The organism is Enterocloster lavalensis, from assembly GCF_046603895.1.
Lineage (GTDB): Bacteria > Bacillota > Clostridia > Lachnospirales > Lachnospiraceae > Enterocloster > Enterocloster lavalensis.
Map to the genome: position 1 here is coordinate 3,683,293 of NZ_CP176637.1, position 230,686 is coordinate 3,913,978.

Genomic DNA, 230,686 nt, shown 5'->3' on the forward strand with positions numbered 1-230,686 from the left:
TTGCGCTGGAAAATGCGGTTGACAATGAGCTATAGCAGGCCCCTCACATTGGATATCAACCGAAACAGCTTCTAAGAGACGCAATGGAGGTGTAGGAACCAATGAAATTCCGAAATAAACGCACCAATGAAGTCAAAACCGTCCACTCCCTGGAAGTCCGGGGGGAAAAGGTGTATGTAAAGTTTACAGAAAATGGAAAAGAGTACGCTTACAACAAAGACAATATCGAAATCCTGACCCCACCTGCCGCGGCAGAAAACAATCCCCCGTTCATCGTCTACAAATTATACAAACAATGCTATAAATGCTTGAAACCCACCTCTGTCCTTACATACATTGTCTTCAACGACGGCACGGACCAGGACGTTGTTTTTCCGTGGAACAAAGAGCGGCTATTGGAAAATCAGGACATAGAGGCCCATCTTCAGGACTCCAGTATTGAGTATTACGGCCTGAAGGTGGTAGGGGATGACGAACGTCTGGATCACATTCTGATGAAGAAATTTCCTGATAAAATCAAATCCAGATACAGCAAGACCCAGGGCAGATCCTATCCCATGAACTTATGCGATCACTGCGGGGCGATTCAGGGATGGAACTACATTTACCGGCAGGTGAATGAAATGATCAAGGAAATGCAGAGAATAGAAATTTTGCAATGCCCGCAGAAACCCATATAATCCCCCTCTGATAAAAAGGAGCACAAAAATTGACACCCCAATCCCAAGGAACATTCATACTATTTTCCGATTTTGAACAGCTAAAAAACGAGGTCGAAAAGCTCCGGACAGAACTCTCCATGCTGATGCTGGAACGGGACTCCCTTGTGTATGTGGAGGCCAAAAATCTCGAAATGCGGTATATGCTGGAGCTTGGAGCGATCGAGTACAGGGCGTATGAGGCCCAGTGCACGGTACTGCGCCTCAAGCGGAAGATCGAGCTGATACAGGCCAGGAAGAACCGGCAGGAAAAGATTGTGTTGCCGGAAATAGACCGGATTCTGGATCAGGAGTTCATCGAGTACCAGAAAGCGTTAAATGCGAAAATTGACGAGATGAACGCTGCCATAGAGCGGAGCAGGCTGCCGGTTTTATCCCAGGAAGAAACCAGGGAATTGAAGAAATTGTACCGCAGGATCGTAAAAATTCTTCATCCCGATTTAAACCCGGATTTGACGGAGGCCCAGAAGGAGTTATTTTATCATGCGGTCACTGCTTATGAGAACGGCGACCTGCAGACGCTGCAGGTGATCAGTGAGATGCTGTCAGACCCCGGGGAGCTGGATTGCAGTGAGACGACCATGGTCCGGCTGGCCCATGAAAAGGAGCGCTTGAGAAAGCTTCTGAACGCGCTTCAGGAGGAGATTGCGCAGATCAAGTCACAGTTTCCATTTACGGTCAAAGAGCTGCTTCAAAGCCCGGAGAAAATTGCGGCGCGCAGGGAGGAACTGAATGAGCTGATCAGGGAGTATCAGGCGATGATATCCATGTATCAGGCAAAAATAAAAGAGATGCTGAGGTGATTGAGTGGGAGAGCTGATAAATGCGGGCGGTGGCGGTCTGATCGGCCTTTTGCACGGCAAAGGCGGGAATCTGGCTGTCCCCAGGCCCTTTGAGCGGGAAATATTTTTGTTCGACACCCATGTGGCAGGGACCAGCCATGTGGAGGGGATTGAGGAGCTGGAACCGCATTTGAATGTGGATGATAAGCTTGATTTTTTCAGGGAACCCGACAATCCTTATGATAAACAGGCCATCATGATTAAAAATATGGACGGCGTTAAAATCGGTTACGTGCCAAAGGCCGACAATGTCATATTTGCGAGCCTGATGGACGCGGGAAAGCTGCTCTTTGGCAGGATTGCGGCGAAGGAGATGAGGGGCAGCTGGCTGAAACTTGATATTAAGGTATATCTGCATGAATGACGGGGAAATGCGCCGGTTTCCGGGAAACTTCAAAGTTCCCACTAAAAAATCTACCTCTTCCCCCTCAACTGTGATATAATCCATAAGTGCGCCCGCGTGGCGCGTGAACATCGAGACAAAATAGTTGCACCGCGTTTAAAGGCGCGCAGAATGGAGATTATGGTAAAAGAATTATGGGAGCAGGTCCAAAATGGACAGGAAGAGAGACAAAATCTCAGTAAAATCAGACAGGTGATCAAGGACAATGGAGAGCGGAGGAAGCTTTCGGCCCTGGTGGAGGGAAAAGAGGACGTCCTGATCGGGCTGTTGCAGTCAGAGGACGCAAAGACCAGGAAAAATGCAGCGCTGCTCATGGGGGATTTGAGGAATCCGCCGTTTTTGGCGCAGCTGTGGAAGGCCTATCAGGAGGAGGATCAGCGGTTTGTCAAAAGCTCCTACCTGTCGGCAATGGAAAATTTTGACTACAGGGAATATCTGGATGCCCTGAAGGCGCGTCTGGCTGAGCTGAAGGATGAAACGGTAACGGAAGAAAATCAGAAACATGTGATGGAAGAGCTGCGTAAGCTGTCCTTCCTGATTCTTCATATAGAAGGGGTCTCCGCTCATCGGTTTACCGGGTGGAACGAGGCGTACGATGTCTTTTTGATCACCAACCGGAATTTCCGGGAGCTGACCCGCGATGAGCTGACGGCGCTGGAACCAAGCGCTAAAACGAAGCTGCTGGGGGCCGGTGTGATGGCGAGGGTTGCGAATCTCAACTGGATCCGGGAAATCCGCACCTATCAGGAGCTGCTTTTTGTGGTCCGTGGAATGGAAAGCAGTGAAATGGAGCCGGAGCAGATCGCAAAGACCATTGCGGATTCCCCGCTGCTGGCATTTCTGGCGAAAAGCCACGAGGGCAAAGCACCCTACTATTTCCGTCTGGAGTTAAAGAGCAAAATGGATCTGGGCCAGAAGAGCGTCTTCCTGAAGAAGGTATCCGCCAGGATCGAGGCATTATCTGACCGGAAACTGGTCAATACAACAGAAAATTATGAATTTGAGCTGCGGCTGATTGAGAATAAGCTTGGAAAATGCAATATCATGATCAAGCTGTTTACGCTGAAGGACATGCGGTTTACCTACCGGCGGGACGTGATTCCCACCAGCATCCGGCCAGTGAACGCTGCTTTGACCGCAGCGCTTGCCAGGGAATATATGAAAGAGGACGCGCAGGTTCTCGATCCGTTTTGCGGAGTGGGCACCATGCTCATTGAGCGCCACAAGGCGGTCCGGGCGAATACCTCCTATGGGATCGATATTCTGGAAGAGGCGGTTCTGAAGGCGCGGGAAAATGCCGAGGCGGCAAAGCAGGTGATTCACTTTGTGAACCGGGATTTCTTTGAGTTCACCCACGACTACCGGTTCGACGAAGTGATTTCGGACATGCCCTTTAAGATGGGGCGGTTGACGGACGACGATGTCCGCGGCATTTATGAGCGGTTTTTCCAGAAACTCCCAGAGCTGCTGAACGACGGCGCTGTGTTGATTTTGTATACGCATAATCATGAGGATGTGGCAAAGCTGACGTTTAGGACAAGCTTCAGTATTCTGAAGGATTACGAAGTGTCGCAGAAAGAAGGGACGCATGTTATGATCCTCCGCTATGCGGAGAAATAACTGCCGGTTTTAAAGCGGGAAAGGAAGTTTATGGATCACACAGTCAGAAGCAACATTAAAATCGGGGCAGTGGTAAATGTTGTCCAGAAGCAGGACCAGGGAACCGGGAAATTGACGCAGGGCGTGGTGGCCCGAATGTTGACAAATTCTCCCAATCATCCGCGCGGCATCAAGGTAAGGCTGGAGAGCGGAATTGTCGGGCGCGTTCAGGAGATTATCGGGTAAAAATGGCGGGAAATGGTTTCCGCATAAAATGAAACCTCACAGGAGACTAAATGCAATTTAAAGACTTAAATATTATGCCTGAAATTCTCAGGGCATTAAAAAATGAAAACTATAAAATCCCCACCCCCATTCAAGAGGAGGCGATTCCCGTTGTGCTCAGCGGACGGGATCTGCTGGGCTGCGCCCAGACGGGCACGGGCAAGACGGCTGCATTTGCGATTCCCACGCTGCAAATGCTCAGCGGGGAGGAGACGCCCCGCTGGGAAAAACGGACCATAAAGGCGTTGGTGGTGACGCCCACCAGGGAGCTGGCCATTCAGATTTATGACAGCTTTAATACCTACGGCCAGTTCACCAGCCTGAAAACATGCGTGGTGTACGGGGGCGTTTCCCAGAAACCGCAGGAGGAGAATTTAAAGCGGGGCGTGGATATCCTGGTGGCGACGCCGGGAAGGCTTTTGGATCTGATGGACCAGAAGATTGTGAATATCGAGAAGATCAGGATTCTGGTGCTGGACGAGGCGGACCGCATGCTGGATATGGGATTTATCCACGACGTCAAGAAAATTATCGCCCGGACGCCGGAGAAGAAGCAGACGCTGTTTTTCTCGGCCACGATGCCCCCGGACATCGCCAAGCTGGCGGCGAAAATCCTGAAAAACCCGGAGAAAATCGAGATCACCCCGGCGGCCACCACGGTGGAGGCCATCGAGCAGTATCTGTATTTTGTGGACAAGGGGAATAAAAAGGATCTGCTGCTTCATATTTTGAAGACAAAAAATCCCGACTCGACGCTGGTATTTACGCGCACGAAGCACGGGGCAGACCGGGTGGTCCGGCAGCTGTCGAAGAGCAATGTGGTCGCCCAGGCGATCCACGGAGACAAATCCCAGGGCGCCAGGCAGAGGGCGCTGAACGATTTTAAGGATAAAAAGCTGCGGGTATTGGTCGCGACGGATATAGCGGCCAGAGGCATCGATATCGACGAGCTGGCCTGCGTGGTCAACTATGATCTGCCGGATGTGCCGGAGACCTATGTGCACCGCATTGGGCGCACAGGCCGGGCCGGGCTGGAGGGAATCGCCATCTCCTTCTGCGATTTCGACGAAAAAGCACAGCTCGCGGACATTGAAAAGCTGATCGGCAAGAAGTTGATCGAGGTGACGGACCACCCGTACCCACTGCAGAATAATTTTCCATCTGTCAAGGCGACGCAGCCGAAACGGGGCGGTGGAAAGAATGCGGATCAGGCAGGCGCAGCGCAGGGAATAGCGGCAAAAAAGAAAGAGAAAAAGGCGGCGCAGGGAACGGTGGCGTCCGAAGCGAGGCCATCCGGGAAAATCTCGCCTGAGGAATATTTGTCGAAGAAATCACAATCAACCGGAGCGCGGACGTCGAAGAGACCACAGTCGTCCGAAGCGCCGTTATCGAAGAAAACCTCATCCCAGGGGTCCCGCCGTCGAACGGAAACTTCGATATCGTCAGTGCCGTCGCCCCATAAAACGCCGGCTCCGGCAGCACGTTCACAAGCGAAGCGGCCGGCCCAGGGAGGCCCCTCATCGGACCGGCCTTCGGCCCAGGGAGCTCAAATGCCGAAGCCGGCCACCACATCAAACCGGCCCGCGGCCCAGGCAGCCCCAACGACGAGACCAGCCCCCTCATCAGACCGGCCCCGGCCTCAGGCAGCCCCAACGTCGAAGCCAGCTCCGACGCCCCAGCCCACCCCATCACCACAGAAACGCCGGAGAAACCCATTCAGCGGCCTGCTGCGGAAACCCGGCGGCGGTTTCCGGTAAAAATTACGCCGTCTCCATTGACAACCCTCATCCCTCGTGCTAAACTATACCAACAATCAAACAACAACCCGTCATGAGGGAGTAGTTAGCATTCAAATATGTGGCAAGTCAACATACTGACCGATGAGCGGTCTGGCTTGTCTTAAATAACGAGACTCATGTATAGCTGATTCCGGCTATACATGGTCTCTTTTTTAGACCCAGTGTAGCAGTTACCGGCTGTACCTGGGTCTTTTTGATTGCAGAAAACGGTAGGAGGAGAGAAACATGGCAAACGCATTTATGGAATGTCCTGAGGAAACGCTGGCCCGCCTGAACACGGACCGGGACAACGGGCTCACGGCCCGGCAGGTTGAGGAGAGCCGGAAGGCAAACGGTGAGAATTCTTTCTCAAAAAGCGAGCAGAAGTCGCTGTTTCGCCGCATCTGGGAGGCGGCCACCGAGCCCATGCTGATCATGCTGGTGGTCGCCGCGGTGATCACACTGGGAGTCAACGTGGCGCGGTATGTGACCGGCGGGGAGGCGGATTTCCTGGAATGCATCGGAATCTTTGTGGCGATTTCCCTGTCCGTTGTGATCACGGTGGTGATGGAGGGGAGGAGCGCGAAGGCTTTTGAGACCCTGAGCCGGATCGGCGAGGATATTCCGGTCAAGGTGATCCGGGACGGCAGGGTCTGTCTGATCCCAAGGAGGGATGTAGTGCTTGGCGATATTCTCTGTGTTGAGACGGGGGATAAGCTTCCCGCGGACGGACGTCTCCTGGAGAGCCACGAGCTCATGGCGGACGAGTCGGCTCTGACCGGCGAGAGCATGCCGGTCCACAAGGAGGCGGGAATTGTGTTTGACAACCCGGAAACGCCAGTGGGGGAGCGCAGGAACCTGCTCTACTCGGGCTGCTTTATTACCGGGGGAAACGGGAAAATCGCGGTGACCGGCGTGGGAGACCACACGGAGTTCGGAAAGATTGCCAGGGAGCTGGCCTCCGCGGACAGCAGCAGCACGCCGCTCCAGGAGAAAATGGCGGCGCTGGGGAAACGGATCACGGTTCTCGGCTCCGCAGCGGCGGCGGTGGTATTTCTGATCCAGCTGATCATTTTCCTGTCGAACGGCACGGCTTCCCTGGACACGGTGTCCGAGGCGTTTATCACCAGCATCGTGCTGATCGTGGCGGCGGTGCCGGAGGGGCTGCCCACCATCGTGGCGGTGTCCCTGGCCATCAATATTATTAAGATGTCAAAGCAAAATGCACTGGTGCGCAAGATGATCGCCTGCGAGACGGTGGGCTGTATCAACGTGGTCTGTTCGGACAAGACGGGAACGCTGACACAGAACCGCATGACGGTTACGGATATTTTCAGCCACATGCGGCTGCTGAAGCCGGACCGCCTGAAGAACCACCATCTGCTGGACAATTTTTGCCTGAACAGCACTGCGGATGTGACGTTTGCGGACGGTCAGGTGAAGTTTATCGGCAACCCCACCGAGTGCGCGCTGCTCTTTGCCGCCCGTGAGGCGGGCCGGGATTATGAGGCGGCGCGCCGCCAGGCGGAAATTCTTCACGTCTACCCGTTCAGCTCGGAGACCAAGTACATGACCACCGTGGTGAAGCGGGAGGGGGAAATTGAGGTTCTGGCAAAAGGAAGCCCGGAACGGATCATGGAGCTGTGCAGCCTGACCGCACAGAAGCGGGAGGAAGCCAGGCGGCAGATCGTGAAATTTCAGGAAAAGGCCTGCCGCGTGATCGGATTTGCCCACAGAAGGACGGAACATGCCGCGGATTACGAGGGCAGCCGTGCTGCGCTGGAAACGGACATGGTGTTCGACGGCTTCACGGCCATCACGGACCCGATCCGGACGGACGTGTACCAGGCGGTGGAACGCTGCCGTCACGCGGGAATTGAGCTGAAAATGCTGACCGGGGACAACCTCATTACCGCCCGGGCCATTGCAGACGAGCTGGGAATCCTGGATGCGGAACACATCGCGGTGGAAGCACGGGAGATCGAGCGCCTGTCGGACGAGGAGCTTCAAAAACGGATTCCGTCCATCCGCGTGATCGCCCGGAGCACACCGTCGGTGAAAATGCGGGTGGTGAACGCCTTAAAATCGCTGGGAAATGTGGTGGCGGTCACCGGGGACGGAATCAACGATGCTCCGGCGCTCAAACACGCGGATGTGGGCATCGCCATGGGCATCACCGGCACCGAGGTATCCAAGGAGGCCAGCGATATTGTGCTGCTGGACGACAGTTTTTCCACCATCGTAAAGGCCATCCAGTGGGGGCGGGGAATTTACGAGAATTTCCAGCGCTTTATCCAGTTCCAGCTCACGGTGAACCTGTCCTCGGTGATCGTGGTTCTGGCCTCCATTCTGGCCGGGTTTGCCGCGCCTTTTACCGCGCTGCAGCTGCTGTGGATTAACATTATCATGGACGGGCCGCCGGCCCTGACGCTGGGGCTGGAACCCATCCGCGGGGATCTGATGAATCAGAGGCCCACGCCCAGGAACGCCAGCATTGTGTCCGGATCCATGCTTTCCCGGATTGCGATCAACGGCGTTTACATGTCCATCGTATTTATGGCGCAGCACAGCCTGAATTTCCTTGGAGGCAGCGAAACGGAGCTGCCCACGGTCCTGTTCACTCTGTTTGTGGTGTTCCAGCTGTTTAACGCGCTGAACAGCAGGGAACTGACGGACGTGAGCATTTTCAAAAACATCGCAAATAACCGCCTGATGTTGGGCGTGTTTGGGGCGACCTTCGGGCTGCAGTTTGTGATCACCCAGTTTGGCGGTATGTTTTTTAACACGGTGCCGCTGTCGGCGGCCATGTGGGGAAAGATACTGGCTACCGGGTCCACGGTGGTCCTGCTGTCGGAGGGCGTTAAGATGGTGAAACGGGGAGCCGCCGCGGCGCAGAAAAGCCAGGGCGCGGAGGCTGTCTGCTGACGGAACGTAATTTGCCGCATTGTTTGGCGGAGACGGATCACACACAGGTGGGTCCGCCTTCGCCTTTTCAGTGCGCCCGGCGGGCGCACGTTCTAACGAGTGCAATGTGCCGCTGGCGTAGACTATGGGCGATCATTTGAGTGCAATGTGCCGTTGTCGCGGCCTGCGGACGACAGTTTCCCGAGGGAGAAAATGGAGGTGTCCTGTTCATTTTCATCCGGCAATTTGACGGCTGTGGTCCGGCTGTTATCGTAGGTTCTGAAATAATATTCCGGCTGGGACAGGTTCATAAACGCGGTATACTGCGTGTAATCCACGGTGCCCCGTTCGGTCAGGACTATGCCTTTGGGGATACTGACGCCTTCCAGAATATGGAATCCTGCGTTGACCGTTTCCGGAGTTTTGTCTGTGGGGGAGGCGTGCGTTTTCTGGAACGCGGTCCGCACAAATCGGGACGGAGGCGTGTAGTCCCCGGGGAGCCCCCAGGCCCCTGCGCCCTGGCCAAAGGGAGTCAGATTTACCGGCCCCCAATCCTGACTGCCTGTCTGAGTGGGGGAGAGGTTCAGATAACTCCGCAGGTTGGTCAAATGCCACGGAAAGTCCGGGCTGTTGGTCAGCACGCCAATGGGATTATCCAGGATATGAAGGCCATCGGCTGTTTTTTCAATGACCATGGAATTTCCGCTGGCGTCCGCGATCATCCAGTGCAGGGGCGCCACCGTCCCGGTGATGGAGTCGGCCACGCCCGTGATCCGGACCGTGCGCAGCAAGGCGGCGGCCTGGTCCAGGGAGGCGCAGAGCCCCAGGAGAAACCCGGTAATTTCGGTGGCTGCGATGGGAAACCGGGTGTCCGCGCTGTCGTCCGTTTTGTCGGAGTCGTAATCCGCGTACCCTGGAAAATAGAGGGCTGCCGCGGCGAATCCAGCTTCGTTGACGCCGTCGGCAAAGAGCACGGAGGAGAGATTCTGCCCGATGCCCATATAGCGGTAACGGTTGCGGATTTGGTGGGTCCGAAGGAGGTTAGTCCACTGAAATCCTTTGGGCACAACGTACAGTTCCGGGTCTAAGGGGTAGGAGAAATCCATGGTGCGGCCAAAGAAGGCGGCTCCCTGGGTATTTTGCAGCGTTATGGCAGTGCACATATTGTTTGTTCCTCCATTTGGATTCGATCTGATATAGATATGTATATTAGGCGCTGGGAGGAAACATGCGGAAGCAGCCGGATGCCCCGTGACCCTGCGGCACCCGGTTTCCACTTCTCCCGCCGCGGCCATGTATCCTGTCCCTTGCGCCGTTGCCATTTATCCTGCCCCTTCCGCCGCGATCATTTATCCTGTCCCTCGCGTCGCGCCCATATATCCCACATCTCCCGCCGCAGTCATGTATCCCGCCCTTCAAACCTGGAAACAATAAGCGTTAACAGAAATTGGAAAGGACCGGCTCTTATGAATGTACGTTTCAACCGTCTCAAAATGGTCAAAATTGCCGGGGGCTGCTTCCTGGCGATGACAATCGCGGAGGGCCTGGGCCTGCGGTACGGCGCTTCGGCCGGGGTGATCGCCCTGCTCAGCATCCACGATACCAAGCGGGAAACCATCCGCGCCATGGCAAAACGCCTGGGGGCGTTTGGAATCGCCCTGGCGCTGGCCCCCGTCTGCTTTGGGCTGGCGGGCTACACGCCTCTGGTCATCGGATTGTTTCTGCTGCTCTTCGCACCGGTGTGCGCGCTGCTGCAAATCCAGGAAGGACTGTCGGTGAGCACGGTGTTGATGACTCATTTCCTGACGGAAGGGGCCGTGTCGCCGGAAACGGTCGTCAACGAGGCGCTCCTGCTGGCCGTGGGAGCCGGAGTGGGTGTGGGTATGAATCTGTATATTCCCGGAAAGCGGGAGTGGATACGGGATCAGCAGCATCGGATTGAGGAACAGTTCCGGGCGCTTTTGCTGGAAATGGCCGCATATCTTCAGGGGGAAAGCCGCGGGGAGGGAATTGCGGAACGCGTGGGCAAGCTGGGATACATGCTGGATGAGGGCGAGGCCGCGGCCTACCGGGACATGGAGAACAACCTGTTGAGCGAGACGGAATATTATCTGCGCTATATGGTGCTGCGTAAAACCCAGCTGGCGGTGCTGGCCCGGATTTCGGACCATCTGCGGAGGCGGGAGGCATTTCCGGGGCAGGCAAAGTGGCTGTCCGGGCTTATGCGCTCGGTCAGCCGCTCCTTTCACGAGTATAATAACGTGCTGGGGCTGCTGGAAGAGCTGGCGGGGGTGAAAGGAGAGCTGGAACGGGAAGCTCTGCCGGCCACCCGGGAGGAATTTGAGGCGAGGGCGATCCTGTTCCAGGTGCTGCTGGAGCTGGAAGAGTTTTTGCTGATAAAACGGGAATTTGTGGCGGAAATGACGGCGGAAGAGATTGGGGAATTTTGGAATAATGATGTGGGGTGAGGACAAGATAATTGGAAGTTGGTCTGATTTTGGGACTTGCGTGGTATCAGACATAGTATAAAAAACAGCGCATTTGCCCCAGAAGGATGCAAATGCGCCGGTTTTTGGATGTAATATCCGGGGATGCAATAACCCGCAGGCAAAAACCTGCGGGTTATCATTTCGTGGAGACAACAGGGCTCGAACCGTAAGTAAAACATCGTAGAATCAAGGAAAATCAGTTGCCGTGTGATATTTCGTGTGATATTTTATCAAAGTGTTTGATGATCTTTCGATTCTGTTTTGCGGCCTCCAGATTGATTACATTTCGGTACACTGTTTTCATCACATTATCGCTGCCCCATCCGCCGCGCTGCAGTATGTATTGATCTGGAATCCCTATGGCATGCATAATACTGGCGGAATAGTGTCTGAGATCATGAAAGCGGAAGTGCGGAACACCGGAGAAGCGCACGGCCCGGCAGAAGCGGCTGGTGATCTGCTCTGGGGTGGCCTTGATAATTCGTCCTTCAATTCCTGCCATCTTTTCAATTACAAAGTGAGGGTATTCGATTTGACGGTAGCTGCTGTATGTTTTTGGTTGCTTGACCGACCATATACGATCCGGGCCCATGACCATGCTTTTATTCACATCGACAATATCTCCGTGTATATCGTCTGATGTAAGGGCGCAGATTTCGCCCCGGCGCATGGGGCCAAAAGCTGCCAGCAGAATAGCGATTTCAAGCTCTTTACCTGCCACATGGTCCAGCAACATTTTTACGTCTTTGTCTGAAGGGGTGTAGAGATCTGGTTTTTTCCGGGCCGGCAAAGTCGTTTTTAATCGAAAATCCGGGGCAAACATTTCAAGCGTGGCAGATACCAGGCCGTGGGCATTGCGGACAGTTTTCGGACTGTGATCCTTGGAAATTTCGCTGATCCAGATCTGAAGAGCAGTATTACTTAAATCTTTCAGACGGATTTCGCCGACCTTACGCAGGTAGCAGCGCTGGGTTTGCTCATAGAAAGCCACTGTGCTGGGGGACAGGACACCACGTTTGGCGTCAATATAGCGCGTGACGGCCCCGTAAAGGGTAAGGTTCTCCGGGGCCTGTGCGGCCTTGCCGGCAGCCCACTCTGAGGCCATGAACTGAGCCTCGCGTCTGGTGGGAGCGGTGAAGGACTTGTAATGCTTTTTACCATCTACGTCTACGTGATCGAATACCTGGATTCGCCAGGAGCCGGATGGGAGTTTTTTGGGAGTTGCCATGGTATCATTCCTCCTTGAAATTGGGTATAAGAAATACGCCCTTGCCAGGACGTAGCAGGAATGATATAATTCTATTGGTCAGATAGATGTATCATTCCGGCGCGTCCGGCAAGAAAATCTATTGTGAAAAGCTCTGGGAGTTGGTAGCTCCTGGGGCTTTTTGCATTATCTGTTAAAAAGAAGAATCTGTCCTACTTGTAAATAAGGCTCGAATTGAATATGGTAATTCTCCACCCATACTCCGGTTCCATATATCTGGCGATAATATTCGAGTGCTTCCGCCAAGGTATCCTCAGAAACGTCGAGATATTCTGCTATTTCATATTGGTTTTCGCAGTGATGCTCGAATGCCTCAACGATTCCTTTTAAACCAATTTGCTTATTATAGGCCCATAAGCGTGCCTCTCGCTCCTGCTTTCTTGCTTCTATAGAGTTTTGATCTATGATATCACCCACTGTGGTATAGTAATGTCCTAACTCTTCAGCGAGCACATCAGCTTTTTTCTTTAAGGTAGGAATATCCTGTCGAATGGCGATCCGATGTCCTTTACAATGACCGTCACCGGATTTTAATAAGGCTTCTTTTACAATTATTCCTTTATTGTCAGCTTCTATAAGTAATTCTTCGTAGCTCAATAGATCGACTCCTATTTATTCCAGAAATCATCATCGTTCATAAGGTCATCATCATGTCGGCGCATTTCATCAGTTACCTCTATGTCAGTACGCTCATGAGCGGCATTTGGCTCAAGGTAAGACTTGTTTTCTTTTGGAAGTTGAACAACTTTATTTGATGCTTCACAGCGCTCATGTTCCTTGTCTAATATAGTATCAACAAGCTCACGACCATGGTCATCAATGGCGCGATATTTGTAAAGATGGTTTTGTTCCTCTTTGGAGATAAACACCTTTATATTACCTACTTTGGGCGGTTCTTTAAAGTCCTCGAGGGCGTCTTTAAAGGCTTCTTTTGCAGTGATTTTTGGAAGATCATCTGGCATGGGAGGCTCTTGTTTTGCAAGAGCTGATCTTAATACGCTACCAGGTAATCCTATAGCTTCTGCCAGTTTTGAAGCCCATATATAATCTTGCTCATAGGGAATGAATTTTTCAATATTTTGCAACCAATGTAGCGGGATGCCGGCCTTTTCGACAATATCTTCCAGGGACATATTCAGTTCTTTTAATCTATTCTTGACAATATTGTTTAGAGACTCATCGATAATCATGGGGACGTCTTGTCCCGATAACCAAGCGGGATTGACATTTAGTGCATCGGCAATCGCTTGAAGAACAGGAAGTTTTGGTTTAGAAATAAGTCCATTTTCATATCTTTGTATTGTTGATTTAGCTACACCGATTTCGTTTGCAATATCATCTAAAGTATAATTCTTTAACGTCCGCGCCTGTTTTATTCTGTTGCCAATTTCATATACATCCATTATTGACACCTCCTATTGACACTATATCACATTAAATTGCATAGCGCAATAGAAACGATGAAAGATACTAAAAAAAGTTGCATAACGCTATTGACAATCAAGTTGCGCAGTGCTACAATCACACCATGAAAGAGAGGTGATGAAATTGTTGAATACAAGTAAAATTAAAGGTAAACTTGCTGAAAGAGGGTTAACACAAAAGGATGTAGCTAAGGCACTTAAAATTGCTCAGCCTACAGTTAATCAAAAAATCAACAATGTTCGGCCAATGGATTTAAATGAGGCTGAAAAACTAGCAGATTTGTTACATATTGAACCCGAAGAATTTCAAGTTTATTTTTTTACACCAAAGTTGCACAGCGCAACAAAAGAGGACAGCGGGGGAAAGAAGTAAAAAAGGAGGGCGCAGAATTTGAGCGAGATTAAAGTGATAGGCAGGCAGAATTTCATGGGAGTGGGGATTCCGGTGGTACTTGGAGGGTTTAGGGAAGGAAAGAAGTGTATTTCAGATAAAACTATTGCCGAAGTCCACAGAATGGAGATCAAGCATGTCCGTGAATTAATCAACCGTAATGCCAATCGGTTTGAAAATGGAAAAGACATTATTGACTTAAAAGTAGTCGTTCTGAACGACGACAATTTACTGACGGGTCAGCTTGGATATTCCAGAATGCAGATATCTAAAGCCGAACACATCTATATTTTATCAGAACGTGGTTATGCCAAGTTGATCAAGATCATGGACACGGATCTGGCGTGGGAGATACACGATAAGCTGATTGATGAATACTTTGAACTTCGGGAGTATTATAAAAAACCGTTGTCTCCGATGGAACAATTACGCTTACATCAGCAGGCTATTTTGGAAGTAGATGAAAAGATTGCAGCTGTCGATAAGGATCTTCAGAGTTTTAAGCAGGATATGCCGATCCTGGGAGTTGAGGAGTCTAAGATTGTAGCAGTAGTGAAACGGAAGGGTATCCAATGCTTGGGCGGAAAAGAGTCTTTTGCTTACAAGGACAGTTCCATTCGTAGCAAAGTGTATTCGGATATTTATGGACAGCTGAAACGAGAACTGGGATTAGCTCCGGGATGTACGTATAAAGCCATTAAGCGAAGTCAGTGTGATCTTGCAGTGGGAATTGTTGAGGCTTACGAACTCCCTATGGTACTAAGAAATGAGATAGAGACACGTAATGGTTACGATGATTTGCTGTACTAAAGGAGTGAAGATACAATGACTCGATTGACCTGCAGAACTTGTCGTCACGGTCGCTGGTGTTTGGAACGTGACAGGCAGTACCCATGCAGAAACTATAGCGGGAAGGAGAGAGCACACAATGAAAAAAAGCGCGTATCAGCAACGCGAGGACGAGGTGAAAATCCTCATCAATGAAGTGAAAGTTCGAAATAACTTGACCGATGAGGGGCTTGCAAAGAAAATCGGAATGCCGCTAGGGACTCTTCGAAACCGAAAAGTTCATCCGGGGAGATATCGGCTGGATGATATCTGGTTACTGGAGCAGTTGGCGGGCCGAAGGTTAGTAGTAGGAGGTGAGCCTATTGAGAAAGCGACATAAAACCCGCCATCCCGACGCCCGTTACTGGCAGCGCAACGCCATCACGTATTATCTGCTGTGGCTGATCACTCTGGCCTGGACGGCCTGGGAGGCAACGGCGGGACGGGAAGGGTTCTGGTGGGATCTGGTAAGCTGGCTGGTACCGGCGCTGATCCTGGGGGCTGCGATATTCATGGGGACGGTGCTGTTTAGCATGTACATGCGAGGCAAGTGGCAGATCTGAAGGGAGGTGAGGCCTATGGGCACAGAAATTAAAATGGACCCCAGTGGTTGCAGCCGCTGAAGGTCCGAACAATTAAGAAAAATCTTACAAGGTGATTATATCACCGGATTGGAGGATTATGCAATATCAATCGAAGGAATTATCAGCCGCTGCTGAAGGTGAATGGGTGATGGTTGACGCGGATTTAGGTGTTGTCGCGAGTGCATTAACCGGATTTCCACGATGGGTAAAAGAGCTGTTTGCTAAGGATACATCTGATGATATTGAAAGCCTTACTTTCTTTTATCATCCTGGATTGGACTTAATCATTTTGAATAAGGACCATTTCAATGCTGACTTTTACGAATTGCTTGTGACGCATTATCTGGCTTTTGATGAGGAAAACCGGAAAAGGGTAAAAGAAGAGGTGCCCGTGGATGTTATCGGGACAGCACTTGACTTATTGGATTTTGTAATTAAGGAAAGGGATAGAATCAATGGCAGATTTAAAGTACCACATCGTGAAAACGCTGATTGTGTTTCCGGGTGATGGAACGTATCACAAGGAACTGAACTTGATCGAGTGGGGAGACCGGAAAGCAAAGTACGATCTCAGAGGTTGGAATGATGACCGGACGGAGATGACCAAAGGCATTGTTTTATCGAAGGAAGAAGTGCAGATCTTAAAAGAAAAATTAGGAGGTATTGATTTATGATTACGGTTGAATTCAGGGATTTTGACGACATGGTGGCCTTTGCGAAGCGGTTGGCAGCCGATATCACAGGCAGGTATGAGACATCAGAGGATCAGAAGAAGGTGAGCCCTCACGGCGACGTCCAGAAGGAAGAAGAACAGCCCGATCCGGTGCAGGAGGAACAGAACACCGCAGCGGAGGAAAACCGGGATGAGGAGCCGACGTATTCCCTGGAACAGGTAAGGGCTAAGCTGGCCGAGCTTCAGAAGGCTGGGAAGCGGGCAGAAGTGAAGGCACTTTTGAATGGCTTTGGTGTGGCCAAGTTGTCCGAGGTTGCGCCGGAGCAGTATGAGGAACTGATGATGAAAGCGGGTGAAATCTAATGCCGGACACGCATGCCCTGTTGGGGCCCAGCGGTGCAAAGCGGTGGATGAGTTGTACCCCATCGGCGCGATTGGAAGAATCATTTCAGGAGGAGTCTACAGATTATGCAGCGGAAGGGACAATGGCCCACAAATTGGCGGAACAGATCCTCCGATACAATAATGGAGAAATCTCCAAGAAAGCGTTGACGGGCAGGATTAACAAGCTTAAAGCGGATCCGCTGTATAACCAGGAAATGCAGGATTACATAGAAGATTATGCCAATCGTGTGTGGGAGGTAATCAATGAGACGAAGGCCTCCTGCCCGGACGCGCTGATCCTCTTCGAGCAGCAGCTGGATTTTTCGGAGTACGTCCCGGAAGGCTATGGCACCGGAGACGTGGTGATCGTAGCCGACGACATGGTGAATGTGATCGACTTAAAGTACGGCAAAGGCGTTGGAGTCTCAGCGGAGGACAATCCCCAGTTGCGTCTCTATGGCCTGGGTGCCTATCTGGAACACTCTATGCTGTATGACATCCGTCGGGTGCGGATGACAATCATCCAGCCGCGGTTGGAAAACATCTCTACTGAAGAGATGGCAGCCGAGGAACTGCTGGACTGGGCGGAGACAGAGGTAAAGCCGAAGGCTGCGCTGGCCTATGCCGGTGAAGGAGAGTTTCAGGTGGGAGATCACTGCCGGTTCTGCCGGGCGCGAAAGACCTGCCGGGCAAAGGCGAATTACAACCTGGAGCTGGCAAAGTACGAGTTCGCAGATCCACCGCTGTTGTCCGAAGAAGAGATCGGAGAGGTGCTGCGGAAAGCGGATGAGCTGGCACACTGGGTTAAGGATATTACGGAGTATGCCCTGGCCGAAGCACTGAAAGGCCAGAAGTTTGACGGCTGGAAGCTGGTAGAAGGAACCAGCCGGCGCAAGTATGCGGATCAGGACAAGGCAGAAGCAGCATTGACAGCCGCGGGTTACGCTTTGGAGGTGATCCGAAAGCCGACGGAGCTGATCGGGCTTACCGATATGACAAAACTGTTGGGTAAAAAGAAATTTGAGGAGCTGCTGGCAGGCCTCGTGATTAAACCGGAGGGTAAGCCGACCCTGGTCCCGGAATCGGACAAGCGGCCGGAGTTAAATACAGCAGACGCAGCAAAAGCAGATTTTGAAACGGAAATCGATGAATAGAAAAGGAGAATCAGGATTATGAGCAAGAATACACAGCCGACAAAGGTGATTACTGGAAAGGTTCGCTTCAGCTATGTGAACATTTTTAAGAGCAGGGCATTTCAGGAGGGGCAGGACGCAAAGTTTTCCATCTGCCTGCTGATCCCGAAGAAGGATAAGAAAACCGTGAACGACATCCGCAAGGCCATTGACGCCGCCGTACAGGTAGGCGTCGCCGAGAAATGGGGTGGGAAAAAGCCGGCCAATCTCAAACTGCCGTTGCGTGATGGTGCAGAACGGGCCGATGAAGCGGAAGAGTACATCGGTATGTATTTCATGAATGCCAATAGCAACCAGAAACCCGGCATTATTGATATGTACAAGAACGAGATCCTGGACCCGACGGAGGTCTATTCCGGGTGCTGGGGCCGCGCTTCCATTAACTTTTTCCCGTTCAACAGCAATGGCAATAAGGGCGTAGCCGTGGGTCTGAATAATATTCAGAAGCTGGGCGACGACGAGCCGCTGGGCGGTGCAAGGGCCTCCGCTGAGGACGATTTTGACGATGACTATGAGGACGAGGACGACATGTTAGGGTGATGCATATGCGCACAATGGGCGTGGATATTGAAACCTACAGCAGCGCCAATATTAAAGAGTCGGGGGTATACGCCTACGCGGCGGCCCCTGACTTTGAAATTCTGCTGATTGGGTATCAGATGGATGGCGGGCCGGTGCAGGTAATTGACCTGACGGATCCGCTGTATGATCCAGAGGATTTTTATGAGTTTTGGGACGCCCTTGTAGATCCGGGAGTGGTTAAGACAGCTTACAATGCCAACTTTGAAAGAACCTGCTTTGCGGCCTGGACTGGAAAGCCTATGGCACCGGAACAGTGGCGCTGTACAGCCGTCCATGCGGCCACCCTGGGGCTTCCGGGTAATCTGGCGGGCGCAGGCGCGGCCCTGGGGCTGCCGCAAGATAAGCAGAAGGACGCTGCAGGTAAACGGCTGATCGATTACTTTTGCAAGCCCTGCAGGCCAACCAAGGCCAACGGAGGGCGCACGCGGAACCTGCCGGAGCACGCGCCGGAGAAGTGGGAACAGTTTGTGGAATATAACCGCCAGGATGTGGTGGCGGAAGCTGCCATAAAGGCCCGGCTGGCCGTATACAAGATCCCGGCCGCAGAGCAGCAGCTGTGGAACCTGGATCAGCGGATGAACGATAACGGTGTCCTGCTGGATATGGATCTGGCGGATAAGATTATCCGTTATGACGAGATTTACAGAGGCCGCCTGATGGAAGAAGCCCGGAAACTGACAGGGCTTGAAAATCCGAACAGCCTGAATCAGCTGAAAGACTGGTTCTCATGTAACTACCGGCTGGAGATCAAAAGTATTACGAAGGATACGATTCCCCAGATCCTGGACCAGCTGGAAGGAATTGAATTTATGTATGATATCCAGCCGGCGGTCAGGATGCTGCGGATCCGGCAGGAACTGGGAAAGACATCCGTTAAGAAGTACCAGGCTATGAGCCAGGCGGTTTGCCCTGACGGACGGCTGCGAGGTGTCCTACAGTTTTATGGCGCCAACCGAACCGGGAGATGGGCGGGAAGAATCGTGCAGGTGCATAACCTTCCCCAAAATAAGATCCCGGATTTGGATTTGGCGCGGCAGTTGGTCAAAGACGAGGACTTCGAGACACTGGAGCTGCTGTTTGAGGGTGTGCCCTTCGTGTTTTCGCAGCTGATACGCACAACGTTTGTTCCATCACCGGGATGTCGGTTTGTGGTGTCGGATTTTTCAGCGATTGAGGCCCGGGTAACGGCCTGGCTGGCGGATGAGCAGTGGCGTCTTGACGTGTTTAACGGGCATGGAAAGATCTATGAGGCGTCGGCCGCTCAGATGTTCCATGTGCCCATCGAGAGCGTCAAAAAGGGCAGTAAGCTGAGACAGCAGGGGAAGGTCGCAGAGCTGGCACTGGGTTATGGCGGCGGTTTTGGAGCCATGAAGAAGATGGACAAGGCCGGGACGATCCCGGATGACGAGATCCCTATGATTATCTCCAACTGGCGTAAGGCCAGCCCGCGTATCTGTAAGTTCTGGTATAACGTTGAGGGCGCGGCCAAGACGGCCATGGAGGAGCGGCGGACGGTGAAGCTGAAGCACGGGATCACATTCTCATACATAAACCATATCCTCTTTATTGGGCTTCCATCGGGCCGCAAGCTGGCATATTACAACGCCCGGATTGAGGACGGCAAGAAGGGGAAGCCTGCGATCACCTACGAGGGCGTGGACCAGGAAACCAAGGCCTGGGGACGCAACGAAACCTGGGGCGGGAAGCTGGTGGAGAATATTGTCCAGGCGGTGGCCCGGGACTGCCTGGCAGAAACGATAAAGCGTGTGAGCAGTGCAGGGTACCAGATTGTGATGCATGTACACGATGAAATAATCGTGGATGTGCCAAAGGCAGACACCAGCGCTTTGAAAACAATAACGGACATCATGGCGCAGCCGATCAGCTGGGCGCCGGGGCTGCCCCTGCGGGGGGACGGTTATGAAACCGACTATTACCGAAAGGATTGACGGGAGGAGGATCATGAATAAAGTCGCAGCGATTGAGGACTACAAACTGAATATTCATTATGATGGCCCTCTGTCTGTCTCCACAGGAAAGAGCCGGTTTGAAAAACATTGGAAGAACCGGGAAATGCAGTGGTCCGCCCTGCTTAAACGCCTTCAGGCGCCCACCAGGACTCAGGAGACGCTGGCCGAATATAAGGCCATGAGTAAAACCCAGCAGGATCAGATCAAGGATGTTGGGGGCTTTGTGGGCGGCAGCCTGAAGGATGGCCGGCGAAAATCCGAGAATGTCATGATGCGGCAGCTGGTGACACTGGACGCCGATTTTGCACCGGCCGGTTTGGATGAGGATCTGGAACTGCTGGCGGCAAATGCCTATGCTGTATATTCCACTCACAAACATACACCGGGGAATCCGCGGCTGCGCATTCTCATCCCCCTTGACCGCCCGGTGTCGCCAGATGAATATGAAGCGATTGCCCGCAAATTGGCTGAAGGGATTGGTATTGATTATTTTGACGATACCACCTATCAGGCCGGAAGGCTGATGTACTGGCCCAGTGTGGCACTTGATGGGGAGTACCTGTTTCATTATGAAGATCTTCCCTGGACCAGGGCCGACGAGGTACTGGCGCAGTATCCAGATTGGACGGATACCAGCTATTGGCCGGAGAGCAGCCGGGCAAAAGAGGATCGGGTAAAGCGAGCAAAGAAACAGGGAGATCCAACGGAAAAGATCGGATTGGTCGGGGCGTTCTGCCGCACCTATACCGTGGAAGAGGCGATTGAAAAATTTTTGCCTGAGACCTACGTGAAATGCGATATGCCAGGACGGTACACCTATGCTGAGGGATCTACAGCCGCGGGGCTGGTAATCTATGACGACGGGAAGTTCGCCTATAGCAATCACGCCACCGATCCGGCCGGCGGGAAGCTGTGTAACGCCTTTGACCTGGTTCGGATCCACAAGTTTGGGGAGCTAGATGAGGATGTGGCGCCGGAGACTGTCAGCACGAAATTGCCATCCTACAAGGCCATGACAGATATTGTGCGGACCGATGGAGGCGTAAAACGGGAACTGGCTATACAAAAAAGGCGGGAAGCAATCGAAGATTTTGATGATGAGGAAGTTGCTGAGTCCTGGGTGAGTAAGCTGCAGTATGACAGAAAAGGGGAGCTGGAGACCAGTTTGAATAATGTTCTCTGCATTCTGAAGAATGACCCACAGCTAAAAGGAATCGTGTTTAACCAAATGGCGGATAATCTGGAGATAAAAGGGGAAGCACCCTGGAAAACTCCATCCAGGTTTTGGAGAGACGCTGACGACGCACAGCTGGAGGCTTTTCTCGCAGCCCATTATACAGAATTTCCGAAAGCAAAGATTCAGACTGCTATAACCAAGGCCGCAGATGACAGGGCTTATCATCCGGTTAGAGAATATCTTGATTCACTGCCGCAGTGGGATGGCACACCGCGGGTGGATACGCTGCTGGTGGATTATCTGGGGGCTGAGGATTCAGACTATGTCAGATCAGTCACCAGAAAAACACTGTGCGCTGCTGTGCATAGGGTGAGGTTCCCAGGTTGCAAGTTTGATACCGTACTGGTGCTCTGCGGGCCGCAGGGAATCGGAAAGAGTACCTTAATTGCCAAGCTGGGCGGGTCCTGGTTTTCCGACTCGTTGAACCTGGCAGACACCAGGGACAAGACTGCGGCGGAGAAGCTGCAAGGTTACTGGATCATTGAGATAGGAGAGATGGCCGGTATAGGGAGCGCGGGAGTGAAAACTCTTAGAGGCTTCATAACAACGCAGGATGACCGCTACAGAGCCTCATACGGACACCGTGTGAGCTCCCATCCACGGCAATGTATTTTTATAGGTACTACGAATTCAGAAGAAGGTTACCTAAACGATGTGGAGGGTGGCCGCCGATTCTGGCCGGTGAATGTGCCGTGTATTGGAACGAAAAAGGTATGGGATATCAAGCAGGGGGAAGTGGATCAGATCTGGGCGGAGGTGCTGCACTATGTAGCGCAGGGTGAGAAGTTGATCCTGTCGGGTAGTGTGGCGGATGAGGCAGCCAAAAGGCAGAGAGAGGCTATGATTGCTGATCCGCGAGGGGAAAAGGTGCGGATGTATCTTGACACAATGCTTCCAGAAAATTGGTACGATCGGGATCTGGATAGCAGGCGTGACTTCCTATATGGTACCGAGTGCCCGAGACCGGAAGCAACACTACGACGTGACTTTGTAAGCTGTCAGGAGATATGGTGTGAATGTTTTGGAAACAGTTTAAAGAACATGGAATCCAAAGATACCTATGCCATTAAAAAGATTTTATCGAAGATGCCGGACTGGGAAAACACCGGGGAACGAAGACAACTTGGTGCTGAATATGGCCGTCAAAGAGGTTATATGCGCACATTTTAGATGGGACAACCATACGGGACAACCCTGGACAACCCCTGGACAAGCTCTAAAAACGGGACAACCTCAAAAAATTTTAGTAGGACAACAAAAAAAGCTGTCCCAGGGTTGTCCCCAGGGGCTGTCCCTGGTGAAAACCTTATTACTAATAGAAAATTCAAGGAAATTGGGACAACTGGACAACCTCTCTCTATAGAGCTTAAAAAATAAGGAATAAGGCGCAAATACGCGTAAAAACGCGTTATACACCTCTATACGCGCGTGCGCGAGGCGGTTGACCCGAAAGGAGTTGATAGGCGATGCTTGAAAAGGACATTGAGAGCTGGTTAAACAAACAGATCGAACAGATGGGTGGCCTGGCATTTAAATTCGTGTCTCCAGGAAACCCAGGCGTGCCGGATCGTATCTATATCCTGCCGAATGGTGAGGTATGGTTCGCGGAACTGAAGCAGCAGCTGGGGAGAGTCGCCGGGATCCAGAAGTGGCAGCGGCAACGCCTTCTGGAGATGGGCTGCAACTATCGCCTGGTGAGAGGAATGGATGACGCCAAGGCCTATGTGGGGGAAATGAAACATGCATTACGAACCGCATGAATACCAGAGATATGCAACAGAGAAGATCATAGATTTACCGGCCTGCGGGCTCTTTCTCGAAATGGGATTAGGCAAAACAGTGAGCACGTTGACGGCTATTAATGAGCTGATCTATGACCGGTTTGAGGTGGGAATGGTGCTGGTGATCGCACCAAAGCGGGTAGCAGATGATACCTGGACCAGCGAGGCCGAAAAGTGGGATCACCTGCAGCACCTGACATTTTCAAAGATTCTGGGAACAGCAGCGCAGCGGGAAGCGGCTCTTCAGGCCAGAGCTGACATCTATCTGATTAACAGGGAAAATGTTGTGTGGCTGGCCGATAAGCTGCGGAGGCAATGGCCGTTTGACATGGTGGTGGTCGACGAATTGTCATCCTTTAAGTCCAATCAGGCGAAACGGTTTAAGGCGCTGCGGGCGATCCGGCCGCTGGTCAAGCGCTTTGTGGGATTGACCGGCACGCCGGCGCCTAATGGGCTGATGGATCTCTGGCCGGAAGTGTACCTGCTGGACTGCGGAGAACGGCTGGGAAAGACCATAACCGGTTATCGGGATCGATATTTCTACCCAGGCAAACGGAACGGCTATACAGTGTTCACCTGGGAGCCGAAGGAAGGCGCTGAAGAGGCAATCCACCAGAAGATCTCTGACATCTGTATATCCATGAAAGCGGAGGATTATCTGCGGCTGCCGGAACAGGTCGTGAACGATATTCGAATCCGGTTGGCACCGGAGGAAATACAGAAGTACCGGGAGTTGGAAAAGGAAAAGCTGATGGAATTGGACGGCCAGGAAATAACGGCGCTGTCAGCGGCGGCCGTCTGGGGGAAGCTTCTGCAGCTGGCCAATGGAGCTGTTTATGACGATGACGGCGGCGCGACAATGCTTCATGACAAGAAGCTGGACGCCTTGGAGGAGATCGTGGAGGCCGCCTGCGGTCATCCGGTCCTGGTGTTCTATAATTTCCGCCATGATTATGACCGTCTGATGGCACGATTTGAGAGGCTGAGCCCGCGAACGATTCAGACATCCGGGGATATCCGGGACTGGAATGCAGGGCGTATCCGGTTACTGTTGGCGCAGCCGGCCAGCATGGGGCACGGACTTAACATTCAGGCTGGTGGGCACATCATTGTGTGGTTCGGGCTTAACCCAAGTCTGGAACTGTATCAGCAGGCTAACGCCAGGCTGCACAGGCAGGGGCAGAAACAGGCGGTGATCATTCATAGGCTGATTACGAAAGGTACGGTGGATGAGGATGTCATCAAGAAGCTGGAGACGAAGGATCAGCGCCAGGATAGCTTGATGGAGGCAGTCAAAGCGCGGATAAGGAGGTATAAGCAGTGATCATAACATACAAGATCCCGTCGGGGGTTATGAGGATCGACGCAAATGAGTTTTTTGAAGCGGCAAAAAAGTCGCAAATACGAAGGATGTTGAAGCAGCTGCGGCAGGATGAGAGGGCCGTGAAAGATTGCAAACCGTTGATTTGGGATTATCTGGAGGCGCAGGTACAGGAGGCGCACTACAAGGCGGCCCCCAAATCAAATATTTTGGAAGAGAGGTAAAAGCAAAAGTAATCTATCTTCTGGATGACAGATTCATCGGGATTCAGCCAGGATACGTTGTTATGGGGATTGAACTGGAAAATTAGCATTTAGCTGCCAACTGTGAAGTGTTGGAGAAAGCAGGATTATGAAATATCAGAAAAAGCCAGTAGTAATAGAGGCATTTCAGTATGATGGAGATTTAAAAGGAACTGACGGAAAATATTATGTGCCTGGATGGGCGGTAGAAGCATATGAGAAAGGTATCATGCATTACGGAGCATTGAAACTGGACGATCCGCCGTGTGAGTTGTTTATTGACACACTGGAAGGGACGCATCATGTGAGCGTTGGCGATTATGTGATTAAGGGGATCAAGGGCGAACTATATCCCTGCAAGCCGGATATTTTCGAGGATAGTTATGAGCCAGTAAACCGACATTTTCCGGCCAGGAGAAAGGAATCTATGGACAAAAGTAAAGATAAATTTCTGACTTTTTGCAACGAATGTGGATGGGAAGAAAAAACCATTGGCCTCCCATATCATTTTTGCCCTAAATGCGGTCACGTAAATATAGGGTTCATCAACTTGAAAAATGTGAGGGATGATAAAACAAAGAGGGTGCACAAATGAACCGTAAGAGGCGCACATGCTACCACGAGAACGGCTGTGGCCGGTGTAATGGGGAGAAAAACACACGAGGCAAGATATACCGCAGGTGCTTCTTATGCGCCGCGTATGAGCCGATAAAAAAGCCGGGGGACCACCCCGGCAAATAAAAACGAAGGGAAAGAACGTATGTTCAGAACCAATGGAAAGCGGCGGTCACCCGCCAAGATGATTCCGCCGCTTAAAGTATAGCCTGGGTCTATTATATCTGACTCTGGCGGCCATTTCAAGAGGAGGATCATAATATGAGTACACAGACAGTGAGAACGGAAATTATCAACAATGTATTGGTGACAATGTCGCACTATATCGAGCAGCAGGCTGTCCTGATGGCCCTGGAGCAGGCAATACAGCGTGAACTGGTGCGGGTCAACCTGGAGGAGATTACAACTCTGCCAGCGGAGCGTCTGAACCACGTGGACGAGCGCAACAAGTATCTGATTCAGCTGTTCATGGTAAAAAAGCGGGATTTGTCGAAAGAAACGCTCACCAGTTATCTGAACGCGGTTAAGCGGCTGATGGTTGAGATTAACGGGAAGTCGTTGGATCAGATGGATGAGACGGACATTGACTGGTACCTGACGCAGTATGAGCGCCGCAATATTGCTTCTGGCGGCAAAAAGAACGAAGCGTCCACAGTCAACAACGAGCGCAGATTCCTGTCGGCCTTCTACACCTGGATGCGCAAGGCCAAGCTGATTGCGGATAATCCTGTGGAGAGCATACCGGCCAAGAAGGTGCCGCGAAAGCCGATTGACTACTATTCGGCGGAGGAGATGGCACGGATCCGGGACGCCTGCAGGAACCCGCGGGAACGGGCAATCGTTGAGGTGTTCCGCAGCACAGGAGCACGAGTGGGTGAGATCGCGGAGATTACCTTGGATCAGTTAGACCTTGAAACTGGAGACATTATGATTCAGGGTGAGAAGGGCGGCCGCTTCCGGACGATCTATCTTGATGATGACGCACGGTATTATTACAGGATGTATCTGGCTACGCGCAAGGATGACAGCCCATATCTGCTGCCACAAAGCCGCAGACCCTATGGGAAGATGAGCACGGAGGCGTATCGCAGCGTCATGAAAACCATTGGGCGCCGTGCAGGGCTGAAGTGCCGCGTTTATCCCCATAAAATGCGCAAGACATTGGGGATGAATCTTAAAAATCGTGGTGTTGATCTTGGGATTATTCAGGAGGTGTTGGGACACGCAAATCCCACTGTAACAAGTCAATATTATGCCCAGTCCACACCCAAGACGCTGCGGAGCGTCAGGGAGCGACTGGCAGTATAGAGGAGGTTTTAGTATTGGATCAGGAAAAGACGGAGAATGAGCAGAAAAAAGAGTTTTTAATGAGTTATCAGTTGGCCAAGAGAGACGTGACCAGACTGGAGGAGCAGCTTGCAGAGCTGCGGATCGGCAAGATGTCACCCGGCTGTGAGATTGGGGACGGCCTGCCACATGCCCACAATGCCACAGACTTGTCCAGTTATGCCGCCAAGGTGGACGGGCTGGAGCGAGAGATTGTGGCGGCGCGGTACCGGCGGATATGTGCATTCGAGAGGGTGCGGAATTGTATCGAGGCTCTGGAGGATGAGCGGGAGAAGCTGCTGCTTACATATCGGTATCTGCGGGGAATGCGTTGGACGGCAATTTGTGAGAAGATGGACTATAGCTGGCAACATCTTCACAAGATTCATGCACGAGCTTTGAAAAATTTTAAAACATGCGATTGAATGCGACTATGTGGTTCTGCTATACTATAGGCAGTGAATTGGGTCCACCGGATATGGCGGACCCTTTTTGCTACCCATTTTGCATTCTCCGCCGGGTAAAACTTAGACCGGCGGGGCCTCCTCTATCGGAAGAAGATAGCCAAGATTGGAAGGTGAGGTGAGCCTGATGGCACTAACTAAGAAGCAAAAACTTTTTGTCGATGAATATCTGATCGACCTGAATGCCACCCAGGCAGCCATACGGGCAGGGTACAGTCCCGATACTGCGAAGGCAATCGGAAGCGAGAACTTGACGAAACCTGACATTCGCGCACAGATTGACAAGGCTATGGCGGAGCGCTCCAAGCGTACCGGAGTCAATGCGGATCGGGTTGTAATGGAGTTGGCCAAGATTGCATTCATTAATGCCGCGGACGTTATCAATGCCGAGGATGCCACTCTGAAGGACGATGCAGCCCCAGAGGACACAGCAGCGATCCAATCGGTTAAGGTCAAGACAATCCCCACAAAAGACGGCGAGGGCGTGGAGCGCGAGATCAAGATGGCGGATAAGATCAAAGCTCTGGAGTTGCTGGGCAAGCACCTGGGGATGTTCAAGGACCGTGTGGAATTGTCCGGGAGCCTGGAGTCGGAAAAGACCAAGATGGACGACATTATCCAGCAGCTGCGTGGTGGTGGAGGATGAGCACGGAGCGCCTGCTGCTGTCAAATAAGTATAAGGCGTTCCTGCGCTGTGACGCCCCGGTGGAGTTCCTGGAGGGGACCACGGCAGCCGGTAAGACAACGGTGGGCCTGTTCAAGTTCATGTGTAAGGTCTGGGAAAGTCCCAAGAAGCTGCACATTCTGGCTGCCGATGACACCGGCGCCGCCGAAAAGAACATTATCAACAAGGATCTGGGAATCCTTGATGACTTCGGGATCCTGGTGGAGTATAAGGGCAACGGCTCCGGCGAGTATAAGATGCCGCACCTGCTATTCCATACATCCAGCGGGGATAAGATCATATTTGTGGTAGGCTATGGCAACCGGCGGAAGTGGAAGGACGCCCTGGGGGGCCAGTACGGCTGCCTGTACATCGACGAGATCAACACGGCAGACATTGACTTTGTGCGTGAGGCGGCTATGCGTAGCGATTACCTCATGGCAACCTTGAACCCGGATGATCCAGGCCTGGACGTGTACAAGGAGTACATAAACTGTTCCAGGCCGCTGCCCGAGTGGGCGGACGAGACGCCGAAAGAGATCATAGAGGAATTACGAGAGGAACCAAAGCCTGGCTGGGTGCATTGGTTCTTTTCTTTTGTTCATAACTTGGGCCTGCCAAAAGAGAAGCTGGAAAAGATCATCCAGAATACGCCGCCGGGCACGAAGATCTGGAAGAATAAGATCCAGGGTCTGCGCGGAAAAGCAACCGGCCTGATCTTCCCGAATTTCGACCGCAAAAAGCATGTGGTCACGGCGTCCTGGGTGCGGCAGCAGATTGCCTCCGGTAAGATCAAGATTAAGAAGTTCAGTGCTGGCCTGGATACATCATATTCCAGCAAGTCCCCGGATACCATTGCCATGATCTTCCAAGCGGTCACCGTGGACCGGCGCCTTTTGGTTCTGGACGAGAAGGTCTACAGTAACGCGGATCTGTCTCAGCCGCTTGCTCCGTCAGATACCGCGGTGAAATTTGTGGAGTTTCTGGAGCGGAACCGGAAAGACTGGGGATTTGCTAAGGATGTGTTCATAGACAGCGCCGATCAGGCGACTATCACGGAGCTGCGAAAGTACAAGCGGCTGCACAGCTGTATGTATAATTTCATCGATGCATACAAGAGGGTGGAGATTCTGGACCGTATCAAGCTTATGCTGGGCTGGATCCAGCAGGGAGGATACCTGGTAGTGGACACCTGTATGGAGCACCTGGGAGAGCTGGATCAGTACAGCTGGGATGAGGACAAGGATAAACCAGAGGACCGTAACGACCATACGATTAACGCCAGCCAGTACGGGTGGATCCCTTACCGGCAGATGATCGGATTTGAGGAGGCAGACGAGAAATGAGGTGGACACAGAAATTGAGTGACAATATCAAGCGAGGGATCCGCAGTTGGCTCAACATCCAGCCGGCGGGCCCATACAACATACAGATTCAGGAGATTATGGACTTCGAGCTGTCTGCTATCCGGAGCCGGATCTGGTACCGTGGGGATGGCAACGAGCTGGAGCAGTTCTACCAGCAGAGCCCGGAGGCAGCTGACCGGTTCAAGTTCTGGGCCAGCCGCTGCACACCAGGGATGGAGATGCGCAAGATTCACACCGGCCTGCCGGGCCTGATTGTGCGGATCCTGTCCTCGATCATCCTGTCCTCCATGAATGACTTTGAGTTCTCCGATCAGAAACAGGAAAGCCTCTGGCAGGAAATCGAAAAGGAAAACAAGTTCCGCAAGGGTCTGGAGGAAGCGCTGAAGGAAGCGTTGTACATCGGTGATGGAGCCTACAAGGTTACAATTGACACCGCGCTGAGCGAGTATCCGATCCTGGAGTGGTACCCTGGGGATCAGATCGAGATTATACGGCAGCGTGGCCGTGTGAAAGAAGTGATATTCAAGACGCCGATCACAGACCATCGGCAGGAGTATACACTGTATGAGTATTACGGATATGGCTATATCCGAAACGAGTTGTACAGGGGGAATACACTGGTGGACCATAAAGCTGTTGAGGCCACCAAGGGGCTGACGGACTGGAAGTTCGACAACAAAACCATGCTGGCCGTGCCAATCAAGATCTATGAGAGCGCCAAATGGCAGGGCCGCGGCGGATCTATCTTCGACGGGAAGCTGGACAGCTTTGATGCCTTTGATGAAACTTGGAGTCAGTGGATGGACGCCCTGCGGGCCGGCCGGGCAAAGGAGTACATACCAGAGTGTTTCCTGCCGCGGAATCCGACCACCGGCGAGGTGTTGGCGCCGAACCATTTCGACAACCGATACATCAAGACGGATCAGGACATGGGGGAGGGCACCCAGAACAAGATTGATGTGGAGCAGCCAGCAATCCCGCATGACAGCTACCTGGCCAGCTACATAACGGCGCTGGATCTGTGCCTCCAAGGGATCATCAGTCCCAGCACGTTGGGAATCGACGTCAAGAAGCTGGACAATGCGGAAGCGCAGCGGGAAAAGGAGAAAACTACGCTCTATACCCGTGACGCCATCGTGGAGGCGTTGCAGGAGGAGCTTCCGGCGGTGATCGGCGCGTGTATCAATGCCTATCATCTGCTGCACGGTGAAGCTGTGGAGGAGGTGAAGGTGGATATCCCCTTCGGTGAATACGCGAACCCCAGCTTTGAAAGCCAGGTGGAGACCCTTACCAAGGCCAGGCCTGGGGCTCCGGTCATGAGCGTAGAGGCCCAGGTGGAAGAGCTCTATGGGGACAGCAAGGACGAGGCGTGGAAGAAAGAAGAGATTGCCCGCTTGAAGGCAGAGCAGGGGATTGCAGTGGTAGAAGAACCGGGCGTCAACCTGGCCGCCGGCGGCTTCCAGGTCAACATGGAGGGAGGAATACCGGGTGAAGGTCAAAGTAATGAACCGCCTGTACCAGATGAGTCAAAAGGAGTACCAGGGACTGCTCCAGGTGGCCAGGGAGCAGGTGCCATTGGGAATATACGCCCTGGAAAAGAATGATTACGCAGAACTGCGGTGCGATAAGTGCGCCAGTGTGACCCAACTGAAAAGCCTGATACGGCAATATAAGACGCAGGGATTCAAGGTACACGCCAATGGGAGGTGATCACGCTGTCAGAATATGATATCACCGCCGCCTTCCAGGCCATCGAGGACGAGCTGATCCGGTCCATGATGCGCAATATGGACCGACACCGCGCTGAGGAGACCAAGGAAGGCATCGAATGGTCCATGTGGCAGGCCGAACAACTTAAAGCCCTGGAGAAGTACAAACGGGAGAACAGAAAGAAGTATCAAAAGCAGTTTAAGAAAATCAATGGTGAAATTGGCGTTCTGATCCGGGAGGCACGGCAGCGCGGGAACATGCAGCAGGAGATCCAGATCTTTAAAGCAATCCAAAGAGGGTATCGGTTCCCATATATGCCCAAAGGTCTTTTCGATTTGCTGGAAGAAATGGATGGTAAGACATTCCGCCAAAAGGCCTCAGTATTGCTAAAACGCTTTAAAGGTAAGGAGGCAGCCCAAGGGACAGCCGAGTTCTTCAGGCTTAATGACCGGAAGCTGGAGGCCTTGATCAAGGCCACAACTAACGACATGCAGCGGGCGGAGACTGCAATCCTGCGCATGGCAGATGATGAGTACCGAAAAGCCATTTTCAACGCTCAGGTATATGCGCACAGCGGAGCCGGAACCTATGAGAAAGCCGTGGACATGGCAACCAAGGATATGCTTTCACGGGGACTGAATTGCGTACAATATGCCAATGGCGCCCGCCATACCCTGGCAGATTATGCGGACATGGCGATTAGGACGGCCAACAAGCGGGCTTATCTGCAAGGCGAAGGCGAGAAGAGGCAGGAATGGGGGATAGCGACCGTGATTGTCAACAAGCGCGGGAATCCCTGCCCTAAGTGCCTGCCGTTCTGCGGCAAAGTCCTGATTGATGATGTGTGGTCTGGCGGCAAGAAGGGAGATGGACCCTATCCGCTGATGAGCAGGGCTGTAGCGGCCGGCCTGTACCATCCGAGGTGCAAGGACAGCCACACCACCTACTTCCCAGGCATTTCCACGGCGGACGATACCTGGACCGCGGATGAGCTGGAAGCCATTGGGCAGTCAAACGCAGCAGAATCGAGAAGGCAGTATGCAACGCGACAGGCGGAGAGATACGAGAGGCTTGCCGCGTATTCATTATCGCCTGAGAATACGAAACAGTATAGGCAAAAGGCTGAGGAGTGGGAAAAGAAGGCGGGGAAAAGATATACCGTTTCGGACGAGATAAAAGCACATCGGGAAGATACACCAGCCAAGATGGTGGATCTGGTAGAAAAATATGCGGGAGATGAATTTGTGGAGCTTAATGAAACGGCACAGCACGCTTTTGCGTATGATCCTGATTTAGATGCGGTGGTGATAAATCCAAAACACCCGCAGTATGCGCTCCAGGATTACAGGGAAGTTATGATTCATGAGATGGCGCATAGGATTGACCAAAATGAATTTGGGAGCCCGATGAATTTGGAATTCTCGAAAGCTATTATGGAAACCGAAGAACGGATGATGAAAAAATCCGATCAATATCGGAAAATGTTTGAACCCGGCGGAGAATTGGAGTACAATAGCCTTATAAGTGATATTCTTGGCTGTATAACAGACAATACCATTGTTGGCGGATCATCCCACGAATCGCAGTACATTGGCGTACCTGGATTTTCAGAACTGGAGATTTTTGCCGATATATTTTCTGCCTTATATCAAGGGGATGACAGCACTGTGAGGTTCATTAAGGATGAGCTTCCGGACATATATCAGGCATTTCTTAAGATTATAGGAGAATAGGGCATGCTGAAAAAAGAATTTGTCGAGATGATGAGAAATGATGAGGAATTACAGGCATTGCGCCGTAAAGTTTATGCGATTACCGGACAGCTTAAAGATATATCGTTTCGTATCGGAGCAAATTATACTTATGATGAGTGGAAAGATCAGTTAAGAAAATTTGTAGAGGAACACGAGGCGGCTGAGAAATGACAAAAAGCAGGGAGGGATAAGCGTGGATGATTTTCGGTTGATTTACAGGATACTTCGTATTCTTCAAAAATCAATGGACTGCGAGGAAATTGACAGAGACATTCTGTCACCAGAAAGGCTTGAATTGTCTGTGCCAAAATGGAATCGGATTATGTCTATGCTAATAAATGAGGGGTACATAACAGGTGGACAGACATGGAATGCAATGGACTGCGGATATCCCAGAGTGACATTAACAAGACCAGAGATTACATTGAAGGGTCTTGAATATCTGGAAGAAAACACGCTGATGAAAAAAGCGGCAAGCCTTGCCAAAGGTATTAAAGATACGATACCGGGATTATAACCACCAGTCAATAATGGCCGGTGGTATTTTTATGCCGTTGCGATATCGCAACAGGAAGGAGCGCGGATATGAGAAATGAATATTATGAATTTATCATACCAACTGTAGCATCAATTTTAACAGTATTGGTCCTCCATGTATTACTGCCTCTGTGAGGATAGTTACAACGATGGGGCAAAGAACGGAACGTTTAAAGAAATCCACTGACATGTGAAAGCAGAACTCCTCGTATGCGAGGCCCATTTCTGTAAGAGAGAAAAGATCGGGGCGGCTGGCATATGGGATGGAGATCAGCCCCTGCTCTTTAAGCGTCTGGAGGATGAGCAGAGCTTCTCCCTCGCTGCATATTTTGCGGGCTTTGGCAAGATCAGGGCCGGAGTACAGATCCTGGGCGCCAGGTTTCGATGATACAGCAGCTTTTAAAAGTTTTCTTGAACGTTTTGAAATAAACATAGCGCACCCCCGTAATTTGATATTTTTATTATAACATGTTGGAATGGTTCCGGCATGTTATTTTTATGCCCAAACACGAGCACGGCTTAAAACTCTGCGCGGCCGGTGACACCGATGAAAATGGATCATGTAAAACAGGGTGACACCCTTAAAATGGATGGAGGTAAAAGAAGATGAAATTTAACAGAAACAGTAATTTCCCAATGAATTTGCAGCTGTTTGCGGATCCTGCACCAAATGGTGGCGCGGGGGGAGGAGGAGCACCCGCAGGGCAGCAGGCCCAGAGCCAGCAGACTCAGAGCCAGCAGGCAGCAGCTCCCCAGATTGACTATGCCAAGATCCAGCAGATGTTGGAGGGGACGTTGTCAGCCAAAGAGGACGTGGCTTTGAAAGCCTACTTTAAGCAGCAGGGACTCAGCCAGGAGGAGGCAGAGCAGGCAATGGCGACGTTTAAGGCCGAGAAGGCCAAGAATCAGCCTGATATCGGGGCCTTACAGCAGCAGGCGGCCCAAGCTCAGGCAGCAGCCCAGCAGGCCCAGCTGCAGGCGGCCGCAACATTGGCAGCCGTGACCCTTGGAATTGACGCCAAGACCATTCCCTACGTCCTCAAAATCGCTGATCTGAGCCAGGTAATGGGGCAGGATGGCAAGATCAGCGACGAGGCTGTAAACAACGCCCTGAAAAAGGTCCTGGAGGATGTGCCGGCGCTTAAACCGCAGCCGGCCGGAACGACCGGGTTTATTCAGGTGGGGGCTGCGGGTGGAAATCAGCAGCAAGCAACAACAGATGACGCCCTGAAAAAAGCGTTCGGACTCTAATCAGAAAGAGAGGAATTAACACATGGCAGTATATGATTATGCAGAAACATTTACACAGCTCTTACAGCAGAAGTATGCAAAGGAGTTGTGCTCTGACGCTCTGGCACAGAGCAACCAGCAGGTGAAATTTATCAACGCGCAGACGATCAAGCTCCCGCGGATGGCAGTGACCGGGTATAAAGATCATACCCGCACCCCTGGATTTAATTCTGGTACCCTGAGCAATGACTGGGAGGCTAAGAAGCTGGAGCACGACAGGGACGTGGAGTTCTGGATTGATCCCATGGATATCGACGAGACCAACCTGACCTTGTCCGTGGCGAACATCCAGAACACTTTTGAGACGGAGCAGGCAATCCCGGAAAAAGATTCTTATCGGTTTTCGAAGCTGCATACAGAGCTGGCGGCCTATTCTGGACGGATTAATACGACAGTGATTACGGTAGCCAACTTCTTGGAGGCATTTGATGAAGAGATGGCGCACATGGATGAGTCTGGAGTACCTGAAGAGGGCCGCATTCTCTATGTAACCCCTACGATGAATAAGATCGTGAAGGAGGCGGAGGGCCTGCAACGCGTCATGACTGTCACTTCTCCTTCCGCCATTAACCGCAAGGTGCACAGCCTGGATGACGTGACGATCAAGATGGTGCCGGCTGCTCGTATGAAAACAAAGTACGATTTCACCGAAGGCTGCGTGGCGGCAGCTGACGCGAAGCAGATCAACTGGATCCTGATTCACACGTCTTGCGTGGTGTGCCGCGACAAGTACAGCTACATTAAGCTGTTCACACCGGGCACCGACAGCCGGACGGCAGACGGCTACCTGTACCAGAACCGGAACTATGGTGATCTGTTCCTGCTGGAGAAGAAGGTGGAAGGCTGCGCCATGAACGTAGAGGCAGCGGGCGCATAAGGAGGGACAGAAGATGAAAGCAGTGAAAGGAAACAAGGAGTATACCATCAATGAGGCCAGTCAGAAGGGGTATCAGGACATGGGCTTTGATATTCTGGACGAAGATGGGAAAATAGTTGCCTATGGCCGCGGGAAAACTGTGCCTTATGGCGATTATGTGTCGCTGATGGAGGAGAATAAGAAATTGCATTCAAGGATTGCAGAGCTGGAGGCGGAAATATCGGCGTCAGGACCGGAAAAGAAAGCGGGACGGAAAAAGGCTGGTGAGTAATATGCCCTATGAGCCCTATGCAACGCCGGAGTATTACCGGAATGCCTATTTGGGTAGCATAATCCCAGAGAGTGAACAGGCGGCGGCCCTGCGGCAGGCCAGCCGTCATATTGATTCCCTGACCTACAACAGGATTGTGGGCCGGGGATTTTCTGATTTGGCGGCTTTCCAGCAGGATGTGATCCGGGAGGTGGTCTGCCAACAGGCAGATTTTGAGCATGAGAACGCCGACGAGATTAACACAATCCTGTCCGGCTACAGCCTGAATGGGGCGTCGGTACAGTTTGGCAGCAGCTGGAATGTCTACACGGACAAGGGCGTGGCTATGAAACGCGATACATACGCGCTGCTGTCTCAGACGGGCCTGTGCTGCCGGTTAGCGAGGTGAACCTATGAAATATCCATGTCTGGTACCGAAACGGCTGTGCAAGGTGCCGATCCACGTCCATCTGGAGTCTGAAGGCCTGACGAACCTTGGAGAGCCGGAGCTGGTCCTGGAGCTGGATCTGATGTGCAATTTCCAGGACCGGGCCAAGACAATCCTGACGGCTGAGAAGAAGCTGGTACAGATCACCGGTACGGCCATGTTCTCTGGTGATATTGCACCGGATCTGCCCACGCTGAGCGGCGGGTGGGTGACAGTGTTTGGGGCGGAGCGCCGGATCGAGCAGGGCAGCAAGAACCGGAACCCGGATGGAACTGTCAATTTCTGCACGCTGGAGGTGATCTGATGAAGGTTAAGTCCACTGTGAAGCTGAATATGCCACGGATCAGGCAGTTGTCCCAGGCGGCGGTGACTGCACTGGAGCTGACTGCGGAAGCGCTGCATACAGAAGTAGTGCAGGCGCAGGTGATGCCGTTCGAAACAGGCAACCTTCAGAACGAGAGTACATTTGTAGATTACAGCGAATCAAGCAGGGGAAAGGTGACGCTGGTATCCAGCACACCATACGCCCGCAGACTGTATTATCATCCGGAATATGACTATCAGACAGATGAAAACCCATTTGCCGGCGGAGAGTGGTATGAACCATGGCTTCCTGGCGGAATCAGCGAGAACTTTGCGCGCGATGCCTTTAAGCGACTGTACAAGAAATATGGAGGTGTGTGATGTTACTCTTAAAGGATATCCGCCAGTATATTGCTAACCTGGGCCTGGCCGCGGACAGGAACGTGTATATTGGCAAGCTGGACAGCAAGAAACCTAAGTCCATTGGTGTGTATGGCCGGGGAGCCACCGGGGAGCCGCATATGGCCTTGGGGGGCCTGGACTGCACAACATATGGAGTAAGACCGGTTTCCCTGTTGGTCCATTGGACCCGTAGCCAGCCCGAGAGCGAGGCGGCAGCCTATGAATTATTTGAGAAACTGAGAGGTGTGACCAGTCTCACAATTGGAGAAACCCACATCAATTACCTGCGCCTGATGGTTCCTGAACCCCAGGGCGTCGGGACGGATGATGATGGGGTGTATGAGTACGTGATCTGGTTGGATTTTTTGTATGAAAGGAAGAGGTGACGATAATGCCTGATATGCCGAAAGTATACCCGGTATACGACAACAAATTTAAAGTTGGTATTGACGGATCTACAACCGCGGATACGATCATTGCCAATCTGACGAACTTTGCACCGTCCATCGAGGGGGGAGTGGAGGAATGGAACCCCATGGAGGCCGGAGGCTGGGGCGACGCAATGATGACCAGCAAGAAGCTGGGCTTTTCGTTCCAGGGTAAGCGGACCTATGGAGATCCCGGGAACGACTTTATTGCGGGTCTGGCCTGGAAGAGTGGCAATGATGTGGTGGCGCCGTTTGCGTGGGAGATGCCCTCTGGCGCGAAGGTGGAGTTTACGGCCATCATCAACGTGACCACGCCGGCCGGTGGAGACAGCACGGCGGTGGATGCCCTGGAGTTTGAAGTGAAATGCAAAGGGAAGCCGACGTTTACGCCAGCCCCAAATCCGGCCCCGGTCGGCTGAGTTGTTGCGATATCGCAACAGGAAAAAGGAGTAGAAGATGAAAAAATATGATATTACGGACAAGCTGACGTTTGATGGAAACCCGGTGCTGGTTATTAAGGGCAAGGAACTGGAGATCAATGCCGACGCCCCTACTATGCTGAAGGTGATGAACTTTTTCGGCAGCGATGGCGTGGAGATTGCGCAGATTAACCAGGCATATGAACTGATCTTCCCGGACAAGTCACGGAAGGAAATTGAGAAGATGAAGTTGAGCGTTAAGGACTGGATGACCGTGGTCCAGGAGGCAGTCGGCCTGGTAGTTGGGGAGAGTGACGGCCGGGGAGAGCAGTGACCCGTACTATGACCTTTTTGGGGACTGGGACTTGATTGTGGCCAGTTTCCTGTCACAGTACGGGTTAAGAATCCGGACCGCTGAGTTTGAGTCTGTTTCCTGGGATGAGTTCCGGTCACTGCTGGCCGGGATATCCCCGGACACGGTGCTGGGCCGGGTGGTGGCCATCCGGTCCGAGACCGATAAAAACGTAATTAAGCATTTCAGCAGGGATCAGAAACGAATCTACAATGAATGGCGCAGCAGGAAGGCCGCCGCCATGACCCCGCAGACCTATGAACAACAGATGGCCTATCTGGAGAAGATGATGGCCGCTCTTGCAACGTAAAGGCAGGTGATTCTATATGGCAGCTGACAGCGTCGGCCAGATTGGCCTGGATCTGACCGTCAATCAAAATCAATTTCAGAAGCAGATGTCAGGCATTCAGGGCCTGGCAAAGAAAGCGGGGGCGGCTCTGGCTGCGGCCTTTGCTGTAAAAAAAATTTGGGATTTTGGAGCGGCCTGTATCGAGCTGGGGTCTGATCTGGCGGAGGTCCAGAACGTTGTTGACGTGACGTTCCCGCAGCTGTCCAGACAGGTGGACAGGTTTGCGAAGGACGCGGCGGCCTCGTTCGGCCTGTCTGAGACCATGGCCAAGAAATTCACCGGTACATTTGGCGCAATGGCCAAGGCATTCGGCTTCCCGGAGCAGGCGGCCTATGAGATGTCCACCGCATTGACGGGATTATCGGGTGATGTGGCGTCTTTCTACAATATCAGCCAGGACGAGGCATACACCAAGCTGAAATCCGTATTCACGGGCGAGACGGAATCGCTGAAGGATCTGGGCGTGGTCATGACGCAGGCGGCTCTTGACCAATATGCACTGGCGAATGGCTATGGGAAAACCACCCGGGCCATGAGCGAAGCGGAAAAGGTAGCTCTGCGGTATAAATTTGTTACCGATCAGCTATCCTTGGCTTCCGGGGATTTTATTCGCACCAGTGACGGATGGGCTAACCAGGTGCGCGTCCTCAAATTGCAATTCGATTCACTGAAAGCCACCATCGGCCAGGGCCTGATTAATGTCCTGACGCCGGTCATCAAAGTGATCAATACCATCATTGGCAAGCTGATGAGCCTGGCCAATGCGTTCAAGTCCTTCACGGAAATGATTACTGGAAAGAAAGGATCCAGTGGCGGGGCCACAGCCGCGGTGGCCGGCATGGAGGCCGTGGCCGGGTCCGCAGATCAGGCGGGGGCAGCCATGGGCGGCGCAGGCGGGGCAGCTAAAAAGGCAGCCAAGGATATGAAGAGCGTTACCACCGGCATAGATGAGCTAAATATCATCGATTCAGATACAGATTCAGGATCTGGCGGGGGAGGCGCTGGGGGTGCCGGCAGCGGATATACTGCGGATCAGTTTGACATGGGGACGTTGCCGGAAGAGGCAGCAGAGACCAATACAGTTTTTGACAGTATTTTGGCCAAGGTCAGAGGGTTTGCTGAGCTCTTTAAGCAGGGGTTCTTTGAGGGCTTGGGGGACACGTCCGTATTTGATGATATCCAGGCGTCAATCCAAGGCGTTGGCGAGAGCTTGAAAGGCATATTTACCTCCCCGGATGTCCTGGCGGCGGCTTATAGTTATGTGAATGACCTGATCTACAGTTTTGCCCGTGTGACCGGGGCGGCGGTTTCTATTGGCGCCTCCATAGCGTCAAATTTGATGGGAGGACTGAATAAGTACCTGCAGCAGAACAGCGAACGGATTCGAGGATATATTGTTTCGATGTTTAAGTTGGGCTCCCGAACAGCAGAAATTACGGGAGAGTTTGCCGGCGCACTGGCAACCGTGTTTGAAGCGCTTCGGAGTGATAGTGCCAAGCAGATTACCGCGGATCTGATTGGAATATTTTCCGAGGCATTTATGGGGATCACTGAGCTGGCGTATACGTTTGGCGTTGATCTGCTGGACGTAATTACAGGGCCATTTATCGGCAATGCGGATCTGATCCGAACAACGTTGGAAGATACATTTGGGGCAGTGGAGCCGATTTTGTCAACTATTAAGGATCTGGTCAGTGAAACCTTCTCAAAGATCGGCACCACATATAATGCGCATGTGGCCCCTATGCTGACAGCATTCAAGGACGGCTACACAGAAATTGCCACTAAATTCTTAGAGCTGTACAATACCTATTTCCTGCCGGTACTGACAAACCTATCAAACCAGTTCATGCAATTTAAGGAACAATACCTGAGTCCGCTTATTGACAAGTTCCTAGAATTTACGGGAAAAGTTACGGACGCGATCACGACATTGTGGACAGAACTACTTCAGCCATTTGTACTTTGGTTCATGGAAATTGCGGCCCCTACGATTGCTGAATTTGTGCAGGGCGCAGTTAATGCGTTTTTCATTTTCTGGTCTGGTGTAAGTGGTGTTCTACAGAATATTCTTAATGCATTAGGTGGTTTGATCGATTTTATTGTTGGCGTGTTCACTGGTGATTGGGAACGTGCTTGGGACGGAATCAAGACTTTTTTTAGTGGAATTTGGGAAGCAATTAGGGGTATTGTATCTACAATAACGAATACAATCAAGTCCATTATTTCGGGATTCCTTTCTACAATCCGCACAGCTTGGGAACATATCTGGAACGGAATTAAGTCCTTTTCGTCAGATTTATGGGGGGCAATCAAGTCCAAGGCCACCGATATTTTCGAAAGTATCCGCGATACACTGGCTGATATCTGGGACAGTGTAAAAAAGACCATCGAAGATAAGTGGAACGCCATTAAAGACTGGTTCGGTGAAATCTGGCAGAAAATCAAGGACGTTTTTAAGCTGGACGAAATGCTGGAAGTCGGCAGAAACATCATGAACAAACTATGGGATGGCCTGAAATCAGTTTGGGACGATCTTATGGGCTGGCTGCGCGGCGTTGCGGACGCGATAGGAAGCGTATGGGATGGAATTGTAAATGCTGCGACGAGCCTGTGGAGAGGGGCAAAAGAAGATGCGGAAGATGAAGTGGATGAGAGCGACGATGATGACGGTGACGTAAGGGGTCACGCCTCCGGCGGCTTCCCACGCTCCGGCCAGATGTTTGTGGCCCGCGAGGACGGCATACCGGAGATGGTGGGCAGCTGGGGCGGCCGCGCCGCGGTTGCCAATAACATGCAGATCACCGAGGGCATAGCGCGGGCAGTGCAGAGCGGTATGCGGTCCTGCCTGGCTCCGCTGGTGACTGGCATAGGCAGCATGGTAAGCGCTGCGGCTCCGAACCTGGCCATGGTTGGAAGCAATACTCCGGCGTATGATCCGACAGAAGATCGGCTGCAGGGGATGGTCAACCGGGCGCTATCCATATCCGGAAACACCGGTATGAGCGAGGCATACCTGGAGACCATGGTGGAGCTGCTGCGCAAGATTGTGGAGCTGATCGAGAACCTGGATCTGACCGTCAGCATCGATCTGCGCGAGGTTAAAAAGAAGCTGTCAGATCTGGATAAGCGGACCGGTTACGCGCTGAGAACGACATAAGGAGGTGAGGCCAGTGCCTGGCTGTATCTATATCAATGGCAGGGAGTACCCGGCGTACGACCGGGGCCCCGGCCTTACCATAGCAACCAATGTGAGCTCCGGCAAAAACGCCAAGGGAGAATTTACGGGCCAACGGGTGGGCCGTGATCAGGATAAGATCGATGGCCTCCAGTGGTCATTTTTGGACGCGGCAACCTGGAGCGCGATCCTGAAAGAATTTGAGGAGTTCGTGGTGACGGTGAAGTTTCCAGACATGAAAAATAATGCCTGGAAAACAGAGAGGATGTACCCGGGAAACCGGACGGCAAAGATCTGGGAGACTGGACCTGATGGGCTGCCGACCATGTACAAGGAATGCAAGGTCAATCTGATTGATTGCGGGGAGATGGAATAATGCAGGCTGCAAGCAATGAATATAAGGAGTTAATGCGCCGGAAATGGCGTAACCCGCTGTCTTATGTGCGGGTGACAATCGGTCTGATCAACCAGCAGGCTCAGTCTACAGCATATATACCAGAACCAGAGAATTATACATACTATTCCCATCTGACCCGGCCCATGGATAATTACCAGGTAACAGAGCTGTATTGTACTTGTGATCAGGACTACACCACAGTTGACGGCAGCATGTATTTCTTGCCGCGGGACCAGGAGGCGGTGGTGCTCAACCAGGGGATTGTGACGGAGCAGCTGCTGGGCCCCATTGAGATCCGTTTCCCGGTGCAATATGACATCAAAGGCTTGACCATTGAGTTTGGGAAGGCATATCCGGTAAATTTCAGGATTGAATCGGATCACAATACAGTAGAGATCACCGGGAACGCTGACGGGCATTTCGTGACGGAGGAGATATTTGACGGTGCAACGTTCCTACGGTTTGTGCCGTTATCCATGGTCAACGGTCAAAGCCGGTTCAGGATCCACATGATTACCATGGGGATCGGCATCTATTTCGATAATCGGAAGATCAAGAGCGCCACTAAGAAGGAACATATCAGCCCGATTATGGAGGAGCTACCGACCATTGACTTCAGTCTTACCGTCAACAACAAAGACCGTGCATTTGACATCGAAAATGAAGAATCCACGGTGAATTTTCTGGAGATTGGCCAGGCCATTGAAGTGCTGTATGGCCAGGCCATGGATGATGGCAGCGTCGAGTGGCTGCCGGGTGCCACACTGTACTTGAAAGAGTGGAGCGCCGACGATGAGGAGATGGATTTTTCCGCGACGGACCGTTTCGACGGAATGGATAACATCTATTACCGGGGCCAGTACCGGGCGGAGGGAATCAGCCTGTATGATCTGGCTGTGGATGTCTTGACGGACGCAGATGTGGATTACCGGGAATATTGGATTGATCCTTACCTGCGAGATGTGAAGGTATCGAACCCCATGCCTGCGGTGTCCCATAAGGAAGCATTGCAGCTTATCGCCAATGCCGGCCGCTGTATCCTGTATCAGGATCGGGCTGGGAACATCTTTTTGAAATCGAGCTTTATTCCCGACATGACGCCGGCATCTGATAACGAGACTTATTTCAGCCACGCCGGCAATGTACTGGACAAGACCACGAAAAGGGCCTATGCAATGGCAGCAACAGATTACACTGATGTGCAGCCAACACAGTATTTTCTCCCGCGGGATCAGGCTGGGAGTGAGTACCTTAATACCGGCTATATTTCCGAGGCGGTGGCAGATGAGAGCGGCAGCTTTACAGTCAATCCCACATTATCCATCACCCTGGAAGCGGCCTTTAAGTGTTTCGGCCTTACCCTGGAATTTGGCCGAAACCATCCCGAAGCTATGGTGTTCCATGCTTATTATAACGGCCAGCTGATGGAGGACTATGAGGTATCAGGCCTGTCCGAGGTGACGGTGGTGAGCCACGAATTTCCGGAATTTGACCAGCTGGTGTTGGAGTTCGTGAAAGGTGTTCCACACAATCGTGTTGTGCTCAACAATATCACCTTTGGGGATAGCACGGACTATGTGCTGGAGTACGGCGTGGAGCTGACTAAGACGCCCAAGGGTACGCAGCTGGCCAAGGTTCGAGAGCTGCAGGTGATCCGGACGCTGTATGGCCTGAGTGCTGAGGTGGAAAAAGAGCTGGCCAAGGAGACGATCAGTGTCACGGCGGCAGATAATCGGTATACATTCTATTTCAGCAATCCATCTTATGGGCTTACAGCAGCCATCACAGCGGTTCAGGATGGACAGGGTGTAACAATTATTGAGTGTAGTGCATACAGCGCCACAGTTGAGCTTACAGGCATTATAGGAGAAGTTGAGGTGGCGATATCGGGCAAGGAATACGTGGTGACGCAGGCTAAGGTGAGTCGGCAGCTTAACCCGACGGGCCAGCTGGAGACATGGGAAAATCCACTGGTGTCCGATGTAGTCCATGCGGTGAATCTGGCGGACTGGATCGGGGATTACATGCGGGCAGACCGGGAGTATGATCTGCAATACCGCGGGGAGCCGCGGCTGGACGTCAATGATATAGCATTTCTGGAAAATAAGTATGTGCCGGACCTTCTGCTGCGGGTATATGAGCACACGCTGAAATTCAACGGAGCTTTTTCCGGGACCATTAAGGCAAGGAGGGATATGGGCAATGTGGCAGCAGCCAAAAACAGACTGGCAGGCCGGTGACTATTTTAACGTACAGGATTACAACCGGATCAAGGGGAATCTGAATGAGATCCGGGCCCAGGCCCTGACGTTGTGGCCGGATTTTGAATTTGAGGATATGGGCGCAGATAAAACCTACCAGGACTACAGCTTCTATGCCGACGAGATCAACCGGTTTGAAGCCAATGTGGACCATATCTGTGCCGGTACGTTTCCGTTTGCGGTTGGGGATCGGCAGACATTTCATGATAATCAACCCTTTGTGGGCTGGCAGGAATTGAATCGTATTGAATCGGCTTGCCTGAAAATCTATCGGAATATTCTGGGCAGGTCCAAGGGAATACGGCGCCTGTCCTTTACGCTCAACGGAGGTGCATTTGAATGAGCTTGAAAACAGATTACAAGGACGATATATATGAAGGGTCCCGCCGGTACCGGATAACACCGAACGAGGATGGGACCAGTACAATCACGGACGCAACAACATACACCCAAAAAGGAGATAAGTTTGGCCAGAACGACATCAATGCAATAAATGTAGAGATCAATAAAATGCAGCGAACCATCGTGGTCACCCTGCCGGCGGCCGGCTGGTCCGCTGCGGCCCCGTATACCCAGCGGGTGGCGGTGCCCGGGATCCTGGCGACCGACAACCCGGAGCTACACCCGTACACACCGAAGGATCTGGCTGCGGAAGAGTTGAAGCTGCGGCAGAAATTCACGGGGATGATTACGGATGGGGATACTGAGGACGGATATGCGACGTTCTACTGCGGGGCCAAGAAGCCAACGGCAGATTTCCCCGTGTTGTTGAAAGGGGTGAGCGCGAGTGAGTAAGATGATTATCAACGGCGGCGCCGGCGGGACCGGATCGGACGAGTGCACGGCCCGGCTGGCTGATATTCCAAAAGGCCTTAAGGCCGTGGCAGCCGATAGCAATGACGAGGCCGGAGTGGGTACTATGGCGCTTACAGGAAACGCCCAGGCAGGTCATGTGCTGGCCGGGGAGACGTTCTACACTAATAACTATAAGACCAAACTGACTGGCACCATGACGGTCAACAGCCTGCTGTCTTTTAGCGTTGCCGCCTATTCAGGACGCCGCGTATTAGCGAAATGGCAGAACCCGAATCAGGCGGCAGGGAAACCATTCAGCGGCGTGATCATCCGGTATTCCACCAGCGGATATCCTGGGACAACCGGCGGGACACAGATTTACAAGGGGGCCGGGAATAACACGGCGGCCGGAGCCTGGTCGCAGGCGTACCTTGACATGCCGTCCCTTAACACAACCTATTATTTTAGCTGTTACCCCTATGTAACAATAGGGGAGGGGGAAATTAATGGTGTGGTAAGAAATGTAACCTGTAAGACATCGGGTGAGCTCAACAAAACGTTTACAGCCTCCGGCAGTTATACAATCCCTGCGGGATATACAAAAATGGATCTGTTTGCGGTAGGTGGAGGCGGAGGAGGATGCTCTTCTTATTCTCAAAGTAGCGGAGGAGGTGGAGGCTATACCTCTACAACACTGGGATATTCTGTGGTTGGCGGCACAACATTAACGATCATTGTTGGATCAGGAGGTGCAGGAGCTGCATACAATCGCACAGATTCATTCGGAACAGATGGGGGATCGTCCTCTATATCAGGAATAGTGTCAGCAGCTGGCGGCCGAGGGGGTGGATCGAAGACCGGTGGTTCTGCAGATATGCGGAGTGGAGCATATTGTAACGGGGGTTCTGGCGGCGGTGAAACCAATCAAAACTCCGGTTCCGGCGCAGATATGCCAGCCTATAAAGGTGGAAATGGTGGATCAGACGGAGGCAACGGGCAAGTATCTTACAACTGGCAATCATATCAGGGATGTCGCGGCCAGGGGCGTACAACAAGAGCCTATGGTAGTAAGACAGGAACATTATATTCAGGCGGAGGCGGAGCAGGAGATTCGTCCAGCGGAGGATACGGAAATAACTCACAAGGTATGGGAGGGGCCGGGGGAGGAGGAAATGGTGGGTTGATCAATACATATACGGATAAACAGAAGTCTGCAACAGCAGGTAGCACTAACACTGGTGGAGGTGGGGGTGGGAGTACAAAAGGTGGTCAACCAGGTGGCTCTGGGATTGTGTTAATGAAATTATATTAAGGAGGTTTTGACAATGGCAGAAATAAGCTATGCATACATACAGGTAGACGGCAATGGAGCCGTACAGAACATTGCAATGTTCGAGAATTATGAGGACGCGAATCGGATCACCCGGGCGGTATATGGCGACCAGGCATTTGCGGCAGAATACCGCTATGCGGTCCGTCCGGGTGGAATAGACCGGTTCCATGATGGCAGATTTTGGACTGTGGCCGAGGACGGGACAGAGACGGAAGCCGAGTACATCCCGACGGAGCAGGATAAGATCAACGCGCTGCAGGCGGAAAACGCGCAGCTGAAAGCAGAGAGCAACGAACTCACGTTAGCAATGGCGGAAATGATTGGAGGAGAAGTGTATGCTGAGTAAGATCCAGAGGAACATCATCATCCGGGCGCTGCGGATCCGCAAACAGAACGGGGAGGATCCGGCAGAAGCAGTGAAGGACTACGTCAAACTGACCGAAAAGGAGCAGGCGGAAGTGCTGGCAGAATTAAAGGGAGGATGTGTTGATGGGTAAAATGATAATAGTGGGGGGGGGGGGCATATCTCTTGAAGATGTTACCGCAACCCAGAGCGATTTAATCAAAGGAAAAACAGCATACTTACAGGGCCAGGATGATCCGCTCCCTGGAACATTAGAGCTGACCGGGAACGCCCAGGCGGCACATGTACTGGCTGGGGAAACATTTTATGCAACGGACCCCAAAGACAAACAAACGGGGACAATGACGGTCAATAGTCTACTGTCTTTTAGCTGCGCGCCGTATTCCGGGCGGCGCGTATTGGTAAAATGGCAGAATCCCAAGACGGCGAGCGGAAAACCTTATAGCGGGGTGTATATCCGCTATAGCACGAGCGGAAATCCTGGTAAGACCGGCGGAACCCAGATCTATAAGGGGGCCGGGAATAATACAGTATCGGAAGGGCAGTCACAAGCTTACCTGGACCTTCCAGCATTAAGTACGAAGTATTATCTGAGTATCTACCCGTATGTGACATGCAGTGCCGGGGAAATGACCGGCGCGGTGATCAATGCGACCGTGACTACCTCAGCAGTGCTCAATAAGACCTTCACCGCATCAGGATCTTATACGATTCCGGCAGGATATACCAAGGCCGATTTGTTCGCAGTTGGCGGCGGCGGTGGGGCCGTAAATACATATAATCATGGGGGCAGTTATGGGGGATCTGGCGGGTACACCAAAACAGTAAAATCTATCGCCGTGTCCTCAGGGCAAGTGCTTAATATGACCATAGGTGCCGGCGGAGTCAATAACGCAAATGGCGGAGCTACAAGTGTTACAATGAGTGGTGCTGTTTTGTGCTCGGCCGACGGCGGATCATATGGTAAAAATTCATACGATACCGGCAATGCTGGTGGTTCCGGGGGCGGGCAATTTGGCCCATATACTGACAAGGCGGATCATCTGGAGGGATATCCAGGAGGAAGTGACGGAGGCGACGGGTACCCGCTGAATACTAATTATACCGCAAAAGGGCAGGGAACGACGACCAGAGCATGGGGAATCTCAACTGGGACATTGTATGCTGGAGGAGGAGGTGGAGGCAGTGAATTGCGTTACTATGCCGGAGGAGCCGGGGGAGCCGGAGGAGGCGGAACTGGCGGAAGTGGAATATCCGGAGCTACCTATCAAAGAAATGGCACAACCAATACTGGAGGTGGGGCCGGTGGGGCCGGATACTACAGTACAGCGGAAGGGATTGGGGGATCCGGAATTGTACTGTTGAAATTATATTAAAGAAAAGGCGAGGTAAAAAGAAATGAAATTTTTAGACAAATGCAACGCGGCGTACGGTGCCATTGTGACGGTCCTGGTGGCAATCCTGGGACCCTATTGGTATATTTTTGCAGGCTACCTGCTCTCCAATGCCTTGGACTGGCTCACGGGCTGGTATAAGGCCAGAAAGTTGGGGAAGGAATCGAGCAAGACGGGGTTGAAAGGCATACTGAAAAAGATGGGCTACTGGATCATCATTCTGATAGCTTTTTTGATGCCGAAAATGTTTATCAGCCTGGGACATGATATCCTGGGAATCAATCTGGATTTTCTATTGCTGTTTGGGTGGTTTACGCTGGCGTGTCTGCTGGTGAACGAGATCCGCAGTGTTTTGGAGAATCTGGTGGAGTGTGGTTACAATGTGCCGGAGTTCCTCATCAAGGGCCTGGCCGTAACACAGAAACTTATAAATGCAGAAACTGAAAAGACGAATTAGGAAAGGAAGGTAAAATTATGCCCGAAATCAACACCAACAACATGACACCCGAGGAGCTCAACGACCACATCAACGGCCATCCCGGCGGAAAGGGCCCGGCTACATACTGCGGACACACTGTTCCCTACGGACCGGAAACCGGCCAGGAGGACTCCCGCACCCACGATCCGAACCCCAATGATGGCAGTGCGGACAAGCCGGCCATGCCGCCGGTGAAGCCCCGGCCGCACCACAACAGCGACCAGGATCCGGATCATGGACCTGGCATGAAATAGGCGATTGCGATATCGCAACGGTTGTAACGTCACAACTTTTTGGCCCTGGGGGATCCCGGGGCCTTATTAGATTGGAGGAATACATATCATGAGAGACATTACGTTATGCCATCCCCGCCTGCAGCAGCTGGCCGCCAAATGGATCCAGGCCTGCGCAGCACAGGGAATTATCGTGGGAATCGCGGAGACCTTACGAACCGTAGAAGAGCAGGAAGCACTCTATGCTCAGGGCCGCACCAAGCCCGGTCAGATCGTGACCAATGCCAGGGGAACATCCTACCGTTCCCAGCACCAGTGGGGGATTGCTTTCGACTTCTTTTTGCTTATGGACGTGGACGGCGACGGCAAGACCAGCGACGACAGCTACAACGACAGCACCGGCCTCTTCGGACGGGCCGCGGCCATTGCCAAGTCCCTGGGGCTGGCCTGGGGCGGAGATTGGTCTAGTATTGTGGACAAGCCCCATCTGTACCTGCCGGACTGGGGCAGTACGCCCACACAGCTGATCCAGACCTACGGCACCCCGGAGGCGTTCATGCGGACCTGGGCGCCGACCGCGGGCTGGGTCCGCACCGGGATCGGCTATTGGTACCGGCGGCCGGACGGCAGCTATCCCGCGAACCAGTGGTGCGTGATCAATCATCATTGGTACCTGTTCAACCGCGACGGCTATATGATGACCGGTTGGCATCGCTGGGACGGCAATGTGTGCGACCCGGACGACGGCACCGGCGACTGGTACTTCCTGGACAACACGTTGGGCGGGCCCCTGGAGGGCGCCTGCTGGCACACCCGGGACAACGGGGCCCAGGAGATTTGGGAGGTTGATCTGACCGATCAGATTTAGGGCATAATAATAGCGGCGGGATTATTCACCGTCGCTATTGGAATTACAGTCTTTAGCATATTTGATAATATCGGAAATATCACAATCAAGCATATTGCAAAGTTCATTCAACGTATTTAAGGTTATACTTCTATTATGCTTTATATTATCGAGCATGCCTCTACTCATTTTATAGTGTTCTATTAAGTCATACTGGCTAATATTCTTCTTTTTTAATGTCTCCCAAAACGGATCAAAAACAATCATGGCAATACCTCACTTTATTAAAGTGTACAAGGGCGAATTAAAAAAGAGTATTGCCAAAAATATGGGAATATATATAATAGATATTAGATAATGGAAATCTGAGGAGGAGCATGGTGAGGGAAGAAGAGCTGTTTAAATTGCCAGAGGGTTATACTGATGAAATGTTGAAAAGAGATTTTGATGAGGTTGTGCTGGAAATTGAGGCCGAGGGCGGTCCTCAGCCGGATCCGGAAGGGTTTGAGCGGTTGTGGAGAAAACTGATAAAAGAACATGAAAATGGCGGGCACCAGTGATGGCAGCCCGCCTGATTTTGTGTGATATTTCGTGTGATATAAGGTTCATTTTGGGGGTATTTTCATATCAATATCGTGATAATGCTACTGACTCTTTATAACGTAAAAACCGCGTAAATACGTTGTTTCTCGTAAATACGCGGTTTTTTATTTCGTGGAGACAACAGGGCTCGAACCTGCGACCTTCTACACGTCAAGCAGACGCTCTCCCAGCTGAGCTATATCTCCATGCGAACATTATAGCATAACAGTTAATCGATAGGCAACACAAATTTATCTTAAATACAGAATCGAGGCGACAAGATTCGAACTTGCGGCCTCTGCGTCCCGAACGCAGCGCTCTACCAAACTGAGCCACGCCTCGATATTGTTCTGTGGCGAACGGTAATTATCATATCACTTTAACTGGAAAAATGCAAGTGAAAAATGAAAAAGAAGGCAGTGGTCAACTGCCCTCCTCCACGATCTGCTCCAGGACGCGGATCAGGTCCTGAAGTGTGTAGAGCTGTACGTTCCGCTCCAGAATGTCGTTTTTCAAGTCAATGGACAACGACTCGAATTTGTCCCGGATTTTCGGGGATACATAAGATGCCATACAATCACCTCCGGGAATAGTATGCCAGTTTGCGGACAATACTATTCCCGGAGGTGACGGAGATGGAAGAGAAGAAACAGGGAGAACAGAAATCCACAGAAGCGCTGGAGCGCCAGGCCAAAAATGTGGAAACATTCAACCCATATTGGAACAACGGTGAATTTCTGGGGCCGAATACCACACGGCATGAAGCGGATGTGGACGTTTACGGGGAGGGGGAGCAGTGATGCTTCTCCTCTCTTGGGTATAAGTCCGGAAGTTATCCACAATAATGTGGAAAAGCCTGTGGATAATTTGTTAGTGTCTGACATTATGTGCATAACTTATGTTCAAGGCAGAATAGAACGCCGATTTAAGCGGTGGAAATGCGCTGACAGATAGAGTATAATGATAGGAGGAATTTGTTTGCGGGTAATGACCGGAAAAGGAGAGTGTATAGACGATGAAAACGATAATCAAAAATGGCATGGTGGTGTCTCCGGCGGAGACCTATGAGGCGGACATCCTCATTGACGGGGAGCAGATCCGCTGTATCGGGCGGGATCTGGCGGACGAAGAAGCCCGGGTGATCGACGCGGCGGGAAAGTATGTGATCCCCGGCGCGGTGGACGTACATACCCACATGGATTTGCAGGCGGGCAGCTCCCGGGCGGTGGATGATTTTTACGACGGCACCGTGGCGGCGGCCTGCGGAGGCACTACGTCCATTGTGGACCACATGGCCTTCGGCCCGGCGGGCTGCGGCCTGCACCACCAGCTGGCCGAATACCACCGCCTGGCGGACGGTAAAGCGGTGATCGACTACGGCTTTCACGGCGTGGCCCAGCATGTGAACCGCAGCATACTGGATGAGCTGGAGGCCATGGCAGAGGACGGGGTTCCCAGCATCAAGGTGTACCTGACCTATGATTTCCGGCTGAACGACGCCGAGGCATTTCAGATTTTAAAGCGCATGAAGGAGCTGGGCGGGGTTACGGCCTTCCACTGCGAGAACCATGACATTGTGGAATACTGCCGCAGGACCTGTGTGGAGACGGGGCGCACCGGTCCCATTTACCACGCCAAGAGCCGTCCCAACCTGGCGGAGTCCGAGGCGGTGGCCCGGGTGCTGAGTCTGGCCCGGCTGGCCGGGGATGCGCCGGTGTACATCGTGCATTTATCCTGCAAGGAGAGCCTGGAGGCGGTGCGGGACGCCAGACGAAAGGGCCAGAAGAACATTTTTGTGGAGACCTGTCCCCAGTATCTGACATTGACGGAGGAGAAGTATCTGGAAGCGGACGGCCTCAAATATGTGATGTCCCCGCCGTTGCGCACTGCCCGGGACTGCGAAGCCCTCTGGGAGGGATTGGCCTGCGGCGATATCCAGGTGGTTGGCACGGATCACTGTCCCTTCAACTACCACAAGGAGAAGCAGCTGGGGAAGGACGATTTCACCAAGTGCCCCAACGGCGCGCCCGGCGTGGAGGAACGGGTGCCGCTGCTGTTCTCCGAGGGCGTGCTGAAGAACCGCATTTCCGTGAACCGCTTTGTGGAGACGGTCTGCGCCAATCCGGCCCGGATTTACGGCCTGTACCCGCAGAAGGGGATTTTGCAGCCGGGTGCGGACGGGGATCTGGTGATTCTCGATCCCGCTGCGGAGTGGACGATCACCCACGACAAAATGCACAGCGCGGTGGATTACACGGCCTACGAGGGTATGGCGGTCAAAGGCAAGATCGATCTGGTCATGCAGCGGGGACGGGTTGTGGCCGAGAACGGGGCGTTTACCGGCGAGAGAGGCGCAGGGCGCTTTATTCACCGGAAATGTTATGGGGCGGAGTGAATGCGCTTCGTTAGATACCGGCGGTAAAGAGGGACGGAATTCAAAAGTAGTCGAAAAATGGTATGTGTAAATTGCGCAGCGTATTGCGAGTTATGTAAACTTGTGGGACGCTGCGCTTTTTGTTTGGATGCAATGGGCCGCGGGCATAGCCTGCGGGCGACTGTTTGGATGCAATGGGCCGCGCGCATAGCTTGCGGGCGATTACTTTCGCAGGTAGAAATTGTGCCGGGCGCCGCGATCATTTTCCACCCATCTGCCCATGGAGTCTGATAAAAACGCCGCCTTCCCGTTGAAACATGATTCTGCTGGCTAAAATAAGTATTATAGTGTAGAATGTTTAATAGACGGGCAAAAGATAAGTGATAGGAGTTTGAATTATGAAGAATCCCAGATTTAAAGGTTATATATATTGGGGCGTGACGCTGTTGGCTGTGATCGCCTGCTCAGTGGCATTCGTATTTTTTCTGCTGAAGTTCCAGATGGTGGCAGCGGCGGCGGGAAAGCTGGTGGACGTACTTATGCCCATCATCTACGGCGCGGTGCTGGCTTACCTCATGCTGCCGGTTTACAACAAAACCAGACGCTATGTGACGGAGAATCTGAGCGTTAAAGTCAAAAATGAGAAGATGGTCCAGAGCGCGGCCAGGGGACTGGGGACGCTGGTGAGCCTGCTTCTGCTGATCGCCATTGTGGTGGGATTGTGCTGGATGCTGCTGCCCCAGATTTACACCAGCATCCTGGGTTTGCAGGAGAGCTTCAGCGAAAACATCAACAACCTGTCCATTTGGCTGCAGAAACAGCTCGCGGACAACGAGGCTCTGGAGCAGATGGTGGTTCCGGTTTACGAACAGGTTACGGACAAACTGGAAACCTGGCTGTACGACACCCTGGTGCCCAATATGTCCATGGTGATCAACATTCTCTCCACCGGGCTGCTGGGCGTGGTCACGGTGCTGAAGAACAGCCTGATCGGCCTCATTGTGATGGTGTATTTCCTGAATATCAAGGATACGCTGTCCGCCCAGTCTAAAAAGATCGTATACAGCCTGTTCCCCCTGAAGCAGGCCAACCGCATCATCGAGGAGGTCCGCTTCACCCACAGCGTGTTCGGCGGATTTATCACCGGGAAGCTGCTGGACTCCTTAATCATCGGTGTGATCTGCTTTTTCTGCATGCGCCTGCTGCGGATGCCCTACGTGCTGTTAGTCAGCGTGATCATCGGCGTGACCAATGTGATCCCGTTTTTTGGTCCCTTCATCGGAGCCATCCCCAGCGCCTTTTTGATTCTGCTGGTGAGCCCTATGAAATGCCTGTATTTTCTGCTGTTCGTGCTGGTGCTGCAGCAGTTTGACGGAAATATTCTGGGCCCCAAAATCCTGGGCGAGTCCACAGGACTTCCCAGTTTCTGGGTGCTGTTTTCCATCCTGCTCTTCGGCGGCCTGCTGGGATTTGTGGGTATGGTGATCGCGGTTCCCACCTTTGCGGTGTTCTATCATCTGACCTCGGAGTACGTGAACCGCTGCCTGGAGAAAAAGGCGTTGTCCCAGAGCACGGACGATTACCGGGATCTGGATTATATCGACGAGGCGGGCAACGAGTACATTGAGCGCAAGGAATAACGGACAGGGAAGGTGAGACGTTGAACATACAGATTTTCGGCAGAGGGAAATGCTTTGACACAAAAAAGGCCCAGCGCTATTTTAAGGAGCGAGGCGTGAAATTCCAGTACATTGATCTGAAGGAAAAAGAGATGAGCCGCGGGGAGTTCCGAAGCGTATGCCAGGCCGTTGGCGGCTACGGCGCCTTGTTGGACGAACATGCGAAGGATAAGGACACTCTGGCGCTGCTTCGGTATCTGGCTGAGGAGGACCGGGAGGAAAAGCTCTTTGAGAACCAGCAACTGATCCGCACTCCTGTGGTTCGGAATGGGAAATGCGCCACCGCCGGGTACTGTCCGGAGATTTGGAAGGGATGGAGCTAAAAAATAACATAAAATTTTGAGCGCCCGGCTGGTTGTCAGCCGGGCGTTTTCCATGAACAGGCCGGACGGGGGAAGGGAGCATAAATCCAAGGATATCGCTTGTAAGAAGGGTTGTTTCTTAGTATAATGAAACCATTGAATACCAATTTTTGTAACTGATGATGGCAGATAAAGGAGAAGGGGCACGTGGGAGAAGAGAATCGGTTATTGGAGGAACTTGCGCTCTATGAAGAGCAATGCGGCTGCCTGGAAGAGCAGGTTGTGGAACTGTCAGGCCGGATCAAAAACGCGGAATTTTTGGACGAAAATGCGGCCCGGTCGTTCGCAGAAAAATTGTTGGGCCTGGTTGAGCAGCAAATCCGCTGCGAGGAGCGGTTTTGCCGCGAAATACCGGGGGAATGGCCAACCTCACCGGCACAGGTCCGTGAAATGCTGAATGAGGCGCTGCGCATGAAAATGGTTCAGCAGGTGAACCGCTTTTATGCGCTATGCGGAGATGAGCGTGTTGGCGGGAAATTAAAAGCGGAGCAGGAGAAGCTGCGCGGACTGCTCTCGCCGGACAGCCCGGCGGGGGAGCTGGAAAATGCGCTGGAGCCGTATGTCCAGTATGTGCGGACATTCGATATCATTAACCGGAGAGCGGAGGGGAGCACGCGCATCGGATTTCTGATGCGGTTTTTTGATGAGGAGCTGGTGGATGCGCTGGCGGAACACCGGATACAGGAGCGGGAGGACACGGCTGTGGAGCCGCAGGCGGGAGAAATGGCTGCGGGAACGGGAAGCGCTGTGAAAGCGATGAGCGCTGGTCTTGTGAAGCCTGCTGAGATGGATGGGAGCTGTGAGGCGGAGACAGCCGCCACGGATGTGGATGCAGGGGATTTAGAGGCGGCGGACGAGACAGAAGTGGACGCGGTGGTTTGGGCGGAAACGGTGGGGGTGCCGGAAGAGGAAACGTTGAAGCTGGTTGAGCCGGGCGAGGAAACGTTGGAGCTGGACAGGCCAGGCGAGGGAACGTTGGAACTGGGAGAGCCGGGCGAGGACGTTTTGGAGCTGGACGAGCCGGACGGGGGAACGTTGGAGCTGGGCGAGCCAGGCGAGGAAGTTTTGGAGCTGGTCGGGCCGGACGAGGAAGCGTTGGAGCTGGACGAATTAGGCGAGGAAGATTTGGAACTGGGCGAACCGGACGAGGAAGATTTGGAGCTGGGCGAACCGGACGAGGGAGATTTGGAGTTGGGTGAGCCGGACGAGGACGTTTTGGAGCTGGGCGAACCGGACGAGGAAAATTTGGAGTTGGGCGAGCCGGGCGAGGAAGTTTTGGAGCTGGGCGAACCGGACGAGGGAGATTTGGAGTTGGGTGAGCCGGACGAGGAAGTTTTGGAGCTGGGCGAACCGGGCGAAGAAACGTTGGAGCTGGACGAGGCACTCGAGGAAATTTTGAAACTGGAAGAACCGGACGAGATAGTTTTTGAGCAGGAAGAGGCAGGCGAAAACGTTTTGGAACTGGACGAGCCAGGCGAAGAAACACTGGAACTGGACGAGCCAGACGAAGAAATGTTGGAACTGAACGAGCCGGATGAAGAAACACCGCATCTGGAAGTACCTGACGAGGAGACTCTGTACCTGGAAGTACCGGAAGAAGAATCGCTGGAGCAGCCTGCCCCGGAGCCTGCCTCCGAATCCGAAGAATCCGCCCTGCCGGCCGACGACGCGGCGGCAGCGGAGCTCACCCCCCTTCCCAAAGACCTGCTTCAGAAAATGAAGGAAGCCGGCGTTTCCTTTGCAGCAGGTTCTCAGCCGTCAAGCTGGAAATACGAGGAGCCGAAGAACCGGAAGAACTCCAAGCAGAGACTGATTTTAGAAAAAATGTTCAGACTGGCCAAAATGCTTCGGGATTATGGATATCTGGATCAGGAACTGATCGGTATGATTGCGTCGGATATTCCCAAAAGCGAATTGAAACATGCCATTGTGGAGACTTTGAACCGTGGCTGGATCGCAAAATGCGTGCATGAGGGGTATCCGGTTATCTATCTGGAGTCTGCCCTGGCGCCGCGTATCGCACTGGACATGCAAAGCGGAGATGTGCAGGTAAAGGTAGAGACATACGGGGAAGCGGCCAAAGATGAGTGCGGCGCATGGAACCATTATCTCTACGCAGTATTACTCAAATATTTTATGAAAATGCCGGGGATACAGTCAATCCAGGTGCAAATTGGCCCCTACTATACAGTGATACAGGGCGAATACGACGGAAAAACCATTGCCGCAGAGATCGCTGCGTTCCCGGAATCTGTAGAGCAGAGCGAGCTGGAACAATATACAAGAAGCGTGGACGCTTGCGCGGCCGCAGAAGGAGCCGCCGTCATACATGCCGCAGCAACCCGGGAAGCGGCGCTGGGCCTTGGCAGGTGGTGGAAGCAGCGCTTTGGCTCCAATCAGCCAGAACATTACCTGTTTGACGCGGAAACAGGTAAATTTGTCGAGCTTCAGGGTGAAAATGCAAATGGAGCGCTGCTTACGGAGGCTTTAAGAAGCCTTGGCGCAGAAGTAGAACTTATGGCCCCGGAGGCGGATCAGGAAACGCAACAATCAGAGGAAAACCAGCCGGAAGCGCCAGGGCCGGAAGAAATTCAGCCGGAGCCCCCCAAGTGTGAGGAAACCCAGCTGGCTGCGCAAAATCCGCAGCCCCAGCATTCCGTTTCCCCCGTCCCGCAAGATCCTCATCCCGGCGAGACGCCCCAGGCGTACGCTTGCCCCGCGGACCAGGCTTCCGCCATGCCCCAACCTTCTTCCGCGGATGATAAAAACCCGGACAAGAAAACCGCTGTCATAGACTGGGAGAGTACATACCGGAATATCCAGGAGATGCTGGCCCAGGACAAGTATTACTGCGCATTTCCCTATCTGACCGCCAAGGGCCTGAGCGACAGGCGGTTTTACCAGGCGCTGGCTTATGCCTTCAACGAGCCCGTTTCCCGGTGTGAATACACGTCCACGGGCATTTTCGACATATTCCAGTCCGAGGATATGAGCGGCGACGAGCTGATGCGGTACCTGTACCTCGCGGCGGCCCTGCGGAATTTCTTCTATAATCATGTGGAACACGACTATATGATGGAACCGCTGCACGGCAGCCTCCAGGGATTTATGATCGAGAACATGCCGCTCAATGAGCTGATATATGAATTTAAATCCTTCAAACGCGAATTTTCCAAGGGGATCGATTACTATGCGGATTACCGCTGCCGGGAGCGTTTGGAGGTCGAATCGCAGATTGAGCGGGTGACGAAGCAGGCCGAGAGCTTTTACGAATTGATTCTCGCCCCCTTAAAGGAGAGCGTGCCCCAGAAGCGCTTTTTAATCACTCAGGACCTGATTTTCAAACGGGGTTCCATGATTGCCGGATGGCTGGAAAGCGTGAAAAACGACGAACGGGAGCTGCGGGACTACCTTCTGGAGGAAGTGCAGGCCAGATTCATCAAAGACGGCTGCACGGTCTGCGAGCAGAACCTGGATCCGGAGAAAATCAACCGCTATCTGGATGAATGCTGGGACGAGTCCGTCAAGAGTATTCTGGCGGGCAAAAAGACCTCCGACCTGATGGGAAATCTGCGCACAAAGCTGTACAACCGCATTTACAAGAACCTGGTGCCGGTGTGCTGCTGGCTGGAGCTGGTGGACCGCTCCGACATCGCGGAGAACGACCCGGTGCTGGCGGAATACCGCAGGAAAAAAGATACCTGGCTGGGGCTGATTGAAGCTGCGCTGGAGCGCAACCGCGAGCTGGAAAAGACCGCGGTTTTGAGCCAGGTTGCAGGACTCCACTGCCTCAACCAGGCGCTGTGCGAATTCAAGCGCAAACTGAACGGCGAATATCAGGAGGCGGAACAGAAGTATTTTTATGTGAACCTGCTGAGGAACGACCAGGTGCTGTTGACTGGCGGCTATACGCCGGATCTGCGGGACCGCTGTGAGGAATTGGGTGGATTTTCCCTGGAAGAACGCTTGATTCTGCACTCAAAACAGCCCGAGCGCGAATGGGAGGAGCGGCTCTACGAAATCTTCGAGGGTGAGAACGAGCAGCTCTACGATTACGGCTCCGGTGAAATGATCCTGGCCTATTTGAATGACCTGGGTCTGAGCGACGGGCTCAAAACCGATTATGACGTGAGCACCTATGTGAAACGGGAGCGGGTGGATTTCCGGTATAATAACTTTGTGGAGGAGTTGGAACTGGCTCAGAGCTACGGCAAGATTTACGACACCAAGCGCAACCAGAAGCAGCATATCCTTTCCGTCTCCGAGGCCTGGTATCACGCCACGCTGGAGAGCAACAACTACGGTTTCTACTTCAAGGTGCTGGCCCGCTACCGGGAAAAGATCGACGAGGACGCCAGAGAGCAGGGAATTGTGCACCGCAGACAGTTTGAAAAGCTTCTGGCGGAGCATAAGGAGTACGCCGGTTGCCCGGTGGCCGGACGGATTGAGGAAATGCTGAAGGTGCAGAACTACACGGTGGCCGAGGACCTGATCCGCAGGCTGCGGGTGGGGGAGACGGAGTTGGCGGAAAATGAATTTGCCGCGTCCGAGGATTACCTGACCCATTTCTGCGATACCTTCGACGAAAACCACCGCCTGGCCGGGACGTCGGGGCGGACGTTGAAAAATGAAATCGCCTCCGGTAAGTTTAAGAAGGACATGAAAGGCGGACAGCTCCTCATCGACAACTGGCTGGTTTCCGGACAGGAGATGGGCACGGAGAAAATGAAGCGGCTCATGGGCCGTCTGGGCTTCAACGTGGAGAAGGTTCAGAAGATTTCCGACGATAAGCTGGAAAAATACACCATTCTCATGAAGCGTCCCCAAAACGGCAGAAGAAACAACTTCAAGCACCCCATTGCGGTGTTTGGAAGTCTGGCCGCGCAGCAGCCCATCCAGGCATGCTGCCTGTACGGATATTTTGACACGGACCGTCTGATCGAGACCTGCAAGAGCATCGGAACCTCCAAAAATACCATTGTATTTCTGGATTACAAGCTCTCTATGGCGGAGCGCCGCCGTCTGGCGCGGAAGATGAAGAACGAGCTTCCCGAGAAGGTATTTGCCATCGTGGACCGGGTGGTGCTGGTGTACCTTGCGGCAAATTATAACGAGACCGCGGTCAACAAAATGCTGATGGCAGTGACCATGCCCTATACATTTTACCAGCCCTACGTGTGGAAATCCTCCAACGACATGCCGGCGGAGCTGTTTATGGGGAGAAAACGGGAGCTGGACGAGATCGAGTCCCCCAACGGAGCCAATATTGTGTACGGCGGCCGTCAGCTGGGAAAATCCGCCCTGCTCAAAATGGCTGCCAAGGAGATCGACCGCAACGAGAACGGCGACCGGGCGGTGTTTATTGAAATTAAGAAAATGAACGTGGAGCAGACGGCGGCCCACGTGTCGCGGGAGCTGATCGACTGCGGCGTGCTGGAGGACGGTCAGGAGACCGGCGACTGGGACGAGCTGGCGCGCAGCCTGAAACGGCGGCTCAACGTGGAGGGGGAGAAACGGATTCCCTACCTGCTGCTTCTGTTGGACGAGGCGGACGTATTCATCGAGCGCTGCGCCGCGGTGAATTACGCCCCGTTGGACGCTTTAAAGAGCGTGCAGCAGATGGGTGTGGGGCGGTTCAAATTCGTGATCGCGGGCCTGCGCAACATCGTGCGGTTCAACCGGGAGGCTGCGCTGGGCAACAACAGCGTGATCCCCCATTTCAGCGCCATCACCGTGCGGCCGTTTAACGTGGAGGATGCGAAGGAACTGCTGGAGGTCCCGCTGAGCTATCTGGGCCTGCGGTTCCCGGACGCGTCCATGGAAACGCTGATCCTGGCCACGACCAACTATTTTCCGGGCCTGATCCAGCTGTACTGCGCCCGTTTGCTGGAATCCCTCAAGGAAAAGGCTTACGGAGGCTACGATGAGAGCAACACGCCGCCCTATCTGGTCAAGGACAAGCACATCGAGAAGGTGCTGGCGGACCAGGAATTTTCCGACCAGATACGGGAGAAGTTTTTCATCACCCTGAAGGAGGGCGAGGACAACTATTATTACATTATCTGCATCCTGATCGCGTACCTGTACCACACGGAGGGCGCGGGCGAGGGGTACACGGCAAAACAGGTGCAGGACCTGGGCCGGGCCTTTGAAATCGACAAGATTTCCCAGCTCCCCGAGGAGCGGCTGTATGCGTTTATGATGGAGCTGTGCGAGCTGAATGTGCTGTGCGAGCAGGAAGAAGGCGGTTTTGGCTTCAGCCGTTACAATTTCTTCCAAATGTTGGGAAATACCCTGGCGGACGTGGAGAATGAGATCATTGGCTGCATGGACGGAGCGGGAGGTGTGTAATGGAAGAGATTTGGTGGAGACAGGTGACCAATGCGCGCAAATTCCGGGAGGAGATACAGGACGAAATCTTCGATCTCCACAGTATTGTCATACAGATACCGGAAAAACTGCAGTGGTACGAGGAGCTGCAGGAAATGGTCCGGGAGGAGCTGCACAACCGGGAGTCGGAGCGGCTTCTGGAGCGGATCGACGATTCCGGTGAGTCCATGGAGCCCGGCGAGCTGGTTTTAAGGCGGTACTGCAAGGAGGAGCGCCAGGCGGATTACCGGCCCAGCAAAACCCACGGCCAGTTTCTGGCCGGGTGTCCGGATATCGTGCTCAACACCCGGTATATCTGGGTGTCCAATCTGAGCTATGAACGGTACCGGAGCTGGCTAAAATTTCTCGCGGAATACGAGCGCTCTGTAAAGAGCAAGAGCAAGGGCGTTTTTATTCTGGAAGTGAACGAGGCCGTGGGAGCGCTGCGGAAAGAGCGCAGAATCCACAATATTGTGTGGAAGGACATGGTAGGGCGTTACGACATCACCATGTTTGCCCTGCTGTTGCTGTCGGAGTGGAAAAAACCGGATATATACAAGCAGTATGTGGCGGAGCTGGCCTCCGCGCTGTCCGCGGACAACGCCAGGCTCTGCGGCGCGCTCTCCGCGGCCAGGCTTGAGCTGGCGGAAAATCCTCAGCAATGCTTAGAGAAACAGTGCGAAAAGCTGGATTTCCCGCCGCCCCCGGCGGAGACTTCGGCAAAAGCGGTCTGGGAGGTGCAGCTGAAAGTGCTGTTTCCCATCACCGAGCAGTTCCGCCAGCAGTTTACCGGGCGATACGGAAGCCAGATCGAGCGGCTTCTGCCCCTCCAGGCGGTCTACGGTGAGGTGTTCGACGAGCCGGGCACGGTGGAGCTGGGCACGTTAAAGTATCTGTGCGACCTGGGGAAACTGGCTGTGGCCGGCGAGGATTTGAGAAGGCTGGTGTTGTTTCACAAAACGAGGAATACACTGGCCCATCTGCAGACAGTGGATTACACGGAGGTGGAGGAACTGTTGCGTTTTGCGGCGGGCGGGGATAAAAATTGAGGAACTGACCTTGAGAATGGTGCTATTCCACTTATGTCATGCATAAGATGTAAAAAACATCCTCAGGGGGATTCGTTTGAAGGAGTACATTGAAGAACGGGCCGTAGCCATCGCCAATTACATTATAGACCACAATGCAACGGTGAGGCAGACAGCGAAAAAGTTCGGGATCTCCAAGTCCACGGTACATAAGGACGTTACCGACCGATTGGAGCACATCAACCCGACCCTGGCATCTCAGGCCAGGGTGGTTCTGGATGTGAATAAATCCGAACGCCATATTCGTGGCGGACTGGCCACGCGTGAAAAGTATCAGCACAGACTTCAGATGTGCAGCAAAGACGACGATTAAGGCGCGCCCGTTCAAAAGGGATTCAAAATTGAAACGAATGAGGAGAAAGCCGTTCCGGTTTGGGGCGGCTTTTTTGTTGGATGCGGTGTGCTGTCGGCGAATCCTGCGACGCGCCGTCTGCTCAGCCGCCGGTGCATCCCGCGCCGCGCCATCTGCTCAAACGTCGGTGCATCCTGCGTCCCGCTATCTGCTCAAACGTCGGTGTATCCTGCGCCGCGCCGTCTGCTTAAACGTCGGTGTATCCCGCGCCGCGCCATCTGCTCAAACGTCGGTGCATCCCGCGCCCCGCCGCCTGCTCAGCCGCCGGACAACCGCGTTTTTGCATTCTCCTGCCGATGGGATTCCAAATATTCCCACAAATACCCGCAAAACCGCTCCGTATTAGCCGCAGACAATTCCGACGGCGATTTATGCGTGAGCATATAAAGCGTGCGCTTAGGCGGCGCAGGATCCAGCTCCAGGATTTTAATCGGAAATTGTTCCGCCAGGCCCCGGGCCGTGGTGGAAGGCATGATCGTCCAGTAATCCCCGATCTCCAGAAATCCGGTCAATATGGAAATGCTGGAGGCCGTGACCAGGGGGCGGCAGGAAGCGCCGATATACTGGTCGTGCCACAGGCGGAATTCAGGGCCCCAGCCAACGTTGCTGTTAAAATGGGAGCCGGTGAACAGCTCCCGCTCCGGCGCCAGCCCGGCGGGGTCGACGGGGGAATTCCACGGGCAGGACTCAGGCGCCACCAGCACCATGTCGTCCTCCATCACCGGCCGTACATTTACGTGGGGATCGCTGGTGTGGTAGAGGGCGAAGCCAAGGTCCGCCTGTTTTTTGGCCACCAGGGCGTAGATCATATCCGCTGGATAGCATTTGATATCCAGAGAAAAGCCATGGAGTGAGACCAGGTCCTGGTACAGGGGCGTCAGGTTGTAGTCCAGAAAGCTGTCCACCGTAGCCACGGACAAGTGGGGGGAGTCGTCCGCCCGGCTCAACTGATCCGCCTCGTTCCAGAGGGACAGCATCTGGGCGGCGATGCGGGAAAATTCCGTGCCCTTGGGCGTTGGCACGGCGGCCTTCACCCCTTTTTTGCGCTCAAACAGCTCGAAGCCCAGCTCCTCCTCCATGGCACGCAGCCGGGAGCCGGCTGTGGATGGCGACAGGTATAAAAGCCCGGCGGCCTTCAGGAGATTTTTCTCCTCAAAAATGGTCATAAAAAGCTGCAGATCGTCACGGTTCATGAGATTTCCCCTCCTGGTCGGAATATCAGGGGACGGCGGCCGCCCCCTATACATCCAGCATGGAAATGCGGCCGGCATTTGCCAGGATGAAATCCCGGCGGGGCTCCACATCATTTCCCATGAGAAGGGAAAAGGTGCGGTCGGTATCTGCCAGGACGTCCGAGTCCGTCCCGCCGCCGGTGGTCACCTTCAGCAGCACGCGGCGTTCCGGGTCCATGGTGGTCTCCCAGAGCTGCTGCGCGTCCATTTCCCCCAGTCTCTTGTAGCGCTGGATCTTGTAAGTGCCGTCCCGTCCGTTTTCGTCCAGAATGCGGGACAGCTGTGCGTCACTGTAAGCATACCAGAGTTTGCGCCCTTTTTCTACCCGGTACAGAGGCGGCTGGGCCAAAAAAATATGCCCGCTGCGGATCAGCTCCGGCATGAAGCGGAACAGGAAGGTCAAAAGCAGGGTGGTGATGTGAGCGCCGTCCACGTCGGCGTCGGTCATGAGAATGATTTTGTGATAGCGCAGCCGTTCCAAAGAAAAGCTCTCCAGAATCCCGGTGCCAAATGCGGAGATCATGGCTTTGATCTCCGCGTTGGAGGAAATCTTGTCCATGGCGGCCTTCTCCACGTTGAGGATTTTGCCCCGCAGGGGCAGCACGGCCTGATTTTCCCGGCAGCGGGCAGCCTTGGCGGAGCCGCCTGCGGAGTCTCCCTCCACGATGAACAGCTCGCAGTTCTCAGGATTGCGGCCGGAACAGTCCGCCAGCTTTCCGGGCAGGGTGAGGCCGGAGAGAGCGGTTTTCCGGCGGGCCAGGTCCCTGGCGCTTTTGGCTGCGTCCTTTGCCTTGCGGGCCAGCATGGCCTTGCTGCAAATGGCCTTGGCCGCATCCGGGTGTTGTTCCAGAAACAGGATCATGCGGTGGTATACCAGGCTGTCCACCGCGGGCCTGGCCTGGCTGCTGCCCAGCTTCTGTTTGGTCTGGCCCTCAAACTGTGGGTCCTGCATGCGGACGCTGATGACGGCGGTCAGGCCCTCGGTCAGCTCCTCGCGGCAGAGGGGAGGCGCGGACTCCTTCAGCAGATTGAGACTCCGCGCACAGTGGTTCAACGCACGCACCAGGGCGCTGTGAAAACCGGTTACGTGGGAGCCGCCCTCCGGGGTGGAAATGTTGTTGACAAAGCTGTACAGGCGCTGGTCGTAACCCGCGGTGTGCTGAATGGCAAACTCCACCTGAATATCCCCGGAATCCGCGCTGCCGCAGATGATTTCGCTGTAAAGCGGGGAGGCGTCCTGGTTTAGCCAGTTTACAAAATCTTCCAGACCTTTTTCGCAGAGAAAATGGTCCTGGCGGGGAAGCGTTGGCTGAGGCAGATTCGGGGATTCCTGGGACTTGGAGGCATAGGCGGTTGTAGCAGCGGGAGTGGTGGTGTTGGAACCGTTTTTGCAGTCTACCCGCAGGTCTGTCAGTGTCAGGGACAATCCTTTGGTGAGAAATGCGGTCTCCCGCATCCGTTTTTTCAGCACCTCATACTGAAATACGGGGTCCCGGAAGATTTCCGGGTCCGGGAGGAAGGTGACAGTGGTTCCGGAGACGGGGACCGTATCTGGAGCGCCTTGCCGCTTCAGGGAAAACGGGGCCTCATTCCGCGCTGAAGGAATCGGATCATCCTGCCGCGCCAAAGGTCCGGTTGCGCAGCCCCACGCCGCCTCTTCCTTTGTCACCGCCCCATCCGGCACGCCCCGTGAATAGCTTTGCTTCCAGGTTCCGCCATCCCGCCGCACTTCCACGTGAAGCCACAGGGACAGTGCGTTGACCACGGAAGCGCCAACGCCGTGGAGGCCGCCGGAAACCTTGTAATTGCTGCTGTCGAACTTCCCGCCCGCGTGAAGCACGGTGAAAACCACCTGGAGAGCGGACAGGCCTGTTTTTTTCTGGATGCCCACCGGGATTCCCCGTCCATCGTCGGCAATGGTAACCGAGCCGTCCCAGTTCAGGGTAACAGACACGGCGCTGCAATGTCCGGCCAGGGCCTCATCCACCGCGTTGTCTACGATTTCGTAGACCAGATGGTGGAGTCCGGCAGAGGACGTGTTGCCAATGTACATTGCGGGCCGTTTGCGCACTGCCTCCAGGCCTTCCAGAATTTGGATTTGTTCTGCGCGGTATTCATTTTTCACCACAGTGCCCACGGCCTCGGGCTGGGATGGGGAGGGTCCTTCTGGTCTCATAGCGATGCAATACTCCTTTTCCTTGCTATACATTGTCGGCAGCCGCAGGCTGTCGATAAGGGTTACGTTTCCTTGCTATACATTGTCGGCAGCCGCAGGCTGTCGATAAGAGTTACGTTTCCTTGCTATACATTGTCGGCAGCCGCAGACTGTCGATAAGGGTTACGTTTCCTAATTATATCAAATTGGCCGGAAAAGCCTTGACGGATTTTCCGGCATAATATAGCGAAAAAACGGTCAAACGTCCCCTCTTCTGTAGTTACATAAAATGGGAAAATGCGCTGTTCGTGCTGTAAAGCTCCGGTTCGTGCAGGGCTTCTTGCGGGGCGGCTGTGAAATTGATATGATATTCACATACTATTGAATAAAGAAGGGAAATGAGTATGGTTAAGAAAATGACTTGGGCTGTGCGGACTCCGCAGATCTGTCTTGGATTTGTACTTCTGGTGATCGGCTATGTTATGTTTGCGATGACGAATTTTTCAGTGTTCGATGCCATCAAAGGGCCGGTTGAGCTGACAGCGGAGATGAGTTTACAGGAGATGGAAGGGCAGTATGTGTCCTACGAGGTAAAATATCCCCTGGGCACCTACATGGAGGAAACGGTCACTAAAAAGGTGAACGGCGTGAGCACCGGTACCTCCAGATCCCGCCTGGGGTACATCGTGTACGATGAGAACCGGGAGGATTTCCTGGCGGTGGAGTGCGCGGTGAAGCAGGAAGACGAGATGGAAGATCTGGCGGACCAGTTCTGGGCGGCCCTGGACGGTCAGGGTGATGTGGCTGAGACCGGGATCGTGATCAAGGGAAGCCTGGAGCTGCTTATGGGCGAGGATCTCAGATATTACAAAAAAAACCTGGGTTCCGTGCTTGACGAGGTACCGGAGTCAGCCTATGTGATTACAGGTGGAAAGATTAAAGGAGATAAGATTGGAGAGATTTATGGATTCAGCGCGCTGGGTGTTGTCATAGCTGTGCTCGGAATCGCATTGCTTGCAAAATCTTCCTCCAAGGAGATCAGCCGGAGCGTAGCCGCCTACCTGGCAGCCAACCCTCAGTTCAAAGCGGAGGAGTTGGAGCAGGATTTTGCAGGAGCGGTGAAGCTGGGGAGTATATGGGTCGGCAAGCGCTGGACCTTTGGTATGCTCTCGGATAAAATCGCAGTTCACAACAATGATTCCATTATTTGGGTCTACCCCTATTCTGAGCGGAGCGGTAAAAATACAATCAGCAAGATGGGCGTGGTATTCCTGGATGGATCGTTTGCGTCCGCGATTCTGTCCGGTGGGCGCACGAAAAAAGCCATGGCGGAGTACGACCGCCTGGGCCATATCGTGACCGGAAACGACATGTCCTACCGAAATACGCTGGCTGGCGGGCTGAGCGAATTCCTTGCGCTTAAGTATTACCCGGCCAAGGGCATGAGCGCTGCCGCAACCCAGGAGCCGGCGCCGGAAACGGACCCGGAGCAGGAGGCGTAGCAGCGGACCTGTAAAAAACAGATCAAGGGTGTAGCTGCGTATCCGTAAATCGCCGGATCAAGAGTGCAACTGCGGATCCATAAAACGCCGAATCAAGGATGTAGCTCCGAAACCGAAAATGTTGGATCAATAGCGCAACTGCAGATCTGTAAAATGCCGCATTCAGCTGCGTCCCCTCAATCTGCAACATGCGCAGCAACACAGAAACATATCTGAATCCACAAAATACATAACAGCAGGCCGCAGCCTCTGATGAAATTCACAGAGTCCGCGGCCTGTTTGCGTCCATTTGCATGTCAAGTCCCATTCTTTTAGAATACAGCCTTCAATTTTATGTTAACCGCATACCCGCCAGTCTTACCCTACTTATCCCGCGCTGTCTCCAACCAGCACTGCGCCATCTCATACTGTTCTCTGTTAAACGTGATTTTGCCCTTGCACAGGGTGAAAAATCCCTCCTCCTTCAACTGCCGTATCGTCCGGTTCAAGGTTTTCACGTTGATGCCGATCTCCTCCTGAAGGAGCTGCCGGGTCCGGCTGATGGTGACCTGCTTTGGAGGAGCAGGGCTGTCGATGCCGTACTGGCGGCCATATTTTACCATGTAGTCCAGCAACAGATACCCGGGCGGGTAAAAGAGCTTTGCGCCGTTGTTGTAGGACGAGCGATAGAGCTTAAATGCCGTGTGCCGGCTGGTGAGCCTTAAAATGTTGATGTCCTCGGACAGCCAGCGCTCCGCGTCCTTGCGGCTGATGTAGGCCACCACGTTTTCCGTCACCGCCTCGATGGTGACGGAGGTCCGGGGCATCCCGGCCAGAATGGTTACCTCCCCGATGAAATCGATGGCCTTGTTACTCTCGATCATATAGACATTGCCATTTTCAAATTCATTGATCACCCGGTTTTCGCCCTGGGCTACGATGCCGAAGTACCCAAGCTCCATATTTTTCTGATGGATAATGGACCCGGCGGCATGTGTGCGCACCGTGCAGCGGCTGCGGATGTCCTCGGGCATATATCGTGTATATTCCAAAAGCTTTGGAACCTTTCGTTCCAGTTCGGTCAGCGTCATTTCTCTCCCTCGATTCTTATGTACTGCGCAGTGTTGGACCGCGTTCCGGGCCAGCGCGCCTGTCGCTCCGCCTCGTGATTCTTCCCAGCGCGCCCGTCGCTCCGCTCCATGATTCTTCCCAGCGCGCCCGTCGCTCCGCCCCGTGATTCTTCCCAACGCGCCCGTCGTTCTGCCCCGAGGCTCTTCCCAACACGCCCGTCGCTCCGCACCCCGCGGCTCTTCCCCACGCGCCCCTCCAACTGCTCTAAGTATACCATCCAACAAATTCCAAAATCAACGTAAAATTTCGTGAAAAGTGCTCATTTGTCCTTTTTTACAACAGCTAATTTGGCTAAAATACTGATTACAAGGTGATTGTGACAGCCGGACGGGGTGAAAAATAACAGCCGGCTGGGAAGGAGGGGCTCTTATGAGCGGAAAGAAGGAAACGTATGTGTACGGTTCGCTGCGGGAACGGTTTGCGCTGGAATGGAAGATATTTGCGCTGGCCTTTGTGTTCATCCTGATCGCGGACAACATCGGGCAGATCAAGATCCCGGTGGGCAAGGGAATGTTTATTCTGTTCCCCATATTTTACGCCATTATTCTGGGCGTGCTGAGCGGACCGCAGGTATTAAAAATCGTGGATAACCGCCACGTGAAGGCGGCTTCCAAGCTGGTGGTGGTGGGTATCTGTCCCTTTATCGCCAAGCTGGGAATCACGGCGGGAGCAAACATCGACACCATTCTCAACTCCGGGCCTGCGCTTCTGCTGCACGGCTTCGGCAACCTGCTGGGGCCGCTGCTGGCAATGCCCATCGCCATTCTGCTGGGCATGAAACGGGAGGCCGTGGGCGCCTGCCATTCCATCAACCGGGAATACCATATGGCGCTGATCAATAACATTTACGGACCGGAGTCCGCAGAGGCCAGAGGCAGCCTTTCCATCTACATTGTGGGCGGCATGGTGGGCACCATCTACTTCGGTCTCATGGCCTCCGTTGTGGGCATGACCGGGTGGTTCCATCCCCAGGCCCTGGGCCTGGCCTCCGGCGTGGGAGCCGGGATCATGATGGCCAGCGCAAGCGCCAGTCTGTGCGCCATCTATCCGGGCAGCGCCGAGCTCATTTCCACCATGGCCAGCGCGGGCGAGACCATGGCTGGGATCACGGGCATTTACATTACCATGTTTATCGCGATTCCCCTGGCGGATAAGCTCTACCGGGTTCTGGAACCGAAACTTGGAAGATTTGCGTTAAAGGAAAAGAAGGAGGAGAAAGCGGCATGAGATACATAGAATGGCTGGTACTGTTTATTCTGGGGGCCTGCGGAACGGGCCTTGCGAACCTGATCGGATACGGTGTGAGCTTCACGGACTCCATTCCGGGCCTGCTGGTGCTGATCGTGATTTCCATGATCGCCGTGTTTCTCACCAAGGTACTGCCCTTAAAGCTGCCCATCGTGGCGTACTGCTCCATCATCGGCCTGATCTCAGCCTGCCCCCTCTCCCCGGTCCGGGAGTTCGTGATCCAGGCGGCCGGAAACATTAACTTCACCGCCCCCTTCACCATGGTGGGCGCATTTGCCGGGCTGGCGATCAGCGACCAGTTGAAAACATTTCTCAGCCAGGGCTGGAAGATCCTGATTGTAGGTATTTTCGTGATGACCGGGACATTTTTGGGCTCCTGTCTGTGGGATCAGATGATTCTGACGCTCACCGGGGCGATTTGATAGAGGAGGAATGAGGGAATGCAGAAATGTGATCTGTTGATTAAGGGCGCGGATGTGTTGATAAACAGCGGTGAGCTGAGAGAAAATGTGGATATCGCCATAGCGGACGGCCGGATTCTGGCAGTGGACGCGGACCTGGCAAAACAGTATGAGGCGGGTGAGACGATCGACGGCCGGTATAAGCTGTTTATGCCGGGGCTGGTGGACAGCCACATGCACACCGGGCAGCAGCTGTTAAAGGGCCTGGTTCTGGACGCCAAGCCCATTATCTGGACCAGGGTCATGCTTCCCTTTGAGAGCACGCTGACGCCGGAGAAAATGCGGCTTTCCGCCCAGGCGGCGGCTCTGGAAATGATCAAATCGGGCACCGCCGGGTTCATCGACGCGGGCAGCTACTTTATGGAGGATGCTGCTGCGGTCTACGAAAAGAGCGGTCTTAGGGGCGCGCTCAGCTACTCCACCATGGACGAGGAGGGCCTGCCGGAATCCATCGCCATGGACGCCAATGAGGCGGTGAGTCGCACGGACTCCCTGTTCGACGCCTTCCACGGAAAGGGCAATCTGAAGGTGTACTACTCCCTGCGGGCGTTAAATTCCTGTTCCAACCGCCTGGTGGAGCTGGAGGCGGAGCACGCCCGGGAACGGAACACCATGCTTCAGGCCCACATGAACGAGTATATGGGCGAGGTCAACGGCATCCTGGAGCGGGAGGGCATGCGGCCCTACGAGTACCTGGAGAAAATGCAGGTTCTGGGCGGCAATTTCCTGGGCGCCCACAGCCTGATCCTCACCGACCGGGAGAAGGAGCTGGTCAGGGACCGCGGCGTCAAAGTCTGCCATTGCCCCTTCAGCAACTGCGGCAAGGCGGTGCCCGACACGCCCCAGCTTTTGGAAATGGGCATTCCGGTGGGCCTTGGCACGGACGGAGCGGCCCACGGCGGACTGAGCCTGTGGAATGAGATGAAGATTTTCCGCTCCGTGATGAACATTATCCACGGCGTTCCAAACCGTAACCCCAAGGTGATGCCTGCGGAGACCATTCTGCGAATGGTGCTGGAGGGCGGCGCTGCGGCCCTGGGCGAGGAGGGGCAGCTGGGGCGCGTGGAGGCCGGGTACAAGGCGGATCTGATCGGCATCGACATGAACCAGCCCCACCTGTGCCCCACTGGGGATCAGATCCACACGCTGCTGGAATGCGTGAACGCGGGAGACGTCTCCGACATGGTGGTGGGCGGCCGGGTTCTGATGAAAAACCGGACCGTGCTGACCCTGGACGAGGAGCGGATTCTCTATGAGTCCCGCAAATATATGGAAGAAATAAAACACTAAATTTGGAGGAAATTGTAAAATGGGCTTCTGGATGATCGTAATTTTGGCAAACCTGATTGTCGGCGTGCTGGTGGGGCTGACGGGCGTGGCGGGCTTTCTGCTGCCCATCGTGTACACCGGCCCCCTGGGCATGGGCGTGCCGGAGGGGCTGGCGCTGAGCTTTGCGGCCTTTATCGTTTCCGGGGCCCTGGGCGCAATGAACTACAAGCGGGCGGGAAATCTGGATATACCCTTTGGAATCCGCCTGAGCACCGGCAGCCTGGTGGGGGCGGTGCTGGGGGTGAAGCTGAACCTGGTGATCCCAGAGGGACAGGTGAAAATCCTTCTGTACATGGTGGTGCTCCTGTCCGGCGTGTCCATTCTCCTGCGCAAGGACAAGGCGCAGACTGAGGGCGGAGGGAAGGCGGGGTATCAGATCACCGAACATCTCCCCGCCACCCTGGCCCTGGGCTTTGTGACCGGAATGATCTGCTCCCTCTCCGGCGCAGGCGGTCCGGTGCTGGTGATGCCACTGCTGGTGGTGCTGGGGGTAAATGTGCGCACGGCGGTGGGGATTGCGTTGTTCAACTCGGTTTTCATCGGCATTCCGGCCTGCATCGGCTATATGACCCAGTGCTCCGCGCTGGATTTGCTGCCTGTGCTGGCTGCTGCGCTTCTGGCCCACGGCGTCGGGGTGGTGTTCGGCAGTAAAAATGCGGTGCGGATTAACCAGATCATCCTGAAAAAGGGGATTGCGGTGTTTTCCATATTGATTGCGGTGTGGAAGCTGGCTTTTTAATGGGGATTATGACATCGCATGAACAGTAACCTAAAGACGGGTATCGCAATTAATTATGATAAAAGAATATTGCTATTTTAATTTGCATATGTTATACTGTCATCAGAAAACGATGGTACGCTCATTGAGCGCACGAAAGCCCCCAGACTGCTACTCTGGGGGCTTTCTATTCCGTTTTGGGAGGGTGGCTTATTCCCTAGGCTGGCTACCTTAATCCTCTCTGTTCAGCCATTTGCATATGTAGTACGCAACCACACTTGCCAGTACAGAAAGTATGAACGATGGTATTTCGCCCATTGGCGCACACCCCCTTTCTCTACCTGTCTAGGGGTGGTAGCGCCTTGATTATATCATATCTCTTGTTACTTTTCTACATAATTCAAATTTCAGACGACTTCAATTCGTGTGTATCCTCATCCACATAGGTATGACGGATATCTTCACACATTTCCAGATATGGTTCCCATATGTGACGTGTAACAACCTTCTTATGCTCCCCTTTGCGGAACCATCCACTTTCCGGATCAGACGTACTTGCTTTAATTGTCTTTTCTTCTTTGCCACCAGATGGCCCGGATGGCGTGTGATTGTCATCGTCCTTTTCGTTCAGCGGGCGTTTATCATCTGTAGCAGATGTAAATCTGCTTGTTTGTCATAGTTAAAATAAAATCATAGCCAACCGTATTGGATAGATCTGGGCCCTTTCTCCATAAATGCCTCTATTTCGAGTGTTAGATATCCATTTGTAGAAATACACTTCCCTTCATCTGACATTTAACTAACTGACATTGGCCTCTGAACAGTAACGAATCCGGTGAGAATCCATACCGAAACAGATCACGAGGTCTTTCACGAGTTTCGCGTTTATGATATAATAGGAGCACTTGACGCTGTATGCCCGGGAAACCGGCGCACGTCGAAGGCATAGAGATACAGATGGGAGAGGCGGCCCCGGCGGCGGCAGTCTCCCATCTTTTTGTTGGATGCAAAGGGCCGTTGGCGCAAGCCCCCCGGGCGCTACCCCGCCCCCACGCCCCCAAGGGAGGAAGTCATGGAGAAAGCAACAAATAATCAACTTCGGCTCAGATACACCCTGGCCTTCCTGGCCTTATTTGCCCTGGAAGCGTTTATCGCGCTGCGGGTGCGGGACCGGTTTGTGCGGCCGTACCTGGGGGACGTGATGGTTGTCTGGGTGGTGTATTGTTTTGTGCGGGCCGTCCGTCCGCGGGGGTGGAAGCGGCTGCCGCTTTACGTGTTCTGGTTTGCGGTTCTGGTGGAATGGCTGCAATTCCTGAACCTTTCGGACCTGCCGGTTTTCGCCGCAAACCCCGTCGCCCGGGTGGTGCTTGGATCGGTGTTCGACTGGGCGGATATACTATGTTATGGGACCGGCTGCCTGGTTCTGGCGCTTGCGGAGCGCTGTGCGCGCGGTCGGAGAAAGTAGGAGGATCATATGGAATACAACGAATACGACAAAGAAGCGTTTTTCAACCAGTACAAGCAGATGTCCCGTTCCACGGACGGCCTGAAAGGCGCGGGCGAGTGGCACGAGCTGCAAAAGCTTCTGCCGGATTTTTCGGGCAAGGACGTGTTGGACCTGGGCTGTGGTTTCGGCTGGCACTGCAAGTACGCGGTGGACCGGGGAGCCAGGCGGGCCCTGGGGATCGATTTATCCGCCAATATGCTGGAGGAGGCAAAAAAACGCAATTTTTCCGACCGCATCGAATACCGGCAGTGCGGCATTCTGGAATATGAATACCCCCGGGAAGCCTTCGACGTGGTGATCAGCTCCCTGGCCCTGCACTATATCGACGATTTCGCGGCGGTCTGCCGGGGCGTGAACCGCTGCCTGCGGCCCGGGGGAACCTTCGTGTTCTCCGCAGAGCATCCCATTTTCACCGCTTATGGGAGCCAGGACTGGATCTACGGGGAGAACGGGAAGATTCTGCACTGGCCGGTGGACCGGTATTTTGAGGAAGGTCCCAGGGACGCGGTATTTCTGGGTGAACACGTGGTCAAGCAGCACAAGACCCTGACCACCTACTTAAACGGGCTCCTGACCCACGGATTCCGGATTCAGGCCGTGGTGGAGCCAAGGCCTGACCCGGAGATGATGGAAATCCCCGGAATGGCGGACGAACTGCGCCGGCCCATGATGCTGTTGGTCAGCGCGGTCAGGGCCGATTAAAACCAGCAAGCTTAAAACAGACGAAGGGAGTCGAGGTATGAAGCAAAGAGAGATCGGAACATCGGGAATATTTGCCAGTGAAATGTCCATGGGCGCATGGGCGATCGGAGGGGGAACCTGGTGGGGGGATAACGACGACGCTGAGTCCATCCGCACCATCCACGCGGCCCTGGACCAGGGGATCAACTGGATCGATACGGCCCGGGTCTACGGCTTCGGGCACAGCGAGGAGGTGGTGGGAAAGGCCGTTAAGGACCGCCGCCACGAGGTGATTTTGTCCACCAAATGCGGCCTGCAGTGGTATGACGACGGCGGCGAGTACCATTTCACCGGGGACGGACACCGGGTGCACCGGGATCTGCGCCCCCAGGCCATCCGCCGGGATCTGGAGCTGAGCTTAAAGGCGCTGGGTACGGACTATATCGACGTCTATTACACCCATTGGCAGTGCAAAACCTACGGTCTGGTACCCATCGCAGAGACCATGGGCGAGCTCATGCGCATGAAGGAGGAGGGCAAAATCCGGGCCATCGGCGCGTCCAACGTGCAGGTGCGCCACCTGGAGGAGTACCGGCAGAGCGGCCAGCTGGATGTGATCCAGGAGAAATACAGCATGCTGGACCGACGGGTGGAGGAGGAACTGCTGCCCTACTGCGAGGCCAATTCCGTCACCCTTCAGACCTATTCCCCCATCGAGCAGGGGCTGCTCACCGGCACGGTGCCGGACAGCTACGTTCCGAAGCCCGGGGAGGCCAGGGAGAACAAGCTCTGGTGGAGGCCACAGACCATCGCCATCGCCAATGAGATGATGGCGGGCTGGCGGGATTTGACGGATCAATACAACTGTTCCATCGCCAACCTGGTGATCGCCTGGTCCATAAAACGCAGCCCGCGGTTCAACATTCTGTGCGGGGCCAGGAAGCTTCATCAGATTGCGGAAAATGTGAAGTCCGCAGGCGTGGAGCTGACAAACGAGGATTTTGCGCGTATGGAGGCGGACGCGGATCAGGCCATTTTGCGGGCAAAGGCGCTGGGCTGAGCCGGAAAAAACGTCTTTATAGTATCTTTATAGAATCTTTATACGGCCCCGGGAAATTTTGTCTATCTTCTTTATATATTCTGCGGTTAAAATTAAATCAGGATATAGATGAGAGGAGGGCGTACTATGTTATTTCGCAAGGGTAAAAAGATCGTGATTGCCGGTTCCAGTCAATGGGGGGCAAGGTTGGCCGGCCAGCTCTCCGGCAAAGGCTACGACGTTGTGGTGGTGGACAGCCGGAGGGACGCGTTTCGCAAGCTGCCGGAAGATTTTAACGGAAACCAGGTGGAGGGGGACGTGACGGACCCCAAGGTGCTGGAGCGGTGCGGAGCCGGAAAGGCCGTGGCGTTCATTGCAGCCACCCAGAATGACAATGTAAACCTGATGGTGGGCCAGATCGCCCGCTGTCTCATGGAGGTCGAGCACGTGTACGTGATGCTGGAGGACCAGCAGCGCCAGAAAATCATCGGCGGTTCGGGTATCAAGACCATCTGCCCGCTGGAGGCCTCGGCTGAAGAGTGCGCGCGGCTGGTGGGCGAGGCCTGCCGGAAGGAGGCCGTATGAAGATTGCGGTTGCCGGAGGCAGGGAGACGGCGGATTATCTGACCGGCCTTTTGAGAGAGGCGGGGCACAAGGTGGCGGTGATCCAGGAGGACCGCGCCTTCTGCGAGCACCTGTCCGCAAAATACGACATGTCCGTGACCTGCGGGGACCCCTGCCGGGAGGATGTGCTGGCAGACGCCGGAATCCGGGGCTGCGGCCTGTTTCTGGCGCTGCTGCCGGAGGACGCCGACAATCTGGAGGTGTGCCAGATGGCCAAGCGCCTGTTTGCGGCGGAGAAAACCGCGTGCCTGGTCCGAAATCCGGCCAATGTGGAGATTTTTGAAAGCCTGGGCGTGGACCGCGCCGTCAGCCCGGCCCGGCTTTTAGCCGCATACGCCGCAGAGGGCTGACTGGCCCGGACGGTATTTGCTGGAGGGAAACAGTTTATATGTCTCATGAATACGGAAAAGAAGTGGCGCAGTTTGTGGGAGCGTGGATGAAAGTCGCCATTATTTGGGTATTGTCCACGATGCTGGCAATTCTGATGAGCAGAGCGGGCCTGCGGGCGGAAAATCTGCTGTTGGTCTATCTGGTGGGCGTTCTGATCAGCATCGTGCTGACCGGCAGCCTGACCTGGGGAATTCTCTCGGCGTTTGTGTTCGCGCTGACCTTCAACTACCTGTTTACGGAGCCGAAGCTGACATTTCACATGTACGATGCCAACTACGCGATCTCCGTGTTGATTTTCGTGGTGGTGGCGGTTATCGTCTCCACCCTGATGGTAAAATTACAGCGTCAGATGCAGATCGCCAACAAGAAACGGGAGATCACAAGCAAGATCAATACCATCGGAAACGGCTTTCTCAACGTTTCCGGCTTTGACGAGATCAAGCGCTACAGCGAGGAGAGCCTGGCGGGCCTGACGGGCAAGCGGGTGACTGTGATGCTCAAAGAGAGCGAGCGGGAGGAATTTCCCAACGCGCTGGCGGAGTGGTGCTACAACCAGTCCCTCCCCTGCGGCCATGGGGAGTGCCAGTTCCCGGGCGACAGCGGCCTTTATATCCCCATCAAGAACCGGGAAAAGACCTACGGCGTGATTGTGTTCGACTGCACGGACTGGTCCCTCCGGGAGGAGGAGAAGGTCTACGTGGACACGGTGATCTCCCAGATCACCCTGGTGATCGAGCGGGAGCAGCTGAGCCGGGAGAAGGAGAACAACCGCATCCAGATGGAGCGGGAGCGCTTAAAGAGCACACTGCTGCGCAGCATCTCCCATGACCTGCGCACGCCCCTGACCGGCATCGGCAGCAACGCCGGTTTCCTGTGCGACAACATCGGGATCATCGACCAGGACACGGTCCGGGGGATGTTAAAGGACATCTGCAAGGACACGGAGTGGCTGAGCACCATGGTGGAAAACCTGCTGAATCTGACCAGAATCCAGGAGGGCAGGCTGGATATCAATAAGACCAAGGAGGTGGTGGACGATATCATCGGCTCCGCGGTAAAACTGGTGTCCAAGCGCGTGGGGACCCACCGCCTTAAGACGAAAACGCCGGAGGAGATTCTGCTCTTTTCCGTGGACGGGCGCCTGTTCATCCAGGTGCTGGTGAATCTGCTGGACAACGCCTTCCGCCATTCCGGCGAGGGAACCACCGTGACCATTTCCGCGGAGCGGGTGGGAAACAACATCCGGTTCCAGGTCTCCGACGACGGGGTGGGAATCCCGGAGGGCAAGATGGCGCAGATATTTGACAATTTCTTTACCACCGCGTATCAGGACGGCGACCGCCAGCGGGGGGGGGGGCTGGGGCTCACCATCTGCAAGGCCATTGTGGAGGCCCAGGGCGGAAGAATCTCGGCCTTTAACAACAGCGCCGGTGGGGCGACTTTTTCTGTAGAAATGCCGATGGAGGACATGAAAGGTGAATGAACTGACAATACTGGTGATCGAGGGCGACAAAACCATTCAGAACTTTCTGAAGATATCCCTGCAGACCAAGGGGTATAAATACATCCTGGCAGACAACGGCTTGTCGGGTATCTCCTATTTTTACGCGGACAATCCCGACCTGATTCTGCTGGATTTAGGGCTGCCGGACATCGACGGCATGGAGGTTCTGCGTCAGGTCCGCCAGAAGTCCGAGGTGCCCATCATCATCGTGTCCGCCAGAGGGCAGGAGCGGGAGAAGGTGTCGGCTTTGGACGAGGGAGCGGACGATTTTGTGATGAAGCCCTTCAACGCGGAGGAGCTGCTGGCCCGGATCCGGGTGGCCCTGCGCCACAAGGGGACGGTGAAGAAGCAGATGTCCGAGTTCGAGCTGGACTCCCTGAAAATTGATTTTGAGAAGCGCAAGATCTTTGTCCATGGGCAGGAGATCCATCTGACGCCCATCGAGTACAAGATGATGACGCTGCTGGTGAACAACAGCGGCAAGGTGCTGACGCACCATTACATCCAGAACCAGGTGTGGGGCTATGACACAACGGACGATTACCAGTCTCTGCGGGTGTTTATGGCAAATATCCGGCGCAAGATCGAGGACGATACCGCCAATCCGCGCTTCATTCTCACGGAGGTGGGAGTGGGGTACCGGTTCGCGGACGAATAGCGGGAAATTTAAGAAAACAGGAAGAGGAATTGTCTCGGCAGGCGGGACGATTCCTCTTTTCGCATTTATGGGATCTTTATGAACAGCGGAAAGTGAACAATGGAATCTTTATCAGGGGCCGTGCTAACATAGCTTATCATAAAACGAGGAGGAAAAAGCTATGGCAATCATGTACGGCCTTGTAGGAGCGGCCGCGGTAGGGATACTCCTATACCTGATTATAATTCTGTTGAGAGGTGATAAACAATGACGAATGTGGCTGTTCAGATGATCGGATATTGTATCATACTGGTTCTGTTGGCAATCCCGCTGGGAAATTACATTGCAAAGGTGATGAACGGGGAGCGGGTATTTCTCTCCGGAATCCTGCGCCCGGCGGAGCGGGGGATTTACAGACTCCTGAAAATCGATGAAAACGAGGATATGGACTGGAAGAAATACTCGGTCTGCACGGCGGTGTTCAGCGTATTCAGCCTGTTTGTGCTGTGGTTTATCCTGTGCTTCCAGAAATTTCTCCCCATGAATCCCCAGGGGACCGGCAATATGAGCTGGCATTTGGGATTCAACACGGCGGCCAGCTTCGCCACCAACACCAACTGGCAGGCCTACTCTGGCGAGTCCGCTTTGAGCTACTTCAGCCAGATGGTAGGGTTGAATTTCCAGAACTTTGTCTCCGCCGCCGTGGGCATTGTGGTGCTGTTCGCCCTGATCCGGGGGTTTGTGCGGGTGAAGAAAACCGGCCTGGGAAACTTTTATGCGGATATGACGAGGACCGTGCTGTATGTGCTGATTCCCCTCTCCGTGATCGTTTCCCTGGTGATCGCCTCCCAGGGCACGCCCCAGACCTTCAGCCGGTACGAGGAGACAGAGCTGTTAGAGCCTGTTACGGTGGAACATGAGGACGGGACGGAAACGGTGGTTACCAAGCAGGTGATCCCGCTGGGACCGGCGGCCAGCCAGATTGCGATCAAGCAGCTGGGAACCAACGGCGGCGGTTTCTTCGGAAACAACTCCGCGCATCCCTTTGAGAATCCCACGCCCCTGTCCAATCTCTTTGAAATGGTCTCCATTCTGCTGATCCCCGCGGCCCTGTGCTTCACCTTTGGCCGGAATGTGCGGGATAAACGGCAGGGGATCGCCATTTTCCTGGCCATGTTTATCCTGCTGGCGGTATCCCTTGCCGTCGTGGGAGCGGCCGAGCAGAGCGGCACCCCGCAGATCAGCCAGAGCGGCGCGGTCTACACGGGAACCGACGGGCAGTCGGGCGGCAACATGGAGGGCAAGGAACCCCGGTTTGGCATCGCTTCGTCCACGACCTGGGCCGTATTCACCACGGCGGCCTCCAACGGCTCCGTCAACAGTATGCACGACAGCTACACGCCCATCGGCGGCATGATCCCGATGCTGCTCATGCAGCTGGGCGAGGTGGTGTTCGGAGGTACCGGCTGCGGACTCTACGGGATGATCGGGTTCGCCGTTTTAACGGTGTTTATCGCCGGACTGATGGTGGGCCGGACGCCGGAGTATCTGTGCAAGAAGATCGAACCCTTTGAGATGAAAATGGCGGTTCTGGTCTGCCTGGCCACTCCGGTGGCGATCCTGGTGGGCAGCGGGATCGCGGCTCTGCTTCCCGCAACCCACGACAGCTTAAACAATCCGGGGGCCCACGGACTTTCCGAAGTTCTCTACGCGTTTTCCTCCGCGGGCGGCAACAACGGCTCCGCCTTTGCGGGATTTAACGCTAACACGCCGTTTTTGAATGTGAGCATCGGGCTGGTTATGCTGTTCGTGCGTTTTGTGCCCATGTTTGCAACCCTGGCCATCGCGGGCAGCCTGGTAAAGAAACAGAAGGTGGCGGTCAGCTCCGGCACTCTGCCTACCCACAACGCCATGTTCATTTTCCTGTTGATCTTCGTGGTGCTGCTGGTCGGGGCGCTGAGCTTCTTCCCGGCCCTGTCTCTGGGACCTGTGGCGGAATATTTTGAGATGATTGCATAGATCGCATAACGGAAGGAATGATTCGATATGAAGGACCAAAAAAATAAAAGTATATTTGCTGACCGAAACATGATGAACCGGGCCCTGAGGGATTCGGTGCTGAAGCTCAGCCCCAAAGTCCAGGTAAAAAATCCGGTGATGTTCATGGTGTTTGTGTCCGCCATCCTGACCCTTGTGCTCTTTGTGCTGGCTCTGGCGGGAATCCGGGACGCCCATCCGGGATACATACTGGCGATCTCCGTCATCCTGTGGTTTACCTGCCTGTTCGGCAACTTCGCGGAAGCCATTGCCGAGGGCAGAGGCAAGGCTCAGGCAGACGCCCTGCGGGCGGGCCGCAGGGACGTGACGGCTGCAAAAATCCCCTCCATGGACCGCAAGTCCGAGGTTCAGATGGTGAAATCCACGGAGTTGCGCAGAGGCGACCTGGTGATCGTACAGGCGGGGGAGCAGATTCCCGCCGACGGCGACGTGGTGGAGGGCGCGGCCTCGGTGGATGAGAGCGCCATTACCGGCGAGTCCGCCCCGGTCATACGGGAGAGCGGCGGCGACCGCAGCGCCGTGACCGGCGGCACCACGGTGATCTCCGACTGGCTGGTGATCAAGGTCACCAGCAACCCCGGCGAGGGTTTTATGGATAAGATGATCGCCATGGTGGAGGGCGCTTCCAGAAAGAAAACCCCCAATGAGCTGGCGCTGCAGATTTTTCTGGTGGCCCTGTCCATTATCTTTGTTCTGGTGACCGCGGCTCTGTACTCCTATTCCCTGTTTTCTTCCGTGGAAAAGGGAACCGTGAACCCCACCTCCATCACCAACCTGGTGGCCCTGCTGATCTGCCTGGCGCCCACCACCATCGGCGCGCTGCTTTCCGCCATCGGCATCGCGGGCATGAGCCGTTTGAACCAGGCCAACGTGCTGGCCATGAGCGGAAGGGCCATTGAGGCTGCCGGGGACGTGGACACTCTGCTGCTCGACAAGACCGGCACCATCACCCTGGGAAACCGGCAGGCGGACGCCTTCATCCCGGTGGACGGGGCGGATGAACGGGAACTGGCGGACGCCGCCCAGCTCTCATCCCTGGCGGATGAGACGCCGGAGGGCCGCAGCATCGTGGTATTAGCCAAGGAGCGCTTTGGAATCCGGGGCCGCAGCATGGAGGAGCTGAACGCAGAGTTTGTGCCCTTTACGGCCAAAACCAGGATGAGCGGCGTCAATATCCACGGCTCGGAGATCCGAAAGGGCGCCGCGGACGCGGTGAAGGCTTATGTCACCGGCCAGGGCGGGCGTTTCAGCAAGGAGTGCGAGGACACGGTCGCCCGCATCGCCAATCAGGGCGGAACCCCCCTTGTGGTGGCCAGGGACGGCCGGGTGCTGGGCGTTGTGGCGCTGAAGGATATTGTGAAGCAGGGCGTCAAGGAGAAATTTGCCGACTTAAGGAAAATGGGAATCCGCACCATCATGATCACCGGCGACAACCCGCTGACCGCGGCGTCCATTGCGGCGGAAGCGGGGGTGGATGATTTTCTGGCCGAGGCCACGCCTGAGGCAAAGCTGGAGATGATCCGGGAGTACCAGGCGGGCGGCCATCTGGTGGCCATGACCGGCGACGGCACCAACGACGCTCCGGCCCTGGCCCAGGCGGACGTGGCGGTGGCGATGAACACCGGAACCCAGGCGGCAAAGGAAGCCGGCAATATGGTGGATCTGGATTCCTCGCCCACCAAGCTGATTGAGATCGTAAAAATCGGCAAACAACTGCTGATGACCAGGGGGTCCCTGACCACCTTCAGCATCGCCAACGACGTGGCAAAATACTTCGCCATCATTCCGGCTTTGTTTATGAAGCTTTACCCGGGGCTGTCCGCCCTCAACATCATGGGGCTTCACAGCGCTCAGAGCGCGGTGCTTTCGGCCATTATCTACAACGCGCTGATTATTGTGGCGCTGATCCCGCTGGCCCTTAAGGGCGTGAAATACCGCGAGGTGTCCGCCGCAAAAATGCTCAGCGGAAATCTACTGGTTTACGGTCTGGGCGGCATCATCATCCCCTTTGCGGCCATAAAGGCCATCGATATGCTGCTCACGGCCACCGGCATGATTGTTTAGGAAGGGAAGGAAGAAGATTATGAAAACAGTAAAATCAGTTATACCGAAGATGCTGGGATTTTTCCTGGTCATGCTGGTGATCACCAGTCTCATCTATCCGGCGGTCATCACGGCGGCTGCCCGGGCTATGTTTCCGGACCAGGCGACCGGGTCCATCATTGTGGGAAACGACGGGAAAAGGTACGGAAGCGAGCTGCTGGCCCAGGAGTTTACCGGTGAGAACTATATGTGGGGCAGAATCATGAACGTGGATACCGCCACATTCACCGGGGAGGACGGAGAGCCGCTCCTGTATTCCTGGGCGTCCAACAAATCGCCGGCCGGGGAGGAGCTTGAAGCGCTGGTTGCGGAACGGGTTGAGCGGCTTCGGGCCGCCAACCCGGAACAGGGGGATGAACCGATCCCCGTGGATCTGGTCACCTGCTCCGGCAGCGGGCTGGACCCGGACATTTCGCCGGCGGCCGCCGAGTACCAGGTTCAGCGGATCGCAGACGCCAGAGGGATGCGGCCGGAGGACGTGCAGGCGGTGATCGACCGTTACACGAACGGCAGAACCTTCGGTTTATTTGGCGAGCCGAGAGTTAATGTGCTGAAGGTGAATCTGGCGCTGGACGGAAAATTGTAAATATTTGGGAAATATTTTCGAGCTGCCGCGGTATGCGGCGGCTCTGCAGTGCGTTTTCCGGTTGGGGAAATGTGAGGGCGGGCCGTATCTGCCCCTCCCCAAGACCTGGCGGCAGACGTAGTTAAAAAACAGCAGTTTCATAAATAAGACAGGGGTTGTGAATATATGGATGGGAGACCGGATCCGGAACAGATTTTAAAAAAGAATTTTCCCAAGGGGTCAGGAAACGGCCACGGGCGGCTGAAAATTTTCTTCGGCTATGCGGCCGGGGTGGGGAAAACCTATGCGATGCTGGAGGCGGCGCGGGACGAGGCGGCGGCCGGCCGGGACGTGCTGGCCGGGTATATCGAGCCCCACGACCGTCCGGAGACCATGGCCCTGCTCTCCGGGCTGGAAGTGCTGCCGCCCCGGTGGATCAAATACAGGGGAATCGAGCTGCGGGAATTTGATCTGGACGGCGTTCTGATGCGCCGCCCGGGTCTGGTTATGGTGGATGAGCTGGCCCACACCAACGTGGAGGGCTGCCGCCACAGAAAGCGCTGGCAGGACGTGATTGAGCTATTGGAAGCGGGGATCGACGTTTACACCACGGTAAACGTGCAGCATCTGGAGAGCCTTCACGACATCGTGGCCTCGATCACCCATGTCCGGGTGAGCGAGCGCATTCCGGACCGCGTATTCGACCAGGCGGACCAGGTGGAGCTGGTGGACATTTCCCCGGAGGAGCTGCAAAAGCGGTTGGAGGAGGGGAAGATTTACCGGAAGGAGCAGGCCGGGAGGGCGGCGGCGAACTTCTTTACAGTGGAAAATCTCTCCGCGCTGCGGGAGATCGCGCTTCGCCGGACCGCGGACCGGGTGAACCGGGAGGTGGTCCGGGAGCGGGAGGCGGCGGGCAAGGATTATTACACCGGGGAGCACGTGCTGGTCTGCCTGTCCCCGTCCCCCACCAACGCCAGGGTGATCCGCACCGCCGCCCGCATGGCCGGGGCGTTCCGCGGCGACTTCACGGCGATTCTGGTGGAAACCTCCCAGATCAAACAGGAGAACGCGAAAGTATCCAAAAAAATGGAGGCCAATATCGCTTTGGCCAAACAGTTCGGGGCCAATGTGATCACCCTCTACGGCGAGGACATCGTGGAGCAGATCGCCGGGTATGCCAGGCGCAACGGCATTTCCAAGATCGTGATCGGGCGCACGGTGCAAAAGCCTCATCTGTTCTATGTGAAGCCCACTCTGATCGACCGGCTGATCAAGCGGCTTCCCAATATGGACATCTATGTGATTCCGGACAGCAACGCGGGACCGCAGTCACGAAAGCGGGAATTTTTGGAAATATTTCGGGTGAAAAGCAAGAGCGATTTCCTGAAAACAGCGGTGATTCTGGGCGCAGCCACCCTGCTGTCCGCGCTGCTGTACCGGCTTCGGGCCGGGGAGATCAATGTGGTGATGGTTTATATCATGGGCGTGGTGTGGGTGGCCTATGCGACAGGGGGCAGGCGCTGGGGCGTGACAGCCTCTCTGGCCTCCGTGGTGCTGTTCAACTTCTTTTTTACAGAGCCGCGCTTTACCTTCCAGGCGGATGCGGCCTCCTATCCCTTCACCTTTGGCGCTATGCTGTTCTGTGCGCTGGTGACCAGCACCCTGGCCGGACGGCTGAAGCAGCAGGCCGGGATTGCGGAGCGGGATTCCCGGTACATGCAGGTGCTGCTGAACGTGAGCCGCAGCCTGAGGAAGGGCAGGAGCGCGGAGGAGGTGCTGGAAATCTGCGGAAAGCAGGTGAAAAGCCTGCTTGGCCGGAATATCGTGGTTTATAGCACAGCGGACGGCAAGCTCTCCGGCCGCAGGATCTTTGCGCTGGAGGGCCAGGAGGAATCCGCGGCCCAGACCTTTTCCGGCAGCGACGAGGAAGCGGTGGCGGTCTGGGCCTTCAAAAACCGGCACAAGGCGGGGCGCACCACGGACACCCTGCCCGGAGCCAAAGCCCGGTACACCCCGGTTTACAGGGGAAAATCCACCTACGCGGTGATCGGCGTGGAGCTTAAAGGGGACGACACCATCCCGCCCAATGACAAAAACGTGCTCAACACCATCGCGGCGGAGGCGGCGGCCCGGCTGACGGAGCTGGCGGGAGAGTGAAGGCAGCGGCGGGACGCCGGGATATTGGGCGGAGGTCAAGGAGGCACGCTTCGTTCCTTCTCTATTTATAGAAGATTTACGGCAGCGGGGCCGTATGGAATGGAAAATTTATGAGCATCCATGGTATCCTTTTATTGAAAGCAATAGGACGCTGGCGCAGCCGGCGGGCGATTGCTATAGAGAGGAAGTGATCTCATGGTAGTGAAATTAAAGATGAACCTGAAAGCTCCGCTGGAAGCGTTCTGCGACCGTTTTCCGCTGTTTTCCATGGTAGTGATGCAGGCCGTGATGGCGGTTGTCATGATGGCGGCGGTGGGAGCCATCGCGCTGGCGGGCGGCACCGTGATCTGGTTGTTTTACAGGGCCGCCGGTCTCATGTAGGGAAAGCCAAAATTGAAAGATCCTGTAAAACGTGAAAATGTACTTGAAAAATCCTCGTAAACTGTATAAACTGTTAGGTATATATGTTCAGGAAAACTGAATACCGGCAGGATTGGACGAGGATACAGACATGAAGATATTGTATAGTAAAACGCTGGATGGAATCTGCATCCAGCGTTGTTTTGGTTTAGACGGAACGGTACAGATTCCGGACAGCCTGGCTGGGGAGCCGGTCACCCGGCTGGCGGCCTATCTGTTTTCCGGTTCCATGGCGCGGGCGCTGCGGGACCGGGGCGGTTTTGAGGAGCCGCTGTTTCTCTGGGACAGCGGGGAAACACCGGATTTCCCCAGGGATTCCAGAACGGTTTCACGGGAAGAGGCGGACACGGAGCTATGTGATGGGCTTCCCGCTGTCTGCGGCGGAGCGCTGCGGGAACTGTGTCTCCCAAACGGGTTGAAGGCGGTGGGGGCCTACGCCTTTTATGGCTGCGAGGACCTAAAAAAGCTGGAATGCGCTTCCGCCACAACGGACTGGGGGGCGGGCGCGTTTACGGGCTGCACCGGGCTGGAGTGGTTGAGCGTGTCTCTTCTGCCAGGGCGGAAGTCCTGCCTTAAGGAGATTCTCTCGGAGCTGCGCCAGGCCCTCAGGGTGGACTTGTGCGATCCGGCGGGGGAGTTGACGGCAAGGCTCGTATTTCCGGAGTTTTACGAGGAATCGGTGGAGAACACGCCGGCCCGCATCATCATGCGGGAGGTTCACGGCTGCGGCCATATGTACCGCTACTGCTTTGACGGAGGGGATTTTGATTTCCGGGAATACGACCGCTTGTTTCCCTACGTCCAGGCCCAAGAGCCGGAGGAATTCGTCTCAGGGCTGGCCCTTTGCCGTCTCTGTTTTCCGGCGGGACTGGGGCCGGAGGCGCAGGAAGAGTACCGGGCGTATATCCGGGAACATCCGGCAGCGGCGGCCCGGGCGGCCATGGCGGAGCGGGATACGACCATGACCGCCCGGCTGGCGGAGGAGGCCCGGGAGCGCGAACAGCTCCTGGCGATGATCGGCGAGGCGGAGCGGGCCGGGAACGCCGCCGCCCTGGCGCTGTTTATGGACCGCCTGCACCGGCGCTTTAAGAACGAGCGCGCGGTGAGAAGAAGGTTTGAGCTCTGATAAAGGATTCATTAAAATACATTCAGGAGGAAAATACAATGTCAAAGAAAACAAATGGACAGGAACTGCAGGAAAAGCTGACCTGGAAGTTCCCGCATATCGCAAAGGACGCCCCGCAGCAGATGGAGAAGGCGTCCAAGTTCTGCGAGGGCTACAAGGAATTTTTAAACGGCGGCAAGACGGAGCGGGAGTGCGTGCGCCTGGTGGTCCGCATGTTGAAAAAGGCGGGCTACAAGCCCTTTGACCCCAAGGCTTCCTACGAGCCGGGGGACAAGGTATATTACGTCAACCGTGAGAAGTCCGTTATCGCCACCACCTTCGGCAAAAAGCCGCTGACCGACGGGCTGCGCATCAACGGCGCGCACATCGACTCCCCGCGTCTGGACTTAAAACCCAACCCGGTTTACGAGAAGGAGGACATTGCCTACTTCAAGACCCACTACTACGGTGGAATCCGCAAGTACCAGTGGGGGACCATCCCGCTTGCCATGCACGGCGTGATCGTGAAGAAGGACGGGGAGAAGGTGGAGATCAGCATCGGCGAGAAGGAAGGGGATCCGGTTTTCTGCGTGACCGATCTGCTGCCCCATCTGGCCGCCAAGCAGAATGACCGGAAGCTGGCGGAGGGAATCAAGGGCGAGGAGCTGAACATCGTCGTCGGTTCCGTGCCGTTCCAGGACGAGGATGTGAAGGAGCCGGTCAAGCTTCTGGCGCTTCAGATTTTAAACGAAATGTATGGGATCACGGAGCACGACTTCTACCGGGCGGAGATCGAGATGGTTCCGGCCCACAAGGCCGCGGACGTGGGCTTTGACCGCAGCATGGTGGGCGCTTACGGACAGGACGACCGGGTTTGCGCGTACACGGCCCTGCTGGCGGAGATTGAGACTAAGAAGCCGGCCCGCACCACGGTGACGATCCTGGCCGACAAGGAGGAGATCGGCTCCAATGGCAACACGGGGCTGGATTCGGATTATGTGCTCCACTACATAGAAGATCTGGCGGATCAGGCCGGAGTGAAGGCACGGGATGTGCTGAGAAATTCGCTCTGCCTGTCCTCTGACGTGAACGCGGCCTACGACCCCACTTTCTCCGACGTCTACGAGGCCCGCAACTCCAGCTACATCAACAAGGGCTGCGTGCTGACCAAATACACGGGGGCAAGAGGAAAGTCCGGCTCCAACGACGCCAGCGCCGAGACCATGGCCAAGGTGATCGGAATCATGGACTCCGAGGGCGTTTACTGGCAGGCGGGCGAGCTGGGCGCGGTGGACGCGGGCGGCGGCGGAACCATCGCCAAATTTGTGGCCGGAATGGATGTGGACACCGTGGATCTGGGCGTGCCGATCCTGTCCATGCACGCGCCCTTTGAGCTGGCGTCCAAGCTGGATGTTTACAACACCTACAAGGCGTTCAAGGCATTTTATAAATAAATATGGAGCGGTTCAGATAGCGTATCTTCCAGTTTGGCAAGCCGGTGGAAAAGGCTGTTTGCGGCTTGGTTTTCCGCGGCTTTCCCAAGCAATTTTCCCCGCCGTCTGAACTGTTCCACAAATAACCTTAAAATTTCATGAAATTCGTGGAAAAGCTTTTTTTTCAACGGCAGGTATGATATAACTAAGTACAGCGCACCGCCGGGGGCGGGCGAAATGAAGGGATAGAAAAGGAACGTGTAAGATGAAAAAGTTTGCTTTATTATGTATCTGCGGGGCAGTGGCCGCCGCTGTTTTGACCGGCTGCTCAGGCAGTGACAAGCTGGCTCAGTATAAGGGAGTAGAAGTTTATGTCGCTTCCAGGGAGGTATCCGAGGGCGAGGTTTACGCCAAGGTTAAGGAGATCATGGACGCCAATCCCAACTACGTTGAGGTGGACCGCCCGGCCAAGGAAGGCGATATTGTCAATATTGATTATGTAGGCACCCAGGACGGCGTGGAGTTTGCAGGGGGAACCGGCGACGGAGTGGATCTGACCCTTGGCTCCAACCGGTTTATCGAGGGCTTTGAGTCCGGTCTGATCGGAACCAAGAAGGGCGACCACAAGGTTCTCAACCTGACCTTCCCGGAGAACTACGGCGAGGCCGCTCTGGCCGGGCAGGCTGTGGAGTTCTCCGTTGATGTGAACGCGGTGAAGGAGAAGCAGGACGCGGTTCTGGACGACGCGTTTGTGCAGCGCGTATCCCCCTTCCAGACTGTGGACGAGTTCATGGCGGATACCAAGGCCGATCTGGAGACTGAAAAGAACCGGCAGATCGATACCCAGAAGCAGCAGGATGTTCTGAGCCTGGTGGTGAACGATTCCGATATGAAGCTGAGCCGCAGCGAGGTTTCCAAGCGCTACAATCAGGAGCTGGACAATTATACCCAGCAGGCCAAGGCCTTCGGCACCACGCTGTCCGGCATGGCCCAGAGCTACGGCACCGACGAGGCTGGCTTTAAGCAGATGATCATGGCTTCCGTAAAGCAGCAGATGAAGACCCAGAAGGTGATCGACACCATCGCGGCTCAGGAGAATCTGGTGCCGGACGACGCGGACCGTCAGGCGTTTGCGGAGATGAACGGCACGGATATCAACACGCTGGTGGATTCCTACGGCGAGGAGACTGTGGCGGAGCTGGTCAAGAACTACAAAGTGATGAAGTTCCTTGCCGACAACGCGGTGGAAAAGACCGCAGGGGCAGAAGAGGGAGCGGCAGGCGAGACCGCGGCAGCGGAGAGCACAGCGGCGGCGGAGACCACCGCGGCAGCCGAGACCACCGCGGCAGCGGAGACCACCGCAGCAGCCGAGACCACCGCAGCAGCCGGAACCGTAGCAGCCGAGACCACCGCGGCAAATGCAACAGCAGCAGAAGAGACGACTCAGGCGCAGACAGAATCGAACGCACAGTAGTGCGAAGTAAAAAAAAGCGTATCTAAAGAAAAAGGAGGATTCTCTCGTGCAGATTTTAAAAGACAGAATACGGAAAGACGGCAAGATCAAGGCCGGAAACGTGCTGAAAGTAGACAGCTTTTTGAACCACCAGATGGACATTCGCCTGTTTGGTGAGATCGGCAAGGAATTCAAACGCCGCTTCGCGGACTCTGAGGTGACCAAGATCCTGACCATCGAGGCGTCCGGCATCGGCATCGCCTGTATTGTCGCCCAGTATTTTGACGTGCCGGTGGTATTTGCCAAGAAAACACAGACCAAGAACATTGCCGGTGAGGTGTACACCACCAAGGTGGAATCCTTTACCCACGGCAGAGTGTACGATATCATCGTATCCAAGGAATTCCTGGGACCCGACGACAAGGTGCTGCTGATCGATGATTTCCTGGCCAACGGCAAGGCCCTGGAGGGGCTGGTGGCCCTGGTCAAGGACTCCGGAGCCAAGCTCGTGGGAGCCGGAATCGTGGTTGAAAAAGGCTTTCAGGTGGGCGGCGATCTGCTGCGCTCCGAGGGAATCCGCCTGGAGTCCCTGGCCATTGTGGAGAGCATGGACGAGGATACCCAGACCATCGTATTCCGCGACGACGAATGATTTGCAGACTGACAACCGGCGCTACTGTACACAGTGACTGAAAATTTGAGGACTGATCGAGTAAGCATGAAGAATCGCAAGGCATTATTTTTTGACGTAGACGGGACGCTGCTGCCCGAGGGCACGCGGCAGATCCCGGAGAGCGCCCGGAACGCGCTTAAGGAAGCGCGTTCCAACGGGCATCTGATCTTTATCAATTCCGGGCGCACCTACTGCAACCTGGATGAAGTAAAACGGCAGATCGAGGCCGACGGATATCTGTGCGGCTGCGGGACCCACATTATTGCCGGGGACCAGGTGATCTACCGTTATTTTATTCCCCACGAGGAGGGGGTCCGCCTGAAACGGGATATCGTGGAGTTCGGCCTGGACGGTGTTCTGGAGGGGGCGGAGAGCTGCTATATGCGCAGCCAGACCTCGCGTTTTCCGGAGATCGAGGGTCTGCGGGCCGACCTGCGGGCAAACGGCGCCCTCTCGCCCCACAACTGGGATGCGGATTACTATGAGTACGACAAGTGCTATCTGGCTTCCGACTGCCTGAGCGATTGCGAAGGCCTGTTTGCGCGGATGAAGCAGATGGATATCATTGACCGCGGGGGCGGTTTCTACGAGTGCGTGCCGTCAGGCCACTCCAAGGCCACGGCCATCGAGCGCGTGCTGGAGTATTACGGGCTTCCCCTGGAATCGGCCTATGTTTTTGGCGACAGCAGCAATGATCTGGCCATGTTCGAGTACGCCAGCAACTGCGTGGTGATGGAGAAGCACAGCCCGGAGCTGGATCCCTTCGCCACGTTTGTGACCAGAAGCGTTGAGGAAGACGGGATCGCCTATGCCATGGAGCAGCTGGGGATCGTCCGCAGCCGGGTGTCTCTGTGATGAAAAAAAGGACTTGGATTATGATCGCCCTGATGTATGCCGCGGTTTTTCTGGCATGCTTCGGGGTTTTACATATTATGGATCAAATTATGGAGCCCGGAGGCCCTGGGATTGTGGAGAGCAGCGGGACGCCGGGGAACGGCAGCCCATCCGAAGCCGTTCCGGCAGAGAGCCGTCCCGTCGCCACCCCGTCTGAGCCTGCGCTGCCTCAGGCGGAGGAGGACTGGAAGCCGGTGGATCACGGGTACGAGGGCTGGAAGCAGCAGATCGCCGGGGCCTGGACGCCCCCGGAGGAAACGCCGGAGCCCTACCGCCCGCCCCGCCTTGTGTTAGCCACGGACCTGCATTACCAGAGCGCGGACGCGGACGACGGGGGAAAGGCATTTCAGGAATTTGTGGAACACAGCGACGGGAAGGTGGTTCGCTACCTGCCGGAGCTTTTGGAGGCGTTTTTAGACGAGGTGATCGCAGAGCGGCCATCGGCCCTGGTGCTCAGCGGAGATATCACCATGAACGGAGAGAAGATCAACCATCAGGAGCTGGCGCAGCGTCTGAAGCGGGTGCAGGACGCCGGGATACAGGTACTGATTATCCCGGGGAATCACGATATCAACAATCACGACGCGTCGGTATTTTTCGGGGATGCCAGAACTCCGGCGGAGACGGTGGATGCCCGTGAATTCTATGAGATTTACCGCGAATACGGATACGATCAGGCGTTCAGCCGGGATGAGAATTCCCTGAGCTATGCGTATGCCCTGGATGAGCGGAACTGGATGCTGATGCTGGATTCCGCCCAGTACGACCCGGTGAACCGGGTGGAGGGGCGGCTTAAGGAGAGCACACTCGCCTGGATGGACGGGATTCTGGCCCAGGCTCAGGAGCAGGGGGTGTTTGTGCTCCCCGTCGCCCACCACAATCTGCTGTACCAGAGCCGCATGTACACGACCCAATGCGCGATGGAGAACAACACAGAGGTGATCGATCTGTTTCAGAAATACCGCCTGCCCCTGTTTTTCAGCGGTCATCTGCACGTCCAGCGCATACGCAAGCACAAGGCGGAGCCGGGGGTGCCGGACGAGGATTACGGCATTCTGGAGATCGTCACGGACGCGCTCAGCATTCCGCCCTGCCAGTACGGCTTTCTGGAATGGAAGGAGGACGGCAGCCTGGAGTACGCCACCCGGGCGGTGGACGTCTCCGCCTGGGCCCGTGCCCACGGCGTGGAAAATGAGGACCTGCTGCATTTCCCGGACTGGTCCTACCAATATATTCAGAAGCTGATCAGCGACCAGATCGGAGGCGTGATCCGGAATCTGGGAGACGATATCATGAAATCCATGTCCGGGGTTTACGCCAGGGTCTACATGGATTACTACGCGGGCCGGAAGATCGATCAGAAGGCGGTGCGCTCCAGCCTGGGGTATCAGTGGTGGGAGCGGAATCTGCCGGACAGCTATCTGCTGCGGGAGATCGAGGCCATGATGGCGGACTCCGACCGGGACAACAACTATTATCTGTGGGAAGGGGAACCGTGAGGCCAAAGGCCGGGCGCTCAGGCCTTGAGGATTTCCCGGATTTTACAGCGAACCAGGTCAAAAGCCACGTCGTTCATCCCGCTGTTGGTGATGATATCCGCAAAGGCGCGCGTGGGTTCCACGTAGAGGCCGTGCATGGGTTTGACGGTGGTCAGGTACTGGTCCACGATATTTTCCACATCACGTCCACGCTCCTTGGTATCCCGCAGGATGCGCCGCAGAATCCGCTCGTCCGCATCCGCGTCCACAAACACCTTGATGTCCAGGAGATCCCGGATCCGTGAGTCGAAGAGTACCAGGATGCCTTCCAAAAGAATGACCCGTCCGGGTTCGATGCGCATGGTTTCTTTGGCGCGATTGTGACGGCTGTAGTCGTAGGTGGGGCATTCGATGGTTTTTCCGGCTTTCAAAAGCTCCAGGTGGCGCAGCAGGAGTTCGGTCTCAAAGGCATCCGGATGGTCGTAGTTGAGCAGTTTGCGCTCCTCGAAGGGCAGCTCGTCGTGGGCGCGGTAATAGTTGTCGTGGTAGATCACGGTGACCTGATCTTTGAACTCATCTTTAAGCCGGTTAGTGAAGGTGGATTTGCCGGAGCCGGTCCCCCCGGCGATGCCGATGATAACAGGCATTCTATGCTTCATTGATAAATTCCCCCGTTTCTGTGAATTGTTTGACGGTATGTCCGTTAATCAGTATACAACAGACGGGGGATTTTTGGTATAGAAGCGGGGGAGAAAAAATTTAAAAAAATTAGCACTCAACCCTTGACAGTGCTAATAATAAGTGTTATATTACAGATAGAACAAAGAAGGAAAGAAACTCACAGATGGTTTCCCTTCCGAGTTTCCAGGAAACGAGTTGGCTGAGCATAGTATGAACGATAAAGGAGCGATGAATTATGTTAATGCCGAGTATTTTTGGAGAGAACTTGTTTGATGATTTTATGGATTTCCCCTTTGGAGGAAAGAAGATCAACACCATGATGAAGACCGATATCCGGGATACGGACAGCAGTTATGAGCTGGACATCGATATGCCTGGTTTTAAGAAAGAGGACATTAAGGCCCAGCTGAAGGACGGATATCTGACCATCAGCGCTTCCACCAGCGCCAACAACGACGAGCAGGACAAGGACGGACGCTATATCCGCCGGGAACGCTATGCGGGCTCCTGCAGCAGAAGCTTCTATGTGGGCGAAGGCGTGAAGGAGGAGGACATCCGGGCGAAGTTTGAGAACGGTATCCTCAAGCTTTCCATCCCCAAGGTGGAGAACAAACCTCAGGTTGAGGAACAGAAGTACATTGCCATTGAAGGCTGACAAAGATTGATGCACTCTCCGCGGGAGGGCCGGCGCGACCAGGCGCCGGCCCTCTTTGCCTTTCCGGGGGGTTTATGGTAGAATAGACCTATCAAGGATCAGGGGAGGCCGGAGTTATGGGAATGAACTTAAAGCAGCGGATAAAGCGTGCGGCGGCGTGGGCGTTAGCGTTCACCATCGCAGTGCCTTTTGTGAGTTTTGGGGCGGCTGCGGCTGCGCAGGAGAGCGCCCGGGAGACTGGCTGGTACGCGCCCAAGGAACACGCCGGAGTCGATTTCTCCCAGATGGAGTACCGGCGGTATGAGCTGGCGGATATGGAGGCGGCCGCGGAAAAACTGGTGCAGGCTGCCGGGACCGAGGACGGGGACCAGCAGGTATTGGAGGCCTACGGGGAGCTGCTGGAGGAGGTGGACCGCATGGGCACCATGTACAGCCTGGCGGATATCGCCTACAGCCGGAATATGGACGATCAGGACGCCGCGGACGAGACGGAGTATATGCGGACCCTATATCCGCAGGGCACCGACCGGGCGGCCGCGGCGATGAAGGAGGCGCTGGACACCTCCTACGGCCCCTTGTTGGAGGAGCAGATGGGTAAGAGAAACGCCCGCTCCCTGCGGTATTATGAGGAAATGGATCCGGTGCTGCAGAAACTGGGGGAGCGGGAGCAGCAGCTGGTGCTGGAGTACGATCAGGCCTCGTCGGCGGAGTACCAGGTGAAGGCCGACGGGGAGGACTGGACGTACGAGCGCCTGGCGCAGGATTTGGAGCCCTACAGCGGCCGGTATTATGAAATTCAAAATGCGCTGGACCGGGAACGGAATAAAACCGTGGGGGAGATCTACCGCCAGCTGGTTCAGGTGCGCCGGGAGATCGCCGAGGAGTGCGGTTATGACAATTATGCGGATTATGCTTATCAGTCCGTGTACGGCCGGGATTTTACAAAGGAGGACGTGGAGCGGATCCGCGCGGATGTGAAGGAGATCATTGTGCCGTTAATCGTGGACTGCTGGTATTCCGGCGTGGATTACGAGGCGCTCTATGAGCTGGAGCCGTCGGACGCGGACGAGATTCTCGACCTGATGGAACCCTATGTGGGGCAGATGAGCGGAGAGCTGGGAGAGGCGTTTTCATATATGCGCAGGCACGGCCTGTATGACATGGAGCGGGCGAAGGAGGGAGAGAACCGCAGCGGAGGCTTTACCACCGACCTGCCGTATTATGGGGATGGCTTTATCTTCCTGACGCTGGAGGGGGATTACGACGATTACCTTGGCGTTTTCCACGAGTTCGGTCATTTTGCGTCCATTTTCGGGGATCCGGCGCCCAGCATGTTCCGGTATGGATATGTGGACGTCAGCGAAATCGACTCCCAGGGGCTGCAGATGCTGCTGATGCATTACGCGGACGAGATGTTCGGGGACGTGGGGCGCGCCGTCGAGAAGGAAGCGGTGTCGGACCTGCTGGACTCCATTATCACCGGGGCCATGATGGATGAATTCGAGACGGCGGTGTACGCGGATCCGGATATGCCGCTGGACGAGATGAACCGCCTGTTCGCGTCCATCGCGGAGGATTACGGCGGCCTGTACTTTGATTATGACGGGGAAAATTGTTACGGCTGGGACATGGTTCCGCATATTTACCACAGCCCTCTCTACTATATCAGTTACGGAACCTCGGCGTTTCCGGCGCTCCGGCTGTGGATCGAGTCCGACACGGACTGGGAGGGAACCCTGGACCGCTATATGACGCTGTCGGCTACGGGAAGCAGCGAGCCTTACCGGAAAGCGCTGCGGGAATGCGAAATTGGAGATATTTTCCAAGCAGACGCGCTGCCTGATCTGGACCGGGAGATTCGGGAACGGCTGGATCTGCCCGGGGCGGAGACGAAGCGCGAGGCAGAGAAGGGAGAAACCGGAATTGGCGCGGCTCTGGACGGAAATGAGTTGAAACCGGTGGTCATGCTGTTTTTAGGCGTGGCGGGCGCGATTGCGGTGCTGCAGCTGATGGTGCTTTGCACGGGATTTGTGATTATTTGGTTGTTGGTGAAAGATCGAAAACAGTAGACAAAAAAGAAGTGCCGGTCCGGGAGGGCGGCACTTCTTTTTTGTCCGCCAGTCATGGGCGAATTCTGACGGATGGAATCGGCTGCCGGTTTTGCCTGCGGGCCGGCGACGGGCGCGTTAGGCGGCCCGCGCCGTTTCTGCCGGAACGCAGGGGGAAACCGGATTGCGGCAATAAATCTACGGCTCGGTCCCGGCCAGAGACTCCGCGTAGTAGGCCAGCATCAGATCGACCATGCGGCCGTAGCTCTTGACGCCGTCGGTCTGGTTTTGCATCTTTAAGTAGGTGTCGTTCATGCGGGTGGAGGCCTCGGCAACCTTTCCGTCGAAATGGTTCCAGTAAGCATTATTGTAGGCCAGGTCTACCACGGCTTCCGGGGGAAGCTTTTGGTGGAGCCTTATGTAGGCATCCATGTCCGCCTTTGCCAGCGCGTTGCCGGCGTAGACCCAGCCGGTGAGGTAGCCGCTGTAGCGGAACTCCGGATCGTCGGAGCCGATGCAGGCCATGTAGCCGATGAAGTTGGCCTCGTCCTCCCGCATGAAACCCTTGAGGTGGCTCAGCTCGTGGCAGATGGTGTGTGGGATGTTGTAGCGGGGCATCTCCCGGTTATAGTTGGCCTCCACGGTAAAGGGTGAGTAGATGCCGCAGAGCTGCTGCACGGAGAGAATGCGGGACACCAGCAGGGCCTTGGGACGGGGATAAAATCCGTCCAGGTCCGGGAACAGCTCTCCCAGATGTTCCATGGCCTGCCGGCCGGAAGCGCCGTAGCGGTTTAAGCCGCTCAGGGTGGGCGCGGGGGTGGCGTTTGTCTGCCCTTCATAGGGGGACAAGGCGTCCAGGTCGTCCTTGGCGGCGCACACCTGATCCACCAGGTAGCTGCACAGGGTGTAGAGTTCTTCGGTGGAGGACTTGCGGATCGTGAGGCCGCTGCCCGCGGAAAAGGGCTTGCGGTAATAGTTGATCCCGCAGTTCACTGTGAACACGAAGGCCAGGGCCGAGGCGATGAGAAACGCGCCGGACAGGAGCTTTGCAGGGCGGCGGAAATTGCGGATCAGGCAGAATAGACAGAACAGAATCAGGGCATAGAGGCCGATTTCCACCACGGAAAATGGGAACAGGCCCGTCAGGCGCCCCAGGGTGCCCACGATCAGGGGATAAACGGTGACCGCGTACCACTGGGCGAAGCCGGTGAACTTCCGGGCGGCCAGCTGGAGCAGAGCGGCTGCGAGCAGCAGAGTTCCCCCCGCCGTCCAGGGGGACAGGCGGAGAAATCTGCGCCGGTTTGAAGTATTTGGGGAGTGTGGTAAATGCATGGTATACGCCTTCTTTTGCAGTTTGAGTTATCAACATTCTATGAAAATTCATTGTAAAACATGAGGACAACCTGAAAATTGTCAGTAAAAATGCTGAAATCCCTCCCTATATTATAGAAAATTATGTTAGAACAGTCAAGAAAATCAACTGTAAAAAAACGGAAAATAATAATCCGGGTGCCGCCTTCCGGCTAGGGGACCAGAGACAGCAGGCGGTTTAAGCAGGCGCAGAGCAGCAGGCCGGCCAGGGTGGGCAGCCAGACGGCTGCAGCCGTCCAGAGGAGGGAGCCGGTCTCCCGGCGGATGGTACGGCAGGTGGTGAGGCAGGGCCAGTGGAACACGCAGAGGGTCATGAGGCAGAGGGCGGTGCGCCAGGTCCAGCCCTGAAGGGCCAGGAACTGGCTGAGGGAAGCGGCGGAAGTCACGGAGCCTGCCTGGAGGTAGATCATCAGGATCAGGGGAAACACGGCCTCATTGGCTGGAAGTCCGATCAGAAAAGCGGCCAGGATTGCGCCGTCCAGCCCCATGAGGTCGCCGGCGGGGGCCAGGAGCCGGATCAGGGCGTCCAACAGGCTGGGAATCCGGCCGGCCGGAGCCGTGAACGTAAACCACCCCCCGGACGGTCCCGGACAATAGAGGCGGGCTGAGATCCAGATGAGCATCCCGGCTGGAAGGGCCACGGCGGCCATGCGGCCCAGCACAAGCAGCACGCGGCTGAACAGGGCCCCCAGGATTACCCGGCCGAAACGGGGCCGCCGGTATTCCGGCAGCTCCAGGATGAAAGCCGGGGACCGGTTTCCCGAAAGGGCGCGGGAGAGAAGGCGGGAGAGCCCCAGATTCACGCCAAGGGCGGCCAGAAAGGCGCCTGTGAGGATTAGCGCCCGGGTTAGCCCGCCTGTCAGCCCGGAAGCCGGAAACCCGGCAAAAAACAGAAGCGCCAGGGCGGCAAGCAGGGGAAACTTTCCGCTGCAGGGGATGAGGGAACAGGTGAGGATGGCGGTCAGGCGGTGTCCGTAGGAGACGATCGCACGGGAGCTAAGCACCCCGGCGGCGGAGCAGCCAAGTCCCACCGCCATGGACATGCACTGCCTGCCGCAGGCCCGGCAGCGTTCCAGACAGCGGTCCATGGCAAAGGCGGCCCTGGGCAGCAGGCCGGTTTCCCCGGCCAGCGCCAGCAGCGGGAAAAAGACCGCCATGGGGGGCAGCATATATGGCAGAGTCCAGGCCAGGGGAAGGCCGATTCCGCGCACCAGGCAGGAGATGAGCCACTCCGGCGCGTCCAACCAGGAGAGAAACGCGGCAAATGGAACGCCAAGGCGTGTCATACCCTGCTGGAGAAGGGCGGCCAGAGGGGCTGAGACGGCCATGGTGGTCCAGAACAGGGCGAGCATCAGGAACAGGAAAAACAGCTTTCCGTACAGGGGATCCGTGACCACCCGGTCAAAGGGGAGAACGGCAGCCGGGGACTTGCGGCGGCGTCCGCAGCAGGCGTCCGCCAGGCGCTTGGGCGAGAAGTCCAGGCATTCGTAGCGGAAGCGGCTGCGCGGGGCTGTGGTGCAGGCGTGGTGGATTGCTGTTTTCACATCGTCCAGGTCCTCACGGCAGCGGGCGCAGCAGGGAACCACGGGGATTTGGAGCACATCGGACAGGAGGTCTAAGTCGATGGAGACGCAGCGTTTGCGGGCCTCGTCCCAGAGGTTTAAGCAGAGCACCACCGGCAGGCCCGTCTGCCGCACCCGTTCCAGGCGGAGAATGCGGTCCAGATAAGACAGCCCCCGCTCCAGGGCGGAAGCCCTGCACACCACCAACACAGCGTCCGCCAGGCCGGAGCGCAGAAAATCCCGGGTCAGGGTCTCCCATCCGCTCCCCGCGGACAGACTGTCCGAGCCGGGAATATCTGCCATCAGATAGGTGCAGCCGCTGTACATAAAGGAACCCACCGCCGGCTCCACGGTGGTGCCGGACCAGTTCCCGGTGGGCGTGCTCCGGCCGGTCAGTCCGTTGAAAATGGTGGTCTTGCCCGTGTTGGGGCAGCCGGTCAATGCGATCAGTGTGCGTCCGTCTTTCATGCTAACCTCCATCCTGCCCGCCGCCGTGGGAGGTGGACAGTGAAACCGCCGAAAACAGCAGAGACGCTGCTCCGGCGGAAGAACCTTATAATCTAAATATGCGGCCCGGAAGGGGAAAGTGCCTGGGCATACGGGAACGGCGGTATTTCTCAGGGAGGAGTGGGATGACACCGGGGAAGGGCCGTGGTATTGTGCGGACATTTGACGAGGGATTTAGGAGTCTGGTGGTTACTGTTCACAGGCAATATCCCGCGAGGCGTTTTTTGTGAGTGGAGCGCAGCGGAAGTCACAGAAAACCCAAGGATAGCAGTGCGAAACGGCGTTTTTTGCCGTTTCTGTGCATCGCGAAGCGTGTTACTGGGAACGGAGTGTACAGTAACGTCTGGTGCGAATACATACCGAAACATTTGGCGAAGTCTTTCACGAGCCTGGAGTTTATGGTAAAATGGGGAGCGACAGACACAATGGAAGGCGGAATGGGATTATGAAAAAAACAATCGGCATACTGGCCCACGTGGATGGGGGCAAGACCACATTTTCCGAGCAGCTTCTGTACCACGCAGGGGCCATCCGCACCCCAGGGCGAGTGGACAGCCGGGACACGGTGATGGACGCAAACCCCATCGAGCGGGAGCGGGGAATCACCATATTCGCGGATCAGGGCTATTTTGAGTACAACCAAAACACCTACTACCTGCTGGATACGCCGGGACACGTGGACTTCAGCGCGGAGACGGAGCGGGCGGTGATGGCCCTGGACTACGCGGTTCTGCTTCTGGACGGTACCGGCGGAGTCCCGGCCCACACGGTCACACTGTTTAAACTGCTGGAGCGCTACCGGGTGCCGGTTTTCTTTTTCATCAATAAAATGGACCTGGAGGGCGCGGATGCCGTCCGCGCCATGGAAGCTGTCCGCAGCCGCCTCACGGAGGACGCCGTGCTGATCGGCGGCCCTGAGGAGCTTGGCATGGAGGGAGCGCTGGCCGAGTTTGTGGCCGAGCGGGACGAGGAGGTCCTGGAGGCCTATCTGGAGGGAAAACTGACCGGGGAAATGGGCCTGGAAATGCTGCAGAACCTGATCCGGCAGCGCCGGGCGTTTATCGCCATGGCCGGTTCTGCGCTGAGGGACAGCGGAATCGGGGAGTTCTGGCAGGTGTTCGACCGCCTGACCGCAACGGACTACCGGCCCCGGGAAACATTTTCCGGCCTGGTCTACAAGGTGCGCCGGGATGCCGGAGGGCGCAGGATCACCTTTATCAAGGTGGAACAGGGGACGCTTCGGACACGGGATGAATTCCAGTTTATGGGAAATGATGGGGAGCCGGTGCGGGAGAAGGTAAACCAGATATTCTGCTGCTTTGGGGCCAGATACGGGGCCATGGAGCAGGCTGAGGCAGGAGACCTTGCGGCGGTGACCGGGCTTTCGGTTCCGGTCTGCGGACAGCGGATCAGCCTGGAGGGCGGGGCGTCTGCGGCGGAGCAGGTAGATTTCCAGATGGTACCCGCCCTGGAAGCCCGGGCGCTGGCCGGGAAGGGAACGGACAATCACCGGCTGCTGGAGATTTTGAGGATTCTGGAGGATGAGAACCCGCAGATGGCGGTGAACTGCCGCAGGATGCCGGGCGGCGAGGAACAGATCTGCGTACGCATCATGGGCGTGATCCAGCTGGAGGTGTTAAAACGCCTGATTCAGGACCGGTTTGACGTGGAGGTGGAATTTGCGCCGCCCCAGGTGCTCTATCAGGAGACGGTCGCAGCGCCGGTGGCGGGTTACGGGCATTATGAGCCGCTGCGCCATTACGCGGAGGTCAATCTGCTGCTGGAGCCCGGGCCGCGGGGGAGCGGGATTACTTTTGAGAGCCGCTGCCATGTGGACGTGCTTTCCGTAAATTATCAGAATCTGGTGCGCACCCACGTGTTTGAGCGGACGCATCGGGGGATTCTCACCGGCTCGCCTCTCACCGACGTCCGGGTGGTTCTGACCAATGGGCGGTCCCATTTAAAACACACGGAGGGCGGGGATTTCCGGGAGGCCACCTACCGGGCCATCCGCCAGGGGCTGGAGAAGGCGGAAAATCTGCTGCTGGAGCCCTGGTACCGGTTTGAGATCAGCGCCCCGGCGGAATACCTGGGCCGGATTCTCTCGGATATCCGAAAGCGGTTCGGGCAGGCCCAGCCGCCGGAGCAGTGCGGGGACGTGGTAATTGTCCGGGGCCGCGGTCCGGTGGCTTCCTTTATGGATTACAGGGTGGAGCTGGCCTCGGCCACCCGGGGCAGCGCGTCCATTTCCGCCGTCAGCGCGGGCTATGATATATGCCACAATCCTGAGGAAGTGATCCGGCAGACCGGATACGACAAGGGCGCGGACACGGAGCACACCTCGGCCTCGGTGTTCTGCTCCCACGGCGCGGGATTTACCGTAAACTGGGACGAGGCGGAGTCTTATATGCACTGCCTGAAAGGGTAAACTGCGGTTGAAATCGGGCCGGGGTTTTAGTATAATCGAATCAGGAAAAGGAAACAGCTTACGCTCTTTGTGCCGGAACGGAGGAGAGATGGAAGCCGAAGAGCAATTCAAGCAACTGGATCTGAGCAATGCGTTCCTGTTTTCACTGGCCTTCAGCGACCCTGAGGCCTGCGCCCTGGTGCTGCAGGTGATTCTGCAGAAGCCGGTGTACAAGGTGATGGTGCAGCCGGAAAAGAGCATCCTTTACAGCAAAGAGTTCCGCAGCGTCAGGCTGGACGTGTACGCCCGGGACAGCATGGAGGCGGAGTACGATCTGGAGATGCAGAATGAGGACCAGGGGAATCTGCCGCTGCGCAGCCGGTTCTACCAGGCGGAGATGGACGCGGCGGCCTTGAAGCCGGGGGAGGATTTCAAGCGTCTGAGGCCCAGTTACGTGATTTTTATCTGCGCCTTTGATCCCTTTGGCGAGGGGTACTACCGCTACACCTTTGAAAACCGCTGCCTGGAGACCGGCAAGCCTCTGGGGGACGGGACGCGCAAGATCTTTTTGAACACCAGGGGGACCCGCCCGGAGGGCGTGCCGAAGGAGCTGATCCATTTTTTGCAGTACCTGGAGAACTCCACCGACGAGTTCGTGCAGAGCACGCAGGACGAGACCGTGGCAAAGCTTCATAAGAGAGTTACATGGCTGAAGGAAGACCGGAGATGGGAGGCGAAATATATGACATTTGAAGAGATGCTGCAGCGGAAGATGGACGACGGGCTGCGGCAGGGGATTCAAAAGGGGATTGCCAAGGGCATCACCGAGGGCATCGCCCTGACCAAGCGCGTGCTGCGTCTGAACGCCCAGGGCATGAGCGCCGCTGAGATTTCCGCCCAGTGCGGCATCTCCCAGGCGGAGGTTGCCGATATCCTGAACATGAACGAATAAAACATCATACAATTCCGGCCGGCGGCCTTCTGATCCGCCGGCCACTCTGTCAGGCTTTGGCCTGATCTGATTTTCAAGAACAATTCTGACAAATATCCAACACACAATCAGGCACCAATGAGCTGTCTGCGTCCTTTTCCTGTCCGAGCTACGCCGGAAAGTAATATATTGACCGGGGCTGTGATATCGATTATACTTATTTTAATGCGGTTTTTTGACACATAATAACAGAGAACAAAGGAGATAACATTCATGGGGTTTCAGGACGATTACGTGATGCGCACCATCAGCGACCTGGTAAAGGCCATCGCACGCCTGTTTCTGGGAAAAGATAATGTGGACTACGACCTTCCCACAAACAAGGCGGACGACACGGAGATGGACAGCCGGTTCCGCCGTCTGACCGCTCTGGCGGAGGAAGGCAATATCAACGAGGCGGAGAACCTGCTCTTTGAGGAGGTGGACCCGGCTGACAAGAAGTATCTGGAAATGGCGCTGGCCTTCTATATGTATCTGAACGAGTTTGACGACGATTTCCTGTACACCAATAACTATTCCAGGGAAGAGATCGTGGACGGCATCAACGCCATCAGCGCGGAGTTCGGAATCACCGGCTTCGAACATTTCGTGGATACGACCATGGTGTGACGCGTATGGATGAGAGAAATTTCACGGAAACGCACACAGACTGCGCCGCTTATCTGGGCGAATACTACCGGGAGCTGTTTTTCGGCAACGTAAACAAGCGTTACCGGGCCATGACTGCGGCGGACATGAAGCGGCGGGTGAGCCGTTTAAACCAGGCCTGCCTGGACGCGGTGGAGAAGGCCAACGAGCTGAACGATATCCACGCCATGCTGGCCAAGTCCTGCTCCTACCTTATGCGGCGGGAGAACAACGTAAAGCCCGGTCCTCAGAAGGAGGAGTGGGAGGACCAGTACGGGAAAATGCTGGAATTCTGCGACCTTTTAGCCAGGAAGGACCTGGAATTCACGCCGGGCCTGTCCATGGACGCCCTGGAGAACGTGCTGCGGATGCAGGGCATCCGCCGTTATCTCCTGTCCAATTCCCTGGAGCGGGCCTACGAGCTGTTCTACGTGCCCAAGACCATCCAGAAGGGCATAAAAGAGGCCATCCAGCAGAAGCCTGAGCTGGAATATCCCGGCGCAAGGGAGATGAAGCGCAGGTTTATTCTCCACATCGGCCCCACCAACAGCGGCAAGACCCACGACGCCCTGGAGCGCTTAAAGCAGTGCGCCCACGGGGCTTATTTCGGGCCCCTGCGCCTGCTGGCCCTGGAGGTCTACGACCGGCTGAACACGGAGGGGCTGGCCTGCTCCATGATCACCGGTGAGGAGACGCTGGAGATTCCCGGCGCCCTCTGTCAGGCCTGTACAGTGGAAATGTTAAATGATCACGAGTATTTCGACATCGCGGTGGTGGACGAATGCCAGATGATCGCGGACCCCTACCGGGGCCACAACTGGACCAGAGCCATTCTGGGGCTGCGGGCGGAGGAAATCCACCTGTGCATGGCCCCCGAGGCAGAGGATATCGTGGTGCAGATGATCCGCCGCTGCGGGGATCAGTTCAAGATCATCCGCCACAAGCGCAACACCCGCCTGACCCTTCGGGAGGAGCCCTACGTGCTGGGACGGGATTTGAAAAAGGGGGACGCCCTCATCGTGTTCTCCAAAAAGTCCGTGCTGGCCCTGGCCGCCCACCTGGAGAATCAGGGCGTGCACTGCAGCGTGATCTACGGGAATCTGCCCCCCGCCACAAGACGGGAGCAGGTGCGCCGTTTCCTGGCCAAGGAGACCGAGGTGGTGGTCAGCACCGACGCCATCGGCATGGGGTTAAACCTGCCCATCCGGCGGATCGTGTTTGTGGAGACCCGCAAGTTCGACGGGGTGAACAAGCGCACCCTGAACCCGGAGGAGATCAAACAGATCGCAGGCCGGGCCGGGCGCTACGGCCTCTACGACGAGGGCTTTGTGGCCGCCGTGGACGATGTGGATGTGATCGCGGACGGATTGAGCCGCCTGCCCCTGCCGATCATGAAGGCCTACGTTGGCTTCCCGGAACAGCTCTTAAGCCTCCCTGCGCAGATTGACACCCTGGTGAAGATCTGGGCCGGAATGGACACGCCCTCCATTTACGTGAAAATGGAGGTGGACGAGCTGCTGGCCCTGTACCAGAACTTCGTGGACGTGCACTACGACGACATGGAGGAGTTCCCAAAGCCGGAGATCTACAAGCTCATCACCTGCGCCATCGATATTGACAACAAACTGGTTATGGATTTGTGGCGGGATTACTGCCGGGATTACCGGGAGGTGGGGGAGCTGGAATTCCCCTACAGCCCGGGGGGCGACCTCTACGATCTGGAGAGTTATTACAAGATGCTGGACCTCTACTTCCAATTCTCCCGAAAGGTAGGGCTTCCCGTCCAGGCGGAGAACCTGGCAAAGGAACGCCACGAGACGGAGGAGGAGATCAGCCGGATTTTAAAAACCGAGTGCGGCAGCTATACCCGCAAATGCTCCTTCTGCGGCAAGGAGCTGTCCTGGGACTACCCCTTCTCCATCTGCGAGCGCTGTTTTGAGCGGGGCAGATCCGGCAGGGGCAGAGGGCACGGCGGCGGCCGGCCCGGAGGCAGCGGCAGCGGCGGTTCGTCTTCCCGCCACAGCCGTTCCAGACGTGGAAACGGCTACGGCCAGAAGCGGGATAACGGGGGAAAGACGGCAAAAGCGAAGAACGCTGCGGCCCAGTGACAAAGGTCTGCGGCCGTCTCCAAACAATGATGGAAAACGTATGAAAAAGCAAGGCAACGATCCGCGACCCCGGCCATTTCCGGCAGAGCAGCGGATGACAGCCCACAATGAGACAAACGGAGGAAGAAAATGGACAATCGACGCATCATTCAGGTAGAAGAAAAGGTACCCTTTAATCTTCTGGTACCGCTGAGCTTACAGCACATGTTCGCCATGTTCGGCGCATCCGTGCTGGTGCCTTCCATATTTCATATCAGCCCGGCCATCGTGCTGTTTATGAATGGAATCGGCACCCTGCTCTTCATTTTCGTGACAAAGGGCAAGGCTCCCGCCTACCTGGGTTCCAGCTTTGCATTCCTGGCTCCGGCCGGCGTGGTTATCGCAAACTTCGGCTACGAGTACGCTCTGGGCGGTTTCGTGGCAGTGGGCTTCTGCGGATGTATTCTGGCGTATATTGTATACAAGTTTGGCACCGACTGGATCGACGTGGTTCTTCCCCCTGCGGCCATGGGCCCGGTGGTGGCGCTGATCGGTCTGGAGCTCTCCGGCTCCGCTGCCTCCAACGCGGGGCTTCTGGATCCGGTGATCAACCCCAAGAACGTGATCGTATTTCTGGTCACCCTGGGAACCGCTGTGTTCGGCTCCATCCTGTTCCGCAAATTCCTGTCCGTTATCCCCATCCTGATCGCCGTTGTGGCCGGATATGTGGCGGCGGTGGCCTGCGGTATCGTGGATTTCAGCCAGGTGGCGGCGGCTCCCATTTTCGCCCTGCCCAATTTCACCACCCCCAAGTTTAACCTCAACGCCATCATGATGATCCTTCCGGTGCTCTTAGTAATCACCTCCGAGCACATCGGCCACCAGGTGGTGACCAGCAAGATCGTGGGCCGCGATCTGTTGAAGGACCCGGGATTGCACCGCTCCCTGTTCGGCGATAACTTCTCCACCATGATTTCCGGCCTGATCGGCTCCGTGCCCACCACCACCTATGGCGAAAACATCGGCGTTATGGCGGTGACCCGGGTGTACAGCGTGCGCGTGATCGGCGGGGCGGCTGTGCTGTCCATCGCCTGCTCCTTTATCGGCAAGCTCTCCACCCTGATCCAGACCATTCCCGGGCCGGTGATCGGCGGAATCTCCTTCCTGCTCTATGGCATGATCGGCACCTCCGGCCTGCGCATCCTGGTGGACGCCCAGGTGGACTACAGCAAAAACCGCAATCAGGCCCTGACCAGCGTCATTTTCGTGGCAGGCCTGTCGGGAATCGCCCTTAAGATCGGCAGCATCCAGCTCACCGGCATGGTGCTGGCCTGTGTGGTGGGAATGGTGATGAGCCTGGTGATCTATCTTCTGGACCGGGCGCACCTGACCAATGACCAGGATTGATAAAATGCGTTTTTTCATAAACAGGGCTCATATCGTAACAGTTCAGACGGCTCATCTTCTTGACCGAAAAAGACCGGTCAAGAAGCATCGGATGTCCATCCGATGTGAAAATTGACACAAAAACCCGCTTACAAGCGAGCTTGACGCGGCTTTCCGCGCCAATTTTCCCGCCGTCTGAACTGTTACCTCATATCAGATATAACAAATAAGCCATTGACAGAAGCCCCGAAATCTGCAATAATTATCCATAACTTGAACAATAAACCGATGAAGCGGAGATCAAACCGTAGGGAGCATTTCCAGAGAGCGGGGGAAGGTGGAAGCCCCGTAATAAGCCGGACGGCAAATGGACCGCTGAGGGTGAGGGGAAAGGCAGGCTTTTAAGGCCGCGCCGATTATCCGAGACGCAGGCCCGCGTTACAGGCCGGGCATGTGACAGCATGTTTGTGAATTGCGATCCGATAAGGTGGCATAGCAGGGATATGAGAGATGAACCTGCCCTTTCGACAGTGAGAGGGCAGGTTTTTTAGATGCACCGGGCGGCACTGCCGGCGGGCCGGGGTACCCCGGAGCCCCGCGCTGCGATCGCCGACATAAGCCGGAGGCCCGAGCTGCATTCCGCCGGCGTACCTCGGAGACCCGCGCAACAATCCGTCAGTGTATTCCAAAGGCCGCGCCGCCCGCACTCAGCGCACCTCAGGGTTCGGCGCCCTTACATCCGCCGCCAGATAATCGCATCTCAGGGAACAGGAATGGCCGGGCCGCCCGCGCCGCCCGCCCAACCTGCGCCAAAAGAAAGGGGAATTAGAATGTCCAAAACATTTTTAATGGGAAATGAAGCCATCGGCCTCGGCGCCATCCGCGCCGGCGTCCAGGTGGTATCCGGCTATCCCGGAACGCCGTCCACGGAGATTTTAGAGACCGTGGCAAAGCACAATCCGGGCGACGTCTACGTGGAGTGGTCGGTCAACGAGAAAGCCGGCATGGAGGTGGCCGCCGCGGCTGCCTACGCCGGAGCCAGAACCATGGTGACCATGAAGCAGGTGGGCTTAAACGTGGCCGCGGACCCGCTGATGAGTCTGACCTACGTGGGAGTGAAGGGCGGTATGGTGGTGGTTGTAGCCGACGATCCCGGCCCCATTTCCTCCCAGACCGAGCAGGACACCCGCCATTTCGGTCAGTTTTCCAAGCTGCCGGTGTTCGATCCAAGCTCGCCCGAGGAGGCCTACGAGATGATCGGGGACGCCTTCGACTATTCAGAAAAATACCACACCCCGGTGCTGTTTCGCCCCACCACCCGGGTCTGCCACGGCTGTGCCAGCGTGGAGGTGAAGGAGCGGATTAAACGTCCGAAGCCCGAGGGCTTCATCAAGGATTCCGGTAAATGGGTCATCTTCCCCCGCCTCTCCAACGCCAACCACCGGATGATCGAGCAGCGCCTGCCGGTGATCGGCGAGGATTTAAGCGCCTATCGCTTCAATTACCTGCACATGGAGGAGGGAACCGGCTGTACCAGGGGCGTGATCACCCACGGAATCAACTACGAGTCCGTAATGGAGGCGTTAAAGGGCTACAAAGGCGTCCGCGTGCTCAAGGTGGCTACCCCCAACCCCATGCCCGAGTCCCTTTTGCTCAAGTTCGTGGACGGCCTTAAGGAGGTTCTGGCCGTTGAGGAGCTGGACCCGGTGCTGGAGACGGAGCTTCTGGTCCTGTGCGGCAGACACCACCTGCCCGTGAACGTAAAGGGAAAGCTCACCGGAAATGTACAGCCTGCCGGCGAGAACAGCGTGGAGTCCGTCCGGGCCGCTCTGGAGTCCTGGCTGGGCGATCCTTACATAGAATACCTGCACAGCCTGGAAGGCGATGAGCCGGAAGCCCCGTCCCTTCCGGTGCCGCCCCTTCCCATCCGCCCGCCGGTGCTCTGCGCCGGATGTCCCCACCGTGCGTCCTTCTACGCGGTCAAGCGGGCCGTGGAGTCCCTGAACGAGGGGAGAGAGGGCGATCCCGTCGAGGGCGTCTACTGCGGCGACATCGGCTGCTACACTCTGGGCAACGCCAAACCTCTGGACATGGTGGACACCTGCCTGTGTATGGGCGCCGGAATCACCATGGCCCAGGGACTCTCCCGGGTGGAGCCGGACAAACGCTACTTCTCCTTTGTGGGAGACTCCACCTTTTTCGCCTCGGGAATCACCGGCATCGTAAACGCGGTGTACAACCAGGCCAACCTGACCGTCTGCGTGCTGGACAATTCCACCACGGCTATGACCGGCCACCAGCCCCACCCCGGCACCGGCCACACCATGATGGGCCAGGTGGTGGATAAAGTGAGCATTGAAAAGGTGCTGGAGGCCGTGGGCGTGACCAAGATCGTCACCGTGGCCCCCCTGGACCTGGAGCTGGCGGTGAATACGGTGAAGGATGTCTCCGGCCTGGACGGCGTCAAGGCGGTGATCTTCAAATCCCCCTGTATTGCCGTTGTAAAGCCCACGAAGCGCTGCCGGATCGACCCGGACCGCTGCGTCCACTGCCGGACCTGTATCACGGAAATCGGCTGCCCGGCCCTGGTGCTGGACGACGGCCAGGTAAAGATCGAGTCCGGGCTCTGTACCGGCTGCGGCCTGTGCGGCAGAATCTGCTCCGTAGGCGCCATAGAAGAGGAGGTGCGGTGATGACGAAAAATGTATTACTCTGCGGCGTAGGCGGCCAGGGAACCGTGCTGGCGTCCCGCCTGATCGCCCTGGCGGCCATGGAAAAGGGAATGGAAGCCAGAGGCGCGGAAACCATCGGCATGGCCCAGCGCGGCGGCAGCGTGGTCAGCCACGTGCGGATTGGCCAGGATATTTACTCCCCCATGATTCCCCACCGGGGAGCGGACGTGCTGATCTGCTTTGAGCCCGCGGAGGCAGTCCGCTGCCTTCCCTACCTGAAAACAGACGGCTGCGCCATCGTGTGCCCCACGCCCATCCGCCCGGTCACCGCGTCCCTCTCGGGCGGCGGCTACACCGGCGGCGAGATGATGGAGTATCTGGAGAAAACGGTAAAGAACCTGGTAGTGGTGGACGGAACCGCCATCTGTGAGGAATGCGGCTCCCCCAAGGTGCTGAACGTGGTGCTGCTGGGCGCGGCCGTGGCCAGCGGTCTGACCGGTCTGACTATGGAAGAGATGGAGCAGGCCGTGGAGAAACGCGTTCCGGAGAAATTTAAGGAAATGAACTTAAAGGCCCTGAAGCTGGGCGCCCTGGCCTACGGGCGCAGCCGGTAAATCGTAAGACCAAAGCGGAAGAGAGAAAGAGGACCAAACCCATGAAAATGAAAGAATCCCAGTTCCTTCTGATCAAGGAACAGCTGAAAAAGCTTACCTCAAAGGAATGTTTTTACAAGCAGAAGCTGGAAGGGGTCAACGTTGACCAGATTCAGTCCCAGGAGGACTTCGAGAAGCTCCCATTTACCTGGAAGGGCGACCTGCGGGAGGCCTATCCCCTGGGCCTGATGACCGAACCCGAGGAGAAGATCGTGCGCATTCACTCCTCGTCCGGCACCACCGGCACCCCGGTGATTATTCCCTACACCCAGCAGGACGTGGACGACTGGGCCTTTATGTTCAAGCGCTGCTACGAGATGGCCGGAATCACCAACATGGACCGCATCCAGATCACCCCCGGATACGGCCTGTGGACCGCTGGCATCGGTTTCCAGCTGGGCGCGGAGCGCCTGGGGGCCATGACGGTTCCCATGGGGCCGGGAAATACGGACAAACAGCTGCGGATGATGATGGACATGAAATCCACGGTGCTCTGCGCCACCTCCTCCTACGCCCTGCTGCTGGCCGAGGAGATCGCGAAGCGAGGGATCGGGGATAAGATATGCCTGAGAAAGGGCGTGATCGGCTCCGAGCGCTGGGGCGACAAGATGCGCCAGCGCATCGCCAATGAGCTGGGCGTGGACCTGTACGACATCTACGGCCTCACCGAGGTGTACGGCCCCGGCATCGCCATCAACTGCCAGGCCCAGGGAGCCATGCACTACTGGGATGATTACATCTATCTGGAGATCGTGGACCCCAAGACCGGCGAAGTCCTGCCCGACGGCGAGGTGGGCGAGATCGTGATCACCACCCTGCGCAAGCAGGGTGCGCCGCTGATCCGCTACCGCACCCACGACCTGTCCCGGATCGTGCCCGGAGACTGCCCCTGCGGCTCCCCCTTCCCGCGCATCGACACCCTGATCGGCCGCACGGACGACATGGTGAAGGTAAAGGGCGTGAACATCTTCCCCAGCCAGATCGAGGAGCTGCTCACCGTGATCAAAGGGGCTTCCAGCGAGTATCAGGTCATGGTGGACCACCTCATGGGCAAGGACGTGCTGACCCTGTTTGTGGAGATCGAGCCCGGCGTCAACCGCTACGCCCTGGAGATCGAGATTCAGACCCAGTTCAAGGGCCGCATCGGCCTGACCCCGGTGGTCAAGCTGGTGGATATGGGAGAGCTGCCCAGAAGCGAGAAAAAATCCACGCGGGTGTTCGACAACCGGTATTAATGGAAAATACTGGGAAAATACCCTGGCGTATACAACAAAAAGGACCTGCCGGACAAATTCCCCGGCGGGTCCTTTGAAGTAAAAAGGAGAGCGTTTGCGAAGATCTGTTTCAACATGCCCTTAGGAACTCAACTTCACCAGGATTTCCGCCGCGTTGGCGGCCCTGAGGGCGATAACCGAGTCCCGAACCTGGTAGGCGGACATGCAGCGGTCCGGCCCCTTGATCACGCAGGTGACCGGTTCCTGGGGAGCGAAGCCCAGATCGGTGAGCCGCCTGGCTGTGTCCGGCTCGCTGGCGATCCAGACCACCTGGGCCTGTTCCCCCGCATTCAGCTGGCTCAGAGGAACTACCATAGAAATCCCCCGATCACGAGAAACCTTACCATATACTATGCAGAATTCCCGAAAATGCCACCGGCGGCGCACGTCCTCCTACAACCTCACCTTCACCTTATCCCCCATATCCAACGTATGTTCCGTCACCCGGCAGTCAAACGCCAGCACCGTAACCCCCGCGTCCCGTGCATTTTTCAGCGCCTCCCCAAAGGCCGGGTGCGTGACATCATTGGGCCGGAACTCCCTCACACCTTTCATCTGAATCACAAACAGCGCATAAGCCGCATATCCCTCCCCCACGGCCCGGGCCAGCCCATTTAAGTGTTTGATCCCCCGCTCCGTGGGGGCGTCCGGGAACATGGCCACGCCGTTTTCCTCCAGGGTCACGCCCTTGACCTCCATAAAAGCAGGCGTCACAGTCCGATCCCCTGATTCCAGCTCAAAGGCCAGGTCGAACCGGGAATCCCCGTGCACCACCTCCCGCCGCAGATTCCGGATGCGCCCTCGTCCTTCCGGCAGCAAAAACGCAGCCCCCTGTTCCGACTGAACCCACTCAAAGGCCACACGGTTGGGCGCCTGGGAGTCCATGTTGATCAGGGTGTCCCCCTTATACACGCCGATCAGGTCGTAAGCGGTTTTCCGCTTTCCCTCCGCCGCCTCGGGGTGGTATTCCAGAAACACCCTGGCGCCGGGCAGCAGCAGCTCCCGGCACCGCCCGGTATTCTTCACATGGCTGACCACCGTCTCTCCGTTCACCTTCACATGGGCGATAAAGCGGTTGGGGCGGCTCTCAAAGATCCCCTCTACAATTCCCACATACTCCATTTCCATTTCCTTTCTCATATGTAACTGTTCAGGACGGCTCATCTTCTTGACCAAAAAAGACGGTCAAGAAGCATCGGATGTCCATCCGATGTGGAAATTGTTACAGAAAGCAGCTTACAAGCAAGCTTGACGCTGCCTTCTGCACCAATTTCCACGCCGTCCTGAACTGTTACTCTCATATAAAAAAAGACCCGCCGGTTTCATCCCGGCGGGCCCTGACAATCACGTTCTGGCTGCGCTCAATACCTTTTTCTGGTAATATCTGACTCCGCAGGATAAGGAGAAGCAGATTATAAAATAACACAGCGCGATGAAACTGTAAAGCATAATAATGTGCGACGGAGCGCTGAGCTTACCCATTACCACGTAGGAATTGCGCATGAACTCCGCAATATCCACCACCTTTAAGAAGGAGGTGTCCTTGATCACGGTGATCACCTGGCTCAGCATGGCCGGGATAATGCTCTTGTAAGTCTGAGGCAGGACGATGTAGAACAGCGTCTGGAAGAAGCTGAAGCCCTGGGAGGCCGCGCTCTCAAACTGCCCCTTGGGAATCCCGTTCAAGCCGCCGCGGATGATCTCGGCCATCACAGCGGTGGTAAACAGCGTGCAGGCGAAGATCGCCAGCACCAGGGGATTGCCCTTGATGGTGAAGCGGATCCAGAGAATCCACAGAATATTGGGCGTACAGCGGAAAAATTCGATGTAGACGCCCGTCAGCCCTGACAGCCAGCCCCATTTTCCGGTGCAGAAATGGCGCAGCAGCGCCAGAATGGTGCCGAAAATCATGCTGAGAAAAACGGTACCGATGGAGATCAGAACAGTCATTAGCAGACCGTTCATCATAAACAGGAAATTGGCCTTTGTAAAAATCAGGTTAAAACCTTCCGCCATTTACGCCACCTCCTTCCGCTTTTTGGGAACAGGCAGCCGTTTTGCGCGTATCTCCAGATACCGGGCCAGCCTGGCCAGTGGGAAGCAGATCACGAAATACAGCAGCGCGCAGGAGAAATACGCCTGGGCGAAGTAGCCCCGGTCGCTGCCCCAGGAATCCGCAAAATACATCAGGTCCAGACCCGCAACCATGGCCAGCACGGAGGTATTTTTCACCAGATTCAGCGCCTGGTTGGCCAGGGAGGGCATGATGAGCTTGATGGTCTGCGGCAGAATGACATAGCGCATGGTCTGAAGATAGGTAAAACCCTGGGAGTAGGCGGCTTCAAACTGTCCCTTGGGCACGGCTTCGATGCCCGTGCGGATGACTTCGGATATGTAGGCGCCGTGATAGATTCCCACGCCCAGCACGCCCAGCACGAATTTAGGCACGCGGCCGTCGATCACATAGGGCAGGCAGTTATAATAGAAGAACACCTGCACCACCAGCGGCGTGTTCTGGAAGAACTCCACGTACACCCGGGAGAAAAACCGGCATATTTTCACTTTCGATGTGGAAAGCATACCGAAAATGATCCCTAAAACCAGCGCTAACAGGAGTCCTGTTAGCGCTACTTTTAAGGTCATCATAAAGCCTGGTATGTACTTTTCCGGGAACACCTGAAACAGGGCATTCCAGCGTTTTGCTTCAAAGAGACCTTTAATCATGAGTTATTCGATTCCCCATTCTTTGATCATTTCTGCTAATTTGCCGCTGTCCTTTAAATCGGTGACAACGCCGTCAACCAGTTCCGCAAGTCCGGTGTTTTCCTTCTTGGTGCAAACGCCGTAATCCTGCTCCGCATAGCGGTCGTCCAGCAGCATGTTGGTGTCGTCTCTGTAACCGGCCAGGATCGCGCGGTCCACGGAGAATACGTCGATGTTCTTTGCGGAAAGAGCGGCAGCCAGTGCGGGATAGCCGTCAAATTCCTCAAAGGTGGGTTTCACGTCGATTCCTTTTTCCGCAATGTAGGTCTCGAAGCCCTTCTGGCTGGTGGAACCCTGTGCAACGCCGATTACCTTTCCGTCCAGATCCTCAATGGATTTGATTCCGGAATCCTTGAGAACCAGCAGGCCAACGGCGTCGGTGAAGTACGGTGTGGAGAAGTTGTAGGTCTCCTTGCGCTCTTCGGTGATGGTGAAGGTGGCGATTACCATATCCAGTTCGCCGTTCTCAACAAGAGGACCTCTGGTCTTGGCGGTAACGCCCTGGAACTCAACCAGCTTCTTTTCCTTGGCCTCGTCGGGGGTGCAGCCGAAGATCTTGCCCGCGATGTTGTAAGCCAGATCGTCCTCCAGGCCCTCGTACTCGCCGGTGGCGGTATTCTGAAGGCTGAAGCAGGGAACGTCCGTCTTGACGCCAACCTTTAACACGCCTGCGTCGATGATCTTCTGAACATCCGCGGTCACGTCGCCGGTGGCGGAACCGGAATCTGCAGCGGCAGTGGAACCGGAGTCTGCGGCAGCGGCGGTAGTGTCCTTAGCGGCAGCGGTGGTGGGATCGCTGGAAGAGCCTCCGCAGGCTGTCAGGGAACCCATCACCATAACGGCAGCTAAGATGGCAGCGCTCATTTTAAGATTCTTTTTCATAATTGTGTCCTCCTCTTTTATTACGTTTTAGAAAACGCCGGTTGCCCGGCGATATCTTTGAAACCTTTGTCCCCTGAGGGCTCTGTGATCATTGGTGAAAAATTAGTGAAGAATCTTGCTGAGGAACGCTTTGGTGCGCTCGTTCTCAGGATTCTCGAAGAAGTGTTCGGGAGTCCCTTCCTCCACGATGGTGCCGTCGTCCATGAAAATGACGCGGTCCGCAACCTGCTTGGCAAAACCCATCTCGTGGGTCACGCAGACCATGGTGATGTTCTCTTTGGAAAGGTTTACCATAACGTCCAACACTTCCTGAACCATCTCAGGGTCCAGAGCGGAGGTCGGCTCGTCGAACAGGATCAGTTTCTGCTTGGTGCACAGGGCGCGGGCGATGGCCACACGCTGCTGCTGGCCGCCGGATAAGTTCTGGGGATAGCAGTCCGCCTTGTCGGCCAGACCGACGCGCTCTAAATACTTCATGGCTTCGGCTTCCGCCTCGGCCTTCGGAACCTTCTGCAGCTTGATGGGAGCCAGCGTCAGGTTCTGCAGCACGGTCATGTGCGGGTACAGGTTGAACTGCTGGAACACCATGGAAGAATACTTGCGGGCCATCTCGCCGCGGTTCTTGTGAGTCAGTCTCTGGTCGTTGATGTAAACCTCTCCGGCCGTGGGCTCCTCCAGATAATTCATGCAGCGGATGAGGGTGCTCTTGCCGCTTCCGGACGGTCCGATAATCACCAGCTTCTCGCCTTCCTGCACCGTTAAGTTGATGTTTTTAAGCACTTCCAAATCACCGAAATTTTTCTTCAGATTTTTTACCTGGATCATACTCTGTACCACCTTTCTATCGTTTTGCTATGGTCGGGAAACCGGTGAATGGGTATAAAAAAACACCCAAAGAATCCGCAATCTCTCCCTAGAATTCCTGAGCGCCTTTGCCCACCGTGCTTCCTTAATTTTGTTGAGTTCTCTGTCTGCTGTCACAGATCGTACTTGTTCGGAGCACTTTGCTCCTGCGATGTAACAGATTATATTCTGTTTTTTTTTAAAAGTCAATAGTTTTTCGAAAAATATACAACTTTTTTATTGTCAGGACCACAATTAATGCATTGTGACTTCATTTAATAAGGTGGGACGGGCTCACAATTATTCAGTTGCACCCATGACTTAAATATGCTAAGATCATGTATAATGAAATCGTATCTGTTCAGCACCTTCACAGATACGGGCAGAGCAAAAATCCATTTAAAATCGGCTACGTCGATGGGATTTTTGCCTGTAAGCTTAGATTTTCGTACGATCAGCGCAGCAAGTGCGCGGACCTGCTGAACAGTTACACGAAATCAATAAACATCGAGATTTTATGGTAAAAGCGAGGAAAAAAGCATGAGTTTATCCTATCAGAGTACCAGGGGCGGCGAGGCTGGAGTGACTGCTTCCCAGGCGATTTTAAAGGGTCTGGCAGATGACGGCGGCCTGTTCATGCCCAACATGATTCCGGCGCTTGACGTTCCGGTGGAGCGTTTGGCCGGTATGACATATCAGGAGACGGCCTACGAGGTGATGAAGCTGTTCCTGACGGATTTTACGGAGGAGGAGTTAAAGGGCTGTATCGAAAAGGCTTACGACAGCAAGTTCGATACGGAAGAGATTGCGCCTTTGGCTAAGGCGGACGGGGCTTATTTCCTGGAGCTGTACCATGGCAGCACCATTGCCTTTAAGGACATGGCGCTTTCCATTCTTCCCCACCTGATGACCACCGCGGCGAAGAAAAATCATGTGGATCAGGAGATTGTGATTCTCACGGCCACCTCCGGGGATACCGGAAAGGCGGCGATGGCCGGATTTGCGGACGTGCCCGGGACCCGGATCATCGTATTCTACCCCAAGGACGGCGTAAGTAAAGTCCAGGAGCTGCAGATGCGCACCCAGAAGGGCGAAAACACCAGCGTGGTGGCCATTCACGGCAACTTCGACGACGCCCAGACCGGCGTGAAGAAGATCTTCGCGGACAAGGATCTGGCGGCTGAGCTGGCGGATCGCGGGTTCCAGTTTTCATCTGCCAATTCTATTAATATAGGAAGATTGGTTCCGCAGATCGTATATTATGTATATGCGTATGCCAAACTATTTGAGAACGGTGAAATTGAAAAAGATGAGCAGATCAACGTCACCGTGCCCACCGGCAACTTCGGCAACATTCTCGCCGCCTATTTTGCCAAGCGTTTGGGACTTCCCATCAAGACCCTGATCTGCGCCTCCAACGACAACAAGGTCCTGTACGACTTTTTCACCACAGGCACCTATGACCGGAAGCGGGAGTTTATCCTGACCAACTCCCCCTCCATGGATATTCTGATCTCCAGCAACTTAGAGCGCCTGATCTATCTCAGCGCGGGCAGCGACGCGTCCGTGAGCGCAGCCCTGATGCGGGAGCTGTCGGAGAAAGGCAGCTACACCGTGACCGATGAGATGCGCCGGTTTATGGAGGACTTTGTGGGCGGATATGCCGGCCAGAAAGAGAACGCAGAAACAATCCGCCGTATTTTCAGGGACACCGGATATCTGGTGGACACGCACACCGGCGTGGCCGCAGCCGTTTACTATGACTATGTAAATCGAACAAAGGATACGGCTAAGACGGTGATCGCCTCCACGGCCAGTCCCTTCAAGTTCTCCCGCAGCGTGATGGAAGCCGTTCAGAGCGCGGGAGAGAACGGGAACGCGGACGAAACCGCGGCTATGGACGAGTTCGCAGTTGTGGACGCCCTCAGCAGCCTGTCCGGCGTGCCGGTTCCCCAGGCGGTGGAGGAGATCCGCACCGCGCCCATCCGCCATAACCTGGAGTGCGACGTGGACCGGATGAAGGACACGGTGAGAGGGATTTTAAAGATTTGATAATTTGCCCTTCCCTTTTCAGGGCAGGTTTGCTATAATGGTTGAGAATGTTAAATATATAACAATAATTTTAAGGAGGGTATATAAATGTTAGTTGCAGCAAAAGAAATGCTCGAGAAAGCAAGAGAAGGCAAGTATGCGGTAGGCCAGTTCAATATCAACAACCTGGAGTGGACCAAGTCCGTTCTGCTGACGGCTCAGGAACTGCAGTCCCCGGTGATTCTGGGCGTGTCCGAGGGCGCTGGAAAATACATGACCGGCTTTAAGACCGTTGCGGCCATGGTAGAGGCCATGATGGAGGAGTTAAACATCACCGTTCCGGTGGCTCTGCATCTGGACCACGGCACCTACGACGGCTGCTACAAGTGCATCAAGGCCGGATTTTCTTCCATCATGTTCGACGGCTCCCACTATCCCATCGAGGAGAACATTGAGAAGACCAGAGAACTGGTGAAGATCGCCCATGCAATGGGTCTGTCCTTAGAGGCCGAGGTGGGTTCCATCGGCGGCGAGGAGGACGGCGTTGTGGGCGCAGGCGAGTGCGCGGATCCCGCTGAGTGCAAGGCCATCGCGGACCTGGGCATCGATTTCCTGGCTGCCGGTATCGGCAACATCCACGGCAAATATCCGGCCAACTGGCAGGGATTAAACTTCGACGTTCTGGCCAAGGTGAAGGACGCCGTTGGCGACATGCCTCTGGTACTGCACGGCGGCACCGGAATCCCGGAGGATATGATCAAGAAGGCCATCAGCCTGGGCGTAGCCAAGATCAACGTGAACACCGAGTGCCAGCTATCCTTCGCGGACGCCACCAGAGCTTACATCGAGGCCGGCAAGGATCAGCAGGGCAAGGGCTTTGACCCGAGAAAGCTGCTGGCTCCCGGCGCTGAGGCGATTAAAGCCACCGTCAAGGAGAAAATGGAGCTGTTCGGTTCCGTTGGCAAGGCTTGAATTAATTAGCCAAGCTAATAAAACGTATTAAAATAAATGCGGTTTTTTATAAAAGATTTTCTTGCAATTTGATAGGAAATGGTTTATTTTATTTAAAGAACGAAGGCGTTCTCTCTACAGGGAGGACGCTTTCTTAATGACCGGGGTAATGGGCCGGCGCAGCCTGCGGACGATTGCCCGGGAACAGGACACCGCGGATTCAGATAGAGAGAGGATGGAACAATCGATGAGCGAGGTAATGAATGTGACCGATATGTTCGGCAGGAACGTATTTAACGATGCCGTGATGCGGGACCGCCTTCCAAAGAGTGTTTATAAGAAACTGAAGAAGACAATCGAGGACGGAGCGGAGCTGGATCCCAGCATCGCCGACGTTGTGGCCCACGCCATGAAGGATTGGGCCATCGAGCGGGGAGCCACCCATTATACCCACTGGTTTCAGCCCCTCACCGGCGTGACCGCGGAGAAACACGATTCCTTTATCTCCGCGCCAAGCGACGGCCGGGTGATCATGGAATTTTCCGGGAAAGAGCTGATCAAGGGCGAGCCGGACGCCTCCTCCTTCCCCTCCGGGGGCCTGCGGGCAACCTTTGAGGCCAGAGGCTACACGGCCTGGGACTGCACCTCCTCCGCGTTTCTGAGGGAGGACGCCATCGGCGTGACCCTTTGTATCCCCACCGCCTTCTGCTCCTACAAGGGCGAGGCGCTGGACAAGAAAACCCCGCTGCTGCGCTCCGTGCAGGCGGTCAACGAGCAGGCCCTGCGCATCCTGCGGCTGTTCGGCAACACCACGGCCAAGCGCGTGACCCCCTCCGTGGGAGCGGAGCAGGAGTATTTCCTGGTGGACCGGGCCAAGTACATGCAGCGCAAGGACCTGATCTACACCGGCCGGACCCTGTTCGGCGCGATGCCGCCCAAGGGCCAGGAGCTGGAGGACCACTACTTCGGCGTGATCCGCGAGCGCATCGGCTCCTACATGAACGAGGTGAACAAGGAGCTGTGGAAGCTGGGCGTGCCCGCCAAGACCCAGCACAACGAGGCCGCCCCATCCCAGCACGAGCTGGCCCCCATCTACGAGGAGGTCAACCTGGCGGTGGACCACAACCAGATTGTGATGGAGACCCTCAAAAAGGTGGCCGGCCGCCACGGTATGGCCTGCCTGCTGCACGAGAAGCCCTTTGCGGGCGTGAACGGATCCGGAAAGCACGACAACTGGTCCCTGACCGGGGACGACGGCACCAACATGCTCAACCCCGGCGACACCCCCCACGAGAACATCCAGTTCCTGCTGGTGCTGGCCTGTATTATCAAGGCCGTGGACATCCACGCGGATCTGCTGCGGGAATCCGCTGCGGATGCGGGTAACGACCAGCGCTTAGGCTCCAACGAGGCCCCGCCCGCCATCATCTCCATTTTCTTAGGCGAGCAGCTGGAGGACGTGATCGATCAGCTGTGCAGCACCGGCGAGGCCACCCACTCCAAGAAGGGCGGCACCTTAAAAACCGGCGTGAACATTCTCCCGGACCTGGATAAGGACGCCACGGACCGCAACCGAACTTCGCCCTTCGCCTTCACCGGCAACAAGTTCGAGTTCCGCATGGTGGGCGCTTCCGACTCCATCGCCAGCCCCAACACGGTGCTCAACACCATTGTGGCCGAGGCGTTCAAGGAGGCGGCGGATATTCTGGAGGCGGCCGGCGACTTCGACATGGCCGTCCATGACCTGATCAAGGAGACTTTGTCCGCACACCGCCGGGTGATCTTCAACGGCAACGGCTACTCCAAAGAATGGGTCGCGGAGGCGGAACGCAGGGGCCTGCCCAACCTGGGCTCCATGGTGGAGGCCATCCCGGCCCTGACCACGGAGAAGGCCGTGAAGCTGTTCGAGGAATTCGGCGTGTTCACCAGAGCGGAGCTGGAATCCAGGGCCGAGGTGGAGTACGAGGGCTACTCCAAGGCCGTGAACATTGAGGCAAGGACCATGATTGACATGGCCAGCAAGCAGATTATCCCAGCGGTGATCAAGTATACCACCCAGCTGGCCGGGTCCATCTGTGCGGTGCGAAACGCCTGCCCGGAGGCGGACGTGAGCGTGCAGACCGAGCTTCTGACCGAGGCCTCCGACCTGCTCAGCGATATGAAGGTTGCCCTGGCAGCCCTGATCGAGGCTACGGATAAGGCCTCCGCCATGGGCGGTGGCCGGGAGCAGGCCGAGGCTTACCACGGTGTTGTGGCCCCCGCCATGGAAGCGCTGCGCGCCCCGGCGGACCGGCTGGAGATGATTGTGGATAAGGATCTGTGGCCCATGCCCAGCTACGGGGATCTGATTTTCGAGGTATAGTGAACCATTTATAATAAAAGAAGAAAAATCGCCCATGACTGCGGTCACACCCGCTGTCATGGGCGATTTTTGCCGGATGCAGCGGGCCGCTGGCGCTTGCCGGTTATTCCTCCGGTCTCGCAGTTTTGTACCGGTTCCGGTATTCCAGAGGCGTCATTTCCTCGCGGCGCACGAAGGCCTTGATAAAATGGCTGGTGGTGTAGTAGCCGACCCGGGAGGTGATCTGCTTTACCTGAAGCGGCGACTCTATCAGCAGTTTTTTTGCCTGCGCCAAACGCAGTCCGGTGACGTAGTCAGTGAATTTCATCCCGGTCTCCCGCTTGAACTGAGCGCTGAGATAATTGGGGGTGAGCCCAAATTGGTCGGCCAGGCCGTTGACCGAGATGTCCTCGGTGTAGTGGTCGTCCGTGTAGCGGATGATGGTCTCAATGGAGGACATTTTCTGCTCGCCGGGGGACAAAAGATGGCGGGACAGGGCCTGGAAATGCCGGTAAAAGCCTTCCGGGGAGTCCAGGGGCGTTTCCGGCCTGGCAAAGCACAGGGAAAGCCAGGTGTTGATATGGTGCAGGGAGGCGCGTCCGAACAGATCGGGCGCGTTTTTGAGCGCTGCCGTGAGCTGTTCCAGATGATTGACATAATCCACATAGGAGCCGTCCAAATAGTCGTCCTTCAGCTGCAGGATCAGGACGGCCGGGAGCAGACGGCTGCCGGACACCGGCGGGTGGGACGGGGAAACGGTGTAGAACCGTCTGAGCCCGTGGGTCAGGCGCACGGCCGCGTAGCGTTTCAGCGTGGAAAAGGCTTCGGCCAGCTGCGCGGGGGAGACTGAGGTGGAAAAGCAGAAGGCCGAGGCGGTTTCCCATCCCCGGGACTCTGCGGTGGAGGAAAACAGGGTGTGAATCTGCGCCAGCAGCGGTTTCTCGGAAACGGGCGCGGCGGAGCAGAACACCACATAGGACATATTGGGAAAGGGCAGGATCACGGTGTGGACGGAGGTGAAAACGTCCTCACAGCGGTAAAAAAATTCCAGGTCCACGTTGGCCGGCCGGTCAAAGGTGCAGAGGCAGGGGAGGCAGCGGAGCGCGGAGGAGGCGCTCCCGGAACCGGTCAGCAGGGCGGAGGACACCAGAGAGGCGAATTCGCTGCGTTTCTGGCGTCGGGCGCTCTCCTGGTGGGCGCGCTCCCGTTTTAAAATTTCCTCCACGGTTTGCGTTTCCAGCGGTTTGAGCAGAAAATCCTTCACCCCGATGGAGATGGCTTCCCGCGCGTACTCAAAGCGGTCATACCCGGTGAGAATGTAGAAGGAGGTGCGGCCGGACAGGGCGATGCTCTGACGGATCGCCTCAAGGCCGGTCATCCCCGGCATGCGGATGTCCACAAAAGCCAGGTCGACCCGGCGCTCCTTCAGCACGGCCAGCATCTCCTGCCCGGTACCGGCCTGGTAAATGTCCTCGTTCTCGATACCGTAATTGTTCAAAATGGTCCGAATGGTCAGACGGACCAGCTGTTCATCGTCAGCAATCAGAAATTTCATGGGGCTCCTCTGTCTGTATCTCAAGTGTGATGATCGTTCCCTCTCCCGGAGAACTCTCAATTTCCATACAGTTGCGGCTGTCAATCAGCGTCAGGCGTTTGGCGACATTGGAAAGCCCCATGTGCCTTGTGGTCATTTCCTGGTCAAAGCCGATGCCGTCGTCCTCGATGGTGATCATGATCCGGGAGGGCGAGAGACGGAACACGGACAGATTCAGGTGACAGTTCTGGCCGGACGGCTCAATTCCGTGGATAATCGCATTTTCCACCAGAGGCTGCAAAAGCAGCTTGGGAATCCGGGTCTGCCCGGTGTCGGGATCATACTGAATCCGGTACTCCAGGCGTTTCTGGAAGCGCAGCTTCTGCAGCATACAGTAGTTTTCCAAAAATTCCAGCTCCTGGGCTACGGTGCTTGTGGACCCCTCGCCCAGACTGTAGCGCAGCATCCGGGTCAGCGAATAGATCGCGGATTCCAGCTCGCTTCGCATGGACATCTGGTTCAGCGCGATAAAGCTGTTGAGGGTGTTGAACAGGAAATGGGGGTTGATCTGCGCCTGCAGCGCCTTGAATTGAAAGGTTTTCTGCTCCATCGCCATCTGATATTCCCGCTCCATCCGCTCCTCCAGCATCTCCGCGATGTAGTTGACGGAGTCGATGATGAGCTTCAGCTCGTTGGGGCTGTCCGGCGTGTAGCGGGCCTTGAAATTGCCGTTCTGGATCTGCTCCAGCAGGCCGTTGATGGTGTCCACCGTGTGGATGAGACGCCTGGACCGCCAGAAATAGAAGGCCAGGGCGGTGAGCAGGCCCACCAGGTAGAGCAGAAAGGCGGTGGCGTAAATATAAAAAATGTTGGAGTTGACCGCGGATTCCTTTAACAGCACGTGCACGTTCCAGCCATAGTCCCGGACCGGCTGGGACCGCTTCAGATAGGGCTGTCCGCCGTAGTTTATTTTAACCGAGTCCCGGCTTAAGTCCGCCTCGTCCAGGCCGTCCACCGGCAGGGTGCTGTACACCACATGGCCGGACTGGTCGGTTACAATCACGGTGGAGGGCACATGAAAGACGATATCCTGCAGGACTTTCTCGAAAATCACCGTGTTGGCGTCCACCTTGATCACGCAGAGGGGCTGCCGGGTCCTGAGGTTGACGATGGCCCTGGCCACGGAGATGACCTGGGGGTTCGTGTTGGGAACGTAATAATCCTGGCTGTGGGGGGATACGAACAGGGGCCTGCCCTTTAAGGCCAGGGCTTCCCGGTACCATTCCTGTTCGGAGAACGGATAGTCAGGGTCCACGGAGCTGTCCACCATGTTGGTGGTGCTGTAGATGCAGTCTCCTCCCGCCACAATAATGGAACCGGCGATATCCTCTCTGGTGTAGCGGATAAAGCTCATGAGGTAACCCAGGGAATTCTCCAGCTGCGCCTGTTCCAGGACCGACTGGCGGCCGGAGCTCTCCTTGATGTGCTTTAAGGTGGCGAAAAAGTCCTCATTGTAATAGGGAGTCAAGGTGGCGCGGTCCAGCTCCGAGAGGTACAGATAGATGTTCTGGGAAATGGACACCAGCGAATTGTCTACCAGATTAAAGACATCCCGGGTATAATTGTATTTGTAGAGGTTGGCGATCAGCAGGGTGACCAGGACAAACGGGATCAGGGTGCTGATCAAAAAGTTGAGAATCAGGCTGAAGGAAAATTTGGGCGTCTTAAGTCGCTTCATCGTGGCAGACCTCCGTCTAATGAATAAAATAATTCTAGTATAAATGGACAGCCGTTTCAATCAATTTGCGGATTTTGTAGATTTTGGCAATCGGACCGTAGAAATGAAATATTCCGTCCGGGAACGCCCGTGCTACAATTTGTTCATCCAAACAACGGTAAAAGTAAACAACAGGAGGGCTATGAAAATGAAAAAAACATGGTTATGGCGGGCTTTGGCCTGTGCGGGGGCAATGACGCTTCTGGCCGGCTGCGGGGCAAAAACGGGCGATACCCAGGAGACGGCGGCGCAGACCCAGGCCGGACAGGCTCAGACCGGACAGAGCGTGGCCGGTACAACGGAGGAAGGCGGGGCCGGAGAGCTGACCGGCAAGCTGGTGATCATGACCAACGCCTCCGGCGGCACATTTGAGGCGATGAACGAGGTATTTGCCAGGTTTATGGAGGAGAACCCGGGGGTGGAGATCGAGTACAGCAGCCAGGGCAAGGACTACGAACAGCTGATGAAGGCGAAAATGGCGGCCAACGACCTTCCCGACCTGTTCGCGACCCACGGCTGGTCGGTCAACCGCTACAGCGAGTATCTGCGCCCCTTAAACGATCAGGAGTGGTACGGCGATCTGGTGGAGGAGATTCTGCCGGTTATGAGCGACAGCGAAGGGCAGATTTACGCCCTGCCCATGAACGTGGACAAGTCGGGGATCGTCTACAACGCGGACCTGCTGGAAAAGCTGGGAAAGGAAGTTCCCAAAACCTGGGATGAGTTCCTGGATGCATGCGAGGAGGCCAAAAACCAGGGTTACACCCCCGTGTATCTGGCGGGGAAGGATCCGGGCAAGCTGGCAGGCGTGATTAACACCGTGTCCCCCACCTATCTGATCACCGACGAGGCGGACAATTACAGGGCCGAGCTGAAGGACGGAAGCTTTGACTGGGCCAATTACGCGCCGGTGTTCCAGCTGATCACCAAACTCCGGGATTCCGGGTATCTGAATAAGGATTATCAGACCGCGGATCCCATCACGATTCCCCAGAAACTGGCAGGAGGGGAAGTGCTCTTTGCGCTGGAGAACAACGCGACCATGGCGGACGCTGGTCTGGCCATGATGCCCGTGCCCACGGCCTCCGCGGAGGACGAGCCGGTGCTTTTGGGCGGAGAGCGGGAAGCTTACGGCGTGTGGAAGGACGGTCCCAACCAGGAGCTGGCCCTCGAACTGCTGCGTTTTATGGCGGAAAAAGAGAACATTGAGAAGGTTTCCACCGCCAGCGGCATGCCGGCCAGCATGAAAGGGGCCACCGGCAATCTGGGCGTCGTCAACGAGAGCTACGAGAAATATGCGGATTCCCGTGTATTCCCCAAATTTGACCGGGAATACCTGCCCAACGGCATGTGGAGCACTATGAAAACCGTGGGCTCTGCGCTGATCGCAGGGGACGTGGATGTGGATAAAGCCTGTCAGATGATGGGGGAGGACTATATCAAATTCCGTGAGCAGAATAACGAGTGAGAAAGGGCTGTAGAGTGAATACACATTTTATGCGGAAGGTCAATTCCGAGAGAGGGCTCTGCCTGATGTACCTGCCGGCAGTGGCGCTGATGATTGTGTTTGTGATCTACCCGCTGATCCAGGGCGTCCACATTTCCCTGACCAACTGGAACGGGTACTCCCAGACCTATAAATACGTGGGCCTGCAGAATTACCGGAAATTGTTCACCGATGTGATGTTCCACACAGCGTTTCGCAACACCCTGGTTTACGGCTTCGGCAGCGCGCTGATCCAGACCGGCCTGGGGCTCCTGTACGCCCTGCTGCTTCAGGACCGGTTCTGCGGGCGCACCTTTGCCAGAACGGTCATCTACATTCCGGTGATGGTATCCCAGCTGATCGCGGGTTACATCTGGTATTTTATGGTGCAGTACGACCAGGGAGCGCTGAACGACATCATGCTGCTTTTGGGAGCGGAGCCTTTGGACTGGATGGCCCAGGGGGCCAGGGCCGTGGTGATCATCACGCTGATCAACGGCGTCCAGTATGTGGGCAAGACCATGATTATTTTTATTGCGGGGTTGAACGGTATCCCCACCGATTACTACGAGGCGGCGTCCCTGGACGGGGCGGGCGCGTGGCAGAGGTTCCGCTACATCACCCTGCCCCAGCTGCTGCCGGCGCTGGCCACGAACATTATCCTGAACCTGATCGGCGGTTTGAAGCTGTTCGGCATCGTGGTTTCCATGACCGGGGGAGGACCGGGCTACGCCTCCCATTCGCTGCAGACCCTGATCAATTATACCTATTTTGAGAATCAGAGCGCGGGTTATTCCGCCGCCATCGGGCTGTTTACGTTTGTGTTTATTATGTTCGTCAGCGTGGTGGTGCGCGGTTACATTGAGAAAAAGGCGGTGGAATTGAATTGACAAAGGCGCGTAAAAATACCTGGTGGAAAACGGCTGCGGCGCTGGGAATCGTTGTTTTCCATTTTATCCCATTTTATATTCTCGTCTCCGTGGCGCTGAAGCGGCAGATGGACACCAGCTCCCGCTGGAAAATGCCGGGATACCTCCAGATGGACAATTTCAGTACAGCTCTGGCCAAGGGCAACCTTGTGCACGCGGTTTTCAACACGCTGCTGATAACGGTGGTCGCGGTCGTGCTGATCGTTCTGGTGGGAGCCATGGCGGCCTACCCGCTTTCCAGGGTGAAGACGAAGATGAACCGGTTGATTCTGAGTTTTATCGTGTCGGTGATGATGGTGCCGCCGTTGAGCGTTCTGGTGCCGCTGTACAAGACGATGGTGGCAATCGGCGGGATCAACAGGTTTTGGGGCATCATTATGGTTTCGGTCACGTACAATCTGCCGATCAGCATTTTCCTGTTCACCAATTTCATCGCCACCATACCGCGGGAACTGGATGAGGCGGGGCTGATCGACGGCTGCAGCAGGTTCGGGGTGTTCTACCGCGTGGTTATGCCGGCGCTCAAGCCTGTTACCGCCAGCGTCGTCATTCTGACCAGCGTCTACATCTGGAATGACTACGCGTTTCAACTGTACTTTTTGCAGAAATCCCAGTGCAGGACGATCACGCTGGCCATCGCCTCGTTCTTTACCGAAAATGCCTCGGATCTGAACGCGGGGGCGGCCGCGGCGCTGTTGGCCATCGTGCCGCCGATTCTGCTCTATTTGTCCATGCAGAAATATTTTATTAAAGGAATCGCCGACGGGGCGGTGAAAGGTTAGGGAAAGGGAATATGGAACAACGGATTGAGACAAAAAATATCGGGAGAAAATTTAATCCGGACGGAAGCGTGCGTTTCTTTCCGGGCAATACGGTCATCAGCAAGCTGCACGGGGATTCGGAGATTTATCCTCTGATCAGCCGGATCAGCCGGTCCTTCCGCGAAGTCCAGGGGAGCAAGTACGCGTTTCTCCCGGAGCACAGCTTTCATATGACGGTCATTCAGGGCGTCTGCGACGAGGACCGCAAGGCGGAGCTGTGGAGCCGTCACCTGAGCCTGGAAACGCCTCTGGAGGAAACGGACGTGTTTTTTGAGCAGCAGTTTTCCAGGGCAAAACCCCTGGGGCAGGTGAAAATGGTTTTTGACCGGGTTGACACAGAGCGGGACATCATCATCGTCCGCTTCGGGCCGGCCGCGGAGACGGATCGGAAGCGGATGGAAGAATACCGTAGCGAGCTGTCGGAGCTGTTGGGAATCCGATTCCCGGACCACGATTCCTACGGGTTTCATGTGAGCGTGGCTTACAAATTATGGAAGCTGGAACCTGAGGAGGAGGCGGCGGTGGAACAGGTGCGGGATCAGTGGAATAAGACTTGCAGCGTCAGTAGGCCGTCCTTTCTCCTGCCGCAGCCGGAACTCACGTTTTTTGAAAATATGTTTGAATTCCGCTCCCAGCGTTTTAAGCGGTAAGAGGGAGCGGCCCGATTCCGGCAGAGAATATCTGCCGGAATTTTCGTTCCCCTTGCATTTTTCGTCGATCGTGTTATAATGTTCATATATTTTTAAAAATGAGATAAATTGAACAAAAGTGAGGGGACAAGCGGATGGATCGATATGGACTTATATGCAGGGCTGTGCTGGAACAGCCGGATATTACGCAGCGGGAGATGGCGCAGAAGCTGGACGTATCCCTGGGAACGGTGAATTCCCTGGTGAAGGAGTGCGTGGGTCGTGGGCTGATCGCGGAGGACGGACCGGACAACGCCTCACGGAAGTGGAAAATTTTGGAAGAAGGTCGGAAGCTGCTGGAGCCGTACAAGGTGGACGGGGCTCTGATCATCGCCGCGGGATTCGGCTCCCGTTTTGTCCCCCTGACGTTTGAGACGCCCAAGGGGCTGTTGGAGGTGTTCGGGGAGCGCATGATCGAGCGCCAGATTCGCCAGCTCCACGAGGCGGGAATCCGGGACATCACCATCACGGTGGGGTATCTGAAGGAGAAATTCGAGTATCTGATCGACAAGTACGACGTGAAGCTGCTGTACAATCCCGAGTATTCCAGCAAAAACACCCTGACCACCATCTACCGCGCCGCCAAGGTGCTGGAGGGCCGCAACATGTACCTTCTGGCCTCGGACAACTGGCTGCGGGAGAATATGTACCACGCCTACGAGTGCGGGGCCTGGTATTCCTCAGAGCTTCAGAAGGGCGAGACCAGGGAATGGTGCCTGTCTTATAATAAGAAGGGGCGGATCACCGGCGTGCGAATCGGCGGAAGGGACGCCTGGGTGATGTACGGGCCGGCTTACTTTTCGAGGGAGTTCACAGCAAAATTCATGCCGGTTTTAAAGGCTTACTATGAGACGCCGGGGACGGAGCAGTTCTACTGGGAACAGGTGCTGGCGGACATGCTGGACGGGGAGGCCAAAAACCGTCTGGCGGCGGAGGACCCGGAGCTTCTTAAGCGGGCCGCGAAGGAGTCCGGGGTGAGCCCGGAGCGCTGGGGTGAGATTGAGATGGATATCAACCGCCAGCCGGAACATCAGGTGTACGAGTTTGAGAACCTGGAGGAGCTGCGGCTCTTTGACCCCAAGTATCAGAACCACTCGGACAACGAGGCGCTAAAGCTGGTGTCCAGGGTATTTGAGGTGCCGGAGTCCGAGATTCGGGACATCCGCTGCCTGAAATCGGGGATGACCAACAAGTCCTTCCTGTTCCAGGTGAAGGGCAAGCACTGCATCTGCCGGATCCCGGGACCTGGAACCCAGCTGCTGGTCAACCGCGTCCAGGAGAAGCAGGTCTACGACGCGGTGACGCCGCTGGGCATCACAGAGCATCTGCTGTATTTGAACCCGGAGACAGGGTACAAGATCGCGGACTTTTACGAGGGCGCGCGCAACGCCTCCTCCGAAGACTGGGGAGACCTGGAACAGTGCATGGAAATGCTGCGAAAGTTGCATACTAGTGGCGTCAGGGTTCAGCACGATTTTGATATCCGCGAGCGCATCGAATTTTATGAAAAGCTGTGTAAAAGCCACGGCGGCATTCTCTTCGAGGACTACGAGGAGGTGCGGGAGTGGATGAACTGGCTGATGGACCGTCTGGACGGCATGGGCCGGGAGAAATGCCTGTCCCACATCGACGCCAACGTGGACAATTACCTGTTTTTGGAAAATGGAGAGGTAAAGCTGCTGGACTGGGAGTACGCGGGGATGTGCGACCCCATGATCGACGTGGCCATGTGCGCGATTTATTCCTACTACGACGAGGAGCAGCTGGATCATCTGCTTCGGATTTATCTGAAACGGGAACCTTCCGGGGAGGAGCAATTCGCCACCTACGCCTACGCGGCCCTTGGCGGTTTTCTGTGGAGTCTGTGGGCGGTTTACAAGAGCGTGCTGGGCGACGAGTTCGGCGAATACACGATCATCATGTACCGCTACGCGAAAAAATATTATAGGAAATTACGGAAATTGTAATAAAAATGTTACCATTTTGCAGTAGGGCTGTGCTATAATCAGAATTATGTGAGACTGGCTCTGTGAGCCGGAGTGGGTTTCGGATGATGTATGAGGAGGATGACAAATGGTACACAGAAAACAGTTTATGGCGCTGGCTGCCGCCGGTCTGATCAGCGTGATGTCATTGGGATCAGCATTCACGGCCTATGCGGACGGATGGACCAAATCAGGTGATAAATGGACCTATGTGGAGAATAACGCCACCCGCAAGGGCTGGGTGCACACCAGCGACGGCTATTACTACATGGATTTATCCACCGGATACATGAGCACCGGATTTGTACAGATTGATGGAAAATGGTATTTCTTCAAACCCAACGGCCTGATGGCCACCGGTTGGGTGAATACGGATGATAAATGGTACTACATGCTGGACGACGGCACCATGGTGACCGGCTGGCTGAAGATTGACCGCGGCAACAACGATGTGGACTATTACTACATGCGCGGCGACGGCTCCATGGGCACCGGCTGGCGGGAGATGGACAACGCCTGGTATTATTTCCAGAGCAACGGCAAGTGCGTGGTGAACGCCTGGGCGAATATCAAGGACGCCTGGTACCTGTTCGGCACGGACGGCAAGATGATGACCGGCTGGACCGACGTGGACGGCGATTACTACTACCTGAATACGGACGGCCGGATGCTGATCGACTGGCTGACCGACAGCCAGGGCAACAAGTATTACATGGACAATACCAACGGAAAGATGTCCAAGGGCTGGAAGCAGATCGGCGACGCCTGGTATTATTTCAGCAGCAACGGCCATATGATGACCAAGTGGATTCAGCTGAACGGCCAGTATTATTATCTTGACCCCGCCACGGGCAAGATGGCGGCCAACACCACGCTGACCATCGACGGGACTCAGTACACCTTCAATTCCAGCGGCGTCTGCCAGAACGCAGGCGGCGTTTCCGCCCAGAGTCCGGGCAGCAACAATAACAACAGCCCGTCCGGCAGTTCGGGTTCCAGCAGCGGCCCCGGCGGTTCCGGCAGTTCTGGTTCCTCGGGCAACAATTCCGTTTCCTACAACGGCCCCGGCGGTTCCGGTTCTTCGAACAATAATTCGCCGTCCGGCAGTTCCAATGGACCAACCTCCGGCGGATCTTCAAACAGCCCGTCCAATAAGAACGACGTCCTGGAGCCGGGAAGAACAGACGGCCCCAGATAGGTCTCAGAACGTTTCAGAGAAAAGTGGATGTCCCCGGAGGATTCAGAGGACATCCATTTATTTGAATACAATGGGCCGCTGGCTTTGCCTGCGGGCGATTGCATAAATACAAGGACTCGTACACTGACTAAAAGAGGAGAACATTATGAAGAATGTGAGACACTTGGTGAAGCGCTGCCAGGGGGCGGCTCTGGCGGGTATGATTGTGGTGATGACCGGCCTGCCCACCGGGACCGCCTGGGCCATTGGGCCGGGCGAGAGCGGGGTGACGTCCGCCGTCACGTCCGGCGGGCCTGGCGGGCCCGGTGTGGCTGGCGGCGGCTCCGGCGGCAATACCAGCGGTAATTCCGGCAGTAATTCCGGTAACGCGGCTCAGAGTGCCAACCCCAACGCCTGGCGGAAGGTCGGCGGGGTCTACCAGATGCATGACGGCACTCCCATCCCCAACGTGCTGCACCGGGGAATCGACGTCTCCCGCTGGCAGGGGGATGTGAACTGGCGGCAGGTGGCGGCGGACGACGTTTCCTTCGTCATGCTGGGGACGCGTTCCAAGGGCGCGGTGGATCCGTATTTCCACAAGAATATCCAGGAGGCCCACGACGCGGGGATTCAGGTCGGCGTGTACATCTACTCTCTGGCGCTCAACCCCGAGATGGCGGTCCAGGAAGCGGATTTTGTCCTGGATCTGATCAAGGACTACCCGGTTTCCTACCCCGTGGCCTTTGACATGGAGGACAGCACCCAGGGCGTGCTCTCCAAGGAGGAGCTGGCGGCCATTGCAAACGCGTTCTGCCAGCGGATCAAGGACGCAGGGTATTATCCGATTATCTATGCCAATGAAAACTGGCTGAAGAACAAGCTGGATATGTCCCTGATGAATTATCCGGTGTGGGTGGCCCGGTACAATGCGATGTATACCTACTCCTCACCGGTGATGTGGCAGGCCACCAGCACCGGCGCGGTGAACGGAATCGGCGGCAATGTGGACATCGATTTCCAGTTTAAGGATTTCTCCGGCGTCATACCGGCCAACCTGTGGCGGACCATCGGCGGGAACACTTACTATTATCAGAACCACGCCATGCAGAAGGACACCTGGATCAACGACGGCAACGGCTGGTACTACATGGATGGGGACGGCTTTGCCAAGAAGGGCTGGTTTACGGAGTCCGGCAAGCGCTATTATCTGGACGACGGCACCGGAAAGATGCAGTACGGCTGGAAGGATCAGGACGGTAAATGGTATTACCTGGGCAGCTCCGGCGCGGCGTCCACCGGCTGGGTGAACGATAACGGGGCCTGGTATTTCATGGATCACGACACCGCCGTGATGCGTACCGGCTGGCTGGATGAGGGCGGCAAACGCTTCTTCCTGGAGGACAGCGGGCGTATGGCCACGGGCTGGACCAACCAGGACAACAAGTGGTACTATCTGGACGGCAGCGGCGCTCTGGCCAAGGGCTGGATCGACGCGGACGGCTCCAGGTATTATTCCAACAGCGACGGCGTGATGCATACCGGCTGGCTGCAGGACGGCGGACACTGGTATTTCATGCGCGGCAACGGCGCAATGGCTACCGGCTGGCGGGATATGGACGGCTCCTGGTATTTCTTTAACCAGGACGGACAGATGGTCACCGGCTGGCAGAGCATCGACGGCATCTGGTACTATTTCGACGGAAACGGCCACATGGCCACCGGAATCACCGATGTGGGCGGCGTGAAATATTATCTGGACGATCAGGGCCGCATGGCGGCGAACACCGAGGTGACGGTGGACGGCGTGAACTACACGGCGGACGGCAGCGGAGCCTTAAGCCTTGTCGAGCAGCCGCCGGCTGAGGGCGGCGAAGCCTCCAACGAATCCCCCGACAGCCAGAGCAGTCCGGACGCAGGCCAGAGCGGGACAAATGACGCTCCGGTCATAACCGGCGTAAGCGGAGGCCCGGGCGTCTGAGGCGCGTGGATGGACAATCGGGATATTGAGATAAGATAGAGGTTTGAGATCAGGCTGCGAAACGTGGAGAAAACGCGTGCAGCCTGATTTTTGTCCTAAGGGGTACCGGGCAGAGCCCGGTGGATTCCTTAGGACGGCCAGCGAATTCCAGCAATCTGAACATAAGAATCCCCCCATACCAAACCACCCCATGTCCCTCTCATACCCCCCCCCCCCGCAATCCCATTCCCCATGCATTTTACCACCCCCCAAATCATATATTGGAAGATAGAATATAGGATTTCGGAAGCGGGGAACCGGGAAGATGGGAAAGAAGCTGAGGCTTATGGCAGTAATAGCCGGTATGGATTTGCTGCTGGCGGCGGCGCTTTTGTGGACGCTGGGGATCTTAAAGCTGCCCGCTTTTGGCGGCGGCAATCCGGTCTTGGAGCGCTTTGTCTCCGCCGCAGGAGCCAATGACGCCCCGGGCCGGCCGGAGGACGGCCAACCAACGGATACAGGCCTGCCGGCGGATGCGGGGCCGGGAGACGGCGTTGTGAGCGAAAAGCGCGGAAACGGGGTCAAGTGCGTGGCGCTGACCTTTGACGACGGGCCCAACAAGGAGTGCACCAAGGACCTGCTGGACGGACTGAAGGCCCGCGGAGTCAAAGCGACCTTTTTCCTGATGGGGGAGAGCATCCCCGGAAACGAGGACCTGGTGCGCCGCATGAAGGACGAGGGCCATCTGATCGGCAACCACAGCTACCGCCACATTCAGCTGACCAAGGCCGGGGAAAATGCGGTCTGCGACGCGGTGGACCAGACCAGCGTGATGATCGAGCAGATTACCGGGGAGCGGCCCCAGTACCTGCGCCCGCCGTACGGGGACTGGAATGATAATCTGGAGTGCAAGGTGGATATGACCACCGTTCTGTGGTCCGTTGACTCGTTGGACTGGAAGCTCCAGAACCGGCAGAAAATCGTGAAGCGCGTCTTGAAAGATGTGAAGGATGGGGATATTATATTGATGCACGATATTTTTCCCACATCCGTGGAGGCGGCGCTGGAAATCATTGACACCCTGACGCCGCAGGGATATACTTTTGTTACGGTTGACGAGGTACTGATCGATTGATCAAAAAGGCGGCTCACTGCGAAACAGAGCCTTGACTGCCGCCGGAGAGGACGATAGATGGAAAAACCTGGAAATTTTCAGCAAAACACACAGGATAAGGCGGAATTTCAAAATACATACTTTATGCATCTGCTGTTTGTGGAGAAACCGCAGCAGCCAGACAACGGGGCCATCGGTCGGGCGCTGAACCAGCGCTTCGGCGATGTGGACCTGGTGTGTCCGGGGCCGGGACTGATCTCCTTTGCGGTGAAGAAGTATCCGGTTACCTACAAGGACGGAGTGGTCCCGGCGCAGTTGGTGATGACGGAGGTCCGAGAATTTAAGCAGGACACCATCGACGATTTTGCCAGGAGCCAGCTCTGGGATGTGCAAAACGGCAGGGAGATTCTGGATTCCTGCCGCTATCAGGTGTCCATTTTTGATATGATGTCCGCGGGGTTGGAGTATAAAGAGCGCTGCGAGCTTTTGATGGACTGGCTGGAGGCGGCGATGGAGCTGTATCCGGACTGTACCGCGGTCTGGATTGCGCCGGCCGGCAAGCTGTTTACCGCGGAAATGGTCCGGGAGCACGGCGTTTCCCGGGAGGACCGGTTCGTGTACTTTGGCGTGAACGCCAGATTTTTCAACATTCAGGGGACGGACGATCAGATCGTGGACACCCTGGGCATGTACGCGGTGGGGCTGCCGGACGTGCAGTACCATTTCCACGGCCTGGATCCCAACCGGGTGGTGAACCACGCCTACAACGTTGCCTCCTATCTGTTTGACCGGAACGCGCCGGTCCGCAGCGGGGAGACCATCGACGGGCTTTTGAACGGGAATATGAGCCAGGAGGTCCAGTGGCGCTGCCAGTACGAGGATGCTCTGATCCAGCCGGTCCGGTGCGTGATGGATATCTGCCCGGGCGAGTACGCGGCCGGAAACCGGGAAGACGGGGAGTAAGGAGAGTATACAGGCGATGGTGGAAAATAAGCTTATAAACGGTTATGAGCCGGCGCTGATCCGGCTGTACGGAGCGCGTGATTCCGTGGAAATTACCGAGCAGATGGCGGTGGCCCTCTGCGGGGACCGCATTCTGGCCCTGGGGCGGGAGGCGCTGCAGCTGGCGCAGGATCCGGTGGCGGAACAGATGGAGAAACTTGTGGAGATCGTCAGCCCGTTAAAGGACGGAGTGGTGGCCGACTATGAGCTGGCCGCGAAAGTGTTCCGCTATTTTGTGAGGAAATGCTGCCGGCGCCATCTGTTTTTCAAGCCGCGGATTGCGGTCTGCGTGCCGCTCACATTGACCAAGGTGGAGCGGAAGGTGTACGAGGACGTGTTCTACCAGGTGGGCGCGAAAAAAGTTCTGGTGGTGGAATCGGCCATGGATCAGGCGATGGCGGGGCTGCCCGCTGAATACGGCGTGGTGGTGGGGATTTTTCCACAGCCGCGGAATGGACGGTGAGCGAAATGGATATGAATTTATTTGACTATATGCGGGAGAGCAAGATGGAATCGGAGTCGCCTCTGGCCTCCCGGCTGCGCCCCAAAACGCTGGACGAGGTGGTGGGACAGCAGCACATTGTGGGCAGGGACAAGCTTTTGTACCGGGCCATCAAGGCGGATAAGCTGGGCTCCATTATCTTTTACGGTCCTCCGGGCACGGGAAAAACCACGCTGGCTAAGGTGATCGCCAACACCACCAGCGCCGATTTCCGGCAGATCAACGCCACGGTGGCCGGCAAAAAGGACATGGAGGAAGTGGTGCATGCGGCCAAGGACAACATGGGCATGTATGGGAAGAAAACCATCCTGTTTGTGGACGAGATTCACCGCTTCAACAAGGGACAGCAGGACTATCTTCTGCCCTTTGTGGAGGACGGAACGCTGATCCTCATCGGCGCAACCACGGAAAATCCATATTTTGAGGTGAACGGGGCGCTGCTGTCCCGGTCGCGTATTTTTGAGCTGAAGCCCTTGGAGAAGGAGGATATCCGGGAGCTGATCCGTCGGGCCGTGTACGACCGGGACCGGGGGATGGGCACCTACGACGCGGTGATCGAGGACGACGCGGCGGAATTTCTGGCGGACACCGCCAACGGGGACGCCAGGGCGGCATTAAACGCTGTGGAGCTGGGTATTCTGACCACGGAGCGGGGGCCGGACGGCAAGATCCATATCGATCTGGCGGTGGCGCAGGAGTGTATCCAGAAGCGGGTGGTGCGCTATGACAAGAATGGGGACAACCACTACGACACGGTGTCGGCCTTTATCAAGAGTATGAGGGGGTCCGATCCGGACGCCGCGGTCTATTACCTGGCGCGGATGCTCTACGCCGGGGAGGATATCAAGTTTATCGCCCGGCGGATCATGATCTGCGCCTCCGAGGACGTGGGAAATGCGGACCCGCAGGCCCTGACCGTGGCGGTGAGCGCGGCCCAGGCGGTGGAGCGGATCGGCATGCCGGAGGCCCAGATCATCCTGTCCCAGGCGGTGACCTACGTGGCCACCGCGCCCAAGAGCAACGCGGCCTGCATGGCGGTAGGCGCGGCCGCGGAGGCGGTGGCTTCCTCGCGCACCATGCCGGTTCCCGTGCATTTGCAGGACAAGCACTATAAGGGGGCTCAGAAGCTGGGGCACGGTCTGGGATACAAGTACGCCCACGATTATCCCAAACACTACGTGAAGCAGCAGTACCTGCCCGACGGAATGGAGGGTTCCGTGTTCTACGAGCCTTCGGACAACGGGTACGAGCGGGAGATCCGCCGCCACATGGCCTGGCTTAAGGAGGAGGACACTTAAACCGCGGTAGGCGGGGAACGGTATTCGCAGCAGGGGCGGGCAGACAGCAGGAGATGTGTTGAACCATGATGAGACGAGAGAGAAACCGGCTGATCGTGCTCTCACTGGACGCAGTGGGGAGCATCGATCTGCCGTATATGAGGACATTGCCCCATTTCCGGGCCTTTATGAAGCGGGCGGCGGGCTGTGAGCGGGTGGTCAGCGTGTATCCCAGCCTGACCTACCCGGCTCACACCAGCATCATGACCGGGCTGTACCCGGCAAACCACCGCATTGTGAACAACCACAAGATTCAGCCGGAGAAGCGCAAGCCGGACTGGTTCTGGCAGCGCCGTTACATCCACGGGACCACGTTGTACGACGAGGCCCGCAGGAGCGGGCTTAAGGTGGCAACCCTCCTTTGGCCGGTGACGGGCAAGGCCCGGATTCGCTACAACCTGCCGGAGGTGTGGGCAAACCAGCCCTGGGAGAACCAGATTTCGGTGAGCATTTCCAATGGAACGCCCTGGTATCAGGTCGATCTGTACCGGCGGTTCGGATACATGGTGGACGGAGTGAAGCAGCCGCAGCTGGACAATTTCGTGCAGGCCGGTATGCTGTATACATTAAGGCGCTACCAGCCGGACGTGCTCTTCGCCCACCTGACGGATGTGGATACCAACCGGCACACCTTCGGGGCCACGGTTCCGGGGATTCAGGACGCCCTTGGACGCCATGACCGGCGGCTGGGGGAGCTGTTCAGCCTGTTGGGCAGCATGGGCTGGGAACAGAAAACCAATGTGGTGATCCTGGGGGACCACTGCCAGAAGGACGTGTCCATGGCGGTTTACCCCAATTACTGGTTCCGGCGCAAGGGCTGGCTGACCACGGAAAAGGGCATGGTGAAGGAGTGGCGGGTGCTGGCCCGGGAGTGCGACGGGGCCTGCTACATTTATCTGAAAAACCGGCGGGACCGGGAGCTGGCGGAGGAGGTGCGACGTTTGCTCTGCCGCTGGAAGGAGGATGAGCGCTCCGGCCTGGAACAGTTTTTCGAGCAGCCCCAGATACGGAACATGGGGGCAAACGGGGACTGCGCCTTTATGCTGGAGGCAAGGGACGGGTATTTTTACCAGAACGAGTGCGACGTGCCGTTCCGTCAGGCGGGCTACGGCAGCGGCCTGCACGCGGCCACCCATGGGTATCTGCCCACCAAGGAGAACTACCAGACGATCTTTTTTGCAGCGGGCCCGGACTTTATCCCGGGGGCCAGAATCGGCAGCATGCGCCTGGTGGACGAGGGCCCGCTGCTGGCCAAAGTCCTGGGCGTCAGCCTTGGAGACACGGACGGAAGGGTGCCCGGCGGCCTGCTCAGGGAGGATTAAAGGGCCTTGCGGCTGCATTTTGCGGAAAATGTGAATAAAAGGGACGGAATAAGACAATTTTAACTTTACATTTCTAAATGGTGAAGTATATAATATAGCTATGTTGGATGGGCCGGCGGCGTTTCCTTGCCGCCGGTAGTCCGTTTTTCCAAATGGATTCTTATATCTGGAATAACCCCCATACCTAAGACATTTTAATAAAATAGTTTCGTACCACGCTGTGTTCCACCAAAGAGGGGACCGGCTTGTTATGCTATGATAAGGAGATATAATATGCGCGAGAAATTAGAGACACTGCCAGTGGCGGAATTGCGCGAGCTGGCGAAGGCCCAGGGCTTAAAAGGCGTGAGCAGCATGCGCAAGGCCGAGCTGATCGAGCTTCTGTGCCAGCAGGCGGAGAAGAATCCCCAGGTGAAGCCGGCGCAGGCGGAGCGTGCCGCCGAGGCGTCCCCCGCGTCCGCCGGAGCAGACCGCGAAAACGCCCGGGCGTCCCGCGGAAATGATCGGGATACGGCCCAGGCGTCCCGCGGAGTAGACCGTGATTCCGTTCAGCCATCCCGCGGAGCAGACCGTGATATGGCTCAGGCGCCCCGGGATACGGCCCAGCAGTCCCGTGGAGCAGACCGCGATACGGCCCAGGCCTCCCGCGGCGCAGACCGCGATTCCGCCCAGCCCTACCGCGACGCCTCTCAGCAGTCCCGCGGCAATGAGCGCGACACCTACCGCGCTCGCGGAAATGACCGTGACAACACCCAGCCTGCGTCCCAGGACCGGGAGGCACAGCCAGCCCCGCGGGCACAGGAGCCCCAGCGCCAGCCCCGGGGGCCGGTGGTATACGACAGCCGCCAGGGCCGCACGGACAGCCGCATGGCGGATCCCAGGCGGAATAACCGCCCCTATGACAAGAACGGCCAGAACAGCGGGAACCGGTATTACAACAACAGCCAGAGCGCGCCCCAGCAGGCAGCGCCCTCCTACGGCGCGCCTTCAGGTGAGGAGCGCCAGCAGCGCACCGATATGAGGAGCGACGCCCTGGGTTTAAACAATCAGGACCTGGCGGAGCTGGACAGCGGCATCGAGGCCAACGGTATCCTGGAGGTAATGCCCGACGGATTTGGCTTTATCCGGTGCGAGAACTTCCTGCCGGGCGAGAACGACGTGTATGTGGCGCCGTCCCAGATCCGCCGTTTCAACCTGAAAACCGGCGACATTATCAGCGGAAACCGCCGGGTGAAGTCGGCCACGGAGAAATTCGCGGCCCTGCTCTACATCCGCACCGTGAACGGGTATCCGCTGAGCGCCACGGAGACCCGCCCGAATTTTGAGGACCTGACCCCCATTTTCCCCAACAAGCGGCTGCATATGGAACGCCCAGGCGAGCGCGTTTCCGTGGCCATGCGGGTGCTGGACCTTCTGTCCCCCATCGGAAAGGGACAGCGCGGCATGATCGTTTCCCCGCCCAAAGCCGGAAAAACTACCCTGCTCAAGCAGGTGGCCAAGGCGGTGACCACCAACCACCCGGACATGCATCTGATGATCCTTCTGATCGACGAGCGGCCTGAGGAAGTGACGGATATCAAGGAGGCCATTGTGGGCCCCAACGTGGAAGTGATCTATTCCACCTTTGACGAGGAAGCCAGCAACCACAAGCGCGTTTCCGAGATGGTGATCGAGCGCGCCAAGCGCCTGGTGGAGCACGGCCGGGACGTGATGATCCTGCTGGACAGCATCACCCGCCTGACCAGAGCCTACAACCTGACCGTGACGCCCAGCGGCCGCACGCTCTCCGGCGGTCTTGACCCGGCGGCCCTGTACATGCCCAAGCGTTTCTTCGGCGCGGCCCGCAACATGCGGGAGGGCGGAAGCCTGACCATCCTGGCCACGGCCCTGGTGGACACCGGAAGCCGTATGGACGACGTGGTCTACGAGGAGTTCAAGGGTACGGGTAACATGGAGCTCATGCTGGACCGGAAGCTGTCCGAGAAGCGGATTTTCCCGGCTATCGACATCCTGCGCTCCGGCACCAGAAGAGACGATCTGCTGCTGAGCAGGGAGGAAGCGGAGTGCGTGGACATCATCCATCGCGCCACCAACTCCTTAAAGCCCGAGGACGCGGTGGAGAAGGTTCTGGACCTGTTCGCCAGAACCCGGAACAACCGGGAATTCGTGGAGATGGCGAAGAAGATCCGGTTTTTCTAAATAAATCGGGCAGCGGCCCAACGCATTAAAAATAAAGGCGTACATTGCCAGGACTGAAAAAGTCCGGCGGTGTACGCCTTTTTGTGAACCGCCGTTTCAGCCGCGTTCCGTAAAGACCGGATCGGCAAAATGTGTGCGGTAATACTCGTCCATAATATCTAAAAAGTTCTGCATAGCGGTGGGCAGGTGGGTTTCATCGTAATAAGCGGTGACCACCTTCCACTGGTAATCCACTTCTGGTTCCAGGTAATAGCAATCCAGATAGTCAAAAGATCCAAAAATTTCCAAATAATGCTCCGGGATAAAGGTGTAGCCGATCCCGTTGGCCACCATGCGTTTGATGGTTTCCTGGTTCCGGCTGGTCATGACGATATTGGGGGTGATCCGCGCTTTTTTGAAAATCGTTTCATTGATGGTGCGGATCCGCTGGCCCGGATGGCCGATGATAAAGGGCGCGTTGTTCAGCTGGGTGATATCCATGTAAGGAAACCGGTCGCCGGGGGTCTTTCGGTAAGCGCCCTCCGCGATCTCGTTGTCCCTGGAGGTCAAAAGCACCATGCGGCTCTTCAGAAACAGGTGATAAGGGAAATCGTTGAACTTGAAGGGAAGCGGCATCACGCTGATATCAACGGCTCCGTCCATCAGAAGCTGCTCCAGCTCAGTTGAGGAGGACTCCACCAGCTGAAGCTCGATCTGGGGAAAGCGCTCTCTGTATACGGGGATGATCTCCGTGGCGATCAGCGTGCCCAGCAGATAGGGAACTCCCACCACCAGGCGGCCGGACTGGGCTGTGGAGAGACCGGAGAAATTCTGATCCAGCTCTCCGATCACCTTCATGATCCGCTGTCCCGCGTCGATAAACACCTCGCCCTCCGGGGTCAGCTTAAGGCGGTTTTTGACGCGGGTGAACAGGGTGACGCCAAGTTCATTTTCCACGCGCTTCAACACCTGGCTCAGCGATGGCTGGGCGATGAATAACTTTTGAGAGGCTTTCGTAATGCTCCCCTCCTCCATGATGGTCAAAATATACTCAATTTCGCGGATATTCAGATTCATTTCCGGCCCTTTCTGCGAATATGGTTTGTTTTTTTGATGTTGCAGTAATAGTTTAGGTTATTGACGGTAAAATGTCAAGTTTTGGGGACATCATAGGAAATTTGAATATAAAACATCTTGTTTACATATTGGATTTGCGACAATGTACTAATTATAATGTAAATATAAACTAAACTAAGGAGAGGGATATGAGAACAATTTCCGAGCGAATTGCGGATTTTACCCTGGAACTGACCTTCGAACAGATTCCGGCCAATGTGATCGGATATGGAAAGCTGCTTCTGATGGACACGTTCGGGGTGGCAATGGCCAATCTGGAAGCGGAACACGCCCAAGCCATACGCCGGGTGGTGACGGAGAACGGAAGCCGGCCGGTGTGCACCCTGTGGGGAAGCGCGGATCAGGTCCAGGTCGCGGAGGCGGTGTTGTACAACGCGGGATTAATCCACGGTTCCGATTACGACGACACCCACGTGGGCGGGATCGTGCATCCCAGCGCGGCGGTAGTGAGTACGGCAATCTGCGTGGGGGAAGCGGTGGGAGCTACCGGCCAGGAAATCTACGAGGCCATTATCGTCGGCTGGGAGGTGATTGTCAGGCTGGCGCTGTCGGCCAAAGGCCGGTTCCACGACGTGGGATATCACGGAACGGGGATTGTATCGTCCTTTGCGGCGGCCTGTGTGGCCGGAAAGTTATACAAGGTATCCCGGGACATCCTGGTCAATGCGCTGGGAATCTGCGGCAGCCAGGCGGCCGGCCTGCAGGAGTTCCTCAGGGACGGCAGCTGGGTGAAGAAACTGCACCCGGGCTGGGCGGCCCACAGCGCGGTGTACGCCCTCCAGCTGGCCATGGCGGGATTTACCGGCGCGAAGGAGGTATTTGAGGGAGAATTCGGACTGTTTAAGACCCACTGCGGTTTTACATGCGGGACGGAGGAATTTGAAAATCTGGGAACCGTGTGGCACACCCCGGAGATCACTTTCAAAATGTACCCGGTCTGCCACATGACCCATTCCTTTATCGACTGCGTGCTGGAGGCCAGGGAAAAATACGAGGTCGAGCCGGAGGAGGTGGAGGAAATCGAGTGCCGGATCGAGGAGCGCTGTTACCACATTGTTTGCGAACCCGAGGCGGCCAAGAAAAATCCCCAGACCGACTACATGATGCGTTTCAGCCTGCCCTATGTGGTGTCGGTGGCGCTGTCCAAAGGCAAAGTCAGTCCCTGGGAGATCGATATGCGCCTTGCCAGAGACAGCCGCATCGGCGGGCTGATGAACCGGGTCAGGTGCGTGGCCGACGACAGCAAGCGCAATCCGGGATACTTCCCCGGCTGGCTGAAAATCCGTCTGCGGGACGGAAGAGAATTCGTCTTTGACCAGCGGTGGGAGAAGGGAACGCCCCAGAATCCAGTGGATTTGGACGCAGTGATGGAGAAATTTTCCAATAATCTGGAACATTTCTACACGGAGGCGCAGATCAAACAGCTGGCGGAGCTTTTACAGAGTTTCGAAAAAATGGACGGCGCGCAGCCGCTGCTTAAGGCGCTGGAAATCGAAAAAGCCGGTATATAGCAAAATCAATCAGGAGGAGACGGTTTTTATGGGACAGACATTGGTAGAGAAATTATTGAGTGAAAAGATGGGGAGGCCGGTCAGCGCGGGGGAGACGGTAGTGGTGGATGTGGACTTCGCGGCTCTCCACGACGGCTCCGGCCCCCTGCTGGTTCGCCTGATGAACGAAAGGGGATATCAGGACGACCCGGTGTTCGACTCGGATCGGATTCTGTTTGCAAATGAGTTCGGCCCGGTTCCCACCAGGGAGGTGGCCAATGAGCACGCGCTGACACGGCGCTATGCGTGCAGCCACAACTGCCATTGGGAGGAGGGCGGAACGGGACATGTTCACGCCCACGTGTACGAGGATTACTTAAAATGCGGTTCGGTCTGTATCGTGGGGGATTCCCACACAACGGTCCACGGAGCCTTCGGGGCCTTTGCCACGGGCTGCGGTTCCACCGACATGGTGGCGGTGACCCGCTACGGAAAGACCTGGATCAAGGTGCCGGAGACCTTCCGGATCAATGTGAACGGGGCTCTGCCCAAAGGCGTGTACGCCAAGGACATTATGCTGAAGCTGGCCGGGATCATCCAGTCGGACCAGGCGATCTACAAGGCGCTGGAATTCAGGGGCGACACCATCCACGCGCTGGATATGGCGGGACGTCTCACCATCACCAGCATGGGCGTGGACGTGGGAGCCAAAGCGGCGATTATGGAGACGGATGAGCACACCAGAGAATTTCTGAAGAAGTTCGGACGGGAGCAGGACTACCGGGAAATCCGGGGGGACGAGGAAGCCAATTATGAGCGGGTGATCGATATTGACGCTGCGGTTCTGGAGCCCATGGTGGCCAAACCCCATTATGTGCACAACGTGGATCTGGCGAAGAACTGTGCGGATCAGAAGGTGGACATGGTGTTTATCGGAAGCTGTACCAACGGCCGCACTGAGGACCTGCACGTGGCTGCGGACATTCTGCGGGGGAAAAAGGTTGCCAAGGGCCTGCGTCTTCTGGTGATCCCCAACTCCGCCGCGGTGTACAAGGAATGTATGCAGGACGGCACGCTGCTTGCGCTGGCGGAGGCCGGGGCGATGATCGAAGCCCCCAACTGCGGTCCCTGCATGGGCGTCCACCAGGGAATCCCGGCGGACAACGAGGTGGTGGTGGCCACCCAGAACCGCAATTTCAAGGGGAGAATGGGAAACCCAACGGCCAGCATCTACCTGTCCAGCCCGGCCACGGCGGCGGCCACGGCGCTGCGCGGCTTTATCACAGATCCGAGAGAGGTCATGTAAGCAGAGGAGGAGAAAACGATTATGATCAGGGACGAGATAAAAGGAAAAGCCTGGAAATTCGGCAGCAATGTGAGCACCGACTCCATTGCGCCGGGGCGGTTGATTTCCCTGCGGGCCAATCCGAAGGAGTACGCCAAGCATGTGTTGGAGGACGCCAGGCCGGAGTTTGCCCGGGAAGTGAAGGAGGACGATTTCATCGTGGCGGACCGGAATTTCGGCTGCGGTTCCAGCCGTGAGATCGCTCCGCTTATCATCAAGGAGGCCGGGGTGGGGGCGGTGCTCTCCAAGAGCTTCGGGCGCATTTTCTACCGCAACGCCATCAACAACGGGATGCTGTTGATCGAATGCGACACCGACCGCATCGCGGACGGGGACGAGCTGGTGGTGGATGTGGCGGGGCGCGTGATCCACAAGAAAAACGACCCGGATTTTGCCATGGAGTTCCGGCTTTCGGACAAGGAGATCAAGATTGTCAGCGAGGGCGGACTGCTCAACTACATCGAGAAATACAATTCCCTGGATATCTGACGGGGCGGAGGGGGAAAGCGTATGACAGAACTCAGGCAGCTGGCCGGCTTTGCGGTAAAATTCCGGTTGGAACAGGCGCCGGAGGAGGTGGTGAAGGCTGCAAAATACTGCGTGCTGGACAGCATCGGCTCAGCCCTGGGGGCGGTCCGGTACGAGGAGATACCGGAATTGTGCCGCGAGCTGAGACAGTGGTGCGCCGCTCCCGCCAGGCGGACAGCCAGCGTGTGGGGCCAGGGATTTTCACTGGACGTGTTTCAGGCCCTTCTGCTAAACGGGATGATGGGGCACGCGCTGGAGCTGGACGACGTGCACACCGGCTCCAAATCCCATGTGGGAGCCGTGGTGGTGGAGACGGCCTGGACATTGGCCGAAGCCCTGGGAGAGTCGGGCGAGCGCTTATTGGAAGCGGTGATCACCGGCTACGAGGTCATGGCCCGGGTGGGAATGGCTATGGACGTGGTCAGCAACCGGAAACGGGGATGGCACGGCACAGGGATTATCGGCACCTTCGGAGCCGCGGCCGCCGCCGGACATCTTTTGGGGCTGAACGAGGATCAGATGGTGTCCGCCCTGGGAATGGCGGGGACTCAGTCCTCGGGCCTGTGGGCCTTCCTGGAGGAGGGCGCAACCTGTAAAAAGCTGCACCCGGCCCGGGCGGCGGTGAACGGCCTGACGGCCGCCGTGCTGGCAAAGGGCGGCATGACCGGGCCGGAGCGGATTCTGGACGCCCGGGACGGGGGGCTGTACCGGGCGGTAGCGGATTCATTTGACATGAAAATCCTGGTGAACGGGCTGGGAACCAGCTATGAAATCCTGAAGATTGACAAAAAGCCCTATCCCTGCTGCCGCACCACCCACCACGCCATCGACGGAGCGTTAATGCTGCGGGACAGGGCGGATCTGGAACAGGTGGAGCGCATTCTGGTGGAGACCTACGAGGTGGGCGTCCTGCAGTGCGGCTCCCAGGGTTATCCGTCCAGCGCCGTGGAGGCCAAATTCAGCATTCCCTATACCGTGGCGGCCGCCCTGGTGCGGGGAAATGTATCCCTTGCGGAGTTTGCGCCGGAGGTCATCGGCGATCCGCTGATCCAGAGCCTGGCAAATCGCGTTCAGGTAACCGCCGATCCGCTGTTTACCGGCCGTTACCCGGACCGCTGGGGCTGCCGCGTTCGCCTGATTGATAAGGACGGAAGCGAGCTTGCGGTCCAGGTGGACGATATGTCCGGGAGCGTGGCAAAGCCGCTGACGGAGGAACAGGAGAAGCGGAAGTTTGAAGGGTTGGCCGGGGAAGGGATCGGGGCGGAGAGGAGTAGGAAACTGGAAGCAGCCATCCTGAAAATAGAAACAGAAGAGTGTATACCGAGAATTTAAGACGCTTGCGTATGGGATTATTTTCCAGATTTTTTGTCTGGAGGAATATTCTATAATAATAGGTACAAATTGAGAGCTAAATTTGTGGCGAAAGGCAGCTGCAGATCAACAAAGCCACCCAAAACGTATAGGAGAAGGTATATGAAAAAGAAAGTTGTATTGATTGCAATGGCGTGTTTCCTTGTGGGGAATCTGTTTGGATGCGGGAGCACGAATACGAATACGGTATCGTCGTCAGCGGAACCAACAACAGCGGCAGAGACTGCAAAAGTATCAGAAACCGAATCAGTCGGGATGGCTTCCCCGGGAGGGAAGGATGAGATCATGATGGGGACGGCTACAACCGGAGGTTTTACATATCTTTGGGGCGCTGCGTGTGCTGAAATATTAAACAAATATGTAGATGGAGTTAATGTAACCGCACAGATTACCACAGGCGGTAGTGAAAATATGGTGCGGATTGTCAATAATGAGATGCCGATGGGAATTGCGGGGAGTAATGTAGTAGCCCAATTCTATGATGGAGATGCGGACGAGGGCATCACGGAAAATAAAAATTTAAGGACGCTTTGGGTATCCAAGGCCACTACATTCAGTGTAATTGTCCCACGGAATTCGTCCTATCAGACGTTAGAGGATCTGAAGGGAAAGAAAGTATCGATTGGAAACCAGGGAGGATCAGCGGCTGAGTCTATTTACGCGTGTCTGGAAGTGTTCGGAATGGCGGATAACTACTTTGACTTGCAGTATTTGACTATGAACGAAAGTAAGGATGCAATGGTGACCGGTACCATTGATGGATTTATCACGAATACTTCAGATCCGCATACGGCAATGACCGAGTTGTTCATGACCGGAAATTTCAGATTTTTAGATATGCCCCAAGATAAAGTGGACCTGATTACATCCAGCATTCCCTATATGAAACCCAGTGTAAGGGCAGCCGGGACCTATGAGAAGCAAGATAAAGACGTAATAGGCTGGGGGAGCCCATACGCTCTGGTAGTCCGCGAAGATTTTCCAGAGGAAACCGCATATCAGATTGCAAAGGCTTTGGACGAGCATTACGACGAGTGGATTGGTATTGCCTCAAACGTGGAAGGATCTACGTTAGATGCGGTTATAACGAACGCCTATGCGCCACTGCATCCAGGTGTGGAGCGTTATGCAAAGGAAAAGGGACTTATCAAATAATGGGGTGGCAACAGATGCAAGGAGGACATTTTGATAGAAAAAATATCAGATCGAGTGGCAGGATTGTTAGCAGCGGCTCTCACTATCTTCCAAATTTATACAGCCCTCTACATGCCTCTGCCAGGAATGGCGCAGAGGGCTGTGCACCTGGGACTGGGACTTGCGATTGTATATCTTTACTATCCCAAGAAACGACCTGAAAAACTGGTGATGAAGAATCTTTCCTATATATTTGGAATTTTCTGTGCACTTCTGGCGTTAACGGCCTGTTTGAATGTGGCGCTGAACTGGGGGGGTATGGCGAAGCCCATGCGTCTGGCAATTCCATGGAAATCCGACAAGATATTTGGAGTATTGCTGGCAATCCTGGTTTTGTTGGGGACGAAAAAGGTTACGGGATGGGCGATGCCACTGATTGCAATGGTATTCCTGTGCTATGCGTATTTTGGGAGCTATATGCCGGGTATGTTTAAGCATGCGGGCGTGAAATTTGGCAATCTGATCAGTATGACGTATATGTGCACAGAAGGTATTTTCAGCAGTATTCTGGGCGTATCTACGGATCAAGTTTTTATATTCTTATTGTTTGGACAGTTGTTGGAAACCCTGGGAGGAAGTGAATTTTTCCTGGAATGGGCGAACTCAGGGTTTGGAAAACTGCGAGGCGGTCCGGCTAAGGTGTCGATTTTTGGAAGCGCTCTGTTTGGATCAATCAGTGGAAGTGCGGTTGCAAATGTAGTTGGCACCGGAACCATTACAATTCCCCTTATGAAAAAAGTGGGTTATGATTCCGCGTATGCCGGAGCGGTCGAATCAGTAGCCTCCACAGGGGGCCTGATCATGCCTCCGGTCATGGGTGCCGCGGCGTTTATTATGGCGGATATTGTAGGGATAACCTACTGGCAGGTGTGTCTTGCAGCATTGATTCCGGCAATTCTCTATTATCTGGCGTTGTTTGTTACGGTCGATCTGCGGGCCAGGGCGTTGAATTTGAGGGGAATACCCAAGGATCAGCTGCCTGATGGCAAAAAGCTGTTAAAGGAATACGGCTATATCTACCTTCCCCCATTACTTGTCCTGATTTTTGTTCTGGGCGTTTTGCAATATCCTGCGTACAGGGCGTGTATTTATTGCTGCATTTTACTGCTGGCTCTGGCTTGTACAAAGAAAAAACTGCGGGGTGTTTTGAAGAAGGAATGGTACCATATTCTGGTTAAAACAGCCAAAAGTTCCATGACGGTTATTATGGCTTGCGCCTGTGCCGGATTAATTTTGATGTCACTCCAGACCTCAGGGCTGATTTTGAAGTTGTCCAATATTCTGATTGCAATGGCGGATGGCAGATTATGGCTGTTAATGATATTGGTTATGATTGGGTCTTTGATTATGGGAATGGGACTACCCGCTTCGGCCTGTTATATTATCCTGGCGATTTTGGCGGCACCGTCATTGGTTGCACTGGGAGTTCCCACAATCGGCGCTCATCTGTTTGTGCTCTATTTTGGAGCCATGTCCGCGATCACTCCGCCAGTTGCAATGGCTGCGTTTGCAGCGGCTCCGATTGCAGAGGAGGGGGCAGGTAAAATTGGCATGACAGCATTTAAGATGGCGCTGCCGGCATTTCTGATTGCATTCTGTTTCGGATTCCAACCGGAACTGCTTATGATCGGCAGTTGGTATAGCATTGTGTTTGTGTTTGTGAACTGCGTGTTAGGGGTAGCGGGCATGTCCATCGGAATTCAGGGATATATCAATCACAAGGTGAATATACCGGAGCGTATTTTATGGGTGGTTGGCGGAATCCTTTTGATCTTACCGCAGATAGCGCTGACAATAGCAGGTTACGTGCTGGTGGTTATCCTTTATATCAGTGCAAGGAAAAGGGTAGTTACAATATAAAACGAAAAGGAGAAGAGTATGAGAAAAAGTAAAGTTTTTACAGGTGTATTGATTGCAGCGACCATGATCATGGTAGCGGGATGTGCAGGAACAAGCGGAACCCCAAAAGAAGAATCGAAAGCTGCTGAGGTTCAAACTTCCGGAAAGGAAGAAACAGAAAAAACAGAGGGGGCCGAAGCTGAAAGCAAGTCTGAGGGCGCTTTTGAGGGAAACGATCTGATTCCAGTCGTGGATGGAGTCGCGGAGATCACCTGTGGGGCAACAACGACAGGTGGATGGACCTACATGTATACGTCCTCCGCTGCTCAGGTTGTCAGTTCCAATAATGATAATATCAACATTACTCCGGCAATTACAACGGGTGGAGGTGAGAATCTGATCAGCGTGGCAACCGGTGAGATGCCGATGGGCGTTGCCTCGGCTGCGTATATTTACAATTATTATAATGGCAATGAGAGCGAAGGAATTGCACCAAATCCCCAGCTGCGTACACTTTATGGATCACCAAACAGTTTTCTCAGCGTAATCGTCAGAGCGGATTCCAGCTACCAGACGATTGAGGATCTGCAGGGTGCAAGGGTGTCGATTTGTAACAAAGGGAATTCCGGACAGCTGCTGATTTCTGAGCTGTTAACAGTGATGGGAAGAGAAGATTACTATGATCTGCAATATCTCACACCGTCAGAGAGTTATGAGGCGCTTAATACCTCTACGATCGACTCACTGTGGATCTGCGCCTGCGACCCTCATTCGTCCGTGACTGAGATTTTTAATATGCCGGGCGGCGCCCGTTTTATTGAATTCAGTGATGAGCAGAAGAAACTGTTCCTGGAATCCTGTAGCTATTTGAGTGATGTTACCAGACCGGCAGGTACATATAAAGGTCAGGATGTGGACTATAACACGGTGGGAAGCCCCTATGCTCTGGTGGTTACGGAGGACTTCCCTGAGGAGCTGGCCTATCAGATTGCAAAGACTTTGGACGAAAAATATGATGAATGGACCGGAGTTTTCGCAGGGGTGAAAGGCGCGACTGCCCAGAATACGATTGATACGGCGATTGCACCGCTTCATCCGGGAACGGAGCGCTATTTCAAAGAAAAAGGATATATTCAGTAGTACGTGCTAGAGAGAAAAACGGCCGCTGCATGATTTGCGGCGGCCATTTTGGTGAGAGGGAGTGGAGGAATGAGCTTACAGAAGATAACAGATAAATTAATAACGCTGATTGCAGTGGGCATGTGCGTATTCCAGCTTTATACGGCTTTTTATATGCCGTTTCCTGGGATGCAGCAAAGGAGCATTCACCTGGCATGCGGCCTGGCTCTGGCATTTCTTGTGTATCCAAAGAAAAGGCCTGAGAATCCAAGCCTTAGAAATGTGTCGTATTTATTTGGTATTGCCTTAGCTGTGCTGACATTTATCACATGCCTGAATGTTACTTTTAACTGGCTGGAGATGAATGAACCTATGCGTTTGATACAGCCCACCCAAAGCGATAAGGTTTTAGGGTTTCTCTTAATACTTCTGGTTTTGCTGGGAACGGTCCGGGTAGTGGGGTGGGCAATGCCTATTATTGGACTGGTATTTCTGGGATATGCCTATTTTGGCTCGAAAATCCCGTTTGCACTGCTGCGGCATGCCGGAGTGAAGTTATCAAAATTAATTTCCATGGGATATATGACCACAGAAGGAATCTTCAGCAGTGTATTGGGCGTGTCGACTACGCAAGTGTTTATTTTTTTGATGTTCGGACAACTCTTAGAGTCTCTGGGGGGAAGCGATTTCTTTCTTGACTGGGCAAACTCGGGATTTGGAAAATTCAGGGGTGGGCCAGCTAAGGTGGCAATTTTCGGCAGCGCCCTGTTTGGCTCTATCAGCGGCAGCGCTGTGGCGAATGTGGTCGGAACCGGAACCATTACCATCCCATTGATGAAACGAGTCGGTTATAAAGGAGATTTTGCTGGAGCGGTGGAATCCGTTGCTTCCACAGGAGGACTAATTATGCCGCCCGTGATGGGGGCTGCCGCGTTTATTATGGCTGACACGCTGGGGGTTTCATACTGGGAGGTATGCAAGGCAGCAGTAATACCAGCGGTGATGTATTACCTGGCTCTGTATACTTCCGTTGATCTCAAAGCGAAGCAGTCCAACCTGAAAGGACTTCCGGCTGCAGAGGTTCCAGACGGTATGGCCCTGCTAAAAAGTCAGGGATGGATGTACATTCCGCCCCTTGTCATTCTGGTGTTTTTCCTGGGCGTATTCCGGTACCCCGCTTATAAGGCGTGTTTGTATTGCTGCATTCTTCTCGTTGTGCTTGCTTCATTTAAACGGGAAAAACGTGGAGTATTGAAGCGGGAGTGGCTGAATATTTTGGTAAAAACTGCAAAAAGTTCGGTGACGGTTGTGATGGCCTGTTCCTGTGCCGGTGTTATTCTGCTTGGACTTCAGTCCTCTGGTCTGATTTTAAAGTTGTCTAATATTTTGATTTCGCTGGCAAACAACAATCTTGGCATCCTGCTGTTTTTAGTGATGTTAGGTTCTCTGATCATGGGGATGGGCCTTCCGGCTTCTGCGTGCTACGCTATTTTGTGTATTTTGGCAGCTCCGGCGATTGTAAAGCTGGGAGTACCGCCGCTGGCTGCACATTTGTTCGTTCTCTATTTTGGATCGATGTCCGCTATTACGCCTCCGGTTGCAATGGCTGCGTTTGCAGCGGCGCCGATTGCGGGGGAGTCGGCGGTTAAGATTGGAATAACAGCATTTAAGATGGCGATGCCGTCATTTCTGATCGCGTTCTGCCTGGCGATTCAACCTGAATTGGTGATGATTGGTTCAGCGGTGAACATTGTGCTTGTTGTAGTTATATGTTTAGCGGGTGTTCTGAGTATGTCTGTAGGCTTGCAGGGGTATCTGTTTCAAAATGAATCCATTATTCGCCGCATTGCCTGGGTAGCTGGGGGAGTTCTGCTGATTTTACCTCAGAAACCGCTGACCATTATGGGGATTGTTATTGCGCTTGCGCTTGTGATTACAGAAAAAAATTTTTGGAAATACGTGAAAGTGAAGCGGAGGACGTAGTAATACGGAAAATTTAGTTCGGAGGAAATAACATGATATCATTATACAGCGAAGGCATTTTTCTTCTTCATGGAAGCGAAATTGTTTCGGAATCCCAGGCGGTACAGGAGATGTGTATGGATCGCGAAAAGGCGCGCCACGAAACCATCACCTACAACATCCTCAAATCCCACAACACAGCCGGCGACATGAACCGTCTCAGGCTCAAATTCGACTCCATGACCTCCCACGATATCACCTTCGTGGGGGTGATCCAGACGGCCAGGGCTTCGGGGATGGAGCGGTTTCCGCTGCCCTACGTGCTCACCAACTGCCACAATTCCCTGTGCGCGGTGGGCGGAACCATCAACGAGGACGACCACCTGTTCGGGCTGTCGGCCTGCAAGAAGTACGGCGGAATATTTGTGCCGCCCCACATTGCGGTCATGCACCAGTACATGCGGGAGATGATGGCCGGGTGCGGCAGTATGATTCTTGGCTCCGACAGCCACACCCGCTACGGGGCGCTGGGAACCCTGGGCGTGGGGGAGGGAGGCGGCGAGTTGGTCAAACAACTGCTGTGCGACACCTACGATATCGCCTACCCTGAGGTGATTGCGGTGTACCTGGAGGGAAAACCCCAGCCCTATGTGGGCCCCCAGGACATCGCGCTGGCAATCATCGGCGCCGTGTTCCAAAACGGATACGTTAAGAACAAGGTGATGGAGTTTGTGGGGCCTGGCGTGGCGGAAATGACCACGGACTACCGCAACGGCATCGATGTGATGACCACGGAGACCACCTGCCTCACCTCGGTCTGGAAAACGGACGGGGACACTAAAAATTACCTGGAGAGCCACGGGCGCGGCGACGCGTACCGGGAGTTAAAGCCGGGAGCCGTGGCCTACTACGACGGCTGTGTGCGCGTGAATTTAAGCGAAATCCGGCCCATGATCGCGCTTCCCTTCCATCCCAGCAATGTATACACGATTGACGAGTTAAATGAAAATCCGTACGATATCCTGCGGCAGGTGGAGGAGAAGGCCGCCCAGGTGGCGGACGGGCGCGCGGAATTTACGCTGTGCGATAAAGTGGTTGACGGGAAAATACAGGTGCAGCAGGGGATTATCGCGGGCTGCGCGGGCGGCAACTACACCAATGTCATGGAGGCGGCCCACGCCCTGCGGGGAAGGAACTGCGGCAGCGGTGATTTTTCGCTGGCGGTGTACCCTTCCTCCCAGCCGGTGCTGGCCGATCTGATCACCAAGGGCGCGGTCACGGAGCTGATCGGCGCGGGAGCCGTGATCCGCACCGCGTTCTGCGGTCCCTGCTTCGGCGCGGGGGACACGCCGGCCCACAACGGGTTCAGCATCCGGCACACCACCCGCAACTTCCCCAACCGGGAAGGCTCCAAGCCGGGGAAGGGCCAGATGGCGGCGGTTGCGCTGATGGATGCGCGCTCCATTGCGGCCACCGCCGCAAACGGCGGCGTGCTCACCTCCGCGCAGGCTTTGGACTGCTGGGGCGATGTGCCGGACCATGAGTTTGACCGGACCGTGTACAAAAACCGCGTGTACTTTGGATGGGGGCGGCCAAATGCAGAGGAGAAGCTGGTCTGCGGCCCCAACATCAAGGATTGGCCGGAGATGGGCGGACTGACAGAGCACATTCTGCTGAAGGTGTGCGCCAGGATCATGGACCCGGTGACCACCACCGACGAGCTGATCCCATCTGGGGAGACCTCCTCTTTCCGCTCCAACCCCCTGGGCCTGGCGGAATTTACCCTCTCGCGCAGGGAACCGGCCTATGTGGGCAGGGCCAAGGAGGTGGACGCCTTTGAGAAAGGCCGCAGAGCGGGTGGAAATCCTGAGGAATTGGCGGAAGAGCTGTCCCAGGTATTCGGCCGGATCCGCCGCCTGCCGGAATTTGCCGCGGTGAACGCTACGGAGACGGAAATCGGAAGCGTGATCTACGCGGTGAGGCCCGGGGACGGCTCCGCGCGGGAGCAGGCCGCCAGCTGCCAGCGGGTGCTGGGCGGTCTGGCCAATATCTGCCGGGAGTACGCTACCAAGCGCTACCGCTCCAATGTGATCAACTGGGGCATGCTGCCCTTCCAGATGGAGGAGGAGCCGGAGTTTGACACGGGCGATTATATCTTTGTTCCTGGAATCCGGGACGCGCTGGCCGGTGATCTGAGCCGGATCCGGGCATACGTTTACAGGCCGGGGAGGGATACGTTCGATGAGATCACCCTTTCCATCGCAGAGCTGACACTGGAGGAACGGCAGATTATCCGGGCGGGAAGTCTGATCAACTACAATCGTAAGAAACATTAAGAGAATGTAAAAAATGCCGGATTTCTTAGCAGTTTTAAGAAATTCGGCATATATATTTTGTGAAATTTTCCCGGTGGACCTTAAAAAATGTAAAAAATGTTTAATAAAATACAAAATGCTACTTGCGCAATAGCGGAAATGATGGTATTATTTTAATGTAATCTAAAACGGAATATGCATTTTGCTAAGAGAATGAGAGCGGCAACGTAATTGAGGTCCTGATGTTGGATTGGGGTCATACGGGCTATGCTCTTTTTTTGTATCGTTTTTTGCCCCGCGGGGGAGAGGCGGAAGGCGGACGTATATTCGAAAACTTACAGGCGCAGAGCGGCGGTTCTGACGGCTGGAGAAAATAAAAAGATGGAGGAAACTGTTAATGAAAAAAAGGATCGCGTTGTTACTCAGTGTGGCCATGCTGGTTGGAATGACGGCCGGCTGCGGCGGAGGCAGCAAGGATAGCGGCGGAGGCACCACCACCCCCGCGGCGGAGGCGGGCCAGACGGCCGGCGGCACGGCGGAGGGCGGAAGCGGCCCGGCAGTGCCCGCGCACAAGGAAACTCTGGTGATCGGCACGGATGCGGACATCAACACCCTGGATCTCCAGAAGCAGCAGGATCAGATCAACAACATTATTTTGAAGAATACCCACCAGACGCTGGTATTCTTCACCAACGGCGCCGATGGCGAGGAGCGTTTCGTTCCGTGTCTGGCAACCGACTGGGAGTTCAAGGATGACACCCATATTGTGATGCACCTGCGGGACGACGTTTATTTTAACGACGGCAACGAGACTCCTATGACCGCAGAGGACGTTAAGTTCACACTGGATATGGCCATGGAGAACATGGTGGCCTCCAACCTGGCGGGCTATGTCGCCTGTAACGTTGTGGACGATCACACCATTGAGATCGAAATTGAGAGCTACAACAACGAGTTCGTACAGACCCTTGCGTCCGTACCGCTTTCCATCCAGTCCAAGAAAGCTTACGACGACGGCGTGACAGATCCCTTCTATATCGGCACGGGCCCCTACAAGTTCGACGAGTGGGTTGAGGGCGAGTATTGCCGTATCGTGAAGGTAGCGGATTACTGGGGCAATGATATCCCCGCAGGCGAGAACCTGGCTCCCGGCGTGTCCGACGCCATTGAGTTCCGTCCTTACATAGAGGCTTCCTCCCGCGTAATCGCGCTGCAGTCCGGCGAAATTGACGTTTGCGTGAACCCGCCCATCAACGAGCTGCAGTACCTGGAAGAGGATAAGAACATCACCGTGTTCGAGCAGCCCGGCACCCGTTTATTCTACTTTGCATTTAATGTCGAGAAAGCGCCCTGGGATAACCAGAAGCTGAGACAGGCTGTTGCCTGTGCGATTGACCGCGACGCGGTTCTGGAAGCGGCTGTTTACGGCAAGGGCACTCTGCAGAAAACCATTCTGAACCGCGGCCTGTGGGGCTTCTACGATGATATGGAAGGCTTCAACTACGATGTGGACCGCGCGAAAGCTCTGATGGCCGAGGCCGGATATCCGGACGGCGGAATCAAGACCACTTTAAGCTATGCTTCCGGTACTCCCTATGAGCAGATCGCTACCGTGATCCAGGCGAACCTGGCCGCAATCGGAGTCGAGGCAACGCTTGAGCCCATGGAGACCGCAACCCTTAAGTCCGCCTGTGTTGACGGAAGCCAGGAGCTGTTCCTGTGGAGATGGAACGAGGACTCCAAGGTTGACTTCGTATACCGCGACCTGTTCTACACGGATTCCGGTTCCAACTACCACCACTATTCCGATACCAAGGTAGACGGCCTGGTTGACACGGTTGCAACTGAAAAAGATCCGGAGAAACGCCTTGCCGCAGCTCAGGAGCTTCAGGAGTACCTGGTTGATGCGTGCCCGCAGGTTCCGCTGTATATCGCAAACCTGGTAATCGCGTACAACAAGAATTTACAGGGCCAGTACCTCTTCGGAGGCGGCAACCACGACTGGCGCCACGCTTATATCGCAGAGTAATTGAGATTAAGATTGAGATTGAGATAGTCTGAGCAACTTGCGGGTCCTTCCGGCCCGCAAGTTTCTTGGGGGGGACACACCAAAGGAAAAGGAGTGTGCAATGAATGATTAAATACATCTTCAAACGGCTGATAATGTTGATTCCGGTAATTCTGGTAACATCTTTCCTGATTTACTGGGCTATGAGCCTGACGGGCGGTGATCCGGCCCTGATGCTGGCCGGCGACAAAGCGACGCCGGAGCAGGTCGAGCAGATCCGTGAGGAGCTGGGACTGAACGATCCCTTCCCTGTCCGCTATGCCAACTATATGAAGGGCATGCTGACCGGGGATATGGGCAAGTCCTATGTTACGAAAAAGGACGTTTTCCAGACATTTATGGAAAAGCTTCCCAACACCCTGGCGCTTGGCGGCGCCGCAGTGCTGATTGCCGTGGTGGTGTCCCTTCCCCTGGGTATTTATACGGCGATCCATCAGAATACATGGAAGGATACGGCGGGAATGGTGTTCGCCCTGTTCGGCACGTCGATGCCCAACTTCTGGCTGGGCCTGATGCTGATTATCATATTCGCCCTGAAGCTGGGGCTTTTGCCATCGGGCGGTAAAAGCGGGTTCTCCAGCATTATCCTGCCCGCTGTGACCGTGGGCTTCGGCCTGGCCGCGCTGATTACCCGTACCACGCGTTCTTCCATGCTGGATGTGCTGCGCCAGGATTATATGACCACGGCGCGGGCAAAGGGCTGTCCGGAGAAGCGGGTGATCTACACACATGGGCTGAAAAATGCGTTGATTCCCATTATCACGGCAATCGGCCTGCAGATGTCCCTGGTGATCACCGGTTCCGTTCTGGCTGAGACGGTGTTCTCGTGGCCGGGAATCGGGCGTCTGGTTTATGACTCCATTTCCAAGCGCGATACGCCTATGGTTACGGGAGCCATCATCATGTGTTCGATCCTGATGTGCATCATTAACCTGGCCGTGGATCTGGTCTATGCGTTCTTTGATCCGCGTATCAAGGCACAATACAGTAAAAAGGGGTGATACGATGGCGGAAGCGGTGGCAAAAAAGAAAAAAATAAAGAGCCGTACTATGTTTCAGGAAGCCTGGAGACATTTGATTCGGAACCGTGGATCGGTCATCGGTATGATTTTCCTGATCGTCCTGGTAGTGGCGGCACTCATAAGTCCGATTGTGTTTGATTATGAAAAAGATGTAATTGGCCAGAACATGTCCGAGCGTCTGCTGGCGCCTGGCCTCGCGCACTGGTTCGGCACAGATGAATTCGGGCGCGATCTGTTCGCCCGCGTCATTTACGGAGCGCGCTACTCCCTGATCATCGGCGTGGGTTCCGTGTTCCTGGGACTGATTGTGGGAACCCTGCTGGGCTCTCTGGCCGGATTTTATGGCGGCCTTACAGATTCCATCATCATGCGCGGCGTTGATATTTTCTATTCCATTCCGAATATTATGACGGCTGTGGTGATCGTGTCCCTGTTGGGTACCAGCACGGTGAACCTGATGATCGCTCTGGCATTTTCCTGCGCAAGCAGCTTTGCGCGAATTGTCCGGGCCGCGGTTATGACCATCCGCGACCAGGAATATGTGGAGTCCTCCTATGCGATGGGACTTCCCACCTGGAAGATTATATTAAAGCATATTCTTCCCAACTGTCTGTCTCCGATCATTGTACAGATCACGCTGCAGATCGGTACGACAATCATCTCCGCATCCTCTCTGAGCTTCCTTGGAATCGGCGTTCCGGCTCCGGCTCCGGAATGGGGAGCGCTGCTGTCCGCAGGGCGCAGCCATATCAGAGATGCCAGCTACATGTGTATTATCCCCGGATTTGCGATTATGCTGACGGTGCTGGCGCTTAACTTGCTCGGTGACGGCCTGCGCGACGCGCTGGATCCGAAGATGAAGAAATAGGAGAGGTGAGACCTATGGCAGAAGATTTGGTATTGAAAATAAAGGATCTGGTTGTTCACTATGAGACGGAGGATGCGGATGTCCATGCGGTCAACGGCATTGACATTGAGATTCGGAAAAAGCACACTCTGGGCCTGGTAGGGGAGACCGGCGCGGGCAAGACCACCACGGCCATGTCCATCCTGAATCTGGTTCCCAACCCTCCGGGGGTGATTAAGAGCGGTGAGATTTATCTGGAGGGCGAGGACGTTTTGCAGATGTCCGCGGAGAAACTGGAACATATGCGCGGCAATGATGTGGCCATGATTTTCCAGGACCCCATGACGGCGCTGAACCCGGTTATGACGGTGGGAGATCAGATTGCCGAGAGTATTGAGCTCCATCAGAATCTGAATAAAAAGGAGGCCCTTGAGAAGGCCAAGGATATGCTGAAGCTGGTTGGAATCGCGGAATCCCGCGCGGCGGAATATCCCCACCAGTTTTCCGGCGGCATGAAGCAGCGCGTGGTGATCGCCATTGCGCTGGCTTGCAACCCCAAGCTTCTCATTGCGGATGAGCCTACCACCGCCCTGGACGTTACCATTCAGGCGCAGGTGCTGGAACTCATGAAGCAGCTGATCCAGGAGCGGGAGATGTCCATGCTTCTGATTACCCATGACCTGGGCGTTGTGGCGGAGGTCTGTGACGATGTGGCCGTGGTCTACGCGGGGCGGATTGTGGAAAAGGGAACCGCGGACGACGTGTTTAACTACATGCACCACCCTTATACGGAGGGGCTGTTTGACTCCCTGCCCAACTTAAAGGAGAGGGGCGAGATGCTGGAGCCGATCCAGGGGCTGATGCCCGATCCGTCGGATCTGCCGCCGGGCTGCTCCTTTGCTCCCAGATGTCCATATGCGACGGAGCGCTGTTCCCAGTCGGTTCCGGAGCTGAAAGCAGTCAGAGGCAGCGATACGCATTTTGTCGCCTGTCATGCTTACGAGAATCCGGATTTTAGCTTGAGGAGGAACAGGGATGGCAAATAAAGTAATTCTTGAGGTTGAGAATCTGACAAAATATTTCAATACGCCCGGCGGTCTGCTGCACGCAGTGGACGGGGTGAACTTTAAGGTGGAGGAGGGCAGGACCCTGGGCATTGTGGGCGAATCCGGCTGCGGAAAATCCACCACCGGGCGCACCATCTTAAAGCTTTTGGAACCCACGTCCGGAAAGATCATTTTTGACGGACAGGATATCACGGGCTACAGCCGCAAGCAGATGCGCAGCCTGCGCCGGGAGATGCAGATGGTGTTCCAGGATCCGTTCTCATCCCTGGACCCCAGACAGACTGTTTCCCAGCTGATCAGCGAGCCGATCATTGAGCACAAGCTGTTAAAGACCAAGAGCGAGATTGAAAAACGGACCCTGCAGCTGATGGAGACCGTGGGTCTTGCGGAGCGGTACATCAATGTGTACCCCCATGAGCTGGACGGAGGACGCCGCCAGAGAATCGGCATCGCCCGCGCCCTGGCGGTGGAGCCGAAGCTGATCGTGTGCGACGAGCCTGTTTCCGCCCTGGACGTTTCCATCCAGGCGCAGATTTTGAATCTGCTGCGGCAGCTGCAGCAGGACATGGGGCTGACCTATATTTTCATCACCCACGACCTCTCGGTTGTTAAATATTTTTCGGACGATATCGCGGTGATGTATCTTGGACAGATGGTGGAGAAGGCTCCTTCGGATCTTCTGTTCAAGAATCCGATCCACCCCTACACCAAGGCGCTGCTCTCGGCGATTCCGCTGCCCGTGGTGGACAAGGATAAGCCCAAACGCCAGCTGATCAAGGGTGAGATCACCTCCCCGGTCAATCTGCCGGATGAGTGCCGGTTTGGAAAGCGCTGCGACTATGTCCAGGAGTGCTGCAAGAAGGGCAATCCGCAGCTTCGGGAGATCGAACCGAACCATTTTGTCGCCTGCAGCTGTGTCTAGGGCCGTTGGGACAGAAATGGAGATGTAAAACAGATGGATGTATTATCGGTTTGGGATCAATTTGAGGTCCCCTATATCTGGACGCAGATGGAATATCTGCTCCGGATATTGATCGCGGCCTTTCTGGGCCTTTTGATTGGAAATGAACGTAAAAACCGGAATAAGTCTGCAGGGATACGCACCCACGCCATTGTGGCGCTGGGTGCTGCTCTGATGATGGTGGTTTCCAAGTACGGTTTTTTTGACGGATACGAGGCGGACGCCTCCCGTATCGCCGCACAGGTGGTCAGCGGAGTGGGATTTCTGGGCGCGGGCGTGATCTTTGTGCGCAACAACCTGGTGAACGGCCTGACCACGGCGGCCGGAATGTGGGCCACCGCTGGCGTGGGTCTGGCCATGGGTTCCGGGATGTATGTCATCGGAATCAGCTCAGCGCTGTTGATCATCGTCATGCAGTTTGTGATGCATAAAATAGCATATTTTGCCAAAACGGCGTCCAACGGCCTGATTAACATGACGGTCATGAACAAGGCGGGCGCGGTGGCGACCATCGAGCAGTTTTTGACCGGCGAGCACATTGAGATCGCAGGCCTACAGATTAAAAAGACTAAAAAAGACGAGATCAAGCTGGAATTTGACGTGGTCTTTCCGCCGGGACTGAACCAGTCGGCGTTTATGGCAAAGCTGGCGGAGCGGGACGATGTGTTGACGGTGAGTAAGTAGGAGAAAACTGTGAAAAAACAGTTGCAATCCTGTCCTTCTTGTGCTATACTGTTTAAGCTGTCTGGATTGACGGCAGTTTTGGCTTTCGCGTGAGTCAACCTTACGGGAACGGAAGCGCTTAACTTGAACAGTGCTGATATTTGTGCGTTCCACGTCCACAGGGGCGGTGGTTATGTACAGAGGCAGATTGGCATACAGGCCGCGGTCGGAAACCGCAAATAAAATCAGAGAGGTGAACAAAATGAAGGAAGGAATCCATCCGAATTATTACCAGGCAAAGGTTGTTTGCAACTGTGGAAATGAGTTTGTAACAGGCTCCACCAAGAAGGACATTCACGTTGAAGTTTGTTCCAAGTGCCACTCTTTCTACACCGGCCAGCAGAAGGCTGCCGCTGCCCGTGGACGTATTGATAAGTTCAATCGTAAGTATGGCATTCAATAAGTGAGAGAGATAAGGGGTTGAGCTTGAAGAGTGGCTCAGCCCTTTTCGTATTTTTCGGAAAAAGATGGAAAGGTTAATAATCGATGAAATACTCAGGAATCGGCGGACAGGCGGTAATCGAGGGCATTATGATGCAGAACGGCCCGGATTACGCGATCGCGGTCCGCAAACCGGACGGGGAAATTGAGGTGAAAAAGGATCATTACGTGAGTATGACCAGGAAGGCAAAGATCCTGGGACTGCCCTTTATCCGCGGTATTTTCAGTTTCGCGGACTCCATGATTCTGGGCATGCGCGCCCTGACCTGGTCCTGCAGCTTTTTCGAGGACGACGAGGAGGAAACCCCGTCCAAATTCGAGGCATGGCTGGACAAGGTGCTTGGGGAAAAGCTGGAGAGCGTGCTCATGACGGTGGTGATGATATTTTCCTTTATCATGGCCATCGGGATTTTTATGGTGCTGCCCCTGTTTATCGCCGGGCTGTGCCGCAGGTTTATCACGTCGGACACGGTGATGGCGGTGCTGGAGGGCGTGATCCGTATCGTCATCTTTATCGCATATATCAAATTGGTGAGCCGCATGGAGGACATCAAGCGCACCTTTATGTACCACGGCTCGGAACACAAGTGTATCAACTGCCTGGAGCACGGCCTGGAACTGACGGTGGCCAACGTTCGCGCCAGCTCCAAGGAGCACAAGCGCTGCGGAACCAGCTTTATTCTGATCGTGATGATTATCAGCATCCTGTTTTTTATGGTGGTGCGGCCGGAAACGCTGTGGATGCGCATCGTCAGCCGGATTGTGCTGATCCCGGCCATCGCCGGGGTGTCCTATGAGCTGCTGCGCTTCGCGGGGCGCCACGACTCCAAGCTGGTGAATATTTTGAGCCGTCCCGGCATGTGGATGCAGGGGCTGACCACCAAGGAGCCGGACGACAGCATGATCGAGGTGGCCATCGCGGCGGTGGAGACCGTGTTTGACTGGAGAAATTATCTGAATGAGGAATTTCCGGGATGGGAGAGCAGAAATGACGTTGCAGCAGCTTCTGGATCAGGGAACGGAACAACTTAGAAGCGCCGGTGTGCCGGACGCCGGGCTGGACGCCAGGTATCTGCTTTTGGATACATTCGGGCTGGGCCTGGCCTCCTTTCTGGCGGACCGTGGACGGACCGTGGACGGGCTGCCGGGCGGAGCGGAGAAAACGCAGGCGTATGAAGCGCTGATCGCGGGCCGGGCCGGGCGCATCCCATTGCAGCAGCTTTTGGGCGTTCAGGAGTTTATGGGGCTGGAATTTTATGTAAATGAACATGTGCTGATCCCCAGACAGGACACGGAAACGCTGGTGGAGCTGGTGCTGGAGGAGCGGAAGCAGCGGGACCTGGACGTGTTGGACGTGTGCACCGGGTCCGGCTGTATCGCCGTCAGCCTGGCAAGGCTGGGGGGATACAGGAGCGTGACGGCGCTGGACGTGTCCGCGGAGGCCCTTAAGGTGGCGGAGAAGAACGCAGCCGCGCTGTTGGGGGAGTACGACGGGGATTTCCGGTTGGTGCAAAGCGATATGTTTGCGGGGCTGGAGACGAAGGGGCTTCAGGAACAGAAGCCTGTGGAACCGGACACTTCGCAGGAACAAACCTCCGGGGAACCGGATGCCTGGCAGGGCCGGACGGCTGTGAAACCAGCCGCCGCGGGAGAACTGCCGTGCCGTCTCTGCGTGCCCTGCACCCCGCAGTTTGACATCCTGGTATCCAACCCGCCCTACATTCCCAGCCAGGTGATCGAAGGGCTGGAGCCGGAGGTGCGGGATCACGAGCCGCGGCTGGCTTTGGACGGCAGCCCGGACGGGCTGAAATTTTACCGGATTCTGGCGTCTGAGGGAAAGCGGTTTTTGAGACCGGGCGCCGCCGTCTATTTTGAGATCGGCTGGGATCAGGCCCAGGCGGTGAGCGCCCTTCTGGAGCGGGAGGGATTTACGCAGATTCACACGGTAAAGGACATGGCCGGGATGGACCGGGTGGTCGGGGCTATTTTGGGCGCGGCGGCGGACAACGGGCACCAGGCCCCTGGGCGGAGCTGGGAAACGGTCCGCACCATCCAGGCGCGCCCCATGGAACAAGGAATTTGAATTTGATTGAGGGAATCGGGAGAGAGTTATGTTTGATAAATTGGACGATATTTTGATTCATTATGAAGAGCTGATGCGGATGCTTGGGGATCCGGACGTGACCCAGGACACCAAGCGGTTTACCAAGCTAATGAAGGAGCAGGCCGACCTGGCTCCCATTGTGGAGGCATACAAGCAGTACAAGCAGGCCAAGCAGGATGTGGAGGACTCCCTGGCGATGCTGGAGGAGGAGAGCGACGAGGAGATGCGCGAGATGGCCAAGGAAGAGCTGGCCGACGCGAAAAAGCGCATCGAGGACCTGGAACACGAGCTTAAAATCCTGCTGCTGCCCAAGGACCCCAACGACGACAAGAACATTATCCTGGAGATTCGTGCGGGCGCTGGCGGCGACGAGGCGGCCCTGTTTGCGGCTGAGCTGTACCGCATGTACACCAACTACGCGGACAGCCATCGCTGGAAGGTGGAGATCATCAGCCTGAATGAGAACGGCATCGGCGGCTTTAAGGAAGTGGTGGCCATGGTGACCGGCAAGGGCGCTTACTCCAAGCTGAAATACGAGAGCGGCGTGCACCGGGTACAGCGTGTGCCGGAGACCGAGTCCGGCGGCCGTATCCACACCTCCACGGCTACGGTGGCGGTGATGCCCGAGGCGGAGGAAGTGGACGTTCAGATCGACATGAACGACTGCCGCATCGACGTAATGCGCGCCTCCGGAAACGGCGGACAGTGCGTTAACACCACGGACTCCGCGGTGCGCCTGACCCATATGCCCACCGGTATTGTGATCTACAGCCAGACGGAGAAATCCCAGCTCCAGAACAAGGAGAAGGCCTTCCGCCTGCTGCGCTCCAAGCTCTATGACATCGAGCTGGAAAAACGCCAGAGTTCCGAGGCCGAGGAGCGCAGGAGCCAGATCGGCACCGGCGACCGCTCGGAGAAGATCCGCACCTACAACTTCCCCCAGGGCCGCGTGACGGACCACCGGATCAAGCTGACGCTGTACAAGATCGATTCCATCATGAACGGGGATATCCAGGAGCTGCTGGACAACCTGATTGCAGCGGACCAGGCGGCGAAGCTGAGTAAGTTAAACGAGCAGGTATAAAACGTTAAAACCATATTGAAATGAGGAAGCGCCCGGGATCAGTGGCAAAACTGACCCCGGGCGCTTCTTTTATCTGTATGCTGTTCCACACCCCAAAACCATGGCGTCGTAACCGCGTTTGACCTTGGTGTAATTCTGATCCCGGTCCAGCACAATGCCGCGGCCCACGCCGTCCACGATCCGGCCGGCGCCGATGTGGTCGAGTTCCTTTTCCAGTTCCATCAGGAGCTGAGGCGCGCTTCCCGGTTCCGTGCTGCGCCCGTCGAAAATGATGTGCAGGTTGACTTCGGGAAGCCCCTTTGCCATGCGGCACAGCGCCTTGGCGTAGTCGATGGAACCGTGGGAAGATTTATCCGTCAGGTAGGACAGGATGTGCAGAGCCTTGCCGTGGTCCCTGGTATGACGAATCGCTTCTAAGAAAACCGGGTTCTGCTCAAAGCTGCCGTCCGCCATCGCTTTGTCCAGACGGATGTCGTCCTGGGGCACAATGCGGCCCGCGCCCAGGTTTAAGTGTCCCGCCTCGGAGTTTCCGGCTTTGTCCTGTCCCAGGCCCACGAAGCTGCCGGAGGCATGAAGCCTGGCGCAGGGATATGTTTCCAGCAAAAAATCCCAGTAGGGGGTATCCGCCAGGAAAATGGGATTTCCCTCGCCTTTTTCGCCTAATCCCCAGCCGTCCAGAATGATCAGCAGCACTTTCCTTCCGTCGTCAAAACGGACGCCGGGAATCAGGGTGGAGGCATCCATTTCAGGGGGCAGAGGGATGCCCATGGCGTGCAGCACGGTGGGCGCAACGTCGCAGAGACTTCCGTTCCGGGGAGATATGGGGTCGTTCCGGCGGGGATCAATGACCAGGAAGGGGACCGGATTGGTGGTGTGAGCCACATCCGGTTTACCGGTAGGCGTGATCATGGACTCCAGGTTCCCGTGGTCCGCTGTGATCATTACCACGTAATCCTGGGCTTTAGCCGCGCTTACCAGCCGTTCAAGCTGTCTGCTCATGTGGCTGGCAGCGGCGATCTTGGCGGAATTGCAGGAGGTGTGCCCGATAACGTCGCCGTTGGCAAAGTTCACCACGACGAAATCCGGCCCGCCCAGCTTCCGGTTTACCTCGTCTACCACCTCAGCCAGACTGAGTTCCGGCACCTCCTCAAACGGCACTCCTTTGGGAGAAGGGATCATAATGTCCTCCTCTCCGGGATAAGGGGTCCGGTTTCCGCCGTTAAAGAAGAATGTCACATGGGCGAATTTTTCCGATTCGGCGGCGTGGAGCTGGGTGCGGCCGGCTTCGCTGATAATCTGCGCAAGCGGTTTATGTACCTGCTCCGGCGCAAAGGCGATGGGCAGATCCTTGAATTTATCGTGATAAAGGGTCAGAATCACAAACTGGAGATCGTTCAGCCTGGTCCGCCCGGCCTTGTCGAAATCCGGCTCAGTGAACATTTCAGTCAGTTCAATTTCCCGCTCGCCCCGGCGGCAGCCGAAGATCACCGTATCTCCGTCCTGTATGCGGCCTATGGGGGAGCCTGTTTCATCCACACGCACAAGGGGCTCCATGTTGTAATCGCTTTCGCCTCTGGAATAGGCGGCCCGGACTGCCTGGGCCAGCTCAACGCCGCCCCGGCTTTGCTGTTTCATCATAGCAGAATCCTCCTTACCAAGTGGTAACTAACTCCATTAAACTCATTTTATGATAACAACAAAATTCTACCAAGTCAATAGAAATAAATTTTTTCTCCAAAAAATAAAATTTTTCTCCATTTCCTATTGCATTTCTGGTTTCATGCGCTATAATGTACCTATACAAGGCAGATTTACCGGCAGGAACATAACAAAATAGGAGGTTTTATGGCAGAGACTAATTTATTGATCAGCATCCGCAGCTGCTATGATCAGCTGACCCGTCTGGAGAAAAAGGTAGCAGACTATGTGCTGCAGCATCCCCAGGAAGTGGTCAAGATGACAATCAACGAGTTATCCAACAGTTGTGGGGTGGGAGACACTACCGTATTCCGATTCTGCCGTTCCATGAACGTTGGGGGATATCAGGATTTCAAACTTGCGCTCGCGCTCAGCAGCAATGTAAACGACATGTTGGACAGCAAGGGTGAGTTCAATCTGGCGCAATCCCAAGATTTGCATGAACTGGCCCAGCAAGTATCCGGAGTATTTACGGATGCGGTGAACGAAACCTTGTCCTCATTGGATTATGATGCGATTTCACGGACCGTGGAGGCCATTTTGAACGCCCGAAGCGTTCATCTCTTTGGATTTGGCAACTCCGGCGTGTCCGCGCTGATGATGCAGAACCGCATGATGCGGATTTTGCCGAATATTTTCTATACCAGCGACGTCCATATGCAGCTTACGTCCGCCGCCACGATGCAGGCGGACAGCGTGGCCATCATATTCTGCAACTCCGGGATCACCAAGGACAGCATCCGTATCGCCCAGATGACCCACGAGGCAGGCGCATTTACCGTGTTTATCACAAAATTTATGCAGACGCCTGCGGCTCCCTATGCCGACGTCCTTCTGTGCAGCGGCGCCACCGAGGGCCCGATCCAGGGCGGCTCCATTTCAGGGGTGGCCTCCCAGATGTACATTGTGATGTTGTTGTACTCCGAACTGTTCCGCCGCATGGAAACCCGTGCTCAGGAGAATAAAATCAAGGCCGCTCATGCCATTGCTGAGAGAAAACTTTGACTTGATGAGGCGTTGATCAAAAAATAAATCTATATAATGATGGAGGGACAAAATGAAAAAGAGATTTTTAACCGGATTTTTAGCTGCTGCTCTGTGTCTGTCCGCTGTCGGCTGTGGTTCAGCTTCTGCTCCCGCAGGCGATACGGCAAAAGCAGGAAATGAGAGCGCAAAAGAAACAGAGGGAACTGCAAAAGAAGCGGGGGAGAAAGCAGCGGATGTGAGTTGGCCTGACGGCAATGTAAACCTGATTGTCGCTGCGGCAGCCGGAGGCGGCACGGACCTGGTTGCACGGAAAGTTGCCGAAATTGCTAAAAAGGAAACCGGAGCCAATTTTATCGTAGTGAACCAGGCGGAGGGCGGCGGCGCAGTTGCCATTGATACCGTTTATCAGGACGACGAGGACGCCTTGAATTTAGGCTTTTTCATTCCGTCCTTCTTCACCAGCTACATAACAGGCGCGGTTGATATGAATCCTCTGGACGACTTTAAAGTCGCCAACTATGTGAACCGTGAGAGCTGCGCGTACATCTGCGTGAAGGCCGACTCCAAGTACAAGACCATGGAGGAACTGCTGGCCGACGCCCGCAAGAATCCTGAAGCTATCGTGTTTGGCACCAGCCTTGGTTCCAGATCCCATTTCAGAGTTGAAGAGTTTGCACAGGCAGCCGGCGTGAAGTTCAAGTATGTGGAGGCGGGCAAGACTGCCGAGGCCATTTCCGCAATTCTGGGCGGACATATCGAAGTGACCTCCCTCAGCGCATCCTCAGCGGAAAGTTACGCAAAGAACGGCGATATCCGCATTCTGGCATGTTCCGACGAACCGATCACCAGAAGCGAGATTAATCAGGATGCCCCCACATATGCGCAGATGGGGTATACGGACCTGAAATGTCTGGACCCCGTGCTGATTGTCACCAGCAAAAACGTTCCGGACGAAGTGGTTGTGAAGATCAATGAAGTTATGGTGAAGGTTTTCTCTGATCCTGAGCTGAAGGACTATATGCTCAAGGAAGGAACCATCATTGATCCCTTTGATTTTGCCAAGAGCCAGGAATGGTACAAAGACACCTTCAATATTTATGATTCCGTGGGCGAGACCCTTGGCGTCAAGGCAGCACGATAAACGATTACACTGACAGGGGGGCCATATGAAACTCAATAAAGATCATTATCTCTCTCTATTTTATATTGGATTAGGCGCGCTGATCCTATATTTTACATCCAGGATCACGTCTCTGTTTACGGTAGCCACAAATGATACGGGACCGAAATTTTTCCCGACTCTTTGCGGGATCGGCATTATTCTTTGCGGAATCGGAAAATTTCTGACGTCCGCAAAGAGCAACCCCAAAACGTTTCTTCCGAATAAGAGAGACTACATACGGTTGGCTGGATTATGGGCGCTCCTGGTTGTTTATGTGCTTTCGGTAAAGTACCTTGGTTACATTTTTTCATCCCTGGTATTGATGTTCGTGATGACGACGCTTCTGGCCGACACAAAGAAGCTGAACGTCTGGCACAGGATTCTGTTTGCCATACTGATGGTGGCTTTGACCTACGTGCTTTTCTCCTATGTCATTAAAATTCCTCTTCCGCAGGGGAAATGGATCAAAACGCTGTTAAAGGCCGTCGGCTGAGAGGGGGATTACCATGATATTACAGGCTTTAACTACATATTTTACATTGCAGAATGTGTGCTTGGCTCTCGGTGGAAATATCATCGGCCTGATATTCGGCGCAATTCCCGGACTGACAGGCAGCATGGCGTTAGCTCTGTTCCTCCCGGTTTCCTTTATTATGCCGGGGTACACGGGACTGATTTTCCTGGGCAGCATGTACATTGGCGGAACCTCCGGCGGACTGTTCGGTTCGATCCTGACGGGAATTCCGGGTACTACCGCCTCCATTGCCACGGTCTATGACGGTTACCCCATGACGCAGAAGGGCGAGGCGACGAAAGCGCTTGGCATCGCGATTCTTTCGTCCGCCATCGGTTCCATCGGAGGTATCCTGGTGGGCGATGTTCTTCTGCCCCATTATTTCGAAAGTCGCCCTGCTTATGGGGCCCTGGGAGTATTTCAGTCTGTGCTTCTGCGCGATTGTGCTGGTTGTAACCATTTCCAAGGATGATATGTGGAACGGACTGGTCGCAGCGTTTTTGGGAGTCATCCTCTCCTGCGTGGGCTTCTCGCCCATCGACGGTGGAAAACGGTTTAATTTCGGCATTCACCTTTTGTTGGGCGGAATCAATACCACCTGCCTGATGCTGGGAATATTCGCGCTGAGCACGGTTGTCGTAAACTACGCAAAACACAAAAATGTGAATCCGCCGGTTGAACCGTGCAATTTCAAGGGGCTCGGCGTATCCTTAAAAGAGTTTATCGAGAAAAAGGTCCTGATTATACGGTCCTTCCTGGTGGGCGTCTGGATTGGCTTCCTGCCCGGCATGGGGCCCGGCCTCTCCAATCAGGTATCGTACGCCATGGCAAAGAGCGCTTCAAAGGAACCGGAGACCTTCGGTCACGGCAATCCGGAGGGCGTCTACGCTGCAGAGGTTTCGAACAACGCGTCCATCGGCGGCGCAATCATTCCGATGATCACCCTGGGAATCCCGGGGGATACGCCTACAACGCTGATTTTGAGCGCGCTCATCGTGTTCGGCCTGGAGCCCGGCCCTCTGCTGATGCGGACCTCCTCGGACTATGTGTACCTGTTTTTTATCACGCTTTTGCTGGGAGCCATCCTTTCCCTGACCTTCTCCTTCTGCGGACTGAGAGTATTCCCGAAGATTTTGTCGATTCCCTATCATTATCTGTATACCGGAATCGTGCTCTTCTGCTTCACCGGAGCGTATTCTCTGTCCAATAACATTGATTCCCTGATGCTCTGCGTGTTCATCAGCCTGCTCGGTATTTTCTTCTCATTTTCAGGGCTGAACCGGGCGCCGTTCCTTCTCGGTTTCATTCTGGGCCCCATGCTGGAGAGCAACCTGAGAAAGGGACTCACCTACACAGAATACGGCTTTGGCTATTTCTTCATGAGACCCGCCTCCTGCGTGTTCCTGGTCATCGCCATTCTGAGCCTGTTCTGGCCCTTTGTCAGAGAGCGGCTTGAGAGCAAAAAGGCAAAACCGGCGGCAGCCGATCTGGACGATGTTGAGCAGGAGTGACAGACCTGCCCCTGTAAGCTGAATACATTTAAATTCCGACTCCATGAGAGACCGGACCTGCGGGTATCCGGACGCTCATGGAGTTTGTTTGTCTCATAAATAGGTTGCGCACCCGCCCCTGCGGGTGTAAAATAATAAAAATTTTTCATTTTCCCTGTAACGAAACGCCGATTCGGGATACTAATTAACAGAAGGGAGGAAAAGCGCATATGGATTCCATGGAACAGATCTATTTGGAGCACGCGAGGACCGTATATGGCTTTCTCTTGACCCGAACCGGAAACCCGGACCTTGCCGAGGAGCTGACTCAGGAAACGTTTTACCAGGCGGTAAAGCATGTGGACCGGTATGAGGGAAAAAGCAGCGTTTCCACATGGCTCTGCGGCATCGCAAAGAATCTGTGGTACGGTTATCTCAAAAAACAGAAGAACCAGGCCAGCTTATCCGAGGCGGAGGAGATACCGGTGGACTCTGCGGAGACGGAGCTCTTTCGTGGCTGGGAGAACCTTCAGGTCCTGCGGATGATCCACAGGCTGGAGGATCCTATGCGGGAAGTGATCTATCTGCGCCTGATCGGCAATCTTTCCTTCGCGCAGATTGGGGAGATTATGGAGAGAAGTGAGAACTGGGCGAGAGTGACCTATTATCGCGGCAAGGAGAAAGTGATGAAGGAGGCGGAGAAATTATGAAACAGAATATTCCCTGTGAATTGATCCGGGACCTGCTGCCTTTGTATGTGGACGGCCTTACGTCGGAGGCGTCAAACCGGGAGATAAAGGAACATCTGGAAACCTGCGGCTCGTGCCGGGAGCGGTATGAGCGCATGAAGCGGGAGCTGGAGGGCGAGGGAATCGCTGCGCTGGCAGAGGAGACGCGGGAGATCGACTATCTGAAGAAGGTGAGAAGGCGCGGCCTGCGGAAAATGCTTCTGACGGCGGCGGGTATACTGGCCGCGGTGGCTCTGGCAATTTTTGTAAAATTGTTTGTAATTGGATTTCCGGTGGATTCTTACCTGATTACCTACATGGATGTGTATGAGGACACGGTGCGCGTCGGCGGCGTGTTTTACGGCTCCGCGCAGTGCTACAGCCGCTACCGGCTGGCGGAGCAGAAGGACGGAACGCAGAAGCTGGTGATTTACGGCACTCTGCCGTCCCCATGGAACCGGGACGGCGCGTTTAACCTGGAGGCAGAGCTGCCGGAGCCGGGCGGGGCCCTGGAGATCGGAGGTGCCCGAATTTTAAGCGACGGGACCGTGATCAGCAAGCTGGCCGGGGACCTCTACCGGGCGAAAAATCCCTATATCGGAGACGCCTCGGCGGACGGACGGCTGGCTGGGGCGCTGGGCATCGGGGCCGGACTGGGCAGCTATCAAAATCAGCTGCAGACGTCAAAGGAGCCTTACGGGTGGACGTTTCACTTTGAGGACGGCGTGTCCAACTCCGCTGTGTTTGAGGAGCAGATGGAGCGTTATGCCTGCGTGCTGCTGGCGCTTACGGGCAATCTGGGGGAAGTGAGCTGGAGTTATACCGTGGAAACGGAGAGCGGGCCGGTGAAACGGGAGCGCACCGTCACGGAACAGGAGTGCGAAAAACGCCTGGGCGCGCCGGTCAAGTCCTTCGGGGAGAGTCCTGAGCGGGTGCAGGAAATGTTAAATATACTGGGGTTGGAGCGGCCGGGGATGTAGCGGGCCGCCGGTGAATCAAGTGGGGATCAAAACGATGCGGAAAGCGGTCTGAGGCGCAAGCCAGGGCCGCTTTCCTGGGGATAAAGGGCCTGGGGGAGCGGAGCATACTTTGTCTGATCGTTATCTTTCGTTGTTTTTTGCCGCCGTGTATGTTAGAATTTTATGTAATATTGAGGCGACTTTTTAACATGGGTAAGCGGCGGACGCTTTACAGAGCGAGGAAATGAATATGCATGTGTTGTTAAAATCTTTGATTCCCATTGCGGAGACCATAGGGAAAACATTTGGAAACCGGTGCGAGGTGGTGTTGCACGACCTGACCATACCGGAGAAGTCGGTGGTGTACACGGTTAACGGGGACGTTACGGGCAGACGGGAGGGACAGACCTTTGACCGCCTGGTCCGCTCGGTGCTGCTGAACAAGAATTTTACACGGGATTACGCGGTCAATTATACCTTTGAGACGGAGGACGGCAGAAGGATCAAGTCCTCCTCCTCTCTGGTGCGGGACGAGGCGGGGGAAGTGGTTGGAGTGTTCTGCGTCAATTACGATATCACGTTTATGAAAACCCTGCACGATGAGCTGGAACTGTTTCTTCCGATGCAGGAGGACAGCTCGGTGATTTGCCCGGAGATGGCGGCCGACCAGGATGTGACCACCGTTGTGGACACCCTGATCGACAATATTGTCAGCGGCAGGAAAAAGCAGGGCCTGACCAAACAGGACAACCTGGAAATGATCCGGTTTATGGACGACAAGGGCATTTTCCTGGTCAAGGGGGCGATCGACAAGGTGGCCGCCTGCATGGGGCTTTCAAAAGTGACCATCTACGGGTATCTGGACACGGTCCGAGGCAAAAATGGAAAATCGTAATCCAAAATCTTAATTCTTCTTGAATTCCATCGAAAAAATCCGGACAAAGTTTGAAAATCCGGGGATAGTATGTTATATTGAACGAAGAAAATTTATGTGCCTTTACAAGGAGGAAAAAATGAAGGGGATCATATTAGCCGGTGGCAGCGGTACGAGACTGTACCCGCTGACCAAGGTGACATCGAAGCAGCTGCTTCCGATTTATGATAAGCCAATGATTTATTACCCGCTGTCCGTGCTGATGAACGCGGGCATCCGGGACATTCTGATTATCTCCACCCCCGACGACACGCCGCGGTTTGAGGCGCTGCTGGGTGATGGAAACCAGTTCGGCATCCGTTTGAGTTACGCCGTGCAGCCCAGTCCCGACGGTCTGGCCCAGGCGTTTATCATCGGCGAGGAGTTCATCGGGGATGACAGCGTGGCGATGGTGCTGGGAGACAACATTTTCCACGGCCAGGGGCTGGTGAAGCGCCTGAAGGCCGCCGCGGCCAAGGAGAAGGGCGCCACGGTGTTCGGCTACTATGTGGATGACCCTGAGCGCTTTGGCATCGTGGAGTTCGACAAGAACGGAAAGGCAGTCTCCATTGAGGAGAAGCCGGAGAAACCCAAGTCCAACTACTGTGTGACCGGCCTGTACTTTTACGACAACCGGGTGGTGGAGTACGCCAAGAACTTAAAGCCGTCGGCCCGCGGGGAGTTGGAGATCACGGATTTGAACCGCATCTACCTGGAGAACGGGGAGCTGGAGGTGACGCTTCTGGGCCAGGGCTTTACCTGGCTGGATACGGGAACCCATGAGTCCCTGGTGGAGGCCACCAATTTCGTGAAGACGGTGGAGACACACGAGCACCGCAAGATCGCCTGCCTGGAGGAGATCGGATACCTGCACGGATGGATCAGCAGGGAGCAGGTGCTGGAGGCCTACGAGGTGCTGAAAAAGAACCAGTACGGCAAGTATTTGAAGGACGTTCTGGACGGTAAATACGTGGACAAGCTGCATATGGCGCAGTGATATCCGGACAGTGATACAATGGAAAGACGGAGGGAATAACATGAAGGTTATCGTAACCGGCGGAGCCGGTTTTATCGGAAGCAATTTTGTACAGCACATGGTGAACAAGTATCCGGATTATGAGATTATCAACCTGGATCTTCTGACCTATGCAGGAAATCTGGAGAACTTAAAGCCGGTTGAGGACAAGCCAAACTATAAGTTTGTGAAGGGCGATATCGCGGACCGGGAGTTCATTTTCAAGCTGTTTGAGGACGAGAAGCCGGACGTGGTGGTAAACTTTGCGGCCGAGAGCCATGTGGACCGTTCCATCACCGATCCGGAGGCGTTTGTGCGCACCAACGTGATGGGAACCACCACGCTTTTGGACGCCTGCCGCACCTACGGAATCAAGCGTTATCATCAGGTGTCCACGGACGAGGTCTACGGGGACCTGCCCCTGGACCGCCCGGAGCTCTTCTTTACCGAGGAGACGCCCCTTCACACCTCCAGCCCCTATTCCTCCTCCAAGGCCAGCGCCGATTTGTTTGTGCTGGCGTACCACAGGACTTACGGGCTGCCGGTGACCGTATCCCGCTGCTCCAACAACTACGGACCTTACCATTTCCCGGAGAAGCTGATCCCCCTGATCATCAGCCGGGCTTTGGCCGATGAGGAGCTGCCGGTTTACGGCACCGGGGAGAATGTGCGCGACTGGCTGCATGTGGCCGACCACTGCGAGGCCATCGACCTGGTGATCCACAAGGGCCGCGAGGGCGAGGTGTACAACATCGGCGGACACAACGAGCGCACCAACCTGGAGGTTGTCAAGACGATACTGAAGGCCCTGGACAAGCCGGAGAGCCTGATCCGCTTTGTGACCGACCGCCCGGGACACGATATGCGGTACGCCATCGATCCGACTAAGATTGAGACGGAGCTGGGTTGGGAACCGAAGTATAACTTCGACAGCGGGATTCAGCAGACCATTCAGTGGTATCTGGACAATCAGGAGTGGTGGAAGAATATACTCAGCGGGGAATATAGCGGGTATTTTGATAAGATGTATGGGAATCGGTTGTAGGAATCTGCGCTCAGGCTTTGTGATTTCCGGGACAGAGCCGCAGTAGGCGGCGTGTAGAGCAATCGGGCAGGAGGTATGGTATTTATGAAAGTTTTAGTGACTGGCGCAAAAGGACAGCTGGGACAGGATCTGATGAACGAGTTTGCGAAGCGCGGAATCGAGGCCGTGGGAGTGGACGTGCAGGAGATGGATATCACGGACGCGGCAGCGGTTGACCGCGTCATGAAACAGGTTTCTCCAGACGCAGTGATCCACTGTGCTGCATATACTGCAGTAGACGCAGCGGAAGATAACCTGGAGCTGTGCCGCAAGATCAACGCGGAGGGCACCCGTAATATCGCCAGAGTCTGCAAAGAACTGGACAGCAAGCTGATGTACATCAGCACGGACTACGTGTTTAACGGCCAGGGCGAGCGCCCATGGGAGCCGGACGACCACCGGGAACCTTTAAATGTCTATGGGCTGACCAAGTACGAGGGTGAGATTGCGGTGGAGCAGGCGGTGAAGAAGTATTTTACCGTGCGCATCGCCTGGGTGTTCGGCTTAAACGGCAAGAACTTCATCAAAACCATGCTCCGGCTGGGCCGGGAGCGAGGAGCGGTCAGCGTGGTCGACGACCAGATCGGTTCCCCCACCTACACCTATGACCTGGCCAGGCTGCTGGTGGATATGATCCAGACCGAGCGCTACGGGCGCTACCACGCCACCAACGAGGGAATCTGCAGCTGGTACGAGTTCGCCTGTGAGATTTTCAAACAGGCCGGAATGGACCAGGTAAAGGTGACACCGGTGGATTCCGCCTCCTATCCGGCCAAGGCCAAGCGGCCGAGCAACAGCCGGATGAGCAAGGAAAAGCTGACGGAGAATGGATTTGAACGGCTTCCGGACTGGCAGGACGCTTTGAGCCGTTATCTGAAGGAGCTGGAAAAACAGGAAGCATAACGCTGCGGAGACGACAATAAAAGGGACAGGAAGGAAAGAGTGAGAATGGGAAAATATTTTGGTACCGATGGATTTCGCGGAGAGGCAAATGTGGACCTGACGGTGGAACACGCGTACAAGGTGGGCCGCTTTCTGGGTTGGTACTACGGACAGAAAAAGCCGGAGGAGCGCTGCCAGATCGTGATCGGCAAGGATACCCGGCGCAGCAGCTATATGTTTGAGTATTCCCTGGTGGCGGGACTTACCGCGTCCGGGGCGGACGTCTTTCTTCTGCACGTGACTACCACCCCCAGCGTTTCCTATGTGGTGCGCACCGAGGGTTTTAACTGCGGCATCATGATCTCTGCAAGCCATAATCCGTATTATGACAACGGCATCAAGGTGATCAACGAGCGCGGCGAGAAGCTGGAGGAGAGCGTGATCGAAGAGATCGAGAAGTACCTGGACGGCGAGATACCGGAAATTCCCCTGGCCCAGAAGGACCGCATCGGCCGCACCGTGGATTTCGCGGCGGGCCGGAACCGCTACATCGGCTATCTGATCTCCATCGCCACCCGCTCCTTCAAGAATAAGAAGGTGGCCCTGGACTGCGCCAACGGCAGCGCCTCCGCCATTGCCAAGAACGTGTTTGACGCTCTGGGCGCGGAGACTCACGTGATGAACAACAGCCCCAACGGCCTGAACATCAACACGGACTGCGGCTCCACCCATATTGAACACCTTCAGAAATTCGTGCTCCAGGAGGGCTGCGACGTGGGCTTCGCCTACGACGGCGACGCGGACCGCTGCATCGCGGTGGACGAGAACGGAAACGTGGTGGACGGCGACAGTATTCTTTACATCTGCGGAAAGTACATGAAGGAGCAGGGAACCCTGTACAAGAACACGGTGGTGACTACCATCATGTCCAACTTTGGCCTTTACAAGGCCTTTGACCGGGAGGGCATCTCCTACGAGAAAACGGCCGTGGGCGACAAGTACGTGTACGAGAATATGGCAAATACCGGCAACTGCCTGGGCGGCGAGCAGTCGGGCCACATCATTTTCAGCAAGCACGCCACCACCGGGGACGGCATTCTGACCTCCCTCAAGGTGATGGAGGTGATGCTGGAGAAGAAGGAATCCCTGGCAAAGCTGGCCTCCGAGGTGGAGATTTATCCCCAGGTCCTGAAAAATGTCCGGGTCAAGGACAAAAAGGCGGCCCAGGACGACGCTGCCGTTCAGGCCGAGGTGGCGAAGGTGGCGGAAAGCCTGGGCGGCGAGGGACGGATTCTGCTGCGCCAGTCCGGCACCGAGCCGGTGGTCCGGGTGATGGTGGAAGCGCCGGATCTGGATACCTGTGGGAACTATGTGGACCAGGTCATCGAGGTGATGAAGGCTCAGGGCCACTGCCTGTAATGGGGCGGCATGAGTTGTCAGAGAACCAAAAACAGGCCCGGAACCGGCGTGAAATGGCGTTTTTTCGCGCACCGGCATAAGATGTGGGAATATTTACTATAACCATTGGGAATGTTGAAATGAAAACCGTTTACTTGCCAGTTATGGACTGCTGTGGTATAATAAGTTAACGTTGCAGCAAAGAGGTCCAATGGGATCCCGGAGATTTTGCGCTCCGGGATCTTTTAATTGTATGTAATGGGCCGCTGGCGCAGCCAGCGGGCGATTGCAAATTCTTTGGGCGGCGATTTTTAAGAAAAAGGAATGATGAAGGATGGGGCTGAACCAGTAAGAGTATTGCTGTTCATCGTCAGACATTACGGTGTGATCGAGCGACTGCCCGTACCGGGCTGAGGACGAAGTGAATTGGCAGGACCGTGTGACGAACCGACAACCGTAAAAGATGAATGGAGGAAACAAGTATGTTGAATTATAAGAGATATAAGCGTATACCCGTAGTGAATTTCCCGGAGCGTACCTGGCCGGACAAGGAGATCGAAAAAGCGCCTGTATGGTGCAGCGTGGACTTGCGTGACGGCAACCAGGCTCTGGTGGAGCCCATGGTGGTGGAGGAGAAGGTGGAGATGTTCAACCTTCTGGTGAAGCTGGGCTTTAAGGAGATCGAGGTGGGTTTCCCGGCGGCGTCCCAGATCGAGTATGATTTTCTGCGCACTCTGGTGGACCGCAAGCTGATCCCCGACGACGTTGAGATTCAGGTGCTGGTACAGTGCCGCGAGCATTTGATCAAGAGGACCTTTGAGGCCCTGGAGGGCATCAAGAAGGCCATTGTACATATTTACAATTCCACGTCCACCTTACAGCGGGACGTGGTGTTCCACAAGGATAAGGACGAGATCAAGGATATCGCCATCATCGGCACCAAGCTGGTGCAGCGCTATGCGGCGGAGTGCGACACCCAGGTGCGCCTGGAGTATTCCCCGGAGAGCTTTACCGGCACGGAGCTGGATTTTGCGCTGGATATCTGTACGGCGGTTCAGGAGACATGGGGCGCTACCAGGGAGAATCCCATTATCATCAACCTCCCGTCCACCGTTGAGATGACCACCCCCAATGTTTACGCGGATCAGATTGAGTGGATGAACACCCATTTCAAGAACCGCGACAGCATTATTTTGAGTATTCACCCCCACAACGACCGCGGCGAGGGCGTGGCTTCCACGGAGCTGGCGCTGCTTGCGGGCGCGGACCGGGTGGAGGGCACCCTGTTTGGCAACGGCGAGCGCACGGGCAACGTGGACATTCTGACCGTGGCCTACAACATGTTCTCCCAGGGCATCAACCCCGAGCTGAACATCGAGAACATCCGCGAAATCGCCGAGATTTACGAGCGCTGCACCAAGATGGACATTCCGCCCAGACATCCCTACGCGGGCAAGCTGGTGTTTACCGCGTTTTCCGGCTCCCACCAGGATGCCATCAACAAGGGCATGCAGGCGCTGCATGAGCGCGGCGGCGAGTTCTGGGAGGTTCCCTACCTGCCCATCGATCCCAGCGATATCGGCCGGGAGTACGAGCCCATCGTCAGGATCAACAGCCAGTCCGGCAAGGGCGGCGTAGCCTTCGTGATGGATACCTTCTACGGCTTCAAGCTGCCGAAGGGCATGCACAAGGAGTTCGCGGACGTGATCCAGAAGATTTCCGAGAAGCAGGGCGAGGTGGCCCCGGAGCAGATCATGGAGGCGTTCAAGAACGAGTATCTGGAGCGCAAGGAGCCCATGCACTTCCGCAAGTGCCGGATTACCGACACCGAGACGGGAGACGGCGAGTTTGCAACCCTGGCCAAGGTGGTCTACACCGACCACGGCATCGAGAAGACCTTCGAGGGCGTGGGAAACGGCCCCATCGATGCGATCCAGAGAGGCATGGAGGATGCCCTTGGAATCCAGATCAAGGTGATGGATTACAACGAGCACGCCCTGGCCGCCGGTTCCGGAGCCCAGGCTGCATCCTATATCCACCTGATCGACCAGGTGTCCGGCAAGACGACCTACGGCGTTGGCATCAGCTCCAACATTACGAGGGCGTCCATCCGCGGTATTTTCAGCGCGGTGAACCGGTTGTTTTATTGATTTTAAAAGAGAATAGGGGAACCGCTGCATGAGCTGCGGTTCCCGGAAACGAGATCCCCGAAACCGGATGATGGCGCTGGCCATAAAACGGTTCCGGGGATTTTTAACGCCTGCGGACAGGGGAAAAGGGAACAGACCGGACCGGGAGGGGAGATAAGGTTTTCTTGACAATCCTGTTTCAGACTCGTAAAATGAAGTTTATTAAGTTTTACAGGTTTATGTCAACGGCAGGAACAGCAAAAGAGGAGGGGGATTATGGATCAATATTATGCGATGACGGTGGACGGTCCGGTGGGAGAACGGGAGCTGGGCACCACATACGTGCACGAGCATTTGCTGGTAAAGCCCCAGAGCGATGACCCGAAATACCGGGATTACACGCTGGACGACCGGGATAAGTCAGCTCAGGAGAGCAGAGTGTTCTTCCAGGCAGGCGGGAGAACGCTGGTGGAGATGACACCCATTCACTATGGACGGGATGTGAGGGGGTACAGGGCCATTGCACGGGCGGCGCAGATTCAGGTGATCTGCACGACCGGTTTCCACAAAGAGGAGTTTATGCCGCCCTGGTTTGGGGACCGGTCGGAGGAAGATCTGTTTGAGCTGGTAAAACGCGAGGCGCTGGAGGGAATCGACGGAACGGATATCCGGCCTGGGGTGATCAAATTCGGAACCAGCTATGAGACCGTCACAAGGTTGGAGGAAAAGGCTATCCGGGTGGCGGCCCGGGCGCAGCGGGAGCTTGGCCTTCCCATCAGCACTCACTGCGACAAGGGAACCATGGGGCTGGAGCAGGCGGAGATTCTGAAATCGCTGGGGGTGGATCTCTCCCGGGTGCTTCTGTGCCACATCGACAGCCGGATGGATATTGAGTACGCGATGAAAATCTGCGAGTTGGGAGCGAATATCTGTCTGGATCACGTGGGGCGCGAGCTGGCGGACCGGGATCAGTTCCGGGTGGAGATGATCACCGAACTGGTGCGGGCCGGATTCGCAGGCCGGGTAACGCTGTCCGGGGACATGGGAAAGAAGGGGTATCTGCCGGCTTACGGCGGGAAACCCGGGCTGGCGTATATCCTTACGGATTTGCGCGGGGAGCTGATGAAATATATTTCCGGGGAGGATTTCCGGCGTTTGACAGTGGAAAATCCGGCCCGGATCTTTGCGGTATTCAAGAATCGGTGAGGGACAGGAAGCCGGACAGGGGGTGGAGGCATGGTAGAGAAACTGTTGGAGTTGATTGAGGGGGAGAATCCGCGCCGCCCATTTACGGATGAGGAACTGGCCGGGCGGATGAAGGTCCACCGGGAACGGATCATGGAACTGAGAATGCAGGCCGGTATTCCGGATTCACGGGAACGGCTGCGGCGGGCTTTGATTCCGGAGTTCCGGCAGCTGTCCGCCGCGAGGCCGGGGCTGTCGGAGCGGGCCATGACGGCGGCGCTCAATCAGATGGGGTACGAGGTTTCGCGGTATCTGGTAAAGCGCCTGCGGGAGGAACTTTCGCTGGAGAGGAGTGGAGATGCGTTGGGAAGCGGGGACACGCTCGGGGGCGGGGACACGCTTGGGATCAGGGGCCCGTTTGGAAGCGGGGACGCACCTGTAAGCGAAGCTGCACCCAGCGGCGCGAAATCTTCTGAGCGCGGGAAGTCCGCCCCCGGCAGGAGTGCGCGGGAGGGCGGCGAGGAGGACGTGTTCTGCGGTGTGATCGGGTTCGACGGGGGCCTGAAGAATCAGATCAACCAGGCCAAGGCCGCGGTGCTGTATCCGCCCAGTGGTTTAAATACCCTGATTATCGGCGCCTCGGGCAGCGGAAAAACCTTTCTGGCGGAGACCATGTACCGCTTTGCGCTGCAGAAGAAGGTGCTGGAAGCCGGGGCGCCGTTTGTTGTGTTTAACTGCGCCGATTACGCTGAGAATCCCCAGCTTTTGATTTCCCAGCTGTTCGGGTATGTGAAGGGCGCGTTCAGCGGGGCCAAGGAGAACAAGAGAGGGCTGGTGGAAGAGGCGGATGGTGGGATCCTGTTTCTGGATGAGGTTCACCGTCTGCCGAACGAGGGGCAGGAGCTGCTGTTTTACCTGCTGGATAAGGGGGAGTTCCGGCGTCTGGGAGACTCCGGGCCGCCCCGCAGGGTGAAGGTGAGAGTGATCGCGGCGACCACGGAGAACCCGGAGAGCTCGCTGCTTTTGACTTTCCGGCGCAGAATTCCCATGATTATCTCCATGCCGTGCTTAAAGGAGCGGCCCATTGAGGAGCGGTACGTGATCATCCGTACCTTTCTCGGGCGGGAGGCCCGTCAAATCCGGCGTCAGCTGGTGGTGGAGTGGCCGGTGGTGGCGGCTCTTCTGACCTATCCCTGCGGCGGCAACGTGGGACAGCTCAGGAGCGACATACAGGTATTGTGCGCGGAGGCGTTTCTGGCCAGCGTATCCATGGGCAGGCCAAAGGTGCGCATCAAGGCCGAACAGCTCAAAGGCGCATTGGAGGACAGCCGCGGGAGTTCCGGGGCCGTGAGCGCCAGAATTCCGGGTTTCGGCCGGGACCTGACCATCACTCCGGAGGGCGGCTCGGACGAGGGCATGGAGGCGGCGGACTGCGCGGAGGCGGAATCCCTGTATCAACTCATTGAAACGGCCTTTGAGGAGCTGGGCGGCCGGGAGATGGGGCAGGAGGAGGTACTGGAACAGGTTCAGAGCCGGATCAACCGCTATTTAAATCTGCCTGAGCCGGGGCAGGACTGTCCGTCCAAGACCTCGCTGGAGACTTTTGTGGAGAATATGGTGGACCGCAGGCTGGTCGAGGCCACAAGACGGGGGATTGACCTTGCAAAGCGGGAGTTTCCCCGCCTTCAGGACGACCTGTACAGCCTGCTGGCCATTCATCTGGAAGCGGTCTTAAACAACCTAAAGGCGGGCAGCTATTCCGCCAGTGCGGATACCGCCCGGATCCGGCGGGAGAATTCCCGCGAATACCAGGTGGCCCTGGCGATGGTGGCGCAGATTTCCAAAGAGCTGGACGCTGCAATCCCGGTGGAGGAGGCGGCGCGGATCACCGTGTATCTGAAAACCTTCCGCTCCAGAATCCAGTCCAGGCCCAAACGGATCCGCGTGATCATTCTGACCCACGGGCAGGTAGGGGTGTCCATGGCGGAGGTGGTAAACGCTGTGATGGATATGGATTTGGCAGTGGGGGTCGCCATGGGGCTGACCGAGTCCTACCAGGTGGCTTTAAAACGGGTGATCGAGCTGGCCGGGGTGGTGGATGAGGGGAAGGGGATTCTGCTGCTGGTGGATATGGGCTCCCTGACGGAGATCGGGGACGCCGTGATGGAGAAAACCGGGATTCCCGTCCGCTCCATCGCCAGGGTGGACACGCTGATGGCATTGGACGCGGTGCGCAGGGCCAGCCTGGAGGACGCCAGCCTGGACGAGGTGGCGCAGGCGATCCGGTGGTCCCAGGGCTTTCCTGCTGAGCCGGCTCGCACCGGCGAGGGATTGAAACCGGCGCTGATCACGGTGTGCCTGACCGGCGAGGGAAATGCCAGGAGGCTGAAGGGCTATCTGGAGAGCAGCGTGTTAAACGCCAGCGACGATATCGCCATCTTTGAGATCGGACTTTTGAACGCGCAGAGGCAGCGGGAAGAGATCGACCGAATCCGGCGGGAGTACCACATTCTGGCCATCACCGGGACTATGGACCCCGAGGTTCCGGGTATCCCCTTTTATCCCATGGGGTATGTGTTCAGCAGCCAGGGGCTTCTGGCTCTCATGGGGCTGATCAGCGAGTACCAGGGCCAGAAAACGTCCCTGATCGATGTGGTGCGGCCGGAATTGATTCTCTTTGAGCCGGAGCCCACAATCACAAAGAATGAGATTATCGACGGGCTCTGCGCCTCCATGGAGACGGCGGGGGCGGTAACCGACGGTTTTCTGCTCAGCGTGTACAAGCGGGAGATGATGGGCAGTACCTGTATGACCCAGGAGAAGATTGCGGTTCCCCATGGGGACAGCGCCTTTGTCACAAAACCTGCCATAGCCGTGGCAAAACTGGCCAAACCGGTTGTGTGGTCGGAAGATAATGTGGCAGATTTAGTTTTCCTCTTCGCATTTGACAATAGCTGTAGAAAATATGCAGAAAAATTTTCTCAGCTGACAGAGGAAAAACAACGTATTTCCAATATCCGCGGGGCGCGGAGCAAGGAAGAAATCCTCAAATACCTGAATTTCTGACAAAATCTGCCGAAACCTGGCATGGATCTTGCATTAAAAATAGGCATAGCGGAAAACGCTAGGCCTATTTTTAATTTGAATGCAATGGGCTGCCGGCATTACCTGCGGCGGTTGTTTGCAGAGAGGAGGGATTCAGGGGATGAGAACGACGGTTGCGGATTTTTCAAAGATAACCTGCATCCTCAGAGGTTATACGGCTCAGGAAACGCGGTTGATTTTGGAGGTGTTGAAAGACAGCGGCATCCGCAGCGTGGAGATCACCATGAACACGGAGGGCGCCCTGTCCATGATCAGCGAGGCGGTGGAGCGCTTCGGCGATTCGCTCAGCATCGGGGCGGGAACCGTGCTCACCATGGAACAGCTTCACGATGTGGTTGCCGCCGGAGCAGATTTCGTGTTGTCGCCGGTTATGTTTACCCGGGAGATGCTGGACTACTGCCGGGAGCGGAAGGTGATTGCGGTTCCGGCCGCGTTTACGCCCAGCGAGATATACGCCCAGCTGACAGGGGGAGCTGATATTGTGAAGGTATTTCCCGCGGTTACCGTGGGGCCGTCCTATTTCAGGCAGCTGGCAGGCCCGCTGGGATCGCTGCCGCTTATGGCGGTGGGAGGCGTGAACGCAGAGAACGCGCGGGAGTTTATAAAGAACGGCTGTCCGTTTCTGGGGATCGGCTCCGGCATGTTCCGGCGCGGGGATGTGAGCCGTGGGGACGCGGACCGTCTGCGGGCGGATGTGGAGGCGTTTGAAACGGCGGTGAGACTGCCGCCCGTGGAAGGGAGAGGATAGAGGGAATGGTTCTTGCAGATTTGATAACGGAAAATCTGGTCCTGCTTGGAGTTGAGGCCGGGACCAAGGAGGAAGCGCTGAAACAGACATCCGCCCGGCTGATGGAACAGGGCTACGTGAAGGAGACATTTTACAGCGCCCTTTTGGAGCGGGAGGCAGAGTACCCCACGGGGCTGGCTCTTCCGGCCTGTGACATTGCGATTCCCCACGTGTCGCCGGAACATGTGAAACGGTCCGGAATCGCGGTGGCAGTGCTGAAAAATGCCGTGAAGTTCAGGCGGGTGGACGACCCGGAAGCGGATGCAAAGGTGAAGATCATCTTCAACATTGCGCTGGACCGGAATGGAAAGCAGGTGGAGGTGCTTCAGAAGCTGATGGAATTCATCAGCGACGAGGCCGTGCTTGGGAGCATCCTGCGGGCAAAGTCCGCAGAGGATATCATCCGATTAGTGGGAAAGGTGGTTTGAAAATGAAAAAAATTTTAGTTTGCTGCGGTTCATCCATGATCACGTCGACGCTGGCGTTAAACAAGATCAAGAATTTTATGGCCCAGGAGCACATCGACGTACAGTTTGTACAGTGTAAATTTTCCGAGGTGCCGGCCCGGGTGGCAGCCGAGCATCCGGACGTGATTGTGCCAACCGGTATGCTCAATGAGAGCGCTGCCGGCGGCGTTCCCATTGTGAAGGGGACCTGTTTTATTACCGGCATCGGCGCGGACCAGGCGCTGCGGCAGATCAAGGAAGTTTTGACAAAGTAGCGGGCAGTCAGGAGAGGGATGGGATGCCGTTTGAAACGCGGCGTATATGAGGAGGTATAAGAATGCAAGTAGTAATCGACGGTTTAAACTGGATCAGCGGATTGGGGCCAATGTGTATGATGCCGATTATCATGTTTGTGATCGGCGTGTGCCTGAGGCAGAAAATGGGCGTTTTGCTGCGCTCCTGCCTGATGACCGGCGTTGGCTTTGCCGGCGTCAACATGACCATCAACTTTTTCATTGCCCAGGTGGCGCCTGCCGTGCAGATGATGGTGCAGCGCTGGGGACTTCACACGGACATCATGGACGTGGGCTGGCCGGCCAGAGCAGCCGCCACCTGGTCCTTCCCCATGGCGGCGGTCATCGTGTTCCTGGTACTGGCGGTGAACGTGATCATGCTGGCGGTGAAGGCAACCAACTGCGTGATGGTGGATTTCTGGTCCTACAACCATTTTATTTTCACCGCGGCGCTGGTGTGGTATGCCAGCAACAGCATCCCGGTGGCCATGGTGGCCGGTGTTCTGGACGCGGCGATCACTTTTAAGCTGGCAGACTGGACGCAGCCCATCTGCGAGGAGGCATTCGGCCTGCCGGGCGTTTCCTTCCCCACCAGCAACAGCATTTGCTGGGCGCCGCTGGCGTGCCTGTTAAACAAGATTTACGACAGGATTCCCGGTCTGAACCGCCTGAACGCGGACCCGGAGAGTATCCAGAAACGCTTCGGCGTGCTGGGCGAGCCCATGGCGGTCGGCACGGTAATCGGACTGCTGATTGCCATTCTGGCAGGCGAGCCGGTCGATAAGTGCCTGATTGTGGCCATGTCCACCGCCACCGCAATGGTGATCACCCCCAAGATGATGCAGATTCTGATGGAAGGCCTGCTGCCTTTTGCGGACGGCGTCAAGGAAGTGCTCAACAAACGTTTTGAGGGCAACAAGTTCCACATCGGCATCGACGCGGCCCTGACCATTGCCAACCCGTCCTGTATCGCGGTCGGTATTCTCATGGTGCCAACCACCATTATTCTGGCAATGGCGCTTCCGGGCAACCGCCTGCTTCCGCTGTCCGACATCGCTTACATCGGCATGTGGCTGGCGGCATGGCCGGTAGCTTTCGGCAAAGGCAACCTGGTGCGGGCTTATTTGTCCACGGTGATCTTTACGGTTATGCTTCTTCTGATCGCCACCGCCATGGCGGGAGCCCATACCCAGCTTGCCATCACCGGCGGCTTCCAGATGGGCAGCGGAATGGAGCTGGTATCCACCGAGGACGCCGGAACCCATCTGATCAGCTATATCATGTCCCTGATCGGCCGTCTGATCGGAAACGTATTCTAATGGGGTAAGGCTGAAGGAGTGTGCAGATGAAAATAACAGATGTAACCGTATACGAGGTAAAACCCAGGTGGATTTTTGTGAAGCTCTCCACGGATGAAGGCGTGGAGGGTTGGGGCGAGATGATCTCCGGAACCAAGACGGAGACGGTGGTGGCCGGAGCCAGGGAAATGGGCGGGTATCTGATCGGCAGAGACCCATTTGAGATCGAGCGCCTGTGGCAGGAAATGTACAAGAGCTTTTTCCGCGGCGGCCCCATCAACGGAACCATTGTCTCCGGCATGGAGATGGCGCTTTGGGATATCAAGGGAAAATACTTCGGAGTGCCGGTGTATGAGCTTTTAGGCGGCCGGGCCAGGGATCGGATTAAGGTCTATTCCTGGATCGGCGGAGACCGGCCCGAGGACGTGGCGGAGCAGGCCATGGACCGCAGGAACAGGGGATTTGACGCGGTGAAAATGAATGCCACCGAGGAGCTGCACTATATCGACAGCTATGACAAGATTCAGGCGGTGGCAGACCGGGTGGCCTCCATCCGGGCGGCCTGCGGGGACGGATTCGGTATTGCGGTGGACTTTCACGGGCGGGTGCACAAGCCCATGGCCAAGGTGCTGGCCCACGCGCTGGAACCCTACAAGCTGATGTTTCTGGAGGAAGTGGTGCTGCCGGAAAATGAGGAATATTTTAAGGAGGTGGCGGCCCTTTGCTCCACGCCCCTGGCCACAGGCGAGCGTCTGGTGAGCCGTTGGCAGTACAAGAATATTTTCCGCGAGGGAGTGGTGGATATCATTCAGCCGGATGTGGCCATGGTGGGCGGGATTCTGGAGATGAAAAAGATCATCTCCATGGCGGAGGCCTTTGACATGGCGGCCGCGCCTCACGCGCCCTACGGTCCCATCGCCCTGGCGGCCACCCTGCAGGTGGATGTGTGCTCGCCCAACGTGTTTATCCAGGAGCAGAGTCTGGGAATTCACTACAACAAGGGTTTTGATCTGCTGGATTTTGTAAAGAACAAGGATGTGTTCCAGTATGAGAACGGCTTTGTGAAGGTGCCCACGCTTCCCGGACTGGGACTGGAGATCGACGAGGAGAAGGTGAGGGAAGTCTCCGCCCAGGGATTGCACTGGACCAATCCCAAATGGAGAAATTATGACGGAACGATGGCGGAGTGGTAAAGACCTGCCGCGCAGAACCGAATCGGTCTGTGGCGGAGGAAAGAACAGCCGGCCACCGGGGAGTTGTCTCCCCGGGGCCGGCTGTTCTGCCGTGCGTATTTTAATTATGACAGCGCTTCCCAACTCCCCTTCAGCACCAGGTAGGTGATCAGCGGTCCCACCACCGCCCCGATCAGGGACGAGACGATGGGCGCTCCGAACATGATGTTCATGACCAGAGCCACGGCCGCGACGCAGAGGAAAAGGTAGAACCCCAGCCTGCGCCTGAAAAAGAGCATGAGACACACCGCTGTGATCATTCCGGCTTCGGCCACGACATACAGAAGGTATGCCGGGGCGGTGAGCGTCAAAAAGAGATACGAGACGAGGGCCATAACGTTAGCCACGAGCATAATCCAGAGCCATACTTTTGCACCTGTTTTCATTTGAATAAATCCTCCTGTTTTTCATTGGTGTGGTGAGCGGGTGCTGCCGGGGATCATTCCCCGTCCTCCGCCTTTTGCGTAAACGCAAGATTGTCGAACCCGGTGGCGATGCAGATGCCGGTGTCGCTGGTCATATAGTCGATGGATACCCGGTCGCCGGGCTGGGTTACGGCCAGTTCGTTGCTCAGATCATAGGACACGGTGAACAGCAAACTGGGTTTTTCTTCCAAAATAATCTTGTAGGTGACGCCGTCCCCCAGGCTTTCCGAGGCGATCCTGAGCACGGTGCCCTTCATGCTCTTGGCCGTCTGGCCGGTCAGGATGCCGCCGGAGCTTCCGCGCATCTGGCGGAAGTCCCGCAGGGCGCTGTCGATGGTCTCGCCGGTGCCCACGTTGGTATAGTTGGCAACGGACACGAAGGCGTACTGCTTGATCAGCCCGGCATTGTCCTTCAGGGTCATAAAGTAGGTGGGCTGTCCGTCCAGATTGATGATCATGGGGAAGGAGGCCCGGTAACCGAACTGCTGGACCTTACCTTCTGCAGAGCTCTGGGCCGCCACCTCGGTGGCGCCGCTCATCTGGTAGAGGAAGGACTCCTTGGTCACCATATCCACCAGGATAAAGCCGATGGCGGACTCGTCGGAGCCGACGCTTGTCAGGCCGGTGAACAGATAGCACCGCGCACCGTTGTAGATGATAATGTCGCCGCGGCTTGGCCGGAACTTATCCTGGTTGGAGAAGTTGAAGATTCCGTGCACGTACTGGCCCTGGTTGTTGATCTGCTGCATCACGAAGGACTCCGGCTGCACCCGGTCCACCCATTCCGGTATGGTGTCAATGGTGTAGCGGTTGGTCTCGCCGGTGGTGGCGTTGACGATCAGCACGCCGTCCGCCTCCGGGAGATTGAACAGCCAGCGGTTTTTGTAGGTGGTCAGCACCCAGTAGGGCACGCCGTCGTCGTCCAGCTCGAAGGAGTAGTCCGTCAGTCCCATGAACAGACCGCCGCCAAACAGGCGCACGTGGCGGTTCAAGTCGTCCAGGATGTAGGCGTTTGCCTGGTACTTGATCTTGTGATCCGTGACCAGGGTGACGTCGCTGACGTCGTTGGCCGCCACCACGATGTACCCGGCGGAGCCGTCTATATTTTTCAGCCATTTGAAGAAGCCGGAATGCTCTAAGGGAACCACCCACACCAGCTTGTCGTTCACCTTCTGGATCACGGGGGTGCCAAGGACTACCTGGCTTCCCAGGCCGGGGTTCTCGCCCACCTTCTTGTCGGCCAGTTCCCGGGCCAGGTCTTTATCCACGATGGGCAGCTGGTTCAGAGCCAGCGGCTGCACGGTCTCGTTGAACTCCGACACCTGGGGCGTGCCCAGCTGATCGCGGTAAGCCTTGTAGTTGAACAGCGGGATGGACAGCATGGTGACCGCGAAGTAAGCCACCCAGAGGATGGCAAGCAGCACAAAGCCTTTCTTGACGCTCTTGACGCTGCTGTCGATGGAGAATTGCATGCGGTTGTACTCGTTGGTGGTGATCCGCAGGCTTCCAAGACAGATAAAAAAGTTCAGCACTACATAGCAGCTGATGGCAAAGCACCAGGAAAACGCACCGTCCGAGTACAGGGGGTTTAAGTTGGGTCCCCGCACAATCACAGCCGCGACGAAGAAAACCGTCAGGGCCAGATTGAGCAGCAGTTGTTTTTTCTTATTCATAGATTCCTCCTGAAATTGACGTTTTTAACAGTTTCGTTACAAGTAATTATATCGCATAAGGAGAAAAGCACAAGGGATATTTCGTGTTACCAGCATTTGTATCTTATAAAGAGTTACTGTACACTCCGTTCCCAGTAACACGCTTCGCGATGCACAGAAACGGCAAAAACCCCTCGCGGGATATTAGCTGTGGACAGTAACCATAAAGAAGCCGCATAATCCGAATCTATACAAATAGGAAGATACCTTGTATAATATAGCTATCATTAAAAAACACATCTGCCTGTGCGGGCAGCGATGAGGGGAGCGCTATGAGAAAAGACGGCGGGTTTAAAGAAGAGGGAAACTGGTACAAGGGAAATCTCCACAGTCATACGGTGGATTCCGACGGCTGCCTGACGCCCCGGGAGGCGGTGGAGCTGTTTGTGGAACACGGTTACAGCTTTCTGGGAATCAGCGATCATGATGTGTATTCGGACTACAGGGAACAGCTGAACCGGGAAGATTTTATCATCATTCCGGCGGTGGAAGCCTCGGCCGTTCTGTGGAAGGACGATACGTTGACCCAGCGCCTTAAGGTGCATCACGTCCATGGCATTCTGGGGCCGGAGAGCGTGCAAAAACAGGCGGTTCTGCCGCTCATGAGCCACGGGGAAGTGGTGCCGCCGAGAATGTTTTACGGGGAATGGGACGGGGCCGCGGTGGCTCAGGAGATGAGCGATTATCTCAGATCCAGAGGCTGTCTGACCATCTACAACCACCCCATCTGGTCGCGGGTGCGCGAGGAGGATTTTGCGGATACCGACGGTCTTCTGGGCCTGGAAATTTTTAATTACAATACGGTAAATGAGAGCGGCACCGGCTTTGACACCACCTATTGGGACGCTATTTTGCGAAAAGGCAGGCAGCTCTACGGTTTCGCGGCGGACGACAATCACAACAGCGGCGAATTCGACGACGCCTGCGGCGGCTTTATCATGGTCAAGGCCCCTGCGCTGACCCACGAGCTGATCACCCGCGCGCTGATGGAGGGAGAATTTTACGCCTCGTCGGGACCGATGATTTACGACTGGGGCGTGGACGGACGCCGTGTCTGGGTTAAATGCAGCCCGGTGTACCGTGTTAATTTCATCGCCGGAGGCCCGGTAAACGCCGGACTCACCGTGATGTGCAAGACGCTGGAGGACGGCCTGGAATACGCGGAGGTGGAGTTGAAGGGCAATGAGACGTATGTGCGGATTGAGTGCTCCGATGTGTACGGCCGCACCGCCTGGAGCAACGCGCTGTTTATGAACTGGCCGTAAGTTCCGGTATTTTTGTGAAAAAGTGTGTTATATAATTATCAGAAACAGCGCCTGATGCTGCGGTGGATCCGGGGGGTAAAAAACCCGGGAAACGCAGCGTCCGGCGCTGTTTGCCGTCCGGGAAAGCAAAGATGGATTCTGCCGCATATGCCACAATGTTGGCTAAAATGACAATTTGTAAACGATTTTGTGACAAATATTAAGAAAAATATTTAACAATATTTGAGAAAGTATCTGGATTTTTAAAAAACATTATAATAAATATTGATTTATACAGATTTAAATGTTAAAATTAAACAAATGATACAACTTTCGCTGCAGAGAATGAGAGATGATGGCAAAAGCGTAGACTTCTGGGAGTTAGTCTGCCTTTTAACGGAAGTCTCTTTTTTTAGTAATAGAATGATGGAGGGGGGAGACAGGGATGGCGGATGAGCTGCTGAGTATTGGAATCGACATAGGCACCTCCACGACTCAGGTGATTTTCAGCCGCCTGTCCATTGAGAACACCTCGGGATATTTCAGTGTGCCCCAGATACGGATTGTGGACAAACAGGTGATCTACAAGGGGGAGGTGCATTCCACGCCCCTAAAGACCAGGACCATGATCGACGCCGACGCGGTAGCCCTTCTGGTGGAGGGCGAGTTTAAACGGGCCGGTTTCACGCCCAGGGACACCCGGACCGGCGCGGTGATCATCACCGGGGAGACCGCCAGGAAGGACAACGCGGCCCTGGTGCTGGAACGCCTTTCCGGCTTCGCCGGGGATTTTGTGGTCTCCACCGCGGGGCCGGACCTGGAATCCATCATTGCGGGAAAGGGCAGCGGGGCCCGTCAGTATTCGGAGGATCACTCCTGTGTGGCGGCCAACATCGATATCGGCGGGGGGACTTCCAATCTGGTTGTCTTTGACCGGGGCGAGACGGTCTGCGCGGGCTGTCTGGATATCGGAGGAAGGCTGATCCGGGTTTCGCGGGATTTATATGTGGATTATGTGAGCGAGAGTGTGAGACGGATCGCGCGCTGGAAGGGAATCTCCATCGCAGAGGGGGAGAGGACGTCCACGGAGGCGCTGGAGCGGATCTGCGGGGCTTTGAACGAGGTGCTGGAGCAGGCCTTTGGGCTCCGGCCTCAGGAGGGGATCTTAAGAGAGGTACAGACGCCCGGCAGCAGCGTTTTCTCCGCGGCAGCGCCGGTGGACGCTTATTTTTTCTCAGGCGGCGTGGCCGACGCCATTTACGGGGATCCGGGGGAGCTGTTCCGGTACGGGGATATCGGGATGCTTCTGGGCGCGGTGGTAAAGGACGGCAGGCTTGCAGGAGGCGGACGGCTGGTCAGGCCGGACGAGACGATACATGCTACGGTGGTGGGGGCCGGAACCTACACGACGACGATTTCCGGCAGTACCATTACCTATACGAAGAATTTGTTTCCCATGAAAAATGTCCCGGTACTGCGTTTGTCCGGGGAGGAGCAGGACGCCTGCTTTGCGGGGAGGTCCGAGGTCCTGGAGGAGCGCATGCGCTGGGCCGGGCGGCAGAACGACTCGGAGCAGCTGGTGCTGGCTATGAAGGGCAGGCCAAATCCGGGTTATGCGGAGCTAAAGCGGCTGGCGGAAGTGCTGGTTAGGGCCGCAGACGCGGTTTACCGGCCGGAGACGCCCCTTCTCATTATCGTGGAGTGCGACATGGCCAAGGCCCTGGGGCAGGCGGCGTACCACGCCGGACACGGGAGCCGGGAGGTGGTGGCCCTGGATTCCATCCGGGTGGGCGACAATGATTACGTGGACATGGGACGGCCTCTCATGGGAGGCCTGGTGGTTCCGGTGGTGGTAAAGACGCTGGTGTTCGGCTAGTTAAACCGGACGGCGGCCGGAGTGGGAAACGAGAGGAGGGAGTTGCGTATATGAGTTATCGGACGATGCTCGCGGGGCAGGTATTTACCTTCCAGTCCATAAAAGAAGTGCTGGCCAAGGCCAATGAGGAGAAATCCGGGGACGTGCTGGCCGGGGTGGCGGCTTCCTCCGCCATCGAACGGATCGCGGCCAAGGAGGTGCTGGCGGATATGCTGCTTTGTGAGCTCAGGGAGAACCCGGTGGTCCCCTACGAGGAGGACGAGGTGACCCGGCTCAACCAGGACAGCATCAACGAGACCATTTACCGGGAGATACGGGGCTGGACGGTAGCGGAGCTGCGGGAGTGGATTCTGGACTACAAGACCACGGAGGAGGATATCCGGCGGATATCCAAGGCGCTGACCGCGGAGATGGTGGCGGCGGTGGCGAAGTTGATGGGCAATCTGGACCTGGTCTACGCGGCCTCCAAGATCCGGGTGCCGGCCCACTGCAATACCACCATCGGCCTGAGGGGGACCCTGGCTACCAGGCTTCAGCCGAACCACACCACGGACAATGTGGAGGGTATCACGGCCTCCCTGTTCGAGGGATTGAGTTACGGCTGCGGAGATGCGCTGATCGGCCTGAATCCGGTGAACGACACGGTGTCCAGCCTGACCGAGGTTTTGAAACGGTTCGACGAGATCAAGCACCAGTTTGAGATTCCCACTCAAATCTGCGTGCTGGGACATATCACCACTCAGATCGAGGCGGTGAAAAATGGTGCGCCCGCGGATATGATATTCCAATCCATCGCGGGCAGCGAGAAAGGGAACGCGGCCTTCGGGTTTAACACCCAGACGGTTTTAGAGGCAAAGGAGCTGCTGAAACGAAGGGGTACGGGAACCGGACCGAACGTGCTGTATTTTGAGACGGGGCAGGGTTCGGAGCTGTCCTCGGACGCTCACTACGGAGCGGACCAGGTGACCATGGAGGCCAGGTGCTACGCCTACGCCAGGGAGTTCAAGCCTTTTATGGTGAACACGGTGGTGGGCTTTATCGGGCCGGAGTACCTTTACGACAGCCGCCAGGTGATACGGGCCGGTCTGGAGGACCATTTTATGGGGAAACTCACAGGGGTGCCAATGGGCTGCGACTGCTGCTACACCAACCACATGCTGGCGGAGCAGAACGATATTGAAAATCTGGCCCTGCTTTTGGGATCGGCGGGGGTGAACTACATACTGGGGGTTCCCACCAGCGACGACGTGATGTTGAACTACCAGACCAACGCCTACCACGACTCGGCTGCGATCCGGGAGATTTTAGGGCTGCGGCCCATCCGGGAGTTCGACCTGTGGCTGGAGAAGATGGGGATCAGTGAAAATGGAAAGCTGACGGAACGCGCCGGCGATCCCACCCTGTTTCTGAACCGAAAGGGGCGTGGATAAAATTGGATGAGAAAATGATTGCCAGCATCGTGGAAGAGGTGCTGCGGGAGATTGGGATGGGATCAGGTGCGGACGGCCGGCTCGGGCGACAGGCCGGGGACCGGGAGCAGCCAGGCCGGTTCGCGGCGCGGGAAGACGGAATGCCCCCTGCGGCGCGCCCGGACAACGATCTGCATGACATTACCTCCCAGGAAGAGAAAGCCAAACCAACCCTGGACCACCCCATGGACCCGGAGGCGCTGACCCGCATGATGGGAAAGACCACCGCCCGCATCGGCGTGGGAAAGGCGGGGCCAAGGGAGCGCACCAGGACGTGGCTGACGCTGCGGGCCGACCATGCGCTGGCCAGGGATTCGGTGTTTTCCGATGTGGACGAGGGGCTGATTGACCGGTTGAAGCTGGTGTCCGTACAGTCCATGTGCAGGGACCGCAACGAGCACATTACCAGGCCGGACCTGGGGCGGAAGCTGGACCAGGAGGCGCAGCAGAAGCTTGTCTCAGCCTGCAAGGCGGGCGTGGATGTGCAGCTGATCGCTTCGGACGGACTTTCCTCCAAAGCTATTGAGGCGAACCTGGAAAATATTCTCCCCGTGATTGAGGACGGGTTGAGCATGCGGGGCATCAGCACCGGACCGGCCATATTTGTCAAGTTCGGCCGGGTTGCGGTGGAGGATGCCGTCTCGGAGTTGCTGCACCCCAAAGTGGTCTGTATCCTGATCGGGGAACGGCCCGGGCTGGGGACGGCGGAGAGTATGAGCGCTTACATCTGTTATCAGGCCGTTGTAGGGCAGCCGGAAGCCAGACGGACGGTGGTCTCCAACATCTACAGCGGAGGCACCAGCGCGGTGGAGGCGGGAGCCTACGTGGCGGAGCTGATTGAAACCATACTGAAGGAAAAGGCCAGCGGGGTGGATTTAAAGCACTGACCGCCGCGGAAAGGAGGGGCCTGGATGACGGGAGATGCCATTCGCACAAATGTGCTCAGCGCGCAGATCATACCCAACGCGGAGCCGGAGCTGCTTAAGAAGCTGGAGGTATTTCCGGGCCACCGGAGCCTGGGAATCCTGACCACGGACTGCGACGACGTGTCCTACGCGGCGCTGGACGAGGCCACTAAGAAGGCGGATGTGATTGTAGCCTACGCCACCAGCATGTACGCGGGTTCTACCAATGCGTCCACGCGGCTGGCGGGGGAGTTTATCGGGATTTTGTCGGCGCCGGATCCGGCCCAGGTGAAAAGCGGGCTGGAGGCGGCATTGGATTACATAAAGAATCAGGCGTTTTTCTACAGCGCCGCAAAGGACGACAGCGTGTGTTATTTCGCCCACTGCATTTCACAGTCGGGCACCTACCTGTCAAAGATGGCGGGAATCGAAGCCGGGAGGCCGATCGCCTATCTGATCGCGCCGCCGGTGGAGGCGGTGATGGGATTGGACGCGGCGCTGAAGGAGGCCAGGGTGGAGATGAAGGTATTCTACGGTCCGCCCACGGAGACCAACTTTGGCGGAGGGCTTCTGACCGGAACGCAGGCTTCCTGCCGGAGGGCCTGCGAGGCGTTCGGCCGGGCCGTGTGCAAAGTGGCGTCTGATCCGGTTTCGTTCTGAGGTGAGAGGGGAGTGATTATTTGGACAGAGATCTGGAATCAATCCAGGAGGTCAGGGATTTGATCCGGCAGGCAAAGGAGGCTCAGGTTAAGCTGAGGGAGTTTCCGCAGAAAAAGCTGGACGATATCTGCCGGGCCATTGCCGGGGCCTGCGCCGCCCAGTCGGAGCGGCTGGCCAAACTGGCGGTGGAGGAAACCGGCTTTGGGGTGTGGCAGGATAAGGTGCTGAAGAACCAGCTGGGAAGCGCCATCACCTGGGAGAGCGTGCGGGACATGACCGCGGTGGGGATTATCCGGGAGGACCGGGACAAGGGACTGATGGAGATCGGGGTTCCCGTGGGGATCGTCGCGGCGCTGATTCCCTCCACAAATCCCACCTCCACGGTGATGTACAAGACGATTATATCCGTCAAGGCGGGCAATTCCATTGTGATCAGCCCCCATCCCAATGCGAAGAAATGCATTTTGGAGACGGTGGAGATCATCAAAAGGGCCGCCAGGGAGGCGGGGGCGCCGGAGGGAATGGTGGGCTGTATCCGCCTGACCACCATGGAGGCCACAAACGAGCTGCTGAAAAACCGTTCCATCGGAGTGATCCTGGCCACCGGCGGGGAGGCCATGGTGCGGGCGGCGTATTCCTCGGGGAATCCGGCCATCGGCGTGGGACCGGGAAACGGACCGGCCTTTATCGAGCGGACGGCGGATATTCCGCTGGCGGTGAAGCGGATTTTCGACTCCAAGACCTTTGACAATGGTACGATCTGCGCCTCCGAGCAGTCCGTTGTGACGGAGCGGTGTATCGAGGAGGCGGTGGTTCAGGAGCTGGAGCGGCAGGGCGGTTATTTTATGACGCCGGAGCAGTCCGAACAGGTGGGCGGCTTTATGCTGCGGGCCAACGGGACCATGAATCCCAGGATTGTGGGGAAATCGGCACAGGCCATCGCAGATATGGCGGGCATCCGCATCCCCGCGGGAACCAGGGTGCTATTGTCCCGGCAGACGGAGGTGGGGAAGAAAAATTCCTACTCCAGAGAAAAGCTCTGTCCCATTCTGGCGTTTTATGTGGAGCCGGGCTGGGAGCAGGCGTGCGACCGGTGCATCGCCATCCTCCAGAACGAGGGGGCGGGGCACACCATGACCATCCACAGCAAAAACCAGGAGGTAATCCGGGAGTTTGCACTGAAAAAGCCGGTGTCCCGGCTTCTGGTCAATACCCCGGGCGCGCTGGGCGGAGTGGGCGCCACCACGAATCTGGCTCCGGCCCTGACCCTGGGCTGCGGCTCCGTGGGCGGAAGCTCTACCAGCGATAATATTACACCCATGAACCTGATCAATATCCGGCGGGTGGCATGGGGCGTGCGGGAATTGGAGGAACTGAGAGACGGAAACGCTCCGGCGGCGGGAGCCGGGCCGAACGGCCGGGCGGCCGGGTATGGCGGGGCGTCGGGCGGGAGCTGGGCGGATCAGCATGGCAGCGCGTCGGGCGGAAGCTGGGCGGACCGACATGGCGGAGCGTCGGGCGGGAGCTGGGCGGACCAGCATGGCAGCGCGGCAAGCGTAAGCCGGGCGGATCAGAACAGCAGCGTTTCCACCGGCGAACTTACCCGCGAGGCGGTGGAGCAGATCACAAAGCAGGTAATAGCCAGATTAATGGCAACAAAATAAAAAGTGTAATGGAGGATAACGAATATGGCTGAGACATTATTGGCATTGGGAATGGTGGAGACGAAAGGACTGGTGGGCTCGATTGAGGCGGCGGATGCCATGGTTAAAGCGGCGAACGTGTCGCTGATCGGCAAGGTACATGTGGGAGGCGGTCTGGTGACCGTTATGGTACGCGGAGACGTAGGCGCCGTGAAGGCGGCCACGGACGCAGGGGCGGCCGCGGCGGCTAAGGTCGGCGAGCTGGTGTCCGTGCACGTGATTCCGCGTCCCCATCCGGAGGTGGAGTTTATTCTTCCCACACTGCAGAGCAGCGACCGGTAAGACGAGGCTGCATTTCAGAAGGGAGGCGTAGCGCGTGCAGAAGATTCTGACGGAAGCGGTTCTGCGCTCGGAGCTGATCCCGGCGGGAACCCGGAGCTACACCGTTTCAAAGGACACCGTAGTCACGCCCACAGCCAGGGAATACCTGAAAAAGCGGGGAATCGAGCTGAAAACAGCCCAGACGGGCCCCGGCCGGTCCATGAGCCGGACGGAGATCAGAGAAAACGGCTCCTACACCTATGTGGACGCGGTGACGGGAAAGGGATACCGGGAGAAGCCCGAGGACATGACCCATCTGCGGGGAAACCGGCTGGTGAAAAAGACCGATCCCAGAATCGCCTTCAGAGGACAGTTAGACAGTCTGGAAGCCCATATCCTGGAGTGCCAGGCGCAGGCTTGCGAGCAGGGAAATGCAGAGCTGTGCGGCTGCCTTGGCGAACTCCTGGACCGTGTGCGGGACGTTCTGGGCGCGGAGGTGCGGGATGAACCGCTGGCGCAAAAGCCGCTGTTCGGGTACGACCACGACCGGCTGCGCTATGTTTCGCATCATGTAAAAGAGGAGATTGGGATCGACCATCCCATTCCGGACTACCGGATGGGAAGGATGGCGCTGATGTTAAACACCCTGCGCACCCGGATACGGGAGGCGGAGCTTGGGGCCGTGGCGGCATTTCCAGGGGAGCGTCCCGACATCATTGAGGAGATGAACCGCCTGAGCAGCGCAGCCTATATCCTGTTCTGCCGCCAGGTGGCAAAGCAGCGGGGAGGCGGACTATGAACCGGCAGGAGTTGGAGGCGGTGATCCGCAGAGTTGTAGAGCAGTACCAGGATAATCTGACCGGAAGCGGGGACTTGTCCTTTCCGGTGGAGGCGTCGGCCAACCACGTCCATTTGACCAGGGAGGCGGTGGAGACGCTGTTTGGGGCGGGGACGGAGCTGACCTGCGATCGGCAGCTGTCCCAGCCGGGTGAATTTTTGAGCGGGCAGAGGCTGAGGCTGGCCACCGCCAAAGGGGAACTGGGCCGCGTGGCGGTGCTGGGCCCCGAGCGGAGCGCGGTTCAGGTGGAAATGTCCCTGACCGACCTGCGCAGGCTCGGAATCAAAGCGCCGGTGAACCTGTCGGGAAACTTAAACGGAGCCGGAGATATTTGCCTGATCGGACTGCAGGGGGCGATGTGGGTCAAGGGCTGCGTGATCGCGGCCAGGGCCCATATCCACATGAGACCGGAGGACGCCGCGCGGTTTGGCGTGACGGACCGGCAGGAGGTGAAGGTCCGGGTGGAAGGAGATCGGACGGTCGTGTTCGAGCATGTGATCGTCCGGGTCAGTGACCGGTTTGCGCTGGCCATGCACATCGATTTTGACGAGGCGAATGCGTGCTGCCTGGGAAAAAATTCCAGAGGCACCATCGTTCCGTAGAGAGGAGGGGAGCGGATGGCGGATTTGACCAAAGAACAGATGGTTGAGTTCATTACCAGGGAAGTGATGAAAATGCTGGGAATGGACGAGGAAGAGCCGGAAGATAAAAGCTGCTGCCCCGACGCGCTGGTGATCGGCGAGGCGGATAAGCTGCCCCCGGCCGTGAGACGGCAGTATCAGTTGAGGAGTCTGGATACCTATAAGGGGGATATCACCCCTTACGAGAAAATTTTTATCACCGGGATCACCAGGATGGAGCTGGCGGACATTGCCCTGGGCAGGGATTCGGATGCGGCGGCCTGCGCGGTGATCGAGGGACTTTTGCACGGGACGGAGATTTTTCTGTACGACGTGGCCCTGACCCACCGCAAGCACGCGGGGAGGGGCAGCCGGGCTTTCTACCAGCTGCTGGAGGGTTACGTGAGAACGCTGCAGAGCTACGGAATCAAGCTGGTGCAGGGAACCACGGTGATCGACAAGTATGAGAAACACGCGGCGCCCGGGGCCGACCTGCCGAGCGGCGTGATCACGGAGGCGCTGGCGCGCAAGCTGGTGGAAACCGGCGAGGGCGACATCGCGGTGCGAAAGGGCACGGTTATCACGCCGTCGGCGAAGGATATATTCCTTCACGCGGGGCGGAATCTGGTATTTGTGTAATGAGGACGCCGGGCGGCGTTTGGGAGGAGGCTGGTAGACATGCAGATTTGCAGGGTTGTGGGCCATATCTGGGCGACTAAGAAGGAATCGTCGCTGGAAGGCATGAAGCTGATGGTGCTGAGAGCCTGCAGGGACGGGATTGTAACGGAGGAAGAGCTGGTGGCCGCAGATCTGGTGGGAGCCGGAATCGGCGAGGACGTGATCGTGGTCAGCGGAAGCACCGCCCGCCGGGCGGCCGGAAGCGACAGCCTTCCCATCGATGCGGCCATCGTGGGTATTATCGACACGGTGGAGACGGAACGGGAAAAGAAATGGTAAACGAAAAGGGGGCGCAGCGGGATGGAATTGTTGGAGCAGATTGTCCGGGCCGGGGTTGTAGGCCTGGGAGGCGCCGGGTTTCCGACCGGTAAAAAACTGGATTGCCGGGTGGAGTGGCTGATCGTCAACGGGGCCGAGTGCGAGCCGCTTCTGCGGACCGACCGCTACCTGATGCGCCACAATGCCGGACGGGTGGTCCGTGCGGCCGGGGCTGTGGCCCGGATGGTGGGGGCAAAGCACTGCGTGATCGCGCTGAAGCGCGTGTACACGGAGGAATGGAAGGCCCTGGAGGAGGCGCTGGTGGGGGAAGGCCCGGAGAGTGGCGGCCTGGCGGCTGGGAGAGGCCCGGCGGCTGGGAACTACCCGGAGAGCGGCGGCGCCTCAGTGCCAGGAACCGTCCCCATCGAACTTTTCCCTCTGGACAGCTTTTACCCCGCCGGAGACGAGCAGGTTCTGGTGTACGAGGTGACGGAGCGGGTGGTTCCGCCCGCCGGAATCCCCCTGGACGTGGGGGCGGTGGTGTCCAACCTGGCAACCATGAACGCCATCAGCGACGCCATGGATGGGATTCCCCTGACGAAGAAATACATCACCGTGACCGGTGAGGTCAAGCGCCCCACCATCGTGAGAGCGCCGGTGGGAACGTCTTTTGAGGAGTGCATCCGGCTGGCCGGAGGAAGCAAGGAGGAGCGCTACTGCGTTATAGACGGCGGCCCTATGATGGGAAAGGTCATGGGCTACGAGGAGGCCAGGGAGGCGGCGGTGACCAAGACCACCTCGGGCATCATCGTGCTGGACGAGGACCATTATCTGAGCGTCCTGTCGAAAACGCCGGTGGGGCGGATGAAACGTCTGGCCTCGGCGGCCTGCATCCAGTGCAGCTACTGCACCCAGCTCTGCCCCAGGAATCTGCTGGGCCACCCCCTAGAACCCCACAAGATCATGCGGCGGTTCGCGGCGGGCGGCGATATCCCGTCGCTGCTGGACGATCCAGTGGTGCGCCAGGCGGCCATCTGCTGCCAGTGCGGGGTCTGCGAACAGTACGCCTGCCCCATGGGGCTGACGCCCCGCAGGATCAACGCGTTGATCCGGGACGAGATGAGAAAGGCCGGTATCCCCTATGAGCGTCGTGAGGCCCTCTGGGAAGCCGATCCTGAGCGGAGAAACCGGAAGCTGCCTACCAAACGGGCGGCGGCCAGGTCCGGGGTGCTGGACTATTACGACTTTGAAATTGACACTCTGGCGGAAGCCGCGCCTTCCACGGTGCGGATTTCCCTGCGGCAGAACATGGGAGCGCCGGCGCAGCCGGTGGTCCAGGAGGGGGACCGGGTCCGGGAGGGCCAGCTGATCGCCCGCTGCCCGGAGGGAAAGCTGGGGGCTGATATACACGCCGGTATCGGCGGTGTGGTGACAAAGGTGACGGACTATATTGTGATTGAGGCGAGGGGGTGATGGCCTTGGAAGCCATAGGATTTTTGGAACTGAACAGCATTGCCAGGGGGATTGAAGCCGCGGACCGGATTTTAAAGACCGCGGATACCCGCCTGCTGTACGCCAAAGCAGGCTGTCCTGGCAAATACACGGTGCTCTTCTCCGGGGAGGTGGCGGCGGTGACGTCGTCTCTGGAGGCCGGAAAACAAACCGGCGGCCATTTTGTGGTGGATTCGGTGGTGATTCCCCGGGTGCACCCGCAGGTGATAAAGGCCATCAACATGTCGGTGGAGCCGGTGGACGTGAACGCCCTGGGCGTGATGGAGTATTTTACCATCACCGCTGCGGTATATGGGGCGGACGCCGCTGTGAAGGCGGCCGAGGTGGATCTGATGGACGTGCGCCTGGGAACCGGAATCGGCGGCAAATCCTTTGTGGTGTTGACCGGGGAAGTGGCCTCGGTGGAAACAGCGGTGGAGGCCGGGCTTGCCAGGGCGGCCGAGGATGGGATCGTGGTGTCAAGCGTTGTGATCCCCAACCCCAGGAGGGCTATTTTTGAGAGTTTAATGTGAGGGCAACCGGATGGAATTTCAGAATAAACAGCGGATTATACAGGAATTTGTTCCCGGCAAGCAGGTGACCATGGCGCATCTGATCGCCAACCCGGACGGTGATATCTACAAGAAGCTGGGAGTTGTGGGGGACGTCAGAGGGGCGTTGGGGATTCTCACCATCACGCCCAGCGAGGCGGCGATCATCGGCGCGGACGTGGCCGTCAAGGCGGCGGAGGTCAGCCTGGTGTTCGTGGACCGGTTTTCAGGGTCCCTGGTGATCTGCGGGGACGTGGCCAGCGTGGAAGCTTCGCTGAAAGCGGTTCTGGATGTTCTGGAACACACCCTTAAATTTACGCCCACTGAGATCACAAGATCGTGAGGAATGATGAAACGGGTAATCATGATTGGACGCGTGTCCTGTGGGAAAACCACGCTCTGCCAGAGACTGGTGGGGGACCCGCTGGTGTATAAAAAGACGCAGACGGTGGAGATCATCGGGCAGGCCATCGACACGCCGGGAGAATATGCGGAAAACAGAAGGCTGATGCGGGGACTTACGGTCACCGCGGTGGATGCGGATTTGATCGTATTTCTCCAGAGCTGTGTGGACGGGGAGTGCAGCTTCTCGCCCGGCCAGGCGTCCATGTTCGGCGCGCCGGCCGTGGGAGTTGTCACAAAGACCGATCTCGCGCCGGACGAGGCGTCAAAGGCCCGGGCCAGAGAGCTGTTGGAGTTGGCGGGGGTCCAAAAGGTGTTTCTTGTCTCCAGTGTGACCGGAGAGGGAATAGTGGAATTTGCAGAGTTTCTGCAAACGGAACAAGCTTCTGCGGGACAGAACGGGTGAAGGCCCGGACCGGTACCGCAGGGCGCTCAATGAAAGGAGAGGAAGTCTATGAAAAAAAGCTTAAAGAAGGCAGTTGGAATCTCACTGTGTGCGGCAATCGCATTGCAGCTGGCAGCCTGCGGAGGAAGCAAGAAGGCGGAAGCGGTGGATTTGAACGCTGCGTCCCTTGATAAGATTATCGAGGAAGCCAAGAAAGAGGGCAAGCTGGAGTCCGTTGGAATGCCCGGCTCCTGGGCCAACTGGCAGGGGACCTGGGACGGCATCGAGGCTGAGTACGGCATCGAGCACAACGACACGGATATGAGCTCCGGCGAGGAGATCGCCATGTTCGAGGCGGAGAAGAACGCGCCCACCAAGGACATCGGCGACGTGGGCCACAAGTTCGGCCCCGAGGCCAAGGAGAAGGGTGTCACCCAGTCCTACAAGACCAGCTACTGGGACAGCGTGCCGGATTGGGCAAAGGATCCCGACGGCCACTGGATGATCGCCTACACCGGCGCAACTACGTTTATCACCAACACGGACCTGGTGTCCAACCCGCCCAAGAGCTGGGACGATGTGAGAAAGGGCGACTACAAGCTGACCATCGGCGACGTGGTGACCGGAGCCACCGGACAGGGCAACGTGCTGGCCACAGCCTATGCCTTCGGCGGCGATATGGACAATCTGGATCCCGCCTTTGAGTTCTGGAAAGAAATGGCAAAAGCCGGACGGATCGACCAGGGCGACATTCTGTTACAGAGAATCCAGGCAGGCGAAGTGGAAGTGGGCGTAACCTGGAGCTACAACGCGCTGACCTACCGGGATCAGACCCCCAACTACAAATTTGACGTGTGCGTGCCCTCCGACGGTTCCATCATGAGCGGATACGCTTCCATCATCAACAAATACGCGCCTCATCCCTACGCCGCGGCTCTTGCAAGAGAGTATATCTTCAGCGACAAGGGACAGACCAACTTAGCCATCGCGGGCGCAATCCCCACCAGAACGGATTTTGTGGTTCCCCAGGAGATTCAGGACAAGACCATTCCCCAGGAGCAGACCAAGAATTCCGTGCCGGTGACCGATCCCGCCAAATACGCCGAGGTTTGTGAGAAGATCGCCCAGACCTGGCAGGAAGAGATCATCCCGCTGATGAGCCAGTAACGGGACAATCGCCGGCAAGCGGCCCATTGCCTCCAGCAATCGCACGCCAGCTTTGCAGGCAGCCCATTGTATTCAATGAAACGGCCGGGAAGGGGAAGCAGTTTCCGCTTCCCGGCTTCTGAAAACGGGGATTCGGATAGACCGTGCCATATCCCTGATTTGTAAGTCGATGCACAACGACGGAATGGGAATGATCGTATGAAAAAAAACAAAAACAGGATATACTTGCTGGCATTACTGCCGTTTATAGTTGTGACATTCCTCTTTGAACTGATCCCGTTAATCATGATTATTTTCAACAGCTTCATGCCCGAGGGGTCCTTTGGATTCACGCTGGAGCACTACAAGGATATTTTCACCAAGGCGCTGTACCAGAGGGCCATTATCAACAGTATCCTGATATCCTTAACGTCATCCATCATCGGTATCATCATCGCGTTTTTCGGGGGAATGGCAGTCCACCAGGTGGGAAATGGCAGCAAGATTAAAAATGCATTTTTAACAGTATTGAACATGACGTCCAACTTTGCAGGCGTGCCCCTGGCATTTGCGTACATGATCCTGTTAGGCAATTCCGGCCTGATGGTTCAGTTCGGCAAGGATTTCGGGATCGACGCCCTTGCAAATTACAACCTTTACACATCGGGGGGCCTGCGGCTGATCTACGTGTACTTCCAGATCCCCTTATCCACGCTGCTTCTGATCCCGGCATTCGAGGGAATCCGCCATGAATGGCAGGAAGCGGCTACCCTGATGGGAGCCAGAAACGCACAGTTCTGGTATAAAATCGGCGTTCCGATCCTGCTTCCCAGCATTTTGGGAACCGTCAGCGTGCTCTTCGCCAACGCCCTGGCCGCCTACGCCACGGCTTACGCCCTGCTGATGAACAACTACGCCCTGCTGCCCATCAATGTGTCCGGTATGTTCGTGGGCGACGTCACCCAGAGAAAGGAAATGGGCGGCGCCCTTTCCGTAATCATGATGATTCTGATGGTATGCGCCATTTTAATCAATAACGCAATCACCAACAGGAGCAGGAAAGGGGTGGCAAGATGAAGAAGAAAAATACAGCTGCGGTCATTTTTATTGCGCTGGTCATGATTTATCTGCTGATCCCCCTGTTTGTGACCGCGGTTTACTCCGCATTTGAAAAATGGACCAGTCTGCTGCCGGAGCATTTTCAAATGATACATTATGTGCAGCTGCTGACGGAAAAGGACTTCCTGATGTCCCTTCTGCGCACCCTGATCATCTGCGTGATTCCCATCGCGCTGACGGTGCTTTTGGTTCTGCTGGCGCTGTTTGTCACGACCATTTATTTTCCGCAACTGGAGAAATACGTCCAGCTGCTGTGCATGATCCCCTACATGATCCAGGGCGTTATCCTTTCGGTCAGCATCATTTCCCTGTATGCCGGCTCGCCCACGTTCCTCAGCAACCGGATCATCATGCTGACGGGGGCCTACTGCATTATCATTCTCCCCTACATCTACCAGGGCATCCGCAACAGCATGCGGGCGGTCAACATGAAAATGCTTCTGGAGGCGGCGGAGATGCTGGGCTGCACCAAGCTTTACGGCTTTTTCCGGGTGGTGGTGCCCAATATTATTTCCGGCATCACGGTATCCTCCCTTTTGGCGGTGGGAATCATTTTCGGAGATTATGTCCTGGTTCGGAACATTGCGGGGACATCCTTCAAAAATGTGCAGGTTTACTTATTCCTGGAGATGAAGCACTCCAGCACAAAGGCAAGCGCGGTGTTCGTGATCATCATGATCACCACTTTCCTGATCACGCTGCTGGTTTTGCATTTGCAGAAGAGAGACTCGGCCAAACGGAGCCGGAAGGTAAAGGAGTAGAAGCGTATGGGATATATACAGTTTGAGGATGTACATAAGAGCTTCGGCAACAACGAAGTGTTGAAAGGGATCACCATGGGGGTGGAGAAGGGCCACATGGCCACCCTGCTGGGGCCCTCCGGCTGCGGCAAGAGCACATTGCTCCGCTGTCTGGCGGGGCTGGAGGAAGTGACCACCGGCAAGGTGTATGTGGACGGAAAGGACATCACGGATGTGACGCCCAGAAACCGGAATATCGGAATGGTATTCCAGCAGTACAGCCTGTTCCCCAACATGAGCGTGTACCAGAACGTGGCCTTCGGCCTGAACATGCAGAAGAGCCCCAAGGACGAGGTGGAGCGCAAGGTGAAGGAAATGCTGAAGGTGGTGGGTCTGGAGGAGAAGATCGACCAGTATCCGGCCCAGCTCTCCGGCGGCCAGCAGCAGCGCGTGGCATTGGCCAGAGCCATTGTGACCGGGCCCAAGGTGCTGCTCCTCGACGAGCCGCTCAGCGCCATCGACGCCAAGCTGCGCCACAGCCTGCAGATCGAGATCCGCAGAATCCAGAAGGAATTCAATATGACCACCATTTTCGTGACCCACGACCAGGACGAGGCCATGGTCATGTCCGACGAGATCCACCTGTTCCACGACGGACGGATCGAGCAGTCCGGCACGCCCACGGAAATGTACACGGCGCCCAGGACAAGGTTCGCCGCGGGATTCATCGGCAGCTATAATATTTTCACCGCCGCGGAGTTTAAGAAGCTGTGCGGCGAGGATACGGACGCCCCGGACGTGGCCATCCGGCCGGAGGTGGTGCGGCTCAACTACGAGACTTCCGCCCCCGCTCCCCGGTACTACGCCAAAGGAACCATTGTCAACAGCCTGTCCCACGGCAACCTGGTCCGCTACACGGTGCGCTGCCATGACATCGATATTAACTCGGATGTGATGTTTGAGAAGCACTCGCTGCTGGAAGTAGGGGAGGAGGTAGAGGTGTCGATTCGGAAGACGAATGTGATTATGTTGTATTAGGCGGAAATGTATTGATAAAAGGTTAGCCGCCGCAAGCTTCTGATATGGCCGGAAGGCTGTGGGTGTGAGGGGCTTGCGGCGGTTTTTTACGGACATCCAAGAGAATGGGATAGAGGAGGGCTTATGTTTTGCCAAAAATGTGGAAAAGAGCTGGCGCAGGATGCTAATTTTTGTCCGTATTGTGGTGAAAAAGCAGACAGGGAGATGGTTGAGACAGTCCATGAAACAAAGCGCGAAGCAAAACATAAAGGAAGGTTTTTGGGGATCGCGGTGCTGGCCGGTATCTCTTTTATCGCGATTTTGATTGGAATAGCCGCCAGGGATAAAAAACCGGATAATCGCCAGATTTTAGCGGACTTGAACCAATATGGATATACGCGGGAGATAACCTACCAGGTGGATGGCCCTGTCGGAGTCAATATGCAGACCGTGTATGAGGCACATAAATTAACGGCTATATCCGCAAAAGAGATGAGGCAGAACACTGAGAAGGGACTTTATGAGGGATGGTTTCAGATTGAAGTGGAGGATGATTCCTTAAAGGGAACGGTTTTTGAACATGTGGTTTACAAATACCAGGGAAAAAACCAATGGGAATTGACAAAGCGTGAACCATTTAACGAGAATCAGGAACGGTTTGTATACAGCGGCGCTGTTAGCGGAGAACGTATTGCCTCTATGTTTACAGAACCATTTTATGTGAAACAGGTAAACGTTCTTGAACAGGCGCATGATTGGGCTCAGGTACAAATTCTGGCAGTGAATCGCAATGGCTATTACGATTGCATGAATACAAAAACCATAGAGAAAAGTATTGAATTCAGCATAACTGCTAAATTTATTTTTGATGCTGGGTCTATGTGCTGGACTTGTCCGGATTTTGGGAAAATTGCGTCGGGCAGCACGCCGGTGGACGCAGAGCTTATAAATGATTTTATTTTTGACTCCAGTCAGGCGTATTTGGAAGAGGCATTTGATACGAACAAAATGTTTGTGGAAAGGCGGGCATTTAGCCATACCATTACAAATGACCAGATCAGCAATCAAGTGATTGCCAATCAGGAGGGGTTTCAGATATTGAGATGCGACTACCAGTCGAATGTGAAGATGAAGTATTATACATATGCAATCGACGACTGTGTACTAGCTGCGTTTAATCAGCCTTCCGGCAAGGCTCCTGCGTTTACTTACCTGTTATGGAACGAATTTGATCCGGAAACAGAACGTGGGACATGGGATTTCAGCGGAGTGTTTTGGGTGGAATATGATGACAGTAATAAAAAAGGAAACTGTAATATGACGTTGCGGCATCCTTATCAGGGGGACCCGGCAAAAGCATTTGTGCGCATTCAAAATATCCACGATACAGGGGAGGATCATGTTTTTGAAGGAGTATGTCCGGTGTCGGAACGGGAGTCCGGGGGACTGAAAATTGAACAGATTCAGGTGCCGTTATATATGAATCAGGATTATATCTCCAAAGAATATCCCTTTATGCGAATGCTCAACGCAAGTTTACTGATTCAGCCAAACAAGCTGGAGTTTTCCAGTTCTTCTATGCTTACCTTTCTCCGCGTGAGCGGGATCGATGATGACAGCGATAAAACCTCGCAGAATGGAGACGACAATGCTTCTTTGGGATTTCATATCGCAAAGGAGTATACCTTTGAGGGGCATACAAATGGTGGGAGACAGCCCTGCCGGATGTATCTGGAATATCCGTATAATGGGGACCCATATACGGCGTTCGTGCGTTGTACAAATGAAAGAGATACCCTTCTGAAAGGAGTTCAGGAGGAAACACATAAGGTTGTGGAAGAAAAAAAGGGAGTCTTGCGCGTATACAACGTGGATATCCCGATCATAGAGGTCACATACAGTGACGGAACGTACAGCACGGGGGCTGCCTTGGGGGATATTTATATCTCGAAAGAGGAAATATGGCTGAACTTCTGGGGCACTAAAATTGTGTTGGAACCGTGAATTATAAAAGGTATGGGGCAGCCAATTCGGCTGCCCCTATTCGATTGCGGAAATTTCCGCTTATCACCCAAAAGGAATTTATTTCCAAATTCCCTGGTATGTGCCCCTCCTGGTTGTGAATTTCTCAAAATGATGATAAAACTATAGGAGATATGCTCATAATTTGTGAAAATTAGGGGAGGGGGATAAAGATGTCTGATTTAATGGAGATCAGGGAGTTTATTCAGAGAATTGCACAGGGGATCACCTTCGCCATCGGCATCGACACTCAGGTTATTGACCGGGATATGGAGCGGGTGGCGGGCACGGTGTACAAGCCCATACCTCAGAACGGGGGCATCGTCAAACGGGTGATCGAGTCCGGGGAGTACGCCATCAGCACCACAGTGGACCGCAACAGCCCGGCCTGCCTGAAATGCAACCAGAGGAACAACTGTAAGGAGATGGGCTACATACACTGCCCCATTGTGTACGACAACCGCATCGTTGGGGTGATGGGGTTGATCTGTTACGAGCAGGAACACATTGAGAAGGTGAAGGACGAGCACCGGGGGCTGCTGAATTTTATCCAGAGCATGTGCGAGCTGATCGCCCTGAAGCTGAAGGAGGAGGACGTGCGCAGGCGGGAGCAGATGGTGCTCCGCAAGCTGGATAACCAGAACCAGGTGTTGAACCAGGTGCTGGAACAGATTTCCGACGGCTATGTGCTGCTGGACGCGGAAAATGTGATCCGCAACATCAACCGCAAGGCTCTGAAGCTGTTTAAAATGGACCACGACCAGGTTTTGGGACAGAATATCCTGGATCTGATCCCGGATCCGGTATTTCACAGCATGATATTGGACGAGAGCGTAAACGTGTATGAGAAGATCCGGATCGGGGAGGGAAGCTACGGGGCGCTGTTTTACAAAGTGGCGGATGGGCGGGAGGACCTGGCGAAGATTCTCAACTTCAAGACCATCGAGAACATCGGCAGCCGCATCGCCGGGGAGGCATTCCGGGAAAATCAGATTACCTTTGACCATATCCTGGGCAGGAGCGACCGCATGAAGCGGCTGCGGGAGATCGCCCAGAAGGTAGCCAAGACCATGCCCAACATTCTGCTGACCGGGGAGACAGGCACCGGCAAGGAGATGTTCGCCCGGGCGATCCACAACGCCTCGGACCGCTGTGGGAATCCCTTTATCACGGTGAACTGCGCAGCGATCCCCATGGAGCTTCTGGAGTCGGAGCTGTTCGGGTACGACGAGGGCGCGTTTACCGGTGCGAAGAAGGGCGGAAAGATCGGGAAATTCGAGTTGGCCAACACGGGGACCATTTTCCTGGATGAGATCGGGGACATGCCCTTCCATTTGCAGGCCAAGCTGCTGCGGGTGCTCCAGGAGCGCCGTTTGGAGCGGGTGGGCGGAAACCGGCAGATTCCTCTCAACATCCGCATCATTTCCGCCACCAACCGGAATCTGGATCAGATGGTGGAGGAGGGGAAATTCCGGGAGGACCTGTATTACCGGCTGAACATATTTGAGATCCATCTGCCGCCGCTGCGGGAACGCCCCGGGGACATCCCCCTGCTGGTCCACTATTTTATCAACAAATACCGCTCTTTTTTCGAGGTGGATGTGGAGGGCATCGACCAGGAGGCCATGGACTGTCTCTGCCGCTACACCTGGAAGGGGAATATCCGGGAGCTGGAGAACGTGGTCCAGTACATGATCTCCATGAGCGCCGACTCGCCCTCCGGCGTTATGGGAGTAAACTGCCTTCCAAACCAGATTTTGGAAAATAAAACGGACGACTGCCCCAGGGTTCAGGAACCGGCGCAGCAGGATATCAGTCTGCGGGAGATGGAGCAGCAACGGATCCGCCAGGCCCTGGCCCGGTATGGGGATACCACGGAGGGGAAAAAGAGGGCGGCGAAGGAGTTGGGGATTAGTTTGGCGACGTTGTATCGGAGGTTGAATAAAAAGAATTAGTCAGAGCTTCAGAAATGTAATTTGCATTATGAGAAAAATTATCATAATGCAAATTACTTTTCTCATTTTGTGAGTAAAAGATGAGAAACAGGATGAGTTTTGCCCATAAAAACAAAGATATTCTTTGGCACAGAAATTGCTTTATAAATAGGTGAAGGTCAAATACTTCACAACAAAATGTGTAGGAGGGCAAACATGAAAACAAGAGTAGTGGTGACAAAAAGGCCAAATGAAGTTGTTCTGGAGGAGTGTGACATCCGGCCGGGGGACAACGAGGTTCTGGTAAAGACTTATATGTCTTCCATCTGCGGTACGGATAAGAACTATTCCGAGGGTAAAATGCCCAGGGAAGTGTTGGTTGAGCAGGTGGCAGGCAATAATGAGGCCCACCACTCCTATCCGCTTAAGATGGGACATGAGGCGGCTGGGGAAATTGTGGAAGTGGGAAAAAATGTGACAGGTTTTAAAGTGGGAGACAAAGTAATGTCTTTCGGCTGGTACAATACAATGGCAGATTATTTTGTCGCTCCGGTAGTGTCCAACGGTTACGGAGTGGTGAAGGTTCCGGGAGGAATGAGTATGGAGGCGGCATCTTTGGGTGAGCCCACTGCCTGCGCAATTTATGCGGGAATGCAGTCAGGAGTAGAGCTTGGGGACACGGTAGTGGTTGTCGGAGTAGGGTTTGCCGGCCAGGTGATTACTCAGGTTGTAAAGCGTATGGGAGCCGCTAAAGTTATCTGCGTGGACATCGTAGATGGAAAATTAGAGCTCGCAAAAAAAATGGGTGCGGATATTGTTTTGAACCCTGATAAGGACGATGTGGTTGCTAAAGTTCTGGAAGAAACAAACAATCAGGGAGCTGATGTGGTAATTGAGGTTGCAGGCAATGATACGGCAATTCAACTCTGCAGTGACGTGCTCAAACATGGTGGAATCATGGGACTTTACAGCTGGGTGCTGGAACCCGCAAAGTTATTCATCAATCGTTGGCATAATGACGGTTTTGATATCCGCACACTGGCGCTGATGCACCGTATTAAGCTGGACCGGCTGTGGTGGATTGAAAAGACACTTCAAAATGTGGCCAATGGACTGGTGCAGATCGATCCCCTGATTTCCCATGTATTCGATCTAAAGGATGCAGTGAAGGCGTTCGATGTAGCCTGCAATGATCCCAGTGCATGTAAAGTAATGTTAAAACCATAAGAAAAAAGGAGGAGAATTCATGAAAAAATTAATCGCGACATTGTTACCCATTTGCCTTTCCGCATCACTGCTTGCCGGGTGCGGCGGTGGATCAGGGCAGAGCTCCAAGCCGGAGCAGTCCGGCACAACTGCAGATACTGCTGCCCAAAGCGAGGCGAGCACCGAGCCCTCTTCGGCAGAGGGAGGGTTTGATGGACAAGTGGTATTAGGGGCTACGGCCCCACTGACCGGCCCCAACCAGCTGACGGGTGAGTATTATGTGAATGGTATGAAGATGGCGGTGGACGAGATAAACGCTGCCGGTGGAATTTTAGGCAAAGAACTGGTACTGGATGTACAGGATGAGGGAACTGACCAGTCGATCGCAATCAATGCGACGATCAAACTGATCGAGAGCGGGGTTCCGGCTATTATCGGCTCCTATTTCTCCACCAACTGTATGGCTGTTCTGCCGGAGATTGAAAAAAATAAGGTTCCATATTTTGCAAACGGATCAAACCCGGATATCTCCGCATCTGAGAACAACTATGTATGGCAGATTCGCGTTACTGACGATTTTACAGGACCGATCATGGCGGATGTGTCGATTGGAGAGCTGGGAATGAAAAACCCGGCGGTACTCTATACCACCGCTTCTTCCACCACAATCCAAAAGGATAATTTCGTAAAGGCAATGGAAGAAAAGGGCAGCCCTGTTTCAGAAAGCAACATTTACGGAGCTCCGGAAAATGAATCCAACTTTAGCTCCATTATCAATCAGATTCTTGGCTCCGGTGTGGATGGACTGGTGGTAATGGGCGTCAGCGAGGCGTGGGATGTGGCTCTGGCTCAGCAGCTCCAGTCGGCGGGCTGTGATATCCCGTTGCTTGGTTCCTCCAGCTTTGCCAGCGCGCCGTTTATCGAGGTGGCAAAGGATGCGGCCAACGGTTGGTATACGGTAGCGGATTGGTCTCCAAATATTCTGGGACAGAATCTGGATGTGCCTGCGGAGGCAGTTGCCTTCGAACAGCGTTATGAGGAACTCTACGATGCAAAGAGTGCTATGCAGTCCGCGTGGGGCTATGACTGTGTATATCTGTTCAAGGCTGCATGTGAGAAGGCCGGAACTACGGAAGACCGTGAAAAAATAAATGAAGCCATGAATTCCACGGATGTACAGGGAGCAAATAACTACTACAAGATTTACGGTGATACGTTCCATGTGATGTCAACGTATATTATGCTGTGCGAAACCATTGACGGAGCAGCAACACCGATTAGAAAGGTGACGTTCCGCTAAAATACGAGAGCAAGCCTGTGGTTAAGAGGCGGACCGGTGTTTTTGGACGCCAGTCCGCCTTGGAGAGGCTTCTTCGATGAAAATGGGGGTGTCAAAGTGACATTTAGTGTTTTCTTTTCTTTGTTGGTAAACGGATTATCCATGGGTATGATCTATGCGATGATCGCAATGGGACTGATCCTTTTAATCCGGGCAGTGGGAGTGTTGAACTTCGCACAGGGTGACCTTTTAATGGTTGGCGCGTACATTGCCTGCGTGTTGTTTATGGATTTCCAGCTCCCGTTTTATATTGCAGCTCCGTTGTCGTTAATATTTTACGCACTTCTGGGTCTGGTGTTCATGTTGTCGACCTATTGGCCCCTCAGAAAAGCATCATACCCGGTGGCGCCGATTATCGCGACCATGGGGGCATCACTGGTGCTTTCTGAAGGAACGATGATTGTGTTTGGTTCCTGGCCGCGTACTATCTCTCCGCTGCTTAAAAACTCCAAGGGAAAAGCACTTACGATTAACATATTCGGTACAAGGCTGCAGGCGCAGTTTTTGCTGATTATTGTGGTTGCTGTGGTGGTAATGTCCTTGATTTACCTTCTATTCGAGAAGTCGTATATCGGTATTATGATGCAGGCTGCGGCACAGGACAAGCCGGCGGCAGAACTGATGGGGATATCCACATTTATGACTACGGCGGTTACATATATGCTGGTTACTGTTCTGGTCTCCATAGGCGGTTATATGGTTGCGCCGGTGTATACGGTTACCACATCCCTTTCCGCCCTCCAGCTGAGGGCGTTTGCAGGAACTGTGATCGGGGGCTTTGGCAGTATTAAAGGAGCGATTATCGGGTGTTTGTTGGTAGGAACAGTCGAGTCCTTTGCCACAGTAAAATTCTCCTCTTACAAAGATGCATTTGTATTTCTGATTTTGATTATTTTCCTTATCTTCAGACCTCAGGGACTGATTATCAATAAGGTAGCCGATAAGGCATAGGAGGAGCATGCTATGGGAAAAACGAGGATGAATTTGGAGAAACGCTTCGATCCAAAGGTTTGGGTAATGTTTGGAGCACTGATATTGTTTTCGCTGATTGTCACATTCAGAATGAACAATTATACCGTGTTGGTTGTGAATATGGCGTTGATTAATATGATAACAGCATATGGGTTGTCTATCATGTTGGGAATGTGTGGACAGCTGGTATTTTCTGGGGTGGCTTTTATGGGGATTGGCGCGTATCTCACCGCCAATCTGTGTTCCGGCCGATTGGGATTTACGCTGCCAGGAACCGTTTCCATTGTGGTCTCAGTTTTTCTGACGGCTCTGATCGCATTGGCTACAGGCGCATTGTTCCTGCGATTGAAAAATTCATTTTGTACGTTTGCTACGCTGGGATTCGTCCAGGTTTTATATACATTGTTTTTAAACTATGAGCCGGCATTCGGCGGTCCCAAAGGAATTCCGGAAATCCGTACCTTGTCTGTGGGGGGATTTATCTTTGACAGCTACAAAAAGTGGTATTTTCTGCTTTTGATCTGTGTGTTGATTATTGCCGGGCTTGTGGAACGGATTCGCAGGACAAGTCTGGGGCGTTCTTTGGCCTCCATACGCGACAATGAGATAGCGGCGCAAACACTGGGAGTTGATATCTATCGGACCAGGGTGATCGCATTTGTGATTGCCGGGGCATTTGCGGGTCTCTCCGGCTCGCTGCTTGCCCAGCATAACCGCTTTATATCGGGTGATCAGTTTAGCTTTGCAAAAAGTACAACCATTGTGATCATGTCAATGCTGGGCGGAATCAATAGCACACCTGGAATTTTTGTGGGCGCTCTGATCGTTACGTTCCTCCCGGAAGTGCTGCGGGGGCTGGATAAATATCTGATGTTTATCTACGGTATTGCAGTGATTATCATGATGATATTTATGCCCATGGGAATAGGCGGAGCGGTTTCCGATTTTCTGAAGAATATGAGAAGGAAACGGAAGCTAAAACAGCCGGAGATCTGAGGAGGAAATTATGGGCGAAGCGATATTGCAGTTAGAAGGCGTGTATAAAAGTTTTGGCGGAGTTGTGACGGCAAAGAATGTGGATCTTCAGGTTATGCCGGGAGAAATTCATGGGTTGATCGGCCCCAACGGCGCGGGAAAAAGCACGATGATGAATCTGATCAGCGGGATTTACGATGTGGATCAGGGGCGGATTTATTTTAATGGGGTGGAAATCACAAAGGTGCCGTCCCATATAAGGGCCAGAAGCGGAATCGGGCGGACATTTCAGACCCCCAGGTTCTTATACCGTTCCAATATTCGGGATAATCTTATGCTCGGAGTGGATCTGCACGACCAGCTGGGATATTGGAAAAGTTTTAGCGGAAGCCAAGGCAGTGACTTCCTTCATGAACTGGATGAGCTGATGGAGCTGGCTGGATTTACATTTGACTGGGATGAGGATATAACGGCGATTCCGTTTGGCCAGAGGAAAATTCTGGAAATTGTACGATCCATGTTGGGTCATCCAAAGGTTATGCTGGTGGACGAACCTGCGGCCGGATTGACGACACAGGAAATTAAGCAAGCTCGGGATCTTTTGATGTTTGCGGCTAAAAAGCGTAATGTGGGTGTTCTTTTGATTGAGCATCAGATGGATCTCGTTATGAGCAGCTGTGAGAACATTGATGTACTGGTATTCGGAGAAATTTTGGCCAGGGGACTTCCGGAAGAGATTGCCGTGAATCCGTTGGTATTGGAGGCTTATTTGGGGAGGGACTTTGATGATTAAAATAGAAGATTTGCATGCTTACTATGGACCGATCGAAGCCCTCAAAGGGATTGAACTGATGGTCGAAAAGGGAAAGATCACCTGTCTGATCGGCAGTAACGGTGCCGGTAAAAGTACGCTGATGAATTCGATTTCCGGTACGATTGCTCACAGAGGATCCATAATGGTGAACGGGGATACCAATATTGTACGGAAAAATCCCCGTCAGATCGCCAGAATGGGTATTATACAGGTGCCTGAAGGCAGGCATGTATTTCCTGGATTGTCAGTGGAGGAGAACCTTCAAACCGGAACGGTTGTGTGGCATGGTTATTTTGGAAAACAGTCCTATGCCCACGAATTGGAGGTTGTCTATGATCTGTTTCCACGGTTGAAGGAGCGGCGCAAACAGTTGGCGTGGAGTATGAGCGGCGGCGAGCAGCAGATGCTCGCCATAGGCCGGGCGCTGATGGCACGGCCAAAGGTTTTGTTGCTGGATGAGCCGTCCATGGGGCTTTCGCCTTTGCTGGTCGGAGAAATGTTTGAGAAGATTGTGGAGATTAATAAGACCGGTATCACTATTTTACTAAACGAGCAAAATGCAAGGCTTGCCATGAAAATATCCGATAACACATATGTAATTGAGCAAGGGAAGATCAAGATGAGCGGGCCTTCCGCAGATTTGCGCGATGATCCGAGAATTGCAGAGGCTTATTTGGGAAAACACACCTCAAAAGGTAAAATGAATCAGGAGAGTGGGGAGTCAATATGAAGAAATTAATGAACCAACCGGAACATTTCGTCAAAGAAACCATGGAAGGCATCATCGCCGCCTACGGCGACAAGGTCAGACTGCTGAACGGCGACTACCGCATTCTGCTCAGCAATTACGAGACGCGCCCGGGCAAGGTGGGGATTGTGACGGCCGGGGGTTCCGGCCATCTGCCGGTGTTTCTGGGGTATGTGGGGCAGGGGTTGCTGGATGGGTGCACGGTGGGTAATGTGTTCGCTTCACCGTCGGCTGCCAAGATGGCGGATATGATCCGGGCCTGTGACCGGGGGAACGGTGTTTTGGTACTGTTCGGTAATTACGGCGGGGACCGGATGAATTTTGAGCTGGCCTGCGAGACCGTGGACATGGAAGACGACATCCGCACGGAGATGGTGCTGGTGAAGGACGACGTGGCCAGCGCGCCTGCCTGTGAGAAGGACCGGCGCAGGGGCGTGGCAGGCATGGTGTACGCCTTCAAGGTGGCGGGTGCTGCGGCGGAGAACGGCAAAACGTTGGAGGAGGTGGCGGCCGCAGCCCGGCACGCTCTGGAAAATATCCGCACCATGGGCGTGGCCCTGTCCTCCTGCACCGTACCGCAGGTGGGGGAACCGACCTTCTCCATTGCGGAGGACGAGATCGAGATCGGTATGGGCATCCACGGGGAGCCCGGCCTGGAGGTCCGCAAAATGATGACCGCGGATCAGGTGGCGGAGACACTGGTTCAGAAGATTACGGAGGACATGCCCTTGGAAAGCGGGGATGAGGTTTCGGTGATGGTAAACGGGCTGGGGGCCACGCCGCTGGAGGAGCAGCTGATCGTGTACCGCCGGGTCCATGCCCTGCTGACGCAGATGGGGGTCAGTATCTTTATGCCGCACATCGGCGAATATGCCACCTCCATGGAGATGGCCGGTCTGTCTCTCACGATCATGAAGCTGGACGGGGAGCTGAAGGGCCTGCTCAGCCAGACGGCGCGTTCGCCGTTCTACACCAACTATAATAAGTAAATACGGACAGGAGGGCCGGATGATGGATGCACAGGGATTGGCGGGCGCGATGGGCGCGGTCGCCGGCAAAATCGAGGAAAACAAGGAGTATCTGACCAGGCTGGACCAACTTAATGGGGACGGGGATTTGGGGATTTCCATGAGCGAGGGGTTTAAGGCCGTGGATATGCTGCTGGAGATTTCCGAGGAGAAGGACTTAGGGAAATTGCTCATGAAGGCGGGAAACGCGTTTAACGAGGCCGCTCCGTCCAGTTTGGGAACGATTCTCTCCTTCGGTCTGACCGGCATGGCGAAAGCTCTGAAGGGAACCCGGGAGGCCGGAGGGGAGCAGATCGCCGCCGCTCTGAAGGCCGGTGTGGACAAGATTATGGAGAAAGCCGGTTCCAAACCGGGGGAGCGGACGATTCTGGATTCACTGTGCCCGGCGGTGGAAGCATACGCAGCGGCGCTGGGAACAGGAGCCTGTCCCCTGGAAGCGGCGACGAAGGCGGCCGCCACGGGTGCTGAAGCCACAAAGCAGATGAAGCCGGTCCACGGGCGGGCGGCGTACTATGGCGAGAAATGCCTGGGAAATCCCGACGGGGGCGCAGTGGTGGGCCAGCTGATTTTTGAGGCGTTGAGTGGATATGAAACTGCACATAAATAATCAGAATATTCACAATATTTTGATTATAAAACTAAAAATATTGATTTTATAAAAGAAAAGTATTGACAAAATGCGGGATAACCCGTATACTATAACTAACAAAAGAAGTGAAAATAAAAAAAGGAGGTACAAAAGAGGACTTTCGTTTTTATTATAATTGAAGAATTATAATAAAAACAAAGCATAGGAAATCTGTTCAAGGAAATGTTCATAACAGGAAACCAAATCCAGAATTGTACTCATTCATTTTCAAAAACCGAAGTAATGATCAGGAACGGAAACGGATTTATAATATGACGAGAAAGTATTATAAAGACGAAATTTGATCACAAAAAGGTGAAAATCAATCAGACAATATCTGTAAATGGAAAACCAGATGAACAGAGTAAGAACAGAAGAGGAAACAGGTATCGAGGAAGAGAAATCTGAATCGATACCTGTTTTCGTGTGAGTAAAAACGGATTGGGGACGATGGCGGGAGGCAGAAATGGGCCGGTGGGCCACTGCGTACGGGCAGGGCGGCATGTGGAACGACCGGCTGTCTGCGGATTGACGGATGGCGCATCAGGTATTAAACTGAAGTACAGATGAGGGACAGGAAGGGAGCTGGGAAGTGATGGGGAGAGAGGTGCCGGTCAAAGCCGGAAAATGGACGGGGAGAGGGCTCAGCGGAGCGGCGCTTAAGCGGTTTGCGGTTATTTCCATGTTTGCGGACCATTTTGCGGTGGTGTTTCTGGAAAACGGACTGCTGTATCGGATGGATCACGCCTGGGCGGCCCTGCCTGTGGATCCGGCGGTTTATGGACTTCTGATGCGGGTGATACTGGGGCTGCGGATCTTCGGCCGGATTGCCTTTCCGGTGTACTGCTTCCTGCTGGTTCAGGGCTTTCTGCACACCAGGCATTACGGGGTTTATCTGCGGAATCTGATTCTGTTCGCGCTGATCTCAGAGATTCCCTTTGACGTGGCCGTCACGGGGACATTGTTTGAGCCTGAGGTCCAAAATATTTATTGGACCCTGGCCATCGGTCTGGTGGGGCTGCGGTTTATGCGCAAGGCGGAACGGCTCGACGGGGAGGTCCGTATGTTTGCATGGGGAGCGGTGATGCTGGCGGCGGGAGCGGTTGGACAGATTTTGCGGGTGGATTACGGCTGGGCAGGCACGGTGTTGATTCTGATCCTGTATCTGGCGCGGGACAGCCGGATGCTTCTGTTTCTGACAGTGCTGCTGTTCGGTCTCATGACCATGCCGTTTGAAGTCCTGATCGGGGTGGCGGCGGCCGGATTGCTGATCTGCCTGTACAATGGCCGCCGGGGAACGATCCGCCACAAGCTGTTCTACTACTGGTTTTACCCGGTCCATCTGGCTGCGCTGTGGGCACTTGGGGGGCTTTTGCTGCGGTAGCCTGGGGGTGCCGCCGAGTGTATACCACCGCGCTCCCGGTGTCTGTCACCACGCCTGCAGTGCCCGCGCCCCCTTCTTCTTCCACCCCAGACTTGCCATAGAACAAGAAATATGATAGGATTAGTTGTATAAACAAGTTGGGAGACAAAAAACATGGCCAAGACAAAATATGATCAGATATACGCCGAGCTCAGAACGCGGATCGAGCAGCAGGAGTACGGTTTTCAGGAGCTGCTCCCCTCGGAAAATACGCTGGTGAAGGAGTATGGCTGTTCACGCAATACGGTGCGGCGGGCCATCGGCCGGCTGGCGGACGAGGGATACGTTCAGAGCCTGCACGGCAAGGGTGTGCGGATTATTTACCAGCCGGGCCAGCTTTCGGAGTTTATGCTGAGCGGCATCGAGAGCCTGAAGGAGGCCGTTGCCCGCAATCAGAAGGAATACCGCACAAAGGTGGTGTGCTTTGCCGAGCTGACGGTGGACCAGCGGATCAGCGCCAGGACCACCTTCCCGGTGGGGGAGGAGATCTACTACATCCAGCGGGTTCGATACATTGACGGGGAAGCGCTGATTCTGGACCACAACTATTTTCTGAAGGAGGTGGCCCGGGACCTGACGCCGGAGATCGCGGAGCAGTCCATCTATGCTTATCTGGAGCAGGAGCTGGGGGAAAACATCGTGACCACCAAGCGCAAGGTGACGGTGGAGCGGGCCAGCCAGATCGACGAGATGTATCTGGAATTGGGGGATTACAACTGTCTGGCGGTGGTTAGCAGCATGACCTACAACGCGGACGGCGTGATGTTTGAGTTCACCCAGTCCAGGCACAGGCCGGACAAATTCGCTTTTTACGATTTAGCCCATCGGGTCAAATAAGATTCCGGGAAACGGTTCAGTGCTGACAGAGCAAAACGCTCCGGAATGGGGAGGAAGAGATGGCGGAGATATTGATGAAAGCCGCCTCGTTTGTGGCAATCATTGCAATGGGGTATTGTCTCAGGCGGGCCGGCTTTTTTAAAGAGAGCGATTTTGGCCTGTTGTCAAAGATCGTGTTAAAGATTACGCTGCCCGCGGCGATTGTGACCAATTTTTCGAAAATAGAGCTGGACCCCTCCATGCTGGGGCTGGCGCTGCCTGGATTTCTGGGGGGGGGGGGGCGCGTTTTTAATTCTGCTGGCTCTGGCGCTCAATGCGCATAAGAGCCGGGATTCGCGGGCATTCGATATCCTGAATCTGTCGGGTTACAACATCGGCAATTTTACCATGCCCTTCGCCCAGGGATTTCTGGGGCCCATGGGGGTGGCGGCCACAAGCCTGTTCGACACCGGAAACGCCTTTGTCTGCCTGGGCGGCTCGTACAGTCTGGCGGTGATCGCCAAGGGGGAGAAGGGCGGATTTTCCGTGCGGAATATCGTCAGGACTATGCTGCGGTCCGTGCCCTTTGACACATACCTGTTTATGACTATCTTGTCCCTGCTGCACTGGCGGCTGCCGGAATGTGTGGTGAATTTCAGCGGAATCGTGGGCGGCGCCAACTCGTTTATGGCCATGTTGATGATCGGCGTGGGCTTTAAAGTTTCGGGGAGCAGAAGCCAGACCGGCCGGATTGTGAAGACGTTGGGGATCCGCTACGGGGTGTCCGCAGCCCTGGCGGCCGTTTATATGTTTCTGCTTCCCATCGGCCTGGAGTATCGGCAGGCGCTGGTGATACTGGCCTTCAGCCCCATTGCATCGTCGTCCCCGGCGTACACGGGTTTGATTGAGGGGGACGTGGGTCTGGCCAGCGCGATCAATTCGCTGTCCATTGTGATCAGTCTGGTGCTCATCACAGGGGCTCTGCTGTTGATGCTGTGAGGTTCACGGGGACCGGATCTTTGGGCCGGAGGCATTTTCCCACGGCGGCATGGGGGACGGGGCGGCGGGCATTCAGGCGGTGGTCCAGGCGATTACTCAAGCGATTACCCAAGCGGCCATTCGGGCGGTCATTCGGCGGTCATTCGGCGGTCATTCGGGAAGTCATCCGGGCATTCATCCAGGAATAAGGGGATTTACTTTTTCCGGCGCGCATAGTACAATGATGGGAGCGAAAAGGCTGTCCGCGGTTGCGCTGTGGCCGCCGGTTTTTTGATCCGGAAAGGAGATTAACAGATGAAGCATTACGACTATATATTGGTGGGAAGCGGACTGTACGCGGGGGTGTTTGCCTGGTACGCGAAGCAGCGGGGGAAGACCTGCCTGGTGCTGGAGCGCCGGGACCACATCGGCGGAAACGTGTACTGCGAGGACGTGGAGGGCATCCATGTGCACAAGTACGGCGCCCATATTTTCCACACCAGCAACAAAAAGGTGTGGGAGTTCGTGAATTCCCTGGCCGAGTTCAACCGCTACACCAACAGCCCGGTGGCCAATTATAAAGGGGAAATGTACAACATGCCCTTCAATATGAACACCTTCAGCAAGATGTGGGGCGTGTGCACCCCCGCGCAGGCGAAGGCCAGGATCGACGAGCAGCGCTCCGGGGTGACCGGGGAGCCGAAGAACCTGGAAGAGCAGGCCATCAGCCTGGTGGGCCGGGACATCTATGAGAAGCTGGTGAAGGGCTACACGGAGAAGCAGTGGGGCCGGGACTGCCGGGAGCTGCCCGCGTTTATCATCAAGCGGCTGCCGGTGCGTTACACCTATGACAATAACTATTTCAACGATCTGTACCAGGGAATTCCCATCGGCGGATACAATGTGATCATCGACAAGCTGTTTGCGGGCTGCGAGATCGAGACGGGTGTGGATTACCTGGAGAATAAGGCCCGCTACGACGCGATGGGCGATACGGTGGTCTACACCGGCACCATCGACGCCTATTTCGGCTACTGCTTCGGCAAGCTGGAGTACCGGTCCCTGCGCTTTGAGTCCGAAGTGTTGGACGAGGAGAACCACCAGGGCGTTGCGGTGGTGAACTATACGGACCGGGAGACTCCCTACACCCGGATCATCGAGCACAAGCATTTTGAGTTCGGAACCCAGCCCAGGACCGTGATCACCAGGGAGTATCCGGTGAGCTGGGAGGAGGGCATGGAGCCCTACTACCCGGTCAACGACGAAACGAACCAGGCCCTGTACCAGAGGTACGCAGAGCTGGCGGCAAACGAGGAGAACGTGATTTTCGGAGGCAGGCTGGGAGAGTATAAGTATTATGATATGGACAAGGTAATCGAGTCCGCAATGAAGAAGGCGGAGGCCGTGTTTGGCTGAAGCCGGGAAGCGCAGGGAAAGCAGACATGATCACGGTGCTGGTAGCCGCATACAACGGTGAAGCTTATATCAGAGAACAGATGGATTCCATTCTGGCCCAGAGCCAGGGTGGGATCCATATTGTAGTGTCCGACGACTGCTCCTCGGACCGGACGCCGGAAATTCTGGAGGAATACTGCGCCCGGTACCCGGGACGAGTGACGGCAATCCGCCGGGAGAAGCCCTCGGGCGGCGCGGCGGCCCACTTTTTGGGGCTTCTCTCGGAGCTGGCGCGGGCGGAGGTCATGCCTGGCGTGGCGGCTGCCGGACGCGAGCCGGCAGCGGCAGAGGAGTTTACCGCATGCGGTTACAGCGGTTCCGTGAAGGATCAACTGCCGGTGGCCGCGGCCGGAGCGGACTACTTTATGCTCAGCGACCAGGACGACGTCTGGCTGCCGCAGAAGGCGGAGAAGCTTCTGATGTGCATGCAGGAGCTGGAGGCCGGCCTTAAGCCGGGGACTCCGGCGCTGGTCCATTCGGACCTGGCGGTGGTGGATGAAAACCTGCGGGTGGTGGCCCACAGCTTTTTTAAATACCAGAAGATTTCCCCGGAGCGCACCGCGCTGCCGCAGCTTCTGGTCCAGAACAATGTGACCGGAGGCGCGGTGATGATCAACCGGCCGATGCTGGAGCTGCTAAAGGACCTTCCGCAGGTGTGTCTGATGCACGACGCCTGGCTGGCCCTTCTGGCCTCCTGTTTCGGGGCCATCGGCTGGGTGAAGGAACCCCTATACCTCTACCGCCAGCACGGGTCCAACACCCTGGGCGCGGAAAAAGGGGACAATCTGCAGGGGATGCGGGACCGCCTGGAGGACGGCAGCGGGGCCAGGGAGAACTACCGGAGGATGTTCGGCCAGGCCCGGTGCCTGCAGGAGCTGTTTGCGGACCGTCTGAGCGGAGAGCAGAAGGAACTTCTGGACGCGTTTGTGGAAATCCCCCGCATGGGGCGGGCCGGACGCATCCGGACGATCCTGAAATACGGGTTTACGAAAAATACGTGGCTCCGGACCCTGGGGCAGATGCTTATGATCGGGGACTGAGGCGGGGGAAAGCGGCCTCATCCGTTTTTGCCGGAATTTAAATATTCCAGGACGATCCGGTTTCCCTCAGGGCTTAAGGCGGTGCCTCCGCGGCCCCTGCGCGGGAGCAGGCAGCCCTCCCCGGTCAGGTATTCCAGCATGGTCCGCACCTCGTACTCGGTGAAGCTGTTTCCCATAGCTTCCATCAGCCGTGTCCGGCCCATGGGGCGCTCGCGCAGGGCGTTTAAGATGGAAAAGCACAGCTTCCGGCTGCGCAGGGGCAGCTCCTGAAAGATCGGGGGTACCTCCCGGGCCGGGCCGGGTTCAGGACCGGGGACGTAGCCGGAAGGCAGGTCCCGGCTGGAGAGGGGGCCGTCCGTCATGTAGGCCATGTACTCCACACAGTTTTTCAGCTCCCGGATATTTCCCCTCCAGGTCTGGGCGGCCAGGGTCTTAAGAAGCTCCTGGCTCATGGGATGGGAGCCGGGAACCTGGGACAGAATGGCGGCGGCCAACAGGGGAATATCCCCGGGCCTCTCCCGGAGAGGCGGCAGATGGAGGGAGAACATTCCGATGCGGTAATACAGATCCATTCGGAACAGATTTTCCTCCATCATCTGTTTCAAGTCCCGGTTGGTGGCGGCGATGATCCGCACGTCCACCGGTATGGTGCTGGTGCTGCCCACCCTGCGGATCTCCTTCTCCTGGAGCACCCGCAGCAGCTGGGCCTGCAGGTCAAAGGGCATGTCTCCGATTTCGTCCAGGAAAATGGTTCCGGTGTGGGCGAACTCGAACAGGCCCTTTTTTCCACCCTTTTTAGCCCCTGTGAAGGAGCCCTCCTCATAGCCGAACAGCTCGCTCTCCAGCAGATCCCGGGAAAGGGAGGCGCAGTTGATGGCGATAAAGGGCTTTTCACAGCGGCTGGAAGCGTTGTGGATGGAGTGGGCGAACAGCTCCTTGCCGGTGCCGGTTTCGCCGGTGATGAGCACCGGGTAGTCCGTGGCCGCCATGCGCCGGGCGTGCCGTATACACTCCGACATGGCCCGGCTGTCGCCCAGAATGTCGGAAAACGTATATTTGGCGGTATATTTCTTCTTCACCGAGTCCAGGCGGATCTTCTGCTCCAGCTTTTCGATGTTCTGAACGTCCTTGAGCACGATCAGAAATCCGCTGTGGTTGTTATAGTAATAGAAGCTGCGCTTGGACAGGGTGAAAGCCTGTCCGGTGGCCGCGATGTGGATGATTTTGTGGTCAAATGCCTCCGGCCCCGACATCTGCCGGGTCAGCTCCTCGGGCAGATAGTTTAACAGGTCCGGGGACTGCCGGAGCCCGGGGTCTAAGTTCAGCATGGAGTGGAAGGCGTTGTTCTCAAAGATGGGCCTTCCGGCGTTGGACAGAAACAGGATGCCGTCCTCGATCTCGTCGATCATCATGGACAGCATATCCTTTAGCCGGGACACATTGTCCAGGGGCGTGGTGAGAAAGTCGTGGCTCATGATATCCCGGGACAGGTGGTAGAGGCGTTCGATTTGGGCTTCATTTTTCAGGCGCAGCACCACCATCAGGGACATGAAGGTGTCCAGGGAGATGCGACGCCATCCCAGGTCCACCACCTGCCGGACGTGTTCAGGGATAAAACGGGTCTGGCCCGGGGTGATGGCGATGTCCAGGGTCGGATCGCTGGTGCAGCCCGGATAAAAGGGCACGAAATCGATATGGTTCACGCCGATCTGATACAGATAGGTGGCCATGTCGAAGGAGGCGGTTTTGTTGGTGGTGATGAGGAAGGCCCGGGTGCCCTTGGGCAGATCCATTAACCTCTGGTAGGCGGCCTTGGTCAGAACCTTGGAGCCGTGTATGATCTCGATTTCTTCTTTTAAATGTGGGGTCAAGCGGTTGTTGGAGATGGGGGAGAGGGTTAAAACGGCGTCTCCGGACAAGCCGTTTCCCAACCCCTCGCATATGGTGTGGATTTCAATGTCCACGGCGTCACCGAAGAAGTCCAAAAGCTCCCGGCGGTAGTGCGTTCCGTTGGACTGGTCGTAGGTGATCAATATCAGTTTTCGTTTGTTCGTCACTGGTCTCCCTCCCGGATGAATTGGATGATTCTGCTTCATTAATTACAATGAGTTTCCGGAGAGAATGCAAGAGTAATAGGATGAGAATGGGTTTTTATAGGATGAATCCTGTAAAAACCCATTTTTTATGGAGAGGGAAAGAAAAAAATGCGAGAAAAATGCGGGAATACCGTGAAAATTAGTGCGGTTTAAAAGTTGGCATGAAACTTGCTTGATATAAAGTGAACCACCAATGAGGAAAGGAGCGTATGATGTAACCGTCATACAAAGAGGAGTATGGAAAGTCAAAATCTGAAACAAGAAGAGGTAAAGGTAAAATGGTATGGGTATCTGGTGCTGTTTTTGGGAATCCTGTTTTTCTCAGGGCTGATGAAGGACGCGCCCGGACCCCTCAAGGCGCTGGATTTTAATAATGTGCTGGGCAGCTTCGGAAAGCTGGGAACCCTGAGCGAGGGCGCGGGAACCCTGGCCGGGAATTTCCGCGGCACCGCGGGTACAGGCCCCAGGGACGGATGGCTGTACGGTTTAAGCCTGGTTCCGGGCGTTATGCTGGCCTTGGGCGCGGTTAAGGTAATCGACCACCTGGACGGCATGAAGGCGGCCCAGAAGCTGTTAAGCCCCCTGATGAGACCGCTCATGGGTCTTCCGGGAAGCTGCGGTCTGACGCTGATCGCAAGCCTTCAGTCCACGGATGCGGCCGCATCCATGACCAAGGGTCTGTGCGACGACGGTTACATCACCGAGAAGCAGAAGGCGGTATTCTGCGCGTTCCAGTTCTCGGGCGCTTCGGCGATCACCAATTTTTTCGCCTCGGGCGCGGCGTTGTTCCCATTTATTGGGGATATTCCCATCTTCAAACCGCTGGCATTGATTCTGATTATGAAATTTGTGGGCGCGAATGTGCTGAGGTTCTATCTGAATAAGTTTGACAAGGAGGACGAGTAATATGGCAGAGCAGGTGAAGGCTAAGCGGGGGAATGTGATTGATGCGTTTGTGGACGGAGCGCGCAACGGACTGAAAATTGCGTTTAACTCCATGCTTCCCAATACGCTGTTTGGATTTACACTGACGATTATTTTGAATTTGACGGGTCTTGCGGACGTGATCGGCGTGGTGTTCGCGCCGGTGATGCGGATTTTCGGCCTGCCCGGCGTGGCGGCCACCGCCGTGATGGCGATCTTCCTTTCCATGGGCGGCGCTGCGGGCGTGATCGCGGGACTGTTTACCGCAGGCCAGCTGACCGAGCCCCAGGTGGCGATTCTGCTGCCCGCGCTGCTGCTCTCCGGAGCGCAGATCCAGTTTATGGGACGGCTTCTGGGAACCGCTGATTTGAAGACCAGATATTATCCCCACATGTTTGTGACCGCCACGCTGAACGGCTGCGTCGCAATGCTGATCATGAACTATTTCATCGTATAATTTGTCCGCGAAAAGGAGAGTCAAAATGGGAGAGAGAACCGATTACGTTACATATGTCCACCAGGTGTACGATTATCTGCACACCATCCCGGAGAAGGGATTTGAGGAGTTCAAGACCTCGGCCTTTGTGCTGGAGGAGCTGAAAAAGATCGGCTTTGAGGATATTAAAACCGGCGTGGCCGGGACCGGAATCATCGTCACCATCGATTCCGGCAAAGAAGGGCCGGTGCTGGGCCTGCGGGCGGATATGGATGCCCTGGAGTTCATCATCGACGGCAAGAAAACCATGATCCATGCCTGCGGCCACGACGGCCACACCTCCATGCTGCTGGCCGCGGCCCGGGAGATCCATGACCGGGACCTGGTGAAGAAGGGCAAGTTAAAGATCATTTTCCAGCCCGGCGAGGAGCGCCTGTACGGCGCGCTGCGTATGATTGACTCCGGCCTGCTGGACGACGTGGAGGAGATCGTGGGCATGCATCTGCGTCCCAAGCAGGACTGCCGTCTGGGCAAGGCCATCCCGGCCATGTACCACTGCGCCAGCTGCATCATGGAATTCACCATCAAGGGAGTCACCTGCCACGGCTCCAAGCCCCACCTGGGCGTGAACGTGGTGGACGCCGCTTCCCTGGCGGTGCAGGCTATCAACGCGATCCGCGTCAATCCGGCGATCCCCAGCTCCATCAAGGTTACCAACATCACGGTGCCGGGGGAAACCTACAACAATATTCCTGACGAGGCGTTTATGGCGATGGACATCCGGTCGGAGAGCAACGAGGAGATCGAGCGCATCAAGGAGCGGGCCATCGCAGCCGTGACCGGCGCCGCGGCCGCGGTGGGAGCGGAAGCCATTC

214 protein-coding genes, 2 tRNA genes and 1 pseudogene (2 of these 217 running past the window's edge) are annotated in these 230,686 nt (G+C 55.6%); 189 read left to right on the forward strand and 28 right to left on the reverse strand.

Going from position 1 to position 230,686, the window contains the following annotated elements; genetic code table 11:
• The 8 genes from ACK2JC_RS16430 to ACK2JC_RS16465 form a co-directional block, all read left to right on the forward strand.
• Positions 1–35 carry the 3' end of a TOTE conflict system archaeo-eukaryotic primase domain-containing protein gene (locus ACK2JC_RS16430; RefSeq protein WP_368271039.1) on the forward strand. 2,929 nt of this gene lie to the left of the window's left edge, so 35 of the gene's 2,964 nt are visible here — the last part of the coding sequence; its start codon lies beyond the left edge, outside the window; the stop codon is at positions 33–35.
• A gap of 66 nt (positions 36–101) precedes the next feature.
• Positions 102–680, forward strand: coding sequence for a hypothetical protein (locus ACK2JC_RS16435; protein ID WP_320937184.1), 579 nt, complete (start codon positions 102–104; stop codon positions 678–680).
• A 119-nt stretch (positions 681–799) separates the two neighbouring features.
• Entirely contained in the window at positions 800–1,522 is a 723-nt protein-coding gene (locus ACK2JC_RS16440) for a hypothetical protein (protein WP_368271038.1), read from the forward strand.
• Between the two features lie 4 nt (positions 1,523–1,526).
• Entirely contained in the window at positions 1,527–1,925 is a 399-nt protein-coding gene (locus ACK2JC_RS16445) for an HIRAN domain-containing protein (RefSeq protein WP_320937182.1), read from the forward strand.
• A 159-nt stretch (positions 1,926–2,084) separates the two neighbouring features.
• On the forward strand, positions 2,085–3,584 hold the full coding sequence (locus ACK2JC_RS16450) for a methyltransferase domain-containing protein (protein ID WP_320937181.1): 1,500 nt from the start codon (positions 2,085–2,087) through the stop codon (positions 3,582–3,584).
• Positions 3,585–3,614: 30 nt separating this feature from the next.
• Positions 3,615–3,809, forward strand: coding sequence for a YwbE family protein (locus ACK2JC_RS16455; protein ID WP_320937180.1), 195 nt, complete (start codon positions 3,615–3,617; stop codon positions 3,807–3,809).
• Positions 3,810–3,859: 50 nt separating this feature from the next.
• On the forward strand, positions 3,860–5,605 hold the full coding sequence (locus ACK2JC_RS16460) for a DEAD/DEAH box helicase (protein ID WP_320937179.1): 1,746 nt from the start codon (positions 3,860–3,862) through the stop codon (positions 5,603–5,605).
• 267 nt (positions 5,606–5,872) lie between these two features.
• Positions 5,873–8,551: a calcium-translocating P-type ATPase, PMCA-type gene (locus ACK2JC_RS16465; RefSeq protein ID WP_368271037.1), complete on the forward strand. Its 2,679-nt coding sequence runs from the start codon at positions 5,873–5,875 to the stop codon at positions 8,549–8,551.
• Between the two features lie 122 nt (positions 8,552–8,673).
• Here ACK2JC_RS16465 and ACK2JC_RS16470 read toward each other — a convergent pair whose 3' ends face one another.
• Positions 8,674–9,693: a choloylglycine hydrolase family protein gene (locus ACK2JC_RS16470; protein ID WP_320937177.1), complete on the reverse strand. Its 1,020-nt coding sequence runs from the start codon at positions 9,691–9,693 to the stop codon at positions 8,674–8,676.
• Positions 9,694–9,996: 303 nt separating this feature from the next.
• Here ACK2JC_RS16470 and ACK2JC_RS16475 point away from each other — a divergent pair, with 303 nt between their 5' ends.
• Entirely contained in the window at positions 9,997–10,998 is a 1,002-nt protein-coding gene (locus ACK2JC_RS16475; RefSeq protein WP_320937176.1) for an aromatic acid exporter family protein, read from the forward strand.
• A 217-nt stretch (positions 10,999–11,215) separates the two neighbouring features.
• Here ACK2JC_RS16475 and ACK2JC_RS16480 read toward each other — a convergent pair whose 3' ends face one another.
• From ACK2JC_RS16480 to ACK2JC_RS16490, 3 genes are all read right to left on the reverse strand, one after another.
• Entirely contained in the window at positions 11,216–12,247 is a 1,032-nt protein-coding gene (locus ACK2JC_RS16480; protein ID WP_107436008.1) for a site-specific integrase, read from the reverse strand.
• 165 nt (positions 12,248–12,412) lie between these two features.
• Entirely contained in the window at positions 12,413–12,883 is a 471-nt protein-coding gene (locus ACK2JC_RS16485; protein ID WP_368271036.1) for an ImmA/IrrE family metallo-endopeptidase, read from the reverse strand.
• A gap of 11 nt (positions 12,884–12,894) precedes the next feature.
• Positions 12,895–13,689, reverse strand: a complete 795-nt coding sequence (locus ACK2JC_RS16490; protein ID WP_368271035.1) for a helix-turn-helix domain-containing protein — start codon at positions 13,687–13,689, stop codon at positions 12,895–12,897.
• A 139-nt stretch (positions 13,690–13,828) separates the two neighbouring features.
• On the opposite strand from ACK2JC_RS16490, the gene ACK2JC_RS16495 reads away from it, so the two are divergent.
• From ACK2JC_RS16495 to ACK2JC_RS16610, 24 genes and pseudogenes are all read left to right on the forward strand, one after another.
• A complete protein-coding gene (locus ACK2JC_RS16495) occupies positions 13,829–14,083 on the forward strand; it encodes a helix-turn-helix domain-containing protein (RefSeq protein WP_368271034.1) in 255 nt (84 codons plus the stop codon).
• 18 nt (positions 14,084–14,101) lie between these two features.
• Positions 14,102–14,911, forward strand: coding sequence for an ORF6C domain-containing protein (locus tag ACK2JC_RS16500; protein WP_368271033.1), 810 nt, complete (start codon positions 14,102–14,104; stop codon positions 14,909–14,911).
• 118 nt (positions 14,912–15,029) lie between these two features.
• Entirely contained in the window at positions 15,030–15,269 is a 240-nt protein-coding gene (locus ACK2JC_RS16505) for a hypothetical protein (RefSeq protein WP_368271032.1), read from the forward strand.
• Positions 15,253–15,492, forward strand: coding sequence for a hypothetical protein (locus ACK2JC_RS16510; protein ID WP_368271031.1), 240 nt, complete (start codon positions 15,253–15,255; stop codon positions 15,490–15,492). Before ACK2JC_RS16505 ends, ACK2JC_RS16510 begins: the two co-directional genes overlap by 17 nt.
• A 118-nt stretch (positions 15,493–15,610) precedes the next feature.
• Positions 15,611–16,021, forward strand: a complete 411-nt coding sequence (locus ACK2JC_RS16515) for a hypothetical protein (protein ID WP_368271030.1) — start codon at positions 15,611–15,613, stop codon at positions 16,019–16,021.
• The gene (locus ACK2JC_RS16520) at positions 15,969–16,187 is read left to right on the forward strand and encodes a YdbC family protein (RefSeq protein WP_368271029.1); all 219 of its coding nucleotides are present in this window, start codon (positions 15,969–15,971) and stop codon (positions 16,185–16,187) included. The genes ACK2JC_RS16515 and ACK2JC_RS16520 overlap by 53 nt, the downstream gene beginning before the upstream one ends.
• Entirely contained in the window at positions 16,184–16,549 is a 366-nt protein-coding gene (locus ACK2JC_RS16525) for a hypothetical protein (RefSeq protein ID WP_368271028.1), read from the forward strand. Before ACK2JC_RS16520 ends, ACK2JC_RS16525 begins: the two co-directional genes overlap by 4 nt.
• A complete protein-coding gene (locus ACK2JC_RS16530; RefSeq protein ID WP_368271027.1) occupies positions 16,549–17,724 on the forward strand; it encodes a DUF2800 domain-containing protein in 1,176 nt (391 codons plus the stop codon). The genes ACK2JC_RS16525 and ACK2JC_RS16530 overlap by 1 nt, the downstream gene beginning before the upstream one ends.
• Before the next feature lie 18 nt (positions 17,725–17,742).
• Complete coding sequence (locus ACK2JC_RS16535; RefSeq protein WP_368271026.1) at positions 17,743–18,303, forward strand: DUF2815 family protein; 561 nt, start codon at positions 17,743–17,745, stop codon at positions 18,301–18,303.
• Between the two features lie 5 nt (positions 18,304–18,308).
• Complete coding sequence (locus ACK2JC_RS16540; RefSeq protein ID WP_368271025.1) at positions 18,309–20,294, forward strand: DNA polymerase; 1,986 nt, start codon at positions 18,309–18,311, stop codon at positions 20,292–20,294.
• Between the two features lie 13 nt (positions 20,295–20,307).
• Positions 20,308–22,722 carry a VapE domain-containing protein gene (locus ACK2JC_RS16545; protein WP_368271024.1) on the forward strand — a complete coding sequence of 805 codons (2,415 nt, stop codon included), beginning with the start codon at positions 20,308–20,310 and terminating at the stop codon, positions 22,720–22,722.
• A 296-nt stretch (positions 22,723–23,018) separates the two neighbouring features.
• Positions 23,019–23,312, forward strand: coding sequence for a VRR-NUC domain-containing protein (locus ACK2JC_RS16550; RefSeq protein ID WP_368271023.1), 294 nt, complete (start codon positions 23,019–23,021; stop codon positions 23,310–23,312).
• Positions 23,293–24,657 (forward strand): SNF2-related protein, encoded by a 1,365-nt coding sequence (locus tag ACK2JC_RS16555; RefSeq protein ID WP_368271022.1) that lies wholly within the window; start codon positions 23,293–23,295, stop codon positions 24,655–24,657. The genes ACK2JC_RS16550 and ACK2JC_RS16555 overlap by 20 nt, the downstream gene beginning before the upstream one ends.
• Positions 24,654–24,878 carry a hypothetical protein gene (locus ACK2JC_RS16560; protein WP_368271055.1) on the forward strand — a complete coding sequence of 75 codons (225 nt, stop codon included), beginning with the start codon at positions 24,654–24,656 and terminating at the stop codon, positions 24,876–24,878. The genes ACK2JC_RS16555 and ACK2JC_RS16560 overlap by 4 nt, the downstream gene beginning before the upstream one ends.
• A complete protein-coding gene (locus ACK2JC_RS16565) occupies positions 24,800–24,964 on the forward strand; it encodes a DUF3850 domain-containing protein (RefSeq protein WP_368271052.1) in 165 nt (54 codons plus the stop codon). The genes ACK2JC_RS16560 and ACK2JC_RS16565 overlap by 79 nt, the downstream gene beginning before the upstream one ends.
• 41 nt (positions 24,965–25,005) lie before the next feature.
• A pseudogene (locus tag ACK2JC_RS16570) lies at positions 25,006–25,290 on the forward strand (hypothetical protein); the annotation flags it as partial.
• A 482-nt stretch (positions 25,291–25,772) separates the two neighbouring features.
• A complete protein-coding gene (locus ACK2JC_RS16575) occupies positions 25,773–26,819 on the forward strand; it encodes a tyrosine-type recombinase/integrase (protein WP_368272774.1) in 1,047 nt (348 codons plus the stop codon).
• 14 nt (positions 26,820–26,833) lie between these two features.
• Positions 26,834–27,262: a hypothetical protein gene (locus tag ACK2JC_RS16580; RefSeq protein WP_411337452.1), complete on the forward strand. Its 429-nt coding sequence runs from the start codon at positions 26,834–26,836 to the stop codon at positions 27,260–27,262.
• Positions 27,263–27,428: 166 nt separating this feature from the next.
• Positions 27,429–27,947: a terminase small subunit gene (locus tag ACK2JC_RS16585; protein ID WP_368272462.1), complete on the forward strand. Its 519-nt coding sequence runs from the start codon at positions 27,429–27,431 to the stop codon at positions 27,945–27,947.
• A complete protein-coding gene (locus ACK2JC_RS16590) occupies positions 27,944–29,311 on the forward strand; it encodes a terminase (RefSeq protein WP_368272463.1) in 1,368 nt (455 codons plus the stop codon). Before ACK2JC_RS16585 ends, ACK2JC_RS16590 begins: the two co-directional genes overlap by 4 nt.
• Complete coding sequence (locus ACK2JC_RS16595) at positions 29,308–30,936, forward strand: capsid protein (protein ID WP_368272465.1); 1,629 nt, start codon at positions 29,308–29,310, stop codon at positions 30,934–30,936. The genes ACK2JC_RS16590 and ACK2JC_RS16595 overlap by 4 nt, the downstream gene beginning before the upstream one ends.
• 105 nt (positions 30,937–31,041) lie before the next feature.
• Entirely contained in the window at positions 31,042–32,775 is a 1,734-nt protein-coding gene (locus ACK2JC_RS16600; RefSeq protein ID WP_368272475.1) for a phage minor capsid protein, read from the forward strand.
• Positions 32,776–32,778: 3 nt separating this feature from the next.
• Positions 32,779–32,967, forward strand: coding sequence for a hypothetical protein (locus ACK2JC_RS16605; RefSeq protein ID WP_092371615.1), 189 nt, complete (start codon positions 32,779–32,781; stop codon positions 32,965–32,967).
• Between the two features lie 22 nt (positions 32,968–32,989).
• Positions 32,990–33,313: a YjcQ family protein gene (locus tag ACK2JC_RS16610; protein WP_092371618.1), complete on the forward strand. Its 324-nt coding sequence runs from the start codon at positions 32,990–32,992 to the stop codon at positions 33,311–33,313.
• A 93-nt stretch (positions 33,314–33,406) separates the two neighbouring features.
• Here the strand turns inward: ACK2JC_RS16610 and ACK2JC_RS16615 are convergent, their stop codons facing one another.
• Entirely contained in the window at positions 33,407–33,766 is a 360-nt protein-coding gene (locus ACK2JC_RS16615) for a hypothetical protein (RefSeq protein ID WP_368272466.1), read from the reverse strand.
• A gap of 173 nt (positions 33,767–33,939) precedes the next feature.
• Here ACK2JC_RS16615 and ACK2JC_RS16620 point away from each other — a divergent pair, with 173 nt between their 5' ends.
• The 22 genes from ACK2JC_RS16620 (at position 33,940) to ACK2JC_RS16725 (ending at position 49,752) form a co-directional block, all read left to right on the forward strand.
• The gene (locus ACK2JC_RS16620; protein WP_368272468.1) at positions 33,940–34,584 is read left to right on the forward strand and encodes a hypothetical protein; all 645 of its coding nucleotides are present in this window, start codon (positions 33,940–33,942) and stop codon (positions 34,582–34,584) included.
• Between the two features lie 22 nt (positions 34,585–34,606).
• The gene (locus tag ACK2JC_RS16625) at positions 34,607–35,500 is read left to right on the forward strand and encodes a capsid protein (protein WP_368272469.1); all 894 of its coding nucleotides are present in this window, start codon (positions 34,607–34,609) and stop codon (positions 35,498–35,500) included.
• A 13-nt stretch (positions 35,501–35,513) separates the two neighbouring features.
• The gene (locus ACK2JC_RS16630) at positions 35,514–35,771 is read left to right on the forward strand and encodes a hypothetical protein (RefSeq protein ID WP_368272471.1); all 258 of its coding nucleotides are present in this window, start codon (positions 35,514–35,516) and stop codon (positions 35,769–35,771) included.
• A gap of 49 nt (positions 35,772–35,820) precedes the next feature.
• Positions 35,821–36,159: a hypothetical protein gene (locus ACK2JC_RS16635; RefSeq protein ID WP_368274920.1), complete on the forward strand. Its 339-nt coding sequence runs from the start codon at positions 35,821–35,823 to the stop codon at positions 36,157–36,159.
• Between the two features lie 4 nt (positions 36,160–36,163).
• On the forward strand, positions 36,164–36,502 hold the full coding sequence (locus tag ACK2JC_RS16640) for a hypothetical protein (protein ID WP_138312867.1): 339 nt from the start codon (positions 36,164–36,166) through the stop codon (positions 36,500–36,502).
• Entirely contained in the window at positions 36,502–36,882 is a 381-nt protein-coding gene (locus ACK2JC_RS16645) for a hypothetical protein (RefSeq protein WP_138312868.1), read from the forward strand. The genes ACK2JC_RS16640 and ACK2JC_RS16645 overlap by 1 nt, the downstream gene beginning before the upstream one ends.
• Complete coding sequence (locus ACK2JC_RS16650) at positions 36,882–37,289, forward strand: minor capsid protein (protein ID WP_138312869.1); 408 nt, start codon at positions 36,882–36,884, stop codon at positions 37,287–37,289. Before ACK2JC_RS16645 ends, ACK2JC_RS16650 begins: the two co-directional genes overlap by 1 nt.
• Before the next feature lie 14 nt (positions 37,290–37,303).
• On the forward strand, positions 37,304–37,750 hold the full coding sequence (locus ACK2JC_RS16655; RefSeq protein WP_368272494.1) for a phage tail tube protein: 447 nt from the start codon (positions 37,304–37,306) through the stop codon (positions 37,748–37,750).
• A gap of 37 nt (positions 37,751–37,787) precedes the next feature.
• The gene (locus ACK2JC_RS16660; protein ID WP_138312871.1) at positions 37,788–38,084 is read left to right on the forward strand and encodes a hypothetical protein; all 297 of its coding nucleotides are present in this window, start codon (positions 37,788–37,790) and stop codon (positions 38,082–38,084) included.
• Positions 38,062–38,412: a Gp15 family bacteriophage protein gene (locus ACK2JC_RS16665; RefSeq protein WP_138312967.1), complete on the forward strand. Its 351-nt coding sequence runs from the start codon at positions 38,062–38,064 to the stop codon at positions 38,410–38,412. Before ACK2JC_RS16660 ends, ACK2JC_RS16665 begins: the two co-directional genes overlap by 23 nt.
• Before the next feature lie 16 nt (positions 38,413–38,428).
• On the forward strand, positions 38,429–41,611 hold the full coding sequence (locus ACK2JC_RS16670; RefSeq protein WP_138312872.1) for a hypothetical protein: 3,183 nt from the start codon (positions 38,429–38,431) through the stop codon (positions 41,609–41,611).
• A gap of 13 nt (positions 41,612–41,624) precedes the next feature.
• Positions 41,625–42,005 carry a hypothetical protein gene (locus tag ACK2JC_RS16675; RefSeq protein ID WP_138312873.1) on the forward strand — a complete coding sequence of 127 codons (381 nt, stop codon included), beginning with the start codon at positions 41,625–41,627 and terminating at the stop codon, positions 42,003–42,005.
• The gene (locus ACK2JC_RS16680; protein ID WP_368272491.1) at positions 42,005–44,266 is read left to right on the forward strand and encodes a hypothetical protein; all 2,262 of its coding nucleotides are present in this window, start codon (positions 42,005–42,007) and stop codon (positions 44,264–44,266) included. Before ACK2JC_RS16675 ends, ACK2JC_RS16680 begins: the two co-directional genes overlap by 1 nt.
• Positions 44,229–44,630: a hypothetical protein gene (locus ACK2JC_RS16685; RefSeq protein WP_368272489.1), complete on the forward strand. Its 402-nt coding sequence runs from the start codon at positions 44,229–44,231 to the stop codon at positions 44,628–44,630. The genes ACK2JC_RS16680 and ACK2JC_RS16685 overlap by 38 nt, the downstream gene beginning before the upstream one ends.
• The gene (locus tag ACK2JC_RS16690) at positions 44,627–45,082 is read left to right on the forward strand and encodes a hypothetical protein (protein ID WP_368281012.1); all 456 of its coding nucleotides are present in this window, start codon (positions 44,627–44,629) and stop codon (positions 45,080–45,082) included. Before ACK2JC_RS16685 ends, ACK2JC_RS16690 begins: the two co-directional genes overlap by 4 nt.
• 1 nt (position 45,083) lies before the next feature.
• A complete protein-coding gene (locus ACK2JC_RS16695; protein ID WP_320937723.1) occupies positions 45,084–46,394 on the forward strand; it encodes a glycine-rich domain-containing protein in 1,311 nt (436 codons plus the stop codon).
• Between the two features lie 13 nt (positions 46,395–46,407).
• Complete coding sequence (locus tag ACK2JC_RS16700) at positions 46,408–46,761, forward strand: hypothetical protein (protein WP_320937702.1); 354 nt, start codon at positions 46,408–46,410, stop codon at positions 46,759–46,761.
• A complete protein-coding gene (locus tag ACK2JC_RS16705) occupies positions 46,751–46,912 on the forward strand; it encodes a hypothetical protein (protein ID WP_166435117.1) in 162 nt (53 codons plus the stop codon). The genes ACK2JC_RS16700 and ACK2JC_RS16705 overlap by 11 nt, the downstream gene beginning before the upstream one ends.
• On the forward strand, positions 46,905–48,155 hold the full coding sequence (locus ACK2JC_RS16710) for a glycine-rich domain-containing protein (protein ID WP_267903033.1): 1,251 nt from the start codon (positions 46,905–46,907) through the stop codon (positions 48,153–48,155). The genes ACK2JC_RS16705 and ACK2JC_RS16710 overlap by 8 nt, the downstream gene beginning before the upstream one ends.
• Positions 48,156–48,177: 22 nt before the next feature.
• A complete protein-coding gene (locus ACK2JC_RS16715; protein ID WP_092369887.1) occupies positions 48,178–48,630 on the forward strand; it encodes a phage holin family protein in 453 nt (150 codons plus the stop codon).
• Between the two features lie 17 nt (positions 48,631–48,647).
• Positions 48,648–48,905, forward strand: coding sequence for a hypothetical protein (locus tag ACK2JC_RS16720; protein ID WP_368272207.1), 258 nt, complete (start codon positions 48,648–48,650; stop codon positions 48,903–48,905).
• Between the two features lie 88 nt (positions 48,906–48,993).
• Entirely contained in the window at positions 48,994–49,752 is a 759-nt protein-coding gene (locus ACK2JC_RS16725; RefSeq protein WP_368272208.1) for a M15 family metallopeptidase, read from the forward strand.
• Between the two features lie 21 nt (positions 49,753–49,773).
• On the opposite strand, the gene ACK2JC_RS16730 is transcribed toward ACK2JC_RS16725, so the two are convergent.
• Positions 49,774–49,998 carry a helix-turn-helix domain-containing protein gene (locus tag ACK2JC_RS16730; protein ID WP_368272209.1) on the reverse strand — a complete coding sequence of 75 codons (225 nt, stop codon included), beginning with the start codon at positions 49,996–49,998 and terminating at the stop codon, positions 49,774–49,776.
• Positions 49,999–50,108: 110 nt separating this feature from the next.
• Between ACK2JC_RS16730 and ACK2JC_RS16735 the strand changes: the two genes are divergently transcribed.
• Positions 50,109–50,291 (forward strand): hypothetical protein, encoded by a 183-nt coding sequence (locus ACK2JC_RS16735; RefSeq protein ID WP_368272210.1) that lies wholly within the window; start codon positions 50,109–50,111, stop codon positions 50,289–50,291.
• Positions 50,292–50,446: 155 nt separating this feature from the next.
• On the opposite strand, the gene ACK2JC_RS16740 is transcribed toward ACK2JC_RS16735, so the two are convergent.
• The 3 genes from ACK2JC_RS16740 to ACK2JC_RS16750 form a co-directional block, all read right to left on the reverse strand.
• A tRNA-Val gene (locus ACK2JC_RS16740) sits at positions 50,447–50,519 on the reverse strand.
• Between the two features lie 62 nt (positions 50,520–50,581).
• Positions 50,582–50,655: transfer RNA gene (locus ACK2JC_RS16745), tRNA-Pro, on the reverse strand.
• 81 nt (positions 50,656–50,736) lie between these two features.
• The gene (locus tag ACK2JC_RS16750) at positions 50,737–50,886 is read right to left on the reverse strand and encodes a hypothetical protein (RefSeq protein ID WP_007719102.1); all 150 of its coding nucleotides are present in this window, start codon (positions 50,884–50,886) and stop codon (positions 50,737–50,739) included.
• 62 nt (positions 50,887–50,948) lie between these two features.
• On the opposite strand from ACK2JC_RS16750, the gene ACK2JC_RS16755 reads away from it, so the two are divergent.
• The 7 genes from ACK2JC_RS16755 to spoIIID all read left to right on the forward strand — a co-directional run bounded on the left by ACK2JC_RS16755 (position 50,949) and on the right by spoIIID (position 62,498).
• Positions 50,949–51,113, forward strand: a complete 165-nt coding sequence (locus ACK2JC_RS16755; RefSeq protein ID WP_007719099.1) for a hypothetical protein — start codon at positions 50,949–50,951, stop codon at positions 51,111–51,113.
• Between the two features lie 215 nt (positions 51,114–51,328).
• Complete coding sequence (gene hydA / locus ACK2JC_RS16760) at positions 51,329–52,708, forward strand: dihydropyrimidinase (RefSeq protein WP_320937175.1); 1,380 nt, start codon at positions 51,329–51,331, stop codon at positions 52,706–52,708.
• A gap of 377 nt (positions 52,709–53,085) precedes the next feature.
• A complete protein-coding gene (locus ACK2JC_RS16765; RefSeq protein WP_024737722.1) occupies positions 53,086–54,327 on the forward strand; it encodes an AI-2E family transporter in 1,242 nt (413 codons plus the stop codon).
• Positions 54,328–54,347: 20 nt separating this feature from the next.
• The gene (locus ACK2JC_RS16770) at positions 54,348–54,689 is read left to right on the forward strand and encodes an arsenate reductase family protein (RefSeq protein ID WP_276851966.1); all 342 of its coding nucleotides are present in this window, start codon (positions 54,348–54,350) and stop codon (positions 54,687–54,689) included.
• Between the two features lie 186 nt (positions 54,690–54,875).
• On the forward strand, positions 54,876–61,079 hold the full coding sequence (locus ACK2JC_RS16775; protein ID WP_368272211.1) for a hypothetical protein: 6,204 nt from the start codon (positions 54,876–54,878) through the stop codon (positions 61,077–61,079).
• Positions 61,079–62,146 carry a hypothetical protein gene (locus ACK2JC_RS16780; protein ID WP_320937173.1) on the forward strand — a complete coding sequence of 356 codons (1,068 nt, stop codon included), beginning with the start codon at positions 61,079–61,081 and terminating at the stop codon, positions 62,144–62,146. Before ACK2JC_RS16775 ends, ACK2JC_RS16780 begins: the two co-directional genes overlap by 1 nt.
• A gap of 76 nt (positions 62,147–62,222) precedes the next feature.
• Positions 62,223–62,498 (forward strand): sporulation transcriptional regulator SpoIIID, encoded by a 276-nt coding sequence (gene spoIIID, locus ACK2JC_RS16785; RefSeq protein WP_007719085.1) that lies wholly within the window; start codon positions 62,223–62,225, stop codon positions 62,496–62,498.
• A gap of 296 nt (positions 62,499–62,794) precedes the next feature.
• Here the strand turns inward: spoIIID and ACK2JC_RS16790 are convergent, their stop codons facing one another.
• Both ACK2JC_RS16790 and ACK2JC_RS16795 read right to left on the reverse strand, forming a co-directional pair.
• Complete coding sequence (locus tag ACK2JC_RS16790) at positions 62,795–63,730, reverse strand: LysR family transcriptional regulator (RefSeq protein ID WP_320937172.1); 936 nt, start codon at positions 63,728–63,730, stop codon at positions 62,795–62,797.
• A 46-nt stretch (positions 63,731–63,776) separates the two neighbouring features.
• On the reverse strand, positions 63,777–65,894 hold the full coding sequence (locus ACK2JC_RS16795; RefSeq protein WP_411338521.1) for a type IIA DNA topoisomerase subunit B: 2,118 nt from the start codon (positions 65,892–65,894) through the stop codon (positions 63,777–63,779).
• Positions 65,895–66,328: 434 nt separating this feature from the next.
• Here ACK2JC_RS16795 and ACK2JC_RS16800 point away from each other — a divergent pair, with 434 nt between their 5' ends.
• Complete coding sequence (locus ACK2JC_RS16800; RefSeq protein ID WP_320937170.1) at positions 66,329–67,426, forward strand: DUF6709 family protein; 1,098 nt, start codon at positions 66,329–66,331, stop codon at positions 67,424–67,426.
• Between the two features lie 362 nt (positions 67,427–67,788).
• Here the strand turns inward: ACK2JC_RS16800 and ACK2JC_RS16805 are convergent, their stop codons facing one another.
• A complete protein-coding gene (locus tag ACK2JC_RS16805) occupies positions 67,789–68,496 on the reverse strand; it encodes a Crp/Fnr family transcriptional regulator (protein ID WP_320937169.1) in 708 nt (235 codons plus the stop codon).
• 409 nt (positions 68,497–68,905) lie between these two features.
• Between ACK2JC_RS16805 and ACK2JC_RS16810 the strand changes: the two genes are divergently transcribed.
• From ACK2JC_RS16810 to ACK2JC_RS16915, 22 genes are all read left to right on the forward strand, one after another.
• Positions 68,906–69,763: a DUF3100 domain-containing protein gene (locus tag ACK2JC_RS16810; RefSeq protein ID WP_007719071.1), complete on the forward strand. Its 858-nt coding sequence runs from the start codon at positions 68,906–68,908 to the stop codon at positions 69,761–69,763.
• Positions 69,760–70,206 (forward strand): hypothetical protein, encoded by a 447-nt coding sequence (locus tag ACK2JC_RS16815; RefSeq protein ID WP_007719068.1) that lies wholly within the window; start codon positions 69,760–69,762, stop codon positions 70,204–70,206. The genes ACK2JC_RS16810 and ACK2JC_RS16815 overlap by 4 nt, the downstream gene beginning before the upstream one ends.
• Before the next feature lie 18 nt (positions 70,207–70,224).
• Positions 70,225–71,535: an amidohydrolase family protein gene (locus ACK2JC_RS16820; RefSeq protein ID WP_320937168.1), complete on the forward strand. Its 1,311-nt coding sequence runs from the start codon at positions 70,225–70,227 to the stop codon at positions 71,533–71,535.
• 19 nt (positions 71,536–71,554) lie between these two features.
• Positions 71,555–72,313: a sulfite exporter TauE/SafE family protein gene (locus ACK2JC_RS16825; RefSeq protein WP_320937167.1), complete on the forward strand. Its 759-nt coding sequence runs from the start codon at positions 71,555–71,557 to the stop codon at positions 72,311–72,313.
• A 1,051-nt stretch (positions 72,314–73,364) separates the two neighbouring features.
• The gene (locus ACK2JC_RS16830) at positions 73,365–73,757 is read left to right on the forward strand and encodes a DUF2809 domain-containing protein (RefSeq protein ID WP_276950024.1); all 393 of its coding nucleotides are present in this window, start codon (positions 73,365–73,367) and stop codon (positions 73,755–73,757) included.
• Between the two features lie 9 nt (positions 73,758–73,766).
• A complete protein-coding gene (locus ACK2JC_RS16835; RefSeq protein ID WP_320937166.1) occupies positions 73,767–74,501 on the forward strand; it encodes a class I SAM-dependent methyltransferase in 735 nt (244 codons plus the stop codon).
• 37 nt (positions 74,502–74,538) lie between these two features.
• Entirely contained in the window at positions 74,539–75,540 is a 1,002-nt protein-coding gene (locus ACK2JC_RS16840; RefSeq protein ID WP_227166986.1) for an aldo/keto reductase, read from the forward strand.
• A gap of 126 nt (positions 75,541–75,666) precedes the next feature.
• Entirely contained in the window at positions 75,667–76,104 is a 438-nt protein-coding gene (locus tag ACK2JC_RS16845) for a potassium channel family protein (protein WP_024737737.1), read from the forward strand.
• Positions 76,101–76,493: a potassium channel family protein gene (locus ACK2JC_RS16850; protein WP_092363759.1), complete on the forward strand. Its 393-nt coding sequence runs from the start codon at positions 76,101–76,103 to the stop codon at positions 76,491–76,493. The genes ACK2JC_RS16845 and ACK2JC_RS16850 overlap by 4 nt, the downstream gene beginning before the upstream one ends.
• Positions 76,494–76,531: 38 nt before the next feature.
• On the forward strand, positions 76,532–78,016 hold the full coding sequence (locus tag ACK2JC_RS16855) for an ATP-binding protein (RefSeq protein WP_411337470.1): 1,485 nt from the start codon (positions 76,532–76,534) through the stop codon (positions 78,014–78,016).
• Complete coding sequence (locus tag ACK2JC_RS16860; RefSeq protein WP_320937164.1) at positions 78,009–78,695, forward strand: response regulator transcription factor; 687 nt, start codon at positions 78,009–78,011, stop codon at positions 78,693–78,695. The genes ACK2JC_RS16855 and ACK2JC_RS16860 overlap by 8 nt, the downstream gene beginning before the upstream one ends.
• 246 nt (positions 78,696–78,941) lie before the next feature.
• Entirely contained in the window at positions 78,942–80,693 is a 1,752-nt protein-coding gene (kdpA, locus tag ACK2JC_RS16865) for a potassium-transporting ATPase subunit KdpA (RefSeq protein WP_368271917.1), read from the forward strand.
• Between the two features lie 27 nt (positions 80,694–80,720).
• Positions 80,721–82,796: a potassium-transporting ATPase subunit KdpB gene (gene kdpB / locus ACK2JC_RS16870; RefSeq protein ID WP_320937162.1), complete on the forward strand. Its 2,076-nt coding sequence runs from the start codon at positions 80,721–80,723 to the stop codon at positions 82,794–82,796.
• A 19-nt stretch (positions 82,797–82,815) separates the two neighbouring features.
• A complete protein-coding gene (kdpC, locus tag ACK2JC_RS16875; RefSeq protein ID WP_320937161.1) occupies positions 82,816–83,421 on the forward strand; it encodes a potassium-transporting ATPase subunit KdpC in 606 nt (201 codons plus the stop codon).
• 165 nt (positions 83,422–83,586) lie between these two features.
• Positions 83,587–85,557 carry a DUF4118 domain-containing protein gene (locus ACK2JC_RS16880; RefSeq protein ID WP_320937160.1) on the forward strand — a complete coding sequence of 657 codons (1,971 nt, stop codon included), beginning with the start codon at positions 83,587–83,589 and terminating at the stop codon, positions 85,555–85,557.
• A 195-nt stretch (positions 85,558–85,752) separates the two neighbouring features.
• Entirely contained in the window at positions 85,753–85,938 is a 186-nt protein-coding gene (locus ACK2JC_RS16885) for a hypothetical protein (RefSeq protein WP_092363777.1), read from the forward strand.
• A 130-nt stretch (positions 85,939–86,068) separates the two neighbouring features.
• Positions 86,069–87,103: a leucine-rich repeat protein gene (locus tag ACK2JC_RS16890; protein ID WP_368274694.1), complete on the forward strand. Its 1,035-nt coding sequence runs from the start codon at positions 86,069–86,071 to the stop codon at positions 87,101–87,103.
• Between the two features lie 38 nt (positions 87,104–87,141).
• A complete protein-coding gene (locus ACK2JC_RS16895) occupies positions 87,142–88,536 on the forward strand; it encodes an aminopeptidase (RefSeq protein WP_320937158.1) in 1,395 nt (464 codons plus the stop codon).
• A gap of 244 nt (positions 88,537–88,780) precedes the next feature.
• Complete coding sequence (gene tig, locus ACK2JC_RS16900) at positions 88,781–89,989, forward strand: trigger factor (RefSeq protein ID WP_320937157.1); 1,209 nt, start codon at positions 88,781–88,783, stop codon at positions 89,987–89,989.
• Positions 89,990–90,035: 46 nt separating this feature from the next.
• Complete coding sequence (locus ACK2JC_RS16905) at positions 90,036–90,620, forward strand: xanthine phosphoribosyltransferase (protein ID WP_024737745.1); 585 nt, start codon at positions 90,036–90,038, stop codon at positions 90,618–90,620.
• A gap of 66 nt (positions 90,621–90,686) precedes the next feature.
• Complete coding sequence (locus ACK2JC_RS16910; protein ID WP_368271314.1) at positions 90,687–91,496, forward strand: HAD family hydrolase; 810 nt, start codon at positions 90,687–90,689, stop codon at positions 91,494–91,496.
• Entirely contained in the window at positions 91,496–93,034 is a 1,539-nt protein-coding gene (locus tag ACK2JC_RS16915; RefSeq protein ID WP_320937156.1) for a metallophosphoesterase, read from the forward strand. The genes ACK2JC_RS16910 and ACK2JC_RS16915 overlap by 1 nt, the downstream gene beginning before the upstream one ends.
• A gap of 17 nt (positions 93,035–93,051) precedes the next feature.
• Here the strand turns inward: ACK2JC_RS16915 and udk are convergent, their stop codons facing one another.
• Complete coding sequence (gene udk / locus ACK2JC_RS16920; RefSeq protein ID WP_092363794.1) at positions 93,052–93,672, reverse strand: uridine kinase; 621 nt, start codon at positions 93,670–93,672, stop codon at positions 93,052–93,054.
• A gap of 257 nt (positions 93,673–93,929) precedes the next feature.
• On the opposite strand from udk, the gene ACK2JC_RS16925 reads away from it, so the two are divergent.
• Positions 93,930–94,349 (forward strand): Hsp20/alpha crystallin family protein, encoded by a 420-nt coding sequence (locus ACK2JC_RS16925; RefSeq protein WP_092363797.1) that lies wholly within the window; start codon positions 93,930–93,932, stop codon positions 94,347–94,349.
• Positions 94,350–94,465: 116 nt separating this feature from the next.
• Positions 94,466–96,418, forward strand: coding sequence for a hypothetical protein (locus ACK2JC_RS16930; protein ID WP_320937155.1), 1,953 nt, complete (start codon positions 94,466–94,468; stop codon positions 96,416–96,418).
• A gap of 177 nt (positions 96,419–96,595) precedes the next feature.
• Here ACK2JC_RS16930 and ACK2JC_RS16935 read toward each other — a convergent pair whose 3' ends face one another.
• Together ACK2JC_RS16935 and ACK2JC_RS16940 are read right to left on the reverse strand one after the other, a co-directional pair.
• Positions 96,596–97,729: a DUF3810 domain-containing protein gene (locus ACK2JC_RS16935; RefSeq protein ID WP_320937154.1), complete on the reverse strand. Its 1,134-nt coding sequence runs from the start codon at positions 97,727–97,729 to the stop codon at positions 96,596–96,598.
• 191 nt (positions 97,730–97,920) lie between these two features.
• Positions 97,921–99,798 (reverse strand): FeoB small GTPase domain-containing protein, encoded by a 1,878-nt coding sequence (locus ACK2JC_RS16940; protein ID WP_368271317.1) that lies wholly within the window; start codon positions 99,796–99,798, stop codon positions 97,921–97,923.
• Positions 99,799–100,282: 484 nt separating this feature from the next.
• Between ACK2JC_RS16940 and ACK2JC_RS16945 the strand changes: the two genes are divergently transcribed.
• The 8 genes from ACK2JC_RS16945 to ACK2JC_RS16980 all read left to right on the forward strand — a co-directional run bounded on the left by ACK2JC_RS16945 (position 100,283) and on the right by ACK2JC_RS16980 (position 111,895).
• On the forward strand, positions 100,283–102,265 hold the full coding sequence (locus ACK2JC_RS16945) for a translation factor GTPase family protein (RefSeq protein WP_320937152.1): 1,983 nt from the start codon (positions 100,283–100,285) through the stop codon (positions 102,263–102,265).
• Positions 102,266–102,353: 88 nt separating this feature from the next.
• Entirely contained in the window at positions 102,354–103,196 is an 843-nt protein-coding gene (locus ACK2JC_RS16950; RefSeq protein WP_107434179.1) for an Rpn family recombination-promoting nuclease/putative transposase, read from the forward strand.
• Between the two features lie 252 nt (positions 103,197–103,448).
• The gene (locus tag ACK2JC_RS16955) at positions 103,449–103,844 is read left to right on the forward strand and encodes a DUF6483 family protein (RefSeq protein WP_320937151.1); all 396 of its coding nucleotides are present in this window, start codon (positions 103,449–103,451) and stop codon (positions 103,842–103,844) included.
• A gap of 5 nt (positions 103,845–103,849) precedes the next feature.
• Entirely contained in the window at positions 103,850–105,970 is a 2,121-nt protein-coding gene (locus tag ACK2JC_RS16960; RefSeq protein ID WP_320937150.1) for a helicase-related protein, read from the forward strand.
• Positions 105,971–106,099: 129 nt separating this feature from the next.
• The gene (uraA, locus tag ACK2JC_RS16965; RefSeq protein WP_007706169.1) at positions 106,100–107,356 is read left to right on the forward strand and encodes a uracil permease; all 1,257 of its coding nucleotides are present in this window, start codon (positions 106,100–106,102) and stop codon (positions 107,354–107,356) included.
• An 809-nt stretch (positions 107,357–108,165) separates the two neighbouring features.
• Complete coding sequence (gene iorA / locus ACK2JC_RS16970; protein ID WP_368271318.1) at positions 108,166–110,028, forward strand: indolepyruvate ferredoxin oxidoreductase subunit alpha; 1,863 nt, start codon at positions 108,166–108,168, stop codon at positions 110,026–110,028.
• Positions 110,028–110,621: an indolepyruvate oxidoreductase subunit beta gene (locus ACK2JC_RS16975; RefSeq protein ID WP_092363827.1), complete on the forward strand. Its 594-nt coding sequence runs from the start codon at positions 110,028–110,030 to the stop codon at positions 110,619–110,621. Before iorA ends, ACK2JC_RS16975 begins: the two co-directional genes overlap by 1 nt.
• 41 nt (positions 110,622–110,662) lie before the next feature.
• On the forward strand, positions 110,663–111,895 hold the full coding sequence (locus tag ACK2JC_RS16980; protein ID WP_118756294.1) for a phenylacetate--CoA ligase family protein: 1,233 nt from the start codon (positions 110,663–110,665) through the stop codon (positions 111,893–111,895).
• A 120-nt stretch (positions 111,896–112,015) separates the two neighbouring features.
• Here the strand turns inward: ACK2JC_RS16980 and ACK2JC_RS16985 are convergent, their stop codons facing one another.
• From ACK2JC_RS16985 to ACK2JC_RS17010, 6 genes are all read right to left on the reverse strand, one after another.
• Positions 112,016–112,249, reverse strand: a complete 234-nt coding sequence (locus ACK2JC_RS16985; protein ID WP_092363833.1) for a ferrous iron transport protein A — start codon at positions 112,247–112,249, stop codon at positions 112,016–112,018.
• A 78-nt stretch (positions 112,250–112,327) separates the two neighbouring features.
• Positions 112,328–113,056: a DNA/RNA nuclease SfsA gene (gene sfsA, locus ACK2JC_RS16990; protein ID WP_320937200.1), complete on the reverse strand. Its 729-nt coding sequence runs from the start codon at positions 113,054–113,056 to the stop codon at positions 112,328–112,330.
• A gap of 222 nt (positions 113,057–113,278) precedes the next feature.
• Positions 113,279–113,950 (reverse strand): amino acid ABC transporter permease, encoded by a 672-nt coding sequence (locus tag ACK2JC_RS16995; protein ID WP_320937147.1) that lies wholly within the window; start codon positions 113,948–113,950, stop codon positions 113,279–113,281.
• Positions 113,951–114,658, reverse strand: coding sequence for an amino acid ABC transporter permease (locus ACK2JC_RS17000; protein ID WP_320937146.1), 708 nt, complete (start codon positions 114,656–114,658; stop codon positions 113,951–113,953).
• A gap of 3 nt (positions 114,659–114,661) precedes the next feature.
• On the reverse strand, positions 114,662–115,579 hold the full coding sequence (locus ACK2JC_RS17005) for a transporter substrate-binding domain-containing protein (RefSeq protein WP_320937145.1): 918 nt from the start codon (positions 115,577–115,579) through the stop codon (positions 114,662–114,664).
• Between the two features lie 102 nt (positions 115,580–115,681).
• The gene (locus tag ACK2JC_RS17010; RefSeq protein ID WP_007706198.1) at positions 115,682–116,404 is read right to left on the reverse strand and encodes an amino acid ABC transporter ATP-binding protein; all 723 of its coding nucleotides are present in this window, start codon (positions 116,402–116,404) and stop codon (positions 115,682–115,684) included.
• A gap of 558 nt (positions 116,405–116,962) precedes the next feature.
• Here ACK2JC_RS17010 and thrC point away from each other — a divergent pair.
• The 3 genes from thrC to ACK2JC_RS17025 all read left to right on the forward strand — a co-directional run bounded on the left by thrC (position 116,963) and on the right by ACK2JC_RS17025 (position 121,766).
• A complete protein-coding gene (gene thrC / locus ACK2JC_RS17015) occupies positions 116,963–118,474 on the forward strand; it encodes a threonine synthase (protein WP_320937144.1) in 1,512 nt (503 codons plus the stop codon).
• A gap of 87 nt (positions 118,475–118,561) precedes the next feature.
• Positions 118,562–119,425, forward strand: a complete 864-nt coding sequence (fba, locus tag ACK2JC_RS17020) for a class II fructose-1,6-bisphosphate aldolase (RefSeq protein WP_320937143.1) — start codon at positions 118,562–118,564, stop codon at positions 119,423–119,425.
• Between the two features lie 226 nt (positions 119,426–119,651).
• Positions 119,652–121,766, forward strand: a complete 2,115-nt coding sequence (locus ACK2JC_RS17025; protein WP_092364079.1) for a glutamine synthetase III — start codon at positions 119,652–119,654, stop codon at positions 121,764–121,766.
• A 103-nt stretch (positions 121,767–121,869) separates the two neighbouring features.
• On the opposite strand, the gene ACK2JC_RS17030 is transcribed toward ACK2JC_RS17025, so the two are convergent.
• Positions 121,870–123,300, reverse strand: coding sequence for a helix-turn-helix domain-containing protein (locus tag ACK2JC_RS17030; RefSeq protein WP_320937142.1), 1,431 nt, complete (start codon positions 123,298–123,300; stop codon positions 121,870–121,872).
• The gene (locus tag ACK2JC_RS17035) at positions 123,281–125,017 is read right to left on the reverse strand and encodes a sensor histidine kinase (RefSeq protein WP_320937141.1); all 1,737 of its coding nucleotides are present in this window, start codon (positions 125,015–125,017) and stop codon (positions 123,281–123,283) included. Before ACK2JC_RS17035 ends, ACK2JC_RS17030 begins: the two co-directional genes overlap by 20 nt.
• 187 nt (positions 125,018–125,204) lie before the next feature.
• On the opposite strand from ACK2JC_RS17035, the gene ACK2JC_RS17040 reads away from it, so the two are divergent.
• The 13 genes from ACK2JC_RS17040 to rho all read left to right on the forward strand — a co-directional run bounded on the left by ACK2JC_RS17040 (position 125,205) and on the right by rho (position 141,576).
• The gene (locus ACK2JC_RS17040) at positions 125,205–126,524 is read left to right on the forward strand and encodes an ABC transporter substrate-binding protein (RefSeq protein WP_320937140.1); all 1,320 of its coding nucleotides are present in this window, start codon (positions 125,205–125,207) and stop codon (positions 126,522–126,524) included.
• Positions 126,525–126,538: 14 nt separating this feature from the next.
• On the forward strand, positions 126,539–127,432 hold the full coding sequence (locus ACK2JC_RS17045; RefSeq protein WP_308053726.1) for a sugar ABC transporter permease: 894 nt from the start codon (positions 126,539–126,541) through the stop codon (positions 127,430–127,432).
• Positions 127,429–128,253 carry a carbohydrate ABC transporter permease gene (locus ACK2JC_RS17050; RefSeq protein WP_092363860.1) on the forward strand — a complete coding sequence of 275 codons (825 nt, stop codon included), beginning with the start codon at positions 127,429–127,431 and terminating at the stop codon, positions 128,251–128,253. Before ACK2JC_RS17045 ends, ACK2JC_RS17050 begins: the two co-directional genes overlap by 4 nt.
• Before the next feature lie 11 nt (positions 128,254–128,264).
• Entirely contained in the window at positions 128,265–128,942 is a 678-nt protein-coding gene (locus ACK2JC_RS17055; RefSeq protein ID WP_107434188.1) for a DUF1868 domain-containing protein, read from the forward strand.
• Positions 128,943–129,076: 134 nt separating this feature from the next.
• Positions 129,077–130,948, forward strand: coding sequence for a phosphotransferase (locus ACK2JC_RS17060; protein ID WP_320937139.1), 1,872 nt, complete (start codon positions 129,077–129,079; stop codon positions 130,946–130,948).
• 106 nt (positions 130,949–131,054) lie between these two features.
• Positions 131,055–132,164 carry a cell wall-binding protein gene (locus ACK2JC_RS17065; protein WP_320937138.1) on the forward strand — a complete coding sequence of 370 codons (1,110 nt, stop codon included), beginning with the start codon at positions 131,055–131,057 and terminating at the stop codon, positions 132,162–132,164.
• Positions 132,165–132,309: 145 nt separating this feature from the next.
• The gene (locus ACK2JC_RS17070; RefSeq protein ID WP_107434190.1) at positions 132,310–134,121 is read left to right on the forward strand and encodes a GH25 family lysozyme; all 1,812 of its coding nucleotides are present in this window, start codon (positions 132,310–132,312) and stop codon (positions 134,119–134,121) included.
• Positions 134,122–134,425: 304 nt separating this feature from the next.
• Complete coding sequence (locus tag ACK2JC_RS17075) at positions 134,426–135,235, forward strand: polysaccharide deacetylase family protein (RefSeq protein WP_320937137.1); 810 nt, start codon at positions 134,426–134,428, stop codon at positions 135,233–135,235.
• A gap of 57 nt (positions 135,236–135,292) precedes the next feature.
• Positions 135,293–136,177 (forward strand): DUF4261 domain-containing protein, encoded by an 885-nt coding sequence (locus ACK2JC_RS17080; RefSeq protein ID WP_118756285.1) that lies wholly within the window; start codon positions 135,293–135,295, stop codon positions 136,175–136,177.
• A 16-nt stretch (positions 136,178–136,193) separates the two neighbouring features.
• Positions 136,194–136,679: a rod shape-determining protein gene (locus ACK2JC_RS17085; protein ID WP_107434193.1), complete on the forward strand. Its 486-nt coding sequence runs from the start codon at positions 136,194–136,196 to the stop codon at positions 136,677–136,679.
• An 11-nt stretch (positions 136,680–136,690) separates the two neighbouring features.
• The gene (locus ACK2JC_RS17090; protein WP_227167309.1) at positions 136,691–138,016 is read left to right on the forward strand and encodes a replication-associated recombination protein A; all 1,326 of its coding nucleotides are present in this window, start codon (positions 136,691–136,693) and stop codon (positions 138,014–138,016) included.
• A 65-nt stretch (positions 138,017–138,081) separates the two neighbouring features.
• Positions 138,082–139,377 (forward strand): ectonucleotide pyrophosphatase/phosphodiesterase, encoded by a 1,296-nt coding sequence (locus ACK2JC_RS17095; protein ID WP_092363889.1) that lies wholly within the window; start codon positions 138,082–138,084, stop codon positions 139,375–139,377.
• A gap of 273 nt (positions 139,378–139,650) precedes the next feature.
• Complete coding sequence (rho, locus tag ACK2JC_RS17100; RefSeq protein WP_320937135.1) at positions 139,651–141,576, forward strand: transcription termination factor Rho; 1,926 nt, start codon at positions 139,651–139,653, stop codon at positions 141,574–141,576.
• A gap of 96 nt (positions 141,577–141,672) precedes the next feature.
• Here rho and ACK2JC_RS17105 read toward each other — a convergent pair whose 3' ends face one another.
• Positions 141,673–142,632 (reverse strand): LysR family transcriptional regulator, encoded by a 960-nt coding sequence (locus tag ACK2JC_RS17105; protein ID WP_092363894.1) that lies wholly within the window; start codon positions 142,630–142,632, stop codon positions 141,673–141,675.
• Between the two features lie 188 nt (positions 142,633–142,820).
• On the opposite strand from ACK2JC_RS17105, the gene ACK2JC_RS17110 reads away from it, so the two are divergent.
• The 19 genes from ACK2JC_RS17110 to prfA all read left to right on the forward strand — a co-directional run bounded on the left by ACK2JC_RS17110 (position 142,821) and on the right by prfA (position 166,172).
• On the forward strand, positions 142,821–144,203 hold the full coding sequence (locus ACK2JC_RS17110) for an MmgE/PrpD family protein (RefSeq protein ID WP_320937134.1): 1,383 nt from the start codon (positions 142,821–142,823) through the stop codon (positions 144,201–144,203).
• A 28-nt stretch (positions 144,204–144,231) separates the two neighbouring features.
• Entirely contained in the window at positions 144,232–145,488 is a 1,257-nt protein-coding gene (locus tag ACK2JC_RS17115) for an aconitase/3-isopropylmalate dehydratase large subunit family protein (protein ID WP_320937133.1), read from the forward strand.
• A 21-nt stretch (positions 145,489–145,509) separates the two neighbouring features.
• A complete protein-coding gene (locus ACK2JC_RS17120) occupies positions 145,510–146,016 on the forward strand; it encodes a 3-isopropylmalate dehydratase (protein ID WP_034589793.1) in 507 nt (168 codons plus the stop codon).
• 21 nt (positions 146,017–146,037) lie between these two features.
• On the forward strand, positions 146,038–147,387 hold the full coding sequence (locus tag ACK2JC_RS17125) for an MmgE/PrpD family protein (protein WP_320937132.1): 1,350 nt from the start codon (positions 146,038–146,040) through the stop codon (positions 147,385–147,387).
• Positions 147,388–147,528: 141 nt separating this feature from the next.
• The gene (locus ACK2JC_RS17130) at positions 147,529–148,581 is read left to right on the forward strand and encodes a TAXI family TRAP transporter solute-binding subunit (RefSeq protein ID WP_092363906.1); all 1,053 of its coding nucleotides are present in this window, start codon (positions 147,529–147,531) and stop codon (positions 148,579–148,581) included.
• 30 nt (positions 148,582–148,611) lie between these two features.
• The gene (locus ACK2JC_RS17135; protein WP_320937131.1) at positions 148,612–150,480 is read left to right on the forward strand and encodes a TRAP transporter fused permease subunit; all 1,869 of its coding nucleotides are present in this window, start codon (positions 148,612–148,614) and stop codon (positions 150,478–150,480) included.
• An 18-nt stretch (positions 150,481–150,498) separates the two neighbouring features.
• The gene (locus ACK2JC_RS17140) at positions 150,499–151,599 is read left to right on the forward strand and encodes a TAXI family TRAP transporter solute-binding subunit (protein WP_276851960.1); all 1,101 of its coding nucleotides are present in this window, start codon (positions 150,499–150,501) and stop codon (positions 151,597–151,599) included.
• A gap of 69 nt (positions 151,600–151,668) precedes the next feature.
• Complete coding sequence (locus ACK2JC_RS17145) at positions 151,669–153,561, forward strand: TRAP transporter fused permease subunit (protein WP_320937130.1); 1,893 nt, start codon at positions 151,669–151,671, stop codon at positions 153,559–153,561.
• 32 nt (positions 153,562–153,593) lie between these two features.
• The gene (locus tag ACK2JC_RS17150) at positions 153,594–155,876 is read left to right on the forward strand and encodes a hydratase (RefSeq protein ID WP_320937129.1); all 2,283 of its coding nucleotides are present in this window, start codon (positions 153,594–153,596) and stop codon (positions 155,874–155,876) included.
• A 376-nt stretch (positions 155,877–156,252) separates the two neighbouring features.
• On the forward strand, positions 156,253–157,884 hold the full coding sequence (locus ACK2JC_RS17155; protein WP_107434204.1) for an ABC transporter substrate-binding protein: 1,632 nt from the start codon (positions 156,253–156,255) through the stop codon (positions 157,882–157,884).
• A gap of 104 nt (positions 157,885–157,988) precedes the next feature.
• A complete protein-coding gene (locus ACK2JC_RS17160; protein WP_007706300.1) occupies positions 157,989–158,924 on the forward strand; it encodes an ABC transporter permease in 936 nt (311 codons plus the stop codon).
• Positions 158,925–158,928: 4 nt separating this feature from the next.
• A complete protein-coding gene (locus tag ACK2JC_RS17165; protein ID WP_007706302.1) occupies positions 158,929–159,813 on the forward strand; it encodes an ABC transporter permease in 885 nt (294 codons plus the stop codon).
• 14 nt (positions 159,814–159,827) lie between these two features.
• Positions 159,828–160,838 (forward strand): ABC transporter ATP-binding protein, encoded by a 1,011-nt coding sequence (locus tag ACK2JC_RS17170; RefSeq protein WP_320937128.1) that lies wholly within the window; start codon positions 159,828–159,830, stop codon positions 160,836–160,838.
• Positions 160,828–161,781 (forward strand): ABC transporter ATP-binding protein, encoded by a 954-nt coding sequence (locus ACK2JC_RS17175; protein ID WP_368271423.1) that lies wholly within the window; start codon positions 160,828–160,830, stop codon positions 161,779–161,781. Before ACK2JC_RS17170 ends, ACK2JC_RS17175 begins: the two co-directional genes overlap by 11 nt.
• A 33-nt stretch (positions 161,782–161,814) precedes the next feature.
• Positions 161,815–162,504 (forward strand): MgtC/SapB family protein, encoded by a 690-nt coding sequence (locus ACK2JC_RS17180; protein ID WP_107434206.1) that lies wholly within the window; start codon positions 161,815–161,817, stop codon positions 162,502–162,504.
• Positions 162,505–162,745: 241 nt separating this feature from the next.
• A complete protein-coding gene (rpmE, locus tag ACK2JC_RS17185) occupies positions 162,746–162,946 on the forward strand; it encodes a 50S ribosomal protein L31 (protein ID WP_024736359.1) in 201 nt (66 codons plus the stop codon).
• Between the two features lie 83 nt (positions 162,947–163,029).
• Entirely contained in the window at positions 163,030–164,016 is a 987-nt protein-coding gene (locus ACK2JC_RS17190; RefSeq protein WP_092363930.1) for a DUF1385 domain-containing protein, read from the forward strand.
• The gene (locus tag ACK2JC_RS17195; RefSeq protein WP_320937127.1) at positions 163,973–165,067 is read left to right on the forward strand and encodes a HemK/PrmC family methyltransferase; all 1,095 of its coding nucleotides are present in this window, start codon (positions 163,973–163,975) and stop codon (positions 165,065–165,067) included. Before ACK2JC_RS17190 ends, ACK2JC_RS17195 begins: the two co-directional genes overlap by 44 nt.
• Before the next feature lie 28 nt (positions 165,068–165,095).
• A complete protein-coding gene (prfA, locus tag ACK2JC_RS17200; protein WP_092363936.1) occupies positions 165,096–166,172 on the forward strand; it encodes a peptide chain release factor 1 in 1,077 nt (358 codons plus the stop codon).
• Between the two features lie 69 nt (positions 166,173–166,241).
• On the opposite strand, the gene ACK2JC_RS17205 is transcribed toward prfA, so the two are convergent.
• The gene (locus ACK2JC_RS17205) at positions 166,242–167,810 is read right to left on the reverse strand and encodes a phosphoglycerate mutase (2,3-diphosphoglycerate-independent) (protein WP_320937126.1); all 1,569 of its coding nucleotides are present in this window, start codon (positions 167,808–167,810) and stop codon (positions 166,242–166,244) included.
• Positions 167,811–168,017: 207 nt separating this feature from the next.
• On the opposite strand from ACK2JC_RS17205, the gene ACK2JC_RS17210 reads away from it, so the two are divergent.
• The 20 genes from ACK2JC_RS17210 (at position 168,018) to dgoD (ending at position 189,438) form a co-directional block, all read left to right on the forward strand.
• Positions 168,018–168,875: a MurR/RpiR family transcriptional regulator gene (locus ACK2JC_RS17210; RefSeq protein WP_092363939.1), complete on the forward strand. Its 858-nt coding sequence runs from the start codon at positions 168,018–168,020 to the stop codon at positions 168,873–168,875.
• Positions 168,876–168,927: 52 nt separating this feature from the next.
• A complete protein-coding gene (locus ACK2JC_RS17215) occupies positions 168,928–169,998 on the forward strand; it encodes a tripartite tricarboxylate transporter substrate binding protein (protein ID WP_320937125.1) in 1,071 nt (356 codons plus the stop codon).
• Between the two features lie 25 nt (positions 169,999–170,023).
• Positions 170,024–170,512 carry a tripartite tricarboxylate transporter TctB family protein gene (locus ACK2JC_RS17220; protein ID WP_107434209.1) on the forward strand — a complete coding sequence of 163 codons (489 nt, stop codon included), beginning with the start codon at positions 170,024–170,026 and terminating at the stop codon, positions 170,510–170,512.
• A 13-nt stretch (positions 170,513–170,525) separates the two neighbouring features.
• A complete protein-coding gene (locus tag ACK2JC_RS17225; protein ID WP_320938267.1) occupies positions 170,526–171,005 on the forward strand; it encodes a tripartite tricarboxylate transporter permease in 480 nt (159 codons plus the stop codon).
• A complete protein-coding gene (locus ACK2JC_RS17230) occupies positions 170,935–172,044 on the forward strand; it encodes a tripartite tricarboxylate transporter permease (RefSeq protein WP_320938266.1) in 1,110 nt (369 codons plus the stop codon). The genes ACK2JC_RS17225 and ACK2JC_RS17230 overlap by 71 nt, the downstream gene beginning before the upstream one ends.
• A 209-nt stretch (positions 172,045–172,253) precedes the next feature.
• On the forward strand, positions 172,254–172,733 hold the full coding sequence (locus tag ACK2JC_RS17235) for an RNA polymerase sigma factor (RefSeq protein ID WP_092363952.1): 480 nt from the start codon (positions 172,254–172,256) through the stop codon (positions 172,731–172,733).
• Positions 172,730–173,731, forward strand: coding sequence for a DUF4825 domain-containing protein (locus tag ACK2JC_RS17240; RefSeq protein ID WP_107434211.1), 1,002 nt, complete (start codon positions 172,730–172,732; stop codon positions 173,729–173,731). Before ACK2JC_RS17235 ends, ACK2JC_RS17240 begins: the two co-directional genes overlap by 4 nt.
• Positions 173,732–173,960: 229 nt before the next feature.
• Positions 173,961–174,605, forward strand: coding sequence for a transcriptional regulator (locus ACK2JC_RS17245; RefSeq protein ID WP_233460766.1), 645 nt, complete (start codon positions 173,961–173,963; stop codon positions 174,603–174,605).
• 118 nt (positions 174,606–174,723) lie between these two features.
• Positions 174,724–175,620 carry a glucose-1-phosphate thymidylyltransferase RfbA gene (rfbA, locus tag ACK2JC_RS17250; protein ID WP_107434380.1) on the forward strand — a complete coding sequence of 299 codons (897 nt, stop codon included), beginning with the start codon at positions 174,724–174,726 and terminating at the stop codon, positions 175,618–175,620.
• A gap of 40 nt (positions 175,621–175,660) precedes the next feature.
• The gene (gene rfbB / locus ACK2JC_RS17255; protein ID WP_007706374.1) at positions 175,661–176,683 is read left to right on the forward strand and encodes a dTDP-glucose 4,6-dehydratase; all 1,023 of its coding nucleotides are present in this window, start codon (positions 175,661–175,663) and stop codon (positions 176,681–176,683) included.
• A gap of 84 nt (positions 176,684–176,767) precedes the next feature.
• Positions 176,768–177,625, forward strand: a complete 858-nt coding sequence (rfbD, locus tag ACK2JC_RS17260; protein WP_092363964.1) for a dTDP-4-dehydrorhamnose reductase — start codon at positions 176,768–176,770, stop codon at positions 177,623–177,625.
• Between the two features lie 45 nt (positions 177,626–177,670).
• Positions 177,671–179,023 carry a phosphoglucosamine mutase gene (gene glmM / locus ACK2JC_RS17265; RefSeq protein WP_276853725.1) on the forward strand — a complete coding sequence of 451 codons (1,353 nt, stop codon included), beginning with the start codon at positions 177,671–177,673 and terminating at the stop codon, positions 179,021–179,023.
• Positions 179,024–179,484: 461 nt separating this feature from the next.
• Complete coding sequence (gene leuA / locus ACK2JC_RS17270) at positions 179,485–181,152, forward strand: 2-isopropylmalate synthase (RefSeq protein ID WP_333684134.1); 1,668 nt, start codon at positions 179,485–179,487, stop codon at positions 181,150–181,152.
• A 255-nt stretch (positions 181,153–181,407) separates the two neighbouring features.
• The gene (locus ACK2JC_RS17275; RefSeq protein WP_320937103.1) at positions 181,408–182,337 is read left to right on the forward strand and encodes a phosphotriesterase-related protein; all 930 of its coding nucleotides are present in this window, start codon (positions 181,408–181,410) and stop codon (positions 182,335–182,337) included.
• A gap of 30 nt (positions 182,338–182,367) precedes the next feature.
• Positions 182,368–185,382: a sigma 54-interacting transcriptional regulator gene (locus ACK2JC_RS17280; RefSeq protein ID WP_320937104.1), complete on the forward strand. Its 3,015-nt coding sequence runs from the start codon at positions 182,368–182,370 to the stop codon at positions 185,380–185,382.
• A gap of 139 nt (positions 185,383–185,521) precedes the next feature.
• Positions 185,522–186,169 (forward strand): bifunctional 4-hydroxy-2-oxoglutarate aldolase/2-dehydro-3-deoxy-phosphogluconate aldolase, encoded by a 648-nt coding sequence (locus ACK2JC_RS17285; RefSeq protein WP_320937105.1) that lies wholly within the window; start codon positions 185,522–185,524, stop codon positions 186,167–186,169.
• Positions 186,170–186,174: 5 nt separating this feature from the next.
• A complete protein-coding gene (locus tag ACK2JC_RS17290) occupies positions 186,175–186,636 on the forward strand; it encodes a PTS sugar transporter subunit IIA (RefSeq protein WP_276950119.1) in 462 nt (153 codons plus the stop codon).
• Positions 186,637–186,638: 2 nt separating this feature from the next.
• A complete protein-coding gene (locus tag ACK2JC_RS17295) occupies positions 186,639–186,929 on the forward strand; it encodes a PTS sugar transporter subunit IIB (protein ID WP_024736342.1) in 291 nt (96 codons plus the stop codon).
• Positions 186,930–186,991: 62 nt separating this feature from the next.
• On the forward strand, positions 186,992–188,266 hold the full coding sequence (locus ACK2JC_RS17300) for a PTS galactitol transporter subunit IIC (protein ID WP_092363987.1): 1,275 nt from the start codon (positions 186,992–186,994) through the stop codon (positions 188,264–188,266).
• Positions 188,267–188,292: 26 nt separating this feature from the next.
• Complete coding sequence (gene dgoD / locus ACK2JC_RS17305; RefSeq protein ID WP_276950125.1) at positions 188,293–189,438, forward strand: galactonate dehydratase; 1,146 nt, start codon at positions 188,293–188,295, stop codon at positions 189,436–189,438.
• Between the two features lie 104 nt (positions 189,439–189,542).
• Here the strand turns inward: dgoD and ACK2JC_RS17310 are convergent, their stop codons facing one another.
• The gene (locus ACK2JC_RS17310) at positions 189,543–189,863 is read right to left on the reverse strand and encodes a hypothetical protein (RefSeq protein ID WP_320937275.1); all 321 of its coding nucleotides are present in this window, start codon (positions 189,861–189,863) and stop codon (positions 189,543–189,545) included.
• Positions 189,864–189,916: 53 nt separating this feature from the next.
• Positions 189,917–191,575 carry a hypothetical protein gene (locus ACK2JC_RS17315; RefSeq protein ID WP_320937276.1) on the reverse strand — a complete coding sequence of 553 codons (1,659 nt, stop codon included), beginning with the start codon at positions 191,573–191,575 and terminating at the stop codon, positions 189,917–189,919.
• A 311-nt stretch (positions 191,576–191,886) separates the two neighbouring features.
• Here ACK2JC_RS17315 and ACK2JC_RS17320 point away from each other — a divergent pair, with 311 nt between their 5' ends.
• The 35 genes from ACK2JC_RS17320 to ACK2JC_RS17490 all read left to right on the forward strand — a co-directional run bounded on the left by ACK2JC_RS17320 (position 191,887) and on the right by ACK2JC_RS17490 (position 226,355).
• Positions 191,887–192,879 carry a PHP domain-containing protein gene (locus tag ACK2JC_RS17320; protein WP_092363999.1) on the forward strand — a complete coding sequence of 331 codons (993 nt, stop codon included), beginning with the start codon at positions 191,887–191,889 and terminating at the stop codon, positions 192,877–192,879.
• Positions 192,880–193,303: 424 nt separating this feature from the next.
• A complete protein-coding gene (locus tag ACK2JC_RS17325; RefSeq protein WP_411337501.1) occupies positions 193,304–194,734 on the forward strand; it encodes an ethanolamine ammonia-lyase reactivating factor EutA in 1,431 nt (476 codons plus the stop codon).
• Positions 194,735–194,784: 50 nt separating this feature from the next.
• Complete coding sequence (locus ACK2JC_RS17330; protein ID WP_092364005.1) at positions 194,785–196,164, forward strand: ethanolamine ammonia-lyase subunit EutB; 1,380 nt, start codon at positions 194,785–194,787, stop codon at positions 196,162–196,164.
• A 2-nt stretch (positions 196,165–196,166) separates the two neighbouring features.
• Positions 196,167–197,090: an ethanolamine ammonia-lyase subunit EutC gene (gene eutC / locus ACK2JC_RS17335; RefSeq protein WP_227169472.1), complete on the forward strand. Its 924-nt coding sequence runs from the start codon at positions 196,167–196,169 to the stop codon at positions 197,088–197,090.
• A 24-nt stretch (positions 197,091–197,114) separates the two neighbouring features.
• Positions 197,115–197,768, forward strand: a complete 654-nt coding sequence (gene eutL, locus ACK2JC_RS17340; protein ID WP_118757036.1) for an ethanolamine utilization microcompartment protein EutL — start codon at positions 197,115–197,117, stop codon at positions 197,766–197,768.
• A gap of 20 nt (positions 197,769–197,788) precedes the next feature.
• Complete coding sequence (locus ACK2JC_RS17345) at positions 197,789–199,432, forward strand: acetaldehyde dehydrogenase (acetylating) (RefSeq protein WP_320937278.1); 1,644 nt, start codon at positions 197,789–197,791, stop codon at positions 199,430–199,432.
• Between the two features lie 24 nt (positions 199,433–199,456).
• Entirely contained in the window at positions 199,457–199,753 is a 297-nt protein-coding gene (locus ACK2JC_RS17350; protein ID WP_007706402.1) for a BMC domain-containing protein, read from the forward strand.
• A 34-nt stretch (positions 199,754–199,787) separates the two neighbouring features.
• Positions 199,788–200,531, forward strand: coding sequence for a hypothetical protein (locus ACK2JC_RS17355; protein WP_092364018.1), 744 nt, complete (start codon positions 199,788–199,790; stop codon positions 200,529–200,531).
• The gene (gene pduL, locus ACK2JC_RS17360; protein WP_368272343.1) at positions 200,528–201,172 is read left to right on the forward strand and encodes a phosphate propanoyltransferase; all 645 of its coding nucleotides are present in this window, start codon (positions 200,528–200,530) and stop codon (positions 201,170–201,172) included. The genes ACK2JC_RS17355 and pduL overlap by 4 nt, the downstream gene beginning before the upstream one ends.
• 15 nt (positions 201,173–201,187) lie before the next feature.
• The gene (locus ACK2JC_RS17365; RefSeq protein WP_092364024.1) at positions 201,188–201,829 is read left to right on the forward strand and encodes a hypothetical protein; all 642 of its coding nucleotides are present in this window, start codon (positions 201,188–201,190) and stop codon (positions 201,827–201,829) included.
• Positions 201,830–201,868: 39 nt separating this feature from the next.
• Complete coding sequence (locus ACK2JC_RS17370) at positions 201,869–202,147, forward strand: EutN/CcmL family microcompartment protein (protein WP_092364026.1); 279 nt, start codon at positions 201,869–201,871, stop codon at positions 202,145–202,147.
• A gap of 21 nt (positions 202,148–202,168) precedes the next feature.
• Positions 202,169–203,599, forward strand: coding sequence for a 4Fe-4S dicluster domain-containing protein (locus ACK2JC_RS17375; RefSeq protein ID WP_320937279.1), 1,431 nt, complete (start codon positions 202,169–202,171; stop codon positions 203,597–203,599).
• The gene (locus ACK2JC_RS17380; protein ID WP_092364033.1) at positions 203,599–204,150 is read left to right on the forward strand and encodes a BMC domain-containing protein; all 552 of its coding nucleotides are present in this window, start codon (positions 203,599–203,601) and stop codon (positions 204,148–204,150) included. Before ACK2JC_RS17375 ends, ACK2JC_RS17380 begins: the two co-directional genes overlap by 1 nt.
• A gap of 10 nt (positions 204,151–204,160) precedes the next feature.
• The gene (locus ACK2JC_RS17385) at positions 204,161–204,511 is read left to right on the forward strand and encodes a BMC domain-containing protein (RefSeq protein WP_007706422.1); all 351 of its coding nucleotides are present in this window, start codon (positions 204,161–204,163) and stop codon (positions 204,509–204,511) included.
• A 3-nt stretch (positions 204,512–204,514) separates the two neighbouring features.
• Positions 204,515–204,976 (forward strand): EutP/PduV family microcompartment system protein, encoded by a 462-nt coding sequence (locus ACK2JC_RS17390; protein ID WP_227169466.1) that lies wholly within the window; start codon positions 204,515–204,517, stop codon positions 204,974–204,976.
• Between the two features lie 48 nt (positions 204,977–205,024).
• Complete coding sequence (locus ACK2JC_RS17395; protein ID WP_107434230.1) at positions 205,025–206,122, forward strand: ABC transporter substrate-binding protein; 1,098 nt, start codon at positions 205,025–205,027, stop codon at positions 206,120–206,122.
• A 198-nt stretch (positions 206,123–206,320) separates the two neighbouring features.
• Complete coding sequence (locus ACK2JC_RS17400) at positions 206,321–207,178, forward strand: ABC transporter permease (RefSeq protein ID WP_092364039.1); 858 nt, start codon at positions 206,321–206,323, stop codon at positions 207,176–207,178.
• Positions 207,175–207,981 (forward strand): ABC transporter permease, encoded by an 807-nt coding sequence (locus ACK2JC_RS17405; RefSeq protein WP_092364042.1) that lies wholly within the window; start codon positions 207,175–207,177, stop codon positions 207,979–207,981. Before ACK2JC_RS17400 ends, ACK2JC_RS17405 begins: the two co-directional genes overlap by 4 nt.
• A 6-nt stretch (positions 207,982–207,987) precedes the next feature.
• The gene (locus tag ACK2JC_RS17410; RefSeq protein ID WP_092364045.1) at positions 207,988–208,998 is read left to right on the forward strand and encodes an ABC transporter ATP-binding protein; all 1,011 of its coding nucleotides are present in this window, start codon (positions 207,988–207,990) and stop codon (positions 208,996–208,998) included.
• Between the two features lie 123 nt (positions 208,999–209,121).
• Positions 209,122–210,981, forward strand: a complete 1,860-nt coding sequence (locus tag ACK2JC_RS17415; protein WP_320938145.1) for a zinc ribbon domain-containing protein — start codon at positions 209,122–209,124, stop codon at positions 210,979–210,981.
• A gap of 191 nt (positions 210,982–211,172) precedes the next feature.
• Complete coding sequence (locus tag ACK2JC_RS17420; RefSeq protein WP_411337509.1) at positions 211,173–212,954, forward strand: sigma-54 interaction domain-containing protein; 1,782 nt, start codon at positions 211,173–211,175, stop codon at positions 212,952–212,954.
• Positions 212,955–213,149: 195 nt separating this feature from the next.
• Positions 213,150–214,160 (forward strand): zinc-dependent alcohol dehydrogenase, encoded by a 1,011-nt coding sequence (locus ACK2JC_RS17425; RefSeq protein ID WP_320938144.1) that lies wholly within the window; start codon positions 213,150–213,152, stop codon positions 214,158–214,160.
• A 19-nt stretch (positions 214,161–214,179) separates the two neighbouring features.
• Positions 214,180–215,439, forward strand: a complete 1,260-nt coding sequence (locus ACK2JC_RS17430) for an ABC transporter substrate-binding protein (RefSeq protein WP_107434235.1) — start codon at positions 214,180–214,182, stop codon at positions 215,437–215,439.
• A 36-nt stretch (positions 215,440–215,475) separates the two neighbouring features.
• Positions 215,476–216,429 carry a branched-chain amino acid ABC transporter permease gene (locus ACK2JC_RS17435; protein WP_107434236.1) on the forward strand — a complete coding sequence of 318 codons (954 nt, stop codon included), beginning with the start codon at positions 215,476–215,478 and terminating at the stop codon, positions 216,427–216,429.
• A 12-nt stretch (positions 216,430–216,441) separates the two neighbouring features.
• Positions 216,442–217,446, forward strand: a complete 1,005-nt coding sequence (locus ACK2JC_RS17440) for a branched-chain amino acid ABC transporter permease (RefSeq protein ID WP_320938143.1) — start codon at positions 216,442–216,444, stop codon at positions 217,444–217,446.
• 10 nt (positions 217,447–217,456) lie between these two features.
• Positions 217,457–218,218 (forward strand): ABC transporter ATP-binding protein, encoded by a 762-nt coding sequence (locus ACK2JC_RS17445; protein WP_107434238.1) that lies wholly within the window; start codon positions 217,457–217,459, stop codon positions 218,216–218,218.
• Positions 218,211–218,969 carry an ABC transporter ATP-binding protein gene (locus tag ACK2JC_RS17450; protein WP_107434239.1) on the forward strand — a complete coding sequence of 253 codons (759 nt, stop codon included), beginning with the start codon at positions 218,211–218,213 and terminating at the stop codon, positions 218,967–218,969. Before ACK2JC_RS17445 ends, ACK2JC_RS17450 begins: the two co-directional genes overlap by 8 nt.
• On the forward strand, positions 218,966–219,976 hold the full coding sequence (locus ACK2JC_RS17455) for a dihydroxyacetone kinase subunit DhaK (protein ID WP_320938142.1): 1,011 nt from the start codon (positions 218,966–218,968) through the stop codon (positions 219,974–219,976). The genes ACK2JC_RS17450 and ACK2JC_RS17455 overlap by 4 nt, the downstream gene beginning before the upstream one ends.
• Positions 219,977–219,995: 19 nt before the next feature.
• Positions 219,996–220,622 carry a DAK2 domain-containing protein gene (locus ACK2JC_RS17460; protein WP_320938141.1) on the forward strand — a complete coding sequence of 209 codons (627 nt, stop codon included), beginning with the start codon at positions 219,996–219,998 and terminating at the stop codon, positions 220,620–220,622.
• A gap of 616 nt (positions 220,623–221,238) precedes the next feature.
• Entirely contained in the window at positions 221,239–222,027 is a 789-nt protein-coding gene (locus tag ACK2JC_RS17465) for a TraX family protein (protein ID WP_320938140.1), read from the forward strand.
• A 153-nt stretch (positions 222,028–222,180) separates the two neighbouring features.
• Positions 222,181–222,903: a trehalose operon repressor gene (treR, locus tag ACK2JC_RS17470; protein ID WP_092370841.1), complete on the forward strand. Its 723-nt coding sequence runs from the start codon at positions 222,181–222,183 to the stop codon at positions 222,901–222,903.
• A 59-nt stretch (positions 222,904–222,962) separates the two neighbouring features.
• Positions 222,963–223,226, forward strand: a complete 264-nt coding sequence (locus ACK2JC_RS17475) for a hypothetical protein (RefSeq protein WP_411337514.1) — start codon at positions 222,963–222,965, stop codon at positions 223,224–223,226.
• A gap of 100 nt (positions 223,227–223,326) precedes the next feature.
• A complete protein-coding gene (locus ACK2JC_RS17480) occupies positions 223,327–223,881 on the forward strand; it encodes an AEC family transporter (RefSeq protein ID WP_411337515.1) in 555 nt (184 codons plus the stop codon).
• A 294-nt stretch (positions 223,882–224,175) separates the two neighbouring features.
• On the forward strand, positions 224,176–225,276 hold the full coding sequence (gene glf, locus ACK2JC_RS17485) for a UDP-galactopyranose mutase (RefSeq protein WP_092370835.1): 1,101 nt from the start codon (positions 224,176–224,178) through the stop codon (positions 225,274–225,276).
• Between the two features lie 26 nt (positions 225,277–225,302).
• Positions 225,303–226,355 carry a glycosyltransferase family 2 protein gene (locus ACK2JC_RS17490; protein WP_320938139.1) on the forward strand — a complete coding sequence of 351 codons (1,053 nt, stop codon included), beginning with the start codon at positions 225,303–225,305 and terminating at the stop codon, positions 226,353–226,355.
• A gap of 17 nt (positions 226,356–226,372) precedes the next feature.
• Here ACK2JC_RS17490 and ACK2JC_RS17495 read toward each other — a convergent pair whose 3' ends face one another.
• Positions 226,373–228,412 carry a sigma-54 interaction domain-containing protein gene (locus ACK2JC_RS17495; RefSeq protein WP_368271180.1) on the reverse strand — a complete coding sequence of 680 codons (2,040 nt, stop codon included), beginning with the start codon at positions 228,410–228,412 and terminating at the stop codon, positions 226,373–226,375.
• A 276-nt stretch (positions 228,413–228,688) separates the two neighbouring features.
• Between ACK2JC_RS17495 and ACK2JC_RS17500 the strand changes: the two genes are divergently transcribed.
• The 3 genes in view from ACK2JC_RS17500 to ACK2JC_RS17510 are tightly spaced (at most 25 nt apart) and all read left to right on the forward strand, a layout consistent with a single transcriptional unit that may run on beyond the window.
• Positions 228,689–229,357, forward strand: coding sequence for a nucleoside recognition domain-containing protein (locus tag ACK2JC_RS17500; RefSeq protein WP_092370829.1), 669 nt, complete (start codon positions 228,689–228,691; stop codon positions 229,355–229,357).
• A gap of 1 nt (position 229,358) precedes the next feature.
• Positions 229,359–229,832: a YjiG family protein gene (locus ACK2JC_RS17505; RefSeq protein WP_092370826.1), complete on the forward strand. Its 474-nt coding sequence runs from the start codon at positions 229,359–229,361 to the stop codon at positions 229,830–229,832.
• A 25-nt stretch (positions 229,833–229,857) separates the two neighbouring features.
• On the forward strand, positions 229,858–230,686 hold the 5' portion of the coding sequence (locus tag ACK2JC_RS17510) for a M20 peptidase aminoacylase family protein (protein WP_007706514.1). 296 nt of this gene lie beyond the right edge of the window; the window shows 829 of its 1,125 coding nt (coding positions 1–829); its start codon is at positions 229,858–229,860; its stop codon lies beyond the right edge, outside the window.

What these genes read in the sequence shown, in the direction of transcription:
- ACK2JC_RS16435 (WP_320937184.1), top strand. Translation starts at nt 102, where the DNA reads ATGAAATTCCGAAATAAACGCACCAATGAAGTCAAAACCGTCCACTCC.
- ACK2JC_RS16440 (WP_368271038.1), top strand. Translation starts at nt 800, where the DNA reads ATGCTGATGCTGGAACGGGACTCCCTTGTGTATGTGGAGGCCAAAAAT.
- ACK2JC_RS16450 (WP_320937181.1), top strand. Translation starts at nt 2,085, where the DNA reads ATGGTAAAAGAATTATGGGAGCAGGTCCAAAATGGACAGGAAGAGAGA.
- ACK2JC_RS16455 (WP_320937180.1), top strand. Translation starts at nt 3,615, where the DNA reads ATGGATCACACAGTCAGAAGCAACATTAAAATCGGGGCAGTGGTAAAT.
- ACK2JC_RS16460 (WP_320937179.1), top strand. Translation starts at nt 3,860, where the DNA reads ATGCAATTTAAAGACTTAAATATTATGCCTGAAATTCTCAGGGCATTA.
- ACK2JC_RS16465 (WP_368271037.1), top strand. Translation starts at nt 5,873, where the DNA reads ATGGCAAACGCATTTATGGAATGTCCTGAGGAAACGCTGGCCCGCCTG.
- ACK2JC_RS16470 (WP_320937177.1), bottom strand. Translation starts at nt 9,693, where the DNA reads ATGTGCACTGCCATAACGCTGCAAAATACCCAGGGAGCCGCCTTCTTT.
- ACK2JC_RS16475 (WP_320937176.1), top strand. Translation starts at nt 9,997, where the DNA reads ATGAATGTACGTTTCAACCGTCTCAAAATGGTCAAAATTGCCGGGGGC.
- ACK2JC_RS16480 (WP_107436008.1), bottom strand. Translation starts at nt 12,247, where the DNA reads ATGGCAACTCCCAAAAAACTCCCATCCGGCTCCTGGCGAATCCAGGTA.
- ACK2JC_RS16490 (WP_368271035.1), bottom strand. Translation starts at nt 13,689, where the DNA reads ATGGATGTATATGAAATTGGCAACAGAATAAAACAGGCGCGGACGTTA.
- ACK2JC_RS16495 (WP_368271034.1), top strand. Translation starts at nt 13,829, where the DNA reads ATGAAATTGTTGAATACAAGTAAAATTAAAGGTAAACTTGCTGAAAGA.
- ACK2JC_RS16505 (WP_368271032.1), top strand. Translation starts at nt 15,030, where the DNA reads ATGAAAAAAAGCGCGTATCAGCAACGCGAGGACGAGGTGAAAATCCTC.
- ACK2JC_RS16515 (WP_368271030.1), top strand. Translation starts at nt 15,611, where the DNA reads ATGCAATATCAATCGAAGGAATTATCAGCCGCTGCTGAAGGTGAATGG.
- ACK2JC_RS16520 (WP_368271029.1), top strand. Translation starts at nt 15,969, where the DNA reads ATGGCAGATTTAAAGTACCACATCGTGAAAACGCTGATTGTGTTTCCG.
- ACK2JC_RS16525 (WP_368271028.1), top strand. Translation starts at nt 16,184, where the DNA reads ATGATTACGGTTGAATTCAGGGATTTTGACGACATGGTGGCCTTTGCG.
- ACK2JC_RS16530 (WP_368271027.1), top strand. Translation starts at nt 16,549, where the DNA reads ATGCCGGACACGCATGCCCTGTTGGGGCCCAGCGGTGCAAAGCGGTGG.
- ACK2JC_RS16535 (WP_368271026.1), top strand. Translation starts at nt 17,743, where the DNA reads ATGAGCAAGAATACACAGCCGACAAAGGTGATTACTGGAAAGGTTCGC.
- ACK2JC_RS16540 (WP_368271025.1), top strand. Translation starts at nt 18,309, where the DNA reads ATGCGCACAATGGGCGTGGATATTGAAACCTACAGCAGCGCCAATATT.
- ACK2JC_RS16545 (WP_368271024.1), top strand. Translation starts at nt 20,308, where the DNA reads ATGAATAAAGTCGCAGCGATTGAGGACTACAAACTGAATATTCATTAT.
- ACK2JC_RS16550 (WP_368271023.1), top strand. Translation starts at nt 23,019, where the DNA reads ATGCTTGAAAAGGACATTGAGAGCTGGTTAAACAAACAGATCGAACAG.
- ACK2JC_RS16555 (WP_368271022.1), top strand. Translation starts at nt 23,293, where the DNA reads ATGCATTACGAACCGCATGAATACCAGAGATATGCAACAGAGAAGATC.
- ACK2JC_RS16575 (WP_368272774.1), top strand. Translation starts at nt 25,773, where the DNA reads ATGAGTACACAGACAGTGAGAACGGAAATTATCAACAATGTATTGGTG.
- ACK2JC_RS16585 (WP_368272462.1), top strand. Translation starts at nt 27,429, where the DNA reads ATGGCACTAACTAAGAAGCAAAAACTTTTTGTCGATGAATATCTGATC.
- ACK2JC_RS16590 (WP_368272463.1), top strand. Translation starts at nt 27,944, where the DNA reads ATGAGCACGGAGCGCCTGCTGCTGTCAAATAAGTATAAGGCGTTCCTG.
- ACK2JC_RS16595 (WP_368272465.1), top strand. Translation starts at nt 29,308, where the DNA reads ATGAGGTGGACACAGAAATTGAGTGACAATATCAAGCGAGGGATCCGC.
- ACK2JC_RS16605 (WP_092371615.1), top strand. Translation starts at nt 32,779, where the DNA reads ATGCTGAAAAAAGAATTTGTCGAGATGATGAGAAATGATGAGGAATTA.
- ACK2JC_RS16615 (WP_368272466.1), bottom strand. Translation starts at nt 33,766, where the DNA reads ATGTTTATTTCAAAACGTTCAAGAAAACTTTTAAAAGCTGCTGTATCA.
- ACK2JC_RS16620 (WP_368272468.1), top strand. Translation starts at nt 33,940, where the DNA reads ATGAAATTTAACAGAAACAGTAATTTCCCAATGAATTTGCAGCTGTTT.
- ACK2JC_RS16625 (WP_368272469.1), top strand. Translation starts at nt 34,607, where the DNA reads ATGGCAGTATATGATTATGCAGAAACATTTACACAGCTCTTACAGCAG.
- ACK2JC_RS16630 (WP_368272471.1), top strand. Translation starts at nt 35,514, where the DNA reads ATGAAAGCAGTGAAAGGAAACAAGGAGTATACCATCAATGAGGCCAGT.
- ACK2JC_RS16640 (WP_138312867.1), top strand. Translation starts at nt 36,164, where the DNA reads ATGAAATATCCATGTCTGGTACCGAAACGGCTGTGCAAGGTGCCGATC.
- ACK2JC_RS16645 (WP_138312868.1), top strand. Translation starts at nt 36,502, where the DNA reads ATGAAGGTTAAGTCCACTGTGAAGCTGAATATGCCACGGATCAGGCAG.
- ACK2JC_RS16650 (WP_138312869.1), top strand. Translation starts at nt 36,882, where the DNA reads ATGTTACTCTTAAAGGATATCCGCCAGTATATTGCTAACCTGGGCCTG.
- ACK2JC_RS16655 (WP_368272494.1), top strand. Translation starts at nt 37,304, where the DNA reads ATGCCGAAAGTATACCCGGTATACGACAACAAATTTAAAGTTGGTATT.
- ACK2JC_RS16660 (WP_138312871.1), top strand. Translation starts at nt 37,788, where the DNA reads ATGAAAAAATATGATATTACGGACAAGCTGACGTTTGATGGAAACCCG.
- ACK2JC_RS16670 (WP_138312872.1), top strand. Translation starts at nt 38,429, where the DNA reads ATGGCAGCTGACAGCGTCGGCCAGATTGGCCTGGATCTGACCGTCAAT.
- ACK2JC_RS16680 (WP_368272491.1), top strand. Translation starts at nt 42,005, where the DNA reads ATGCAGGCTGCAAGCAATGAATATAAGGAGTTAATGCGCCGGAAATGG.
- ACK2JC_RS16685 (WP_368272489.1), top strand. Translation starts at nt 44,229, where the DNA reads ATGTGGCAGCAGCCAAAAACAGACTGGCAGGCCGGTGACTATTTTAAC.
- ACK2JC_RS16690 (WP_368281012.1), top strand. Translation starts at nt 44,627, where the DNA reads ATGAGCTTGAAAACAGATTACAAGGACGATATATATGAAGGGTCCCGC.
- ACK2JC_RS16695 (WP_320937723.1), top strand. Translation starts at nt 45,084, where the DNA reads ATGATTATCAACGGCGGCGCCGGCGGGACCGGATCGGACGAGTGCACG.
- ACK2JC_RS16700 (WP_320937702.1), top strand. Translation starts at nt 46,408, where the DNA reads ATGGCAGAAATAAGCTATGCATACATACAGGTAGACGGCAATGGAGCC.
- ACK2JC_RS16705 (WP_166435117.1), top strand. Translation starts at nt 46,751, where the DNA reads ATGCTGAGTAAGATCCAGAGGAACATCATCATCCGGGCGCTGCGGATC.
- ACK2JC_RS16710 (WP_267903033.1), top strand. Translation starts at nt 46,905, where the DNA reads ATGGGTAAAATGATAATAGTGGGGGGGGGGGGCATATCTCTTGAAGAT.
- ACK2JC_RS16715 (WP_092369887.1), top strand. Translation starts at nt 48,178, where the DNA reads ATGAAATTTTTAGACAAATGCAACGCGGCGTACGGTGCCATTGTGACG.
- ACK2JC_RS16720 (WP_368272207.1), top strand. Translation starts at nt 48,648, where the DNA reads ATGCCCGAAATCAACACCAACAACATGACACCCGAGGAGCTCAACGAC.
- ACK2JC_RS16725 (WP_368272208.1), top strand. Translation starts at nt 48,994, where the DNA reads ATGAGAGACATTACGTTATGCCATCCCCGCCTGCAGCAGCTGGCCGCC.
- ACK2JC_RS16730 (WP_368272209.1), bottom strand. Translation starts at nt 49,998, where the DNA reads ATGATTGTTTTTGATCCGTTTTGGGAGACATTAAAAAAGAAGAATATT.
- ACK2JC_RS16735 (WP_368272210.1), top strand. Translation starts at nt 50,109, where the DNA reads ATGGTGAGGGAAGAAGAGCTGTTTAAATTGCCAGAGGGTTATACTGAT.
- ACK2JC_RS16750 (WP_007719102.1), bottom strand. Translation starts at nt 50,886, where the DNA reads ATGGCATCTTATGTATCCCCGAAAATCCGGGACAAATTCGAGTCGTTG.
- ACK2JC_RS16755 (WP_007719099.1), top strand. Translation starts at nt 50,949, where the DNA reads ATGGAAGAGAAGAAACAGGGAGAACAGAAATCCACAGAAGCGCTGGAG.
- hydA (WP_320937175.1), top strand. Translation starts at nt 51,329, where the DNA reads ATGAAAACGATAATCAAAAATGGCATGGTGGTGTCTCCGGCGGAGACC.
- ACK2JC_RS16765 (WP_024737722.1), top strand. Translation starts at nt 53,086, where the DNA reads ATGAAGAATCCCAGATTTAAAGGTTATATATATTGGGGCGTGACGCTG.
- ACK2JC_RS16780 (WP_320937173.1), top strand. Translation starts at nt 61,079, where the DNA reads ATGGAAGAGATTTGGTGGAGACAGGTGACCAATGCGCGCAAATTCCGG.
- ACK2JC_RS16790 (WP_320937172.1), bottom strand. Translation starts at nt 63,730, where the DNA reads ATGAACCGTGACGATCTGCAGCTTTTTATGACCATTTTTGAGGAGAAA.
- ACK2JC_RS16800 (WP_320937170.1), top strand. Translation starts at nt 66,329, where the DNA reads ATGGTTAAGAAAATGACTTGGGCTGTGCGGACTCCGCAGATCTGTCTT.
- ACK2JC_RS16805 (WP_320937169.1), bottom strand. Translation starts at nt 68,496, where the DNA reads ATGACGCTGACCGAACTGGAACGAAAGGTTCCAAAGCTTTTGGAATAT.
- ACK2JC_RS16810 (WP_007719071.1), top strand. Translation starts at nt 68,906, where the DNA reads ATGAGCGGAAAGAAGGAAACGTATGTGTACGGTTCGCTGCGGGAACGG.
- ACK2JC_RS16815 (WP_007719068.1), top strand. Translation starts at nt 69,760, where the DNA reads ATGAGATACATAGAATGGCTGGTACTGTTTATTCTGGGGGCCTGCGGA.
- ACK2JC_RS16820 (WP_320937168.1), top strand. Translation starts at nt 70,225, where the DNA reads ATGCAGAAATGTGATCTGTTGATTAAGGGCGCGGATGTGTTGATAAAC.
- ACK2JC_RS16825 (WP_320937167.1), top strand. Translation starts at nt 71,555, where the DNA reads ATGGGCTTCTGGATGATCGTAATTTTGGCAAACCTGATTGTCGGCGTG.
- ACK2JC_RS16830 (WP_276950024.1), top strand. Translation starts at nt 73,365, where the DNA reads ATGGAGAAAGCAACAAATAATCAACTTCGGCTCAGATACACCCTGGCC.
- ACK2JC_RS16835 (WP_320937166.1), top strand. Translation starts at nt 73,767, where the DNA reads ATGGAATACAACGAATACGACAAAGAAGCGTTTTTCAACCAGTACAAG.
- ACK2JC_RS16840 (WP_227166986.1), top strand. Translation starts at nt 74,539, where the DNA reads ATGAAGCAAAGAGAGATCGGAACATCGGGAATATTTGCCAGTGAAATG.
- ACK2JC_RS16845 (WP_024737737.1), top strand. Translation starts at nt 75,667, where the DNA reads ATGTTATTTCGCAAGGGTAAAAAGATCGTGATTGCCGGTTCCAGTCAA.
- ACK2JC_RS16850 (WP_092363759.1), top strand. Translation starts at nt 76,101, where the DNA reads ATGAAGATTGCGGTTGCCGGAGGCAGGGAGACGGCGGATTATCTGACC.
- ACK2JC_RS16855 (WP_411337470.1), top strand. Translation starts at nt 76,532, where the DNA reads ATGTCTCATGAATACGGAAAAGAAGTGGCGCAGTTTGTGGGAGCGTGG.
- kdpA (WP_368271917.1), top strand. Translation starts at nt 78,942, where the DNA reads ATGACGAATGTGGCTGTTCAGATGATCGGATATTGTATCATACTGGTT.
- kdpB (WP_320937162.1), top strand. Translation starts at nt 80,721, where the DNA reads ATGAAGGACCAAAAAAATAAAAGTATATTTGCTGACCGAAACATGATG.
- kdpC (WP_320937161.1), top strand. Translation starts at nt 82,816, where the DNA reads ATGAAAACAGTAAAATCAGTTATACCGAAGATGCTGGGATTTTTCCTG.
- ACK2JC_RS16880 (WP_320937160.1), top strand. Translation starts at nt 83,587, where the DNA reads ATGGATGGGAGACCGGATCCGGAACAGATTTTAAAAAAGAATTTTCCC.
- ACK2JC_RS16885 (WP_092363777.1), top strand. Translation starts at nt 85,753, where the DNA reads ATGGTAGTGAAATTAAAGATGAACCTGAAAGCTCCGCTGGAAGCGTTC.
- ACK2JC_RS16890 (WP_368274694.1), top strand. Translation starts at nt 86,069, where the DNA reads ATGAAGATATTGTATAGTAAAACGCTGGATGGAATCTGCATCCAGCGT.
- ACK2JC_RS16895 (WP_320937158.1), top strand. Translation starts at nt 87,142, where the DNA reads ATGTCAAAGAAAACAAATGGACAGGAACTGCAGGAAAAGCTGACCTGG.
- tig (WP_320937157.1), top strand. Translation starts at nt 88,781, where the DNA reads ATGAAAAAGTTTGCTTTATTATGTATCTGCGGGGCAGTGGCCGCCGCT.
- ACK2JC_RS16910 (WP_368271314.1), top strand. Translation starts at nt 90,687, where the DNA reads ATGAAGAATCGCAAGGCATTATTTTTTGACGTAGACGGGACGCTGCTG.
- ACK2JC_RS16915 (WP_320937156.1), top strand. Translation starts at nt 91,496, where the DNA reads ATGAAAAAAAGGACTTGGATTATGATCGCCCTGATGTATGCCGCGGTT.
- udk (WP_092363794.1), bottom strand. Translation starts at nt 93,672, where the DNA reads ATGAAGCATAGAATGCCTGTTATCATCGGCATCGCCGGGGGGACCGGC.
- ACK2JC_RS16925 (WP_092363797.1), top strand. Translation starts at nt 93,930, where the DNA reads ATGTTAATGCCGAGTATTTTTGGAGAGAACTTGTTTGATGATTTTATG.
- ACK2JC_RS16930 (WP_320937155.1), top strand. Translation starts at nt 94,466, where the DNA reads ATGGGAATGAACTTAAAGCAGCGGATAAAGCGTGCGGCGGCGTGGGCG.
- ACK2JC_RS16935 (WP_320937154.1), bottom strand. Translation starts at nt 97,729, where the DNA reads ATGCATTTACCACACTCCCCAAATACTTCAAACCGGCGCAGATTTCTC.
- ACK2JC_RS16940 (WP_368271317.1), bottom strand. Translation starts at nt 99,798, where the DNA reads ATGAAAGACGGACGCACACTGATCGCATTGACCGGCTGCCCCAACACG.
- ACK2JC_RS16945 (WP_320937152.1), top strand. Translation starts at nt 100,283, where the DNA reads ATGAAAAAAACAATCGGCATACTGGCCCACGTGGATGGGGGCAAGACC.
- ACK2JC_RS16950 (WP_107434179.1), top strand. Translation starts at nt 102,354, where the DNA reads ATGGAAGCCGAAGAGCAATTCAAGCAACTGGATCTGAGCAATGCGTTC.
- ACK2JC_RS16955 (WP_320937151.1), top strand. Translation starts at nt 103,449, where the DNA reads ATGGGGTTTCAGGACGATTACGTGATGCGCACCATCAGCGACCTGGTA.
- ACK2JC_RS16960 (WP_320937150.1), top strand. Translation starts at nt 103,850, where the DNA reads ATGGATGAGAGAAATTTCACGGAAACGCACACAGACTGCGCCGCTTAT.
- uraA (WP_007706169.1), top strand. Translation starts at nt 106,100, where the DNA reads ATGGACAATCGACGCATCATTCAGGTAGAAGAAAAGGTACCCTTTAAT.
- iorA (WP_368271318.1), top strand. Translation starts at nt 108,166, where the DNA reads ATGTCCAAAACATTTTTAATGGGAAATGAAGCCATCGGCCTCGGCGCC.
- ACK2JC_RS16975 (WP_092363827.1), top strand. Translation starts at nt 110,028, where the DNA reads ATGACGAAAAATGTATTACTCTGCGGCGTAGGCGGCCAGGGAACCGTG.
- ACK2JC_RS16980 (WP_118756294.1), top strand. Translation starts at nt 110,663, where the DNA reads ATGAAAATGAAAGAATCCCAGTTCCTTCTGATCAAGGAACAGCTGAAA.
- ACK2JC_RS16985 (WP_092363833.1), bottom strand. Translation starts at nt 112,249, where the DNA reads ATGGTAGTTCCTCTGAGCCAGCTGAATGCGGGGGAACAGGCCCAGGTG.
- sfsA (WP_320937200.1), bottom strand. Translation starts at nt 113,056, where the DNA reads ATGGAGTATGTGGGAATTGTAGAGGGGATCTTTGAGAGCCGCCCCAAC.
- ACK2JC_RS16995 (WP_320937147.1), bottom strand. Translation starts at nt 113,950, where the DNA reads ATGGCGGAAGGTTTTAACCTGATTTTTACAAAGGCCAATTTCCTGTTT.
- ACK2JC_RS17000 (WP_320937146.1), bottom strand. Translation starts at nt 114,658, where the DNA reads ATGATTAAAGGTCTCTTTGAAGCAAAACGCTGGAATGCCCTGTTTCAG.
- ACK2JC_RS17005 (WP_320937145.1), bottom strand. Translation starts at nt 115,579, where the DNA reads ATGAAAAAGAATCTTAAAATGAGCGCTGCCATCTTAGCTGCCGTTATG.
- ACK2JC_RS17010 (WP_007706198.1), bottom strand. Translation starts at nt 116,404, where the DNA reads ATGATCCAGGTAAAAAATCTGAAGAAAAATTTCGGTGATTTGGAAGTG.
- thrC (WP_320937144.1), top strand. Translation starts at nt 116,963, where the DNA reads ATGAGTTTATCCTATCAGAGTACCAGGGGCGGCGAGGCTGGAGTGACT.
- fba (WP_320937143.1), top strand. Translation starts at nt 118,562, where the DNA reads ATGTTAGTTGCAGCAAAAGAAATGCTCGAGAAAGCAAGAGAAGGCAAG.
- ACK2JC_RS17025 (WP_092364079.1), top strand. Translation starts at nt 119,652, where the DNA reads ATGAGCGAGGTAATGAATGTGACCGATATGTTCGGCAGGAACGTATTT.
- ACK2JC_RS17030 (WP_320937142.1), bottom strand. Translation starts at nt 123,300, where the DNA reads ATGAAATTTCTGATTGCTGACGATGAACAGCTGGTCCGTCTGACCATT.
- ACK2JC_RS17035 (WP_320937141.1), bottom strand. Translation starts at nt 125,017, where the DNA reads ATGAAGCGACTTAAGACGCCCAAATTTTCCTTCAGCCTGATTCTCAAC.
- ACK2JC_RS17040 (WP_320937140.1), top strand. Translation starts at nt 125,205, where the DNA reads ATGAAAAAAACATGGTTATGGCGGGCTTTGGCCTGTGCGGGGGCAATG.
- ACK2JC_RS17055 (WP_107434188.1), top strand. Translation starts at nt 128,265, where the DNA reads ATGGAACAACGGATTGAGACAAAAAATATCGGGAGAAAATTTAATCCG.
- ACK2JC_RS17060 (WP_320937139.1), top strand. Translation starts at nt 129,077, where the DNA reads ATGGATCGATATGGACTTATATGCAGGGCTGTGCTGGAACAGCCGGAT.
- ACK2JC_RS17065 (WP_320937138.1), top strand. Translation starts at nt 131,055, where the DNA reads ATGGTACACAGAAAACAGTTTATGGCGCTGGCTGCCGCCGGTCTGATC.
- ACK2JC_RS17070 (WP_107434190.1), top strand. Translation starts at nt 132,310, where the DNA reads ATGAAGAATGTGAGACACTTGGTGAAGCGCTGCCAGGGGGCGGCTCTG.
- ACK2JC_RS17075 (WP_320937137.1), top strand. Translation starts at nt 134,426, where the DNA reads ATGGGAAAGAAGCTGAGGCTTATGGCAGTAATAGCCGGTATGGATTTG.
- ACK2JC_RS17080 (WP_118756285.1), top strand. Translation starts at nt 135,293, where the DNA reads ATGGAAAAACCTGGAAATTTTCAGCAAAACACACAGGATAAGGCGGAA.
- ACK2JC_RS17085 (WP_107434193.1), top strand. Translation starts at nt 136,194, where the DNA reads ATGGTGGAAAATAAGCTTATAAACGGTTATGAGCCGGCGCTGATCCGG.
- ACK2JC_RS17090 (WP_227167309.1), top strand. Translation starts at nt 136,691, where the DNA reads ATGAATTTATTTGACTATATGCGGGAGAGCAAGATGGAATCGGAGTCG.
- ACK2JC_RS17095 (WP_092363889.1), top strand. Translation starts at nt 138,082, where the DNA reads ATGATGAGACGAGAGAGAAACCGGCTGATCGTGCTCTCACTGGACGCA.
- rho (WP_320937135.1), top strand. Translation starts at nt 139,651, where the DNA reads ATGCGCGAGAAATTAGAGACACTGCCAGTGGCGGAATTGCGCGAGCTG.
- ACK2JC_RS17105 (WP_092363894.1), bottom strand. Translation starts at nt 142,632, where the DNA reads ATGAATCTGAATATCCGCGAAATTGAGTATATTTTGACCATCATGGAG.
- ACK2JC_RS17110 (WP_320937134.1), top strand. Translation starts at nt 142,821, where the DNA reads ATGAGAACAATTTCCGAGCGAATTGCGGATTTTACCCTGGAACTGACC.
- ACK2JC_RS17115 (WP_320937133.1), top strand. Translation starts at nt 144,232, where the DNA reads ATGGGACAGACATTGGTAGAGAAATTATTGAGTGAAAAGATGGGGAGG.
- ACK2JC_RS17120 (WP_034589793.1), top strand. Translation starts at nt 145,510, where the DNA reads ATGATCAGGGACGAGATAAAAGGAAAAGCCTGGAAATTCGGCAGCAAT.
- ACK2JC_RS17125 (WP_320937132.1), top strand. Translation starts at nt 146,038, where the DNA reads ATGACAGAACTCAGGCAGCTGGCCGGCTTTGCGGTAAAATTCCGGTTG.
- ACK2JC_RS17130 (WP_092363906.1), top strand. Translation starts at nt 147,529, where the DNA reads ATGAAAAAGAAAGTTGTATTGATTGCAATGGCGTGTTTCCTTGTGGGG.
- ACK2JC_RS17140 (WP_276851960.1), top strand. Translation starts at nt 150,499, where the DNA reads ATGAGAAAAAGTAAAGTTTTTACAGGTGTATTGATTGCAGCGACCATG.
- ACK2JC_RS17145 (WP_320937130.1), top strand. Translation starts at nt 151,669, where the DNA reads ATGAGCTTACAGAAGATAACAGATAAATTAATAACGCTGATTGCAGTG.
- ACK2JC_RS17150 (WP_320937129.1), top strand. Translation starts at nt 153,594, where the DNA reads ATGATATCATTATACAGCGAAGGCATTTTTCTTCTTCATGGAAGCGAA.
- ACK2JC_RS17155 (WP_107434204.1), top strand. Translation starts at nt 156,253, where the DNA reads ATGAAAAAAAGGATCGCGTTGTTACTCAGTGTGGCCATGCTGGTTGGA.
- ACK2JC_RS17160 (WP_007706300.1), top strand. Translation starts at nt 157,989, where the DNA reads ATGATTAAATACATCTTCAAACGGCTGATAATGTTGATTCCGGTAATT.
- ACK2JC_RS17165 (WP_007706302.1), top strand. Translation starts at nt 158,929, where the DNA reads ATGGCGGAAGCGGTGGCAAAAAAGAAAAAAATAAAGAGCCGTACTATG.
- ACK2JC_RS17170 (WP_320937128.1), top strand. Translation starts at nt 159,828, where the DNA reads ATGGCAGAAGATTTGGTATTGAAAATAAAGGATCTGGTTGTTCACTAT.
- ACK2JC_RS17175 (WP_368271423.1), top strand. Translation starts at nt 160,828, where the DNA reads ATGGCAAATAAAGTAATTCTTGAGGTTGAGAATCTGACAAAATATTTC.
- ACK2JC_RS17180 (WP_107434206.1), top strand. Translation starts at nt 161,815, where the DNA reads ATGGATGTATTATCGGTTTGGGATCAATTTGAGGTCCCCTATATCTGG.
- rpmE (WP_024736359.1), top strand. Translation starts at nt 162,746, where the DNA reads ATGAAGGAAGGAATCCATCCGAATTATTACCAGGCAAAGGTTGTTTGC.
- ACK2JC_RS17190 (WP_092363930.1), top strand. Translation starts at nt 163,030, where the DNA reads ATGAAATACTCAGGAATCGGCGGACAGGCGGTAATCGAGGGCATTATG.
- ACK2JC_RS17195 (WP_320937127.1), top strand. Translation starts at nt 163,973, where the DNA reads ATGACGTTGCAGCAGCTTCTGGATCAGGGAACGGAACAACTTAGAAGC.
- prfA (WP_092363936.1), top strand. Translation starts at nt 165,096, where the DNA reads ATGTTTGATAAATTGGACGATATTTTGATTCATTATGAAGAGCTGATG.
- ACK2JC_RS17205 (WP_320937126.1), bottom strand. Translation starts at nt 167,810, where the DNA reads ATGATGAAACAGCAAAGCCGGGGCGGCGTTGAGCTGGCCCAGGCAGTC.
- ACK2JC_RS17210 (WP_092363939.1), top strand. Translation starts at nt 168,018, where the DNA reads ATGGCAGAGACTAATTTATTGATCAGCATCCGCAGCTGCTATGATCAG.
- ACK2JC_RS17215 (WP_320937125.1), top strand. Translation starts at nt 168,928, where the DNA reads ATGAAAAAGAGATTTTTAACCGGATTTTTAGCTGCTGCTCTGTGTCTG.
- ACK2JC_RS17220 (WP_107434209.1), top strand. Translation starts at nt 170,024, where the DNA reads ATGAAACTCAATAAAGATCATTATCTCTCTCTATTTTATATTGGATTA.
- ACK2JC_RS17225 (WP_320938267.1), top strand. Translation starts at nt 170,526, where the DNA reads ATGATATTACAGGCTTTAACTACATATTTTACATTGCAGAATGTGTGC.
- ACK2JC_RS17230 (WP_320938266.1), top strand. Translation starts at nt 170,935, where the DNA reads ATGGGGCCCTGGGAGTATTTCAGTCTGTGCTTCTGCGCGATTGTGCTG.
- ACK2JC_RS17235 (WP_092363952.1), top strand. Translation starts at nt 172,254, where the DNA reads ATGGATTCCATGGAACAGATCTATTTGGAGCACGCGAGGACCGTATAT.
- ACK2JC_RS17240 (WP_107434211.1), top strand. Translation starts at nt 172,730, where the DNA reads ATGAAACAGAATATTCCCTGTGAATTGATCCGGGACCTGCTGCCTTTG.
- ACK2JC_RS17245 (WP_233460766.1), top strand. Translation starts at nt 173,961, where the DNA reads ATGCATGTGTTGTTAAAATCTTTGATTCCCATTGCGGAGACCATAGGG.
- rfbA (WP_107434380.1), top strand. Translation starts at nt 174,724, where the DNA reads ATGAAGGGGATCATATTAGCCGGTGGCAGCGGTACGAGACTGTACCCG.
- rfbB (WP_007706374.1), top strand. Translation starts at nt 175,661, where the DNA reads ATGAAGGTTATCGTAACCGGCGGAGCCGGTTTTATCGGAAGCAATTTT.
- rfbD (WP_092363964.1), top strand. Translation starts at nt 176,768, where the DNA reads ATGAAAGTTTTAGTGACTGGCGCAAAAGGACAGCTGGGACAGGATCTG.
- glmM (WP_276853725.1), top strand. Translation starts at nt 177,671, where the DNA reads ATGGGAAAATATTTTGGTACCGATGGATTTCGCGGAGAGGCAAATGTG.
- leuA (WP_333684134.1), top strand. Translation starts at nt 179,485, where the DNA reads ATGTTGAATTATAAGAGATATAAGCGTATACCCGTAGTGAATTTCCCG.
- ACK2JC_RS17275 (WP_320937103.1), top strand. Translation starts at nt 181,408, where the DNA reads ATGGATCAATATTATGCGATGACGGTGGACGGTCCGGTGGGAGAACGG.
- ACK2JC_RS17280 (WP_320937104.1), top strand. Translation starts at nt 182,368, where the DNA reads ATGGTAGAGAAACTGTTGGAGTTGATTGAGGGGGAGAATCCGCGCCGC.
- ACK2JC_RS17285 (WP_320937105.1), top strand. Translation starts at nt 185,522, where the DNA reads ATGAGAACGACGGTTGCGGATTTTTCAAAGATAACCTGCATCCTCAGA.
- ACK2JC_RS17290 (WP_276950119.1), top strand. Translation starts at nt 186,175, where the DNA reads ATGGTTCTTGCAGATTTGATAACGGAAAATCTGGTCCTGCTTGGAGTT.
- ACK2JC_RS17295 (WP_024736342.1), top strand. Translation starts at nt 186,639, where the DNA reads ATGAAAAAAATTTTAGTTTGCTGCGGTTCATCCATGATCACGTCGACG.
- ACK2JC_RS17300 (WP_092363987.1), top strand. Translation starts at nt 186,992, where the DNA reads ATGCAAGTAGTAATCGACGGTTTAAACTGGATCAGCGGATTGGGGCCA.
- dgoD (WP_276950125.1), top strand. Translation starts at nt 188,293, where the DNA reads ATGAAAATAACAGATGTAACCGTATACGAGGTAAAACCCAGGTGGATT.
- ACK2JC_RS17310 (WP_320937275.1), bottom strand. Translation starts at nt 189,863, where the DNA reads ATGAAAACAGGTGCAAAAGTATGGCTCTGGATTATGCTCGTGGCTAAC.
- ACK2JC_RS17315 (WP_320937276.1), bottom strand. Translation starts at nt 191,575, where the DNA reads ATGAATAAGAAAAAACAACTGCTGCTCAATCTGGCCCTGACGGTTTTC.
- ACK2JC_RS17320 (WP_092363999.1), top strand. Translation starts at nt 191,887, where the DNA reads ATGAGAAAAGACGGCGGGTTTAAAGAAGAGGGAAACTGGTACAAGGGA.
- ACK2JC_RS17325 (WP_411337501.1), top strand. Translation starts at nt 193,304, where the DNA reads ATGGCGGATGAGCTGCTGAGTATTGGAATCGACATAGGCACCTCCACG.
- ACK2JC_RS17330 (WP_092364005.1), top strand. Translation starts at nt 194,785, where the DNA reads ATGAGTTATCGGACGATGCTCGCGGGGCAGGTATTTACCTTCCAGTCC.
- eutL (WP_118757036.1), top strand. Translation starts at nt 197,115, where the DNA reads ATGACGGGAGATGCCATTCGCACAAATGTGCTCAGCGCGCAGATCATA.
- ACK2JC_RS17350 (WP_007706402.1), top strand. Translation starts at nt 199,457, where the DNA reads ATGGCTGAGACATTATTGGCATTGGGAATGGTGGAGACGAAAGGACTG.
- pduL (WP_368272343.1), top strand. Translation starts at nt 200,528, where the DNA reads ATGAACCGGCAGGAGTTGGAGGCGGTGATCCGCAGAGTTGTAGAGCAG.
- ACK2JC_RS17365 (WP_092364024.1), top strand. Translation starts at nt 201,188, where the DNA reads ATGGCGGATTTGACCAAAGAACAGATGGTTGAGTTCATTACCAGGGAA.
- ACK2JC_RS17370 (WP_092364026.1), top strand. Translation starts at nt 201,869, where the DNA reads ATGCAGATTTGCAGGGTTGTGGGCCATATCTGGGCGACTAAGAAGGAA.
- ACK2JC_RS17375 (WP_320937279.1), top strand. Translation starts at nt 202,169, where the DNA reads ATGGAATTGTTGGAGCAGATTGTCCGGGCCGGGGTTGTAGGCCTGGGA.
- ACK2JC_RS17380 (WP_092364033.1), top strand. Translation starts at nt 203,599, where the DNA reads ATGGCCTTGGAAGCCATAGGATTTTTGGAACTGAACAGCATTGCCAGG.
- ACK2JC_RS17385 (WP_007706422.1), top strand. Translation starts at nt 204,161, where the DNA reads ATGGAATTTCAGAATAAACAGCGGATTATACAGGAATTTGTTCCCGGC.
- ACK2JC_RS17390 (WP_227169466.1), top strand. Translation starts at nt 204,515, where the DNA reads ATGATGAAACGGGTAATCATGATTGGACGCGTGTCCTGTGGGAAAACC.
- ACK2JC_RS17395 (WP_107434230.1), top strand. Translation starts at nt 205,025, where the DNA reads ATGAAAAAAAGCTTAAAGAAGGCAGTTGGAATCTCACTGTGTGCGGCA.
- ACK2JC_RS17400 (WP_092364039.1), top strand. Translation starts at nt 206,321, where the DNA reads ATGAAAAAAAACAAAAACAGGATATACTTGCTGGCATTACTGCCGTTT.
- ACK2JC_RS17405 (WP_092364042.1), top strand. Translation starts at nt 207,175, where the DNA reads ATGAAGAAGAAAAATACAGCTGCGGTCATTTTTATTGCGCTGGTCATG.
- ACK2JC_RS17410 (WP_092364045.1), top strand. Translation starts at nt 207,988, where the DNA reads ATGGGATATATACAGTTTGAGGATGTACATAAGAGCTTCGGCAACAAC.
- ACK2JC_RS17415 (WP_320938145.1), top strand. Translation starts at nt 209,122, where the DNA reads ATGTTTTGCCAAAAATGTGGAAAAGAGCTGGCGCAGGATGCTAATTTT.
- ACK2JC_RS17420 (WP_411337509.1), top strand. Translation starts at nt 211,173, where the DNA reads ATGTCTGATTTAATGGAGATCAGGGAGTTTATTCAGAGAATTGCACAG.
- ACK2JC_RS17425 (WP_320938144.1), top strand. Translation starts at nt 213,150, where the DNA reads ATGAAAACAAGAGTAGTGGTGACAAAAAGGCCAAATGAAGTTGTTCTG.
- ACK2JC_RS17430 (WP_107434235.1), top strand. Translation starts at nt 214,180, where the DNA reads ATGAAAAAATTAATCGCGACATTGTTACCCATTTGCCTTTCCGCATCA.
- ACK2JC_RS17440 (WP_320938143.1), top strand. Translation starts at nt 216,442, where the DNA reads ATGGGAAAAACGAGGATGAATTTGGAGAAACGCTTCGATCCAAAGGTT.
- ACK2JC_RS17445 (WP_107434238.1), top strand. Translation starts at nt 217,457, where the DNA reads ATGGGCGAAGCGATATTGCAGTTAGAAGGCGTGTATAAAAGTTTTGGC.
- ACK2JC_RS17450 (WP_107434239.1), top strand. Translation starts at nt 218,211, where the DNA reads ATGATTAAAATAGAAGATTTGCATGCTTACTATGGACCGATCGAAGCC.
- ACK2JC_RS17455 (WP_320938142.1), top strand. Translation starts at nt 218,966, where the DNA reads ATGAAGAAATTAATGAACCAACCGGAACATTTCGTCAAAGAAACCATG.
- ACK2JC_RS17460 (WP_320938141.1), top strand. Translation starts at nt 219,996, where the DNA reads ATGATGGATGCACAGGGATTGGCGGGCGCGATGGGCGCGGTCGCCGGC.
- ACK2JC_RS17465 (WP_320938140.1), top strand. Translation starts at nt 221,239, where the DNA reads ATGGGGAGAGAGGTGCCGGTCAAAGCCGGAAAATGGACGGGGAGAGGG.
- treR (WP_092370841.1), top strand. Translation starts at nt 222,181, where the DNA reads ATGGCCAAGACAAAATATGATCAGATATACGCCGAGCTCAGAACGCGG.
- ACK2JC_RS17475 (WP_411337514.1), top strand. Translation starts at nt 222,963, where the DNA reads ATGGCGGAGATATTGATGAAAGCCGCCTCGTTTGTGGCAATCATTGCA.
- glf (WP_092370835.1), top strand. Translation starts at nt 224,176, where the DNA reads ATGAAGCATTACGACTATATATTGGTGGGAAGCGGACTGTACGCGGGG.
- ACK2JC_RS17490 (WP_320938139.1), top strand. Translation starts at nt 225,303, where the DNA reads ATGATCACGGTGCTGGTAGCCGCATACAACGGTGAAGCTTATATCAGA.
- ACK2JC_RS17500 (WP_092370829.1), top strand. Translation starts at nt 228,689, where the DNA reads ATGGAAAGTCAAAATCTGAAACAAGAAGAGGTAAAGGTAAAATGGTAT.
- ACK2JC_RS17505 (WP_092370826.1), top strand. Translation starts at nt 229,359, where the DNA reads ATGGCAGAGCAGGTGAAGGCTAAGCGGGGGAATGTGATTGATGCGTTT.